Origin of the sequence: Streptomyces sp. NBC_01298, from assembly GCF_035978755.1 — a bacterium.
GTDB lineage: Bacteria > Actinomycetota > Actinomycetes > Streptomycetales > Streptomycetaceae > Streptomyces.
Window position 1 is genome coordinate 3541048 of record NZ_CP108414.1, and the last position, 226327, is coordinate 3767374.

Below are 226327 nucleotides of genomic sequence, written 5' to 3' on the forward strand. Positions count from 1 at the left end.
TGCGGAAGATGTGCAGCGGCATGACCGGGTCGGCGGCCTTGGTCTCGGCATAGAGGAAGCCGGCGATGGAGACGATGCCGACGGCGATCAGGCCGATGATCTCGGTGGAGCCCCAGGCGTACTCGGTGCCGCCCCAGGTGGTGACGAGGACGGTGGAGGTGATGCCGACCGTCAGCAGGGCCGCGCCGAGGTAGTCGATCTTGGGTCGCTCCCCGCGGTCCTTCTTCGGGAGGTGCAGCACCGCGGTGACCATGGCCAGGGCCACGATGCCGAGCGGGAGGTTGATGTAGAAGGACCAGCGCCAGCCCCAGTGGTCGGTGATGGTGCCGCCGACCAGCGGTCCGCCGATCATGGCGAGGGCCATCACGCCGGCCATCATGCCCTGGTACTTGCCGCGCTCGCGGGGCGGGATCAGGTCGCCGATGATCGCCATGACGCCGACCATCAGACCACCGGCGCCGAGGCCCTGGATCGCGCGGAAGCCGATGAGCTGGCCCATGTCCTGGGCCATGCCGCTGAGCGCGGAGCCGATCAGGAAGATGACGATCGAGGTGAGGAAGGAGCCCTTCCGCCCGTACATGTCGCCGATCTTGCCCCAGATGGGAGTGGAGGCGGCCGTGGCCAGCGTGTAGGCGGTGACGACCCAGGAGAGGTGTTCCAGGCCGCCGAGCTCGCCGACGATCGTCGGCATGGCGGTGCCGATGATCATGTTGTCGAGCATGGCCAGCAGCATCGCGATCATGAGCGCCATCAGGACGACCCGCACACTGCGCGGCTTCACCTCCTCCGAGGTGTCCGCCTTCTTCTTGATTTCCACCATGTTCCACTCCCCTGGCACCTATGCACCGGCCCTGGGACTTACTTGCCGACCGGCTAGTTCACTACACTGTGGAAGGTAGACCCGTAACTAGCCGGGCGTCAAGTAAGTAACTCAGGGGAGAGTCATGTCCAGCAGCAGTCCGCACCAGCGCCGCGGGGACACCCGGCAGCGCATCCAGGACGTCGCACTGGAACTCTTCGCCGAGCAGGGGTACGAGAAGACGTCGCTGCGGGAGATCGCGGAGCGGCTGGGGGTCACGAAGGCGGCGCTGTACTACCACTTCAAGACCAAGGAAGACATCATCATCAGCCTGTTCGAGGACCTGACCCGGCCCATCGACGAGCTGATCCGGTGGGCCGAGGAGCAGCCGCGCACGCTGGAGATGAAGCGCGAGGTCCTGCGCCGCTACAGCGAGGCCATGGCGGGCGGCGCCTCGCTGTACCGCTTCATGCAGGAGAACCAGGCCTCGCTGCGGGAGCTGACCATCGGCGAGACGGTGAAGAAGCGCCTCCTCACCCTGGTGGAGCTGCTCCGGTCCGGCCAGGAGGACGCCCCGCTGGCCGATCAGGTGCGGTGCGTGAGCGCCCTGTTCACGCTGCACGCGGGAATGATGTTCCTCCAGCACGTGGACGGGGACCCGGAGGAGACCCGCCAGGCCGCCCTGGAGGTCGCGACGGACCTGATCACCCAGGCCCACGGACAGGGGTAGACGCCCGGCCCGGCATCGCCCCGTTCACTCGATCGAACGAACAAAACCCCGGACGGTTACTCTCCGTAGTCATGTCGGCTACTTTTGGTGATGCGCGCAGCGGAAGGGCCGCGGCGCCGTCCGAGCCAAAGGCACCGCCGTCATGATGCGTCTCTCCCTCACCCTCACCACCCTCACCGCTGCGGCCGCCCTCGCCACCGCTTTCGCGCCGCAGGCGCCGGCCGCGGCCGGCCCTCTCGCCTACGTGGCCCTCGGGGACTCCTACAGCGCCGCCTCCTTCGTGCGCCCGTGGAACACCGACGGATGCGGCCGCTCCGAGCAGGACTATCCCCACCAGGCCGCGCGGCGGCTGAAGTTGAGGCTCACCGACGTCACCTGCTCCGCCGCGGACATCAGAGCGGGGCTGTTGGGTCCGCAGTCCGGGCTGAAGGGGCCGCCGTCCGTGCCCCCACCGGGCGGATGGGCCGCCAAACCGGCGCAGATCAAGGCCGTTACGGCCACCGCCGATCTCGTCACGGTCGGCGCCGGCGGCAACTCCGTGGGCTTCTCCGAGATCGTGGAGACCTGCGTGAAGCGCGGTCTGGCCTCCTTCGGTACGGGGACACCGTGCACCGATCACTACGCGCGGGGCGGCGGCGCGGCCGGGCTCGACGCCCGGTTCACCGCGCTGGAGGCCGACTTCGCGGCCCTGCTGAAGGAGATCCGTACGCGTGCCCCGCGCGCCGGGGTGGCGGTCGTCGGGTATCCGGCCGTCGTGGACCAGTCCGCGGGCTGCGGCTGGGGGTCCTGGCACCAGCTCGGTACCGTCGCCAAGGGCGACATGCCGTGGCTCGACGGCATGGAGCGCCGGCTCAACACCCTCTTGCGGGAGCAGGCCCGCCGCGCCGGCGCGGTGTACGTGGACACGTACGCCTCCAGCACCGGGCACGGGGTGTGCGCGAGCGCCGAGCAGCGCTGGATGTACGGGATCAAGGACAGCCTGACCGGGCCGGGCGAGCAGAGCGACCCGCCCTCCGAGCTCTGCCGCTCCATCCCGGCCCGGGGCGAGGCCTGCACCGTCCTCCACCCGAACCTCCGCGGCGCCACCCATCAGGCGGACCGCGTCACCGAGGCCCTGGCGGCGCTGACTCCACTGAAGGCGGGCAGGCCTTGACGTTCACGCGGTCGGCGGCCGGCAGGGGGGGAGCGGCCTCGGTGGTGGCCCAGGCCTGCAGCATCCGCAGGGCGTCGTGCGAGGGGCTGCCCGGCTCGGCGGCGTAGGTGATCAGGGCCTGATCCGGGTCGTCGGTCGAGCGCAGGGTCTCGTAGGCGAGTTCCAGATCGCCGACCACCGGATGATGGAATCGCTTGGTGCCCGAGGTCTTGTCCTGCACCGGATGCTCGGCCCACCAGCGGCGGAAGTCCGCGCTCTTCATCGACAGTTCGCCGATCAGGCTCGCCAGCTGTGGGTCCTCGGGGTGTCGTCCCGCGTCCAGGTGGAGGTAGGCCACGTTCTCGCGGGCGCAGGAGGTCCAGTCCGCGTACAGCTCCCGGGACGTCTCGTCGAGGAAGGTGATCCGCGCGATGTTGCGGTCGGCTCCGTCCAGAGCCGAGTAGTCGCCGAAGAGGGCGGCGGCGGCCGTGTTCCAGGCCAGGAGGTCCATGCGCCGGCCCATCACCATCGCCGGCACGTCCACCAGCTCGTCCAGCAACCGCTGGAGCATGGGGCGCACGCGTTGCGGCGGGGCCTGGCGCCGGGGAACCTGCCGGGCGGCGGGCTTCGGCCGGGCGAGGCGGTGCAGGTGCCGGGTGGCGTCCTCGTCCAGCCGCAGGGCGCGGGCGAGGGCGTCGAGCACCGCGCCTGAGGGGTTGGGCACGCGGCCCTGTTCCATCCGGGTGTAGTAGTCGACGCTCACTCCGGCGAGCTGTGCGATCTCCTCGCGGCGCAGGCCCGCGACCCGGCGCCGGCCTCCGAAGTCCGGCAGTGCGACGTCTTCGAGGTGCAGGAGGGAACGGCGGGTGCGCAGGAACTCGCCCAGGTTGCTGGCTGTGCTCATACGGCGATTGTCACCGGTCGTGGTGGCCGGCTGCCTGGCCCTGTCAGGGCCAGGCAGCCGGCAGACGCCACCCGCTGTCAGGCGGCGGGGACGGCGGTCGCCAGGCCCCCGTAGACGACGATGTCCTGCGCGGTGATGTAGGACGGCCGCGGGGAGAGAGGAAGGCCACGGTTTCGGCGAGGTCCTGGGCCTGTCCGAGCCGCCCCAGCGGCACCTGGGCGCGGATGGCATCGTGCGAAGCGGGGTCCGGGTTGGCGGCGTCGAACATCTCGGTGACGATGTAGCCCGGGCTGATCGAGTTGACCCGGATGCCGCGCCCGGCGAGATCACTGCCCGGCGTGCGGGCCAGAGTGTGGACGGCGGCCTTCGTGGCCGCGTGGACCGGTGCGACGGCCAGGCCCCGGTGCAGGGTCCACGAAGCCCGTTCCGCGAGCACGACGGGTGCGCCGAGCACGACGGGCACGACGGCCGCGACGGCCGCGACGCCCCGAGGGTCAGCTCGCGGTGGGGATGTGGCGCGCCGCCGCGACGTGGGCCATCGTCCGGAGCTTCCTGAAGTAGGCGGCGCAGTACTCCGAGTTGATCAGGGGCTCGATCCTGTCGAGCTTGGCGATGCAGACCCAGAGGCCGCCGATACCGTGGTCGTCGAGCCCGCCGTTCAACTCGGTGTGCACGTGGCCGGCGGCATCGGCGTCCAGGAGGATCAGGTCCACGCCGTCGATGTCCACGCCGCGAAAGCTGTCGGGGTACGGCGCGCGCAGGTGTTCCTCCCAAAGCCGGGCCAGTCCGTCTTCGGGCGGTGCCGCGCCCGTGTCGGCCGATGTCGCTGCCGCCGGGGGCAGCGGGCGGACGAGCAGGGACACGGCGTCGAAGACGGCACGCACCATCTCGATGGCCCCGGCCGGGCGGACCTCGGCACTGGTGACGGCGCCCCGTATGAGCTCGTCGCGCAGTCGTCGGCTGCGGTCGAGCCGGGCGGCGAGGTCCGCCGGGAGGAGCCCCGTGCCGGCGGCCTGCTCGATCAGGTCCTGGAGCGGCCCGGTGACGGCAAGGCGCTCGGCGAGGAGGTGTTCCAGCGCGAAGAGGGAGTGTGTGACGGCCGCGGTGGCGAACTCGTACCGGTAGGAGGAGTGCCGGATGAGCTCGCGGGAGGTTTCCAACGCGCTCATGACGTACATCGACGCGCCGCCGGGCAGCACCAGGTCCGCGACCAGGGCGTGCATGCCCTCGTAGTCGGGGACGAGGTGGTGGGCACGCGGGTCCGGGACGGGCGACAGGGTGTTCACCCGCACAGTCTCGCCACCCGAAGGCCGTCCGTGCCATCGGATGTGCCCGGCGCGGGTGTTCCCCTCCGGTGCGGTCAGAAGTGCCCGGACGCACGCGGTGATCCGATGCGGCACAGGGTGGTGACATCCTTGGCCGGTGCTCTCATCTGATCACGCAGGTGCCGTGTTCTTCGATGTCGATGGCACTCTCGTCCCGCGGACCAGTTCGTCGGTCTTCCTGGCCGGCTTCCTAGGCCATCGCGACGAGTTGGCGGAGGCGGAGGCCGGTTACGCCTCGGGCGTCCTGGACAATCGTCGCGTCTCAGAGCTGGACGCGGCGGGCTGGGCAGGCGCGGCCGCACACCAGGTCCACGGCTGGCTCGACGGACTCCCCCTGGTCTCGGGCATCTCGGAGACCGTGGCCTGGTGCTGGAGCAACGGGCTGGTGCCCGTCCTGGCGACCCTGGCTTGGTCACCGGTCGGCGGCTATCTGACCGACCGCTTCGGCTTCCACGCGTTCAGCGGACCTCGGTTGGAGACCGCCGGAGGCCGGTTCACGGGGCACGTGGCCCGCCACTTCGACGAGTACGACAAGCGGGACTTCGCCCTGGCGCAGGCGCGGGAGCTGGGGCTGGCCCCCCTCTCGTGCGGGGCCGTGGGAGACAGCCGCTCCGATCTGCCGCTGTTCGCCTCGGTAGGGGTGGCCGTGGCGTTCAATGCCTCGGAGCACGCGCGGACGGCTGCGACGGCGGTGGTCGACGACGACGACCTTCGGGGTGTGCTCCCGCACTTGAGCCGGCTGGTCACGGCCACTCGCTGACGGCCGCGACCAGCACGGTCGCCTCGTAGCGGAAGCACGCCCTACCGGGCCTCGCGGGACTCCCGCCAGCGGGTGACTTCGGCCTCTACGTCGAACTCCTTGACGTTCAGCGGGGGGCCGGGCGGGGGCCTGCGCAGGGCCGTGCGGATCTTGTCGTTGATCTCCGTCAGGAGGGCGCGGACCTGGCGTTCGGTGCGGGCCGCCTCGACCGCCTCGCGGGCGTCCTCCGCCTCCTTGCGCAGCGCGAGCGCCGGCGGGAGGACCGCGAAGCCCTCACGGTGCAGTTTGCCCTTGATCCACCACAGCTCGTCGTACGGGGCGTCGAGCGAGGCCAGCGGCTTGCCGAAGCCGGGCAGTTCCGCGAAGTCCCCGCGCTCCCCCGCCTGTCTGATCTGGCGGTCCACAAAGGATTCGAAGCTGACACCAGGCGGTTTGCGCTCGGTCACGTTGCCTCCCCAGGGGTTCCCGCCAGCATAACTCCGCGGGCTGGGGAGGCATTACGCACCGTAGTCGCCGGTAGGAGTCCCGGACTCAGAGGCGGCGGTCCGACTCCTCGATCGGGATGTCGTTGATGCTCGCCTCCCGGCGGCGCATCAGGCCCGCGGCGTCGAACTCCCACTGCTCGTTGCCGTGGCTGCGCCACCACTGGCCGTTCGCGTCGTGCCACTCGTACTCGAAGCGCACCGAGATCCGGTTGTCGGTGTACGCCCACAGCTCCTTGCGCAGCCGGTACTGCTGCTCGCGCTCCCACTTGTCGGCGAGGAAGGCGCGGATCTCGGCGCGCCCGGTCAGGAAGCGGTCCCGGTTCCGCCAGGCGGAGTCCTCGGTATAGGCGAGGGCGACGCGCTCGGGGTCACGGCTGTTCCAGGCGTCCTCGGCGGCCTGCACCTTGGCGCGGGCGGACTCCTCGGTGAAGGGCGGCACGGGCGGTCGCACGGAGGAGGACGCCGAGGAAGAGAAAGGGGTGGCAGTCACGGTGGGGTACCTCTCGACATCGGCCGGGCGGGGGGCGGGAGGGGGAGAACGCTCGTTCTCCCCGTAGCCCCAAGCCTAGAGAACGAGCGTTCTCGGCGCAAGCGATTCTGGTCTACGCTGCCTTCATGCCCGCCAACCCCGCCCCGATGACCGACGAAGAGGCCCGCGCGCGCCTGCTGGACGCCGCGGAGGCACTGTTCTACGCCGAGGGGATCCAGGCCGTGGGCATGGACCGCATCCGCGCGGAGTCGGGCATCCCCCTCAAGCGGCTCTACCGCCTCTACCCGGCCAAGGAATCCCTGGTCACCGCCTACCTGGAGCGCCGGGACCGCCGTTGGATGGCGAGCCTGAGCGCAGCGGTCGCGGGGCGGGCCGACCCCGTCGGGGCCGTCTTCGAGTGGCTCGCGGGGTGGTTCTCGGAGCCGGACTTCCGGGGGTGCGCGTTCCTGAACGCCTACGGGGAGCTGGGCGCGGGCCCCGCCGGGGTGCTGGACGTCGTACGCCGGCACAAGGCGGAGCTACGGGCGCTGCTGGCCGGCATCGCCGGTCCCGGCCGGGAAGGCCTGGCGGAGCACCTGCTGCTACTGGTCGAGGGGGCGACGGTGGTGGCGGCACTGGAACCGGGCCCGGGGGCGGCGGTGCGGGCGCGCGAGGCGGCGTACGTCCTGGTCCGCGACGGCGGCTGAGGCGACAGCCGGGGAAACGTGATTCACGCGGCTGCCGAGTGATCGGTTACGCGTCGTACACAACTGAGTCGCATTGTCAGCTTTTAACTGGTGTTGGAACTTTTGTCCACCGGAAGACCGCATTCGGCGGTCGCCCTCCGGTTCCGTCGCCTTTCCTCGCGGAGGAAACACCCTTGTCTGCTTCCCGCTGCACGTCGGCCGCCCTGGTCGTCGCGGCCGTCACCGCGAGCTGCCTGCTGCCGGCCGTGCCGGCTTTCGCCGCCGGCTCGCCGCACATCCGGTTCTCCCAGCCGTACGTCCCCTCGATCGCCGCCGGCAAGACCGGCCGCGTGGTGATCGTGGCGGAGACCGACGGCGAATCGGCACTCAGCAGCAGATTCCGGATCACCGCGCCGGAGCGGACGACCTTCCCCGAGGCCCGCTTCTACTGGAACGGCGACCGTGCGGGCGCACCCTGCACCCTCTCGGGCAACGCCCGCCAGCTGACCTGCGACGCGGGCACCCGCGCGGGCTTCGCCTTCCCGGCGGAGAGCGACACCCGGCTGGGCGTACTCGTACGGGTGGACGCGGACGCTCCCGAGGGCACGACGCTCGACGGCGGCGAGTGGGCGGCCGGAGCGGGCTCCTCGCCCGCCCTGTACGCGGTGTCCACCCCGGTGACGGGCCCCAAGGGCGACGACGGGCACGACGGACACGACGGGCACGAGGGGAAGCCGGGCCACGACGGAAAGCCCGGTGACCACGGCAAGCCGGGCCGCCCCGGCCCCAAGGGCGACAAGGGTGACCAGGGCGAGCGGGGCGAGAAGGGCGACCGCGGGGACCGCGGCGATCGCGGGGAGAAGGGGGACCGCGGAGAGAAGGGCGACCGCGGGCCGAAGGGTCCCCAGGGCCCCAAGGGCCACCAGGGTCCCAAGGGCGACACCGGCCCCGCGGGTCCGAAGGGCGACCAGGGACCGGCCGGAGGCCCCCAGGGACCGAAGGGCGACACCGGGGCAGCCGGCCCGAAGGGCGACACGGGCCCGGCGGGCGGACCGAAGGGCGACACCGGCCCGGCCGGCCCGAAGGGCGACGCGGGCACCACGGGCCAGACCGGTCCGACGGGACCGGCCGGCGTACCCGGACCGGGCGGACTCCAGGGCCCCAAGGGCGACACCGGCCCGGCCGGCGGACCCAAGGGCGACAAGGGTGACAAGGGCGACCGCGGCGACCGCGGCCCGGCCGGACCGACGGGAACGCGCGGACCGGGCGGACCGAAGGGCGAGCAGGGCCCGACCGGCCCGAAGGGCGACCGCGGGCGCGACGGAGCCAAGGGCGAGCAGGGCCGCAAGGGAGACCGCGGACCGATCGGACCCAAGGGCGAGCAGGGCCGCAAGGGAGACCAGGGTCCGCAGGGCCCCAAGGGCCCGAAGGGCGACCAGGGCAAGCCCGGCGCGTGCAAGTGCGGCAAGGACCACGGCGGTAAGGACCACGGTGGCAAGGACCACGGCGGCAAGGGCGACAAGCCCGGCAAGCCGAAGGCCCGCATCGTCAGCGACAAGCTGCACGTCCGCACCGGCCCCGGCACCCAGTACAAGAAGACCGGCGTGATCAAGTACGGCACCGAGGTCCAGGTGCTGTGCAAGACCAACGGCACCGAGGTCGACGGCAACACCATTTGGTACAAGCTCGCCGACGGCCGCGGCTGGATCGCCGCCCGCTACGCCGCGAACCTGAACCGCATCCCCACCTGCTGACCCCGACCTGCTGACCCCAACCGACTGAGTCGGCATCCGACCGAGTCGGCCTGATCCCCTTCGGTGCGCGCCGAGGCCCCCGAGCCCCGGCGCGCACCGAAGGCGTTTGCGCGCCCGGACTGTCAAGCCCCGAACTCCAGGGGCATGACGCCGTGCACCGGCCCGGGGCTAATGGAGGAGTGGGTTCACGTAGAGCAGGTGACCCCTCGTTCTCCGTCTCTGCTCGCCGGAGGTGACTTCTCATGACCCCCCTGCCCCGCACCCGCCGCCGTCTCGCCGTCCTCACGGCCTCGGCCGCCCTGGCCACAGCAGGCGCACTGCTGTCCTCCGGCGCGTCCGCCGCGCCGGCCACCCCTCGTGACGCCACCGCGGTGGCACCCGCCCACAGCGGTGACAGCGGTGACGGCGATCACGATCACCACGATCACGGCATCAGCTACTGCCACTGGCACGGGCTGGCCCAGAACAAGCGCCACCATCACGGCTGGAGCTGGGGCTGGTGGCACTGCCACGGCAAGGGCCACGAGAAGGGGACCTGGAAGGACCGCGACGCCGACGGGTGGCTGAAGAGCGACCGCGTCTACCGCACCTGAGGCGGCCGGCTCACGCTCCTCGAATCCCGTGGAAAAAACTTCGGCGGTGATGTCGAGAACCCGTGCCCGGCTCCGTCTCCTCTGTGGAAGCGGCCACAATGGCCGCACGGCACGGAGGAGACCATCATGGCCAAGTACCTGCTTCTCAAGCACTACCGCGGCGCCCCGGCTTGCGCCAACGACGTCCCCATGAGCGAGTGGACGCCGGAGGAGATCACGGCCCACATCCAGTACATGCGCGACTTCGCGGACCGGCTGGAGGGCACCGGCGAGTTCGTCGACGGTCAGGCGCTCGCCCCCGAGGGGACCTGGGTCCGCTACGACGGCGAGGGCCGCCCGCCGGTCACCGACGGCCCGTTCGCCGAGACCAAGGACCTGATCGCCGGCTGGATGGTGATCGACGTGGACAGCTACGAGCGCGCCGTCGAGCTGGCCGGAGAACTGTCGGCCGCCCCCGGGGCCGGCGGCAAGCCCATCCACGAGTGGCTGGAGCTGCGTCCGTTCCTGTCCGCCCCGCCCACCGTCCCCGAATGCCACTGACGTGGACGAGGCCCTGCTCCGGAGTCTGACTCCGCAGGTCCTCGGCATCCTCGTCCGCCGCGGAGCAGACTTCGCGGCGGCCGAGGACGCCGTCCAGGAGGCCCTGCTCGAAGCGGTACGCGCCTGGCCCGGGGAACCTCCCCGGGATCCGAAGGGCTGGCTGGTCACCGTGGCCTGGCGGCGGTTCCTCGACGCGACGCGGGCGGACACCGCCCGCCGCCGGCGCGAGGACCGGGTGGAGGAGGAGCCGGCGCCGGGCCCCGCCCCGGCGGTGGACGACACGCTCCAGCTCTACTTCCTGTGCGCCCACCCGTCCTTGACCCCCTCCTCGGCCGTCGCGCTCACCCTGCGCGCGGTCGGCGGGCTCACGACGCGCCAGATCGCAGCGGCCTACCTGGTTCCCGAGGCGACCATGGCGCAGCGCATCAGCCGCGCCAAGCGGACCGTCTCGGACGTCCGCTTCGACCGTCCCGGCGACGTCGGTACGGTCCTGCGCGTCCTGTACCTGGTCTTCAACGAGGGCTACTCCGGCGACATAGACCTCGCCGCCGAGGCGATCCGGCTCACCCGCGGCCTGGCGGCCTCGATCGACCACCCGGAGGTGTCGGGGCTGCTCGCCCTGATGCTGATCCACCACGGCCGGCGCGCCACGCGCACCACCCCCGACGGCACGCTGATCCCCCTCGCCGAGCAGGACCGCACCCGGTGGGACACGGCGCTGATCGCCGAGGGCATCGGCATCCTGCACGCCGCCCTCGCCCGCGACCGGCTGGGCGAGTTCCAGGCGCAGGCCGCCATCGCGGCCCTCCATGCCGACGCGCGGACCACCGAGGAGACCGACTGGGTGCAGATCGTGGAGTGGTACGACGAGCTGGTGCGCCTGACCGACAGCCCGATCGCCCGCCTCAACCGCGCGGTGGCGGTGGGCGAGGCCGACGGCCCCCGGGCCGGCCTGGCGGCCCTCGCGGAACTGGACGCCGCGCTCCCCCGCCACACCGCCGTGGCCGCGTACCTCCACGAACGCGACGGCGACCTGAGCACAGCGGCCCGCCTGTACGCCGAGGCGGCCCACCAGGCCCCCAACCTCGCGGAACGCGACCACCTGACCCGCCAGGCGGCCCGCCTGAACCTCGCCCGCCGCGACTGACCGGCGGGGAGCCGGGACCGCTCTCCGCGTCAGCCGGCGGCGTTAGTGGCGGCGTCGGCGGCGTAGCCCGACCCCTGGTCGAAGCCGCCGCGATGGGTGACGGGCACCGTGGGGGTCACGGTCCTGGTCACCATCCCGTCGCGCTCCAGTGCGCGCAGCGTCTGCGTCAGCATCTTCTGACTCACCCCCGAGATCCGGCGTTGCAGCTCGGAGAAGCGCATGGGCCGCGGCTCGTCGCCGGGGGTGGTCCCCGGGCCGTCGCCGCCCAGGGCGGCGAGCACGAGGGCGACCCACTTGTCGGAGATGCGCTCAAGGAGTTGGCGGCTGGGACACGCCGCGAAGAACGCGTCGTACTCGGCCTTGGCCGCGGCCTTCCCACTGGCCCGGCCGGGGCCGGGGCAGATCCGGGTCAAGGTCGTCGCCGCGGCGGTCAACCCGGTGGACCTGGGGGTGGCCGGGGGCGTCTTCCACCGGCTGGGCCTGGTCGACCAGCCTCAGCACACCGGGCTCGGCTGGGACTTCGCCGGCACGGTCGATGCCGCCGGACCGGGCGTCGAGCTGCCGGCCGGCACGCGGGTCGCCGGGTTCCTCGACGGATTCGACCGCGACCACGGATCCCACGCCGAACACCTCCTGGTCTCCGCCGCGAAGATCGCCGTCGTACCGGACGCCCTCGACCTGATCGAGGCGGCCGTGGTGCCGCTCAACGCCACCGCCGCGGCCCAGCTCGTCGCCCTCCTCGGCGAGGCGCCCGCGGGAGCCCGGCGCCTGCTGGTGACGGGCGCGGCCGGCGCGGTGGGCGCGTACGTCGCCGTACTGGCCCAGGACCGCGGCTGGCAGGTGACCGGGGCGGCCCGAGCGGCCGACGAGCCGTTCGTACGGGGCCTCGGCGCCGACTTCGCCACCGGGGTCGGGCGGGGCTGGGACGCCGTCGCCGGAGCCCTCCAGGAGGACGCCCTGCGGGCGGTGCGCGACGGCGGCCGCTTCGTCGGCGTGCAGCCCGCGGCTCGACTCCCTGAGGAGCGCGGCGTCACCGTCGAGGTCCTCTTCGCCCGACCCGACGGTCCGATCCTGGCCCGACTGCTCGAACGCGCGGCGACGGGTGAACTGCCCGCCCGCGTCCACGCCGTCACCCCGCTCGCGGAAGCGGCCGACGCCTACGAGGCGATGGCCAAGGGCGGCGTCCGCGGTCGCATCGTGCTCGTCCCCTGACCAGCGCCGCCACAGCCCCGTCGCCACCAACGATCACCTCGACGGACAGACAGGACAGCCGATGCTCACCACCCTCGCCACCGTTCTCGCCGGCCTGCTCGGCGCGGCCCTCGTCGCCATGGGCGCGATGGTCTTCGCGAAGCCGCAGAACGCCGCCGGCTTCGGCATTCCCGACACACCGGTCGACGACCCCGCCTTGCGGTCCTGGCTACACGTGAAGGGCGCGCGCGAGATCGTGTGCGGGGTCTTCGTCTTCGTGCTGATGCTCGTCGCGCCGACCTCGGTGCTGGGTTGGTTCATGCTGACGTTCGCGGCGATGCCGGTCGCGGACATGCTGATCGTGCTGCGCAGCGGAGGACCGAAGGCCACCGCCTTCGGAGTCCACGCCGCGACGGCCGCGGTCATGGCGGCGACCGCCCTCGGCCTCCTGCTCTGACCCCGCCCCCGCGTCCTCCCAGCCCGCCGTCAGGCCGCGGGAGCACCCTGCTTCGGCTTCGGCTTCGACTTCGACTTCGGCTTCCGCTTCACATCGGCCACGTTCACGCCCTCCCGCTCGGAGGCCCCGAAGGCTTCGGCGATCACACCGCCGCTCCTGCTTCCCGTGACCTCCAGGGCCAACCGGCCCCCGAACAGGCGCAGGTCGAGCCTCGCCCGGGGCACTCCCTCGTGGTCCGGCATCCGGTGGATGTACGGCGCCGGGTAGCCGAGCTCGGTCAGCCTCTTCCGCATCACCTCATAGTCGCCCGTCGTGGTGTTCTTGAAGGCCTCGCTGATGCGCCGCACGTGGTCGCCGCCGAAGCACTCCTCGGCAGGATTGAGCGTCACCTCCTCGTACGGGTCGGCCGGAGTGACGTCGGGGTCCGGCTCCGGCGGCGGGGGAACGTCCGAGGGCAGGGGTACCGGGCCGCCGTCCATGCCACCGTCGGCGTCCGGAACGGCCGGCGACATCCCGTCGGCGAAGGAATGCGGCCCCGGAGTGTCCTCCCGGCCCAGGAGTTCCTCGGGCGGGATCCTCCTGGCGTTCAGTTCCTCCAGTTCCTCGACCGAGACACCCTTCTCGTCCGCGACTTCCTGAAGGCAGCTCGACGGCATGTCGTTCATCAGCTCCAGGAACCGCAGGAACTCCTCATCGCTCGGCGCGGCCTCCGGCGCACTCGCACTCGCGCTCGCACTCGCCGCCGGTACGACGCCGCCCGCGAGGGCCTGGTCGGTGGCGGCGTTCCGCGTACCGCAGCCGGCGAGGACGACGCAGCCCAGTACGGCCAGGAGCAGTGACTTCGGGAGGGAGTTGGATCTCATGTCCGCAGCATGCGGCTGCCGCATCACCGGCCACATGAGTACGCCTACTCAGCTCGCCCTGTGCCATCGGGCCGCAGTACGGCAGACGTGAACGTCCAGTTGCCGGCCGAACGTCAGGGAGTGACCAGTGCCGCGACCGCCGAGGTCACCAGGGCGCGCCGTTCCGGTTCGGGGACCAGCCCTGCCACGTCTTCCCCGGGCATGTGCCACATGTTCGCCAAGGTCAGCACCAGGGCGAGGATCTGGGCCGCGGACCGGGCCGTCGTCACCGTGCCGCGCTGCTGCGCCTCGGTGATCGCCGCGACCTTCTCGGACATGGAGGCGGCCACGACGGCGCGTTGCGAGGACTCGCCGAGTTCGAGGTAGTACCACCTGATGAACCGCATGACGTCGGGGTGCGCCCGCCCTGCGTCGTGGAGGTCGCCCGCGTACTCGGGCAGGCGGTCCGCGTCGATCGGTACGGACGCGAGGATCATGTCGACGATCTGGTCGAAGACCGCGTCGAACAGCTCGGCCTTGCCCTCGTAGAACGAGTACACCAGGCCCGGGCTGATGCCGGCGCGTTTGGCCATCCGGTCGATCCGCGCTCCCGCGCGGCCGAACTCGGCGAACTCCGCCAGTGCGGCCTCGAAGAGCAGCTGCTTCTTGGCTTCGGGATCCCGGGTGCGCATCCATCCAATGTACTTAATGAACGTTCATTTGACAAAGCCCCACCGCGCCCCCACCATCGCTATTGAAGGTTCATTCAGTAAGGGAGTGTGGTTACGATGAGTCACTGGACCCTGGATTCGATCCCTGACCAGGCAGGACGTACGGCGCTGATCACGGGCGGCAACAGCGGCATCGGTCTTGGGACCGCACGCACCCTCGCGGCACGCGGCGCGCGGATCGTCCTCGCCGGCCGCAGCCGGACCAACCTCGACGAAGCGGTGCGCCAGGTGCTCGCCGTAGCGCCGAAGGCCGAGACCGACACGCTGGTGGTCGACCTGTCGGACCTCGCCTCGATCCGGGACGCGGCCTCCCGCATCGCCGAGACCGAGACGATCGACCTGCTGTTCAACAACGCCGGGGTGATGAACCTCCCCACCCGTCAGAGCACGCGCGACGGGTTCGAGATGACCTTCGGCACCAATCACCTCGGCCACTTCGCCTTCGACGCACAGCTGTGGCCGGCCCTTCTCCGTTCCCCGGCCCCTCGCGTGGTCACGGTCAGCGCGATCGCCGCGCGCTGGCCGATGGGCCGGCTCGACGACCTGATGAGCGAGAAGCGCTACCGGGGCATGGGCGCCTACGCCAAGTCCAAGCGCGCCAACATCGTCTACACCCTCGAGCTCGCCCGGCGCACCGCCGGTACTCCCCTCAAGGCCCTGGTGGTCCACCCGGGGGCCGCGATGACCAACCTCCAGCAGCACGGCGCCGGGCCCCTGGCCAGGGTGTTCACCCCGATCGCCGAGCGCCTGCTGATGGGCTCCGCCGAGGGCGCCGCGTGGCCCTCGCTGTACGCGGCCACCGCCTCCGACGTCGCGAGCGGGCAGTTCATAGGCCCGTCGGGACGCGACCAGACCTCCGGCACGCCGAAGCCCGCCAAACTTCCCCGCGGCGCTGACGCCCCGGAGCAGGGTGCACGCCTGTGGGCGGACAGCGAACGACTGACCGGAGTCACCTTCCAGCCCTGACGTACCCCGGACCCGGACCCGTACCCGAACCCGGAGCCGGAGCCGGACCCCGACCCGGACCCGGCCGCCTCGCGTTCCACAGGAGGAGACAGCGCCATGACCACCAGCTCCGACGGATTCGTTCCGAACCCGGACGCGGCCGAACTCGCCGCCGTCAACCGGCAGATCGCCGCGTCCATGCGGTACCCCGACGTCACCAGCGCCGAAGGCCTGGGAGCGGTCCGCGGCATGGCCTACTCGCTCGCCCGCGACCCGAAGCACTCGGTGAGCGAGCGGACCATCCCCGGACCGGGCGGGGACCTCACCCTGCGGATCATCCGGCCCGAGGGCCCGGTGCAGGCCGTGATGATCGACGTCCACGGCGGCGGCTGGTGCATCGGCACGCCACGGGAAGACGACTGGATCAACGACCACTACGCCGAGCACGCGCGGATCGCGACCGTCGGCATCGACTACCGGCTCGCGCCCGAGCATCCCGTACCCGCCCCGGTCGACGACTGCGTGGCAGGTGCCCTGTGGGTCGCCCGGAACTCCGCCGCCGAGTTCGGCACCGACCGGCTCCTGCTGCACGGCGCCTCGGCCGGCGGACACCTGGCGGCCGTGACCCTGCTCCGGCTGCGCGACGAGCACCCGGAGGTGGCCGGGCGCATCGCCGCGGTCAGCCTCCTCTACGGCGCCTACGACATCAGCGGCACGCCCAGCCAACGTCTCGCCGACGACACCACCCTCGTCCTGCCCGACCACTGGCTGCGCGGCTTCGTCGCCAACGCCTTCCCCGGCCTCGACGGCGAACAGCGACGCGACCCGTCCCTCTCCCCGCTCTTCGCCAAGCTGGACGGCCTGCCGCCCGCCCTCTTCACCGTGGGCTCGCTCGATCCGCTCCTGGACGACAGCCTGTTCATGGCCGCCCGCTGGCAGGCCGCCGGCAACCACGCCGACCTCGACGTCTGGCCCGACGGCGCCCACGGCTTCAACACCATGGCGCCCAAGACCGGCCAGGCCGTCGCCGAGCGCATCGCGTCCTGGTTCACCACCCGCCTCTCCGCCTGACCTCCGCACCCACCGCAAGGAGCACCACCATGAGCACGAGCAAGCAGGACAGCATCGGCCTCGTCCAGGGCTTCTTCGACGAGGTCGTCAACGGAGGCGACCTGTCCGCCCTGGAGCGGTACTGGACCGAGGACATGGTTTGGCGCGGCGGCAGCCTCGGCGAATACCACGGCCTGGCCGACTACAAGAAGTTCGCCGAGGCCAACGCCGGCGGAGCGTTCACCGGCATGCACCTGGAGCCCCAGCGGTTCCTGGTGGACGGGGACACCGTCGTCGCGCTGTTCACCAACAGCGGCACCCACACGGGCCCGTTCATGGGCATGCCCGCCACGGACAAGGCAGCGAAGTGGAACGGAGTGGGGATCTACCGCATCCACGAAGGCAAGATCGCGGAGGGAACCTTCGTCGAGGACATCCTCGCCATGCTCCTCCAACTCGGCATCACCAGCCTCCCCACCTCTTCCTGACGGCCGGAACAGGACCGCTCCCCGGACCAGTCCGTCTACGTACAGAACTGAACGGCAGCCGAACCGCGGGGCGACGGGTGCGGGAAAACCGCTTGGGGGTGCCGGGCGGGGGCAGGCAGGCTTGCGCGGTGATCCTCGAACTGGCTCCCCGCTCCCTGACCTGGGAAGACGTGGACCCCGCCCGTCACACCTTCGACGGCGCGACCGTTGCGCGTACGGTGCGCTCGCTCGGCCCGGCCCACTGTGTGCCCGTCCGCCCGGACGTCCCTTACGGAAGCCCTGCGATGAACAGCTGGAGTGACGGCCAGGCCGAGCCCTGGGCAGCCGCCATGTCGTACGCCCTCGTCCAGCAGTACGGACGCTGGAGCGTCGGCTGGCGCTGGGCGCACGACGAGGGGGATTTCGACGGCGGACCGGTAGGAAGCTGGTGCTGCCCGCACCACTCGGTCACGACGCAGGAAGCGACCTTGGCCCGCGTCGAAGCGGCCCTGTGTGAGTGGCGCGACTGGCTGGAGTATCTCGCCGGCTGGTTCGAGGCGTACCCCCTGGACCTGACCGGCATCGACGATCAGCGGATCTTGTGGGAGCGCGCGGCGAGGAACGTGATCCTGCAGGTCGTCGACCGTACCGGGTGCGGCAGCGGATGGTACGGCCACTGCCGCCAAGTGCTCACCTGGTTCCTCCATCGCTGGGGCGTCGCGCCGGGCAAGGCCCAGATCCTGGTCGACGAGGCGATCGGTGGACGGTTCCGCAGCTGGACCGGCCCCGACACGGTGGTGGTCGACGACATAGCGGAGCAGCTCGCGCTGTCAGTGCGGCCGGCCGAGAGCCCTACCCGCACGGACGCGCCGCCTCAAGACCACTTGCAGCGCTGGCTCGCGGCACGCGAATCGGTGCCGTGGCACGAGGTCCAGGACGGCGGTAAGGACGGACCGGTGGTGCCCCTTCGCGATGGCGTGGCAAAGGACATCCAGGCCTTCGACGCCGCCATCGACCCTGCCCGGGCCCAAGGCCTGCTCAGCGCCCTGGAAGTTGTCCGGGCCGACGCGGCACGCGGAGCCCGACTCGACTTCGCACTGCTCAGCAGCTGGCAGCAGCACGTCCTGGGCACCCCGCAGCCACCGCTGTTCCGCACCTCGCCCGCCTTCGCCAAGGGAGGCCGGGAGCGCTACGGCATCGGCCCGGACACACCTGCCCGCTTCGCCACGTGCCTGGCCGAGAGCGTGTCCGACGTGGGCCGACCGCTCGGGCTGACCGCCCGCGCCGCCCGCGCCTACCTCGACATCTGCTTCTTCCACCCCTTCGACGACGGCAACGCCCGCTCCGCGCTCCTCGCCCTCGTCTTCGTCCTCGCCCGCGAGGGCATCGCACTCGACGGAGTCAGCCTCCTGCGCCGCATCACCTTCGAGGCCGACAGCCCCCGGGACCCACTGACCCTCGTCCGTTACATCAACTTCCATGTCGCGGACACCCGGCGCTCCGCGGCCGAATCGACCGCCTCGGCGTAGCGGTGACTGTTTCGGCGGCCGTTGGCTCGGGAGCACTCCCGGTGTCGCCACGACCCCTCTCAGGAATCCAGATATCCGGTGGCGGCGCCCTGGCTGTGACCCGATGGTGAGGAACCAACCCGGACCGCATTGAATCAATTGTTCCGATTGTGGAGAGGCTGCGACCATTCCACCACGACCGTGCTGGAAATCCTCCAACCTGAAAAGATTCACGGCGCCAACATACTCGAATCGTGTCCTATTTCATGGGGGGTGTGATGCGGAAGCATATGGTCCGCACGCTTGGGGTTGCGGGAGCTTTATGCCTGACTTTGACCTCGGCACAGGTGGGCTCGGCCAGCACCGTTGACGGGTTGCAGCGCGAAATGGACAAGGTCCTGGCGAGCACCGCGGGCGGAGTACAGATCAGCCGGAACGAGATCGCCTGGGGTGAGGGGGAGGCAATCCTATCCTTCCCGCTACCCGGGGAGCGCAAGGCTCCCCCGAGTAGCCCGGCGGCGCAGAGACTTCAAGCCAAGGTGGCCGACCTTCCGGCGGGCACGAAAGAGAACGCTTCAGCGCTGGCCGAGGACGATAGTAGTTGCCCCACGGAAGTATTCGGTAACGACTGGTACTGCTTCTACCAGTACAAGGATTACGGTGGTCGACGTCTACAGTGGAACGGCCCCCACACCAAGACCGTCTACTTTTCCGCCTACACATTCAACGATATGGCGTCATCCTGGTCCAATAAAGGCGGGTTTACCATTCGCGTGAATGGGCGGACTCGAGCAGGCGATGACTCATCATGCAGTAGCCTTCAGTGGACCGAACTCGCTCACAGCCGCAGCCCTTCTGTCACTCTCGACAACATGGCTGACTGCTTCACAGCGACCTAGTGCATGAGTGTGCAGGGGGATGAATCGATCCGCCCCCTGCACACCTATTGCGGTCGGGCTTCCAGGTAATTCACGTAGAGGATGACCGAAGGGACGCTGACGTTCAGACTGCCTGCTGATGTTGTCAGCTCTTCCTCGTAGGCCAGCAACTTTCCGTTGCGAGCGTCGAAGATGAGCGTGTGCTTCACGGGGAGCCCGCCGTAGTCCGAATCCACGGAGAAGGATACGCCCGGGCGCCCCGCTCGGTCCGTCGCTTCCCCGCGGTAGGCAATACCTTCCGTATCGGCCAAGACGCGCAGCACGGCCGCACGTTGCTGCGGGGAGAACAGGCTACTGAGGTTCCGCTCCGAGATGGAGTCGAAGAGCTGGCCGGGTCCGAAGGACTCGTAGTTCACGGAAAGCCACCGGGTCATGCCTGCCGGATCGATTGGTGCCGGTTTGTTCCTGAGCTGAGACATGTCGGCGGGGTCTGATGTGCCAGACCAGGTCTCGGGAGTCTTTCCCGCCGATCCTGAGCCCTCCCAGACCCTTCGCTGCGCATCATTTTCAAAGACCGGCGCCTTCGTTTTCGCTTTCCATTTCGCCGACCCGTCGGGCTTCCGCCACGTCTCACGCACTTCGGGAATGATTGCGGAAGTGACTTGAACCCCGTCGATCCGCGTGGACAGGGCCCACATTTCGTGCTTGAAATACAAATCCTGTCCGTCTACCGATTCACGACTCCCGGCTTCCGCGGACCGAGCGACTTCCTCAAGGACAGTTTTGGCGGACTTCCCTGAGGTACTGTAGTGCAATGCTGCGGGCGTTACGGCAAGGGCGGGTTGCGGCGCGTTGGACCCCAAAACATTGACCGCTGCGAATGCGCAGACCGTCATGGCCGCTACCGCCGAAAGTCCCAGACCCCAACGCCGACGAGGGGCAGTCACCGTCACCGTTGCCTCGCTGGGCACGTTGCTGTGAGGTGACATCATGGTCGTGACCAAGGTGAACTCCCTCTCCGCCTCCGTGGCCTGCCAGCCGCCATTTTTCGACGGATCCATGGAGCGGAAGAGCTCATCCAATTTACTCACTGATCCTGATCCCCTCAGTCCTCGCCGGAACGTATCCCGTAGCGCCTGACGAAACGCCTGTCCGCTGCTCTACTGCCGTTCCCTTTTGGAGCCGCTTGCGCGCCCGGTGCAACCTGACGTGATAGGCGGCCGTACTGCATCCCATGATCTTGGCGGCATCGCGGGCGGAGAGATCTTCCCAGAGGGAAAGCCGCAAGACTTCCTGATCGTCCGGGGACAGGCGGTCGAAGGCCGCCGCCATCAGCAGTCGGTTCTGGACAGTTTCAGCATGGTCCGATACGCCCTCCTCGCGCTGCCCGGCCAGCTCGGCCAAGAGGCGCGTTTGGCGCTCCTGTGCGCGGTAGGAGTTAGCCAGGATGTTCCTGGCGACGCCGTACAGCCAGGGCAGGGTCGATGTCGGGGGGATATCGCCTAATCTCCGCCAAGCCGCCATGAATACCTCGGCCACCAGGTCGGAGACCTGGGCCGGTTCGCACCGACGCCGGATGTAGCTCTCGATGTTCGCGTAGTGGCGCTGGTAGATCGCGGTGAAGTGCTCTTCGTCAGTCGTCGTGCTCACATCCCCTCCGAGGTGTCTATGTCCGGCCGCTCGGATCTCTTACAGCTCAGGGCGAAGTTTCTCGGTCCGGCTCTCTCAAGTCGGCCTGAAAACGGGATGTTCAGGGGTGTTCTGGACCTCCAGTGGCCCTGCTGTCTCGTGATTCCAGCACTACATGCGCTCTCGCGACAGGCTGTCTTGGCGGAGCTGTGCCGGATCGGCAGCGCTCGCGGAGTTCTACGCCACGCTCCCCGCCACACCGCAGCGGCCATCACCCGTAGGACGGACCGCACGGCGCTGCGCGCGATCTGAGCGCTGAGCCTTTTCCAACCTGACTGCGGCGATCAGGTGTTGGACATTGCCAGCTGCACGAAGCGATGAAGCTCCTGAACGTCCAGGTCCTCGCCGACCCGTTCGGCCGACTGCTGTGGGCCTCACCGGCATTACCGGATCGCCCCACGACCTGACCGCCGCGCGGCGACACGGCATCATCGACGCACTCACTGAGGCCGACGCACGCCTCAACCTGAGGTTAGAAAGGACTCCATGAGTTTTGACATCTTCGTGTGCCGGTTCGAGAACGGTGAGCCGGCGACGCTGGACATGCGGGCTGCGCACGAGGTCCTCGACCCGTATGCGGTGGGGCGGGATCCCGAGACGGGCTTCCTGCAGGTGAGTACGGCGGAGGGGGAGGAGGCGGGTGTGTACTTCGACAACCCGACCGGCATCACCTTCAACCGTTTCGGAGGGGACGGGATCATGGACCTCCTGGCCGTCCTGCTGCAACGGCTGGATGCCGTGCTCCTCGTCCCGGGCGGGCCGACCATGATCCAGCGGGACAAGGACCGCGAGCTCCTACCCGCCTCCCTCAGGGACGGGTGGTCCGTCGTCGTGGCCCGTACCGGCGCGGAGATCGACCGGGCGATCCGGGCTTCCTGAAAGAACGGGCGAGGGGCCCCTTCATCCCCGGCGCGTGTCGCTGGGAACGGCCCCGTCGCCTGCTCACGGGCGCGGCCGCCGGCCGGTACGCCACCGCCACAGCAGCCACTCCAAGATCTGATGCATCGGGAGGCAGGGCGGACTCAGTCGCCCGGTCGTCAGCAGCGCACGCGGGCCTCGCCGTCGCGGATCCATACGAAGGCACGCCTGAAGACCGGCATGCGCGTTCCGTCCGGAGTCTCGAGTTCCAGGCCTAGTTGTGCGATCGGGCCCGCGAGTTCGCCGAATCGGACGTCGGCGTCCGGGTGACCCTGATCCTCCCACTGGGCGAAGGCCTCATACAGCTCTCGGACTGCCGGCCAGTCGGGTCCGGGCGTGAACCGGCAGAAGCGCCAGAACATATCGGTCTCGCGCCAGTACAGGTCACCTACAAGGTGTGGGCCGCGCATCAAACGCCAAGTCGGTTCCGTCGGTTGCGTCGGTTCCAAAGAGACCTCCAGGCCGGTTACGGCAAAGGATGAGGTGTTCCGGCTCTCCGGACCCACCGGATTCCAGTGTCTGGAGCCGGTCAAGAGGGCGGGCCCGGGACGGGGCAAACGAGGGGCGGCGCCACCCTCAGGAGGCGAGGTACCCCGCGGCGCCGGCGACCGGGAGGCTTGCCCAGGTCCGGGTCCCGCCGCCGGGTTCCCTGGACTCGCCGAAGCCCCAGGCTCCGCCGCAGTCCCGGACCACGGCTGCCATGACCCGTAGGGCGGCCCTGCGGCGGGCCTCGCAGTGGGCGGCGAGGCGGGGGTGGGTGTGGGGAGCGTGCCCGTCGTAGACCGTGAGGCGGAGGGCGCCTTCGCGGTGGCGGAGGGCGAGGTACAGGCTGCGGCCAGGGTCCAAGTACCAGGCCGCGGCGATGAGTTCCCCGACCACCTGTACGGCTGCGGGCACGACCCGGTCGAGGTGGTGGGCGTGCAGGACGGACCGTACGGTGCTGCGCGCGATCTGGGCGCTGTACGGCTCCCCGGGCACGGTCAGGCTGCACGACAGCCCGTCGGGCGAAGGCGGCTCGTCCGACGGCGGGCAGGCGTCGAAGCAGCCGGGGCTGGGGGACATGAAGGGGCTGAGCATGACGGGCTCCCTGTCGTGGCCGGGTTGCTCTCGCGTTTGGTGGGGGCAGTGGCTCGTCGCCGAGGCGGATGCCGAGGCATGCTGCGGCGATGCACTTCCAACTCCCTTGCGTGAGCGATGCATTACCGAATGTAGCGCGGGCGGGCCTTTTTTGGCCCGCCACTCGGCAGGAGTCAGCCGTTCGTGGCACGAGGGGTTGGCGACGCGTAAGACTGCACCCCATGACCGCGAGGACAGCTCCCACCGAGCGCCAGAAGCGACTGGGTTACGAACTGCGCCGAATGCGCACGTCAGCAGGGATGTCAGCCGAGTTCGCGGCGAGCCTCTTGGCCGTGGACCGAGGTGCGATCTCCGCGATGGAGTCGGGCACACGCGCCATTTCGACCGAACGACTCCGCACCCTGGCGGCCAACTGCCAAGTGAATGACGAGCGGTACATCGCCGGGCTGACGGACATGGCCCTGCCCGCCGGCCCGCGCTGGTGGGACCGCTACAGGGGACAGGTACCGCAAGGCTTTCTGGACATCGCCGAGTTGGAGGCACGCAGCATCCGCATGCGGGTTGCGTATCCGCTCCACATGCCTGGGCTCCTCCAGACCTCGGACCACGCCCTAGCCGTGTTCCGCATGGTCATCCCCGCGCTACCCGAGCACGAGGTCGCATTGCGACTGGCACTGCGCGTGGAGCGCCAGAACGTCCTGGACGGCGAGAACGCCCCCGCGTTCGTGGCCGTGGTGCACGAGGCCGCCCTGCGGATGCGGTTCGGCAGCGCGGATGTCCTGCGGGCACAGCTGAACCACTTGATCCATCGGTCCGAACAGGACAATGTGACGTTGCTCGTCCTCCCGTTCGAGGCGGGCGGCTTTCCTGGAGCGGGACAAACGGTGCTCTACGCGGAGGGGCCGACGGCGCAACTCGACACCGTGCAGATCGACAACTCGCACGGGCCCGATTTCCTCCACGCCGAGACCCAACTCACGAAGTACCGAAGCCATTTCGAGCTGATGGAACGGCTGGCACTGTCTCCGGGAGCCTCCCGGGACTTCATCCGCGCCATCGCGAGCGAACTCTGAGAGGGGACAGCGTGAGCGACGTGACCTGGGAGGACCCCTACTGCGGCGAGGGGAACTCCTGCTACCGGATCGGGGTGGACGGGGACGGCAACAGCTACATAGCCCTGTCCGGCCAGGAGGGCACCTACCTCACGGACACCCGCGAGGCACTGCAACAGCTGATCCGGGACATCAAGGCCGGCAAGGCCGACCACCTGCTCGCGGAGTAGTCCCCTTCGTGCCTGTCCGATCGAAAAGGGAATGCCCCCGCGGATTCGGTTTCGTAGGCTCGCCGGAGACACGAGGGACGAGGGACAGGAGGTGGGACCAGTGAAGCTTGCCGAGGCACTTGCGGAACGCAAGGACACCACACGACGTGTGGAACAGCTGCGCGCACGCGTGGTCAGCAATGCCCGGTACCAGGAGGGCGAGCCTCCCGCCGAGGACGCAGCGCAGCTCTTGGCGGACGCCGCCGAGGCGCTGGACACCTTGGAGCTCCTGATCCGGCGGATCAACCGCACCAACGCCGCCATCGACATGGGTACGGACGGCACGCTCACCGACGCCCTCGCCCGGCGGGACGTCCTGCGACTGCGTCACTCCGTGGTCACGGCCGCGGCGGACGCGGCAGCGGGCACGGGCAACCGGGGTCACGGCAGGCAGCTGCGTTCCGAGCTGGTGACACTCTCGGCGCTACCGGTCGCGGAGCTGCGCGGCCAGGCCGACGTACTGGCGCGGGAAGTCCGCGAACTCGACGTGCGCATCCAGCGCACGAACTGGGAGGCCGACCTGCTGGACTGAGAGGTCCCGGCAGGGCGGGGTCATGTGGAGCAGGTAGTCGCTTCGGAAGCGAGCACAACCGAGGGCCGGCGGATTCCGGTCCACCCTCCTGGTGCGTGAAGAGCAACGCAGGGGTTCGATTCCCCCATAACAGTGCAGCTCATTACGGCACACAAGTAACAGTGCACAACACACGGCACATCACCACGTGCAGGTCCGAAGCGGTGAGGGCGGGTTCGGGGCAATCCACAGGCCTCTGCCGGTGGGTGCCGTCGGCATGGTCGACGGCGCCCACCGGTCCTTCATTGCTTGATGCTGCGCGGAAAGGTGATCTCCACGCGGCGGTTCTTCTTGCGGCCTTCTTCTGTGCCGTTGTCGGCGATCGGGTAGTCCTCGCTGTAGCCGCGTACGTCGAAGGTGACGCTTGGGTTCGTCACCGTCTTCGCCAGCTCGGCCTGGACCGCGTCGGCGCGCTTCTTCGAGAGTTCCTTGCCGTGCTCGTAGCTGCCCTGGTCATCGGTGAAACCGAAGATCCGGACGGTGGTGGCCTTCTGGGTGTTGATCTCTTGCCCGATGGCCTGGATACGGGCGGCGGCCTGAGCGTTGAAGATGGCACTGTCCTCGGGGAACATCACCTCGGACTGCAGAGCCATCATGACGGTCTGGTTCGTCTCCTGGCGCCGTTCCTCGCCGCCGATGTCCTCGACTACCTCGACCATGTCGAGCACCTTGGGCGGCGCGAGGATGCCGCCCTGCGGGAGCTTGAGACCTGGGGAGTCGGACCTGATGGGCGTGGGCGCCGAGGCCGACGGTTCCGTACCCGGGGGTACAGACGGCGTGACATCGTCCGCATAGGCACTGGTCGCGCCGATGAAGTGGGCCCCGGCGATGACGAGGCCGGCGACGGCTGTGGCAGCTGTGATGCGATGGCGTTTGGTCATGGGTCACCCGGATATTTTGATGGTGGCCGCGGCAAAGGTCGGCAGACCGAACACGACCTCGGTGGTAGTGGCCGGTGGCGAGGGGAACTGCGCGAAGAAGGCTATGCTCTCCCCGCCCTTGATGAACTGGAGACCGGTAGTGCATGCACACCGTCCCTCTGTGTCACGCAGTACGAGGTAGCGCTTCTTGCCCGCGGCGTCGACCAGGCTTGCTCCGGCAACCGACCCGGGGCTCGCGGTCTTCTCCTCGCCGCGCAAGGTCCCGAGGTTGGAGACTGCCGCAGAACCTGTGTTCTTGATCTGTCCGCTGACGGTGACGTACCCATCTTGATCTCGTACAGCCGAATTTAGCTCTAGGACGAGCCCGGACGGACCTTGCGCCGAAGCGATCACTTCGAGAGGCCCCGAGCCCTTGCTCGCAGTGGGCTCGGGCTGCTGAGCGCTACTTCCCTGACTCTGGGGAGTCTCTGACTTCGGCGGCTCCTTCGCCTTCTCGCCACCTCCGCCGCATCCGGCCACCCCGAGGGCCAAGACCGCCGCAACCGCAACGGCCGCTCCCCCGCGGACCTTCGCCTTCTGCCGCATGCTCATGTACGCCGTTTCCTTGTCTCTCGTTCAATGTCAGTCGGTCAGTCGCACAACGAAGAGTTTCCTCGCCAGGTTGTTCAAGGAACCGGGATCCGACGGATTCACGATGATCACCGACCCGTCCCGGCACTGAATGTCGACCACCCCGCCACCCTCGGGCGGTGGCGGGGTGGTCGCTGGTTTCAGGGAGCACCGGGGTTCGATCACGGCCGTTGCCGTGGCGCGGGCATGCACGTTCTCGGTTCCCGGGATGACCGAATCACCGACCGTGCCGTTCGTTGTCACCGAGACGGTGAACTCCGGAACATCGAAATCGCATTCCGCAGTGGCGCCGTTCGTGTCGGCGAAGTCCCTCGCCGCGCCACAGGCTCCCTCGGTATCGAAGCGACGCCCCCTGATGATCTCCTCCCACTCTTCTGGTGTGAGGTTGAGGAGATTCCAGCCCGTGAGCGCGTTGTCCCGGACGTCCTGAGCAGCCGCGAGTGCCGCCGCATCGGCCGCACCCTGCGCATCGCTGCGCGTGGCCCCCGCCATCCCGACGACGACGAAGGCCAACGCAGCGAAGAGCAGGCAGGCCATCATTGCTACGTAGAAAGGCAGAACCTGTCCCCGATCACGAGAGCCCGCCGCGATCATCAGGTCGTAATGTCGCTCAAGACCTTTGAAATGGCACCCGAGATGTTGCCCGCGAGGCCAGATGCGATGATCGCCGCGATGATCAGCGCGATGATCACGATGATCCCCAGATATTCGAAGACCGTCTGCCCCTCGTCCGCACCACGCCGCAGCCGGTTCTTCCGTTCGACGATCGCCTTGAGCAGCTTGAGGTTCTGCATGGGAGTCCTCTCCAGACCTGGCGCCGTTGTCGGTTCGCGGACGGTACGTCGGCGCACCAGCAGTTGCAAAGGGTCCCGGGACCCAATTACGGACCCACTGCGCACTCCGTCTACCCATGGCCAGCCACCCCCGGACGGGCGGTTCCCAGCCAACGGGCTATCGCCTCGCTCCTCGTGGCGGTCTGGAGCTTCGCGAAGATCCGGTTGATGTGGTTCTTGACCGTCTTCTCGCTGATAAAGCAACTGGCCGCGATCTGTTGGTTACTCATGCCGGAAGCGATGAGACCCATGATCTCCTCCTCACGCGAACTCAGCCCGAACACGGCATGGTTGGGAAGACGCTCCGAAGACTGTCCCACAGTTCGTTGCGGATGCGAAGAGGCCCGGAGTTCCGTGAGCACCGCGCTCGCCGCCGTCGGGCTGAAGTGGGCCCGCCCTGCACCGACATCCCGGACGGCCGCCACGAGGTGATCCGGCGTGAATTCGCCGTGCACCAAGTAGCCGCCCGCACCCAGCAGCAGCGCCTCGCGGACGATCTCCGACTCCTGGCTGTACGTCAGCATCAGCACCGGGGCGAGCTGCACGAGGTGCGGTAGCGCCGAGATGCCGTCCACCCCCGGCATCCGGACGTCCAGCAGGGTGACGTCAGGGGTGTGGCGCCGCGTCAGGTGCAGCGCCTCGCGGCCGTCCGACGCCTCGGCCACCACTTCGATGTCCGCGGTGGCCAGCAGGGCCGCCAGGCCGGCCCGTACGACCGGGTTGTCGTCGGCGATCAGGACGCGCAGCGGTGCCATCACGCGTCCCTCCCCGCCGTGAGGGCAGACAGGGGCAGGGTCAGCCTGATCTGGGTCCCCGGACGCCCGCCGGGGCGGGCTCCGATGTGGAGCCGGGCTCCGATCGCCGCCGCTCGCTCCGCCATGCCCAGCAGGCCGAAGCGGCCCGCGCCGGGCAGTGCTGCGAGGTCGACGCCGTCGGGGAGGCCCCGGCCGTCGTCCTCGATCACCAGCACCAGGCCCGCGGCGGCGTCCACGGCGGCCTCCACCGTGATCCGGGTCGCCCCCGCGTGCCGTCGGGCGTTCTCCACCGCCTCCCCCGCCACCGCCAGCAGGTGGCGGGCCACCGGGGCGGGCACCACCGGGAGGGTGCCGGTCACGCGCAGCTCAGCCGTGTCAGGGCCGATCCGGGCCCGGAGTTCCGAGGCCAGGGACACCCCCGGCGCGTCCGGGTCCCGCCGCAGGTCGGTCAGTACGTCCCGGGACTCCGCCACCGCGCGGCGGGCCGCGCCCGACACCAGGGCGGCCTGGCGGCGCAGGGCCGTCGGATCCGTCGTGCGGGTCAGGGAGTCGGCGGCCAGGGCCAGGCCGTGCAGGGTCTTCGCGACGGAGTCGTGGAGCTCGCGGGCCAGGTGGTCCCGTTCGGCTTGGACCGCCTCCGCCACCGCCAGGCGGGCTCGGGTCTCCAGCAGGGCCTGGCCGGCCGTTCCGAAGCGGAGGAGCAGGCCGCGCAGGGCGGCACCGGCCGCGCCCGCCAGGACGCAGAGCACCGCCAGCGTCAGGGCCTCGGCGACCACCGCCACCACGGCCGCCTGGACCACCGCGTAGACCGCCGCGCCGGGCCGGCCGTAGACGATCCCGGCGAGCAGCGGAGTGCACACCGAGGCGAGGAGGAGCGGGGAGCCGGGGGTGGCCGTCAGGAACAGGAGTCCGCCGAAGAACGCCCAGTCGACCGCGAGCGGCCAGCGGTGACGCAGGAGCAGCGGTCCGAAGCGCTCCCAGTCGCGGAGCAGGACGTAGGAGAGGAGGAAGGTGAGCAGGACGGCGCCGCCCGCCAGGTGCGTCGGTGCGCCGGGTGGGGTGCGGCTGAGCACCACCGGCGTGGCGAGGGCGATCATCACCAGGCGGAAGGCGAAGACCTGGCGGCACAGCGCCCGCAGGGCGTTGACCTGGAGGGAGATCGGCAGCTTCACCGCGGGGCGCGGGGACGGCTGGTCCCGTGCGGCGGCGAAAGCCGTGACGTCGTCCAGCGAGACGGTCATGGCTCAGCCGCCCCCGAACAGGGCGCCGAAGTCGACGTCGGCTCCGTAGATGAACCCGCCGATCAGCAGGATCATCGTGCCGGGCAGCATGAAGGTGGTGACCGCGAAGGTCGCCCGCGGGATGGCCTTGGCGGCCCGGCGGCGGGCGTTCTGGGCGTCCGTGCGGCGCATGTCCTCGGCGATGGCGATCAGGGTGTCGACGATCGGGGAGCCCAGTTCCTCGCCCTGCTGGAGGGCGGTGACGAACTGCGCCACCTGCTCGGAGTCGTTGCGCCTGCGCAGCTCGTCGAAGGCCTGGCGGCGGCTGACGCCCATGGTCATCTGTTGCAGGGTGATCCGGATCTCGTCGGACCAGGGGCCCTCGTACTTGTCCGCGACCCGTTCCAGCGCCGGCCGGAAGCCGATCCCGGCGCTGACGACCACCGCCAGGACGTCCAGGAAGTCGGGCAGGGTCCGCTCGATGTGGTCGCGGCGGATCCGGATCGCCGACCAGAGGCCCGCCTCGATCCAGAACAGGCCGAAGGCGACCATGAGGAGGGCGAGGATCAGCTGCCCGTTGATCAGCATGGCGAAGGCGCCGACGCCGCCGAGGAAGGCGTAGACCGCGCGGCGTGCGGCGTAGCGGTCGATGGTGAGGCCGGAGGGGTTGCCCGCCGTGTCGATCTGGCGGCGCTTGCGGTCCACCCGGTCCGGGCCCATCAGGCGCAGTATCAGCGGCGCGTACCGGATTCCGGCGCGGTCGATGAGCGAGCCGACGGCCGTCGTACGGGTGGCGCCGACCTCCAGGGCCAGCATCAGGTCGCTGGGAAGCTTGGTTTCGGAGCGGTAGAGCCGGATGCCGTGGAAGATGCCGAAGACCGACAGGGCGAAGGCCAGGGCCAGGAGCAGCGCGATCATTCCGGCCTCCTCAGACGGCGATCTTGGTCAGGCGGCGGATGAAGAGGAAGCCGAGCGCGAAGAGCCCCAGGGCGACCAGGACTGCGGTCTGGCCGATGACGGACCCCGTCATGCGGTCCAGGGCGCCCGGCATCATCGCGTCCACCAGGAGCAGCGAGCCGACGCCCATGACCGGTACCAGGTAGGCCGTGGCCGTCACCTGGGAGAGTTGGGTACGGACTTCACGGCGGGTTTCCTTGCGCTGTTCCAGCGTCACCGTGAGGTTGCGCAGGCTGCCCACGATCGCGCCGCCCGCGCGGGCGGACAGGACGAGGGTGGCGACGAGGACGACCAGTTCCCGGGAGGGCAGCCGCTGCTCGATCTCGCTCAGGGCCTCCTCCATGGAGTGGCCCACGGCGAGCCGGTCGGCCACCCGGGCCAGCTCCTCGCCGGCCGGTGCCTCCAGTTCCTCGGCGGCCATGCCGATGGCGGTGCGCAGGGCCAGGCCGGCCTGGGTGGCGTTGGCGAGGATCCGGGCCAGGTCGGGGAGCTGGTTGATGAACCGCTCGGTGCGGCGCGTCCGCTGCCAGTTGAGGAAGGCGTTGGCCCCCCACAGGGCGATCAGGCCGGCCACCGGCCCGAAGAACGGTGCCAGGAAGGAACCCGCCACCAGCCAGATCCCGGCGACCGTGGCCAGCATGTAGACGAAGTACTCGCCGACGCTGAGGTCCAGGCCGGTCACCGCGAGCTTGCTCTCGATGCCGAGGCCCAGCCTGGTCCTGCGCAGGCGCCGGTCCAGGCCGCGGAAGCGGCGCCTGCGGCCGAGGGGTTCGGGCAGGCCGCTCGCCGAGAGCCGCTCGATGAGCGCGGCGCGCTGGGCGCGGCCGGTGGCGTAGGCGTGGATGCCGAGGACCGCCAGCACGCAGGTCAGCAGCGTGGCGCCGAGGGTGAGGGAGATCAGTGGGTTCACAGGGCATTCCGGGTGATGCGGCCGGTGCGGGGGTCGGGGAGGGGGAGGGGGCCAGTGAGCGGGTCGGTGAAGGGGGCGTCCGCCGGTGCGACCCCGAAGGCCTGCGGGATCGGCTGGTTGTTCATGTAGAGGCGGTCCGCGAGCCAGCGCGGCAGCGGGTAGTACTCGAAGCGGCCGTGGACGCGGCCGTCCGGTCCCATGGGCTGGGCGGCGAAGCGGCAGACCGTCGTGATGCGGAAGGGCTCGCGGCCGTGCGAGTCGAGGAGGGAGATCTCGGTGATGCGGCGGGCGCCGTCGCCGAAGCGGGTGAGCTGGACGATGATGTTCACGGCGCTGTTGATCTGGTCCTGGAGCGCCTCGAAGGGGACCTCCACCTCCGACATCGAGGCGAGGGTCTGCAGGCGCATCAGGGCGTCGATGGCGCTGTTCGCGTGGACCGTGGCGAGCGACCCGTCGTGGCCGGTGGACATCGCCTGGAGCATGTCGAGCGTCTCGCCGCCGCGGACCTCGCCGACGATGATGCGGTCGGGGCGCATGCGCAGGGAGTTGCGGACCAGGTCGCGGATGGTGATCTGGCCCTTGCCCTCCACGTTGGCGGGGCGGGATTCGAGCCGGATGACGTGCGCCTGCTGGAGCTGGAGCTCGGCGGAGTCCTCAATGGTGATGATGCGCTCGCCCTCGGGGATGAGTCCGGAGAGGGCGTTGAGGAGGGTGGTCTTCCCGGTGCCGGTGGCGCCGGAGACGATCACGTTCAGTTTGGCCGTCACCAGGCCCGACAGGAGCAGGAGCATCTGCTCGTCGAGGGAGCCCAGGCCGATCATCTCGTGCAGGGTGAAGGCGCGGGGGAAGCGGCGGATCGTGAGGGTGGCGCCGGTCAGGGAGAGCGGCGGGATGATCACGTTGACGCGCTCGCCGCTGGGCAGGCGGGCGTCGACCATCGGATTGGCCTCGTCCACACGGCGGTTGACCGTGGAGACGATGCGCTCGATGGTCTGCATCAGCTGCTCGTGCGAGGCGAAGCGGAGCGGGAGCTGCTCCACGCGGCCGGAGCGCTCCACGAAGATCTGGTCGGGGCCGTTGACCATGATCTCGGAGATGGTGGGGTCTTCGAGGAGCGGTTCGAGCACGCCGAGGCCGAGGGCCTCGTCCACGACGCGGCGGATGAGCTGGGCACGCTCGACGGTGGAGAGGACCGGCCCCTCGCGGCTGATGATGTGGCCGAGTACGCGCTCCAGGCGCGCGCGGCGCTCGGCGGGCGCGAGCGCGGACATCTCGGCGAGGTCGATCTCCTCGAGCAGCTTGGCGCGGTACGAGGAGACCAGGCGGCCGTCCTCGCGCGGATTGTGCCGCTCGTCGGGGGTGTTGACCCTGGAACGCAGGCTCATGGTCCGTTCACCTCGGGGTCGTCGTTGGGCATGACGGCACTCCGGATGACCGGACGGTCGGCAACTCCGGGCACGATGGATTCGATCTGGAGGGTCACCGTCACCCGGACCGCGTCCCGGGTGCTGGCCACACTGATCTCCGCACCTCCCGCGAGACTCGGCCTGATCGCCTGCCTGCCGGCGTCGGCCCCCGCACCCGGATCGCGCGCCTCCACGCGCGCCGCCGTACGAGCGGCGGTCTGGGCCTGCTGGGTCACGTAGGCGGCCCAGCCGAGCTGCATGCCGGCGAGACCCACCAGCAGCAGGATGGGGAGGAACCCGAGGTACTCCAGGGCGATTTCGCCCCTGTCGCGGTGGGCCGCGTCGCGCTGGCCGCGGCGGATGCCGCGGATGGCACGGATCCCGCTCCTGATCCGGTTCATCTCACTCCTCCTCCTCGGCCGGGGAGCCGCCCGTGCCGGTGATGGGGACGCCGATGTTGAACCCGGGGAACAGGATCGGGAGGTTGAGACGGACCTCGGCCTTGTAGACGTTCCCCGATTTCCCGCAGGTCGCGCTCATGTTCCAGGCGCTGCCGATGTGCTCGCCCGCGGCCTCCTGGCACGCACCCGCTCCGTGCACCGCACCGGCCCGCGCCGCCTCGTCGGCGGCGTTTCCGGCCAGGGAGAAGGCGTAGCCGATCAGCACGCACTCCCACACCGCCACCACGGCCAGCAGGATGTAGGGCATCATGCCGACGAACTCGATCACGAGCTGCCCGTCGTCCCCCCGCTCCCGCCACCGGAACCGTCTGCGACCCGCCGCCCCTCGACCCGCCACCCCTCAGCCCTCCCGCCCGCGCCGCGACCACGGTCCGATGGCGCCCCGGTCGCCCCGGCCGCGCAGCCGGGCCACCGGCCCGGAGCCGCGTACGGCCAGGGCCGCGCCGGGCTCTGCGGCTGCCGGGGCGGCCTTGGTGGTCGGGGCTTCCTGGGTCTCCGGGGCGGTCAGCAGGCCCAGTTCGCCCGCCACCGTCCACAGGGCCTGCTTGACCGTCGAGCGGTTGTCGAGGTCCTGGACGCGGCCCGCGTCGACGACGGCCTGGAGTTCCTTGAAGGCCGCCGGTACGGGGGTGCGTACCGACCGGGTCTTGGTGATCTTCTCGATCAGCGCGGGCTGGATCTCGGTCTGCTTGGACCAGCGGTTGACGACCATCGTGGTCTCCTCGGCCTTCCTCACCTGGAGCCGTTCCCACATGCGGACCATGCGCTTGGCCGCCCGTACCGCGACCACGTCCGGGGTCGTGACCAGGACGGCCACGTCCGCGAGTTCCACCGCGGCCGCGTTGGCGCCGGTCATCTGGGTGCCGCAGTCGATGACGACGAGCTCGTAGCGGGTGCGCAGGGCGGCGATCACGTGCCGGGCGGCCCGGTCGTCGACCTCCTCGCCGCGTTCCCCGTCGGCCGGGGCCAGGAGGAGCGCGAGGCCGGTGCGGTCGTCGTAGACGGCGTCCGACAGGACCCGCGGGGAGATGTCCTGGATGCCGGCGAGGTCGGCGATGGAGCGGCGGAACTGCACGTCGAGGTAGGAGCCGACGTCGCCGGCCTGGAGGTCCAGGTCGACCAGGGCCGTGCGCCGGCCCGCGGCCACCGCGGCGAGCGCGAACTGCACGGCCGCGAAGGTGGCTCCGACCCCGCCCTTGGCCCCGGTGACCGTGACCACCCTGCCGCCCGGGCCGCTGGGCAGTTCCGGGCCCCGGCCCAGGTGGCGGCGTACGCCCACGGACCACTGGGCGGCGGCCTGGACGCGGGCGGCGAGCTCCTCGTAGGCGAGGGGCAGGCCGATCAGGCCGCGGGCGCCGGAGTCCATGGCGGCGGAGAAGAGCGCGGGGCTCGCGTCGGAGGTGACGAGGACGACGCCGACGGCGGGGAAGCGCAGGGCGACCTCGCGGACGAGGTCCAGGACGGGGAGCGGACCGATCCGCTCGTGTACGAGGACCACCTCGGGCAGTTCGTCGATCGACTCGGCGGCGAGCCGGGCGAGCGTGTCGAGGAGGAAGGTGGAGTCGGGGACGGGGGCGGCCGGCTCGGCGCCCGGGAGCTGGCTGAGGAGGGTGGCGATGACGCGGGCGGACTCCGGGTCGCCGACCGCGGGGAGGATGCGAGTGGTCATCGGCGCCTCACTTGTCCCCTTCGAGGGTGTAGAAGTGGTCGCCCGGGTTGGGCGCCGAGTTGGTGCCGGGGGCCACCAGGGCCAGGCGTACGTGCACCGCGAAGGACTCCGCGTAGGCGACGCGCTGGGTGTCCTTGGTGGACAGGGCGAAGGTGATCGGGACGGCGTCGGTGGGGCTCTTCTTGTCCGCGTCCTTGGTGTCGAGCGGGGTGAGCTTGCCGACGTTGATGACGCGGGCGTTGGCCACCATGAGGACGGACAGGTCCGGGTCGGTGGGCTTCTTGGCCTTGTAGGTGCCGATGATGTTGACCTTGGCGCCGGGGGTGATCTTGCCCGCGACCCCCGTGGAGGCGTCGATCATGATGGCGATCTCCTGCTCCCCGGCCTGGAGCTTCGGCTTGTCGACGAACATGTCGCTCTGGAGGAGCGAGCCCTTCTTCAGGGACGTGAGCGCCAGCTTGTCCCTGAGGACGGCCAGGTCGGTGACGGCGGTCCCGGACAGCCACCGCTTCGGGACCGTGACCTCCTCGAACTGGCCTGCCGCCAGCGGGGTGTACGGGGCTATGTCGCCCTTCACCCGGTAGGCGGTGACCTCGTTGCCGACCTTGGAGTTGACGTCGCCCATCACCACGAGAACTCCGCCGAAGGCGGCGAGGGCGCACAGGACCGACAGGATCAGCAGGATGACGCCGCGGCGCTGGCGTGAGTTCATGGCCGTCTTACCTCGCCGTTCTTCATTCGTTCGGGCCGGTCAGTGTCTGGATCTGGATCTGGGACGGAGCCGCGCCGATGCGGCGGGCGCCGATGGGGCGGGCGCCGACGCCGTCGGCGGCGGGGCCGCCGGTGCGAGGAGCGGGGCGGCGCAGAAGCCGCAGCGGTCGCCGATGAGTTCGAAGCCGCACCAGCGGCATTCCTCGCGGCGGACCGAGGCGACGAGCTGGTAGAGCACCGAGGGGTCCGGGATGGCGGCCGCGAACTCCACCAGCTTCGGCGTGGCCCACCAGGCGGCCGAGTCGGCGGGCAGCGGGTTCTCCATGACGCCCTGGACCCGCCAGGCGGGGGCCAGGTCGGAGGCCACCCAGTCGGAGGTGAGCTGGCCGCGGGCGAAGGTGAGGTGGGTGGCGAAGTCGGGGCCCGGGGGGAGCGTGGCGCCGCCGCCGTGGGTTCCGCCGGAGCCCGAGCCCAGTTTGACCAGGTGCGGGGCCGGGTGGGCCAGTACGGCGAACTGGGCGTTCGGGGACCAGGACCTGGCGTGCGCCTTCAGCCCGACCGGCACCCGGTCCAGCTTGGCGACCGAGCCGAGCAGGGCGCCCGCGTAGATGTAGTGCGCGAGCAGGCGGGCGGCGGAGGCGAGCACTCCGGGGCTGAAGTCGCAGACGCTGAGCTGGCGCAGCTGACGCACCAGCAGGGCGAATCCCAGCGGCGGGAGATCGACGTCGACGAGCGCGATCCGGTCGGTTTCCAGGATGGCCCGGACGGTGTGCAGGCGGCGGACGGCGGAGACGCGGAGCCAGGTCGGTACGAGGACCACCAGGTGGCCGTGGCGCTCCAGCAGGCCGGCCGTCTGGGCGAGCGCGCCCTCGAGGTCGAGCTCCTCGGGCGGCGGGAGTACGGCGGCGGCCGGGGTGTGCCGGTCCGGGGCCGGCAGCACCAGATCGGCGCTGGTGACAGCAATGGCGATCGGCACGCGCATCCCCCCGTTCACCCGGACGTCCACGGGCGTTCCCCTGACCGCGGCGGGTGCGCGCATGCTGCGCGACCGCAAACGATCAACACCCTTCCCCCTTGCCCCAGCACCATATCCACGTCCTTCCTGACAGGGCAGGGCCTTGCGCATTCCCGTGCCACGGGCACGTGTCACGGAGGGCGGGAAAATCCGGACAAGAAGGATCGCAAGTCGACGGTCAGGTCGATCAGTTCAAGCCATATCGCAAACACTCTTGACATGGACATTGGACTAGACCAACTTGGCTGCGGGGCACCCCACTTGCCCCGGACTTGCCGCGCAACCCGTTCTGACGCGTTCTCACTTCCCCACTCCCCCCACGGAGCCCACGTGAACCGCATACGCTCCCTCGCCGTCCCGCTCGCCGTGACCCTCGCCGCCGGCGGGCTCACAGCCCTGGCCGCCGGCACCGCCCAGGCCGCCGACGTCAACGTCGTCCGCAACGGCGGCTTCGAGTCCGGCCTCGCCAACTGGACCTGTACCTCCGGCAGCGGCGCCGTCGTCTCCTCCCCCGTCTTCGCGGGGGCCGGCGCCCTCAAGGCCACCCCCTCGGGCCAGGACAACGCCCGGTGCAGCCAGGTCGTCACCGTCAAGCCGAGCTCGACCTACACGCTCAGCGAGCAGGTCAACGGCTCGTACGTGTACCTCGGCGCGACCGGGACCGGCACCCAGGACGTCTCCACCTGGACCCCCGGCACCGGCGGCGGCTTCCAGAAGCTGTCCACCACCTTCACCACCGGCCCGAGCACCACCCAGGTCACCGTCTACACCCACGGCTGGTACGGCCAGCCGGGCTTCGTGGTCGACGAGTTCAGCGTCTTCGGCCCCGACGGCGGAGGCGGCACCGACCCCTCGCCGACCATTCCCGGCGCACCGTCCGGCAGCGCCGTTTCCGGCCAGAGCTCCAGCGGGCTCACCCTTTCGTGGAACACCGTCAGCGGGGCCGCCGGGTATTACGTGTATCAGGACGGCGTCCGCGTCCAGACCGTGACCTCGGGCACCTCCGCGCAGATCACCGGGCTCGCCGCGTCGACCACGTACTCCTTCCAGGTGAGCGCGTACAACGCGGCCGGCGAGGGCGTGAAGGGCGCGGCCGTCCCCGGCACCACCACGAGCGGCGGGGGCGGCAACCCGAACCCCTCGGTGCCCAAGCACGCGGTGACGGGCTACTGGCAGAACTTCAACAACGGCGCGACCGTCCAGAAGATCTCCGACGTCTCCGCGCAGTACGACATCATCGCCGTCTCCTTCGCCGACGCCACGAGCACGCCCGGCGGCATCACCTTCAACCTCGACTCGGCCGGCCTGGGCGGCTACACGGTCCCCCAGTTCAAGGCGGACATCGCCGCGAAGAAGGCGGCCGGCAAGTCCGTCATCCTCTCCATCGGCGGCGAGAAGGGCACGATCTCGGTCAACGACGGGACGTCCGCGACCAACCTCGCGAACTCCGCGTACGCCCTGATGCAGGAGTACGGCTTCACCGGGATCGACATCGACCTGGAGAACGGCCTGAACCCGACCTACATGACCCAGGCGCTGCGCGCCCTGGCCGCGAAGGCCGGCCCCTCGCTCGTCCTCACCATGGCCCCGCAGACCATCGACATGCAGTCGACGCAGGGCGGCTACTTCAAGACGGCTCTCGCGGTGAAGGACATCCTGACCGTCGTCAACATGCAGTACTACAACAGCGGCGCGATGCTCGGCTGCGACGGCAAGGTCTACTCCCAGGGCTCGGTGGACTTCCTCACCGCGCTGGCCTGCATCCAGCTGGAGGGCGGGCTCGACGCCTCGCAGGTCGGCATCGGGGTCCCGGCCTCCCCCAGCGGCGCGGGCAGCGGCTACGTCTCGCCGACCATCGTGAACAACGCGCTGGACTGCCTCGCCCGGGGCACGAGCTGCGGCACCTTCAAGCCCTCGAAGACCTACCCGGGTCTGCGCGGCGCGATGACCTGGTCGACCAACTGGGACGCCAAAGCGGGTAGCGCTTGGTCCAACGCGGTGGGTCCCAAGGTCCACGGCCTGCCGTAGCAGGTAGGTGTGTGGGGATGGCTGGTTTGAGGTTCTTGACCCGGACATGCCACGAGAGCACGCTGTGCGCGTCCGCACGGCTACCCCCACACTCCCACCCAGGAGAAACGCATGCGGCTCCACCACCGCCGAAGGGCCGCCGTCACGGCGGCCCTTCTCGCGCTCGCGCTCGGCGCACCCGCCTACGGCCTGAGCGCGACGGCCGCCCCGCCGCCCACCCCCTCGACCGCCACCCAGGACGAGGCGATCGTCCAGTACGAGATCCAGGGCCCGGCCACCGCGGTCGAGCGCACCGCCCTGCTCCGTACCGGCGCCTCCATCGACGAGGTGGACACGCGCTCGGTCGTCGTCAGCGCCGACACCATGCAGGCCACCAAGCTGCGCGCCCTCGGCTACAAGCTGACCGCGCTGCCCGGGCCGCCGGACCGCCGGGACGAGCGCGACATCGCCGCCGGGATCAACGATTTCCCGTCGAAGGACGCGCTCTACCACAACTACGCCGAGGCGAGCGCGGAGATCGACCAGCGCATCGCCCAGTACCCCGCGCTCATGAGCAAGCGGGTCATCGGCAAGTCCTACCAGGGCCGGGACCTCGTCGCGATCAAGATCAGCGACAACGTCGCGACCGACGAGGCCGAGCCCGAGGTGCTCTTCACCGCGCACCAGCACGCCCGTGAGCACCTGACCGTCGAGATGGCCCTGTACCTGCTCAAGGAGTTCGGCTCCAAGTACGGGACGGACTCGCGCGTCACCAACATGGTCAACGGCCGCGAGATCTGGATCATCCCGGACCTCAACCCGGACGGCGGCGAGTACGACATCGCCTCCGGCTCCTACCGCTCCTGGCGCAAGAACCGGCAGCCCAACGCCGGCTCCTCCTACGTCGGCACGGACGAGAACCGCAACTGGAACTACAAGTGGGGCTGCTGCGGCGGCTCCAGCAGCAGCAAGAGCTCCGAGACCTACCGGGGCGCGGCCGCCGAGTCGGCGCCCGAGGTGAAGGTGGTCTCGGACTTCGTGCGCAGCCGGGTGGTCGGCGGCAAGCAGCAGATCACGGCCGCCATCGACTTCCACACGTACAGCGAGCTCGTGCTGTGGCCGTTCGGGTGGACGTACAACGACACCGCGCCCGGACTGACCGCGGACGACCTGGCCGTGTACAAGAAGATCGGCACCAGCATGGCGGCCAGCAACGGCTACACGCCGGAGCAGTCGAGCGACCTGTACATCACGGACGGGACCATCGACGACTGGCTGTGGGGCAACCAGAAGATCTTCGCCTACACCTTCGAGATGTACCCGACGGACTCGGGCAGCAGCGGCTTCTACCCGCCCGACGAGGTCATCGACCGCGAGACCGCGCGCAACAAGGACGCGGTGCTGCAGCTCCTGGAGAACGCGGACTGCATGTACCGGTCGATCGGCAAGCAGGCGCAGTACTGCCCGTAGTGCTCGCGGCGCCGGTCGTCGTGTGAACCGGGGGCGCCCCACCGCCAGGGGGGCGCCCCTTCGCCGTCCGCGCCCGAACGTCCGCGCCCGCCGTCAGAGGCGGGCCGCCGCCAGCCAGGTGGTCACGGCGGCGGCGAGCAGGAGCGTGATGTTCAGGGCGATCCGGCGGTCCCCGCGGGCCAGGTGGACCACGGTCGCACCGATCTGAAGGAGGACGAATCCCCCGGCCGCGGCCGGGGCGAGCCAGGGCGCGATGCCCGTCAGCGGCGGGAGGACCAGGCCGGCGGCGCCGAGCACCTCGACCGCCCCGATGGCCCGGACGGCCGGCATGGGCGTGTCGTCCACCCAGGCCATCATCGGGCGGAGCTCCTCGCGGCCGCGGACCAGCTTCACCCCGCCCGCGTAGAGGTAGAAGAGGGCCAGCAGGCCCGCGGTGATCCAGAAGGCGACGTTCATGGGTCCCATTGCACGGCCAGGGCGCCGCGCCCGTCCAAGACCTGTTCCGCGGCCTCGATACCGTACGGGTATCGTCGCCGCATGGAGCTCCGTACCCTGCGCTACTTCGTGGCCGTCGCCGAGGAACTCCACTTCGGACGGGCCGCCGCCCGGCTGCACATGAGCCAGCCGCCGCTGAGCCGGGCGATCAAGCAGCTGGAGACCGAGGCCGGGGCCGCGCTCCTCCTCCGCTCCTCCGCCGGGGTCTCCCTCACCGAGGTCGGGGCCGTGCTGCTCGACGAGGCGCGCGCCCTCCTGGACCACGCCGAGCGGGTGCGCTCGCGCGTGGCCGCGGCGGCCGGCCCCGCGAGCATCACCGTCGGGATCCTCGGGGACAGCGCCTCTCCCGACGTGATCCGGCTGGCGGACGCCTACCGCCGGCGGCATCCGGGCGCCGAGGTGCGGATCCGCGAGGCCGATCTGACCGACCCCACCTGCGGGCTCGGCACCGGACTGGTCGACGTCGCCCTGACCCGCGCGCCGTTCGACGCGGCCGGCCTGACCGTACGCGTCCTGCGCGCCGACCCGGTCGGGGCGCTGCTGCGCGCCGACGATCCGCTGGCCGGGCGGGACCGCCTGGAGCTGGCGGACCTGGCCGACCGGCGCTGGTTCCGGTTCCCGGAGGGCACCGACGCCGCCTGGCAGTCGTACTGGAGCGGCGGCGCAGTCCGGGAGGGACCGCAGGTGCGCGCCGTGCAGGAATGCCGGCAGGCCGTCCTGTGGAACGGCACGGTCGGCATGACCCTCCTGGACCACGATCCCGGGGCGGGCCTGACCGTGGTGCCGCTGTCGGACATGGAGCCGAGCCGCGCGGTGGTGGCGTGGCGGGCGGGCGACCCGAGCCCGCTGGTCCGCTCGTTCGTCGCTCTCGCGACCGACGGCCGGTCCTCCGGGGGGACGACCTAGTCGTCCTTCTTCGCTTCCTCCGCGTTGCGCCAGATCGTGAGGTCGAGGGTGATGTACTGGCTGGACTCCTTGGCCCCCGCCTTGCCGCGGTAGGTCGCCACCGCGATGTGCCCGGCGTCGCTCAGGACGCAGACCTCGGACCCGACCGTGAGCTGGTCGAGGGTGATCTTCTCGGTGAAGCGGGTCACCGCGCGGCAGGTCGCCAGCGAGCCCTTCTCCGAGTTGTTCAGCAGGACCAGCTTTCCGTTGTCGGTGCCGAACTCGTCCTTGCCGAAGGTCGTGTCCCGGTAGTAGAAGAGGTCGCCCTTCCCGTAGTGCACGCCCGAGCCCTCCGGGTCCTCCGCCGGACGCGGCGGATTGTCCGCGAGCATCAGCTGGTGGGACCCGGGCATGTCGATGCCCTTGTACGAGACCGGCTGCGGGTCGACGGGCTTCTGGGCCTTGCCCGGGGAGGCGCTGGTACCCCCCGTGCCGCCGGGTGAGCCGGCCGCGCCGTTCCCCTTGTCGCCGTCCGGCAGCAGGGAGCCGAGGACGGCGAGCCCGATGACGGCGCCCACGACGGACAGGGTGACGATCAGCCCGGTCCGCTTGGGCTTGGTCGGGGCGGGCCGGTACCCGGGCTGCCCCCAGCCGGGCTGCGCGTAGGTGGGCTGGCTGAACGTGGGCTGGCTGTACGTCGGCTGCGGGCGCGGCGGCTGCGGGTACGTGGGCTGCGCGTACGAAGGCTGCGCGTACGCGGGCTGCTGCCGCGGGGGCTGCGCGTACGGCTGCGGCGTCCCGTAGCCGGTCGGCACGGTCCCCTGTCCGGGCCGTGCCGGGGCGGCCTGCGTCGGCGCGGCGTGCGCGGGCGCCGCGGTGGGCGCCGGAGGCGCGCTCGGCGTCGGCGGCTGCGCGGAGAGCTCCGTCGGGACGGGCGTGGCCGGCTTCGGCGGCGGGGTGGGGGCCGGGGCGGGCAGCAGGTGCACCCGCTCGGTGATGGAACCGGCGACGGCGCGCGGCAGCCAGTCCTCGCCCTGGCGCAGCGGCTCGGTGCCCGCGGCTTCGTTGCACAGCGCGATGACCTCGGTCAGCGCGGGGCGGTGGGCCGGGTCGCGGCTGAGGCAACGGGTCACCAGCGGCCGCAGCTCCTCGGGCAGTCCGCTGAGATCGGGGTCCTCGTGCACGATCCGGTAGAGCACCGCGTGCGAGGGCCCGTCGCCGTAGACGGAGGACCCGATGGCCGCGAAGGCGGCGATCTGGCCGAGGGCGAAGACGTCGGTGGCCGGGGTGATCGTGCCCGTCGACGCCTGTTCGGGCGCCATGAACGCCGGGGTGCCGATGCTGACGCCCGTATTGGTCAGGGCGGTGCTGTCGGCCGCGCGGGCGATGCCGAAGTCGATGACGCGCGGGCCGTCGGAGGCGAGGAGGACGTTGGCGGGCTTCAGGTCCCGGTGGACGATGCCCGCGCCGTGGATGACGGTCAGGGCCTCGGCGACCCCGACGGCCAGCAGCAGGACGCTGCGCGGCGGCAGCGCGCCGTGGTGGGCCACCGCGTGCGCGAGGGAGGGGCCGGGCACGTAGGCCGTGGCCAGCCAGGGCTGGGAGCCCTCGGTGTCCGAGTCGATGACCGGGGCGGTGTAGAGCCCCTGGACCCGCTCCGCGGACCGCACCTCCTGCTGGAACCGCCGCCGGAACTCGGGGTCTTCGCTGAACTCGGACCGGATGACCTTGATGGCGATCGGCCGGCCGCCCGGCGTGTACGAGAGGTACACCTTGCCCATGCCGCCGGCGCCGAGCACCGCCGCGAGCCGGTAGCCGCCCACGATCTCCGGGTCGTCCGCCTTGAGCGGTTGGAAGATGCCTGCCGAAGGTGCGCTGCTCATGAGGACCCATCCCTGCCTAACGGCGTTCCGGCCCCCGCCGGCGCCCCGAAGTCACCCGTGAGGGTACCCAATGCCCGGGTCGCCGAGGGGAGTCGGTCCGGGCCCGTCAGCCGTGGAAGGTGACGTACCCGTTGCCGTCGCGGTCGGAACCGCTCTTGGTGTAGGCGTGGGAGTCCGCGGTCGCCCCGGACGGGGTCTTCAGGTAGACCGTGTCCCGGTCGTTGTTCCAGATGAAGTTGCAGCTGCCGCGGTAGGCCACGTTGTACGCGTCCGACTCGGTGCCGTAACCCCCGCGCAGCTTCACGAAGTCACCGGGCTGCAGGTAGTGGTTGGTGGTGAAGGTGAAGCTGTTGCCGGTGGCGTCCTTGACGACGTAGCCCTTGAGGTTGACCGTCGCCGTGGTGGAGTAGTTCTTGATCGTCAGGTACTCGTCACGGGTGTTGCCCGTGGAGCAGCTGTTGGAGTCCGAGCCGGGGGCGTCGTACTGGACTCCGCGGATCTTCAGGGCCGAGCCGGATTCGGTCGCCTGGGCCGGGGTGACGGCGAGGACGGCCAGGGCGCCGGTGGCGACGGCCGCGGCTATGACGGAGCGCTTGCGCAAGAGAGTTCCCCCCACATTGTGTGTATAAAGCGCGCTCAAGATACACAGAACGTGGAAGGTTCTCGCCGTTATGCACACAACGTGAGACGTACGCCCCGGTACGCCAACTCCCTTGCGCGGTAAGGCCGGGGCTCAGGCGTCGAGCACCGCGAGGGCGTCGATCTCGATCAGCAGGTCGCCGGGGAGGCCCACGTACACCGTGGTGCGGGCGGAGGGGACCGCCTTCAGGTTCTGCTCCTCGAAGTAGGCGTTGTAGATCTCGTTCATCTCTCCGAAGTGCGTGGTGTCCGTGAGGTAGACGCGCAGCATCATCACGTCGTCCCACGTGGCGCCGCCCGCCTCCAGTACGGAGCGGACGTTCTCCAGCGTCTGGAAGGTCTGCTCGCGCAGGGTGGGGCCGGCCGGCGTGGGCTCCTGGCCGTCCACGTGCGGGAGGAAGCCGACCTGGCCGGCGACCTGGAGGATGTTGCCCTTGCGGACGCCGTGCGAGAACTTCGCGGGCGGGTCGGTGTGGGTGGCGGGGACGATCGCGATCTTGTCGGTCATGGCCTGTCTTCTTCCTGTTCCTGTACGGGGCCCGAGCCTGAGTACTCGCGGCCGATGGCGTCGGCGGTCTGCCGTACGAGCGGGAGGAGTTCGAGCAGCCCCACGACGGAGAGGACCACGCCGGGGGCGGAGACGGACATCGCGGCGACCACGCGGCCGTCGGGTCCGCGGACGGGGGCGGCGAGGCAGTTCAGGGACTCCTCGTGGCCCCCGATGTCGGTGGCCCACCCCTGGGCGCGCACGAGGTCGAGCTCGCGCAGGTACGCGTCGGCGTCGGGGGTGGAGCGGGGGGTGTAGGCCGGGTACTCGATGCGCGCGGCCAGGGCCCGGCGCTCCACCTCCGGCAGGTCGGCGATCAGCAGCTTCGCGACGGCGGCGACGGTGAGGGGGACGGGGCGGCCGATGCGCGAGTACATCCGGACCGCGTAGCGGCTGTCGACCTTGTCCACGTAGACGACCTCGTCGTCCTGGTGGAGGGCGAGGTGCACGGTGTGCCCGGTGGTCCGGTTCAGTTCCAGCAGGTGGGGGTGGGCGATCTCGCGCACGTCGAGGTTCTCGATGGACTCGGAGGCCAGCGCGAAGAGGGAGGCCCCGAGCCGGTAGCGCCCGTCGCCCTGCCGGTAGACGAAGCCGTGTTCCTGAAGGGTCCGCAGCAGCCGCAGGGCCGTGCTCTTGTGCACGTCGAGCACCTCGGCGACCTCGCCGAGCCCGGCCGGGCCCTTGGCCAGGGCAGGCAGGATCCGGAGCGCCCGCTCCACCGACTGGCTCACGCCGTGCACCTCCGTACGGAACCGGGACCGGGGCCTCGACCGGGACTCGGACCGGGGCCGGGATCGGGACCTCGACCGGGACTCGGACCCGTTGACCCGTCGTCACCCGGGATGTTAGACAGCATGCAGCGATACACGCAACGACTGTTGCACTGTACGCAACAACCGCCATGCCCGGGAGGCCCACACACATGCCCAGCGACCCCGTCCAGGCCCTCGCCCAGGAGCCGGTGGACCACCGGTTCAAGGGACTCCCCCCGGACGCCGGGCAGGCCGGCCTCACCGTCGGCGAGCTGACCGCCGAGCGGCGCAGCCTCTACACCGGCGGGTTCACGACGCCCGTGCTCACCCTCGACGCGGACGCGCTGAGCCACAACCTCGCCGCCCTCGGCACGTACGCCGAGCGCCACGGCCTGGCCTTCGCCCCGCACGGAAAGACCTGCATGGCCCCGCAGCTGTTCCACCGTCAGCTGGAGCACGGCGCCTGGGGCATCACCGCCGCCGTCCCCCACCAGGCGCGCGTCTACCGGGCGTTCGGGATCCAGCGGATCTTCCTCGCCAACGAACTCGTCGACGCCGCCGCCCTGCGCTGGGTGGCCGCCGAGCTCGCCGCGGACCCCGGTTTCCGCTTCGTCTGCTACGTGGACTCCGTGCGCGGGGTCCAGCTCATGGACCGGGCCCTGGCCGGCCGGTCGCAGCGGGTCGACGTGGTCGTCGAGCTCGGCGCCGGAGAAGGCGCCCGCACGGGGGCCCGCAGCGACGAGGACTGCCGGGCCGTCGCCGACGCGGTGGCGGGCACGGACACCCTGCGCCTGGTCGGCATCGCCGGGTACGAGGCGGAGGTGCCCGGGGCCGACCCGGACTCCGTGCACGCCTACCTGCGCCGGCTCACCGGTCTGGCGGCCGAGTTCGACAAGGCGGGACGGTTCGAGGGGGTGGAGGAGATCGTCGTCAGCGCGGGCGGCTCCGCCTGGTTCGACGCCGTCGCCGACGTGTTCGCCGAGATCCCGGAGCTCTCGCGGCCGGTCCTGAAGCTGCTGCGCTCGGGCGCGTACGTCTCCCACGACCACGGCTGGTACACCCGCCTGACCCCCTTCAACCGGGTCCCCGAGGAGGGCGGCCTGCGCCCCGCCTTCCGGCTCTGGACGCAGGTGGTCTCCCGCCCCTCCCCCACCCAGGCCTTCGTCAACGCCGGCAAGCGGGACATCGCCTACGACCTGGGGCTGCCCGAGGTGGAACTCGTGCGCGACCCCCTCACCGGCGCCGAGCGCCCGGCGACCGGGATCCGCGTGCTCAAGCTCTCCGACCAGCACGCCTGGCTGGAAACCGACTCCGCCGAGGACGTGGAGGTCGGCGACTGGGTGGCGCTGGGCATGTCCCACCCGTGCACGATCTTCGAGAAGTGGCCGCTGATCCCGGTGGTGGAGGCCGACGGCACGGTCGCGGAGTACGTCCGGACGTTCTTCTAAGCCCATGGACCTGGTCATCCGCGGGGCCCGCGTCGTCGACGGCACGGGCGGGCCCTCCCACATCGCCGACGTCGCCGTCCACGAGGGCCGGATCGCCGAAGTGGGCGGCCGGATCGCGGGCGGCGGGCGGCGCACGCTCGACGCCCGCGGTCTCGTCCTGGCCCCCGGCTTCATCGACATGCACGCCCACAGCGACCTCGCCCTGCTGCGCGATCCGGACCACGGCGCGAAGGCCGCGCAGGGCGTGACCCTCGAAGTCCTCGGCCAGGACGGCCTGTCCTACGCCCCCGTCGACGACCGCACGCTGGGCGAGGTGCGGGCCGCCATCGCCGGCTGGAACGGCACGGGCGAGGACATCGACTTCGACTGGCGCACGGTCGGCGGGTACCTGGACCGGCTCGACCGGGCCCACGGCGGGCAGGGCATCGCCGTCAACGCCGCCTACCTGGTCCCGCAGGGCACCGTCCGCGCGCACGTCGTCGGCTGGGGCGACCGCCCCGCCACCCCCGCGGAGCTCGACCGGATGCGGGCCGTGGTCGCCGAGGGGCTCGCGCAGGGCGCCGTGGGAATGTCCTCCGGGCTCACCTACACCCCGGGGATGTACGCGACCGGCGCCGAACTGACGGAGCTGTGCCGGGTGGTGGCCCGGTACGGCGGCTACTACTGCCCGCACCACCGCTCGTACGGCCGCGGCGCCCTGGCCGCCTACGCCGAGATGGTCGAGCTGACCCGCGAGGCCGGCTGCGCCCTGCACCTGGCGCACGCCACGATGAACTTCGGGGAGAACGAGGGCCGGGCCGGCGAGCTGCTCGCCCTGCTCGACGGGGCGCTGGCCGACGGCGCCGACATCACGCTCGACAGTTACCCGTACACCCCCGGCTGCACCACCCTGGTCGCCCTGCTGCCCAGTTGGGCGAACGAGGGCGGACCCGAGGCGGTCCTCGCCCGGCTGCGCGACGACGCCGAGGCCGAGCGGATCCGGTACGCGCTGGAGGTGGAGGGCGCCGACGGCTGTCACGGGGTCCCGGTCGACTGGTCGACGATCGAGATCGCCGGAACCACGGACCCGGCCTACGGGGCCTTCGTCGGCACGCGCGTCCCCGACTGGGAGACGGCCCGGACGCTGCTGCTGGGCGACCGGCTCGGGCCGAGCATCCTCCAGCACGTCGGGCACGAGGAGAACGTACGGGCGATCATGCGCCACCCGGTCCACACGGGCGGCTCGGACGGCATCCTCCAGGGCGCGAAACCGCATCCGCGGGCCTACGGCACCTTCCCGCACTACCTCGGGCACTACGTGCGCGAGCTGGGCGTCCTCTCCCTGGAGGAGTGCGTCGCCCACCTCTCCGGCCGCCCCGCCGCCCGGCTGCGGCTGCCGGACCGGGGGCTGGTGCGCGTCGGACACCGGGCCGACCTCGTCCTCTTCGATCCGCTGACGGTCGCGGCCGGATCGACGTACGACCGCCCGCGCGCGCTGCCGGCCGGGATCCCGCACGTCCTGATCGACGGGCGTTTCGTCGTACGGGACGGGCGCAGGACCGACGTCCTCGCCGGGCGGGCCGTCCGCCGGACCCCGCACGGCGGCCGCTGACCGGCCGTATTTCGCACTTACGATGAGCCGCATGTACGCCTTTGTGCCCGCTGCTCTCTTCCTCGCCCTCTTCGGCGTGAGCGTCCGGGAGGACCGCCGGCGCTTCCGCAACGCGGTCTACCTGGGCCTCACCTTGATCTTCGCCTCGGTCGGGCTGCTGTTCCAGGTCGGGCACCTGCCGCCCGGGCTCGCGGAGGCCGTGATCCTGGCGGTCTTCGTGGTCCCCACGGTCGGCACGCTCGCGCTCGGCGTCTTCCTGATCACCAACGGCCTGACGATGGTCCGCAAGGAGGGCCGGAGCCCGGGCAACCTGCTGTCCTTCGCGGCGGGCGTTCTGATCTTCCTGCTCATCGCCTTCGTCTTCGTGGCGGCCGACACCGGACCGCCCGCCCTGGACGCGGTGGTGGCCGGGGTGGTCCTCCTCGTCGCCTACGTCTCCTTCCTCTTCCTCTGTTTCCTCGCCTACGCCTACCTCTACGGGCGGATCAAGGTGCGCGGGGACGTGGACTACGTGGTGATGCTCGGCTCCGGCCTGATCGGCGGCGACCGGGTCCCGCCCCTGCTGGCCTCGCGGCTGCGCAAGGGGCAGGCGATCCACGACGCCCAGATCGCGCGGGGCGGACGGGCGCCGCTGATGCTGACCTCGGGCGGCAAGGGGACGGACGAGAAGGTCGCGGAGGCGCGGGCGATGGCCGACTGGCTGATGGCCGAGGGCGGCGTACCGCGGGAGCACCTGCGGCTGGAGGACCGTTCCCGCACGACGGAGGAGAACCTGCTCTTCAGCCGGACCATCATGGAGGCGGCGGACCCCTCCTACCGCTGCGTGGTGGTCACCAACAACTTCCACGCCTTCCGCGCCGCGATGATGGCCCGCAAGGCCGGGGTCAACGGCCAGGTGCTGGGCTCGCCGACGGCGAGGTACTTCTGGCCGAGCGCGACGATCCGCGAGTTCGTGGCGGTGTTCTGGGAGCACAAGATCGCCAACCTCAGCATCTGCGGCGCCATCGTCGCCCTGACGGCGGCGCTGGCCCTCAACGTCGCCTGAGGCGCCGAGGTGCGTTCATGGGGGCCGGGCCGGAGGATGGGGCCAGGGGGACACAGCAGGAGGTAGCCATGGACAGTGAATCGGACCAGCAGCCCCAGCGCCCCGCCCACCTCTACACCGGGTCGGAGCACCCGTTCGACCCTGAGGACCTCGTCATGGCACGCGGCCAGGACCCGACCCCGGAGCGGGTCGAGAAGGCACGCAAGCTGATCGAGAAGGAGGGCGCGAGGGCGCTCGAACGCTACCTCCCGTAGGTGGGCGCGGAGCGGGGCGGACCGGGGTTCCGGTCCGCCCCGAGGTGCGAACGGGCCGGTGCGCATCCAGAATCGATGGATGCTCGTTAGGCGCCCCGGGGGCCGATTCCTAAGGACGACGACGATGCCGATGCCCACGACGCAGACGACCGGCACGACCTCCCGCGCACGCGAGCACGCACCCGCACACCCCGACGCCGGTGCCGGTGCGGGCACCCCGGTGTCCCCCGACTGGGACCGCCCGGCCGACCCGCCGGCCGGTCAGGCCTCCACGCACGTGCGCGCGTACGTGGACAGCGCCGGCGCCGACGGACACCTGTGGCACGGGGTCCCGACGCTCCTGCTGACCACCCTCGACCGGCTCTCCGGGCGGCCCGTCCGCACCCCGCTGATCTACGCGCGGGACGAAGGCCGCCACATCGTGCTGGCCACCGCGGCCGACGGCACGCCCGGCGTCCCCTCCTGGTACCGCAACCTCGCCGCCCACCCCGAGGTCCGCCTCCAGGTGGGCGCCCTGACCGCGCGGGCCCGCGCGCGCACGGCGACCCCGGCGGAGCGGGAGACGTACTGGGAGGCGCTGACCGCCCTGTGGCCCGCCTACGAGGACCACCAGGCGGCGGCCGCACCCCGCGAGATCCCCCTGGTCATCATCGAGCGCTGACCCGCGGGCTGCTCCAGCCCCGGCGGCGGAGGTTCTCGAAGCCGTCCAGGAGCAGGTCCAGGGCGAACTCGAACTCGAACTGGTCGTCGCAGCCGCCGCCGACGGTGGAGCCGTCGTCGTGGGCGGCGGTCGCGGCCAGTTCCGCGATGTGCGGGAAGCGCGCCGCCAGCGCCGGGTCCGGTGGGCCGGAGGGCCCCGAGGTGTCGAACAGCTCCTGGCTGAATCCGAGCAGGCGGCTGCCCATCGCGTGCATGACGTGGTGCGTGAGGTCGGCGGAGAGCCCGCCGGCCCGGAAGAGCCCGGCCATGGAGTCCAGGTACGCCAGCACCGCCGGGGTGGGGCCGGTCCGCGATTCGATGACCCGGGCCGCCCAGGGGTGGCGGAGCAGGACCCGGCGGGCCGAGAGGATCCGCCCGCGGACCACGGGCCGCCAGTCGGGGCCCGCGGCCGGCGGGTCGATCTCGCCGACGACGGCGTCGGCCATGCCGTCGAGCAGCTCCTCCTTGTTGGCCACGTGCTTGTAGAGGGCCATCGGTACGACGTCCAGCTCCTGGGCGAGCCTGCGCATGCTGAGCGCGTCGATGCCGGTGGCGTCGGCGAGCGCGACGGCCGCACGCAGGACCCGGTCCCTGTTCAGGGGGATCCGCCCCGTGTCCTTGCCCTTGGCTTCCTGCCGGGTCATCGCGGTGGGCCCCTTCCCTGGCTTCGACCGTCCTCGACGGCACCCTCACCTTGACGAGTGTACGACGTACACCTATGGTCGCAGCAAGGTGTACGGCGTACACCTCCATCGAACGAGGGGTGCCGAGAAGATGAGTCCCGACCGGAGAACCGCGGTGGCCGCCGGGTCGCTGTTCCTGCTGACCGAGGTGGCCGCGATAGCCGGGGCGGCGCTGTACCGGCCCCTGCTGGGCGCGGCGGACGGCAGCCTCGCGCCGGGCGCCGATACGCGGGCCCTGCTCGGGGCGCTCTGCGAGGTGGTGCTGGTGGTGGCGGTGGCCGGCACCGGGGCGGCGCTGTTCCCCGTCCTGCGGCGCCGCGGCGAGGGGCTCGCGCTCGGGTACGCCTTCGGGCGGCTCCTGGAGGCTGCCGTCATCGTCGGCGGGATCGTCGCCGTCCTGGCACTGGTCACCCTGCGGCGGGAAGCGGGGGCGGCGGACGGCGCCGATGCCGCGCTGGTGGCCTTGCACGCGTGGACGTTCCTGCTCGGCCCCAACATCGCCCTCGGCCTGAACACCGTCCTGCTCGCGTACGTGGCCTACCGCGCCCGGCTCGTGCCCCGCTTCATCGCCGTGCTCGGCCTGATCGGCGGCCCGCTGATCTGCGCCTCGGCCGTGGCCGTGATGTTCGGCGCCTACGACCAGCTCTCCCCGGCGGGAGCGGCGGCCGCCCTCCCGGTCTTCGCCTGGGAACTGTCACTGGCCGGCTGGCTGATCGCCAGGGGCTTCGGCCCCGGAACCGGCGCGGGCGCGGGCGCGCCGGATCCGCTCGACCGCCCGGGGGCCTAGACCTTCCCCACATCCGCCTGCACCTCGCGCGCCGTGCGCGTCCCGGACGCCATGGCGCCCTGTACGGAGCCGGTGGCGCGGTGGTCCCCGCAGACGTACACGCCCGAGGCGGTCCGGCCGGTGCGGCTGAGCGGCCACGGGGGAACCATCGCGGGCAGCGCGTCGGTGACGGTGGTCGTCGCCACCGTTTCCCAGGCCTCGGTGCCGACGGCGTAGACCTCCGCGAGGACCTCGCGCAGCCCGGCTTCGCGACCCGGCGCGTCGGCGCCGAGCACGGAGGTGGACACGAGGGCCCGCCCGCCGCCTCCGTAGGTGGGGGCGACGTCCGTCAGCACGCACGTGTTGAGGAAGCGCCGTCGCTGGTCCAGCAGCAGCGTGGGCTCGCCGAGGGGCGAGCGGGGGGCCGCGTGGTGGTACGTGGTGACGGTTCGGGTCGCCACCGCGGGGAGCCCGGGGATCAGCGCGCTCGCCGCCGACGGGGCCGTGGCGACGACCACGGCTGCCGCGTCGAGCACGGATCCGTCGGCGAGGACGACGCCCGACGCGGTGACGGAGGACACCGGCGCGCCCAGTGCCACGCACCCCGGCGGGAGGCCCTCGGCCAGGTGCCGGGGCACGGCGCCGATGCCGTCGGCCGGCAGGGTGAGGGTGCCCCTGAGCATGCTGCGCCAGGTCAGGTGGAACATGCGGCTGGAGGTTTCCAGCCCGTCCTCCAGGAAGACGCCGGCCAGGAACGGCCGCAGCAGGCCCTCGACCAGGGAGTCGGGAACGTGCCTGCGGGCCAGCTCCGCACGCGTCGTGCGCTCGGGCAGGCGCTTGAGGACCGCGGCGGGCGCCACCGCGTCGAACGCGCTCAAGGCACCCAGGGCGGCCAGTGCGCGGACGCCCGGGCCGTGCCCACCGGTCAGGAGGCCGGCGGCGCCGGCGGGCCGCCGGGTGGGATCGGCCAGCCGGATCCGACCGCTGCGGGTGTGGATCAGGAAGCCCGGCGTGAAGGGGCGCAGCCGCAGGGAACGCACCGCGATGCGCCGCCTGACCTGCGGATACGAGGTGTTGAAGACCTGGAATCCGCGGTCCAGGAGGAATCCGTCGCGGTGATCGGTGCGCATCCTGCCGCCCACCGCGTCGCCCGCCTCCAGGACCCTGACGCGCCGCCCCGACCGGACCAGGTCGAGCGCGCAGGTCAGACCGGCGAGCCCGGCTCCGACCACGATCACGGGCTTGTCCTCGTCCGAGCCGCTCATGAAGGCCTCCGCATCGGTGTGGGGTGTCCTCCCCACCCCCACTTCCGGCGTCACGGCCCCCGAGGATGCACGGCGCGCCCCGGCCCCCTCCCCCCCTACCGCTCCTCGGCGGCCCGGCCCTCTCCGGCCATGAACCGCCAGACCAGGGTGTGGCCCAGCGCGATCAGGCCGATCAGCATCAGCGCCTCGGCCTGGATGGGGCGCAGCCCCGCCGGGTCGGCGAGTTCGGGGAAGGCGCCGACCACGGCGATCAGGGCGTAGAGCAGGGTGGCGGCGGCCTGCTGCCAGGTCAGGAAGCGGTCGCCGCGCGCTCGGGCCAGCAGCCGCAGGGTGCACGCGCAGCCGATCACCGCGAGGACGACGAAGGCCGCGCGCCAGACCTGCGGCTGCTCCGTGCCGCCGACCTGGGCGAACAGGCCCATCAGGGCGGGGAGCAGGAAGGACAGGTAGATCCCGCCGACGACGCGCCGCTGAGCCGGGTCGCGCATCCAGTCGTGGTGGCTCTGGACGACGTTCCACCACAGGCCCACCAGGGTGAAGCAGGTGGCGGAGAAGAGGGCGTAGAAGGTGCTCACATCCATGGACGACGAGCGTGGCACCCTTCGCGCCCCGCACCGCCGCCCCACGCCCACGACCCGTCCCACCCTCCCGGTATGGACCACGCCTAGGTCGTCTCTTTCGGATCTTGCCGGGCCCGCGACGTCTGGCACCGCACCAGACGCCGCGGACTCGGCCGACAAGATCCGAAAGAGACGACCTAGCCGAAGTCGTAGACCGTGACCGGTATCCCCTTCGCGGACAGTCCGTCGCGGATCAGGGGCTCCACGCGTGACCACTTGCCGCCCGCGAGGCCGCAGCCGATGCGGGGCATGTGGACGGAGGCGCCCAGTTCGGCGGCGTGGGCCGCCAGGTGTGCGAGGCATTGCTCGACCGCCTCGTAGCGGATCGGCGGGCCGCCGCTGCCGGTGCGCATGCCGCGCTGGCCGATCATGTTCGCGACCCAGGTGTCCGGGCGGACCTGGACCAACTGCACCGCGCCGAGCGCGAAGTCGTTCCCGCCGCGGCCCCGGTGCCAGGCCCGGTACGCCGCCTCCGGCTCGCTCCAGCGCTTCGAGAGCGCGAGGACGAAGCCCTTCCCCCAGCCCCCGAGGTCGTTGCAGACGTGGGCGATGATCTTCGGCCCCCGGGCCTGCGGACTGCTCGCGTCCCCCCGGACGATCGTCGGCTCGTGCATGCCGCCCCCCTTCCTCTCCCCTGCCCGCAAGGTACCCGGACCCTCTGACATCGCCGGAAGGCACCAGCCTCGGGGGGCTTCCGGCCCCAGCCTCCGGGTCGTAGGTCCACAGTCCTCCCCACCACGGGTTTATGCGGTTTTAACCGTGTTACAACTGGAACATCGCGCTGCAAATGGCGCATTTTCCTTAGCTGTTGCCCAGCCCACACAAGCGCTGCCCGCCTTGGCAACACACCCCGTTTCCGCTGGAGGAAGCACCGTGAGTACAGCCGAGCAGACGGCCCCGTCTGCCAAGAAGAACTCGGCCGCCATGGCGGTCATGCAGCGCCTCGGCCGCAGCCTCATGCTGCCGATCGCCGTACTGCCGGCCGCCGCGCTGCTGATGCGCTTCGGCAACGACGACATGCTGGGCAGCGCGTCGATGCCGCACTGGGTCAACGAGATAGCCAAGTACATGTCCGCCGGCGGCAACGCCGTCTTCAACAACCTGGCGCTGCTGTTCGCCGTCGGTATCGCGGTGGGCTTCGCGAAGAAGTCCGACGGTTCCACCGGCCTCGCGGCCGTCGCCGGCTACGTGGTCTTCTCCAACGTGCTCGGCAAGTTCACCGACGGCAACGTGCCGCAGATCGAGGCGGTCGTCGACCACAAGGTCGCCCTGATCGACGCCCCGGTCAACGCGGGCGTCCTCGGCGGCGTCGTCATGGGTGTCGTCACCGCCCTGCTCTACCAGAAGTTCTACCGGACCAAGCTGCCGGACTGGGCGGGCTTCTTCGGCGGCCGCCGCCTCGTCCCGATCCTGTCCTCCTTCGCGGGCCTGGTCATCGGCATCGTCTTCGGTCTCATCTGGCCGGTGCTCGGCAAGGGCATCCACGGCCTCGGCGAATGGCTGGTCAACTCCGGCTCCGTCGGCGCCGGCATCTTCGGTGTCGTCAACCGTGCACTGATCCCCGTGGGCATGCACCACCTGGTCAACTCCTTCCCGTGGTACCAGGCCGGCGAGTTCGACGGCAAGCACGGCGACATCGCCCGCTTCCTCGCCGGCGACCCGACCGCCGGACAGTTCATGACCGGCTTCTTCCCGATCATGATGTTCGCCCTCCCCGCGGCCTGCCTCGCGATCGTCCACTGCGCCCGCCCCGAGCGCCGCAAGGTCGTCGGCGGCATGATGTTCTCCCTCGCGCTCACCGCCTTCGTCACGGGCATCACCGAGCCGATCGAGTTCACCTTCATGTTCATCGCCCCGGTGCTCTACGCGATCCACGCGGTCCTGACCGGTGTCTCCCTGGCCCTGACCTGGGCGCTCGGAATGAAGGACGGATTCGGCTTCTCGGCCGGCGCGATCGACTTCTTCCTCAACCTCGGCATCGCGACCAACCCGTGGGGCCTGGCCGGCATCGGCCTCTGCTTCGCGGCGCTCTACTACTTCGTCTTCCGCTTCGCCATCACCAAGTGGAACCTCCCGACGCCGGGCCGCGAGTCCGACGAGGAGCTGGCCGAGCTGCTCAAGGCCGAGGCGAAGTAACCGTGCCCTCGGCGCAGCGCACCCCCGGACGGGGACTGCCTTGCGAGGAGCGGCGCGAGCTGATCGCGGGAGCGGTACGGGCCAGGGGCCGCGTACGGGTCGGTGAACTCGTACGGGAACTGGGCGTCAGCCGGATGACCATCCACCGGGACCTCCAGTACCTGGACGCCCAGGGCCGGGTCCGGCGGATCCGCTCCGGAGCCATCGCTACGGCCGACCCGCAAGCCGCGGCGGACCTGACCGGCACCGCCTGAGTTCCACTCCGAAAGCAGGGGCGGGGCACCACTGACCGACCAGTGGCGCCCCGCCCCTTTTCGCGTTCGGCCGTCCCCACTCCCGCTTCGACCGCGCCCGCGCCCCCCTCAGGCCCACGTCCCTCAGGCCCGCCCCCCTCAGGCCCGCGTCCCTCAGGCCCGCGCCGCCGCCAGCAGCCCGCGCCAGCGGGGGCGTTCCGTGATCAGGCAGGCCAACGCCAGGGCGGTCACCGGGGCGGCCGCCCACGCTGGCCAGGCCGACCAGGACGCCGCCACGGCCACCACGAGCTGGAGCAGCACCAGCGCGATCGTCACCCCGCCCGGTACCGCGACGATCACCTGGGCCTTGTCCCCCGGGGTCGAGAACACCGTGGGCAGCCCGATCAGCAGCACCACGCTCGCCACCGCCGCCGTCACCGACCAGCCGGCCAGGGCCCACGGAGCCGCCACCCAGGCGCACAGCTCCGTCGCGAAGCGCAGCACCGAGGCGAGGTCCGCCCTCGCATCGCCCATCTCCCGCATGTCCCGCTCCCTTTGATCACCGCCGCGCGCCGCCGACACCTTCAGGCCGGCAGGGTGACGAGCGCAACACCATTCCGGCCCCCTCCGCCGGGCCCACCCATTCCGCAGGCCGGAGCGGGGCGGCGGCCCCGATTTCCAAGGGCTCGTGGCGCCCGTACCGAAGCTTTGCGCGAAAGGGGACATATCGGTCCGCGATGCACCCCTCCGCTCCGGGTCTAATAGCGGAGCGCGCCCGCACCCGGACCCGTAAGCTCCCGTCATGCAGGTGATCCAGTCAACGAAACTCGCCAATGTCTGCTACGAGATCCGCGGCCCCGTGCTCGAAGAGGCGATGCGGCTCGAAGCAGCAGGTCATCGCATCCTCAAGCTCAACACCGGCAACCCCGCGGCCTTCGGCTTCGAGTGCCCGCCGGAGATCCTTGAGGACATGCTCCGCAACCTGGGCAACGCCCACGGCTACGGGGACGCGAAGGGCCTGCTCTCGGCGCGCCGTGCGGTCATGCAGCACTACCAGACCAAGGGCATCGAGCTGGACGTCGAGGACGTCTACATCGGCAACGGGGTCTCCGAGCTGATCCAGATGTCCATGCAGGCGCTGCTCGACGACGGCGACGAGGTGCTCGTCCCCGCGCCGGACTACCCGCTGTGGACCGCCTCCGTCAGCCTGGCCGGCGGCACCGCCGTGCACTACCGCTGCGACGAGCAGTCCGACTGGATGCCGGACCTCGCCGACATCGAGCGCAAGGTCACCGACCGCACCCGCGCGATCGTGATCATCAACCCGAACAACCCGACCGGCGCCGTCTACGACGACGAGATGCTGCGCGGGCTCACCGACATCGCCCGCCGGCACAACCTCATCGTCTGCTCGGACGAGATCTACGACCGGATCCTCTACGACGGCGCCACGCACACGAACACCGCCGCCATCGCACCGGACCTGCTGACGCTCACCTTCAACGGGCTCTCCAAGAACTACCGCGTCGCCGGCTACCGGTCGGGCTGGATGGCGGTGTGCGGGCCCAAGAAGCACGCCTCGTCGTACATCGAGGGCCTGACGATCCTGGCGAACATGCGGCTCTGCGCCAACATGCCCTCCCAGCACGCCATCGCCACCGCCCTCGGCGGACGGCAGTCGATCAACGACCTGGTGCTGCCCGGCGGGCGGATCCTGGAGCAGCGCGACACGGCCTACGACCTGCTGACGCAGATCCCCGGCATCACCTGCGTGAAGCCCAAGGGCGCGCTCTACCTCTTCCCGAAGCTGGACCCGTCCGTCTACAAGATCAAGGACGACCGGCAGATGGTCCTCGACCTGCTGCGCGAGGAAAAGATCATGGTCGTGCACGGTACGGGCTTCAACTGGCCCGAGCCCGACCACTTCCGGATCGTGACCCTGCCCAACGCGAAGGACCTCGCCGACGCGGTCACCCGGATCGGCAACTTCCTCGACGGGTACAGCCAGCCCTAGGACGGACCGGCCCGGCGGCCCCCGCCCGCGACCCCGGACACACGGGCCGCGCGCGGGGGCCGCGCCGTTCTGCGCGGCGTCCTGCGCCCGGTTCCGCGCCCCGTTCTACGCGGCGGCGGCGCCGAGTCCGGTGGACAGGGCCGCGGAGATCGCGGCGATGTGGCGGTAGGCCCGGCCGGCCGCGGTGACCACGCCGTCCTGCTCCGCCCGCCCGTGCAGCGCCTCGTCCAGGCGCGCCGTGAAGCGGGCCCAGCGCTCGCGGTCACCACTGGCGTAGTACGCCACGCCGTCCGTGTCCCGCAGCCCGTACGCCTCGGTGACGTACCGGCGCAGGATCGCGCCGCCCATCGTGGAGCCCTCCAGTACGTAGAGGAACCCGAGCAGGGCCAGGGGGTCCGAGGCCGCGGCGGCGCGGATCTCCCGCGCGAAGGCGACCGCCGGCGCTCCGGCGCGGGACCCGGGGAACACCCCGTCCTCGGCGAAGTGCATCAGGTCGCGGTCTATGCAGGGGATCTTGACCAGCTCCGCCGACCACACCGAGGTCAGGGACGGGGCGGTGGCGCGGGACAGTTCGCCCTCCAGGGCATCCAGGACCGTCCGGTAGGCGGCGAGCTGGTCGACGTACCGGTCGAGCGGGAGCGTCCCGGCGAGCATCGCGGCGGAGAAGGGCGTGCCCTCCAGCTCCGCGTGCCGGCCGCGGGTGCTCGCCCGGATGCGCTCGGCCACCGTGCCGCGGTCCGTGGGGTTCATGCGCCTTCGCCCTTCAGGAGCGTCGTGTGCAGCCGGTCGATGAGGTGGCCCTTGCGTTCGATGGTCACGTCGAAGTAGCGCGCGCTCCGCTCGCAACGGCACACGCCGCGCACCGCCTCCATCGCCGAGCTCTTCAGCTCCACCGCCCGGGCCGCGAGGCGCAGGAGCGTGGGCCGCAGGTCCGGATGTCCGAGCACGAACTCCTTCAGCCGCGCCCCCACCAGCTCCCCCGGCCCCAGCCCGCCGCCGGGAGCGGTGTCGAGCAGTTCGAGGAAGACGCGGTTGCTCAGCTGGCCGTAGTCCTCGTGGGTGCCCCGGCCGCCGAACTCGGGCACGAAGTCGGTCAGGTCGTTGAACAGCTGGCTGGCCAGTCCGAGGTCGCGCATCGCCCCGTCCAGGACCCGCCGCTCGCCCTCCACGACGCCCAGGGCCGCCAGCGCCGCGTCCAGCGGCATCCGGAACAGCGTGCCCGTCTTGAGCGCGGCCACCGACTCCCAGAAGGCCACCCGCTCGGCGAGGGGCGCGGCCAGCAGTTCCGCGCGCGTGAGCTCGGTACGCGTGGACACGTCGACGGCCTGGCCCGTGAAGCCCCGGCCGACCGACCGCAGCAGGCTCCGCACCACGGCCGGCTCGGCCGCGTGCTCCAGCGCCGCGGTGATCAGCAGAGAGCCCGTGTTGAGGGCGAGCGGGACACCGTGGGTGACGTGGAGGGCGGGCTCGCCGTAGCGGACGCCGCTCCCGTCCTGGATGTCGTCGAGGGCGACCGCGGCCTTCAGCAGCACGCGCACCGCCACCGCCGCGCGGCGGATCGCGGCCAGGTCCGCGGCCAGGTCCGCGGTCAGGTCCGCGGCGGAAGCCTCATCGCCCGCCGCGTCGGGGAAGCCCCGGTAGTTGCGGTAGGCCCAGAACACCATCGAGGGCCGCAACGGGGCCCGGCCCGCGGGCGCTCCCGCGGCCGGCGCCAGGGCCTCCTGGCCCACCTTCGAACCGACGGCGTCGGCGACCGGCGCGTACAGGGAACGCCCCAGCGCCGCCGCGTAGACCGATCGCGGCGCGGCCGGGGTGAGCAAGGAGGCCAGGAAGGCCGCCAGGTCCTCCTCCAGGAGCGCCGCATCGCTCCGCACCACAGCCTCTACACCCGATATGGCCGACAGGCTCGACACACCTGACACATCCCCGGCCCCAGCCATTGCGCCCACCCCGAATATCAATACCGTCAACCTGCACGCACTTCCGCACATACGTGCACTGAAAGTAGAAGGTTGAACGTTACCGGCGGGGACGACAAGACGCGTTCAAGCCGACGCGCAGGATCAAGATTCAGCTCAACTTTAGAACCAATCCAATGTAGGATGGTCTCCTGACCACGCAGGAGGCACCGATGTACGAGCCGATTCGCACCAAGGCGGTCGACCCCCGCATAGGCGTCCACCGCAGCGAGTACCCCCGCAGCAGCCGCGCCGAAGCCCTGGACATCCAGCTCGCCGGGCATCTCGCCGCGCTGCTCGCCGTGACCGACGAGCTCGGCCTCGACGAGGCCGCCGCCGTCCTCGCCGCCCAGGTCACCCGCCTGCGCGGGGCCGAGCCCGCCCGCGCGGCCCTGTGCCCCGGCCAGGAGCCGGACGCCGGGGCCGCCGCCGCGCTGCACCAGCGTGCCCACGACCTCGCCGCCCGCGCCCTGCTCGTCGCCGCCTCGCGCGCCGACACCACGGTCGCGATCCTCGCCGCCGAGCGCATGGACGCGCACGCCGCCGCGCTCGACCTCGTCGGCGCCCACTGACGGCCCCGGTCCGGGGCCGCGGAGGCTCCGGACCGGGCGCCACACCCTGCGGGGCTTGAAGGTGCACCCCGCCTCGGCCGCGGCCGGCGCGTAGGGGCCCCGCCACCCGTGCCGACCCCTTCACGGCGGGACCGGACCGACCCTGCGGGGCTTGTCCCCTACCCGCCCTTCCACCGTTCCCCTGGCTCCGCCCGGACCCGCGCCTCAAACGCCGGCGGGGCTGAGAGCGTCCCCGGGCTCCGCCCGGACCCGGTCCTCAAACGCCGGACGGGCTGAATTGCGCTCCGGGCGGGTCCGGGGCGAAGGCAGCTGCGGCGATGCCGCACCAGGGGATCGTGGCCGGGGGCCAGACCGGGCCTACCGCCTCGGCTCGCTCCGTCGCGGCCGGGCGGACACCCGGGATCCTCACCAGCGTCTGCGGCCCCCGGGCCATAGGGGCCGGCACCTCGGGGCCCCGGGACTCCGGGACACCCCGCACGGTCGCCGCCGGCGGCTCGCGGAACTCCACGGTGACGACATACGCCCCCGGCTCCGGGAAGCCGTTGACCGCTTCGACCGAGGCGACCACGCGCCGGCTCGCCGGATCGATCCGGCAACCGGTGATCCGTACATCGCCCCGCGCGGCCCCCGCCGGCCGCGCGGCGGGGGCACTGCCCGCCCACACGTACAGCCCCAGCGGGGCGAAGACCAGCAGTCCCGCCACGAACACCAGGGCGACCAGCCAGCCCTGCCACTTCAACGCGCTCACGCCCATGCCACGATCCTCCCGGGCGCCCGCCCCGGTCACCAGCACTCACGGGCCCACACAGCATTTCGAAGTGGGACCGCCTCGTCACCCGGCGTTCACTCAACTCATCGCGGAATGTGGGTTTCCGCGAGCACTCTGCACCCGTGAGACGCATCCTAGGAATCGCCCTGGCGGTCCTCCTGGTGGGCGGCGTGATCGCCGTCATCGCCATCGGAGGAAAGAAGCCGGAGGGCACGGCAACGAAGACCGTGCGTGGCGTCATCGGTTCGGAGAAGTCCGAGTTCTTCCGCGACCCCGACGTCGTCAAGGCCCTTGCTGACAAGGGCTACACCGTGAAGACCGAAACCTCGGGCTCCTGGGCGATGAACCAACTCGCCCTGAAGGACTTCGATTTCGCCTTCCCCAGCAGCAGTGAACCGAGCGCGGAGATCGAGGAGAAGGCGGGGGTCAAGGGCGCGCAGAACACCAAGCCCTTCTTCTCCCCGCTCGTCGTCATCGCCCGCTCCAACGCGGCCAAGGTGCTCAGCGACCACGGCCTGGCGAAGATGTCCGGCAAGAACTCCGGCACCCTCCTCCTCGGCCCCTTCCTCAAGGCCGCCGGCGAGGCCAAGACCTGGCAGGAGCTCCAGGGCGGGACCAGCGCCTACCCGGAGCTGGGCGGCACGGTGTTCATCAAGACCACCGACCCCACCACCTCCAACTCGGGCGCCCTCTTCCTCGCCACCGCCTCGAACGTCGCCAACGGCTCGACCGTCGTCTCCGACGACGCCGGCATCGAGCGGACCGCGCCCCTGATGAAGAAGCTGATCTCCGTCCAGGGCGCCCTGGAACAGAGCACCGACGGCCCCTTCCGCGCCTTCATCAGCGGCAGCGGCGAACCGCTCATCCTCGCCTACGAGGCCCAAGTGGCCAGCCTGCTCCAGCAGAAGCAGGATCCGGGCGACATGGTGGTCCTGTACCCCGACACCACCGTGAACTCCCCGCACACCTTCGTGCCGATCAGCGAGAAGGCCACGGAGCTCGGCAACCTGCTGGCCACCGACCCGAAGCTGCGCTCGCTCGTGGTCCGCCACGGGTTCCGGCCGACGGAGGGCGTGGCCGAGTTCAACACCGCCACCGCGCCGCACACCGCGTACCTCAAGTCGGAGCTCACCGGCATCCGCCAGGTCAGCGCACCGACCGTCAAGGTCCTGATGGCGCTGGCCGCGCGCGCCAAGGGATAGGGGGATCAGAACACCATGACATTGACACCGCCCGAAGGCGGCGCGGACAGCCCGCTCGTCCTCACCGCCCCCGAGCCCGTGGCCCCCGTCAAGCGGGAGCAGGCCTCCGGCCTGGTACCGCTCCAGGACGGGGTGCGCGAGGAGATGGCCCGCCGGGCCGGGGAGTACGTCGGCTCGCTGGCCGGCATCGACAGCCGCTCCCCCGAGTTCGCCACCCGCATCGGGGAGATCTCCGGGCTCGGCTCCGCCGACATCCGCGGCGCCGCCCAGCAGTCCAACCGCATGCTGGAGCGGGCCGTCCGCTCCCTCGACACGGACGGCGGCGGCGACGCACAGGCCCGCGTCGCCGGCTCGTTGGTCGAACTGCGCCGCACTGTGGAGGACTTGGACCCGAGCGGCAGCTCCGGCAGCTCCAGCAGCTCCGGCAGCTCCACCAAGGGAGTGCGCAAGCTGCTCTCCAAGTTGCCCGGCGGCAACAAGTTCCGCGACCACGTGGCCAAGTACGCCTCCTCGCAGACCACCCTCAACCGGATCGTCGGCGCGCTGCGCGGCGGCCAGGACGAGCTGCGCCGCGACAACGCCGCCCTGCACACCGAGCGGGCCCGCCTGTGGGAGACCATGGGCAAGCTCCAGGAGTACGCGGTGCTCACCGAGGCACTGGACGCGGCCGTCGAAGAGCGGATCGCCGGCCAGAGCGACCCGCGGCAGGCCGACGCGCTGCGCGTGGACGTGCTGTTCCCCGTACGGCAGAAGCACCAGGACCTGCTGACCCAGCTGGCCGTCTGCGCGCAGGGCTACCTGGCGATGGACGTGGTCCGGCGCAACAACGAAGAGCTGATCAAGGGCGTCGACCGGGCCGCGACCACCACGGTGTCCGCGCTGCGGATCGCCGTGATGCTGGCGCAGGCCCTGAACACCCAGGGCGAGGTCATCAAGCAGATCGACACCCTGCGCGACACCACCGAGAGCCTGATCCGCGGCAACGCGGAGATGCTGTCCACGCAGAGCGGGGAGATCCAGCGGATCGCCGCCGATCCGGCCGTCGGCGCGGAAACGCTGCGGACGGCCTTCGCCCAGATCTACAAGACGCTCGACACCATCGACACCTTCAAGGTGCAGGCCACCGAGAACATGGCCGCCACCGTGGAGTCCCTCACCGGCGAACTCCAAAACGCCTCCGCATACCTCGCGCGCACCCGCACCGCGAGCGCCCTGGAAGGCGGCGACGCCCGATGAACGGCATGAGCATCCGCGGCGCCGTGATGCGCCGACGGCTCGCCGCGGCGGTGGCGCTCGCCGCCACCCTGCTCGGGGCGAGCGCCTGCGCGACGGACGACGACCACCCGAAGCCGAAGCAGACCGCGTACCAGGAGGGCAAGCTGCGCGTCCTGGCCTCCAGCGAGCTGTCCGACATGGACGAGGTGCTGAAGGCGGCGAAGGCCGCCACCGGGGTCGGCGTGGAGCTGACCACGTCGGGCACCCTCGACGCGGTCGAGCAGATCGCCTCCGGCAAGGCGGACGGCACGTACGACGCCATCTGGCTGTCCTCCAACGACTACCTGCGGCTGCGGCCCGAGGCCGCGGGCAAGCTGTCGAGCGAGACCCCGGTGATGTCCTCGCCGGTCGCCCTCGGCGTGAAGCCCGAGGCGCTGGCCCGGCTGGGCTGGAAGCCCGGGTCGGTGACCTGGTCGGCGGTCCACGAGGCCGTGGCCGCCGGGAAGCTGACGTACGGGATGACCGACCCGGTGCGCTCCAACTCCGGTTTCTCCGCGCTGATTTCGGTGGCCTCCGGGCTCTCGGGCGCACAGGCGGCGCTGACCGACGCCGACGTGGCGAAGGCGCAGCCGATGCTGAAGGGGTTCTTCACCGGGCAGAAGCTGACCTCGGGCTCCTCGGGCTGGCTGGCCGCGGCCTACACCCAGCGCGGGGACGTGGACGCGCTGGTGAACTACGAGTCGGTGCTGCTGTCCATGAACCGGGACGCGAAGACGAACCTGACGGTGATCCGGCCGGTCGACGGCGTGGTCACAGCCCACTACCCGCTGACCCTGCTGACCTCGGCCCCGGCCGGGGCCCGCGAGTCGGGGCGTGCGCTGACCGAGTACCTGAGCGGCGCCGAGGCGCAGAAGGCGATCACCGAGAAGACCTTCCGGCGGCCCGTAGCGGCCGGGGTGACCCCGGCGGCCGGGCTGGACCCGGACAAGCGCCGCGAGCTCCCCTTCCCGGGTACCCGCTCGGTGGCGGACGGGCTGCTGGCCAGCTACGAGAACGAGCTGCGCCGCCCCTCGCGCACGGTGTACGTGCTGGACACCTCGGGGTCGATGGCCGAGGAGGACCGGATCGGCCGGCTGAAGTCGGCGCTCACCGACCTGACGGGGACGGGGAGTTCGGGAACCGGCGAGCGGTTCCGGGACCGCGAGGAGGTCACGCTGCTGCCCTTCGGTGACAAGGTGAAGAAGGTCCTGACGCACACGGTCGAACCGGGCAACCCCGGAGCGGCGCTGGACGCGATCCGGGGAGACGTGAAGGCGCTGGCGCCGGACGGCGGTACGGCCATCTACAGCAGTCTGCAGGCGGCGTACCAGCAGCTCGGCAAGGGCAACGCGGACGCGTTCACCTCGATCGTGCTGATGACGGACGGCGAGAACACCGCGGGCGCCGGGGCCAAGCAGTTCGACGCCTTCTACGCGGGGCTGCCCGAGGCGCAGAAGCACACCCCGGTCTTCGCGGTGCTGTTCGGCGACTCGGACCGCAAGGAACTCGCCCACATCACCGAACTGACCGGCGGGCGGCTCTTCGACGCCACCGAGGGCAACGGTTCGCTGGACGGAGCCTTCGAGGAGATCCGTGGCTACCAGTAGGGCACTGAAGGCGAACCTTCTCAAGTACCTGGAGTCGAAGAAGAACCTGGCCGGCAGCGCCTGCGGCGTCGTCGGGGTGGGTCTGACCCTCACCGGGGTGGCCGGCACGTACTGGCCGGTGGTGGTCGCCGGGCTGTACGGGGCGGGCGCGCTCGTCGCCCCGCCGGAGGTGCCGGCGCCGCCGGTACCGCCGGAGCCCGCCGAGCAACTGGGCTTCGTACGGGACGACTTCGCGCGGCTCGAGGAGTACGTCGGCGAGGTGGACCTGCCGGCCGAGCCGGCCGGGGTGCTGGCCGGGCTGCTGGCGCTGTACGCGGCGATGCTGGAGCCGGGCTGGGTGGCGGGGGTCCTGGCCGCCGATCCGGAGGCGGTGCACGCGCTGACCCGGGCCATCCGCACGGACGTGCCGGAGTGCGTGGACACCTACAACCGGACGCGCTGGTGGACCCGGCTCACGGCGGGCGGCGAATCGCCCGAGCGCCACCTGGAGCGGCAGCTGACGCTGCTGCGGGAGGAAGCGGAACGCATGACGGCGGACCTCCGTGAAACGGAGGCCCGCCGTCAGCAGACGCACACGACCTACTTGGAAGGTCGCAGGGAGTCCTGAGTCGGGGAATCCCGCGTCAACCCGTGGCCGGGGACAGCCGGCCGCGGGAGTTCGGTGGGGGCGAGGCCCAACAGGACCGGCCCAGCAGGACCGGCCCAACAGGACCGGCCCGGAAGGATCAGCCCAGGCGCTTGACGAGCGCCTCGTACTGGTCCCACAGCTCCTTCGGCGTGTGGTCGCCGTAGGTGTTCAGGTGGGCGGGGACCAGCGAGGCCTCGTCGCGCCAGACCTCCTTGTCGACCGTGAGCAGGAACTCCAGGTCGGCGGCGGGCAGGTCCAGGCCGTCGGTGTCCAGGGAGGCGACGGTCGGCAGGATGCCGATCGGGGTCTCCACGCCCTCGGCGGTCCCGTCGAGGCGCTCGACGATCCACTTCAGGACACGGCTGTTCTCGCCGAAGCCGGGCCACACGAACTTGCCCGCGTCGTTCTTGCGGAACCAGTTCACGTAGTAGATCTTCGGGAGCTTGGCCTGGTCCTTGTCCTTGGCCACGTCGACCCAGTGGCCCATGTAGTCGCCCATGTTGTAGCCGCAGAACGGCAGCATGGCGAAGGGGTCGCGGCGCAGCTCGCCGACCTTGCCCTCGGCGGCGGCGGTCTTCTCGGAGGCGATGTTCGAGCCGATGAAGACGCCGTGGTTCCAGTCGAAGGACTCGGTGACCAGCGGCACGGCGGAGGCGCGGCGGCCGCCGAAGAGGATCGCGGAGATCGGGACGCCCTTGGGGTCCTCCCACTCGGGGGCGATCGTCGGGCACTGCGAGGCGGGGACGGCGAAGCGGGCGTTCGGGTGGGCCGCCGGGGTGTCGGACTCCGGGGTCCAGGCGTTGCCCTTCCAGTCGATCAGGTGCGCGGGCGCCTCTTCGGTCATGCCCTCCCACCAGACGTCGGAGCCGTCCGGGGTGAGCGCGACGTTGGTGAAGACGGTGTTCGCGTACATGGTCTTCATGGCGTTGGCGTTGGTGTGCTCGCCGGTGCCGGGGGCGACGCCGAAGAAGCCGGCCTCGGGGTTGATCGCGTAGAGACGGCCGTCCTCGCCGAAGCGCATCCAGGCGATGTCGTCACCGACGGTCTCCACGGTCCAGCCGGGGATGGTCGGCTCCAGCATGGCCAGGTTGGTCTTGCCACAGGCGCTCGGGAACGCGGCGGCGATGTACTTGGCTTCGCCGGCCGGCGGGGTGAGCTTGAGGATCAGCATGTGCTCGGCGAGCCAGCCCTCGTCGCGGGCCATGACGGACGCGATGCGCAGGGCGTAGCACTTCTTGCCGAGCAGGGCGTTGCCGCCGTAGCCCGAGCCGTAGGACCAGATCTCGCGGGTCTCGGGGAAGTGCGAGATGTACTTGGTGGTGTTGCACGGCCACGGCACGTCGTCCTGGCCCTCGGCGAGCGGAGCGCCGAGGGTGTGGACGGCCTTGACGAAGAACCCGTCGGTGCCGAGCTCGTCGAGGACGGCCTGTCCCATGCGGGTCATGGTGCGCATGGCGACCGCGACGTAGGCGGAGTCGGTGATCTCGACGCCGATGGCGGAGAGTTCCGAGCCGAGGGGGCCCATGCAGAAGGGGACGACGTACATCGTGCGGCCCTTCATGGAACCGCGGAAGATGCCGCCTTCTTCGCCCTTGCCCGCGAACAGCTCCTTCATCTCGGAAGGGGCCTTCCAGTGGTTGGTCGGGCCCGCGTCCTCCTCCTTCTCGGAGCAGATGAAGGTCCGGTCCTCGACGCGCGCGACGTCGGAGGGGTCGGAGGCGGCGTAGTACGAGTTCGGTCGCTTGGCCGGGTCCAGCTTCTTGAAGGTGCCCTTGGAGACGAGCTCCTCGCAGAGGGCCTCGTACTCGGCCTCGGAGCCGTCACACCAGACGATGCGGTCAGGCTGGGTGAGGGCCGCGATGTCACCGACCCAGGAGATGAGCTCCTGGTGCTTGGTGGGGACGTCGGAAGTGGTGGTGCCAGCCGCGATGTCGCGCGCCACGATCGCTCCTTGTTGAGGGGTTTGATTTGTGATTGCCCCGTGGGGGCCGCGACCCGGACGCTTCGCGCTCCGCTCATCCGGTGTCGACCGCACTCATCTGATCATCCGGTGCGTGTGCGCATATGTCCAGGGGGCCTCTCACGTGAGCATCGCCACTCCGGTCAATCTTCCGTAAAGCGCACTAACGGAAACCTACGCAACCGTAGGTAGCATGTTCGGCATGACTTCCGACGCCGCTGCCGCGGCCGCTCCGATGGTCGAACCCGCCGATCAGGAGGCCAAGCCGCTCATGCGCGGCTGGCTGCACACCGGCATGTTCCCCGCCGTGGTGATCGCCGGCCTCGTCCTGATGGCCTTCACCGATTCGACCTCGGCCCGGGTGGCCTGCGGGGTGTACGTCCTCACCGCGTGCCTGCTCTTCGGAGTCAGCGCCGTCTACCACCGCGGTACGTGGGGCCCGCGCGGCGAGGCCATCCTGCGGCGGCTCGACCACGCCAACATCTTCCTGATCATCGCGGGCACGTACACCCCGCTGACCGTCCTGCTCCTGCCCGACTCCACCGGGCGGACCCTGCTCTGGGCGGTCTGGATCGCGGCCGCGGCCGGCATCGCCTTCCGCGTCTTCTGGGTCGGCGCCCCGCGCTGGCTCTACACCCCCTGCTACATCGCCATGGGCTGGGCGGCCGTCTTCTTCCTCCCCGACTTCATGCGCACCGGCGGCATCGCCGTCCTGGTCCTGGTCATCGTCGGCGGCCTGCTCTACAGCGTCGGCGGCGTCATCTACGGCATGAAGCGGCCGAACCCCTCCCCCCGCTTCTTCGGCTTCCACGAGGTCTTCCACTCCCTGACCCTGGCCGCCTTCGTCGCCCACTACGTCGGCATCTCGCTGGCCGCCTACTCGCACTAGAGGAATCCGAATGCCCGACTACGACCCGGCCGCAGTGAAGCTCAGCCCCAACCCGCACGTGCGCGACCAAGCGGTTCGGTACGAGGAGTCGGGCGGCACGCGGGACACCGACATGAACGGCTCGCCCTGCCTGCTGCTGGACTACCGGGGCCGGGTCAGCGGCGGCTGGCACCGCACCGTCCTCATCTACGCCGAGGACGGGGACAGCCTGCTGATCGTGGCCTCCAACGGAGGCTCCGACAAGCACCCCCTGTGGTTCGCGAGCATCGAAGCCCACCCCGAGGTGCACGTACGGGTACTGGGCGAGCGGTTCCGGGCCCGGGCCGACGTGCTGCCCCCGGAGGAAAAGGCCAGGGTCTGGCCCCTCCTGCTCTCCGTGTTCCCCCGGTACGAGCAGTACCAGCGGGGGACGGACAGGGACATCCCGGTGATCCGGCTCCGCCGGGCCTGAACCACGGAACGCGTCCCAGGGGCCAGGCCCCCGGGACGCGCACCTGCCCGCGCCTCCGCGCGCCTACGCGCAGGCGTAGCCGTCGCCGTCCGGGTCCAGGCGGAGCGGATCACTGCCGTTGACCTTCAGGCGGGCCGGGTACTTGTGGGCGGCCAGCCAGTCGCAGCGGGCCTCCGTCGTCGCCTTCACCTCCGCCGGGAACCGCGTGGGCACGCACACGTTGGCCGTGCCGTAGTGCCGGTCGCAGCCGGCCACGGTCGGGGCCACCGGGGCCGAGTCCCGCTTCGCCGGGTTCTTCTTCGGGTCCGCCAGCTTGTTCGCGAAGGTGTGCTCGTGCGCGGTCGGGGGCTCGGCGGCCGCCGCCAGGGCGGAGGGGCCGCCCAGGTGCACCCACTGCGCGATGGACGGGATGCCGTTCGCGTCGACCGCGAAGAGCATGTACCAGCCGGGCGGGGCCAGGTTCGGGTTGCTGGTGACGTTCAGGTCGATGGTCGTGCCGTTGACCACCGTCAGCGGCAGGTCCACGAACCGCTGGTTCGGGTCCGAGGAGTGGGTGACGGCCGCCGGACGGATCAGCTCCGCCTTGGCGATCGCCCGGTTGACGGTGATGCGCTGCGTGTCCCCGTACACCCACTGGTTGTCGATCACCGAGGTGATCTGCGGGCGCGCCCCCTTGAAGAGGTACGGCGGGGTGTAGATCGACACGTTGTGGTTGTACGTGCCGTTGCCCGGGTTGTCCCCGACCGACATGACGCGGCCGTCCGGCATCAGGAACGACGCCGAGTGGTACGTCCGCGGGATCGGGTCGGTGGCCAGGCCCGGCTGGTAGGTGTTGGTGGTCGGGTCGAAGAACGAGGCCTCGTACACCGGGTCGGCCCGGTCGTGCAGACCGCCGCCGGTCTCCAGCACCTTGCCGTCGGGCAGCAGCACGGCGGACACGAACATCTTGCCCTCGGCGCCGGTCTGCGGACGCTTGCCCGCGCCCTGGTCGACCAGGCCCTGCGGCAGGTCCGGGCCGGCCGTGTAGGCGGGGCTCGGCTGCTTCAGGTCGATGATGTCGGTGAGCCGGTTCGCGGCCGGGTTGCGCTCGTTGTTGCCGCCGCCGATGGTCAGCACCCGCTGGTCCTGCGCCGGGGGCAGCAGCACGCTCGCCGACTCGTCGCGCTCGTCCTTGTTCCGCAGGCCGGGCACGTCGGTGATGGTGTTCGCGTCGTAGTCGTAGACCGAGGCGCCGGTGCCCGGGGTGCCGTTGCCGAAGGTGTGGCTGCCCGAGTAGAAGAGCCGGCCGTCCTGCATGAGGATCATCGACGGGTACAGGCCCCAGTACGACCAGGTCTGGTTGACCTCGTTCATCGGCAGCCACTTGTTCTGCGCCGCCGAGAACTTCTCCGCCGTCACGTTGCCCGTGGAGTCCTCCTTCAGCCCGCCGAAGGAGATCACGTCGCCGTTGCCGAGGACGGTCGCCGACGGGTACCAGTGCCCGCCGTTCATGTCGTTGGTCTTCGTGTACTTCTCGGTCGCCGGGTCGAAGGTGTACGAGTCCTTCAGCCCCTGGTACCCGATCGTGCCGTCGGCCGACGGATAGCCCTTGTTGCCGCTCATCACCAGCACCCGGCCGTCGGACAACTGGACGTGCCCGGAGCAGAACATGTCCACGGGCGTCGGGATCGTCTTGAACGAGCCGTTCGCCGGATCGTAGACGGCGGAGGTGAAGGTGCCCGCGTTGAACTGGGCGATGTCGTTGCCCGAGCCCGCGATCAGCAGCACCTTGCCGTTCTTCAGCACGACGGCGTGCATCGAGCGCACCGGGTTCTTGGCGGCGATCACCTCCCACTTGCCCTTGGCGCACTCGGTGGCCGTACCCGTGCAGGTGGGCTGCGGCGGGACCGCGCCCACCTCCTCCAGCGCGTAGTCGTCGGTGGTGAGCGTGCCCACCCCGTAGACCGACAGACCCCACGCGATCTTGTCCGTGGTGGGCGGGACCGCCGGCGTACGGACCTGCGTGCGCGCCCACGCGGCACTGACGGGGGGATTCTGCAGATCGGTCCAGTACTGCCAGCCGGCCACCGTGTCGTGGCGGAACACCGTCACCGACACGTCCGGGGTGTTCGACTTGTACCAGGCCGACAGGTCGTACTGCTTGCCCGGTACGACCGTCGGGGCGCAGGTGCCGTTCTCGGTGACCAGGGCCTTGCGGTCGCCGTCCACCCGGCGGGTGAGCGATACCTTCATCGCCTTGGTGCCGGAGTGCGCGTCGGCGACGGTGGCGAAGGTGAAGTCGTTGTCGCCCCAGCCGGACTTCGACCAGCAGGACGGCATGTCGGAACCGGCCGGACCGGCGGTCTCGAAGCCGGGGTTGGTGAGCAGGTTGGGCGGTCCGGCGGTGGCCTGCTGCGGCGCGGTCAGCAGCAGGCCCCCGGTCATCGCCCCGACGGCCAGCAGGGCGGCCCGCCACCCTGCCCTGCGCCGGATCTTCCTCTCCATGAGAAACGTCCCTTCGTGCGGCTCAACTCGTGTGTGTACGGCCCGCCTTGCGCGGGAGGTAGACGAGTGCCTCCGTCGCCGCGAAGCGCAGGACGAAGGTGGTGACCAGGGCGAGCGCGGTCGCGGACAGGACGCCGAAGCCCCAGGTGCCGACGAACACCGCGATCAGCGGGATCCGCAGCAGCAGATCGGCGTTGGCCAGCAGCGTGAAGCGCCCGAGCCGGTCGGCCCAGTGGCGGTGCCGGCGCCGGTCGCGGAACAGCAGGGTCTCGATGAGGAGGAAGTTCCACAGCACCCCGGCCTGGTTCGCGACCACCTCGGCGACCAGGTAGTTCATCCCGGTGTGCGTGAGCATCCACAGGGCCGCCAGGTTCGGGACGAAGCCGGAGAGCCCGACCAGCCCGAAGCCGATCATGCGGGCCAGCGGGGTCGCGGAGCGCAGCGAGGCCAGGTGGGTCAGGAAGCGCAGGCCCTCGCGGGCGGTGGACTTGGACTCCCCCGCGAAGCGCTCCTGGAAGACGAACGGCACCTCGGCCACCCGCTCCGGCCGGCAGCGCACGGCCAGCTCCATCAGGATCTTGTAGCCCAGCGGCTTCAGCGCCTCCTCCGTCACCGCCGCGCGGCGCATCGCGAAGAACCCGCTCATCGGATCGCTGATCCCGCGCAGGGCGCGCGGGAAGAGCCCTTTGGCCAGCCAGGTCGCCCCGCGCGAGACCGCGATCCGGTAGCTCCCGGCGAGCCCGGCCCGGCTGCCCCCCGCGATGTAGCGGGAGGCCACGACCAGGTCGGCGCCGGTGCGCGCGCCCTCCCCGACCAGCTCGGGGACCAGGTGGGGCGGATGCTGGAGGTCGGCGTCCATGACGACGATCCAGTCGGTGTCCGCCCGCCCGATCCCCTCCACGACGGCCCCGCCGAGCCCGCCCTCGCGGCTCTCGCGGTGCAGGACCGCCACCGGGAAGGCGCACTCCCGGGCCGCCTTCTCGATGACGGCCGGGGTGTCGTCCGTGGAGTCGTCGACGAACAGCACCGACACCGGCAGGTGCGCGGGCAGGGCGCCGGCCAGCCGGCTCAGCAACTCGGCTATGTTTCCCGCCTCGTTGAAGGTCGGGATGATGAGGGTGACACTGCCCGGGGCGGGCGCCTCGACGGCGGCCTCCGGGAGGTGCGGGGCATGTGGGACGTGTGGGGCCCACAGGTCTTCACTCATGCAGGATCAACTCCCGTTGGAAGTGCGGGCCGTGGGGTCACTGCCGTCCGCCCGGTCCGTGCGCCGGATCTCGATGCGGTCCTCGCCCTCACCGAAGACGGCGACCGCCGTCGAGTGGTCCAACGCGGCCTTGACATTGGGCAGTTGAGCGGCATCGCGGCGGACGGTGGGCGAGGAGACCACGTAGTCGATGTCCCGCCAGCCGCGCGGCAGCGTCTTGGTCACCGCGGGGTCCAGGTCGGCCTTGTAGAACCAGATGGCGCCGAGCCCCGGGTCGAAGCCGTGGTGGACGGCGTCCAGCCACAGCGCGTCGTCGACCAGCACCCGGGTCGTCGCGGGCTCGCGCACCTCGCGCCCGAGCCAGGCCGCGGCCTGCCGGTACGGGGCGTTCGCGTCGACCGTGAGCGCCGTACGGTTGCCGTCGTACCAGCGCGGAACGAGGTACACGAGGGCGGAGGCGGCGAGGACGCCGACCAGCGCCCACCGCCCGTAGGCCAGGGCGCGCCGCTCCCCCGGCGCCCGGCGGCGGCGCAGCACGGCGTGGGTGACGCTGGCCGCGCCCCCGGCGAGGACCAGCGCCAGGAACGGCAGCGCCTGGATCACGTACATCGCCGGGAGGTACCCGGAGGGCCGCAGGGCGACGAGGCCGAGGATGACCACGGCCAGCGCCGGGCCCGCGAGCGCCCGGGCCGTGACCGACCACCGGATGGTGACGAGGAGCAGGACCGCGCCGGCCAGTCCGCCGAGCGGCAGCACCGTGTCGTAGTACAGCCAGGACTCGAAGACCCCGTGCGAACCGGAGCCGGGGTCCAGGATGAAGCCGGAGCCGGCCCGGCCCATCTGGTAGACGATCCCGTCGATGAGGGAGACGTGGCCGGAGCCCGGCAGCAGCTCGGCGTTGAGCAGCGCGTAGAGGGGGTACGTCACCCCGATCAGCACGCAGGCGGTGACGGCTCCGGTGACGGCGAACTTGCGGGTGTCGCGGTGGCTGTGGCGCCACATCGTCACCAGCAGCGCCGGGAGCACCACCAGCATCGTCTCCTTCGTCAGCACGGCGGTGGCGGCCGCCAGGCCGGAGGCGAAGTGGTGCCACAGGTGGCGGCGGGGGGACGCGGCGAGGCAGAAGGCCAGCAGCATCCACATCACGGCGATGTTGTCGAGGAAGATCTCCCGCTGGAGCACGACGGAGAGCGGGGAGAGCCCGAACAGGCCCATGGCCAGACCGGCCGCCCAGCGCGGCAGCCAGAGCCGGCGCGCGAGCACGTACAGCAGGACCGAGCTGGCGGCGGAGACGGCGAGCATCGAGAACCGCATCGGCGCGACGGTCATCGCGTCGGGTACGAACAGGGACGGCAGGTAGGTCAGGCCCGCTATCTGGATCCAGCCGAGCGGGGGGTGGTCGTACCAGTAGGTGTAGTGCGCCAGCCCCTTGCCCTGCTGGACGGCCCAGGCCTGGGCGAGGTAGGTGCCCTCGTCGTCGCTGAGGGTCGGGAAGTTCGTGATGTTCCAGCCCTGTACGAGGAGGATCGCGAGCAGCAGCACCCCGCAGAGCAGCAGGTCGGGGCGCGAGGAGCGGAACCGGACGAGCGGCCGGGCCGGCGCGGCGGGGCGGACCCCGAGTCCGCCGGTGCGCGGGCGCGGGATGCGGGCGGCGTCGGTGACGGCCTCGGTGACGGCCTCGGTGACGGCCTCGGTGACGGCCTCGGTGACGGCGTCGGTGGTCGCGGCACCGGGCTGGGGATCAGTGGCCGTGGGCAGAGTGGTGGTCACTGGGGGCTGTCCTCTCGGGTCAGGGTGCTCGGGGCGCCGACGGACGCGAGGTGGGCTCCGGTGTGGCTGGTGAGCTCCCACTCGCCCTGTCCGCGCTGCTCGCGCCAGACCGCGCGGATCGCGGCGCCGGCCAGCATCACCTGGTAGAACGGGCCGCCGACCACGAGCTTGACGTAGTGGACGAACCGCACCCGCAGCCCGTACTGGCGGCCGAAGTCGTGCAGGCCGACCACCTCGAAGACGAAGGTCACCATCGCGGTGATCATCGGCAGGAAGGTGACGATCGCGACCCCGACGGGCACGTCGAGGAAGACGGCGACGGCGAAGTTCACCGGGATGATCACCCCCGAGGTGGCCTGCATGAAGGGGGTCATGAGCGTGTAGCGGGCCAGCCAGCGCTGGCCGCGGCCGGGCAGCTGCTGCCAGTCCTTCTTGCGGTACACCTGGAGGAACCCCTGGTTCCAGCGGGTGCGCTGCTTGAGCAGGCTCACCAGGGACCCCGGGGTCTCCTCGCGGGTCACCATGTCGGAGTCGTAGGCGACGACCACCTTCTTGCCGACGGAGGACAGCCGCACGCCCAGGTCGCAGTCCTCGGCGAGGCAGTTCGGATCCCAGCCGCCGGCCTCGCGCAGCACCTCGGTGCGCACGAAGACGGTATTGCCGCCGAGCGGGATGAACCCCTTCTCCGCGTGCAGGTGGAGGCGGGAGCGGAACCAGAAGAAGTACTCCAGGCAGTTGCGCAGGCTGTACCAGCTGGAGTGGAAGTTGATGAGCTGGACCCCGCCCTGGACCACGTCGGCGCCGGTGGCCCGGAAGGCGTGGTCCACGTGGGACAGCAGCTCGGGGTGGACCTGGTCCTCGGCGTCGAAGACTCCGACGATGTCGCCCCGGCAGTGCGGGAGCGCGGTGTTGAGGGCCTTCGGCTTGTTCTTGACCTCGTGGTGGTCGGTGATGACGCGTACGAGACCGGGCGCGCGGGCGGCGGCCCGCTCGGCCACCTCCGCGGTCCCCGGGTCGTCGTGGCCGACGATCACGATGATCTCGTAGTCGCGGTGGCTCGATTCCAGGAGGCGCTCGATGGTGTGCTCCAGCACCGCCTGCTCGTGGCGGGCGGGCAGCAGCAGGGAGAAGGCCAGCCGGCCACCGCTGTCGGGGCTGTCGAAGCGGGTCGAGGCGAGCGTCTCGGGCGTCCGCCAGGCGTGCATCTGCCACCAGAGCGTGAACGCCGCCATCCAGAAGAGCGCGAGCGATACGACACAAATGAACACGGAAATGAACAAAGCGTCCCCCACAGACGTGCCGCAACCCCAGGCGGCGATCTCCCCAACCCCCCGGGGACGGGCACGCGCGGCAGGCTCCCCAGCCCGCCGCCCTCGCCCCGCCCCCGATTCCCCCCGCGCGCGCATCCCCCGGTGCGCTCTACGCCGGCGCCCCACGGCGCTGACAGTGACTGCTCGGTGACTCCGAAGTCATGAGACTAGGCAGCGAACATGACGCGCAGGCGCAATCGAGATAAAAACCGCGTTGCCGAACTGACCTTGAAACAAACGGAATTGGCGCTACTCCAGCGCTTTCAGGGACGAACCGTACCCAACTGCTCCGCCAGTTCGACCGGATCGGTCGTAGGCCGCGCGCAGACGAAATGTCGGCAGACATACGCCGTCGGGAGCTCGTGCACGAGCGTGCGCTCGGCCAGAAGGGGGAACTCCCCTCCACTGCCGTCCGCCGCCCCCGGCAGCCCCGTCGCCACGACCGCACCGGGGGCCGTCCCCAGCAGGGCGATCCGGTGCAGCTCCGCCCGCGCCGGATCCTCCGGATGGCCGACCACGGCCACCTCGCGCGGACCGTCGACCAGCGCCTCCGCGACCGCCAGCCCGTGCCCGATGAAGCGCGGAGCCCGCGGCCCGAGCGCGTGCACCACCGCGAGCGCCCGCTCGGCCGCCGTACGGTGCGCCTGCGAACCGGTGTGCGCGGCGTACGAGAGCAGGGCGCCGGCGGCGGCCGTCCAGCCGGAGGGGGCCGCGGTGTCGGTCGGGTCCTGCGGCCGCCTGATCAGCCGCTCCGCGTCGTGCGCGGTGTCGTACAGGGAGCCGTCCTCGGCGGTGAACCCGACCAGGACCAGATCGACGAGGAACCCGGCGAATTCCAGCCAGACCCCTTCCCCGGTGACGGCCGCCAGCGCCAGGAACCCCTCGGCGACGTCCCCGTAGTCCTCCAGCACCCCGGCGTTCGCCCCGACCCGCCCGTCCTTGCTGGTCCGCGCGAGCCGGGCCATCCCGTCCATGTGCACCCTGACCAGCAGATCGGCGGCCTCCGTGGCCCGCTCGACCAGGTCGGGCCGGTCGAAGAAGGCCCCGCACTCGGCGAGGGCCGCGATGGCCAGCCCGTTCCAGGCGGCGACGATCTTGTCGTCCCGCCCGGGCGCGGGCCGCTCCTGCCGTGCCGCGAGCAGCCGCTCCCTGATCCCGGCGAGCCGCTCCTCGCCGATGTCGGGCCCCTGGACGGGCAGTTGGAGCACCGACATCCCGTGCTCGAAGGTCCCCTCCTCCGTCACCCCGAAGCAGGCGGCGGCCAGCTCCCCGTCCTCCTCCCCCAGCACCTCGCGCAACTGGGCCGGAGTCCAGGCGTAGTAGACGCCCTCCACGTGCTTGCCGGTCTCCGGGTCCTCGCTGTCGGCATCCAGCGCGGAGGCGAAGCCGCCCTCCCGGGTGCGCAGTTCACGGACCATGAAGTCGGCGGTCTCCAGGGCGACCCGACGCGCGAGCTCGTCCCCGGTGGTGCGCCAGAGGTGGGCGTAGACCCGGCAGAGCAGCGCATTGTCATAGAGCATTTTTTCGAAATGCGGCGTTTGCCACTCCCGGTCCACGGAGTACCGCGCGAACCCGCCCCCGAGCTGGTCGTAGATCCCGCCCCGCGCCATGGCCTCACAGGTGTCGACCGCCATCTCCAGCGCCCCCTCGGACCCGGTCCGGGCGTGGTGGCGCAGCAGGAACTCCAGCACCATGGACGGCGGGAACTTCGGCGCCCCGCCGAACCCGCCGCGCGTGGCGTCGTACTCCCGCACCAGCCCGAGCAGCGCCTGCGCGAGCTCCTCGGGCCCGGGGGTGCCGGCCTTCCCGTAGTCGAGCTGCCGCCCCGCGAGGTCCCGTACGATCCGCTGCGCGACCTCCGCCACCTCCTCGGGCCGCCCGACCCACGCGGTGCGCACGCCTTCGAGCACCTGCATGAAGGAGGGCATCCCGTGCCGGGGCTCGGGCGGGAAGTAGGTCCCGAAGTAGAAGGGCTCGGCGTCGGGCGTCAGGAACACGGTCATGGGCCACCCGCCCTGCCCCGTGGCGGCCTGCACGGCCTCCATGTAGACGGCGTCGATGTCGGGCCGCTCCTCGCGGTCGACCTTGACGTTGACGAAGTGTTCGTTGAGGTAGGCAGCCGTCAGCTCATCCTCGAAGGATTCGTTGGCCATGACATGACACCAATGACACGAGCTATAGCCAACGCTTAGCAGAACGGGTACACCACGCTCCCGCGCCTCAGCGAAGGCCTCGGGCGACCATGGCCACCAGTCGACGGGGTTGTCGGCGTGCTGGAGCAGATACGGCGAGGTCTCGTTCGCGAGGCGGTTCGGCATGGGGCCAATCTATTCGTATGGAGCCAGACAACGCCCGCCTGCCCACGGGTGTCCGACATACCGCAGCGCCATTCAGTGCAGGGACTGCCGCCCCATCACACCTCAGGCATCGCTTGGGGGCTCGACACCCAGTCGAACTCGAGCCGATCAAGGATCGGAGTGTGATCCCCCTGCCGAGCCGCCGGCTTGACCGTGATGCCCTTCTCCCCCAACGAGGTCATCAACAGCATGCGCCTGTCCGCCATATCCGCCCCCTCCCATACCACTCGCAAGACCTCAGGCTGCAGGAGGGGGATGCAGTCGGCTTGTGCGTCCAGATACGCCAAGGCGGCAGTCGAATACTCGATGACAGCGCGGAGTCCGTCACCTAGCTCTTCGAAACGCCCTTCGTCCACCTTGCCGTAGAGATAGAAGTCATCCTCCAGCTTCCTCACGCGCTTGCGGGCCGCTTCAAGCTCCTTCCGCACCGCCGACCTTCGCGCACCAGCCGCCGAGCCTGCCAAGGCAGGCCACGTCCGGACTATCTCCGCGATCAACGAATCATCCGGGGCGAGGCTGACCACGTGGTTCACCCAGGCTTCCCCAACCGCCAGGTCAATGCGCTCGGCAAGCGTCACCACGCCGTCACAGATTGCCTTGCCGCGCGTTTCTCTGACTTGGCATCGATAGCGACCGCCACGGTAACTCATCACACCGCCGCACACCTCGCCCACGGAACGACTCTCCTGTCGCCTCATGCGCCCGCATCGATAGCTACCTGCCCCCAAGTACCTCCCTCGCGACGTTCCATTGGCCCAGCTCTCATCAATCCGTGCGGCAATCAGCCCCTTGATCGTGAACCACTCATGCGGCGTTACAACCCCCTGGCCACACATCACGACCTCGCCATTGTCATTGCGCAATGGATCTCCATATCCCTTCCAGGAATCCAAGGGATTACCGAACTCATCGACCCTGCGCTGCCGCACAGGGACCATTCCCGCGAAGAGTGGGGACTGGGCAAGCTTGCTGACGGCGGTGGGTGACCACGTGGCACCACTCCGGGTAGGACGACCTTCCTCATTGAGTCGGTGTGCGGTGCCCTTGGTGGTCTTGCCGTCAAGCAGCAGATCCGCCAGCCGTCGGGCGGTCTCATACTCGTCCCGGTGACGCTCGACCTTGCCGCTAGCGGGGGCACTGAAGAGCCCGAAGGGAGGCATTCCCGTTCCACGCCTGCCTTCCGCCTTGTGTGAGTCATGGCCGATCTTGACGCGTTTCGCGGTGTTCTTCGCTTCCTCTCTGGCGTGCTCGCTCAGGATCGCGAAGACCACACGTCCCCCCTTCGCCGAGTCCAGCCCCTCCGAGACTGACACTAGGCGCGACTGCCGGCGGTCAAATTCGTCGAGCATACGCCCGACGGCCCCCATGCCGCGCCGGTCAAAGCGATCCACCTTCCACACTCCGAGCGTCCTCGACTCACCGGACATGATCGCTTGAGTGGCCTTTTCGAATTCACGTCGCCTCACATGCGCTTTGGATGCCGAGACTTCCTCGAACCAGACGTGCCGAATCTCGATTCCATCCGCTTTGGCCCAACGAACCAGGTCCCTCAATTGGCCCCGCAGGGTGGCCATGCCCTCCTTGCCGCTGCTCCGCCGTAGATAGACGTCCATCAGGCCTGCAGGTTCCGCCGCGGCGGGCCGATCCAGCCCCATGGCCCCAAGCTCGTCAGCACTCAGGCCCAACGCAGCCAAGGCCGCGCGATCAGCTCGCAGGTTTCGACGGGCATCATCCATGACCAGTTCCCCTTTCGAGAGTTCGTCCGATGTTCCGCATAACGGACGAACCGGGGAGCGGGTCACGCGTGGCTCGATGCCTGCTCACCTGGAGACCACATGCGACCGGTTGCGGGCCAACTCCCTCTGAACTAGCTCAGATTCCCTCGCGCTCGCGAGCGTCGCGGCGGACACTTGTGGCACGGTGCCGGAGCTCTCTGAGGGGGATTGCCGATGCGGGACAGTCATCGCGGTGAGGCCGAGCGGCTGCTGGGGCGGGCCGTGGAGGAGGAGGCCCGGCGGGGCGCCGGTGGGGCGGCCGGCACTCCGGAGGCCAAGGCGGCGCTGCTGGCGCGCGGGATGCAGACCCTGGACGCGCTCGCGGCGAGCGCGGCCCCCGAGTACGAGGCGTACGTGCACGCCCTGGACGAGGCGGCGGCCGGGGATCAGTCGCTCGGCGAGGCCTTCCGGCGGGCGAACACCTCGACGGCCTCGCTGGTCACCGGTGTCGCGGCGGCCGCCGCGATCGTGGCCGACCTGGCCTTCGGCGTGGCGCTCGGTACCGCGCTGACCACCGGGGCCGTCGTGGGCGTGGCCGGGGCGACGGCGACCGTGGCCAAGGTGACGGCCCTGCACCTGCCCGCGGCCAACCGGCGCGCCGGGGAGGCGGGCCGCCCGGGCGGGGCGGAGCAGCTCAAGCTGAAGTGGCTGTCGGCGCTGGACGTGCGCGGGATACGCCCCTTCCTGGAGCAGCAGCGCAAGGTGGCGGCGGCGCTGCACGCCCCGCCCAAGGTGGCGAACGGCAGCGGGGGCTCCGCCCTCCCGCTGCGCGGGGCCAATCGCAGCGCCGAGGCGCGCAGGCGGGCCATGCTGGAGCAGTCCTTCGGTCAACTCCCCGCGTTGGAAGGGGCGTTCGTGGGCCGTCGGGCCGAGCTGGCCCGGATCGCTCAGTGGGTGCACAGCGCCCGGGTGAGCACCGAGACGCGCCCGGTGGTGGTGGTGCTGCACGGGGAGCCCGGGGTGGGCCGCACCACGCTCGCGCTGCACGCCGCGCAGGCGCTGCGGGACCAGTTCAGGGGTGCCTGCGTGGTGAACCTGCGGGGCGGCGGCGCTGCGGAGAATCCACTGCCCACCCGTGAGGCGCTGCTGCACCTGATGAACCGGCTCGGCGCGCCCCGCGAGCAGCTGCTGTTCCGCGAGGGCTCGTCGGCGGAGCAACAGGTCCGCAGGCTCGGCGAGTTGTACCACCAGCACGTGCAGGGCACCCCGGTGGCGGTGGTCCTGGACGACGCCGTGGACGCCGCGCAGGTACGGATGCTCGTGCCCGAGCGCTCCGAGAGCCTGGTCCTGGTCACGGCCCGGGAGCCCCTGGAGCTGCCCCCGGAGCTGGCGGCCTGGGTGTACCAGCTGCCGGTGACCCGGCTGGCGGAGGAGGCGGGCGCGGAGCTGGTCCAGGCGGCGGGAGCCGCGGCCGCGGGTACGGAGCCGCCCGTGGCCCCGTACCCGGCGCAGACCGTACGGGGCCTGCTCGCGCTCGGCGCCGGTCTGCCGCTGGCGCTGCGCGTCCTGGCCCCCCTCGGGGGCGTCGGGGAGCCCCCGGCGGCCGGCGGTTCCCTGGGCGCCGCCCTGGACCTGGCCTACGCGGCCCTGCCCGAGGAGCGGCGCCGGCTGCTGCGCCGGCTCACGCTGGCCGGGCGGGCCTCGCTGGGGGCGGCGGCCGCGGCGGCGCTGATCGACGCGGACCAGGCGGAGGCCGGGCGGCTGCTGCGCGAACTGGCGCGGGCGGGGCTGCTGGACCACGTGCGCGGGGACCGGTTCCGGATGCACGACGCGGTGCGCGCGTACGCGGCCGCGCGCCTGGAGCAGGACGAGGACCGGGCCGGCGCGGCGGCGGCGCACGAGCGGCTGATCCGTACGTACGCGCAGCTCGCCGACTCGGTGATCCGGATGGTCGACGGGAAGATGTCCACGCGCGCGAACGCCCTGTCCAAGGCGAGCACGGTCGGCGGGCACGGGTTCCCTTCCCTGGACGCGGCCCTGCGCTGGCTGGACGACGAGTCGAGCTTCATCACGGCGGCGCTGCGGCACTCGGAGGGCGTGGACCAGCAGGCCGTACTGGACCTGCTGGGCGCGCTCTGCGACTTCTGCCTGCTGCGCGGCGACCTGTACCGGCTCGGTGAGATCAACGAGCTCACGCAGGCCGTCGACCAGGGGCTGCTGGTCCGCTCGGTGCAGTGGCGTACGGGTATCGCGGCCCGCCAGCTCGGCGAGCTGGACAAGTCCCGCACCACGCTGACCTCGCTGGTCGACCAGTACAAGGAGGCCCGGCAGGAGGCGGGCGCGGGCATGGCCCTGGTCTCGCTGGGCATCACCCTGCACCACCAGGGCAACCTCCCCGAGGCCTCGGCCCGCATCCGCGAGGCGCTGGTGCTCCAGGCCCCGGACGAGCTGGCGGGCGACCGGGCGTGGGGCCTGCACGCGCTCGGCGCGGTGGAGCGCGACCGCGCACACCTCGCGGAGGCGCTGCGGCTGCTGCGCGAGTCCCTCGTCCTGCACCGGGAGAGCGAGAGCGTGCACGGCGAGGCCTGGGCGCACCTGCAGCTGGGCCAGGTGTACCTGCGCCTGGGCGAGGTGCCGCGCGCGGAGGCGGAGCTGCGCCTGGCGCTGGAGCTGTACGGGCGCACGCGCGACGACCGGGGCCAGGCGTGGGCGCTGACCCAGCTGGGCCGGGCCCGGGTGGTCGACGGGGATCCGGGGCCGGCGCTGGAGCGGCTGCGGGACGCGCTGGCCCGGCACCGGGAGTCGGAGGACGCGCGCGGCGAGGCGTGGACGCTGTACTACCTCGGCCAGGCGCTGGAGGAGGCCGGGGAGCGGGACCGGGCGGTACGGGAACTGGAGCGGGCCCGCACGATGTTCTCCCGGATGCGGGACGTGTACGGGCTGGCGCACGCCCGCCACCACTCGGGCCGGGTCACCCGCGACCAGCGGGCGGCGCAGACGGGGAACCTGAAGAACTCCGGGTTCGCCCGCCAGCTGCTGGTGGACGCGCGGGCGGACTTCCGGCGGATCGGGCTGGCCCACGGGGAGGCGTGGACCTGCCTGGAGCTGGCGGTGGTGGACGCGGGCAACGGCCGGACCGCGCAGGCGCTGGACCTGTGCGAGGAGGCGGTGCGGCTGTTCATCTCCTACGGGGACCGGCGCGGGGAGGACTGGGCGCGCTTCCTGCGCTGCACGCTCCTGCCGTACGCGGTCCCGGCGGCCCCGGACGAGGCGCGCACGGAGCTGGCGCGGCTGGCGGCGGCCCCGCACCCGATGCGGGACGGGCGGCTGGAGGACTGCCTGGAGTCCTACACGGTGATCCTGGCGCGCGGGGTGGACCCGGCGGAGGGCTGGCAGGCGTGGCGGCTGTCGCTCGTACCGAACCTGCACTCGCGGGAGATCATGGGCGTCCCGGTGCCGCTGCCCTCGGTGTAGCGCGTGCGGAGCCACCGAGCGCACAGAGCGCGCGGAGACCCGCCGCCCGGCCGTCTTTCACGGCCGGGCGGCGGTCACCGCACGGGGACGGCGCCCTACGGGGCGCGCGTGCCCTCGGCCGGGGCCGAGGCCGGAGCCGCGGCGGGCTCCGGTGCTTCCTTGAAGTCGACCCGGCCCATGTGGCGGCTCATCGACTTCATCAGGCCCCACACCCCGAGGGCGAGGGCCGCGAACACGACGAATCCGAGCAGGCCCGGGGTCACCTTGTTCTTGTCGAAGGTGTCGCCGGCCAGCGGGAGGAGCTGGGCGATTGCTTCGTGCGTAGCGCTCATAGCTACGCATTCTCCCGGATGCCCGCGAAGAGGTCGGACTCGGGGAGGGAAGTGTCCACGAGGGACTTCGCGAGCTCGTACTCCTCCGTGGGCCAGACCTCCTTCTGGATCTCCATCGGGACGCGGAACCAGCCGCCGTCGGGGTCGATCTGCGTGGCGTGGGCGATGAGCGCCTTGTCACGGATCTCGTAGAAGTCGGCGCAGGGCACGTGGGTGGTCAGGGTCCGCTCCTTGCGCTCGAACTCCTTCCACCGCTCGAGCCACTCCCCGTAGGGGGATTCCAGGCCGCGGGCGAGCAGCGCCTCGTGCAGGGCGATGGTGCGCGGCTTGTTGAAGCCCTGGTTGTAGTAGAGCTTCTGCGGCTGGTACGCCGGGCCGAACTCGGCCTCGGGGTACTTCTCGGTGTCGGCGGCGTGATCGAAGGCCACCATCGAGATCTTGTGGGTCATGATGTGGTCGGGGTGCGGGTAGCCCCCGTTCTCGTCGTACGTGGTGATGGCCTGCGGCCGGAAGGCGCGGATCTTCTTCACCAGGCGGCCGGCGGCCTCGTCGACGTCCACCAGGGCGAAGCAGCCCTCGGGGAGCGGCGGCAGCGGGTCGCCCTCGGGCAGGCCGGAGTCGACGTATCCCAGCCATTCCTGGTCGACGCCGAGGATCTCGCGGGCCTCGTCCATCTCCTTGGCGCGCACCTCGTGGATGTTCTCCTCGATGTACTTGTCACCCTGGAGCTTGGGGTTCAGGACGGAGCCGCGCTCACCGCCCGTGCAGGTCACCACCAGCACGGACACCCCCTCGGACACGTACTTGGCCATGGTGGCCGCGCCCTTGCTCGACTCGTCGTCGGGGTGGGCGTGGACGGCCATCAGTCGAAGCTGCTCGGTCAAGACAGGATCCTCTTTGAGTCGTCAGGGCGGGCGCTTCTATAGTGACCGAATCGGGAGGCGGAAAAATTCCGGGGGGTCACCCCGGGATCCCGGTGTTCGCCCACCTCGAAGGGAACGATCGATGAGCGCGGTGCGCGAGGAGCTGCCCGAGGGCCGCTACGGCCGGTCGGCGGACGAGCGTGCGGACCGCAAGCTGAAGATCATCGGATCGGTGCTCGGGGTCGGTCTGCTGGGCGTGGTCGGCTGGATCGGCTGGGACTACGTGGCCGGGCAGAGCGTGAGCGCCGAGCTCATCAAGTACAAGGTCGTCTCCGACTCCGCGGTCGAGGTGCACCTCGAGGTGCGCAAGGAGGCCTCGGTCACCGGGGTGTGCACGCTGAGCTCGCAGGACGAGGGGCACGGCGAGGTCGGCCGCGCCGATTTCACGTTCGCACAGAAGAGCGGACGCGTGGACGAGATGGTGACGCTGAAGACCACCAGCCGGGCCACGATGATCGAGATCATCGGCTGCCGCGAGGCCGGTTCCGCGGGCTGATCCGGGGCGTGCCCGAAGCGTGATCCGGGCAGGACCGGGGCATGACCCGGGGGTGACCTGACGCAGTTCACACACTTGGCGTCCTCCCCCTTTTCTTCCCGAATTGTTAGGCTCGTGGTTTCGTCCGCCGCTGGCGGCTTTGTAGTCCCTGTACCGACGAGGAGCACCCGTGACCCAGACGAGCGAGAGCGTCACCTGGCTGACCCAGGCGGCGTACGACCAGCTGAAGGCCGAGCTGGAGTACCTCTCTGGTCCCGCACGGTCGGAGATCACGATCAAGATCGCGGCGGCCCGTGAGGAGGGCGACCTCCGTGAGAACGGCGGTTACCACGCGGCCAAGGAGGAGCAGGGCAAGCAGGAGCTGCGCATCCGCCAGCTCACGCAGCTCCTGGAGAAGGCCAAGGTCGGTACGGCCCCCGCCTCCGACGGCGAGGTGGCCCCGGGCACCCTGGTCAAGATCGCCTTCGACGGTGACGAGAGCGACACCATGGAGTTCCTGCTGGCTTCGCGCGAGTACGCGTCCTCGGACTTCGAGACCTACTCCCCGCAGTCCCCGCTGGGCCTCGGCGTGCTGGGCAAGAAGATCGGCGAGGACGCCCAGTACGAGCTGCCGAACGGCAAGCAGGCGTCGGTCAAGATCCTCGACGTCAAGCCCTTCACCGGCTGATCACCCCCCTTTTTCTTTTCAACACGAAGCCCCGCCGAGCTGCTGCTCGGCGGGGCTTCGTGTCGGGTGGGGCGGATCGGGTGGGGCGGATCGGGTGGGGCAGATCCCTTCTGCCTACGCCGTCGCCGAGCGGTACTTGCGTACGGCGAGGGTGCGGAACACCAAGATGATCACCACGGACCAGATCAGCGAGGCCCACACCGGGTGCTGCATCGGCCAGGCGTCCGACGGCGACACACCCGGGTTGCCGAAGAGTTCGCGGCAGGCCTGGACGGTCGCGCTGAACGGGTTCCACTCCGCGATGGGCTGGAGCCAGCCCGCCATGTTCTCGGTGGGCACGAACGCGTTGGAGATGAAGGTGACCGGGAACAGCCAGATCAGCCCGCCCGAGGTGGCCGCCTCGGGTGTCCGCACCGACAGGCCGATCAGGGCCCCGATCCAGGAGAAGGCGTAGCCCAAGAGCAGCAGCAGGAGGAAGCCCGCGAGGGCCTTCGGCACGCCCTCGTGGATGCGCCAGCCCACGAGGAGCGCCACGATCGCCAGGACGACCATGGTCAGGGCGGTCTGCACGAGGTCGGCCAGGGTGCGGCCGGTGAGGACCGCCCCGCGGGCCATCGGCAGCGACCGGAAGCGGTCGATCAGACCCTTGTGCATGTCGTCGGCGATGCCCGCGCCGGCTCCGGCGGTGGCGAAGGTGACGGTCTGCGCGAAGATGCCGGCCATCAGGAAGTTCCGGTAGTCGCTCGCGCTGGTCGAGCCGCCGATCATCATCGAGCCGCCGAAGACGTAGCTGAACAGCACGACGAACATGATCGGCTGGATCAGCCCGAAGATGACCATCTCGGGGATCCGGGACATCCGGATCAGGTTGCGCTTGGCCATGACCAGGGAGTCGTTGATCCCCTGGACGATGCCGCCGCGCGGGCGGGGCGCCGCCAGCTCCGGGGTCGTGGAGGTGAGGGTCACTTCGCCGCCTCCTTACGGGCCTTGCGGCCACTCTTGGCTTTCGCGTCGGCGGGTGCTTCGCCGGCCTCCTCGGCGGCTCGCTCCGCCGCGTGGCCGGTCAGGGAGATGAACACGTCGTCCAGGGTGGGACGGCGCAGGCCGATGTCGTCGATCTCGATGCCGCGTCCGTCGAGTTCGCGGATGACCTCGGCGAGCAGTTTGGCGCCGCCGGAGACCGGGACGGTCAGCTTGCGGGTGTGCTCCTCGACGGTGGTCTCGCCCTTGCCGAAGCCGGCGAGGACTTCCCGGGCGGTGGCCATGTGCTCGCGCTCGTGCACGACGACCTCGACGCGCTCGCCGCCCGTCCGGGCCTTGAGCTGGTCGGAGGTGCCGCGTGCGATGACCCGGCCGTGGTCGACCACGGCTATGTCGTGCGCGAGGTGGTCGGCCTCCTCCAGGTACTGCGTGGTGAGCAGCAGGGTGGTGCCGCCGGCGACGAGTTCCTGGATGATCCCCCACAACTGCTGGCGGTTGCGCGGGTCGAGACCGGTGGTGGGCTCGTCCATGAACATCACGGGCGGGCTGACCACGAGGGCCGCGGCGAGGTCGAGGCGCCTGCGCATGCCGCCGGAGTACGTCTTGGCGGTGCGGTCGGCGGCGTCGCCGAGGTTGAAGCGCTCCAGCAGCTCGGCGGCCCGCGCCTTGGCCGCCTTGGCGCCCATCTGGTAGAGCTGGCCGACCATTTGGAGGTTTTCCCGGCCGGTGAGGTATTCGTCGACGGCGGCGAACTGGCCGGAGAGGCCGATCGCGCGCCGGACTTCGTTGGGGTGCTTGAGGACGTCGATCCCGGCCACCACCGCCTTGCCGCTGTCGGGCTGCAGGAGGGTGGTCAGGACGCGTACGGTCGTGGTCTTGCCCGCTCCGTTGGGGCCGAGCAGACCGAGGACCGTGCCTTCGGGTACATCGAGGTCAACGCCGTCCAGAGCCCGTACGTCGCCGAAGGTCTTGACCAGACCTTCGGCGTAGATGGCGCCTGGCATATGGGTACTCCCAGTGCGAATCGAACCGGCTGAATCGTGACATTCCTACGCAAATCTTATGGGCGCCGAGCCGACCTCGCTCGGCCGAACGGGCGACACCATATCGCGTCATATCGCGTCTCGCCACCGGTTCGGGGAGTGTCGCCCGAAGGGTGAGGGGAGGTGGGACGAGCCCGTTAGCTCATGACCTTGTACCCCGCGCCGTGCAGCGCCCGCGCGACGTCCGCGCAGTGCTTCGGCCCCTTCGTCTCCAGGTGCAGCTCCACCTCCACCTCCGTGAGCCCCAGGCGCGGATCCGTCCGCACGTGGCTCACGTCCAACACGTTCGCATCCACCACTGACAACTCCCCCAGCAGACCGGCCAGGGCCCCCGGCCGGTCGGTCACCCGCAGCCGCAGCGACAGGTAGCGGCCGGCCGCCGCCATGCCGTGGCGCAGGATCCGCTGCAGGAGCAGCGGATCGATGTTGCCGCCGGACAGCACGGCCACCACCGGGCCGTCCCCGTACCGTTCGGGCTCGCTCAGCAGGGCGGCCACCGGGCTGCACCCGGCCGGCTCGACCACCATCTTCGCCCGTTCCAGGCAGAGCAACAGCGCGCTGGAGAGCGCGTCTTCGGACACCGTACGGACGTCGTCCAGCAGCTCGCCAATGATTTTGAAGGGGATGTCGCCGGGCCGCCCCACCTTGATGCCGTCCGCCATCGTGTTCGGGTTGTCGATGGACACCGGGTGCCCGACCTTCAGCGAGGGCGGGTACGCGGCCGCGCCCGCCGCCTGGACCCCGATCACCCGTACGTCGGGGCGCAGCGCCTTCACCGCGACCGCCACCCCGGCGGCGAGCCCGCCGCCGCCGATGCCGACCAGGATCGTGCGCACCTCGGGGCACTGCTCCAGGATCTCCAGGCCTACCGTGCCCTGGCCCGCGATGATGTCGCGGTGGTCGAAGGGGTGGATGAACACCGCGCCCGTGCGGTCCGCGTACTCCTGGGCCGCGGCCAGCGTCTCGTCCACGACCTCCCCGTGCATCCGCACCTCGGCGCCGTACTCCTGGGTCGCGGCCACCTTCGGCAGGGGCGCCCCGACCGGCATGAACACGGTCGAGCGGACCCCGAGGAGGGAGGAGGCCAGCGCCACGCCCTGGGCGTGGTTGCCCGCGCTGGCGGCGACGACCCCGGCGGCCCGCTGCTCGGGGCGCAGGCCGGCGATGCGCACGTACGCGCCGCGCAGCTTGAAGGAGCCGGTGCGCTGGAGGTTCTCGCACTTGAGGTGGACCGGGGAGCCGGTGAGCGAGGAGAGGTACCGGCTGCCCTCCATCGCGGTCACCCGGGAGACGCCGGAGAGCATCTTCTGGGCCCCCCGGACGTCGTCGAGGATGACCTGCGGGACGGGCTGCGGCACGCGGTAGTTCATACGGCCAGTCTCGCAGCCGGTCCGCCGCGTGCTCCGCCGCGCTGGGCGGGACGGGTGAGCCGGGCGGCCGCCGGGCGGTGCGGGGGCCGGTCGGAGCGGCGAGATCTCGCCATGCGGGACGGCTCGTAGTCGCCGTTTCATCGCTGCCGTATCAGTTCTTGTACGAGGAGTACGAGCCGTCGCACGGCCGCGTACTCTGTCCCCCATCCTTGTCGGCCCCATGCGAAGAGAGCCCACGGCCATGCCCTCCACCCCGGCCAGTTCCGACCTGCCCGCACCGGCCGGCGCGCCCGCCGAAGCCGGTCTCCTCGACGCGCTCCAGCACCAGGTGGCGGTCTTCGCCCGGCGTGCCGAGCAGACCCGCCTGGGCGGGGTCGGCCAGGCCCGCAACTCCATGGACCGGGCCGCGTACCTGCTGCTGAACCGGCTCGACCTGGAAGGCCCGATGGGCGTGAAGGCGCTCGCCGGCGGCATGGGCATCGACTCCTCCACCGTGACCCGCCAGGTCGCCCCGCTCGTCGACAGCGGCCTGGTCAAGCGGACCTCGCACCCCGAGGACGGCCGGGCCGTGGTGCTTGCGCTGTCCCCGCGCGGGCTGGCGCGGCTGGAGGAGGTCCGCTCCTCGCGGCGCGAGCTGATGGCCCGGGTGACGGACGGCTGGGACGAGGAGGAGCGCGTGGCGTTCACCGGTCTGCTGACCCGTTTCAACGTCTCGCTGTCCGAGCTGATGTCGGCCGGCTCCGAGCCCGGGTCCGAGGCCGGCCCCGCCTCCTGAGGCCCGACCGGGCCCGACTGGGGCCCGACTGGCGCCCGACCCCTTCCGAGGCGGTCCCTCCGGCCGCACTATGTGGACTGTGGACCACGGGCCGGGCCCCTACGCGGAGTTCGAAGCCTTCGTCGCGGGCGCGGCGGGGCGGCTCCTGCGCGTCGCGATCCTGCTGACGGCGGAGCCCGCGACGCCTGCGGCCGAAGCCGATGCCGGCTCCGCGGCCGAAGCGCCCGCCGCGCGCGGGCTGCTGGGCGGCGCGCTGGCCCGTACGTACGCGAACTGGCGCAGGCTGCGCGGAGACGACCCGTACGACCACACCCGCCAGGAGCTGTGCGCCGCCTTCGCCCGCACCGGCCGCCGCCACCACGGGGGCAGCGGGGTACTGGGGCGGCTGAGCCCGCTGGAGCGGCTCGTCGTGGTGCTGCGGCTCTACGAAGGGGTCGCGGAGGAGGTCACGGCCGCGCAGCTGGGGCTGGCGCCCGACCGGGTGCGGGCCCTGTGCGACCGGGCCGTCTCGGAGCTGCGCTCCCGCCCCGGAGTCGGCCCCGGTGCCGCCCCCGGGACCCCGCCGGACGCCCACCACAAGGAGGCGGCATGAGTCGCTCCGACCCCCGGGAAGCCCAGGTCAGACAGCTGCTGGAGGGGCCCTACCCGGCGGTGCCGCCCGATCTGGCGGCGGGCGCGGCCGCCCGCGGCGACCGGCTGCTGCGCCGCCGCAGGGCCGTGCGGCGGACGGGCTGGGCCCTGCTGTGGGCGGCGGTCGTGGCCTTCGCGGTGTGGGCCTCGCTGACCGGTGCGTGGTCGACGCCTTCGAGCGAGGTCTCCCCGCCCTGGTAGAACGGGGAGACCTGTGGTGCCGTGCGGACGGCTGACTAGCCCAGCGCCTGCGCGAGGTCGGCCAGCAGGTCGTCGGCGTTCTCGATGCCGACCGACAGGCGGACCAGGTCGCCCGGGACCTCCAGGGCCGAGCCGGCCACCGAGGCGTGGGTCATGCGGCCCGGGTGCTCGATGAGGGACTCGACGCCGCCGAGGGACTCGCCCAGGGTGAAGATCTTGGTCCGGTCGCAGAGCGCGACGGCCTCCTCCTCGCCACCGGTGACCCGGAAGGAGATCATGCCGCCGAAGTTGCGCATCTGCTTGGCGGCGATCTCGTGGCCCGGGTGCTCGGGCAGGCCCGGGTAGAGGACCGTGTGGACCTTGGGGTGGCGGACCAGCATCTCGGCGATCTTGCCGGCGTTCTCCGCGTGCCGGTCCATGCGGACGGCCAGCGTCTTGATGCCGCGCAGCACCAGCCACGAGTCGAAGGGACCGGCCACCGCGCCCATGGCGTTCTGGTGGTAGGCCAGCTCCTCGCCCAGCGCCGCGTCGGCGGCGACGAGCGCGCCGCCGACGACGTCGGAGTGGCCGCCCATGTACTTGGTCAGCGAGTGCACGACCACGTCCGCGCCGAGCGCAAGGGGCTGCTGCAGGTAGGGGGACGCGAAGGTGTTGTCCACGACCAGCTTGGCGCCGGCCGTCCGCGCGATGTCGGCGACGACGGCGATGTCCGTGATGCCGAGCAGCGGGTTGGAGGGGGTCTCGACCCAGATGACCTTGGTCTTCGGGGTGATCGCCGCGCGCACCGACGCCGGGTCGGAGGTGTCGGCGACCGACCACTCGACGCCCCAGCGGGAGACGACCTTCGCGAAGAGGCGGAAGGTGCCGCCGTACGCGTCGTTCGGGATGACCACGTGGTCGCCCGGGGAGAGCAGCGTGCGCAGCAGGCAGTCCTCGGCGGCGAGCCCGGACGCGAAGGCGAGGCCGCGACGGCCGCCCTCCAGCGCCGCGAGGTTCTCCTCCAGCGCGGTACGGGTCGGGTTGCCGCTGCGGCTGTACTCGTAGCCGCCGCGCAGTCCGCCGACGCCGTCCTGCTTGTACGTGGACACCTGGTAGATCGGGGGTACGACCGCGCCGGTCAGCGGGTCCGCCGTATTGCCCGCGTGGATGGCGCGGGTCTCGAAGCTCTGGTGCTCGTGGCTGTCGTCGCTCATGAACCCGATGCTATGCCCCGTACGACCCCTCCGCGGCCCCGCCCCGGAGCCTGTGGGGACTCCCCCGCGACGGGCGGCTTTGCCTCCTATTGGCTTATCCACGGGTCGGTCTGGTTCGCTGGGGTCATGGAGATTCTGTGGTTCCTGCTCGCGATGGGTCTGCTCTTCGCCGCCCTCTCACCGATCCTGCGGCGCAGGCGCGGCGGACTGCGCCTGGTCACGCCCGGGAGCCCGGACGCCGCCGACCCCGCGGACTACGGATTCGCCCTCCAGGAGGAGCTCGACATCCGGGTCCCCGGCCCCGACCAGGACCTGATGGACGCCCTCGACCACGTGCGGCGCACCGGCCAGTGGCAGGCCGCCTCCCAGCTGCTGGCCGGCACCCCCCGGGAGGGCGAGGTGCGCTGGCAGCGCGTACAGGCCTTCGCCGGTTCGGCGGCGCTGGAGCTGTCCCGGGAGCCCGGGGCCGGGGCCGCGTGGCTGAAGGCGTGGCGGCTGGAGGCTCCGAAGGACGCGGCCGGTGCGCAGGTGCACGCCGAGCTGCTGGCGCAGCAGATGTGGCGGCGGCCGGAGGGCATGAGCGAGGCCGACGTGCGGATCATCGCGGAGGAGGCCCGGGAGTCCTGCCACAAGGCCGCGCTGCTGGCCCCGGGCGACCCGGTGCCGTACATCATCGAGCTGTCCGTGGCCCGCATGCTGCACTACTCCGAGCCCGAGTACGACGCGCTGTGGGCGAAGATCATCGACCGGGCGCCCCAGCACATGGGCGCGCACCTGGCGGCGCTGAACTACTGGTGCGAGAAGTGGCACGGCTCCCGCGAGAAGGCCGACGCCTTCACCCACCACGCGGCGGCCCGCGCCCCGCGGGGCTCCCTGCTGGCGGCGCTCCCCCTCTTCGCCCTCTACGAGCACGTCCCGGACGTCGTCCTGATCCGCGGCTTCCACCAGAGCGCGTCCGTGACCCGGGCGGTGGAGGGGGCGCTGTACGCGGTCCACAGCGCGCGTCCCGACGACCCGATGCTGGCGCACGTACGCCACCTGCTGATCCTCTTCCTGGTCGGCGGCGAACGCTGGGCGGAGGCGATGGACCAGATCCGCCACGTGGACGGCTACGTCGGCGCCCTCCCCTGGTCCGCCGACCCGGACCCGGCCGCCTCGTACGCGATCTACCGCGCCCTGGCGGTGGCCGGCTACGAGGCCAACGGCGGCTCCCCGGCGACGCTGCCGCACTGACGGCGCACGCTCATACGGCGACGGCCGCCCCTCCCAGGTGGGAGGGGCGGCCGTCGTCATGTCGCTAGGGGTCGATCAGGGTGCCGCGTCCAGGGTGGGGATGGGGAGGGGTGCGGTGCCCAGGGACATGATGGTCCAGCGCTGGGCGTCGGTGCCGTTGCAGTCGTACAGCCAGAGCCGGCGGCCCGGCGTGGTGTCGAAGTTGCCCAGGTCCATGCACCGGCCCGAGTTCGGGTTGTAGACCGAACCGTCGGCGCGGGGCACGAAGATCTGGGCGGGCGTCGGCGTACCGCCGCAGGTGCGCAGTTCGAGCGGGGTGGTGTTGGCCGTTCCCGCGTTGACCGCGTTCACGCACTTGCCCTGGATCCGCAGCGAACCGTCGCCGCGGACCTCGAAGTCCTGGGCGACCGTGCCGTTGCAGGCCGCGATCTGGATCGGGTTGCCGTCATCGGTACGGGCGTAGTCGTTGTCCGCGCAGAAGCCCGGAGCCGCGGTGAGCGAGATCCGGCCCGCGGTCGCCGGGGCGGTCGGGGCCGCCGCGTAGGAGTAGGCGGCGAAGTTGCTGATGCCGCCGTTCATGACGTCCCGGTCGCCCCCGCCAAGCTTGTACCGGCCGAAGACGATCGAACCGCTGGGGGCGGGGCTGGTGGAGGCCTCGTGCCGGCCGGTGCTGGCCAGGACCCCGTTGACGTAGAGGCTCATCAGACTGCTGCCGGCGTCGTAGACGGCGGTCAGTCGGGTCCAGACGTCGGCGGTCCACCGGGCGTTCTGGTTGGCGACACCGGTGAAGTCGAAGGGCCACTCTCCGCCCTGCGCGTTGGCCATGGCGAAGTGCCACTGGCCGCTGTTCTTGTCGCCGTAGAGCATGAACGAGCTGTTCTGGGTGCCGTCCTGGCTGACGACCATGCTGGTCGCGGGCCCGTTGGCCGTCGAGCCGTGCTTGGCCCAGACGCTGATGGTGAAGTCCTTGCGGGTGTCTACGCCCGTGTTCGTACCGGAGGTCGTGATGGTGGACCCGGCGCCGCCGAACGCCGCGTAGGCGGTGCTGCGGCCTTCGATGGTCGCGGTCGGGAAGGTGACCGCGCCCGCGACGGTGGCGGGGAACTTGTTGCCGCCGGCGCTCGGCGTCTTGCCGGCCGCCACCGCGTTCAGCTTCCACTGGTGGGCGGGGGTGTTCAGGTTGCCCTGGAGGGTGAAGGCGGGGGCGACGCCGGTCACGGTCGGGTAGAGGACCGACGTGCCGTTGGGGGCGGTGCCCACACCGTTGAAGGCGACGAGCTGCTGCTCCTTGTCCACGGCCCAGAGGTCGGGGATCTTGTCGCCGGTGAGGTCGCCGTCGGAGCCGACCTTCGGGTACCGGGCGGGGTCGATCTTGCCGGTGATGAGGCCGGCGGCGGGGTTGGGAGCCGCGGTCAGGACCGGCGCGCCGGGAGTGCCACCCGTGAGGGTGAAGGCGTGCAGGGTGCCGCCGTCGGTCTTGTTGCGGGCCCACAGCGTCGCGAAGTCGGTGCCCTTGGCACGGCCCGGGGTGAGCAGCTCGTAGCCGTCCCACTTGGTGTCGTTGGCGGAGATCAGGTACGCCGTCGAGTCGAGCTGGTTGGTGGCACCCGGTACGCCCAGCCAGAGGCGGCCGTTCTCCACGAAGAGGAGCGAGGTCTGGGGCAGGTTGATGTTCCCGCCGCCCCTGCTGTCACCGCCGATGCCGCCGTAGGCGGCGATCTGGGTGACGCCCGTCCAGTTGGTGGTGCTGAACTGGTGGGCGGCGCAGTCGATGGGGGTGAAGTCGGCGGCGGCGCAGGAGTTGGGCTTGGTCACCGGGTTGGACGCCTGGCCGTCGACCAGTCCCGTTCCGCTGTTCGTGAAGGTGTAGAGGAAGGCGCTGCCCGGATCGTGGACCAGGAGGTCGTCGATGTTCTTCTGCCCGAGGCTGCCGCGGTGGGTGAACTGGACGCCGTTCCAGCCGTTGCCGCTCACGCTGGAGCGGGCGAGGGCCACCGGCGAGGCGGCAGGGTCGCCGCCGCCGTTGATCTGGCGGATGTTGCCGGCGGCGTCGGCGAGGACGACGTCGGCCTTCTTGTCACCGTTGATGTCGCCGAAGATCGGCGCGGGGCTGTTCGGGTTCGACGGGACGTAGAAGCTGTGGACCACGGGCTGGGACATGTTGCCCGCGTTGTCCTGCGTCTGCAGGTAGAGGTAGTTCGTGCCCCAGGCGCGGGGGGTGTACTTGATGGTGGTCTTGCCGTCGGTGAAGGTCTTGACGATCTGCGGGTCGGCGTCGGTGCAGTTCCAGTCGGAAGCCGCCTTCACCGGGTCCATGGTCCACCGGGCGCAGGCCAGGCCCGAGCTGCGGTTGGTGCCGGTGGCCGGAGCGTTGTCGGCGCCGGCGAGGGTGAAGGTGCCCTCCTCGTCGACCCGCTTGGGGTGGGCTCCGGTGGTGCCGGAGAGCGGGAAGTCGGTGGAGGTCACGGCCGCGGACGGCGGGGTCCGGTCGACGCGGAAGAAGCACCAAGGGGTCTCGGCGCTGGTCAGCGTGTCGTCCGTGGTGGTCGAGGTCCAGCCGTACTGGTGGCCATCGATGAGCGCGCCGGCGTCGACGACGGCGTCGCCCGCGGAGCCGTTCCAGCCCGTCGCGAGCCACGCGGAGGCCCCGGCGGCGTCATCGTCCCAGAGGTGGAAGGTCGTCTGGAGCTGGCGGCCGGTGGGCGACCAGGTCTCGGACGTCAGGTGGACGTTGGTGTTGGCGCCGATCCAGCCCGGGTTGTCCCAGGGCGCCGCCGCACCCGGGGTGGTGCACGCGGAGTAGGTCCCGGTGCCGGCGAAGCCGGGGGTCGGGCTCGTGCGCGGGCTGCCGATGTGGGGCTGGAAGTCGTACGTGGTGGCGATGTGCGGGGTGTTGCTGAACCGCTGGCGGTAGTACATGTTGCCTTCGTCGTCCGGCGCCAAGCCGAAGGTGAAGGTGGACCAGCGGCCCGAAGCGGCGTTCTTCATCTGGCTGGTGACGTTGTACTGGATCTGACCGGTGCCCGAGATCGTGGCGCCGCCGATCTTGGCGCAACCGCCCATCCGCGAGGCCCTGTCGCAGGGCTGCCGGTTCCAGGACGTGGGGCTGCTGATGCCCGTGGGGCTGTGGTAGAGGCCCATCGGCGTGGCCGTGCTCGGGCTCGACGAGGAGACGACGGTGGCGTAGAGCCATGCGTCGAGGACCTCGGAACCGTGGATGGTCGAGTTGATGCCGATCTGGAAGTACGCGCGCGTGCGGCCCTTGCGGGGGCAGTTGGAGTATCCGCAGTAGCCGGCGGCGGGCGTGTTCTGACCGTCGGAGGTGCCGTTGAACTCGTCCGTGTCCGGGTACGCCTCCTGCACCTGCGACCAGGCCTGGTTGCCGCTGTCGGCCGACGGGTTGACGCCCGGGTCGATGTACCAGGGGCCGGTGCCCTGCCCGAGGAGGGAGGTGTCGGGGATCAGGTCGATGCCGGTGGCGTCGGCCTTGACGCCGATGGGCTTGACGCGGGCGGTGTCGCCGGGGCCGTCGGGGGTGGAGGAGATGACCCGGTCGGCGGCGGCTGGCGCCGCCGGCGGGGCGGTGTCCGCGCCGCTGACGCCTGCGGACTTGCCGCTCTTCGCGCCGCCCTGCGGGGCGGCGGCCTCGGGAAGGGCCGTCTTCGTCGAGTCCCACATGAAGGAGGTGGGGCTGGTGAATCGGGCCTTGCCCTGGGCGTCGTCGAAGCTGATGTTGCCCGCGGCGTCGACGGTGGTCTTCAGGCCGGGGGCGTCCACACCGAGGCGGATCTTCTTCAGCGCCGGGTTCGCGGCGGCCTGGGCGGTGCGGACGATCAGGACCTGGCTCCAGCCGCCCAACCGGGTGGCGGTCAGCCGCAGATCGACGTCCGGCAGGACGTTCTTGTAGAGCGCGTCGTTGCCTTCGAGCACCGGTTCGGGGAGCTTGAAGGGCGTCTTGAAGGCCAGCTTCTTGCCGTCGGCCGTGGTCATCGTCGCCATCGGCCCGCTGCCGCCGCCGGAGATGCTCAGCGGGGAGGGAACGACCGCCGGGGATATGGTCCCGTCGGCGTTCGCGCGCAGGGTGGTGTCGATCGCCTTCCACGACCCGTTCGCCTGCTTCACCCGCTCCGGAGCGGAGGCCGCGTCCACGGTGAGGGTGCCGGCCGGGTTGGCGAAGGTCTGCGAGTTGCCGGTCGTCAGGTGCTCGATGACCACGCGCTTGCCCATGCTCTTCGCCTGGGCCAGCGCGGAATCCACGGCCTTCTGCTCGGCGGTGGGCTCGGGCTTGGGGGTCGAGGCGGGCCGGTTGTGGTCCGCGGGCCCGTTCGAGGCGAAGGCGGCCGGGGCCGTGATCAGCCCGGCTCCGAGGGCCAGCGCGACGGCGCCGGCCAGGGGCAGCAGCGCGGCCGCGGATGCCCGCCGACGCCGGAGGGCCCCCGGTCTCGGATCGGGTGATGAAGAAGATGGCCTCATGGGCACAGGTCCTCGCAATGCGCGTCGGTGAACCAAGGTCACGCGCACGGTGCTTGCTGTCCGAAAACCTGTCAAGATTTTTTAAGGGACGTATGTCCGGTTCACGTAAATAAGCGCGACGTTGACCGTCAAGTGACATTGATCATGTAAGCGGATCCCGATGAAATCCATGTGAATCCCCCCTTCCTTCCTCAAGATGTGCTGTCCGTCCCCCGCCGGAGCCTGCCTTTCATTCCCTTTTATGGCGGGATTTCGCTATCCCACCAGGCTGGTTTGCTTTCGCGCGCGGACGTGATCAGGCCATGTCGCGCCCTGGCCGCCGTGCGGATTGCGCCCGCTAAGGGTCCGGAGCACTCGGCAAAGCCGCCGGGGCTCCATGCGTCCGATTCCGGTTCCGCCCCGCTTCCGGTTCCGGCCGGCAGACCCGGCCGCACCGCGGGAATCCCGGCCGGCCGTATGCCGTTATCGGTAGACCACAAGGAGGGAATCCATGTTCTCGTACCGCCGCACGCCCGAGCTCCCCACCCGCGAGGAAGCCCTGACCGGCCGCGCGGAGCCGCTCTTCGGCCTGCCCGCCGCGCACACCGTGCTCGGCAATCCCCTCGCGGGCCCCTACCCCGCCCACCTGGAGGTCGCGGACTTCGGCCTCGGCTGTTTCTGGGGCGCCGAGCGCAAGTTCTGGCAGACCCCGGGGGTGTGGACCACCCTGGCCGGCTACCAGGGCGGCTTCACCGAGAACCCGACCTACGAAGAGGTCTGCTCGGGCGGCACCGGCCACACCGAGGTGGTCCGGGTCGTCTTCGACCCCTCCCTGGTCTCCTACGAGGTCCTGCTGAAGCTGTTCTGGGAGTCCCACGACCCCACCCAGGGCTTCCGCCAGGGCAACGACGTGGGCACCCAGTACCGCTCGGCCGTCTACACCCACTCCCCCGCCGCCCAGGCCACCGCCGAAGCCTCCCGCGAGGCCTACCAGCGCGTCCTGACCGCCTCCGGCCACGGCACGATCACCACGGCCGTCCTTCCGGCGTCGGAGCGTCCCTTCTGGCCCGCCGAGGCGTACCACCAGCAGTACCTGGACAAGAACCCCGGCGGCTACTGCGGCATCGGCGGCACCGGTGTCTCCTGCCCGATCGGCGTGGCCCGCGCCGAGGGCTGACCGGCAGCGCGCAGGAGCCCCGGACCCCCGCCGCGTGCGGGGGTCCGGGGCTCCTTTCGTTCCCTGGCGCCCGTCAGACCACCGTCACCCGGGCCGAAGCCCACGAGGTGTGGTCGAAGGCGGAGTTCGCGTTGGCGTCCTCGACCGTCAGGGTGAGGAGCCGGACGCCGCGTACGTCCACGTCGAGCGCCGTCGGTCCCGAGGCGCCGGTCAGGACGCCCGTCGTGGCGAGGATCCGGCCGTCGCCGCGCACCGTCGCGCGGGTGGCTCCGGCCGCCGACTGCTTCTTCGAGAAGTCGTCGATGCCGACCAGGGTCGTGAAGCGGTTCCCGCGGCCGCCCAGGTGGTAGACGATCTCGGACGGGGCGTGCACGCCGAGGCCCTTCGCGTGACTGACCCCGCCGAAGGCGATCGGGGTGCCGTCGCCCGCCGCCTGCTTGCCGTTGGAGCGGTCGATCTCGACCGGGCCCCAGCCGTTGGACGCGGAGACCCAGGGGAGGTCGCTGAGGTAGGCGTCCCGCGTGGGCGGCGCGGGCAGCGGGGCGTACGGGGCCTGCGCGGTGAAGGCGGAGCCGCCCGCCGCGGCCGACGCGGTGAGGGTGACGGCGGCGGCCCCCTGCGGGGCGGTGAGGGTCCACACCGTGGTCAGGGACTGCCCCGGGGCGAGGGAGGCGGCCGCGGCGGGACCCGCCGGGGTCGCGGTCCAGCCCGCCGGGACGCTCAGCGACACCCGGGCGTCGGCCCAGGCGCGGGCCGTGCCGTTGGCCAGGGTGGTGGTGAGCGTGCCGGCGGACGGGGAGGCGGTCGTGGTCAGGCCCCAGGGGCGGCGGGTGTACACATCGGCCCAGGAGGAGCGGAGCAGGGCCGTGAGGGAGGCCACCACCGCCGGGTTCGCCGCCGCCACGTCGTGCTTCTCGGCGAGGTCCGCGGTCAGGTCGTAGAGCTCGAACTGCCACTGCGCGTCCGGTACGGTCCGGTCCCGCGCGGGCGCGAACCGTACGGCCTTCCAGCGGTCCTTGCGGATGGCCTCCGCGACCTGCTTCGCCCGGCCGCCGTCCTGGGTGTTGGCCCGGCTGGTGACGCCCTGCTCGTCCCGGTACCAGTACAGGTGGTCGTGGACCGGAGCGAGCGCCGGGGCGCCGTTCAGGACGGGGGCCGCCGAGAGCCCGTCGATGTCGGAGGGGGCCGGGGCGCCGCCCGCCAGGTCGGCGAGGGTGGGCAGGAGGTCGTAGAGCGGGGTGGGACGGGCGCTGCTGGTGCCGGGGGCGATCCGGCCCGGGGACCAGGCGACGAGGGGGACGCGCACGCCGCCCTCGTACAGGTTTCGCTTGTAGCCGCGCAGCGGACCGTTGGCGTCGAAGAGGTCCGGGTTCACCCCGCCCTCCTCGTGCGGGCCGTTGTCGGAGGCCACCAGGACGACCGTGCGCTCCGCGACGCCCCGTGCCTTCAGCCGGTCGACGACCGCGCCGACCTGCGCGTCGAGGAGGCTGATCTGCGCCGCGTGCGACTTGTTCGCCTGCGTCCAGGACCGGGAGGCGTAGGCGCTCGCGTCGGGGATCTCGCTCGGGGCGTGCGGGAGGTTCGGGGTGAGGAAGAGCAGGAAGGGGTCGGGGCCGGCGGCGTGGGCGTCGATGAAGCCGAGGGCGCGCGCGGCGATCGCGTCGGGGGCGAAGGTGCCCGTCGGGACGGTCTCCTTGGCGTTGCCGTTCCAGAGGTACGCCGGGTAGTACTCGTGGGCGTGCCCGTGGTCGATGTACCCGTAGAACTCCTCGAAGCCCCGCGCGGACGGGTGGCTCGGCTGGTTCCCGGCCTCCGGTCCGAAGCCCCACTTGCCGAAGAGGCCCGTACGGTACCCGCGTGCCCGGAGCACCTCCGCGAAGGTGGTGTCGCCCGCGCCGAGGCTGCCCTGGCCGCCGCTGGAGGGGTTGGCCCGGACGGCGGCGTGGCCGGTGTGCAGGCCGGTCAGCAGCGCGGCGCGGGAGGGGGCGCAGACGGCGGCGGCGTAGGCGTCGGTGAACCGGAGCCCCTCGGCCGCGAGTTGGTCGATGCGCGGGGTCGTGATCAGCTTCTGGCCGTACGCGCCCAGGTCGCCGTAGCCCAGGTCGTCGGCCAGGATCACCACGAGGTTCGGCGGGCCCCCGGCCTCGGTCCCGGTCCCCGCCCCGGTCCCGGCGGTGGCCGCACGCGCCGGCTGGACGGCCTGCGGGAGCGCCGCGAATCCGGCGGCGGCGGCCGCGGAACCCGCGAGGAAATGGCGGCGGCTGGGCATCTCGAACTCCCCGGTGACAGAAGGCTGGTGGGAAGATCGTCCGCGCGGACGGCCGCCGAGACCATGCACGGGGCATGAAAAGCGTGTGACGGCGGCCCCCGGGGAACGCGCACGCGATGGACGTGCACCCGGGGGCCGCCGTCAGACTCCGGTCAGACGGCGGCGACTCAGATGGTCGAGGTGTCGATGACGAAGCGGTAGCGGACGTCGCCCGACTGGACGCGCACGTACGCCTCGTTGACCTCGTCCGCGCGGATCACCTCGATGTCCGAACCCAGCCCGTGCCGCGCGCAGAAGTCGAGCATCTCCTGCGTCTCGGCGATCCCGCCGATCATCGAGCCGGCCAGGGTCTTGCGGCCGCCGATGACGGAGAACAGGTTCAGCGAGACCGGCTCCTCCGGGGCGCCGACGTTGACCAGGGCCCCGTCCACCTTGAGCAGGCCCAGGTAGGCGTCGAGCGCGAGCGGCGCGGAGACCGTGGACACGATCAGGTCGAAGCGGGCGGCCAGCTCCTTGAAGGTGGCCTCGTCGTTCGTGGCGTAGAAGTGGTCGGCGCCCAGCCCCCGCCCGTCCTCCCGCTTGCGCAGGGTCTGGGAGAGGACGGTGACCTCGGCGCCGAGGGCGTGGGCGATCTTGACGCCCATGTGGCCGAGACCGCCGAGGCCGACGATCGCGACCTGCTTGCCGGGGCCGGCCTGCCAGTGCTTGAGCGGGGAGTAGAGGGTGATGCCGGCGCACAGCAGCGGGGCGGCGATGTCGAGGGGGAGGCCGTCGGGGATGCGGACGGTGTAGTTCTCGTCGACGACCACGTGCGTGGAGTAACCGCCGTACGTGGGCTCGCCGTTCTTGTCGAGGGCGTTGTACGTGCCGGTCATGCCCTTGGCGCAGAACTGCTCCTGCCCGGCGAGGCACTGCTCACACTCGCGGCAGGAGTCGACGAAGCAGCCGACGCCGACCCGGTCGCCGACGGCGAACTTGGTGACCTCGGCGCCGACTTCGGCGACGACACCGGCGATCTCGTGGCCCGGGACCATGGGGTAGATGCCCTCGCCCCAGCCGTCGGTGACCTGGTGGATGTCGGAGTGGCAGATGCCGGCGAACTTGATGTCGATGAGGACGTCGTGCGCGCCGACCGGACGGCGCGGGACGGTGATGCGCTCCAGCGGGGCCTTGGGCGCGGGGGCGGCGTAGGCGGCGACCTGGGTGACGGACACGGTGGGGCTCCTCGGAAGACTGCTGTGTGCGGCTGCCTTGTGTGGCTGCCGTGTGCCCACAGCCTGCACGGTTCCGCTCCGGACACCCATCCCCCTGCCCTGCCTAGGTCTGGCGGACCTACCCTTGGCGGGGTCAGGCTCACGCCCCCGGCCCGTATCCCCGCGCGGGGATACTGGGGTAATGGACCAGCTTGATCAGCGAGCCGAGCTCGGCGAGTTCCTGCGCTCCCGGCGCGCCCGGCTGCGGCCCGAGGACGTGGGCCTGCCCGACTACGGGCGCCACCGCCGGGTCCCCGGCCTGCGCCGCGAGGAGCTGGCGCAGCTGGCCGGGGTGTCGGTCGCGTACTACACGCGCCTCGAGCAGGGCCACGGCCAGAACGTGTCGGCGGACATCCTCGACGCCATCGCCCGGGCCCTGCGCCTGGACAACACGGAGCGTGCGCACCTGAGCCACCTGGCCGGCCCCAAGCCCCGCAAGCGCCGCCAGACCCCGCGCCCCCAGCAGGTCCGGCCGCAGCTGCGGACGCTGCTGGACGCGATGGACGGCGTACCGGCGTACCTGGTCGGGCGGCGTCAGGACGTCATAGGCTGGAACCCGCTGGCCGCGGCCGTCTTCGGCGACTTCGGGGCGCTCCCGGCGCAGGAGCGCAACCTGGTGCGCCTGGTGTTCCTGGACCCGGCGACGGCGGAGCTGTACGCGGACTGGGAATGCCGGGCGTGCGAGGTGGTGAGCAACCTGCGCGTGTACGCCGGACAGTTCCCGGACGACGAACGGCTGTCCGCGCTGGTCGGCGAGCTGTCGGTCAAGAACGAGGAGTTCCGGCGGCTGTGGGCGGCCCACACGGTGGCCGACAACAAGACCCACGGCGTCAAGCGGCTGCGCCATCCGCTGGTCGGCGAGCTCGCGCTCTCCTTCGAGACGCTGGCCTTCCCGGACGACCCGGCGCAGTTCCTGGTCACCTACCACGCCGCCCCGGGCTCCCCCTCGGCCGACGCCCTGCGCCTCCTCGCCTCCTGGTCCGCGTCCACCGCCGCCCCGGAGCGGGAGCGGGAGCACGCCCCGGGCCCCGCCGGGGAATCCGCCCCGTAGGACCGCGCCCCCCCGGCTACGACTACAGCCGCAGCTGGAAGTACCCGACCCCGCGCTCGCGCCGGTACCCCAGGGCCGCGTTGACCGCGAGCATCGGGGTGTTGTCGTCCGCCACCGAGGTGGCGATGGTGCGCAGGTCCGGGTGGCGGGTCGCCGCCTCCGCGAGCATGCGGAGCTTGACCGTGCGGCCGAGCCCGTGGCCCCGGTGGGCGGGGACGACCACGGTGTCGTACTGGAGCGCGCGCGGGCCCGCCGGATCGGGCAGGACCAGTTCCGTGTAGGCCGCCACCTCGCCGTCCGGGGTGACGGCGGCGACCGTGGTCAGGGCGCCGCCCCGGTCCAGGATCTTGCGCTGGGCCGCGTGCAGGCGCTCCGGCGTCCAGGTCTGGATCCGCTGGTCCAGCTCCCCCGACGGCGCGTCCTCCATCGCCCCGTGGGCGACGGCCGCGGCCCGCGCCCACGCGTCGGGGACCGGCCCGGGCCAGCAGTGCAGCTCGTAGCCGGGTGGGGTGGGCGCCGCCCCTTCCTTCGCGGCCCGCGCCCCCTGCGCCCACCGCGCCTCGCGCACGTCCTGCGCGTACCAGGCCATCGACAGGACGTTCTCGAAGCCCACGGACTCGGCGAACGCCTGCCCCGCACCGCCCAGGTCCGCCTCCGTCGCCACCGACGTGCGGCCGTCCGCGAGCAGCTCCTCGCGGGCCCGCTCCCACAGGGCCGCGCCCACACCGCGCCGCCGCGCGTCGGGCCGTACGGTCAGCTCGTCCAGGAACGCGGTGTGGTCGTTGGTGCCGTCGGTGAAGAGGACCAGGGAGGCGACCGCCTCCTCCGTGGCCCAGTACAGCGAGCGCCCCCGCACCGACGGCACCCGCAGCGCTCCGGCCACCTCCGTCCGGGAGGGCGGCGCAGTCCCCGGCAGGTCGGCCGTCCGGGCTGCCGCCAGGACGGCCCACCAGTGGTCGATCTCGGTGTCGGTCGGGGGCACGGAGAGCGCGGTGATCGTCATGCTCCGGACCCTAAACCGGCTCCGGACCCCCCAACCGGAGGGTGGCGGCGCGCTCAGGCGTTTTCGGTGACGGTCACCTTGCCGCGCCGGATCGTCGCCACCCGCGGGGCCCGCTTCGCGAGCGCGCTGTCGTGGGTGACCATGACGAAGGTCAGGCCGTGCTCCTTCCAGAGCCCTTCGAGCAGCTCCATGACCTCGTCGCGCATGGACTCGTCGAGGTTGCCGGTCGGCTCGTCGGCCAGCAGCACCTTGGGCCGCTTCACCAGCGCCCGCGCGATGGCCACGCGCTGCTGCTGGCCGCCGGACATCTCCCCGGGCAGGTGTCCCATCCGCTCGCCGAGGCCCACGGAGTCCAGCGCCTCGGCGGCCCGGTCGCGCCGCTCGCGGGCCCCCAGCCCGAGTGGGACGAGGGCCGTTTCGACGTTCTCCTGCGCGGTGAGCGTGGGGATCAGGTTGAAGGACTGGAACACGAAGCCGATGTTCTCGGCGCGGAACCGGGTGAGGCGGGATTCGGAGACGGTGGCGAGGTCGAGTCCGTCGAGGACGATCTGTCCCGCCGTCGGGCGGTCCAGGGCGCCGAGCATCTGGAGCAGGGTGGACTTGCCTCCGCCGGTGGGGCCCTGGATGACGAGCCGGCCGCCGTCCTCGATGGTCAGGTCCACGCCGGCGAGCGCGTCGATGGATTCCTTGCCGCGCCGGTAGCGCTTGGTGACACCGGTGAGTTGGTACATCTCTGGTTCGTTCCCTCGGGTTGCGGGGCGGTGGTACGGGCGGGGGTGCCGGCGGGTGACGGCCGCCGGCCGGGCGGCGGCTATTCGACGCGGCGCAGGGCGTCCGCCGGCCGCAGCCGGGAGGCGCGCCAGCCGCCGAAGCCGCCCGCGATCAGTCCGCCCGCGACCGCGAGCGCGACGGCCAGGCCGATGGTGGAGAGCGAGACGGGCGCGGTGAGCGCGATGTCGAGGGCCTTGCCGGCGCCCTGCTGCGCGGAGCGCGTCATCCCGCCGCCCCCGCCCCCGCCGCCGCCCGGGCCCTGGGAGCGGCCGGCGCCGCCGGCGAGCTGCGCCGTCAGCCGCGGGCTGATCGCGGTGATGGCGTACGCGGCTCCGAGCCCGAGGCCGATGCCGAGGACGCCGCCGATGAGCCCGTTGACCAGGGCCTCGCCCGCGACCTGCCCGGTGACGCGGCCGCTCTTCCAGCCGAGCGCCTTGAGCGTGCCGAACTCGCGGACGCGCCGGGACACGGCCGAGGAGGTCAACAGGCCGGCGACGAGGAAGGCGGCGAGCAGGACCGCGTACGAGAGCCAGGTGCCGACGGTGGAGGCGAGGGAGGAGGCGGTGGAGAGCGAACCGGAGACGGTGTCGGCCAGGTCGGCCGAGGTGGTGACGGTGGTGTCCGGGACGTTCTTCTGGATGGCCTGCTTGACGGAGCCGATCGCCTGGGAGTCCTTCGCCTGCACGTAGACCGTGGTGATCTTGCCGGGGGTTCCGGCGAGGGTCTGGGCCTGCTTGAGCGGGAGGTAGACGTTGGCGGCCGCGTCGCCGCTGTCGGCGGTGGCGATCCCGATCACCTTGAACTTGACGCCCTTGACGGTGACTTCGGAGCCGACGGCGAGCTTGTTCTTCGTGGCGTGGGCGCTGTCGACGACCGCGACCGCAGCGTCGCTCTCGCCGGCCGCGAAGGTGCGGCCCGAGGTGATCTTGGAGGTGGTGAGCGGGCCCAGCTCGGGGTGGGCGACGTCCGCGCCGTAGACGGAGAAGGAGTTGACGTCGAAGTCGGCGCCGCCGCCCTCGACCGTACCGCCCTGGCCGCCGCCCGTGGCGCCCGGCTTGGCGGCGGCTCCGCCGCCCGACTGACCCGCCGCGCGCTTGAACTCCCCGCGCTTGAACTGACCGTTGACCTTCATCACCTGGAGGCTGAGGCCGCCGACGGCCCGCGCGACCCCGCTCTGGCCGGACACCTTGTCCACGGTGGCGGCGTCGAGGGTCTGGAAGCCCTGGGGCATCACGAGGTCGCTGCTCTGCTCGGCCCCGGCGTTCGCGTCGCCCTCGCCCTTCGCGTCGAACCTGAACCGGGGGCGGGCCGCGGTATCGCCCTCGGCGGGCGGGGTCTGGGCCTTGGTGACGGTCATGTCCGTGCCGAGGCCGTAGAGCGACTGGAGGACCTTGTCCTGGGCCTGCGTCATGCCCGCCGAGACGGAGGTGACGACGATGACGAGGGCGATGCCCAGGGCGAGCCCGGAGGCGACGACGAGCGCCGCCTTCCTGCGGCGGCGCAGCTCGCGCCGGAGGTAGGTGAAGAACATGCGGCCGAAGCTAGGCAGCACCGGTGACGGCCGGATAAGCCGTCCATAAGAGTCGGATGAGAACGCGAACTCACAGGTCGCGCACAGGATCACCCGTACGCCCGCCTACAGCGAACGGACGGCGGGGAGCCCCCTGGTCGGGGCCCCCCGCCGTCCGTCTGCGCTTCGTCGGGGTGCGGCTGTGGTGTCGGCGGCTCAGACGGCCGAGCCGGCCTTCCAGGCCGCCCAGTCCATGTTCCAGCCGTTGAGGCCGTTGTCCGGCTTGATCGTCTTGTCCGGGGAGTTGACGACCGTGACGACGTCTCCGATGAGGGAGTTGTCGTAGAACCAGGCCGCGGGCTGGTTCGGGTCGTTCGCGCCCTTGGCGTCGTTCAGGCCGACGCAGCCGTGGCTGGTGTTGGCACTGCCGAAGACCGAGTCCGGGCCCCAGTAGTTGCCGTGCACGAAGGTGCCGGAGTTCGACAGGCGCATCGCGTGCGGCACGTCCTTGATGTCGTACTCGCCCTTGCCGTCGTCGTCCGTGAAGCCGACGGTGGCGCCGTTCATCCGGGTCTCCTTGAACTTCTCGGAGATCACCATCTGACCGTTGTAGGTCGGGTTCTCCGGGGAGCCCGCCGAGATCGGGATGGTCTTGAGGACCGCGCCGTCACGGGTGACCGTCATCTTCTTGCTCTTCGCGTCGACCGTGGAGACCTGGCTCCGGCCGATCTTGAAGGTGACGGTCTTGCTCTGCACGCCCTGGATGCCCGGGCCGCCCTGGACCCCGTCCAGCGCCAGCTTCAGGGTGACGGTGGAACCCGCCTGCCAGTACTTCTCGGGGCGGAAGTCCAGCCGCTGCGTGCTGAACCAGTGGCCCACGACCTCCTGGCCGCTGCTGGAGGTGACCGTGATGCCCGCCTGGACGGCCTTCTTGTCCTTGATGGACTTGTCGAAGGTGATCGAGACCGGCATGCCCACGCCGACGGTCTGGCCCGCGTCGGGGATGAAGGACCCCACGAAGCTGTTCTGCGGGGAGATGGTGGTGAAGGAGGCGTTCTCGTGCGCCTCGCGGCCCGCCTCGTCCTTCGCGGTCGCCGACAGCGCGTACTTCGTGGAGCGCTTCAGCGCGCCGTCCGGCTTCCAGCTCTTCCCGTCGGCGGCTATCTTGCCCGGCACCTTCGTGCCCTCGGAGCTCTTCAGCTCGACCGCGGTGAGCGTGCCCTCGGTCACGGCCACCGTGGCCGCGTCGTTCAGGCCGACGTTGGTGGCGCCGTCCTTGGGCGTGATGGCTATCTTGGCCTGGGAGGCGTCCTTGGCCGCGGCCGCGTCCACGTCCGCCTGGGATTTGGCCGACGCCTCTCCGCTGGCCTGCGGCGTCTGCGCCTTGCCGTCGTCGCCGCCGCATCCCGCGAGCACCAGTACGCCGCCGAGTACGGCGGATATGGCCACCAGGGACCTTCTCCGCCGCATGCTGTCCGTCCTCACACGCCACTCCATCGTTGCCTGAACCCCGAACTCCCCGGGCAGGGGGCATGACCCCCCTGCCTCGTCCTGACAACGCATTACACCCCGAGGTGCTGCCCCATTCCGTTCGAATGTGGTCAACCCCACCGTCAGGCGTTGTCAGTCTCTTCGTCGAGCTCCCCATCTTCCTCGTCGAGGTCCCACTCCATGGACTCGGGGTCGTATTCCACGGGCTCGCTGCTCCAGGAGGCCTGCGCGAGCTCCACTCCGGGGATGTCCGCGACCAGGTCAGTGGGGTCCACCAGGTAGGCCAGAGCCTCCGACTCGTCCTCCCGGACGGCCGCCTCGGCGTGGCCGCGCTCCTCGTCCGGCATGAACTCGTCGGCCTTGATGTGCGCGAGGGCGGCTCCGGTGAGGGCGTCGACGTCCGGCACCTCAAGTACCAAATCCACCCGAAGGCGTACGTATCGTGAGTTCTCAGAAGGGTTCATACGACGGAGAGTAATCCCGCGGCAGCCCCGACTTTCCCACGACCCGCCCCTTTCCGTAGCATCACCGCACGGGGCCAATTCGCTGCTGCCACAAGGGGGATCGCACCGTGTCCGCACGCCGATCAACACTCACCGCTCTCGGAGCGACCACCCTCCTCGCCGTCCTGTGGTTCGTCCCCTCGGCCAACGCCACCGCGCCCGGGCACGAGAAGGCCGCCTCCGGCGCGCCCGCCGCCGCGCCCGCCGCCGCGAACCTGGAGGTCCAGGCCGCCTCCGCGCCCGAGCCCGCCCTCGCGCTCGCCGACACGGGCGGCGTGGACACCGCGCCCTACCTGCTCGGCGGCACGCTCTGCCTGGGCGCCGGAGCCGGCTTCGTGGCCTTCTCCGTACGCCGCTCGCGCACGGCGTAACGAACCTGCGGACACACGAACACGCAGAAGGGTGCGGCCCCGGGATCTCCGGCGCCGCACCCTTCCCCCCTGCTCGAACTAATTCCCTCAGGCGAGGGGGCCGGTCACGGCCTCGACGGCGTCCACGAGTCCACCGGAACGGACGAAGGCGTCCGCGGCGGCCAGGTCGGGCGCGAGGAACCGGTCCGGCCCGGGACCCTCCACGCCCGCCGCGCGGGCCGCCGCGATGGCGGCCTGGCTGGCCGGCGCCGGGGTCAGCCCGTGGCGCAGCTCGATGGCGCGGGTGGCCGCGTACATCTCGATCGCGATGATCCGGGTGAGGTTGTCGACGGCGGTACGGAGCTTGCGCGCGGCCGACCAGCCCATCGAGACGTGGTCCTCCTGCATGGCGGAGGAGGGGATCGAGTCCGCGGAGGCCGGGACCGCGAGCCGCTTCATCTCGCTCACCAGCGCGGCCTGCGTGTACTGGGCGATCATGAGCCCGGAGTCCACGCCGGCGTCGTCCGCGAGGAACGGCGGCAGGCCGTGGCTGCGGTTCTTGTCGAGCAGCCGGTCGGTGCGGCGCTCGGCGATCGACCCGAGGTCCGCGGCGGCGATGGCGAGGAAGTCGAGCACGTACGCGACCGGGGCGCCGTGGAAGTTCCCGTTGGACTCCACTCGCCCGTCGGGCAGCACGACCGGGTTGTCGACGGCGGCGGCCAGCTCGCGGGAGGCGACGAGGGCGGCGTGCGCCATGGTGTCGCGGCCCGCGCCGGCGACCTGCGGGGCGCAGCGCACGGAGTAGGCGTCCTGCACGCGCGGGGCGGTCTCCTCCTGGTAGTGCCGGACGAGCCCGGAACCCTTCAGGACGGCGGCCATGTTCGCGGCGGCGGCGCCCTGACCGGGGTGCGGGCGGATCGCGTGCAGCTCGGGCTGGAGCACCTTCTCGGTGCCGAGCAGCGCCTCCAGCGTCAGCGCGGCGGTGATGTCGGCGGCGGTGTACAGCCTGCCGAGGTCGGCGAGGGCCATGACCAGCATGCCGAGCATGCCGTCGGTGCCGTTGAGGAGGGCGAGGCCCTCCTTCTCGCGGAGCTCGACGGGGGTGATCCCGGCCTCGGCGAGCAGCTCCCCGGCGGGCCGCACGACTCCGTCGGGGCCCTCCGCGTCACCCTCGCCCATCAGCGCGAGCGCGCAGTGCGAGAGCGGGGCGAGGTCTCCCGAGCAGCCCAGCGAGCCGTACTCGTGCACGACGGGGGTGATCCCGGCGTTGAGCACGTCGGCCATCGTCTGCGCGACGGACGGCCGGACGCCGGTGTGCCCGGAGCAGACGGTCTTCAGCCGCAGGAACATCAGCGCCCGCACGACCTCGCGCTCCACGCGCGGGCCCATGCCGGCGGCGTGCGAACGGACGATGTTGCGCTGGAGCTGCGCGCGCAGCTCGGGGCTGATGTGCCGGGAGGCGAGCGCCCCGAACCCGGTGGACACCCCGTAGACGGGCTCGGGCTTCGCGGCGAGCGCGTCCACGATCTCGCGGGCCGCGGCGAGCGCGGTGAGCGCCTCACCGGAAAGCTCCACGCGGGCGTTGCCGCGGGCGACGGCGATCACGTCTTCGGCGGTGGTCCCGGACGTTCCCACCACGACAGTGTGCATATCCATATTCAGCAGCGTACGGACTGAATCCCTCCATGTCACTCCTTCTCCTTCCTGACGCAGACCTCGCACCGCTGCGCGGGCTTCGCCCTGCTGCGCCGGACTCCGTCCGGCGGTGGCCGGTCGGAGTGCCCGCCACCGCCGTCCCGGCGTGGGCCCGGTGGGCGGGTGCGGCTGGATGGGCCCTGCCGGTGCGGGGGTCACCTACCCACCCTTCGCCCGTTTCCCGGGGCACGCCCCGGACCCGTTGCCGGGGCGGACCCGGGCCCCCGCGCCTCAAACGCCGGCGGGTCTGGGTATGCCCAGTGGAACGTGCACTTGGAGGCCAACGCCGGCCAAATCCAGCCTCGCCGGCGCTTGAGGCGCGGGGTCTGGGGCGGAGCCCCAGGGGGTCCGGGCGAAGCCCGGCTGGGGGTCCCCCCGGACGGAGTCTGGGGGATGGTGGAAGGGCGGGTAGGGGACAGCCCCGCGGGGCACACCCGCCACCGGTGCGGAGCACCATCGCGACGGCGGGCGGCAGCCCGGGGCACCGCCCGCCAGGGCGGGCCGCCAGAGCGGGCCACCCACCGCGGGCCGGAGCACCGGGCACAGGCGGGCGCCGGGCCGCGGGCAGGCTTCGCTACGCCCGCCCCCGGAAGCGGCGTCGCTCCCCCGGCCCCCCGGGCTCCGCGTCGGCGAGCCGGACCACCGCCGTGTCCCGCCCCGCGACCACCGGCTTCGCCGACCGCGCCGCCTTCGCCTTGTACTGCGCCGCATCCGCCAGCCGGAACAGCCGCCGGGAGGATTTCACCGGCCCGATCGGGTCCCCCGTGGAGGCGACCCCGCAGGCGACCCCCTCCCCGAGCTCCAGCTCGGCGGCCCGCAGGCACACCTCCTCGGTGACCCGTACCACCTCGTCCGCCGAGGGCCCCACGCTGACCAGGCAGAACTCGTCCCCGCCCAGCCGCGCGACCAGCGCTCCCGGCAGCATCGCCCCGCACAGGCTGAGCACGGAGCCGAACCGTTCCAGCAGCCGGTCCCCCATCGCGTGCCCGAGGGTGTCGTTGACCTTCTTGAGGCCGTTCAGGTCGCAGACGACCAGGCTCACCACCACCGTGGCCCCGCTCCGCCGGTGCTCCTCCAGCGCCTCGTCGAGCCGCATGTCCACGGCCCGCCGGTTGGCCAGTCCGGTCAGCGGGTCGGTGAACGCGAGCCGCCGGGCCTCCTCCAGCCGGTCGCTCTGCGCCAGCCCCGCCGCGATCACCGCCGCCAGGACCGTCGCGAACTCCGCGTCGTCCTCGTCGAAGTCCGCCATGCCCTCGTCCCGGGCCACGTACAGCTCGCCCCAGGCCCGCCCGCTCAGCACGATCGGGGCCACCACGCACGTACCGCGCCCGCGCCGCCGCAGCGCGTCACCCCGGCGTCCCGGCCGGTCGCCGACCGCGCTGTCCACCCAGGCGTGGGGTCCGCCCCCACCGACCCAGCGCTCGTGCAGGAACTCCGTGATCTCGGGGAAATCGTGCACGGGGTACGACTCGTCCTCGGGGAACTCCTCCTCCCCGTCCCGGCGCTCCCCCTCGTTCACGAGCACCCGCAGGCGCCCCCGCTCCCGCTCCCACGCGGAGATCGCGGCGAACGAGCCGTCCATCGCGAGCCTGGCCCCGCGCGCGGCCGCCCGCACACTGTCCCGCGGCGCGCACGCGGCGGCCATGGCCTGCGCGAGGCCCACAACGGCTCGAAGCCGCCCGTCAACACCCATCACCCCAGGTTAGGGAGTTTTGTCCGATTTGGTGATAATTGGCGCGACATTCGGTGGTACCAAGATCACACCGGGTCACGAACAGGGCGTGGGCCCGCCCCTCACACCCCGGGCCACTCCGGCTTCCGCTTCTCGTTGAACGCCGCCACGCCCTCGGCCCGGTCCCCGGAGAAGGCCACCGTCCGCCACGCCGCGTCCTCGATCTCCAGCCCGGCCACCAGGTCCATGCCGTGCCCGAGCCGCAGCGCCCGCTTCGCGGCCCGCAGCCCGACCGGGGAGTTCGCGGCCATCGCCGCCGCCATCGCGAGGGCGGCCTCACGGTCCGTCCCCGCCGGCACCACCGAGTCCACCAGGCCCAGGGTCAGCGCCTCCGCGGCCTCCACCCGCCGCGCGGTGAAGATCAGCTCCGCGGCCCGCGCCGCCCCCACGCGCCTGGGCAGCAGCTGCGTACCGCCGCCGCCCGGGATCACCCCGACCGACACCTCGGGCAGCCCGACGACGGCCGTCTCGTCGGCCACGATGACGTCACAGGCCAGGGCCAGCTCGAAGCCGCCGCCCAGCGCGAACCCGTGCACCGCCGCGATCACCGGCATCGGAAGCCCCAGCACTCCCCCGTACGCGCCCCGCGTGGTCGGCCGCTGGCGCAGCAGCTCCGCGTCCGAGAAGGAGTTCCGCTCCTTGAGGTCCGCCCCCACGCAGAACGCCCTCTCGGCGGTCGAGGAGAGCACGACGACCCGTACCGACGGATCCGCACCCAACTCCGCGCACGCGGCGCCGATGCCCCGCGCCATCTCGGTGGACACGGCGTTCATCGCCTTGGGCCGGTCCAGAACCAGCTCGGCGACCCCGCCCTCATGCCGGCGCACACTCACGAATTCGGACACAGGGCGACCCTCCCGGTTAACGAACGTTATCCGGGGATCTTAGGGCTCCGGCGCGTCAGCGACCAGGGCTCCACGACGCCGAGGCCGCGCACCGGGCGCTGGAACATCGGCTGGAGCGCGAAGCGGTAGGAACCGCCGCCCTCCTCGTTCTCCGCTTCCTTCTCCGAGACCGGCGCCGCGCCCGTGCGGCCCAGTTCCTTGGCCATCGCGCCGTCCACCAGGACCGCGTCCTTGGGGGCTATGGACGTCAGCCGCGAGGCCAGGTTCACCGTGGTCCCGAAGACGTCGCCCATCCGCGTGGTCACCGTCCCGAAGGCGATGCCCACGCGCAGCTCCGGCATCTGCGGGTCGGCTTCCATCGTCTCGATCAGCCGCAGGGCGATCTCCGCCGCCGTCGCCGCGTCGTCGGCGCAGTACAGCACCTCGTCGCCGAGCGTCTTGATCAGCCGGCCGCCGTGCGCCGCCACCAGGTCCGCGGAGGTCGTCTCGAAGGACTCGACCAGCTCGCCGAGCTCCTCCTCCTCCAGCCGCCGCGTCAGGCGCGTGAAGCCCACCAGGTCGGCGAAGCCCACCGCGAGGCGCCGGTCGACCATCTCCTCGTCGTCCGCCACCTGCACGACCCGCCCGGTCGCGGCCGCGAGCTGGCGCCGCCACACGTAGACGAGGAACTCCTCCAGCTCCGGCAGCAGCAGCTCGACCAGCGGGTACGTGACCTCGGTGCGGGTCATCCCCGGCTCCGGCGGCTCCGTCAGGCCCTCCAGGAAGGAGTCGATCTGCCACTCCGCGAGCCGGGCCGTGGTCTGCCCGGTGGACCGGGCCACCTGGACCGCCATCGGCTCGCTCAGCAGCCCGGCCTCGACGAGGCCGGCGAGCCGGCGCAGCGCCAGTACGTCGGCCTCCGTCAGGGCCCTGGCCTGGCCGATGTCCGCGAAGCCCATGGCCCGCCAGAAGCGGGAGGCGAGCTCCATGGAGACCCCGGCGCTGCGGGCCGCCTGGAAAGGCGTGTACCGGCGCTCGGCGCCGAGGATCAGCTGCTCCAGGCGGATGGCGAGCGGGTCGGCCGTCGGCTGCGCCGTGTGGTCGACCTCGTGGTGGGGAGTGTGCTGATCGCGCCCGATGGGGGTGGCGTGGACTCCGGAACCGCCGGAACCGCCGGGGCTGCCGGAGCCGCCCGTCGCCGCTCCGGGGGCGGGCGCGCTGGACCGAGGGTCGTCGACGGTCAAGGGCCGCCTCCTGTCCATTCCGTGCGCACTGCCGAACCGGGTGATCACCGCGAGGACCGGGATCGCCTAAACCATACGGCAGGTGTGCCGTAGCTCACTCCCCTACTCCGTCACCCGGGGCGGTCCCCCCGCGGGCTACCGCACGGACCGCAGATGGACGACATCCCCTGCCCCCACGGCCTCGTGCTTGTCCTCGGCGGTCCGTACGACGAGCCGTCCGTCGGTGTCCACCGCTTCGGCCGTCCCGGTGAGCGTGCGCCCGCCCGGCAGCTCCGCCCGCACGTGCTTGCCGAGGGTCGCGCAGCCCGCCGCGTACGTCTCCTGCAGACCGCTGGCCGCCGGATCGCCGCCGGCCGCGCGCCAGTTTCCGTACCACTGCTCCAGGGAGCGCAGTACGGCCTTGAGCAGCGGGTCCCGGTCGGTGACGGTGGCCTTGGCCAGGAGCAGCGACCCGGCGGTGTCCACCGGGAGCTCGGCGTCGGTCAGCGTCACGTTGAGCCCGATCCCGAGGACGACCCCGTCGCCCACGCGCTCGGCGAGGATCCCGCCGGCCTTGCGCTCCTCACCGTCGACGGTGACCAGGAGGTCGTTGGGCCACTTGAGTGCGGTGTCCACGCCGGCGGCGCGCGAGAGCCCGGTGGCCGTGGCCACCCCGGCCAGCAGCGTCAGCCAGCCCCACCGCTCCTGCGGCACCGAGGGCCCGGGCTTCAGCAGTACGGAGAAGAACAGCCCGGACCGCGCGGGCGCGACCCAGCTCCGGTCGAGCCTGCCGCGCCCGGCGGTCTGCTCCTCGGCGACGAGCACGGCCCCCTCGGGCAGCTTCGCGGACCGGGAGGCGAGATCGCTGTTGGTGGACCCGGTGGAGCCCACCACCTCCAGCGAGCTCCACAGCCCCTCACCGGTCACGAGGGCCCGCTGCAGCGCGGCGACGTTCAACGGCGGCCGGTCCAGACTCGACCAACGGCCCGCGGCACCTGCTGAAGCATCTGATGACATGATCGGATCCTTATGTCGCTATATCGCTGTATGTGACCCTCTGACCCGGGATTGCATACGGATCGTGATCGACCCTAGCGTCCGGGCTGTGGGGGATTCTCCGGTAAAGAGGTCGTTCAGGTTTCGTTTCTACCCTGACGACGCGCAGGCGACAGAGCTGTCGAAGACATTCGGGTGCGTGCGGAAGGTCTACAACCTCGCGCTGGCCGCCCGTAACGACGCCTGGGCACGCCGGGAACGCGTGGACGGCCAGACCTCGGCCCTGCTCACCGCCTGGAAGCAGTCCGAAGAACTCTTCTACCTGGCCGACGTCTCCTGCGTACCCCTTCAGCAAGCGCTGCGGCACCTGCAGACCGCTTTCACCGCATTCTGGGGGCGCCGGTCCGGACACCCGCGCTTCAAAGCAAAACGGAAGTCCCGGCCAAGCGCCGAGTACACGCGCTCCGCATCCCCGCCCCCATGCCCGCCACCACCGCCGCGGTCGGGATCGATGCCGGCCTGACGGCCCTGGTCACGCTCTCCACCGGGGAGAAGGTCCCCAACCCAAGGCACGAGCGCGGCGACCGGGAGCGACTGGCCCGCGCCCGCGCAGCCCGCGTCCATGCCCGGATCGCGGACCGCCGCAAGGACCACCTGCACAAACTGACGACCCGACTCGTGCGCGAAAACCAAACGCTCGTGATCGAGGATCTCGCCGTAGGCAACATGCTCAAGAACAACAAACTCGCCCGTGTCATCTCGGACGCGGCCTGGCGCGAGCTGCGGAGGATGCTGGAGTACAAGGCGGCCTGGTACGGGCGCGAGCTCGTCGTCGTGGATCGGTGGTTCCCCAGCTCGAAGCTGTGCTCGGCCTGTGGCGCCATCGCCGCCACGATGCCGCTGAAGGTCCGAACGTGGACCTGTGAGGGTTGCGGAGCCGTTCACGACCGGGACGGCAACGCCGCCGTCAATCTCTTGGCCGCCGGGTCGGCGGTGTCTGCTCTGTCGAGCGGATGGAAGACCTGCCCGGGGGCCCTCCCGGCAGGCGGTCCGCGGTGAAGCAGGAAGCCCGCCCGCGAGGGTCGGGACGGGGTCCCCTAAAGGGGACGGCGAGGCCAAGCAACCCAGATTAGGTGTGTCAAACGCCGCACCGCCGAGCGCCATGCCCGCCGATACGCTACGCACCAGTAGCTAGTAAAAATCAAGTAAGTCACCAGGCAGTTGACACCACGCAGGGAGCCGCGACCCCGATGTCACAACCGTCAGAGCCGATCGACATGCACACCACCGCGGGGAAGATCGCGGATCTGCAGCGCCGCGTCGAGGAAGCCACGCACGCCGGATCCGGGCGGGCGGTGGAGAAGCAGCACGCCAAGGGCAAGCTGACGGCGCGTGAGCGGGTGGCCCTGCTGCTGGACGAGGGGTCCTTCGTCGAGCTGGACGAGTTCGCCCGGCACCGGTCGACGAACTTCGGGCTGGAGAAGACCCGGCCGTACGGCGACGGCGTCGTCACCGGCTACGGGACCGTCGACGGGCGGCCCGTCGCCCTGTTCTCGCAGGACTTCACCGTCTTCGGCGGGGCCCTCGGCGAGGTCTACGGCCAGAAGATCATGAAGGTGATGGACTTCGCGCTGAAGACCGGCTGCCCGCTGATCGGCATCAACGACTCCGGCGGCGCCCGCATCCAGGAGGGCGTCAGCGCGCTGGGCATGTACGGCGAGATCTTCCGCCGCAACGTCCACGCCTCCGGCGTGATCCCGCAGATCAGCCTGGTCGTCGGCCCCTGCGCCGGCGGGGCCGTGTACTCCCCCGCCATCACCGACTTCACGGTCATGGTCGACCAGACCTCGCACATGTTCATCACCGGCCCGGACGTCATCAAGACCGTCACCGGCGAGGACGTCGGCTTCGAGGAGCTGGGCGGGGCGCGCACGCACAACAGCACGTCCGGCGTCGCGCACCACATGGCGGGTGACGAGAAGGACGCCATCGAGTACGTGAAGTCGCTCCTCTCCTACCTCCCGTCGAACAACCTCTCCGAGCCCCCGGCCTTCCCCGAGGAGGCCGACACCGAGGTCTCGGACAGCGACCGCGAGCTCGACACGCTGATCCCGGACAGCGCGAACCAGCCGTACGACATGCACAAGGTGATCGAGCACGTGCTCGACGACGCGGAGTTCCTGGAGACCCAGTCGCTCTTCGCGCCGAACATCCTCACCGGCTTCGGCCGCGTCGAGGGGCATCCGGTCGGGGTCGTCGCCAACCAGCCGATGCAGTTCGCCGGCTGCCTGGACATCGACGCCTCCGAGAAGGCGGCCCGGTTCGTCCGGACCTGCGACGCCTTCAACATCCCGGTGCTGACCTTCGTCGACGTGCCGGGCTTCCTGCCGGGCACCGACCAGGAGTACAACGGCATCATCCGGCGCGGCGCCAAGCTGATCTACGCGTACGCCGAGGCGACCGTCCCCCTGATCACCGTCATCACGCGCAAGGCCTTCGGCGGTGCCTACGATGTGATGGGCTCCAAGCACCTCGGAGCCGACCTGAACCTCGCGTGGCCGACGGCCCAGATCGCCGTCATGGGCGCGCAGGGCGCGGTCAACATCCTGCACCGCCGGGCGATCGCCGAAGCGGAGGAGGCCGGCACGGCCGAGGAGACCCGGGCGCGGCTCATCACCGAGTACGAGGACGCGCTGCTGAACCCGTACACGGCCGCCGAGCGGGGCTACGTCGACGCGGTGACCATGCCGTCCGAGACCCGGGCGCACGTGGTCAAGGGGCTGCGGCAGCTGCGCACCAAGCGCGAGTCCCTGCCCCCGAAGAAGCACGGCAACATCCCCCTCTAGGACGCTAGACGCTAGGAGGCAGTCCCGTGGTGATCAAGGTCGTCAAGGGGAACCCGACCCCGGAGGAGCTGGCCGCCGCACTGGCGGTGGTCCGAGCGCGCGCGGCGGCCCTCGCGTCGGAGCCGGCGGGCGCGGAGCGGGTGACCGACGCGTGGGCGGCACCGGGCCGGGTGGCCCGGCGGACCCTGCCGCGTCCCGGACCGGGCGCGTGGGGCCGTACGTACTGGCCAGCGTAGATGTGGTCGTAGGCGCGGTCGCGTCGTCGTAGGCGCGGCCGCGGATGAAGATGGCGTGAACTGCCCGTGGCGCCTGAGTACCCGTACTCAGGCGCCACAGGACTGCTCGGGGCCAGGATCGGAGCATGCTCTGGTCAGACCCGAAGAACGAGCCGCCGAAGGACATGCGCGATGCCGCGGCGATGGTCCGGCGGATGACGGTGATCGTCGTCATCGCGATGGTCGTCGTGGTGTACGTGCTGGGCGTGGGCGGTTTCTAGCGCCGCGAGCCGGGCCCCCGGGCCGCCCCTACGATGGCAGGCATGACTGCTGCCCCCCGCCACGCCCTCGTCCTCGCCTCCGCTTCGCCCGCCCGGCTGAACCTGCTGCGGCAGGCCGGGCTCGCCCCGCACGTGATCGTGAGCGGCTTCGACGAGGACGCCCTCACCGCCGACTCCCCCTCCGAGCTGGCGCTCGCGCTGGCCGAGGCGAAGGCGGCCGTCGTGGCGGCCCTGGACGAGGCCGCCGGGGCCCTGGTGATCGGCTGCGACTCCGTGCTGGAGCTGGACGGCGAGGCGCTGGGCAAGCCGGCGGACGCCGAGGAGGCCACGGCCCGCTGGAAGTCGATGCGCGGGCGCGCCGGGGTGCTGCGCACCGGGCACTGCGTGATCGACACGGCGAGCGGCCGACGGGTTTCGGCCACGGCGTCGACGACGGTCCGCTTCGGCGAGCCGACGGACGCGGAGGTGGCGGCGTACGTGGCGAGCGGGGAACCGCTGCACGTGGCGGGGGCGTTCACCCTGGACGGGCTGTCGGCCCCGTTCATCGAGGGGATCGACGGGGATCACGGCAATGTGATCGGGATCTCCATGCCGCTGCTGCGCTCGCTGCTGGCGGAACTGGGCGTGTCCATCACGGACTTGTGGGCTTGATCTCCCCGATCTTGCCGAAGTCCCCGAAGTCCGCGAGCGGGTGGCCCGGCGGCGGCGCGTCCTGGACGTCCGCGTCACCATCGGGAGCGCCGTGGGGGCCATTCGGCCCACCCGGGCCTCCGAAGCCGTCCAGGGGACCGCTGGAGCCCGCCGCGGGGCCGCCCGCGCCGTTGCCGGCCCCACCCGCACCCTTGGCCCCGTAGAGGGTCAGGCTCAGCACCAGCAGGCAGAGAATCAGCATCATCACCGCGAAGGCGCCCCAGCCCACCAGGCCGACGACGAGGGCGCCGAGCAGTCCGTGGGTGACGGCGGCGCCGACGAGGAGCACGCGCGCGAAGGCGCCCGGGGCCCGGTCGCGGATCGCGGCGAGGGCGAGGAACACCGCACAGGCGAGCAGGAACCCGGCCATGCCGGCGCCCAGCGCGTAGGTTGCCTTGGACATGACATCCGGATCGGCGCCCGCGATGGACATCGACTGGTTCTCGGTGGTCCGGCCCAGGACGAGGTGCACGAAGCCGAGCACCGCCGCCTCCACGACGAGCACGACCGCGGTCGCTCCGGCCACGGATCTCCGCAGCACCACGCCACCCACGCCACCCACACCAGCCACGACGCCCCCACCCCGCATGCACAAGCCCGTTCGACGCCCTGGAGGCTACTAACGGGTAAACCTTGGTACAAGGGGCCGGTGCCGCTTCGTTACGGTCGGGCCGCCGCACGGCGACGACACGGCGGCCACACGACGGCGACACGGTGCCCGCGCAGGGAATCGGGTGGGCCGTTCGTAGGGATTCGACAAAGAATCACCCCGGCCCGCTGACCCGGGGAACAGAGACCCCGGACACACGGCAGGGTTACTGTGCAGTCGGGGATCCCCCTGACATGGGGCGCCACAGGGGCTTTCTCGACCCGGGATCGACTCGGATCACAGTCCGTGTGGGCAAGGTCACCACCGGGGAAGGGTCGAAAGGCCGTGTGGGCTGTCCCTAAACTCAGCTTGTTTCAAGGAGGGAGCCATCGTGCGCAAGGTGCTCATCGCCAACCGTGGCGAAATCGCAGTCCGCGTTGCTCGGGCCTGCCGGGATGCCGGGATCGCGAGCGTAGCCGTCTACGCCGACCCGGACCGGGACGCTCTGCACGTCCGCGCGGCCGACGAAGCTTTCGCGTTGGGCGGTGACACCCCGGCCGCCAGCTACTTGGACATGTCCAAGATCCTGCAGGCCGCAGCCGATTCCGGTGCGGACGCCATCCATCCCGGATACGGCTTCCTCTCCGAGAACGCCGAATTCGCGCAGGCCGTCATCGACGCGGGTCTGACCTGGATCGGCCCGCCGCCGCAGGCGATCCGCGACCTCGGCGACAAGGTCGCCGCCCGCCACATCGCGCTGCGCGCCGGCGCGCCCCTGGTCGCCGGTACGCCGGACCCGGTCTCCGGGTCGGACGAGGTCGTCGCGTTCGCCAAGGAGCACGGCCTGCCCATCGCGATCAAGGCCGCCTTCGGCGGCGGCGGCCGCGGCCTGAAGGTCGCCCGCAACCTCGAAGAGGTCCCCGAGCTCTACGACTCCGCCGTCCGCGAGGCCGTCGCCGCCTTCGGCCGCGGCGAGTGCTTCGTCGAGCAGTACCTCGACAAGCCGCGTCACGTGGAGACCCAGTGCCTGGCCGACTCCCACGGCAACGTGGTCGTCGTCTCCACCCGCGACTGCTCGCTCCAGCGCCGCCACCAGAAGCTGGTGGAGGAGGCGCCCGCGCCGTTCCTGACGGAAGCCCAGAACGCCGAGCTCTACGCGGCGTCGAAGGCCATCCTGAAGGAAGCCGGCTACGTCGGCGCCGGCACCGTCGAGTTCCTCGTCTCCGCCGACGGCCTGATCTCCTTCCTCGAGGTCAACACCCGCCTCCAGGTCGAGCACCCGGTCACCGAAGAGGTCACCGGCATCGACCTGGTCCGCGAAATGTTCCGCATCGCCGACGGCGAGGAGCTCGGTTACGGGGACCCGGTCCTGCGCGGCCACTCCTTCGAGTTCCGCATCAACGGCGAAGACCCGGGCCGCGGCTTCCTGCCGGCGCCGGGCACCGTCACCAAGTTCGCCGCCCCGACCGGTCCGGGCGTGCGCCTGGACGCGGGCGTCGAGTCCGGCTCGGTCATCGGACCCGCCTGGGACTCCCTCCTCGCCAAGCTCATCGTTACGGGTGCCACGCGCGAGCAGGCCCTGCAGCGGGCGGCGCGCGCGCTCGCCGAGTTCGAGGTCGAGGGCATGGCCACCGCCATTCCCTTCCACCGTGCGGTCGTCGTGGACCCGGCCTTCACCGCGAACCCGTTCACGATCCACACCCGGTGGATCGAGACCGAGTTCGTCAACGAGATCCCCGCGTTCGTGGTCCCCGCCGCGGAAGACTCCGAGGACGAGCCCGGCCGCGAGACCGTGGTCGTCGAGGTCGGCGGCAAGCGCCTGGAAGTCTCCCTCCCGTCCTCGCTGGGCATGACCCTGGCCCGCACGGCGGCCGCGGGCGGCGCGAAGCCCAAGCGCCGCGCGGCCAAGAAGTCCGGCCCGGCCGCTTCCGGCGACACCCTCGCCTCGCCCATGCAGGGCACGATCGTGAAGGTCGCGGTCGAGGAGGGCCAGCAGGTCAACGAGGGCGACCTGATCGTCGTCCTCGAAGCCATGAAGATGGAACAGCCGCTGAACGCGCACCGCTCGGGCACGATCGTGGGCCTCGCGGCGGAGGTCGGCGCCTCCCTCACCTCGGGCGCGCCCATCTGCGAGATCAAGGACTGACGTCCTTGGCCGGGGGTCCGGGGCCGCGCCCCGGACCCCACGCCTCAATCGCCTGCGGGGCTGGACATGTCCAGCCCCGCAGGCGATTGAGGCGATCTTCTACGGTGCCGCGCCCGGCTAACGGCGCCGCATGTCCGCGACCCGCGCCCGCTCCGCCTGCTGCTCGTGCAACGGCGGCGCCGCACTGCGCAGCTGGGCCGTCGGGCCACCCCGGCGCTGGACCGGCAGCGGAGACTCCCGGCGCGGGCGGCGCCCGGCCATCGACTCCCCGCCACCGGAGGCACCCGCGGACCCGGCGACGGTGATCTGCACGCCCTGGTCCGCCAGCGCCTGCAGCTCCGCACCGGCCCGGTCGTCGTGCGGCGGCGGCTCGTCCGTCACCAGCCGGGTGATCACATCGGTCGGCACGGTCTGGAACATGGTGTCCGTCCCGAGCTTCGTGTGGTCGGCCAGGACCACCACCTCCGCCGCGGCCTGCACCAGCGCCCGGTCCACGCTCGCGGAGAGCATGTTGGAGGTGGACAGCCCGCGCTCGGCGGTGAGACCACTGCCGGACAGGAAGGCCCGCGAGACCCGCAGCCCCTGGAGGGACTGCTCGGCACCGCTGCCGACCAGCGCGTAGTTGGATCCGCGCAGGGTTCCGCCCGTCATCACCACCTCCACCCGGTTCGCATGGGCCAGCGCCTGTGCGACGAGCAGCGAGTTGGTGACGACGGTGAGTCCGGGCACCCGGGCGAGCCGGCGGGCCAGCTCCTGGGTGGTGGTGCCGGCGCCGACGACCACGGCCTCGCCTTCTTCGACGAGTCCGGCCGCGACATCGGCGATGGCGGTCTTCTCCGCCGTCGCGAGATGGGACTTTTGCGGAAAGCCGGATTCACGCGTGAAACCGCCCGGCAGTACCGCACCGCCGTGCCGGCGGTCGAGGAGTCCTTCTGCCTCCAGTGCCCGCACGTCCCGCCGTACGGTCACTTCGGAGGTCTGGACGACGCGGGCGAGCTCCCGGAGCGAAACAGCTCCGTTGGCCCGCACCATTTCGAGGATCAATTGGCGACGTTCTGCAGCGAACACGAAACTGACAGTAACCCGGGTGACCGTCTGCTTTCAGCTCCTTGCGCCGGAATTCCGAAGTTGTCCATACAGTGGGGCAGTTAGTGGTATACGCGGTCGGCCCGCCGCGCACTTGCTCCGCGACGGGCCGACCATCCACTCCAAAGCCCTTGCACACAAGGGCCGTTATCGGTATTTACGCCTCGTCGCCGGACTTCCGCGTGTGCAGCTGGCGGGCGACTTCGGCGATCGAACCGGACAGCGAGGGGTACACGGTGAACGCGTTTGCGATCTGCTCGACCGTCAGGTTGTTGTCGACGGCGATCGAGATCGGGTGGATGAGCTCGCTCGCGCGCGGGGAGACGACCACGCCGCCCACGACGATCCCGGTGCCGGGCCGGCAGAACATCTTCACGAAGCCGTCCCGGATGCCCTGCATCTTGGCGCGCGGGTTGCGCAGCAGCGGGAGCTTCACGACCCGGGCGTCGATCTTGCCGGAGTCCACGTCGGCCTGGGTGTAGCCGACGGTGGCGATCTCGGGGTCGGTGAAGACGTTCGAGGAGACCGTCTTCAGGTTCAGCGGGGCCACCGCGTCGCCGAGGAAGTGGTACATCGCGATGCGCCCCTGCATGGCGGCCACCGAGGCCAGCGCGAAGACGCCGGTCACGTCGCCGGCCGCGTACACGCCGGGCGAGGAGGTGCGGGAGACCTTGTCGGTCCAGATGTGCCCGGACTCCTTGAGCTTGACCCCGGACTCCTCCAGGTTCATGTTGCTCGTGTTCGGGATCGCGCCGACCGCCATCAGGCAGTGCGTGCCGGTGATGACCCGGCCGTCGGAAAGGGTGACCTCGACCCGGTCGCCCACCCGCTTGGCGGACTCGGCGCGGGAGCGGCCGATGACGTTCATGCCGCGGCGCCGGAAGACGTCCTCCAGCACGGCGGCGGCGTCCGGGTCCTCGCCGGGGAGCACCCGGTCGCGGGAGGACACGAGGGTCACCCGGGAGCCGAGGGCCTGGTACGCGCCGGCGAACTCGGCGCCGGTCACGCCGGAGCCGACCACGATGAGCTCCTCGGGGAGCTCTTCGAGGTCGTAGACCTGGGTCCAGTTCAGGATCCGCTCGCCGTCGGGCATCGCGTCGGGGATCTCGCGGGGGTGGCCGCCGGTCGCGATGAGCACGGCGTCGGCGGTGAGGATCGTCTCCGAACCGTCGGCGGCGGTGACGATGACGTCCCGCGTGCCGTCGATGCCCTGCGGGCCGCCGAGCTTGGCGCGGCCCCGTACGACGCGGGCGCCGGCCCGGGTGACCGAGGCGGTGATGTCGTGGGACTGGGCGAGCGCGAGGCGCTTGACGCGCCGGTTCACCTTGCCGAGGTCCACGCCGACGACGCGCGCGGCCTGCTCGATGTGCGGGGTGTCGTCCGCGACGACGATGCCGAGTTCCTCGTACGACGAGTCGAAGGTCGTCATGACCTCGGCGGTCGCGATGAGAGTCTTGGAGGGCACGCAGTCGGTGAGCACCGAAGCGCCGCCCAGACCGTCGCAGTCCACGACGGTCACCTCCGCGCCGAGCTGGGCCCCCACGAGGGCCGCCTCATACCCGCCGGGTCCGCCGCCGATGATCACGATCCGGGTCACGAAAACTCCGCCTCACGTCTACCCGGCCGGCTGCCGCCCCGGCCGGGGCTTCCGGGGGGTCTCCCCGGGGGATGCATTCCGTACGTCATTGTCCCGCACGCATCAAGGTGCTTCACGCCCGGTCCCACCATCCGGGACGCGGGCCCCGTACGCGGCCGGGAGCGCGGTCGGGCCCGCCCCTCCCGTACCCTCGACCACATGTCGCTCTACGCCGCGTACGCCGGCAACCTCGACCCGCGGCTGATGACGCGCCGTGCTCCGCATTCGCCGCTGCGCGGAACGGGCTGGATCAACGACTGGCGGCTGACCTTCGGCGGCGAGCAGATGGGCTGGGAGGGCGCGCTGGCCACGATCGTCGAAGCGCCGCGCCACCAGGTCTTCGTCGCGCTGTACGACGTGGCCCCGCTCGACGAGGACTCCATGGACCGGTGGGAGGGCGTCGGGCTCGACATCTACCGCCGGATGCGGGTGCGCGTGCACACGCTGGACGGCGAGGAAGCGGCCTGGGTGTACGTCCTCAACGGCTACGAGGGCGGCCTGCCCTCGGCCCGCTACCTGGGCGAACTCGCCGACGCGGCGGAATCCGCGGGCGCCCCGCACGACTACGTGATGGAACTGCGCAAGCGGCCCTGCTGACACCCCCTGCCGGCACCGCCCTTCCGGCACCGCCCTTCTGGCACCGCCCTTCCGGTACCGCCCTTCTAAAAGCCGGCCCCAGGACGCGCCCGCGCCGCGCCGGGACAATTCGTCGGAAACGACAAGGCAACGATCCGAACACCGTGAGCTGCGCCATCTACGCGCGTAGGCGAAGAGCGGCTACGCTCTTCCGCGTGAACGCATCTGTTACCGACCCCTTCGCCGCCGCCGACGCCGCCGCCGCCCGCCTGCGCGAGCTCACCGGCGCCGAGACCCACGATGTCGCCCTCGTGATGGGCTCCGGCTGGGCCCCCGCCGCGGAGGCGCTCGGCGCGCCCGAGGCCGAGTTCCCGGTCACCGAGCTGCCCGGCTTCCCGCCCCCCGCCGTCGAGGGCCACGGCGGCAAGATCCGCTCGTACAAGATCGGCGAGAAGCGCGCGCTGCTCTTCCTCGGCCGGACCCACTACTACGAGGGCCGCGGCGTCGCCGCCGTGGCCCACGGCGTGCGCACGGCCGTCGCCGCCGGCTGCAAGACCATCGTCCTGACCAACGGCTGCGGTGGCCTGCGCGAGGGCATGAAGCCCGGCCAGCCGGTCCTGATCAGCGACCACCTCAACCTCACGGCCACCTCGCCGATCGTCGGCGCGAACTTCGTGGACCTGACCGACCTGTACTCGCCGCGCCTGCGCGCGATGTGCAAGGAGATCGACGAGACCCTCGAAGAGGGCGTCTACGTGCAGTTCCCCGGCCCGCACTACGAGACCCCGGCCGAGATCAACATGATCCGCGTCATGGGCGCCGACCTGGTCGGCATGTCCACCGTGCTCGAGGCCATCGCCGCCCGCGAGGCCGGCGCCGAGGTGCTCGGCATCTCGCTGGTCACCAACCTGGCGGCGGGCCTCTCCGGCGAGCCGCTGAACCACGAAGAGGTGCTCCAGGCGGGCCGCGACTCGGCCTCGCGCATGGGCAAGCTGCTGACCCAGGTCCTCGCCCGGATCTGATCGAGCGACCCGACCGACCGACGAGAGGTAGTGCAGGACGTGCAGGACGTGGACGTGCAGGACGATCTGATCGCACGGGCCCAGGCCTGGCTGGCCGAGGACCCGGACCCGGAGACGGCCGACGAGCTCGCCAAGCTCATCGAGGCCGGTGACACCACCGAGCTCGCGGACCGCTTCGCCGGCATGCTGCAGTTCGGCACCGCCGGACTCCGCGGCGAACTGGGCGCGGGCCCGATGCGGATGAACCGCAACGTGGTGATCCGGGCCGCGGCGGGCCTCGCGGCCTACCTCAAGGCCCAGGGCCACGCCGGCGGCCTGGTCGTCGTCGGCTACGACGCCCGCTACAAGTCGGCCGACTTCGCCCGCGACACCGCCGCGGTCATGATCGGCGCCGGCCTGCGCGCCGCCGTCCTGCCCCGTCCGCTGCCGACGCCCGTCCTGGCGTACGCCATAAGGCACCTGGGCGCCGTCGCCGGCGTCGAGGTGACCGCCAGCCACAATCCGCCCCGGGACAACGGCTACAAGGTCTACCTCGGCGACGGTTCGCAGATCGTCTCCCCGGCCGACGCGGAGATCGCCGAGCAGATCGACGCGATCGCCGCGCTGGCCGACGTACCGCGGGCCGAGGACGGCTGGCAGGACCTCGGCGACGAGGTCCTGGAGGCCTACCTGGCACGCACGGACGCCGTCCTCACCCCCGGCTCCCCCCGGGGCGTGCGGACCGTCTACACGGCCATGCACGGCGTCGGCAAGGACGTGGTCCTGGCCGCCTTCGCCCGCGCCGGCTTCCCCGCCCCGGTCCTCGTGGCCGAGCAGGCGGAGCCGGACCCGGCCTTCCCGACGGTGGCCTTCCCCAACCCGGAGGAGCCGGGCGCGATGGACCTGTCCTTCGCGACGGCCGCCCGCGTAGACCCCGACATCGTGATCGCCAACGACCCGGACGCCGACCGCTGCGCGGTGGCCGTCCCGGACGCCTCCTCGGCCTCCGGCTGGCGGATGCTGCGCGGCGACGAGGTCGGCGCGCTGCTCGCCGCCCACCTGGTGCACAAGGGCGCCACCGGCGTCTTCGCCGAGTCCATCGTCTCCTCCTCCCTCCTCGGGCGGATCGCGGAGGCCGCGGGCGTCGGCTACGAGGAGACCCTGACGGGCTTCAAGTGGATCTCCCGCGTCGAGGGCCTGCGCTACGGGTACGAGGAGGCGCTCGGCTACTGCGTGGACCCCGAGGGCGTCCGCGACAAGGACGGCGTCACGGCCGCCCTGCTCGTCGCGGAACTGGCCTCGGAGCTCAAGGAGCAGGGCCGGACCCTGACCGACCTGCTGGACGACCTGGCGATGCGGCACGGTCTGCACGCCACCGACCAGCTGTCGGTCCGCGTGGAGGACCTGTCGGTCATCGCCTCGGCCATGGCGGCCCTGCGCGCGGAGCCCCCGGCCTCGCTGGCGGGCCTGCGGGTCACCTCGGCGGAGGACCTCAGCCAGGGCACGGCGACGCTCCCGCCCACGGACGGGCTGCGCTACTACCTGGAGGGCGACTACAAGGCCCGGGCCATCGTCCGCCCGTCCGGCACGGAGCCCAAGCTGAAGTGCTACCTGGAGGTCGTGGTCCCGGTGGCGGAAGCCTCCGGCCTGCTCCCGGCCCGCGCCCGCGGCCAGGAGGTCCTGGACGCGATCAAGAAGGACCTGGCGGCGGCGGCCGGTATTTAGCCGACCCCCGGACCCGCCCGCGCGAAGGCCCCCCGAGCTCCTGCCCGGGGGGCCTTCGTCGTGACCGGGTCAGGAAGCCGAGGGCGCGGGAGCGGGAGCGGGCGTGGCCGTCGGCCGGACCACGTCGCCCAGGGTCGGGACGGACTCCGGGCGGGAGCGGACGGCGTCCGTGCACTCCCAGGCCCGCGGCGGATCCGCGTCCGGACCGCCCAGGACCACCGGGCCCGGCCCCGCCGACACCGCGTCGCTCTCCGCGAGCGTGCACACCAGCTGCGACAGCGCCACGGGGGGCAGGTCCTCGGGCTTGCGGCTCAGCCGCACCGCGCCCGCCGGATCGCCCGGCCGCGGCGCCGAGACCGTCAGGTTGGCCGGCACCTCGGTCGTGAAGCCGGCCTCCCGCTCCTCCGCGGACGGCTCCCGCTGGAGCGCCTCCAGCAGGGCCTGGGTGACGAGCCCCGTCACGTCCCGCGCGGGCTGCTTCTCCGACACCGGCACCACCCGCTGGACGCCCACCAGCTGCGCCCCGCAGACCAGCTCCACCGTGGCCCGGATGCCCTGTACCCCGCCCGTTCCCGCCGCGGCGCCGGCCGGGGTCTTGCACGAGACCCGCGAGGGCGCCGGTCCCACGTCCACCGGCACGGTGGTCGCCCGGATCCCGCAGCCGGTCAGGGCGCCCAGGGACAACAGGCCCAGGGCCACCACGACGGCCGTCGTACCGAGCGTCGCGCCGAGCACCGCACCGCGCCCCGCGCCGACGCGCCCAGCGGTGACCCGCCCCGCCGCCCCGCGCTCCGCCGCCCTACTCCTCGTCTTCACCGGCGATCACCTTCCCCACGTCCACCGGCAGCCGCAGCGTGAACAGCGCACCGCCCTGCGCACCGTTCTCCGCGGTGATGTCGCCGCCGTGGATGTGCGCGTTCTCCATCGCGATGGACAGGCCGAGCCCGCTGCCGTCCGACTTCGGCCGCGACGCGCTCGCCTTGTAGAACCGGTCGAAGACGTGCGGCAGTACGGCCTCGGGGATGCCCGGCCCGTTGTCCCGTACGGCGATCACCAGCCAGTCCCCCTCCACCCGGATGGAGACCCGCACCGGCGACCCGCCGTGCTTGAGCGCGTTGCCGATCAGATTCGCCAGGATCACGTCGAGCCGCCGCGGGTCGAGCCGCACGACGATCCCGCGCTCCGCGTCGAGTTCGACCGCGTCGAGCCACGCCCGCGTGTCGATGCACGCCGTCACCTGGTCGGCGACGTCCACGTCGTCCAGCACCAGCCGCGCCGTTCCCGCGTCGAAGCGGGTGACCTCCATGAGGTTCTCCACGAGGTCGTTCAGCCGCCTGGTCTCACTCACGACGAGCCCCACCGCCGGCGCGATCATCGGGTCGAGGTACTCGACCTCGTCCTCCAGCACCTCGGCGACCGCCGTCAGCGCCGTCAGCGGCGTGCGCAGTTCGTGGGACATGTCCGCGACGAAACGCCGGCTGGACTCCTCCCGCGCGCTCATGTCGGCGACCTTCTTCTCCAGCGCCTCCGCCGTCTTGTTGAAGGTGTGCGCCAGGTCGGCGAGTTCGTCCGTCCCCGACACCTCGAGCCGGTGGTCCAGCTCCCCTTCGCCGAGCCGGCGCGCCGCGTCGCCGAGCCGCTGCACGGGCCGCAGCACCGTACGGGCCGCGGCCTGCGCGAGCAGCGCGGAGCCGAGCAGCGCGAGCCCGGTGGCGATGGTCAGCGACCAGGCCAGGGCGTTGAGGTCCTCGCGCTCCTGGGCGAGGGACTTGTACATGTAGCCGGTCGGCCCGCCGCCCACGATCCGGGTGCCGCCGACCAGGTAGGGGTTCCCGTCGGGCTTCGTCCGCTGCCAGTACACGTGGTACGCGGCGTCGTTGGCCGAGGTGGTCTTCTGCCGGTCGTCGACGGCGTGCTGGAGCGACTTCGGTACGTCGGCCAGCGAGAAGGCGTCGGGACCGGCGGTCCCGGACACCTTGCGGCCGTCCTTCTCGTCCACCAGCAGCACGCTGTAACCGGGGCTGCTGCCCGCCATCATCTCGGCGGTGTGCTGCAGCTCCTCCTGCGTCGGGTCGGCGGGCAGGGCCGCGGCCCGGTTCTGCATCTCCTGCCGGAAGTCGCCGAGGGCGGCGTCCTGGGTCCGGGTCAGGACGGCCTCGCGATTGAGCCAGTAGGCGATCCCGGACGCGGAAACGGCGGCCGTCAGCGCGACCAGTGCGAACACGACGAGGAGCCGCAGCCGCAGGCTGGTCCAGCGCCGGCCCGCGAACAGGGCTCGGATCACTGCGGGGAGTCCAGCCGGTAGCCGACGCCCCGCACGGTACGGATCAGGGTGGGTGACGAGGGCACTTCCTCGACCTTGGCGCGCAGCCGCTGCACGCAGGCGTCGACGAGCCGCGAGTCACCGAGGTAGTCGTGCTCCCACACCAACCGCAGCAGCTGCTGGCGGGACAGCGCCTGGCCGGGCCGGCGGCTGAGCTCCAGGAGCAGCCGCAGCTCGGTCGGGGTGAGCTGGAGGTCCTCACCGTTCTTGGTCACGGTCATGGCGGAGCGGTCGATGACCAGCGGGCCGAAGACCGCGGTGTCGGTGGACTCGCGCTCGCCGCGGCGCAGCACCGCCCGGATGCGGGCGTCGAGCACCCGCCCCTGGACGGGCTTGACCACGTAGTCGTCGGCTCCCGACTCCAGGCCGACGACCACGTCGATGTCGTCGTTGCGCGCGGTGAGCAGGATGATCGGCAGCTGGTCGGTGCGGCGGATGCGCCGGCACACCTCGAAGCCGTCGATTCCGGGCAGCATGACGTCGAGCACGATCAGGTCGGGCCGCTGCTCGCGCAGCAGTTTGAGGCCGTCCTCGCCCGTCGCCGCGGTGGCCACACGGTGGCCCTGGCGTGACAGGGAGAGTTCGAGGGCCGTGCGGATGGCGTCGTCGTCCTCGATGAGCAACAGGAAAGGCACGGGCTCATTCTGTCCCATCGCCCCGCGGGACTTCGACCTCCCCGCGCTTCCAATCCCGGCACGAACCCTGTGACAGGCCTGTGACAGTCGCAGGACACCGCGGTTATGTCGGCCGGGCAGTCTTCTTGGCAACGGACCAGACAGACTCCACGACGGGGGCGCGAGATGAACACGCTGCACAGCACCAGCTCCAGCGCGGTTGTCACGCGGCTGCACGATGTGAACCGCCGCACGGCAATCCGTACGGCGACGGCCCCCTCCCGGCGGCCGGCGCACGTGGTGGCCATCGACGCGAAGACCTACGAGCGCCCCTCCGTCCCCGCCCAGCGCACGCCGGGCTCCGCGGACGTCCCGGACTCCTCCAACGAGGCCGAGTTCACGGCGTACGTCCAGGAACGGCGGGCCGCCCTCTACGCGACGGCCTTCCACCTGACCGGCGACCGCTACGAGGCCGAGGACCTGCTGCAGACCGCGCTGTTCTCCACGTACCGCGCCTGGGACCGCATCAGCGACAAGGCCGCCGTCGGCGGGTACCTGCGGCGCACGATGACGAACCTGCACATCAGCGCCTGGCGCCGGCGCAAGCTCAACGAGTACCCGACGGAAGAGCTGCCGGAGACGGCCTCGGACACGGACGCCATGGGCGGTACGGAGCTGCGCGCCGTGCTGTGGCAGGCGCTCACCCGCATCCCGGAGCCGCAGCGCACGATGCTGGTGCTCCGCTACTACGAGGGCCGCACGGACCCGGAGATCGCGGAGATCCTCGGCATCAGCGTCGGCACGGTGAAGTCGAGCATCTGGCGCTCGCTGCGCCGCATGCGCGAGGACGAGGCGCTGAGCTTCGGCCGCGACGAGGCCGAGTCCTTCGAGGACCTGGTCGCGTAGGTCGCGTAGGAGGAGCCGGCACCACAAGACCAAAGGGCCAGGGGGCCCGTCCTGCGGGGGTGGGACGGGGGCCACGGGGGCAAAGGGCGGGATCGAGCGGACGGGGGTCCGCGCGGTCCCGCCTTTTGGCGTCTACACCGAGGCCGCGGCGCGGTGGCGCCCCGCCGCGGCGGCGGCAAGACGCCCGAGCGCCTCGTCACGGCCACACGCGTGAGCCCCCAGTGCGGTGTGCCGGGCCACGATCCCGCGCTCGGCCCGCATCAGCCGCCAGCCGCGCCGCAGGAGCATCGGCACCGACTTGCGGCCCTCGCGCAGGTCACGGGCCAGGCGCCGCCGGAAGGTGGTGCTGGGCCGCCCGCGCAGACAGATCGCGTCCGCCAGCAGCCCCAGCTCCTGGCACCGCACCGCGACGTCGGCCGCGAAGATCCCCTCGGCTATGAACAGCGGGGTGCGGGAGATGTCCAGCGACTCCGTACCGGTCCGCGAAGAGGTCGAGATGTCGTAGACGGGCACCTCGGTCCGCCCGGCCGCGCACAGCTCGGCGATCGCGGCCACCGCCGCCTCCGCGTCCCAGGACAGCGGGGAGTCCCAGTCGGTGTCGGCGCTTCCCTCGACGAGCGGGAGGGTGGGGTCGTCGCCGTCCTTGTAGAAGTCGTCCAGGCGCAGCACGGGCAACCCGGAACGTGCCGCCAGCGAGGACTTGCCGGAACCCGAGGGTCCGGTCAGCAGGACGACACGCGTAGGCAAAGGAGAGGAACAGCTCACGGAACACAAGTGTGAACTATTAACTCGGGCAGGGGACCTACCCAAAGGCCCGTTGGTATCCAGGATCACACCTCCACTACGCTGCGTGCGCACGCGATCACGAGTCCGTACGAGCCCACAGGCGGGAATCCATGGCACGTCACGCAGCCCCCAAAGCCCCCCACACCAAGGCGCTGCGCACCGCAGGCCTGACTCTGTCGATGGCCGGAGCGGCCCTCGCGATGGCCGCCGGGGGTGCCCAGGCGGGCGAGCTCGATGTTCCGGCGGCCCTCGCGGGGGTCTCCGACCCGATTTCGAACCTCAAGGTGAACCCGCTGGCCCACACCGGCGTGGATCCCCTGGACAACGGGGTCGCCACCCAGGTCGCGGATTTCCCGTCGGTCGGCACCGGCATGGTCACGGGCATCCTGACCCAGGGGCCTTCGGTCGGGCAGCTGCCCACCGCCGCGGCGTCTTCCCTGCTGGGCCCCCTGACGGGCGGCAAGTAGCTCCCGTAGGGCACGAAGAGGCCCCGACAGCGCGGGGGACACTGCCGGGGCCCGTCTTCGGGGAGGGCCGAGCCCTCTCATGGGGGGTCCGCTAGTAGGAGGACCCGCCCGCGCCCAGCGACCCGGTCGGGTGCCAGACGGTCTTGGTCTCCAGGAACGGCGTCATGCGCGCCGTGCCCGGGTCGGCGCTCCAGTCGTCCACAGGCTGTGGACGCAGGACGCGCTTGAGGTTGTCCGCGGCCGCGATCTCCAGCTCCTTGGCCAGGGCCGCGTCGGCGCCCGCCAGGTCGATCGCGTTGACGTCCTGGTGGGACGCCAGGTGCGGGCCCATCTCGGCGGCCTTGCCGGACAGGATGTTGACGACGCCGCCGGGCAGGTCGGAGGTGGCCAGCACCTCGCCGAGGGAGAGCGCGGGCAGAGGGGCCTTCTCCGAGGCGATCACGACGACCGTGTTGCCGGTGGCGATCACCGGGGCGATCACGGAGACCAGGCCCAGGAAGGACGAGGCCTGCGGGGCGACGACCGTGACCACACCGGTCGGCTCCGGGGTGGAGAGGTTGAAGAAGGGGCCCGCGACCGGGTTGGCCCCGCCCACGATCTGGGCGATCTTGTCGGTCCAGCCCGCGTACCAGACCCAGCGGTCGATCGCCGCGTCGACGACGGCCGCGGCCTTCGTCTTGGACAGGCCCTCCGCCTCGCCGACCTCGCGGACGAACTGCTCGCGGCGGCCCTCCAGCATCTCGGCGACGCGGTAGAGGATCTGGCCGCGGTTGTACGCGGTCGCGCCCGACCAGCCGCCGAAGGCCTTGCGGGCGGCGACGACCGCGTCACGGGCGTCCTTGCGGGAGGACAGCGGGGCGTTGGCCAGCCACTTGCCCTTCGAGTCACTCACCTCGTACACCCGGCCGCTCTCGGAGCGGGGGAACTTGCCCCCGACGTACAGCTTGTAGGTCTTGAAGACGCTCAGACGCGTCGAAGAAGACTCAGACATCGAGGTAGCCCTCCAGGCCGTGACGGCCGCCTTCGCGCCCGAAGCCCGATTCCTTGTAGCCGCCGAAGGGCGAGGTCGGGTCGAACTTGTTGAACGTGTTGGCCCAGACGACGCCCGCGCGGAGCTTGCCCGCGACCGCGAGGATGCGGCTGCCCTTCTCCGTCCAGATGCCGGCGGACAGGCCGTACTGGCTGTTGTTCGCCTTGGCGACGGCTTCGTCGGGCGTACGGAAGGTCAGTACGGACAGCACCGGGCCGAAGATCTCGTCGCGGGCGACGGTGTGGGACTGGGAGACATTCGTGAAGAGCGTCGGGGCGAACCAGTAGCCGGCGTTCGGCAGTTCGCACGGCGCCGACCAGCGCTCGGCGCCCTCCGCCTCGCCGGTGTCCGCGAGGGCGGTGATCCGGGCGAGCTGCTCCGCGGAGTTGATCGCACCGATGTCGGTGTTCTTGTCGAGCGGGTCGCCCAGGCGCAGCGTGGTCAGCCGGCGCTTGAGCGAGTCGATCAGCTCGTCGTGGATCGACTCCTGGACCAGGAGGCGCGAGCCCGCGCAGCAGACCTGGCCCTGGTTGAAGAAGATGCCGCTGACGATGCCCTCGACGGCCTGGTCGATGGGGGCGTCGTCGAAGACGATGTTGGCGCCCTTGCCGCCCAGCTCCAGGGTGAGCTTCTTGGAGGTGCCGGCGACCTGGCGCGCGATGGCCTTGCCGACGGCGGTGGAGCCGGTGAAGGCGACCTTGTTCACGTCCGGGTGCTCGACGAGGGCCGCGCCCGCGTCCCCGTACCCGGTGAGGATGTTGACGACGCCCTTGGGCAGGCCCGCCTGGCGGCAGATGTCCGCGAAGAAGAGCGCGGAGAGCGGGGTCGTCTGGGCCGGCTTGAGCACGACCGTGTTGCCGGTGGCGAGCGCCGGGGCGATCTTCCACGCGAGCATCATCAGCGGGAAGTTCCACGGAATGACCTGGCCGGCCACGCCGAGGGGGCGCGGGTTGGCGCCGTACCCCGCGTGGTCGAGCTTGTCGGCCCAGCCCGCGTAGTAGAAGAAGTGCGCGGCGACGAGCGGGAGGTCCGCGTCGCGGGTCTCCCGGATCGGCTTGCCGTTGTCGAGGGTCTCCAGGACCGCCAGCTCGCGGCTGCGCTCCTGGATGATCCGGGCGATGCGGAAGAGGTACTTGGCGCGCTCGGAGCCGGGCAGCGCGGACCACTTCTCGAAGGCCTTGCGGGCGGCCTTCACGGCGCGGTCCACATCGGCGGCGCCGGCCTGCGCGATCTCGGAGAGGACCTCTTCGGAGGCCGGGGAGACGGTCTTGAAGACCTTGCCGTCCGCCGCGTCGGTGAACTCGCCGTCGATGAACAGCCCGTAGGAGGGCGCGATGTCGACGACGGAACGGGACTCGGGGGCGGGTGCGTACTCGAATGCGTTAGCCATGGCGATCAGTCCACCGTCACGTAGTCGGGACCGGAGTAGCGGCCGGTGCTCAGCTTCTGGCGCTGCATCAACAGGTCGTTGAGCAGGCTGGAGGCTCCGAAGCGGAACCAGTGGTTGGACAGCCAGTCCTCGCCCACGGTCTCGTTGACCAGGACCAGGAACTTGATCGCGTCCTTGGTGGTCCGGATGCCGCCGGCAGGCTTCACGCCGATCTGGATTCCAGTCTGCGCCTTGAAGTCACGGACGGCTTCGAGCATGAGGAGCGTGTTCGCGGGGGTGGCGTTGACGCCGACCTTGCCGGTCGAGGTCTTGATGAAGTCGGCCCCGGCCATCATGCCGATCCAGGAGGCGCGGCGGATGTTGTCGTACGTGGACAGCTCGCCGGTCTCGAAGATCACCTTGAGGCGGGCCGCGCTGCCGTCGGGTCGGACGCAGGCCGCCTTGACGGAGCGGATCAGCTCGTAGGTGTCGAGGTAGCGGCCGGCGAGGAAGGCTCCACGGTCGATGACCATGTCGATCTCGTCGGCGCCGGCGGCCACGGCGTCGGCCGTGTCGGCGAGCTTGACGGGCAGGGCGGCGCGGCCGGCCGGGAAGGCGGTGGCGACGGAGGCGACCTTGACGTCGGCGCCGTTCAGGGCGGCCTTGGCCGTGGCCACCATGTCCGGGTACACGCAGACGGCGGCCGTCATGGGCGTGGTGCGGTCGGTCGGATCGGGGTTGGCGGCCTTGGCGGAGAGCGCCCGGACCTTGCCCGGGGTATCCGCGCCTTCCAGCGTCGTCAGGTCGATCATCGAGATGGCGAGGTCGATGGCGTACGCCTTGGCCGTCGTCTTGATCGAGCGGGTGCCGAGGGAGGCCGCGCGGGCTTCCAGGCCGACAGCGTCGACGCCGGGCAGCCCGTGCAGGAAGCGGCGCAGCGCACTGTCGGACGTCGTCACGTCAGCGAATGCGGTGAGGGTGGTGGGCATGGTCACCACATGAGCATATCTACGCGCGTAGCGGCCTGTCACCCCCTCCCCCCGATTCATTCGGAATCGGACACGCCGTTTTGTGGTGACGCCGCCGGGACGGGGAACGGATCGTTCACACACGCAAGATCCTTTCCCGCCCACGCCTCAGGAGTCGCCATGCGTTCCGCCCTCCGCACGTCCATCGCCACCGCCGCCCTCGCGGGCGGACTGCTCCTCCCGGCCGCCGGTTCCGTCTCAGCGGCCCCGGCGTCGGCGCCGGCCTCGGCCCCGGCCCCGGCCCCGGCCCCGGCCGCCGCGTGCGTCTCGCCGGTCAAGCGGGTCGACATCGGGGAGGGCGGCGTCGCCGACCTGACGATGTCCCCGGAGGGCCCCAAGGCCTTCGCCCACTCCGCCGACCCGTCCCAGACCTGGTCGCTGACGCTGACCCGTACCGACCCGGAGGGCCGGGACACGCGCATCGTGGACCCGAGCGGCGCCCACCCCCGCTACGAGTGGTCGAACCCCCAGGGCGGCGTGCACACCCCGCTCGGAAGCGCCTCCTTCCCCGCGCTCCCCCAGGGCTGCGAGCTCGCCTACGAGACCACGCCGCACCACGGCTGAGCCGGCGCGGCACCCCTCCCGCGCCTTCCCGCACCCCGCACCCCGCACCCCGCCGGGCCGCCTTCGCGGCGGCCCGGCGAGCGGCGTTTCCAGGGCTTCCCGGGTCCGGACAACCGTCATTGACGGAAGGGGACTTGGGGGCTCCGGTGGCAGTTACACGGCCAAGACAAGAGGTGGATATTCCACCCGCACATGATCCGTACGTTCTTTCTCAGCAGCCCGCCGGCACCACCGGACGAAAGCCCGACAGGAGCAACGCGGAGCGCGGCACACCTTCCCTTTCCGAATTGCGTCATCAGGAGTCTTCATGCGTTCCGCCGCCCGCACCGCCATCGCCGCCGCCGTCCTCGCCGGGGCCCTGCTCGCTCCCGCCGGATCCGCCTTCGCCGCCACCCCGGCGAGTCCCGCCGCCGCCTCGTCCACCGTCCCCGACCGCTACGCCGGTACGCCCGTCCTGATCTCCGAGGGCGTGGTCGCGGTACTGCGCAACAAGTCCGAGGGACCCGAGGCCTGGCTCCGCGCCGTCCCGAAGGACTGGAAGCCGGGTGACACCTACATGGGCCGCGTCCTGGCCGTGGTGGACGTCAAGCACCCCACGGCCACGGTCGACGGCCTCCGGCTCCGGTTCGTCGAGGAGGACGTGCACCACCCGCTCCTGTCGGTGACCAAGGACGGCAAGACCACCACCTACCCGTTCCCGAAGGGCCAGGGCCCGGAGTGCCTGTCCGAGCCGGTCAGGCAGTCCATAGGCGCGGGCGCGGCGGCCCTGCTGATGACGGGGCCGAACGGTCCGATCGCGCAGCTGGAGTTCGCCGAGGAGGGAGAGGGCGGGCACACGTCGCTGACCCGCGCCAACCCCTCCCTGCCGAAGGGCGCCGGCATCGTCGCCCGCATCCTGAACCCGAGCTCCGCGAAGCCGGTCTTCGAGTGGAAGACCCAGGGAGGCTCGACGCCGTACGGCCACGCGACCTTCCCCGCGCTGCCCAAGGGCTGCACCTTCGACTTCGCCTTCCAGCCGGCGACCCAGAAGCCGCAGCCGCAGACCAAGCCGTCGACCGGGCCCTCCGCCAAGCCGAGCGCCACCACGCCGACCGGACCCAAGACGCAGACCATCGGCCAGACCTCCGTCGTGCCCAAGGGCGGGGTCGCCGCCGGCGCCGTCGTCCCGGCGGCCGCGCCCGCCCCGGTCGCCGCGGTCGCCGCGGCCTCCACGGCCGGGGACACCAACAGCGCCACCACGGTGGCGGCCGGCGCCGCCCTGATCGCGGCCTTCGGCGCGCTCGGCGCGAGCGTGGTGCTGCGGCGCCGCCGCGCCCAGGGCTGATAGCTGATACCTGCCCGTCCGGATCCAGACCCGCCTGCGGCGGGCCACCCTCGGTGGCCCGCCGCAGCCCGTTTCCCGGGCCCTGTCCCGGAGCTCCCCCGGGCACCGGATGCGCAGGTCACGCGGGTGGTGGCGGGTCATGCCCGGCTTCCGATCCATGCGGAATCTGACGCCCCGTTTGCTGTTACGCGGCCATGACACGGAGGGGATCGTTCACACGTACAAGATCCGTAGATTCTTTCTCAGCAGCCCGCCACACCTGACCCGGTGAACCCGACCGAACAGACTCAACGCGGCATGCGACTCTCCTCCACTCTCCTCACCCACGCTTCAGGAGTCGTTATGCGTACCGCCCTCCGCACGTCCATCGTCACCGCCGCGCTCGCCGGTGCACTGCTCGCGCCGGCCGCGGGCACCGCGTTCGCCGCGCCCGCACCGCACTCCGTGGCAGGGGCGAAGGCCGCGGCCTCGCCGATCGCGCAGGTGAAGATCGGCGACAACCTGGTGGCACACATGAGCAACTCCGCGGAGCAGGGCCCGCGCGTCTCCATCCACATCGTGAAGGACGGCGTGCCCAGCCCCGAGGCGATGACGACCCTCGACCGCTCCCACACGAAGTACTCGAACCAGGGCACGACCTTCACCCTCACCAAGGCCCAGACGGCCGAGCCGGTCCTCACCGTGTTCGTCGCGAACGCCGAGGGCGGCACCACCACGTCGTTCCCGCTGCCGAAGGGCACGGCCGGCGCGCCCGCGCCCTGCGTCTCCGAGGTCAAGACCGTGGCGGTCGGCCCGTACATGGCCGCCGATCTGACGATGTCCTCCAAGGGCCCCCGGGCCGTCGTCCGCGACACGGACGGGACGGGCGACGACTACTCGCTGACCCTGGACCGCGAGCACCCCAAGGGTCCGGACTCGTACTACCTGCGCATCGAGAACCCGTTCGGTGCCAAGCCGGTGTTCCAGTGGAAGACCCAGGGCGGCGACGCCCCGGTCCTCAGCGCCTCCTTCCCCGCGCTCCCCAAGGGCTGCAAGCTCGAGGGCACGAAGCCCACGCCGAAGCCTTCCACCACCCCGGCGAAGCCGAAGCCGGGCCCGCAGACCGTCGTCGTCCCCAAGGGCCCGGTGGCCGCGGGTGCCGAACTGCCGGTCGAGACCGTCACCGACACCGACAACAGCACCACGGTGGCGGCCGGAGCCGGTCTGATCGCGGTCTTCGGTGCGCTCGGCGCCGGCCTGTTCCTGCGCCGCCGCACCCAGGGCTGACCCACACCCCGTTCGGATCCCGACTCGCCACCGGCGGGCCACCCCAGGTGGCCCGCCGCGGCCCGTTTCACCGGAGCCTCCCATGAACCACCGCACCGCCGGCCCGCTGATCGCCGCCGCCCTCCTCGCCTCCGTACTGACCGGTTGCGGCGGCGCCTCGCCCGCCGGCTCGCCCGCCGCCGCGCCCTCCGCCGCGGCCGTGGCCACGGCCTCCGCGCCGCCCGTCGTCGCCCCCACCTCCGCGCCGGCGGCCCCGGCGACGGCGGCCCCGATGGCCGCCTCGGCGCCCGTACGCGTACGGATCCCCGCGGCCGGGGTCGACGCCTCGCCCCTGCTGCCGCTCGGCCTGGCCGCCGACGGCACCGTCGAGGTGCCCTCCGTGGCCGACGGGGGCAAGATCGGCTGGTACGACAAGGGCGTCACCCCCGGTGAGACCGGACCCGCCGTGCTGATCGGCCACTTCGACACCGTCCGCGGCCCGGCCGTGCTCAAGGACGTCTCCCGGGTCCGCGCCGGCGACGAGGTGGCCGTCTCCCGCGAGGACGGCAGCACCGCCGTCTTCCGGGTCCGCGAGCTGGAGCAGGTGGACAAGAAGCACTTCCCCACCGAGAAGGTCTACGGGAACACCGCCCGCCCCGAGCTGCGCGTGATCACCTGCGGGGGTGAAATCACCGACGGCCACCGGCCCGACAACATCATCTTGTATGCCGATCTCGTGGGCTGAGACGGCTTGAGGCACAATCGGCCGCATGAGCAGCGATCAGCCCACCGAAGAGCCGGCGTACGACGACCGGGTCTACCGCTCCCCGATGGCCACCGTCACCGGGGTGGTGCTGCTGGCGCTGCTCGCTTGGCTCTGCGGGGACGCCGTGGTGCGGGGCGCGGGGAACATCCCGTGGATCGCCCTCGCCGTCGCCCTGTGCGTGACCCCGCTGATCGTCGCGTTCACGGTCCGGCCGGCCGTCTTCGCCGGCGCCGACCGGCTGCGCGTGCGCAACCCCTTCCGGGTCATCGAACTGCCCTGGGCCGCCGTCGACACCGTGCGCGCCCGGTTCTCCGCCGAGGTGCTGGCGGAGGGGGCGACGTACCAGCTGTGGTCCATTCCGGTCTCCCTGCGGGAGCGCAAGAAGGCCAACCGCCGTCAGGCGGGCCGGCTCGGCCTGGGCAACGGCCAGGCCAAGGCTCCGGACGAGGAGGTCCGCCGCGCCTCCGCCGACAAGATCGTGGAGGACCTGCGGGAACTGCAGGAGCGCGGCGCCTCGCGGCCCGGCGCCCAGGGCCCCGTGAAGGTCTCCTGGTCGTACGAGATCATCGCGCCCGCGGTGGTCGGCGCGCTCATCCTGATTGTGCTGCTCGCCACGGGCTGACCGGCGGTTTCGCCGGAACCGCGGACGTCGGAACCCGCGTCTCCACTGGCGTGCACCGTCTCAAGGGCAACCGTGTCAAGGGCAGCGGCAGCGCCGCGGTACAGCAGTGGATCCGGCTCCTCGCCGGGGTCCTGCTGGTCGCCCACCTCCTCCTCGTCGGCTGGCTGATGCTGCGCCCGCTGGACGTGCCCTGGGCGGCGGCCGCCAATCTGACCCCGCTGGAGGGGATCCGGGCGGACCTCTCCTACGGGCCGCTGGAGGCCGCCCGCCGGATCGGCGGCGGGCTGGCGCTGCTGGCCCCGCTCGGGGTGCTGCTGCCGCTGATCAGCGGCCGTGTGGAGCTTTCGCCGCTGGCCACGTGGTCCTCGCTGGCCCGGACGGCCGCCGCGGGCGCGCTGGTCTCGGTCGGCATCGAGATGTTCCAGATGGCGGTCCCGGGTCAGGTGGTCGACGTGGATTCGGTGCTGCTGAACACCCTCGGCGTGATGCTCGCGCACGTGGTCGTGGTGCCGGCCCTGAGGCTTCGACTGCGGCGTTCTCAGGGGAGGACCCCGAGAATTACCAGGGTCGGGCTCGGCCCCTGGACCGACGTTCTTTCCTCTGTTCAGCGGGAGTATTGAGGCATCGCGGAAAAACATTCCGCGGACCGCACAACGACCGAGGAGAGACCATGAGCGCCCTTGCCCGCCCCCGTGACGGACGATGGATCGGCGGAGTCTGTGCCGGTCTGGCGCGCCGCTTCGGAATATCCGCGAATACGATGCGGATCATCTTCGTCGTCTCGTGCCTGCTGCCCGGCCCGCAGTTCCTCCTTTACCTGGCGCTGTGGGTGCTCCTGCCGAACGAGAAGTCGAGCACCACTTCCGCCGCCACCGGCTGGTAATCGGCCGGCCGGAGCGGGCACCACGCGAACAGCGGGAATTCAGCGCGCGGCGCGGACCTTCTGGAGCTGCTTGTCCGCGACCTCGTGCGGGACCTGGGGGGTCTGGCGGCCGCCCGTGACGTTGAGCGCCATGAGTCGCATGACGGTGTCCCCCTGGCGTACGACGACCAGGTGCACCTGAGCGGTGACGCCGGCGGCGGCAGCGGTCGTGGTCCAGCTGACGCTCTCGTCGCCGCCCGTCTTGTAGTCGGCCGCCTTCACGTCGCGGTAGGTGCCGGTCTGCTTCTCGACGGTGGCGGTGAAGCCGCCGGCGCAGGCGGCCACGGCGTCCTTCAGCCGGGCGATCAGCGCCTTGGCGTCGGATTCGGCGTAGGAGCTGACGGAGGCGGAGACGGCCAGGCCCAGCTGCTTCTGGGAGCCGATGCCCCGGTTGACGGTCTCGCGCGCCGCCGGGTCGGGCTTGTCTCCCATGATGTCGGCGAGCGGCTGGCAGGCCTTGCGGTCCGCCTGCGGCTGGCCGTCGGGGGCGTTCGGGTTCTTGCCGTTCGCGGAGATCTGGTAGCCGCTCAGGTCGCCCTGTTCCAGGGCGGCGCGCTCCAGCCGGCCGGCGCCCCGCCGGGGGCCGGTCGTACCGCCCGCGGCGGCCGTGGCGCCCGTCTCACCGGCTCCGCCGGTGCCCGCGGAGCCGGAGGCTCCGGCCGCGCCGGACGCCCCCGCCTGCCCGGGCGCGCTCGCGGAGCCCTTCGGGTCGGGCCCCTTGCCGGAGGCGGGGGTGCTGGTGCTCCCGCAGCCCACCGTCACGGACAGCAGGGCGGGGAGCAGCACGGCCGTGGCCGTTCGTGCCTTCATCGGGCTCTTCTCCTAGAAACCCCTGCTTTGGCCGCGAGGGGTGAATGGGGGCCTTCGGGTCGGGTGGTGTACGCGTAGCCATCGGCTCGTTGGAGGAGACGGAAATGTTTGTGTCCAAGGCCCTGGATGAGGCCGTGTGCGGTTTTGATGTTGAAGCTGCCTGTGGCACGGACCGCTATGCGGCCAGTGTGCGTGCCGGTCTTCTTGCCGGTGGGGACGATGGCGCGGGCGAGGTCTCCGGTCTGGTAGCCGAAGAACTGCTTCTGTCTGGGCAGGCGGAGGCGGGGGAAGCCGTACTTGTCGGTGCGGGTGCGCGCATAGGTGCCGCGGCCGGTCGCGGTGACCGCGAGGAGGCGGGCCGGGGTACGGCTGACGGCGTCGAGGTGGCCGACGCACAGGGCGTCGAGGGTGTGGGTCTTGGTCAGGCCCGTACGCCGTCGGTTCCACTTGGTACGGCCCCCCGACGCGGTGTGCACCATAGGGAACGCTGCGCCGAGGGCACGCCACAAGGCCCAGCGGGTGGCGTTGACGGCTGCCGCGTCGCAGAGCGGGGCTTTGACCTGGGCGAGGATGCGGGCCAACTGGCGCGGGGAGCTCTTGAGGAAGTCCTCGACGGGCTGGTTGGACTTCTTCTCATTGCAGGGCACGCACGCAGTGGTCAGGTTGGAGATCCGGTCGCTGCCGGCCCGTGAGCGGGGCTTGACGTGGTCGATGTTGAGAGGCACTCCGGTAGCGCCGCAGTAGGCGCAGGACCGCCCCCACTTGGCCAACAGGTACTCGCGGACTTCTGTGCCGTGCAGAGTGCCGTGCTGGTACTCGGCCCCCTCCAGCGGTCCGCCGTGGGACATGGCATGGGTGTCGAACGCGACCCGCTCCACATGAACCGCGCGGACGGGTGCCCACCGTGCGAGTCGGGTGGTCCACGACATCGTGGTGTCCACACGGTGACGCAGCGACGGAGCCAGCCAGCCGTCGGGGCGAGTCCGGTTGGAGAAACGAGGAGCACGGTAACGCAGGTTCCTGGTACGCCGCCCCCGCCGGTAGGCGGCACGAGCGGTCAGCTTGCCCCGGATCACGCCACCCCGGTGCATGAGTTCGATCGCGAACAGGCCGCGGCGGTTGCCGTTCATCGCGGTGAAGACAGCGATGCCGGTGTGTTTGGAGCCGGGGTCGATCCCAAGCTCCACACCGTTCACCTGAGATTCCGAGGCCGTACGGTCTTTGAGCCGGATCACGAACGGGGTGTGCCGGGCGACGGCTGCCCGGCCCTGGTCGAGGAGCTTGCGAGCCCTGGCCGGGGTGGTCGGTTGCAGCGGATGGCCGTGCCTGTCCAGGACGAACACGACGGGGTGGCCCTCACGGGCCCTCTCCCCAACCAGATGGTTGGGGGTGACGCGCCCGGCGCCAGGTGAAGCGTCGGGCATCTCCCCTCGCACATGTACCGCGCCGGATGCCTTACGGCCTTCGAGCCCCGTTTCGTCCCCGATCCGGGGGGTGTCTGCTGACTCGAATTCCAGAGCCACCTGCTGAGGAAGCACAGGTGGGTGGGTCTTCTGTCCTACGCGATACGTAGCCAACTTCGTTCACCTCCACAAAGCGTTGGCTCGTGCTGGTAACGGCGGCCTTCAGCCAGAGCAGCAGAAAGCCCCCTCCTTCAGGAGGGGGGATCCCGTTACACCCAGTTGTTTGAAGGGCAGTTGGCGGTGATCCTGGCACATGCCGCGACGCGGCACACACCTGCTCGAAGAGGTGTGCGCCGCGTGGGCGTGCGTACGAATCGCGTACGGGTCGCGTACGGATCCGAGCGGGGATCCGGAGTGGATCAGGCGCCGAGGCCGCTGGTCGGCAGACCGCCGAGCAGGCCGGTCACCGTGCCGAGCGCGGCGGCCGGGTCGGTCGCCTCGGGGGCCTGCTGGCCGTCCTCGGCGGTCACGTGCTGCTGGCTGGTCGCACCCTGGACCGCGCCCGTGACGGTGCCCAGCGCGTCACCGAGACCGACTGCGGGGACGGCGGCCGAGGCGGTACCGGCGGCGACGGCGGCAAAGGCGGCACCGAGAGCGGCAACACCGAGGGTCTTGGCAGCTGACTGCTTCATGAAGAATCGTCCTTGCGACGGGGAAATGAGCGGCTCCGCAAAGTAGTCACTTCAAACCCCCTCCCGCAAACATCATCAAATACGAGAAAGCGCCCGGGAATTGCTCCTCCCGGGCGCTTTCAGTCCGTCACGCTCTGGCCTAGGCCGAGACGGAACCGCTGGTGGAAGCGGTCTGACGGAACAGCCATTCCGACTTCAGCTCCGCATAACCGGGCTTGATCACGTCGTTGATCATGGCCAGTCGTTCATCGAAAGGAATGAACGCGGACTTCATCGCATTGACGGTGAACCACTGCATGTCCTCGAGCGAGTAGCCAAAGGTGTCGACCAGGTGCTCGAACTCGCGGCTCATGCTGGTGCCGCTCATCAGCCGGTTGTCGGTGTTGACGGTCAGCCTGAAGTGCAGTTTCCGCAGCAGGCCGATCGGGTGCTCGGCGTAGGAGACCGCCGCGCCCGTCTGCAGGTTCGACGTCGGGCACATCTCCAGCGGGATCCGCTTGTCCCGGACGTACGAGGCCAGGCGGCCCAGCGTCACGGAACCGTCGGCGGCGACCTCGATGTCATCGATGATCTTCACGCCGTGGCCGAGCCGGTCGGCGCCGCACCACTGCAGGGCCTGCCAGATCGACGGCAGACCGAAGGCCTCGCCCGCGTGGATGGTGAAGTGGTTGTTCTCGCGCTTGAGGTACTCGAAGGCGTCGAGGTGGCGGGTGGGAGGGAACCCCGCCTCGGCGCCGGCGATGTCGAAGCCGACGACGCCGTTGTCGCGGTAGCGGTTGGCCAGTTCCGCGATCTCCAGCGCGCGGGCCGCGTGCCGCATCGCGGTCAGCAGCGCGCCGACGCGGATCCGGTGGCCGTTGGCCTTCGCGCGGCGCTCGCCCTCGCGGAAGCCCTCGTTGACCGTCTCGACGACCTCTTCGAGGGTCAGCCCGGCTTCCAGGTGCTGCTCGGGCGCGTAGCGGATCTCCGCGTAGACGACGCCGTCCTCGGCGAGGTCCTCGGCGCACTCGGCGGCCACCCGGAAGAGGGCCGCCTTCGTCTGCATGACCGCGCAGGTGTGGGCGAAGGTCTCCAGGTAGCGCGGGAGGGAACCGGAGTCGGCGGCTTCCCGGAACCAGATGCCGAGCTTGTCGGCGTCGCTCTCGGGAAGGTTCTCGTAGCCGACCTCGCGGGCCAGCTCGATGATGGTCCCGGGGCGCAGGCCACCGTCGAGGTGGTCGTGCAGGAGCACCTTCGGGGAGCGGCGGATCTGATCCGGGGTGGGCAGGTTGGGGGTCTCGCTCGTCATCTGGGCACTCTAGCTCCTACGCGCGTAGAGCGGTGAGACGGAGTCCACCCCCGATATGTAACAGTGACCGCGCGGACGGGTGGCGTACACCTCGGCGTCTGAGACTGTTCCGTCATGGCACATGATGCGCCGCCGGCGCGCGGAGCCCGTCTGGGGCGGGCGGCCGGCGCGACCGGCTCGGTCTCAACGGTCAGTGGTGTGGTGCTCCTTCTCCCCGGAGCGTCCAGATTGTCCCCCGGTCCGGTGCGCCCGCTGGCCCGGGCCCTGGCCCGTGCGGGCGCGGCGGACGGGCTGGTCACGCACCAGGTCATCCACGGCGCGGGAACCCGCGAAAGGGACGCCGAGTGGGCCGCGGACGAGGTGGTCCGGCTGTACGGGGACGTCCCGGTGTGCCTGGCCGGGTACGACGCGGGCGGCCGGGCGGCGCTCGCAGCGGCCGGCCACGAGGCCGTCAACTCCGTTCTGGCGCTCGCCCCTTCGCTCCCCCGGCAGTCCGCCGAGGACTCCCCCGAACCGGTGAAGCAGCTTTCGGGACGCCGGGTCCTGATCGTGCACGGCACCAACGACGCGCGCAGCGACCCGGAGTTGTCGTACCGGCTGGCCACGCGGGCGAAGAAGGCGAACCGTACGACGTGCCGCTTCGAGGTGCACTCCGACGGCCACGGACTGCGCGAGCACCAGGACGAAGTCGTGGCCCTGTCCGTGGACTTCGTGCTCGGATCCGTCTTCAGCGGGCCGTACTCGCGGCCGGTCACCGACGCGCTGGCGGCTCCCCCGCCGCTGGGCCTGCGGATGCCGCTCGCCTCGGGCTACGGCCGGTCCCTGCGACGCGGCTGAAGGCGGCCGGGCGCCGGATGTGGCGGCGGTCGGGCGCGGGCGTCCGCGCCGGCCCCTCCCGGTCGGACGACACGGGAGGGCCCGGCGCGACCACCTTGAGGCACGCGCCCGCGCGAGGGCGCGGTGCCACGACGGCGAAGCGCGGACCCAAGGGTGCCCGCGCCCTCCCCCGAGAACGCCGTGGCACCACTGTGCCGGTTAGGCCTATCCTCACGAAGATCCGAGGGCATCGTCTTGGTGCCTTGCGGGAACACGAGGGGTTGACGAATCGGCACAGTCCGGGACGAATATGCATATGCCATCGGATGAAACGGACCAGCTGAGCTCCGTGGCCCGCCGTCTCTACGCGTACGCGGCCGAGCGGTACGCCTTCTCCGAGACGGAAGCCGCCGAGTCGCTCGGCGAGCCCGTCGGCGCCGCCCTCGCCGAACTCGCGGCGGCCCACCTGATCCAGCCCCGCTCCCTCCCGGCCGCTGCCCCGGGCGGCGGCGCGGACGGCACCGCGGACGGCGGCGGGCCCGCGCCGGTGCGCTGGAGCGCCGTGTCCCCGCGTGCCGCGGTGGCCCGCACGCTGGCCCCGCTGGCCCTGCGGGTGCGCGAGACCCACGACGAGATGGACCGGCTGCGCGGACGGCTGGAGGAGCTGCTCCCCTCCTACGAGGCGGCCACCGACCTGCGCGACCGGGGCGGGGCGAACGCCCTGGAGCTGGTCACCGACCCGGCCGCGCTGCAGGACCTGATCGGGGAGCTCACCGCCTCGGCCGGCACCGAGGTGCTGACCTGCCACCCCGGCGGCGGCCGCAGCACCGCGACCCTGGAGGGAGCGGTGGTGCGGGACGAGGCGATGCTGGCCCGGGGCGTACGGATGCGCACCCTCTACCAGCACACCGCCCGCTACTCCCGCCCGACGGCCGCCTACGTCGAGCGCGTGACCGCGCTCGGCTCGCAGGTCCGTACCGTCGGCGACGGGCTGATGCGGATGATCCTCGTCGACCGGCACACCGGGCTGATGGAGGTGCGGGACGACATCAAGGCGGCGCTGGTGGTGCGCGAGCCCAATGTCGTCCAGTTCATGGTGCAGACCTTCGAGCGATGCTGGTCCGAGGCCGAGCCCTTCAGCACCACCATCGGGCCGGAGCAGGCCCGTTCCATCTCCGACGAGCTGCGCCAGACCATCGTGCGGCTGCTGGCGGAGGGGCTGGAGGACAAGGTCATCGCCCGCCGGCTGGGCATGTCGGAGCGGACCTGTCAGCGCCACATCGCCGAGATCATGCGGGCGGTGGGGGCCAAGTCCCGTTTCCAGGCCGGGTTCCTGCTGTCGGCGACGGCGGCTGCCTCGGCGGCATCCGCCGAGGCCGCCGCGTCCGCCGCCTCCGTCGCGCCGGCGGCTTCCACGGACCCGCTCACGCACCCTCCGGCTGGAGTTCCGGAATCAGCCGCCCCCGACGGGACAGCAGGAACTTCTTGAACTCCGCCACCGGAGGCGTGTCCGGGTGCCCGTCGCGCCAGGCCACCCCGATCTCGCGGACCGCGCGCGGGGCGGTGACCGTCAGCTCGACGACCCCGGGCCGGGCCACCGCGGGCGGCGGCAGCAGCGCCACGCCGAGACCGGCGGCGACGAGCCCGCGCAGGGTCTCGGCCTCCTCCCCCTCGAAGGCGACCCGGGGCGTGAAGCCGGCCTCCGCGCAGAGGTCGTCGGTGATGCGGCGCAGTCCGTAGCCGGGCTCCAGGGTGACGAAGGTTTCCTCGGCGGCCTCCGCGAGGCGGATCCGCTTGCGCGCGGCGAGCCGGTGGTCGTCGGGGACCACCAGGCGCAGCCGCTGCTCGTCGAGCCGCCGGGCCACCAGGTCCGGGGCGTCGGGCAGCGGCGAGGTCAGGCAGAGGTCGAGCTCGCCGGCGCGCAGCTTCTCCAGCATGGCCTCGCCGTAGTTCTGGACCAGGGAGAACCGTACGCCGGGGTGGTCGGCCCGGAAGGCCCGGATCAGGCCGGGCACGGTCTCGGGGCCCAGGGTGTGCAGGAAGCCGAAGGCGACCTTGCCGAAGGAGGGGTCGGCGTCCTGCTGTACGGAGCCGGCGGCGCGGGCGATCTCGGCCAGCGAGCGTTCCGCCGAGGCGAGGAAGGTGCGGCCGGCGGTGGTGAGCGCGACCGTACGGCCCTTGCGGGCGAACAGCGTGACGCCCAGGTCCTGTTCGAGGCGGACCATGGCCCGCGACAGGGTGGATTGCGGGACGCCCAGTTCGTGCGCGGCGCGGGTGACGTGCTCGTGCCGGGCGACGGCGGCGAAGTACGCGAGGCGCGGGGCCAGCGCATGTGTCACGGCCATGTCTTCTTCGTAACGACTCATCGATAGCCACCCATCTGACCTGCACTGATGCACGGATGGATTGATTATCGCGAATCCGTGCATTGGACGCATGAAAAGCACGGGCCTACGGTCTTGAGCATGCCTCCCGCTCATACCGGGGCATCCGTCATCCCGGGTGCCTCCACCCCGTCGTTGCCCGCCTCCGCACCCGAGGCGCACGAGCCCGGCCGTCCCGGCTACCGCCGCCTCAGCCTGGCGCTCTTCGCCGCCGGACTGGCCACCTTCGCCCTCCTCTACTCCACCCAGGCGCTGCTGCCCGCGATCTCCGAGGGCTTCGGCGTGACGGCGGGTCAGGCCAGCTGGACGGTCTCCGCGGCCACCGGCGCCCTCGCCCTGTTCGTCCTGCCGCTCAGCGCGCTGTCGGAGCGCTTCGGCCGGACCCGGATGATGACCTGCTCGATGGTGATCGCGGTCGGCGTCGGCCTGCTGGTGCCCTTCGCGCCGAACCTGGAGTGGCTGATCGCGCTGCGCGCCGTCCAGGGCGCGGCGATCGCCGGGGTGCCGGCCTCCGCGATGGCGTACCTGGCGGAAGAGGTGAAGCCGAAGGCGCTGGTCGCCGCGATCGGCCTGTTCGTGGCGGGCAACTCCATCGGCGGCATGAGCGGCCGCCTCGTCACCGGCTGGGCGGCCCAGGCCTGGGGCTGGCGCGGCGGGCTGCTGACCGTCGGCCTGATGTCGCTGGCCTGCGCGGCGGCGTTCCTCGTCCTCCTCCCCCGGGCCCGGTTCTTCCGGCCGGCCTCGCTGAACCCGCGCGCGGTGGGACGTACCGTCTCCGGGCACCTGCGCGATCCGCTGCTGCTGCGGCTGTACGGGATCGGGGCGCTGTTCATGACCGTGTTCGGGGCGGTGTACACGGTCATCGGCTACCGCCTGGTGGACGAGCCGTTCTCGCTCGGGCAGGGCCTCATCGGCTCGATCTTCCTGGTCTACCTGGTCGGTACGGTCTCCTCGGCGGCGGCCGGGCAGCTGGTGGCCCGGCTGGGCCGGCGCGGCGCGCTGTACCTGGCGGTGACCACGACGGCGGCGGGCCTGTTCCTGTCCCTGGCGGAGTCCCTCACGGCGATCCTCCTCGGCCTGGTCCTGATCACGGCGGGCTTCTTCGCCGGACACGCGGTGGCCTCCTCCGCGGTGAGCAGGACGGCGAAGACGGGCCGCGCCCAGGCCTCGGCGCTGTACCAGTCGGCGTACTACGTCGGCTCCAGCGCCGGCGGCACGCTGGGCGCCCTCGCCTACCACTCGGCGGGCTGGGCGGCCACGGTCACCCTCGCGCTGCTCGCGGTGGCCGGGGTCGTCACGATCACCCTGTACGGGTCCCACGCGGCCCGCAGCGCCCGGATCGCGGGGCTGCCGGCCGCCTGAGGGCTGCCGCACAAGCAGCTCGCAACCGGTGGATGACATGATCGCCGATCATGTCGACAGTCAACGTTCACCTCATACTCGGCAGCACGGTCAGCATGATCGTCCCGGCCCGCGCGGTCGAGTCGGACGACGCCGGCCTGCTGCTGTGGGTGGCCCCGGGGACCCCGCTCTGGCGCGCCGCCATCCCGCCCGGCACCCACCTGCGGGACCTGCCGCCGGGGAGCTCGTACCCGCTGCGGGCCGGCCGGTGGCGGCACGGGGGCGCGCTGATCCTGCAGCCGGCCGGGGCGGGCCACGCGGTGTGGTGGAACTTCACGAGGGGGCAGGAGTTCCGCAGCTGGTACGTCACCCTCGAATCCCGTGTCCGCACCCCGGACGGCGCGGACGTGCACGTGACCGACCAGGAACTCGACATCACGGTGACCCCGGACCGCGCGTGGGAGTGGAAGGACGAGGAGTCCTTCGCCGCGAAGACGGGCCACCCGGTGTACTGGACGGCGGCCGAGGCCGACGCCATCCGCGCGGAGGGCGTCCGCGTCACGCGGCTCATCGACTCGGCGTCCTACCCCTTCGACGGCACCTGGTGCGATTTCCGCCCGCCGCCGGGCTGGACCGTCCCGGACCGCCCGCCGCTGTCCCCTCCGGAAGGGCCCTGAGGTGCCGTTCCTGCCCCACGCCCACCGGGTGACCACGTACGACCCGGCCGACCGGGCGCCCGACGGGACCTACCGGGGGACGGAGGACACCGACAGCGACCACGGGCCGGTCGAGGCCGCGTACCTGGCGGCGATCGGCGCCTTCGCGCGGGAGAGCGGGGTGGAGCTGCTCACCGTGCGGGAACCGCGGTTCTTCGGCGGGTCCGGGCACTTCGGGCGGGAGCCCGCGGTGGAGGGGTACGGGCTGACCGGGCTGCTCCCCGACGGCCCGGACGGTTTCCACGACGGCGCCCGGGTGACGGTGCCCGTGGCGCTGGAACTCGTGCGCGGCATGCTCCGCGGCGACGGCCCGTACTGCCGACTGGAGGCCGCGGAGGAGGACCGGGAGGTCTTCGCCGTGGACGTCGGGTGGGACCTGTACGTCTACGTCGGCTCCCGCGCCCCCTGCGGGGCGGCCGTGGCCCACGCGCGGGAGCTCGGGATCTTCGCGGAGCCGATCGAGGTCTCGCCGTACGATCCCGAGTTCGACGGCCCGTTCGAGCAGCGGGCCGCCGACGAGGGGTTCTGGGAGCGGGTCCGGGCGAGCGCGGCGCGCGGCGAGGCGGGGCTCGTCGAGGAGCAGCACGCCTGGACCCGCTGGCACCGGATCGACGGCGGCGGCGACGCGGGCGTACGGCTCGGCGCCCTGCGGGCCGGCCTCGCCCCGCGCGCACTCCTGAACGTCTGGCCGGGGCTGTCCGCCGATGCCGCCGGGCTGGTCGCGGGGCTGCCGGAGGAGTTCTCGCTGGAGTGCGTGTGGGAGGACGCGGACGGCCGGATCCGGAGCGGCCTCGTCGACGAGGAGGACCGCGCGGAGCTGGTGGAGGTGCTCTCCGGGGCTCGGGCCGCGGCGCTGCTGCCGGTGTACGCCGACCAGCACAACCCCCTGTTCACCGGGGTTCTGCCGGACCCGGACGGGGTGGTCCGGGCCCGGTGGCAGGTCTAGGGACAGGTCTAGGGACAGGTCTAGGGGAACGTTCCGCCGCCGCGTGCCGGGCTGCGGTTGTCAGACCCCTCGGGTAGCGTCCGAAGGACCGGGAACTACCAGGGGGATCAAGGGACATGACCGAAGCCACCGACCTCGCACCCGACCTCGACCTCGACGCGGCGCTCGACCGCTACCGCGTGGAGCTCACCGGTTACTGCTACCGCATGCTCGGCTCGGCCTTCGACGCCGAGGACGCGGTGCAGGACACGTACATCCGTGCCTGGCGGAGCTTCGCGAAGTTCGAGGGCCGGTCCTCCCTGCGGTCCTGGCTGTACCGGATCGCCACCAACGTCTGCCTGGACCTGCTGAACGCGGGGAACAAGCGGGCCCGCCCGATGGACCTCAGCGCCCCGCAGCACCAGGCGTCCGCCGTGCTCAACGAGCGGCCCGAGGTGACCTGGCTGGAGCCGGTGCCCGACGGGCGGGTGCTGCCGCAGACCGCCGATCCGGCGGAGATGGCGCTGGCGAAGGAGTCCGTACGGCTCGCGTTCGTGGCCGCGCTCCAGCACCTGCCGGCCAAGCAGCGGGCCGTCCTGATCCTGCGCGAGGTGCTGGCCTGGAAGGCGGACGAGGTCGCCACCCTGCTGGACACCACCGTCGCCTCGGTGAACAGCGCCCTCCAGCGGGCCCGCGCGACCCTCGCCGCCACCCGGATCCGGGAGAGCGAGTCCGCGGACCCGCTGGACGCGGACCAGGCCAAGCTGCTGGAGCAGTACCTGTCCGCCTTCGAGGCGTACGACATCTCCCGGCTGACCGCCCTGCTCCACGAGGACGCGGTGCTGTCGATGCCGCCGTTCGACCTGTGGCTCCAGGGCCACGAGGACATCGCGGCCTGGCACCTGAACCAGGGCATCGGCTGCAAGGGCTCGCGGCTGGTCCCGACCACGGCGAACGGCATGCCCGCCTTCGGCCAGTACCGGCCGCGGGAGGACGGGCAGCCGGGCTGGACCCCGTGGGCGCTCCAGGTGCTGGAGGTGTCAGAGGGGAAGATCACCGGCCTGAACGCCTTCCTCGACACCGCCCGGTGGTTCCCGCTCTTCGGGCTCCCCGAGCAGCTCGACGAGTCCTACGAGGTGCAGTAGCGCGCGGAGCGGGGGCCCGGCCCCGGTGACCCGGAAGGGGATGCCGAGGCGCCGGGTGGTCAGGGCTGCGCGAGCCAGGGCCTGGACGGTCGCGAGGGTGGGTGCGGCGACTGCGCGGACGTCGCACACCACCCCGTCGGGACCGTCCCTGCACAATGCGCGCACGCGGGCGCACAGCTCGGCGGTATTCGGCTCGGGCCCTTCCAGGGCCAAGGTTCTGATCTCCACATGAGGGCAGACCCCTGGCCTCGCCCGAACTCATCGGTGGGGCCGGAAGAAGCCCTTACGGCCGGGGCCAGGAGAAGGTGTCGAGGGTCAGGTTGATCGGCCCGGGCACATGGACGGCTTCGCCGAACTTGGCCGCCGACAGAACGCGGTACTTCCCGTCGCTGGGCTCGCCGTACAAGTGGACCGTGGGGCTGCCGGTCGCGTGCGGGTCGATGAGGAGGTAAAGCGGGACACCTGCCGCCGCGTAACCCTTGAGTTTCGCGACGCGGTCGTTGGCCGCGTTCGACTTCGAGGTGATCTCGACGACGAGCTCTGCGACGGCTGCGGGGACGAAGTTCTCCCCCTTGGTCACCGCATCCCTCGGTACGACGGCAAGGTCCGGGATGTAGAGGCCGCTGCGGCTCGGAACCGCAAGGTTGAGGGTCTGGAAGACACCCCAGTCGGCTGGGATCACGGAGTACAGGCGGCTCTGCACCAGCTCCGCGATCAGGTTGTGATTGTTGACGGGCGGTGGTGCCACGGTGATGATCCCCTCGATGATCTCCACCTTGCAGCCCTCCGGAACGCCCATCTCCTCCCAGAGGTGGACGACCGAATCCCAGTCGTCACCGCTCGGAGGCTGGTGCTCGACTGCGAGTGCGCTCATGGTGTGCTCCTATCGCTTCGTCACCGATCCCAGCATGCAGAACGGGACCGGCGGTCGTCCACCGGTCCCGTTCAGCCGTACGAGTGAGTACAGGTCAGGCGATGCGGTCCAGCACGATCGGCGTGGCCGAGAAGGCCGTGCCGGCCGCCGCGATGTCGAAGGTGCCGTCCAGCGCCGACAGGGCGTAGTCGAACTTCTCCGGGGTGTCCGTGTGCAGGGTCATCAGGGGCTGGCCCGCGACGACCGTGTCGCCCGGCTTCGCGTGCATCTCGATGCCCGCGCCCGCCTGGACCGGGTCCTCCTTGCGCGCGCGGCCGGCGCCCAGGCGCCAGGCGCCCACGCCCACCCCGTACGCGTCCAGCCGCGTCAGCACGCCCGAGGACGGGGCCGTGACCACGTGCTGCTCGCGCGCGACGGGCAGCGCCGCGTCCGGGTCGCCGCCCTGTGCGGCGATCATCCGGCGCCACACGTCCATCGCCCGGCCGTCGGCCAGGGCCTTCGCCGGGTCGGCGTCCTTGATGCCCGCGGCGTCCAGCATTTCCCGGGCCAGGGCCAGGGTCAGCTCGACGACGTCCGAGGGTCCGCCGCCCGCCAGGACCTCGACGGACTCGCGGATCTCCAGGGCGTTGCCGGCGGTCAGGCCGAGCGGGGTGGACATGTCCGTGAGGAGGGCGACGGTCTTGACGCCGCTGTCCGTGCCGAGGCCCACCATCGTGCGGGCCAGCTCGCGCGCGTCCTCGATGTTCTTCATGAAGGCGCCGGTGCCGACCTTCACGTCCAGGACGAGCGAGCCGGTGCCCTCGGCGATCTTCTTGGACATGATCGAGGAGGCGATGAGCGGGATCGCCTCGACGGTGCCGGTCACGTCGCGCAGCGCGTAGAGCTTCTTGTCGGCCGGGGCCAGGCCGTCGCCGGCCGCGCAGATGACGGCGCCGGTGGTGTCCAGGACGTGCAGCATCTCCTCGTTGGAGAGCAGGGCGCGCCAGCCGGGGATGGACTCCAGCTTGTCCAGGGTGCCGCCGGTGTGGCCGAGGCCGCGGCCCGAGAGCTGCGGTACGGCCGCGCCGCAGGCGGCGACGAGCGGGGCCAGCGGCAGGGTGATCTTGTCGCCGACGCCGCCGGTGGAGTGCTTGTCCGCGGTCGGGCGGGAGAGGGAGTCGAAGTTCATCCGCTCGCCGCTGGCGATCATCGCGGCGGTCCAGCGGGCGATCTCGGTGCGGTTCATGCCGTTGAGCAGGATGGCCATCGCCAGCGCCGACATCTGCTCGTCGGCGACCACGCCGCGCGTGTACGCGTCGATGACCCAGTCGATCTGCTCGGGGCTCAGTTCACCGCGGTCGCGCTTGGTGCGGATGACGGAGATGACGTCCATGGAAGTGCTTCCTTCTACGCGCATAGAGAGAGGAGAGGGGTACGTACGGAGGAAAGGACGGCGGCCCCCCGCCCGGCAGGGCGGAGGGCCGTCGCGCGGCTATCTCAGATGGTCCGGCCCGAAGGCCTGCGGCAGCATCGCGGAGAGCGGCAGGACGCCTTCCGGCGTCTCCACCTGGAGCTCGGCGCCGCCGAACTCGAAGAGGAGCTGGCGGCAGCGGCCGCAGGGGACGAGGATCTCGCCCTTGCCGTCCACGCACGTGAAGTGCGTGAGGCGGCCGCCGCCCGTGGCCTGGAGGGAGGACACCAGACCGCATTCGGCGCACAGGCCGAGCCCGTAGCTGGCGTTCTCCACGTTGCAGCCGACGATGGTGCGGCCGTCGTCGACCAGCGCCGCGACGCCGACCGGGAAGCCCGAGTACGGGGCGTACGCCCGGGACATCGCCTCCCGGGCGGCCTCGCGCAGGGCCTCCCAGTCGGGAGCGGCCGTCACTTGCCCTGGCCCTTGCGGTACGGCATGCCGTCCGCCTTGGGCATCCGCAGGCGCTGCGCGGACAGCGCGAGCACGAGCAGCGTGGTCAGGTACGGGGCGGCGTCCACGAACTGGCTGGGCACCTGGTCCGTGAGTCCGTACCAGAGGAACAGCAGCACGGCGAAGACCGCCGAGATGCCGGCCGGGACGTAGCGCTTCTTGTAGAGCTGCCAGGCCACGACCAGGACGAGCAGGATCGCGATGAGCAGCAGCATCGCGTGGACGTTCTCGGCGCCGCCGCGCAGCTTGAGGCTGTCGGTGAAGCCGAACAGGCCGGCGCCCAGCGCCATGCCGCCCGGCATCCAGTTGCCGAAGATCATCGCGGCGAGACCGATGTAGCCGCGGCCGCCGGTCTGGCCCTCCTGGTAGATCGGGCTGGCCACGATCGACAGGAACGCGCCGCCCAGGCCCGCGAGGGCGCCCGAGACGATCACGGCGATGTACTTGTACTTGTAGACGTTGACGCCGAGCGATTCGGCGGCGACGGGGTTCTCGCCGCAGGAGCGCAGCCGCAGGCCGAAGGTGGTGCGCCACAGCACCCACCAGGTGCCGGGGATCAGCAGCAGCGCGACGACGGTCAGCAGCGACAGGCCTGTGACCAGGCCGCCGACCACGCCCGCGACGTCGGAGAGGAAGAACCAGTGCTTGCCCTGGAGGGTGGCCATCCAGTCCGACAACCCCGGCACGGTGATCTCGTAGATCGGTTCGACGCGCGGGGACTGCTTGGAGGAGCCGCCGGGCGCCTCGGCGAACGTGAAGTTCGACAGGTACTGGGTGAAGCCCAGCGCCAGGATGTTGATGGCCACACCGGAGACGATGTGGTTCACGTTGAAGGTGACCGTGATGATCGCGTGCAGCAGGCCGCCGATGGCGCCGCCGATCAGGCCGGCGATCACGCCGGTCCACGGGCCCCACTGGTAGCCGGCCCAGGCACCGAACCAGGTGCCGAGGATCATCATGCCTTCGAGGCCGATGTTGACGACGCCCGCGCGCTCGGCCCACAGGCCGCCGAGTCCGGCGAGGCCGATCGGCACGGCGAGGGAGAGCGCTCCGGAGACCTGGCCGATGGAGGTCAGGTCGTTCGCGCCGCTGATCACGCGGACCAGCGAGACGAGCGCGAGGCCGCCCGCGACGATCAGCATGATCCACGGGAGGGTGAGCTTGGTGCGTCCGCCCTGCTTCTTGGGTGCGGCGCTGGTCGCGGAAACAGTGCTGGTGCTCACGCCGAGACCTCCTTGTCGGTCGTGATGGCGTGGCCCGCGGCCAGCTCCTCGCCGACCTTCTGCTGCTGGCGTCGGATCCCGTAACGGCGGACGAGCTCGTAGGAGACGACGACCGCGATCACGATCAGGCCCTTCATGATCGTGCCGATCTCCTTCGCGTACCCGGCCGTGTCGAGCGAGGCCGAGGCCTTGTCGATGAAGGCCATCAGGAACGCGGCGAAGAAGATGCCGACCGGGTGGTTGCGGCCGAGCAGCGCGATGGTGATGCCGGTGAAGCCGACACCGACCGGGAAGGACAGGCTGTACGTGTGGCTCTCGCCCAGCAGCACCGGCATGCCGGCGAGGCCGGCGACGGCGCCGGAGATGAGCATCGAGGTGATGATCATCTTCTTGGCGTCCACACCGGAGGCCTGCGCGGCGGACTCGCTGGCGCCGGTGGCGCGCAGGTCGAAGCCGAAGCGGGTGCGGCCCAGGACGAACCAGTAGACGATGCCCAGCGCGAAGGCCAGGAAGGTGAAGCCGTAGATCTCCAGGCCGTCGCCCAGCGAGATGGCCGGGAACCAGCCCGACTTGGCGATCTCGCCGGTGGTCAGGTCGTTGGAGCCCTCGGGCTGGACGCCGAGGTTCTTCGGCAGGATCAGCCAGGCGATCAGGCTGGTGGCGATCGCGTTCAGCATGATCGTGGAGACGACCTCGCTGACTCCGCGCCGGGCCTTCAGGACGCCCGCGATACCGGCCCAGAAGGCACCGACCAGCATGGCGACGATCACGATCAGCAGGATGTGCAGCGGGCCGGGCAGCGAGACCGCCGCGCCGACGACCGCCGACAGCATCGCGGCGAGGCGGTACTGGCCGTCGACGCCGATGTTGAAGAGGTTCATCCGGAAGCCGATGGCCACGGCCAGGGCCGCCAGGTAGTACGTACCGGCCTGGTTCACGATGAGGACCTGGACGTCCTCGTAGCCCGCGTTCTCCACCATGAGCCGCAGCGGTTCGATCGGGTCCACACCCGTCGCCGCCAGCACGATCATGGTCAGCAGGAAGGCGGTGACCAGCGCGAGCGCGGGCCCGGCGAAGCCGAGGAGCAGCCGGTCCTTGTCGAGTTTCTTCATCGGGCCTCGTCCTCCGGGAAGTCGGTACGGGCATCCGTGCCGGCGGCGGAGTGGTTGTCGGTGGCGTCTGTGGCGTCGAGGTGTCCGGAGGCGGCGCCCGTCATGGCGGTGCCGAGTTCCTCGGGGGTCACGGTCGCGGGGTCGGCGTCCGCGACCAGGCGGCCGCGGTAGATCACGCGCAGGGTGTCGGACAGGCCGATGAGCTCGTCCAGGTCGGCGGAGATCAGCAGGACCGCCAGGCCTTCGCGGCGCGCCTCGCGGATCGCGTCCCAGATCTGCGCCTGCGCACCGACGTCCACACCGCGGGTGGGGTGGGCGGCGATGAGGAACTTCGGGTTGTGGCTCATCTCGCGGCCGACGATCAGCTTCTGCTGGTTGCCGCCGGAGAGCGAGGCCGCGGTGACCTCGATGCCGGGCGTGCGGACGTCGTACTCGCGCACGATCCGCTCGGTGTCCTTGCGGGCGGCCTTCGGGTCGATGATGCCGCGCTTGGAGTTGGGGGCTTCGGTGACGTGACCGAGGATGCGGTTCTCCCAGAGGGAGGACTCCAGCAGCAGACCGTGCCGGTGGCGGTCCTCGGGGATGTAGCCGATGCCGCCCTCGCGGCGCTTGCGCACCGGGGACTTGGTGATGTCCTTGCCGTCGAGGGTGATGACGCCCGCGTCGGGGGTCATCATGCCCATCAGGGCCTCGATGAGCTCGGTCTGGCCGTTGCCCTCGACGCCCGCGATGCCGAGGATCTCACCCTTGTGGATCGTGAAGCTGATCCCGTCGAGCAGCAGGCGTCCGGCGACCGGCGCCTCGCGCAGGTTGGCGTCCGACAGGCCCGGGGTGCGCGCGGTGTCCTCCGTGGCGACGGGCACGCCGCCCTCGGCGACGGTCAGCCGCTCGACCTGGAGCATCGGGACGGTGGTCACCGTGGACTCGCGGGTCTCCGGCGAGGGCAGCTCGGAGCCGACCATCAGCTCGGCGAGCTGCTTGGTCGTGGTGGTGCGCGGGTCGGCGGTGCCGACCGTGGTGCCGCGCCGGATGACGGTGATGTCGTCGGCGACCTTCAGGACCTCGCCCAGCTTGTGCGAGATGAAGATGACGGTCAGGCCCTCGGCCTTGAGCTCGCGCAGGTTGTCGAAGAGCGCGTCGACCTCCTGCGGCACGAGCACCGCGGTCGGCTCGTCGAGGATGAGGATCTGGGCGCCGCGGTAGAGGACCTTGAGGATCTCCACGCGCTGGCGGTCGGCGACACCGAGGTCCTCGACCAGGGCGTCGGGACGTACGCCGAGGCCGTACGCGTCCGAGATCTCCTTGATCTTCTTACGGGCCTTCGCACCGATGCCGTAGAGCTTCTCGCCGCCGAGGACCACGTTCTCCAGGACGGTGAGGTTGTCGGCGAGCATGAAGTGCTGGTGCACCATGCCGATGCCGCGGGCGATGGCGTCGCCGGGGCTGCCGAAGGAGACCTGCTCCCCGTCGATGGCGATGGTGCCCTCGTCCGGCTTCTGCATGCCGTAGAGGATCTTCATCAGCGTCGACTTGCCGGCGCCGTTCTCGCCGACGAGGGCGTGGACCGTGCCCTTGCGGACGGTGATCGCGATGTCCTTGTTGGCGACGACGCCGGGGAAACGCTTGGTGATGCCGTGCAGTTCTACGGCGGGGGGCGGGCTGGACGCGTTGATGACGCACTCTCCTTGGCGCGGAAGGAGCTGAAGGCAGGGAGGGGACAGGGCGGGGGGAGAAAGTATCGCGTCCACGATGCTTCTACGCGCGTAGCACTGTCGAAAGTGAAAACTTGCGGCCAACCGGCCACAAGATCACATGAAACCACGTGACATGGGCCGGGGCCCGGGAGCGATGAGACCGCTTCCCGGACCCCGGGTATCACGTGTGCAGCGAGTCGGACGGCACCTTACGGTGCGGTCTTGACCTGGATCTTCTTGGCGATGATGTCGGCCTTCGCCTTGTCGACCGCGGCGACGAGCTCCGTCATTTCCTTGTACTTCGGGTTGGAGTCGGCCAGGCCGACGCCGTCCTTGTCGAGGCCGTAGCGGACCTCACCGGACTCCGGCTTGCCGTCCTTGACCGACTTGATCAGGTTGTAGACGGAGTCGGAGACGTCCTTGGTGACCGAGGTCAGGATGAAGTCCTTGTACTTCGCCAGACCGGCCTGGTTGTACTGGTCCGAGTCGACGCCGATGGACCACTTGCCCTTGGCGGAGGCGGCCTCGATGGCACCCGAGCCGGCCAGACCGGCGGCCGAGTAGATCACGTCGGCGCCCTTGTCGAGCTGGCCCTCGGCCGCGGCCTTGCCCAGGTCGGGCTTGGCGAAGCCGTCGAAGTTCGGCGGCTGGGTCAGGTACTGGGTGAGCACCTTGGCGTTCGGGTTGGTGTCCTTGACGCCCTGGGCGAAGCCCGCCTCGAACTTCTTGATCAGCGGAACCTCGACACCGCCGATGAAGCCGACCGTGCCGGTCTTGGACGCCTTGGCGGCGGCGACGCCGGCCAGGTAGGAGCCCTGCTCCTCGTTGAAGACGAGGTTGGCGATGTTCTTCGCCTGCACCGAGGTGTCGTCGATGATGCCGAACGTGGTGTTCGGGAACTTCTCGGCGACCTTCTTGATGGCCGGCGCGTAGGCGAAGCCGACGCCGATGACCGGGTTGTTGCCCTTGCGGGCCAGCTCGGTGAGGCGCTGGACCTTGTCGGCCTCGCCCTCGCCGTCGGTGGGCTCCGCCTGGGCGCCCTTGATCTTGAGGTCCTTCTCAGCCTTGGCGAGGCCTTCGTAGGCGGCGTCGTTGAACGACTGGTCGCCTCGGCCACCGATGTCGTACGCGATGGCGGCGGACCCCTCCGAGGAGGAGGACGAGGAGGCGGACGAAGACGAGTCCGAGGACTTCTTACCGCCACAGGCGGTGGCCGAGAGGGCCAGCGCGGCGGACGCGAGGCCCACGGTGGCGATCCTGGTGATCCGGCGCAAGGGGAGGCTCCTTCAAAACCTGACCGAAGCGCCACGACCGGCGCTGGTTTCGCCGAGATCGTAACGCGCGTAGATGTCAGTTAAAGGCCCGTTCATGAGTCGTTATCGGATCGTCGTGAACCAGACAGTGACCGATCAGTAACTGCCGACGCGTCCGACCCATGTGTACCAAGGGCTGGACGCGTCCGCCGGATCAATCGCCGATGTTGTACGAACTTCTACCCGCCCGCCCCCGCGGGCCTGGCGCGTCGCCCCTCGGAGGAGCGGCCGTCGAGCAGCGCGGCGGCCGTGAAGAACTCCACGCCGACCCCGATCGCGGCCTCGTCCACGTCGAAATCGCCCCGGTGCAGATCCCGCTTCGCGGTGTCCCCCGGCGTACGGACGCCCAGGCGCGCCATGGCTCCGGGGACGTGCTCCAGGTACCAGGAGAAGTCCTCGCCGCCCAGGCTCTGCTCGGTGTCCTCGACCGAGTCGGCCCCGCGCCGGGCGCTCATCGCCTCGCGCAGCAGTTCGGTGACCATCGGATCGTTGACGACCGGGGGGACCCCGCGCACGTAGGTGATCTCCGACTTGGCGCGGTGCATCGAGGCGATCTCGTCGATGATCGCGTGGATCTGGTCGGGGGCCTCGTGCCAGGAGTTCAGGTCCAGGCACCGAACGGTTCCGGACAGCTCCGCGTGCATCGGGATGACGTTGCAGGCGTGCCCGGCCTCGATCCGGCCCCAGGTCACCGACATGCCCGAGCGGGCGTCCATGCGCTTGGTCAGCAGGGCCGGCAGGTCCAGGGCGAGCCGGGCGGCCGCCGTCACCAGGTCGGTGGTCAGGTGCGGACGGGCGGTGTGGCCGCCGGGGCCTTCGAGGGTGACCTCCAGCCGGTCGCAGGCCGAGGTGATGGGCCCGGTGCGCAGGCCGATCCGGCCGGCGTCGACCCGGGGGTCGCAGTGCAGGGCGATGATCTTGCCGACTCCGTCCAGCACCCCGGACTCGATGGCCTCGGTGGCGCCGCCGGGCAGTACCTCCTCGGCGGGCTGGAAGAGCAGCCGCACCGGCCGGGGCAGCTCGCCCTTGCGGTCGAGCTCGGCGAGGACGAGGCCGGCGCCGAGCACCACGGCGGTGTGCACGTCGTGGCCGCAGGCGTGGGCGCGGTCCGGGACGGTCGAGCGGTACGGGACGTGCGTCTTGGCGTCCGGGATGGGCAGGGCGTCGATGTCCGCGCGCAGGGCCAGCATCGGCCGTACGCCGTCCCAGGTCCCCACGTCACAGATGAGACCGGTGCCCGACTTCAGCACCCGCGGGCGCAGGCCCGCTTTCTCCAGCCGGGCCTTGATCGCCGCCGTGGTGCGGAACTCCTGGTGTCCTAGCTCGGGATGCATGTGCAAGTCCCGGCGGAAGGCGATCAGTTCGGCGCGCAGGTGGTCCGGAAGCTTGCCGGGCAGCTCGGGCCGGTCGGGCGCGGCGGGCTGGGCGGTCTGGGACTCGCGGGACATCAACTGGTTCACCCGTTTAAGGGTAGGCCCACCCATGGGTCAACTGGCTGGAGATCACAAAAAGTTCATGCCGTTAGGGGAAAGAAACCCGGCCTCTGGACGCATGACCGGATGAAGCCGCGGGTAAACTCGCGCGCTCACCTGTGTACTCATCCGGCCGCCGGAGCCGTCTGAGCAGGAAGTCTGTGCACATCACGGGCGGTGTCGGTGACCCCGGCGAGGAATCCGCGGGCCCGCTCGGAGGCCGACGCGGTGAGCCAGCTCGGATCGACATCGCATACGGCCACGGTCACGCCGGTGCCGATCAGCGCGTAGGGCAGGGTGTGGACGACCGTGGAGGGGAAGCTGACGATCGTCCGGCCGACCGGACCCCGCCGGGCGATCAGCTCCAGCGGCAGGTCCGGACGTACGATCTCCAGCCCGGTCGCCTCGCTCAGCCGGCGCAGCTTCTCCGGGGATTCCCGGCGGTGGGCGAAGTAGCGGGTGGCGCCGTGTTCCAGGGTCAGCGCGCGCACCGCCTCCAGGTAGCGGTCCGGGTCGACCACGCCGGTCTCCACCAGCGAGGTCCCGACCAGGTCGGTGCCCTTGGTCAGGAGCGGCGGGCCGAAGCGGGCCCGGGTCCACGCGAAGTCGTTGAGGCGCAAGGTCATGCCGCTGTGCGCGGTGACCGGCATCGAGCTGAACACCTCGACGCGGCGGTGGCCGCCCTGACCCGGGGTGAACCGCCGCCGGGCCGTCGCGGAGACCGGCGCGTACGCCAGCTCGCGCAGCCGGCCCGGGAGCCCGCCGCCGCCGACCCGGTGCCAGCGCACGAGGCGCTCGCCGCGGGCCGTCTGGGCGACGAACTCCATGGTCGCGGTGCCGTCGTCGACCACGACGAGCTCCTCGGCCCGGACGAGCGTGAGCAGGAGCTGTACGTAGCGGGAGAACGGATCCCCTATCACCACCCGCCGGGCCGCCCGCACCTCCCGCGCGAGCGCGGCGAAGGCCTTGACCGGAGCGAACCGGCCGCCGCGGGCCTCCTGCCACCGCACCTCGTGCCCCTCGTCCCGGGCCAGCCCCGCCATCCGGCGCAGCTGCCCCCGGGACATGGGGTCGGTGGGCGGGAGCACCACGATCCGCAGGCCTCCGGCGGCGGAAGCGACCGGCCCGGACCCGTTCCCGCCGCCGCCGCGGGCCGGCTGGCGCGGGACGACTCCGAGGAGCCGTCCGGCGCCCTGGGCGTGCGCCCACTCCAGGACGTTGAGCAGCTGGACCGGGCTTTCGACGAAGGCCAGGGTCGGGGCGGGGGCTGAGGGGGTCACCATGTGCTCCTCGACAGAGGGTGGAGGGGACGGTGGCCCGGCGGGCAGCCGGACGGAGTCCGGCGCAGCGCGCCGAAGCCCGGGAGGCCCGCCAGGGCCGGACGGTGCGAGGGGTGCGTGAAAGATCAGACCGAGGCGAGTTCGCCCTGGACGCGGCGGAGCTTCTTCATCGGGCCGAGCTCGGAGTCGTAGACCCGCTTGATGCCGTCGCCGAGGGCGGTCTCGATGGTGCGGATGTCGCGGACCAGGCGGGTCAGGCCGCCCGGCTCGACGGAGGCGGCCTGGTCGGAGCCCCACATCGCGCGGTCGAGGGTGATGTGGCGCTCGACGAAGGTGGCGCCCAGCGCGACGGCGGCCAGGGTGGTCTGCAGGCCCGTCTCGTGGCCGGAGTAGCCGATCGGGACGTTCGGGTACTCCTCCTGGAGGGTGTTGATCACCCGCAGGTTGAGCTCCTCGGCCTTGGCCGGGTACGTGGAAGTGGCGTGGCAGAGCAGGATGTTGTCGCTGCCCAGCACCTCCACCGCGTGCCGGATCTGCTTCGGGGTGGACATGCCGGTGGAGAGGACGACGGTGCGGCCGGTGGCGCGCAGGGCGCGCAGCAGTTCGTCGTCGGTCAGCGAGGCGGAGGCGACCTTGTGGGCGGGGACGTCGAACTTCTCCAGGAAGGCGACGGCCTCGGTGTCCCACGGGGAGGCGAACCAGTCGATGCCGCGCTTGGCGCAGTGCTCGTCGATGGCGCGGTACTCGTCCTCGCCGAACTCCACGCGGTGGCGGTAGTCGATGTAGGTCATCCGGCCCCAGGGGGTGTCGCGCTCGATGTCCCACTGGTCGCGGGGGGTGCAGATCTCGGGGGTGCGCTTCTGGAACTTGACGGCGTCGCAGCCGGCTTCGGCGGCGGCGTCGATGAGGGCGAGGGCGTTGCCGAGCTCGCCGTTGTGGTTGATGCCGATCTCGCCGACGACGTAGACGGGGTGGCCGGGGCCGGCGGTGCGGGAGCCGAAGGTCCGGAGGCGGGGGGCGGGGGTGACCGTCATGGCAGGGCTGTCCTTCGGAGCGTGGGGTGTACGAGTACGAGCGGGTGCGGGCACGGGCGCCGGCACCGCGGTGTGGACCGCTGAGGTGGGGAACGGGGTGGGGAGGGGTGCGGTGGCCGGTGTGGCCACGGGGGTGAGTACGGGTACGAGGGCGCGGGCGCGGGCCAGGTCGTGGGGATCGTCGATCTCCAGCACCCGTGCCGGGTCGGTGGCGACCGGGAGGGTCCGGCCGAAGAAGCGGTGGCGGGCGGTCCGGAAGCCGGCGGCGTCCATGGCGTAGGCGGCGCCGGTCTCCAGCAGGTCCTGGGGCCGGTCCTGGCGGCGGGGGCGGTACGCGATGTCGTGGTTGACCCCGCTCCCGGAGCCGTCGGGGGCCGCCCGCCAGAGGAAACCGTGGAAGGGGGCCGCGGTGAGCGCGGAGTCCGCGGCGCCGGACGCGACGGCGGCGGCGACGGACTCCACGTCGGAGGCGGTGACGAAGGGGCTGGTGCACTGGACGAGGAGGACCACGTCAACGGTGACGGAGTGCAGTTCCTCGAAGGAGTCGAGGGCGTGCAGTACGGCGGCCTCGCTGGTGGCGGTGTCCCCGGAGATCCCGGCGGGCCTCCGCAGCACCACGGCCCCCGCACCGCGGGCGGCGTCGCCGATGGCCTCGGAGTCGGTGGACACCAGGACGTCGGTGACGGTCGTGGCGCCCAGGCAGGCGCGGACGGCCCGGACCACGAGCGGCATCCCGCCGACGTCGGCCAGGTTCTTCCCGGGCACGCCCTTGGACCCCCCGCGTGCGGGGATCACGGCGAGCACCCTGGGCACGGCGCGGGCCTCGCGGAGGGATCCCGCGAGGTCGGCGGCGGCTGGCGCGGCGGCGGGCGCGGCGGCGGTGGCGCGCGCGGCGGTGGCGGGCACGGCGGCTCCGGCCGGGCGGGTGCTCACAGCTCCCCCAGGCGGCGGATCACCGGCGCGACGCGCTGCACGCCGTGGCGGTAGGCGCCCCGGGCGGCCTCGCGCAGGTGGGCGCGGAGCCGGCGGCGCAGCCGGGACCCGCCGGCCGCGGTGCGGGGCGCACCGGGCAGCGGGTGCCCGTCGGGGCCGAGGTGGTGCCTGGCCAGGATCCCGGGCAGGTAGCCCGGCGCGGTGTCCCGGGTGTAGTGGGGCGCCGGGGCCGGGAGCGGGCCTTCGGCCAGCAGCTCCGTGAGGCGGGCCCGCGCGGCGGTGTAGGGGTCGTACCCGCCGGGCTTCCCGGCAGGGGTGCCCGCCGGCGTGCCCGCCGGCGTGCCCACGCCCTGGGCCGCCAGCCAGTCCGGGTCGGCCTTCGGGAGCAGGCCCGCGTCGAGCTGGGTCCAGGAGACCATGCAGCCGGAGCCCAGGAAGTGGTGGTTGCCGAGGGTCTCGCGGACGCCGAGGTCGGTCAGCACGGCCGTCGGGATGCCCCGGTGGAGGGATTCCAGGGCCGCCGTGGAGGAGACGGTGACCAGCAGGTCCGTACCGTCCAGGATCTCTCCCATGTTCCCGTACACCAGACGGCAGTTGGAGGGGAGGCCGCCGGGGAGCTGCTGCGCGAGGCGCTGGTACGGGAGCTCCTCCAGGTGCGTGGTGTGCTCACCCGGCCGGCTGCGCAGCTTGATCAGCACCTCGCGCCCGGGGTGCAGCCGGGCGTGTTCCGCGGCGCGGCGCAGCAGGTACGTGCGGTCCGCGCGGCTGTCCGGCACGGAGGGCTGGACCGCGAAGACCACGCGCTGGGCGGCGCTGCCCACCGGGTCGTAGGTGCCGGCGTCGGCCGGTGCGAGGAAGGGGAGGGCGGTTTCCACGACGGCCCCGGCGTCGGCGCCGACGCCCTCGTAGACCGAGCGGAACCGCTCCGCGTCGTGGCGGGAGTTGGCGAGGACCAGGTCCGCCCCGTGGCGCAGCAGCAGGCCGTCGGCGAGCTTCTCGTAGACGACTCCGACGTACCCGGTGACGAACACGGGCCGCGCGCCCGGCTCCGGCCACAGGGCCCGGGCCCCGTGCAGGACGGCCTGGACGGCGCCGCCGACCAGGGCGAGCACGACTACGTCGTAAGCACGGTCGTCAGCGCGGCCGTGGGCGGAATCCCGCTCCGGTCCCCGCAGTTCGGCGAGGAACTCCGCGCAGGTGACTTCGGTGAGCCGGTCCGCCCGGACCCCGACCTCGCCGAGCTGGCGCGCGGTGGGCGTGGCCCGGCCGCGGAGCAGGTAGCCGGTGAGGTGGACGGAGTCCGGGTCCGCGGAAAGGCGGCGGGCGGTGAGCGCTCCCCATTTCCAGCGGGTGTCGGAATCGGCGAGTACGGCCACACGGAGGGCGGGCGGTGGGGCCGGGCGGTTGCTTGCTGGCACCCGGCAGAAGCTATTCCGGCTTTTCGGTGATCGGCCCAACGAATGCACAACAGCGGGTTAACAACCCGTCGATTCCGCGCGAAAGCGTCCGGGTTAACGTCCCTGCCGTGCGTCGTTCACGTGGAATCCGCGTGCGGGCCACGGTGAATGACGAGCGGCGCCCTAATGTCTCGTTCGTGCTCAAGCTCTCTGTTGTCGTGCCGTTCTTCAACGTGCAGACGTATGCGCCGGATGCCCTGAAAAGCCTCGAACTCAACGCTCGGGAAGATTTCGAGTTCCTGCTCGTCGACGACCGTTCGACGGACGGGACGCCCGCGCTCCTGGAGCGGGCGGCCCGCGAGCTGCCCGGGGCCGTGCACCTCAGACACGAGCGCAACGGCGGCCTGGCGACGGCCCGGAACACCGGTCTGGACGCGGCCCGCGGGGAGTACATCGCCTTCATGGACGGGGACGACTGGCTGGCACCGGGCCACCTGGCCCGGACCCTGGCCGCCATCGAGGCCCTGGGCTGCGATTTCGTCCGTACCGATCACGTCCAGTGCACGGACCGGACCCGTGTGGTCCAGCGCGTCCCCTACGGGCCGGATTCCGTGGTGGCCGATCCGCGCACCGGGATCCTGCCCGTCAGCCGCGCGACCTCGGTGGACTATCCGTACGCCTGGGCGGGGATGTACCACCGCCGACTGCTGGACCGCGGGCTGCTGCACTTCACGGACGGGCTGCGGACGGCGGAGGACCGGCCGTGGATCTGGCGGCTGCACCGGGAGGCGGAGTCCTTCGCGCCGGTCGGTCTGCCCGGAATCTTCTACCGTCGCGGGGTTTCCACCTCGCTGACACAGATCGGCGACGAGCGTCAGCTCGATTTCATTCGGGCATTCGATCAAGTTCTGACAGAAACGGCCGCCGACCGGGATTCCGACCTTTTCCTCCCGAAGGCCGTCCGAACATACTGTGCAATTATCGCGCACCATGTCGGGTCCATCGAAAGGTTCGAACCAGCCGTGGCCAGAAAACTCCGCTCGATGAGCACGGCCGCGCTCGGCAGAATGCCCCAGCAGGTCCTGGACCAGACGCTCGACTCGATGGACGCCGACCGCGCGGCCCTGCTCCGCCGGCTCCGCAAGCGTTCCGCGGCCGGATCCGCTCCCGCGAGCTCCACCGCGTCCGCCGCGTCCGCCGGGGTGACGGCGTGAACGTCACCCAGATCTTCATGGCCTCCACCCTCTACGGAACGGCCACCCTCGCCGCCGCCCTCGACGCGGGCCTCTTCCCGCCCGCCGGCCGCCGGATCCTGCTGACCAGCAACCACTCCGTCACCGCCGAGATCGCCCCCGGCCTGACCGCCGCGCCCGGCTTCGACACCCTGGGCACCCGCTTCGACGAGGTCCTCGACTGGAACGCCGTCATCGCCCCGATGCACCCCAGCACCTGGAGCCCGCGCCCCGAGGACGTCCCGCTGTGGGAGCGCCTGGTGCGCTCCTCCTGGGGGCTGGGCGACGACCGCGTCGAGCTGATCGTGGAATCGCTCCAGGTGCCGCCCGCCCAGAGCCTGTGCCGGATCTTCCCCGGTGCGGCCATGGAGGTCTACGCCGACGGGCTGATGAGCTACGGCCCCACGCGCTTCCGCCTCGATCCGGGGCTCGGGATGCGCGTGCGGCGGGTGCTGCACCTGGACCTCGTACCGGGCCTGGAGCCGCTGCTGCTGACCGAGTTCGGCGTACGGGCCGAGGCGATCCCGGCCGCCGCCTTCCTCAAGGTCATCGGCGAGCTCGAAGGAGCGGTGGAGACATCGGAGCAGACCCCTGAGCGGACGCCGCGGCCGAGCGCGGCGCCGGCCGGGGCGGACGCCGAGGTCCCGGACGCTCCCGCGCTCCTGCTGGGCCAGTACCTCTCCGCCCTCGACCTGGTGCCGGCCGCCGAGGAGGAGGAGCTGCACGGGGAGATGGTCCGGGGCGCGCACGCGCTGGGCCACCGCGAGCTGGTCTTCAAACCGCACCCCAGCGCCCCCGCCGCCTACGCCCGCCGGGCGGAGGAGGAGGCCGAGCGGCTCGGCGTCCGGCTGACCGTACTGAGCACCCCGGTGCTCGCCGAGACCCTCTACGAACGGCTGCGCCCGGCGCTGGTCGTCGGCTGCTTCTCCACGGGACTGCTGACCGCCGCCACCCTGTACGGGCTCCCGGTGGCCCGGACCGGCACGGGGGCCGTCCTCGCGCGCCTGGCCCCGTACCCGAACAGCAACCGGATCCCGCTCGTGCTGGCCGACGCCCTGCTGCCCGACCTCGCGGATCCCGCGGCCGTACGCTCCTGGACCCCGCCGGGGCCCGAACGGGTCGCGGCCGAGCTGGCCGGGCTGATCACGGCGGTGGGCTTCACCATGCAGCCCAAGATCCTCGCGGAGCGCCGCACGGAGGCCGAGGCCTGGCTCGCCGCGAACCTGACCGCGGACACCTGGCGCTACTTCACCCGCCGCCGATTGACCACCCTGGGCCTGCCGGGCGGCATCCCGGCGCAGTTCTCCTTCCTGCCCCGCAGCCGCGCCGCGCGCCGCGTCGCCCGGCTGCTGCGCAGGGCGGTCAGCTGACCGGCCCGCTCGGCAGCCGGATCGGCAGCCGGATCGGCAGCCGGATCGGCAGCCGGGTCGGCAGCCGGGTCAGCTGACGGCGAGCTTGGCCGCGAAGCCGAGGAACAGCACGCCCGCCGCCGAGCTGGCCCCGGCCGCGAGCCGCTTGCGGCGCCGGAAGGCGGCCGCCAGCCGGTTGCCGCCGAAGATCAGCGTGGTCAGGTAGAGGAAGCTGCCGATCTGCATCAGCGTGCCCAGCAGCAGGAAGGACAGCGCCGGGTAGGCGTAGGCCGAGTCCACGAACTGCACGAAGAAGGACATCAGGAACAGGATGGCCTTCGGGTTGAACACGCTGATCAGCAGCGCCCGCCGGTAGGGCCGCTCCGTCTCGCCGGCCTTCACCGCGGCGGCGGCCGGGCTCGCCTCGGGGGCGGGCTCGGCGGCCGCGGCCCGCTCGCGGCGGGCGCGCCACATGGTCCACGCGCCGCGCAGCATGCCGATGGCCAGCCAGGTCAGGTACCCGGCGCCGAGCAGTTTGACGACGCCGAACACGATCGGGCTGGTCTGCAGCAGCGCCCCGGCGCCGACCGCGGCCAGGGTCATGAGCAGGGCGTCCCCGGTGAACACCCCGGCGGCGGCCCGGTACCCCTGGCGGACCCCGCCGCGCGCGGCGACGGAGAGCACGTAGAGCGAGTTCGGCCCCGGCAGCAAAATGATCAGCACCAGGCCGGCGATGTACGTCGGAAGATCTGTGACACCCAGCATGTGCAGGAGTGTCCCATGGGGACACACCTGTCGCGCCAGTGGATTTCACGGACTGGGACGGACCGGGACCACATCGCAATCAGCCAGGCTCACCAGCGGGAATCAGCCGCCACGTACGTCCCCCACACCTCCCGCAGCGCCCCGCACACCTCCCCCACCGTGGCCCGGGCGCGCAGCGCCTCCTTCATCGGGTAGAGCACGTTCTCCGTGCCCGCCGCCGCCTCCCGGAGCGCCGCGAGCGCCTCGTCCACGGCCGCCCCGTCGCGCCCCGCCCGCAGCGCGGCCAGGGAGGCCCGCTGCCGGTCCTCGATCGCCGGATCCACCCGCAGCGGCTCGTACGGCTCCTCCTCGTCCAGCGCGAAGCGGTTGACCCCGACCACCACGCGCTCGCCGCTCTCGGTCTCCCGGGCGATCCGGTACGCGTTCCGCTCGATCTCCTCCTTCTGGAAGCCCGCCTCGATGGCGGCCACCGCCCCGCCCATCGCCTCGACCCGCGCCATCAGGTCGAGCGCCGCCGCCTCCACCTCGTCCGTCATCCGCTCCACCGCGTAGGACCCGGCGAAGGGGTCGACGGTGTGCGGCACGTCCGTCTCGTACGCCAGCACCTGCTGGGTCCGCAGCGCGAGGCGGGCCGACTTCTCGGTGGGCAGCGCGATCGCCTCGTCGAAGGCGTTGGTGTGCAGCGACTGGGTGCCGCCCAGCACGGCGGCCAGGCCCTGGACGGCCACGCGCACCAGGTTGAGCTCCGGCTGCTGCGCCGTCAGCTGCACTCCGGCGGTCTGGGTGTGGAAGCGCAGCATCAGGGACTTCGGGTCCCGGGCCCCGAACTCCTCGCGCATGACGCGGGCCCAGATCCGCCGGGCCGCGCGGAACTTCGCGACCTCCTCCAGGAGGGTGGTGCGGGCGACGAAGAAGAACGACAGCCGGGGCGCGAAGGCGTCGATCTCCATCCCGGCGGCCAGCGCGGTCCGTACGTACGCGATCGCGTCGGCCAGCGTGAAGGCGATCTCCTGCGCGGGCGAGGCCCCGGCCTCGGCCATGTGGTAGCCGGAGACGGAGATGGTGTTGAACTTCGGGAGCTCGCCACGGCAGTAGCGGAAGACGTCGGCCGTCAACCTCAGGGAGGGGCCGGGCGGGAAGATGTAGGTCCCCCGTGCGACGTACTCCTTCAGCACGTCGTTCTGGACCGTGCCGGTCAGCAGGCCGGGCTCGATCCCCTGCTCCTCGGCGACCAGTTGGTAGAGCAGGAGCAGCGGCGCGGCCGGTGCGTTGATCGTCATCGAGGTGGACACCCGGTCGAGCGGGATCCCGTCGAACAGCACCCTCATGTCCTCGACCGAGTCGATGGCGACGCCCACCTTCCCGACCTCGCCGTGCGCGAGCGGGGCGTCGGAGTCGTGACCCATCTGGGTGGGCAGGTCGAAGGCCACGGACAGCCCGGCGGCGCCCCCCTCGATGAGCCGGCGGTAGCGCGCGTTGGACTCGGCCGCCGTACCGAAACCGGCGTACTGGCGCATGGTCCAGGGCCGTCCGGTGTACATGGTCGGGTGGACGCCCCGGGTGTACGGGTACTCCCCCGGCTCCCCCAGTTCGGTCCCGGGGTCCCAGCCGGCCAGGTCGCCCGGGCGGTAGACGGGCGCGATCGGGATCCCGCTCTCGGTGTGCCGCTCCATGTGACGCGCTCCTTCGTGGATCCGAGGGGCCCGGGGCTGATAAAACGTCCCCGCGGCGACCGCTCCGCGACCGTTGGTCACAATGGCGCAACATCGCGGCCGTCCCTGCAACTGACCACGCCCACGTCGCATCACCTAGATACACACGTAGAAATCGGGGGACCGCTATGCACCGCCAGAAGGTAATAATCCGCGCACTCGGCCTGGCCACCGCCGTCGCGCTCGCCGCGACCGCATGCGGACCGAAGGACCCGGAGTCCGCGGGCCCCGGCTCTTCCGCTCCCGCATCGCCCACGGCGGTCGCCACTCCCGACGCCTCGCCGTCGACGGACGGAAAGCCCGGCGACGCCTCGCCGTCGGCGTCCCCGTCCTCCTCGCCGTCCTCGTCGCCCTCTCCTTCGGCCTCGCCGACCGTGAAGCAGATCATGGCGAACGGCGACGACAGCGAGCTGGTCCGCGAACTGCAGGCCCGGCTGCGCCAGCTCAAGCTGATGTCGGTCGCCCCGACCGGTTTCTACGGCTCGAAGACCACCGCCGCCGTGAAGACCTTCCAGTCGAAGAACGGCCTGACCGCCACCGGCGGCGTGGACGAGCCCACCTGGAAGAAGATCCAGAACGCCACCAAGAAGCCGACCGCCGACGAACTGCGCCCGCCGACCGTCAACGAGCCGGACGCTCCCGACGCGCGCTGTATGACGGGCCGGGTGATGTGCATCAGCAAGGAGAGCCGCACCCTCGCCTGGATGATCGACGGGAAGGTCGTCTCCACGCTGGACGTGCGCTTCGGCTCGGAGAACACCCCGACCCGCGAGGGCGAGTTCAAGGTGGAGTGGAAGGCCAAGGACTGGGTTTCGACGCTCTACCACACGCCGATGCCGTACTCGATGTTCTTCAGCAAGGGCCAGGCCGTGCACTACTCGGCGGACTTCGCCGCCCGCGGCTACGCCGGCGCCTCGCACGGCTGCGTGAACGTCCGGGACAAGGCCAAGCTGGCGACGCTGTTCGACGCGGTGAAGGTCGGCGACAAGGTCGTCGTCTACTGGTGAACCGCGGGCGGTGACCTGCGGGGGGCCGGCGTGGGGACGTCCGGTCCCGGCGTCACCGGTCGGAAGTTGAGGGCGCGGGCGGGATCGGGGGAACGAATCCCGCCCGCGCCGGTTGCGCAGAGCCCAGGGGTACGGGGGGAACCCCGGCTCATGCGCGGCCGATGACCAGTCGGCTCGTTATGTACTGCGCCGCCGGTTCGAAAAGTGTTACAGGCGGGGCGCGAACCGTTTCAGGCCAGTGTCCGGTACCCGGTCCTCAGCGGCGCGGAGCCGCGTCCGGGCGCTCCGGCGGAGCCGTCCCGGCCGGGACCAGCCCCAGGGAACGCGACGGGGAAGCCGGGCCCGAGGGGGATCCGTCGGCCGGCGGGGAGCCCGGCTTGTCTCCGCCCGATCCCCCGCCGGTGGCCAGGCCGAGCACCACCTGGCAGTAGCGCGGAACCCGCAGCAGCCCCTTGGCCAGGCGCACGAGCTTCTCGCGGCGGGCATCGTCGAGCCGCCCCGCCCGGAAGTCCCGGCAGAGCTCCACCGCTCCGGTGCGGCCCTCGCGGTCCGAACCACCCGTGGTCTCGGTCGTCGCGCCGTCGGCGCCGCCCTGGCGGGACCGGTCGCCCCGGCCGCCCTTGTCTCCGGCCGAGCCGGCCGGGGACGGCTCGGAGCCGGTGTCGCCGGCCACCCCGGCGGTGCCCCCGGGTCCCGTCGCCGTACGTCCTTCCCCGCCCGGGGTGCCGCCCGGGCTCGGGATGCCGCCGCGGGGCTCGCCCCGCGGCGCGGTGGTGCGGGAGGGCGCGAGGGGTGGGGCGTAGCCGCCGTCCGACAGGGCGGCCGGGGAGGATCCGGCCGTCACGGAGACGGCGGGCAGCTCGCCGGCGGTGTGCCGGGCGGGCCGGTCCAGCAGTCCGGTGCCCGCGGCGGCCGCGAGGCCGCCCACGGCGACGCTCGCCACGGCGGCGGCGAGGGCGAAGCGGACCGGCCGGCCGCGCCGGGGCCCGCGTCCGGCCGGGCCGCAGGGCGCGGCGGACGGCGCGCCGAGCTCGACCACCGTGTCCGCGGAGCCGAACAGCGCGGTGTCCGGAGCACGGGTCTGCGCCACCGCCCGCAGTACGGATCCGCGCGCGCTGAACGCGGCCACCGCGGCGGCCTCTCCGCGCAGTTCTCCAGGGAGCCCGCCCGGTTCCGCGGGTGGCGGCGGCTCGGCGAGTGCGTCGAGGGCGGCGCGCAGCCGCTCGGCCCGGACCCGGACATGGTGCTCGGCGCCAGGTACGGCCTGTTCTCCGCGCAGCAGTGCGTCCGCCGCGGCTTCGTCCAGCCACCTGTCGCGCTCGTCGGCCATCACATGTCCTTCTGCGTCCGCCAACGTGAATCCGTCACACCGGTTTGTTCTACGAGATCCGCGGCGCGGACCCGCTGCGCCGGTACGGCGTCGAGGTCCCGTCCGCCCCCCGCGCCCCGTGCGCGACTCCCGTCATTATCGCCGAGGCCGCGCGCCCGCCCGGAGCCGACGGCGACGGGGGAGCCGGAACCCGGCCCGCCGTCGGAGCCGGGGTCGAAGTACTCGTCCCCGTCGAGCAGCTCGGCCAGCTTCTTCAGGCCCCGGTGCGCGGCGGTGCGCACCGCGCCGGGCCGCTTGCCCAGGGTCTCGGCCGCGCTCTTGGCGTCGAGGCCGACGACCACCCGCAGGACGACGGCCTCGGCCTGGTCCTGCGGGAGCTGGGCTATGAGTTCCATCGTGCGGCAGGTGGAGAGGGATTCCATGGCCTCGCCGGCGGTGTCGGACTCGGCGGCGTGGCCCGTCAGCTCGGTCTCGTCCCCACCGACGGCGGGCCGGCGCCCGCGCATGCGGATGTGGTCGAGGGCCCGGTTGCGGGCGATGCGGGCGGCCCAGCCGCGGAAGCGGTCGGCGTCGCCGGTGAAGGAGTCGAGGTCGCGGGCGATCTGCAGCCAGGCTTCGGAGGTGACGTCCTCGGCGTCGCCGTCCCCGACGAGCGTGCGGACGTATCCGAGCAGGCGCGGGTGCACGGCGCGGTACACAGAACGGAACGCGAGCTCGTCGCCGTCTTGTGCCGCGAGCACCGCGGTGGTCAGCTCCGCGTCGTCCCCCAGCAAAATCCCCAACCCGTTCACAGTCCCGTATGTGTGGCGCAAATCAGCACGTTACGGCTTTCAAGCACCTTCGTCCACGAGTTGTACAACGTGCAACCAACCCTGCGCGGAGCGAGGTGTGACACAAAACGCACCGAAGACGCTGAGAGGGGTGCGGGCTTGTCGCACGAGTCCGCGACGGATGGCGGCCGGGGCCTCTCCTGTGGGGGGTGGCGGCCTCGGTCGCCCTCCCCTTTCCTTCCGGGTGTTTCCGGCCTCCGACGCCGTCCTCCGGGCCATCATGCCCCGGCCTCCCGCGGGATCCCCGAGCGGCCCCGCACCCGGCCCGACACGCTCTCCCGTCATCCTTTCGGCTCACTTCCGGGTGAAAACTCGGAATGGGTACGACACACCCGGCCCCGCGTCGATAGCGTGGCGGGACACCCGCGCCACGCCACGAGGAGCCCCACGCTGTCCAGCCACCTTCCGGCACAGGCCCGAGGAGGCTCCGACCCTTCCCACGGCTCCCACCCCCTCCACGACGACGGCCGTTTCGACGGTACCGGGCTCGCGCGCTTCAACGCCCTGTCCCCCGAAGCCGCGCACTCCGCCCTGCTGCACTGCTGTGGCAGCCGGCGCTGGGCCCACCGGGTGGCCGCCCACCGCCCTTACCCCGACTTCGGCGCGCTACTCGCCGCCGCGGACGAAGCTTCGTACGACCTTTCCCAGGGCGACCTCTCCGAGGCGCTGGCCGGCGAGTTCCCGCCGGAGCTGGAGCACGGGGCCGCGTACGCCGCGCTCCTCGCGCTCGACGCGGCGCACGGGGAGTACGAGCGGACCTTCGGGCACGCCTTCGTGATCTGCCTCGACGGGACCACTCCGGCGGAGCAGGCGGACCAGCTGCTGGCCGCGATCCGGCGGCGGATGGAGCTGGACGTGGACGAGGAGCGTGCGATCTCCGCGGACGAGCTCCGTCGCGTCGCGCAGGTCCGGCTCGCCGACCTGACACACTGGCTGACCTCTACGGATGGGGTATCTGCGGCCGAATTCGGTCTATTCGCCCCTGTGGGATAGTCCGTCCGTGCCTGTTTGATCACACCGATGGCCCCCGCGCAAGGGAACCGACAAAGCGTCGCTACGATGTCCGGGGCCGGAGGACCGTACCCGGCCGGGCCCGACCGACAAAGAAGCCGGCTGGCCCCCGCCCCGCTTCCGGAGGGTTTTCCGTGCCGGCTGGAACGTTGTACCGCGGCCGGGAAGGAATGTGGTCCTGGGTGGCTCATCGAGTCACCGGCGTCCTCATCTTCTTCTTCCTGTTCGTACACGTCCTCGACACCGCTCTCGTCCGCGTCTCTCCCGAGGCGTACGACGATGTCGTGGCTACCTACAAGACTCCGATCGTCGCGCTGCTGGAGTACGGCCTCGTCGCCGCAATCCTGTTCCACGCGCTCAACGGTCTCCGTGTCATCGCCGTGGACTTCTGGTCCAAGGGCCCCCGCTACCAGAAGCAGATGCTCTGGACCGTGGTGGGCATCTGGGTCGTGCTGATGGTCGGGGCCCTGTACCCCGTCCTCGGACACGCTTACCTCGAACTCTTCGGGAAGTGACACGCATGTCTTCTGACACTTCTTTCGAAAAGGTCATCGGTGACGTGGAGGGCGTGTCCCTCTACGACGTCGACAACCCGGCGCCGTACATCGAGGCCCCGCGCAAGCGCACCAGCAAGACCCCGCGCTCCACGCGCGGCAACTTCGAGATGGTCGCGTGGCTCTTCATGCGCCTCTCGGGCATCGTGCTCGTCGTCCTGGTCCTCGGCCACCTGCTGATCCAGCTCGTGCTCGACGGCGGAGTCTCCAAGATCGGCTTCGCCTTCGTGGCCGGCCGCTGGGCCTCCCCGTTCTGGCAGGGCTGGGACCTGCTGATGCTGTGGCTCGCGATGCTGCACGGCTCGAACGGTCTGCGTACCGTCATCAACGACTACGCGGAGCGCGCCAACACGCGTCTGTGGCTCAAGGGCCTGCTCTACACCGCCACGGTGTTCACCATTCTTCTGGGCACGCTGGTGATCTTCACCTTCGACCCGAACATCCGCTAGGCAACGGGGCTGAGGCGAAACCAATGAAGATCCACAAGTACGACACCGTCATCGTCGGTGCGGGCGGCGCAGGCATGCGCGCCGCCATCGAGTCGACGAAGCGCAGCCGCACCGCCGTGCTGACCAAGCTCTACCCCACCCGATCCCACACGGGCGCGGCGCAGGGCGGCATGGCCGCCGCGCTCGCCAACGTGGAGGACGACAACTGGGAGTGGCACACCTTCGACACGGTCAAGGGCGGTGACTACCTGGTCGACCAGGACGCCGCCGAGATCCTGGCGAAGGAGGCCATCGACGCGGTCCTGGACCTCGAGAAGATGGGTCTGCCGTTCAACCGCACCCCGGACGGCACCATCGACCAGCGCCGCTTCGGCGGGCACTCCCGCAACCACGGTGAGGCGCCGGTCCGCCGGTCCTGCTACGCCGCGGACCGCACCGGTCACATGATCCTCCAGACCCTCTACCAGAACTGCGTCAAGGAGGGCGTGGAGTTCTTCAACGAGTTCTACGTCCTGGACCAGCTCCTGGTCGAGGAGGACGGCGTCCAGAAGTCGGCCGGCGTGGTCGCGTACGAGCTCGCCACCGGCGAGATCCACGTGTTCCAGGCGAAGTCCGTCATCTACGCCTCCGGCGGCACCGGCAAGTTCTTCAAGGTGACCTCCAACGCGCACACCCTCACGGGTGACGGCCAGGCGGCCTGCTACCGCCGCGGCCTGCCGCTGGAGGACATGGAGTTCTTCCAGTTCCACCCGACCGGCATCTGGCGCATGGGCATCCTGCTGACGGAGGGCGCCCGCGGTGAGGGCGGCATCCTCCGCAACAAGGACGGCGAGCGCTTCATGGAGAAGTACGCGCCGGTCATGAAGGACCTCGCGTCCCGTGACGTCGTCTCGCGCTCCATCTACACCGAGATCCGTGAGGGCCGCGGCTGCGGTCCCGCCGGTGACCACGTGTACCTGGACCTGACGCACCTGCCGCCGGAGCAGCTCGACGCGAAGCTCCCGGACATCACCGAGTTCGCGCGCACCTACCTGGGCATCGAGCCGTACACGGACCCGATCCCGATCCAGCCCACCGCGCACTACGCCATGGGCGGCATCCCGACGAACGTCGAGGGTGAGGTCCTCCGGGACAACACCACCGTCGTTCCGGGCCTGTACGCGGCCGGCGAGGTCGCCTGCGTCTCCGTGCACGGCGCGAACCGCCTGGGCACGAACTCGCTGCTGGACATCAACGTCTTCGGCAAGCGTTCGGGCATCGCGGCCGCCGCGTACGCCCACGCCCACGACTACGTCGAGCTGCCCGAGAACCCGGCGCAGCAGGTCATCGACCAGGTCGAGCGGCTGCGCAACTCCACGGGCAACGAGCGGGTCGCGGACCTGCGCCTGGAGCTCCAGGAGACGATGGACGCCTGCGTGATGGTGTTCCGCACCGAGCAGACGATCAAGACCGCGGTCGAGAAGATCGCGGAGCTGCGCGAGCGGTACCTGAACGTGTCCGTCCAGGACAAGGGCAAGCGCTTCAACACGGACCTGCTGGAAGCCATCGAGCTGGGCAACCTGCTCGACCTGGCCGAGGTCATGGCCGTGTCCGCGCTGGCGCGCAAGGAGTCCCGCGGCGGTCACTACCGCGAGGACTACCCCAACCGCGACGACGTCAACTTCATGCGCCACACCATGGCGTACCGCGAGGTCGGCGATGACGGCAAGGACTCCGTCCGCCTGGACTACAAGCCGGTCGTCGTCACCCGCTACCAGCCGATGGAGCGTAAGTACTGATGGCCACCCCGACCCTCAGCAAGACGGACCAGATGGAGGCGGCGGCCGCCGCTTCGCCGTTCATCACGGTCACGTTCCGGATCCGCCGGTTCAACCCGGAGATCTCGGACGAGTCGACCTGGCAGGACTTCCAGATCGAGATCGACCCGAAGGAGCGCGTGCTCGACGGTCTCCACAAGATCAAGTGGGACCTCGACGGCACGCTGACCTTCCGTCGCTCGTGCGCGCACGGCATCTGCGGCTCCGACGCGATGCGGATCAACGGCAAGAACAGGCTCGCCTGCAAGACGCTGATCAAGGACATCAACCCGGAGAAGCCGATCACGGTCGAGGCCATCAAGGGCCTCACCGTGATGAAGGACCTCGTGGTCGACATGGAGCCCTTCTTCCAGGCGTACCGGGACGTCATGCCGTTCCTGGTCACCAAGGGCAACGAGCCGACGCGCGAGCGCCTGCAGTCCGCCGAGGACCGCGAGCGCTTCGACGACACCACCAAGTGCATCCTGTGCGCCGCGTGCACGTCCTCGTGCCCGGTGTTCTGGAACGACGGCCAGTACTTCGGCCCGGCGGCGATCGTCAACGCGCACCGCTTCATCTTCGACTCGCGTGACGAGGCGGGCGAGCAGCGCCTGGAGATCCTCAACGACAAGGACGGCGTGTGGCGTTGCCGCACGACCTTCAACTGCACCGACGCGTGCCCCCGTGGCATCGAGGTCACGAAGGCGATCCAGGAAGTGAAGCGGGCACTGATCACCCGCCGCTTCTAGTCTTTTGACGTACGAGGGCCCCACGCCCGGTGTTCGCACCGGGGGCGGGGCCCTTCGCGTACCGCCGATCGCCCTACTGGCCCGCCGGATGCTGTGGAATCATCGGGCACATGAGTGAGCAGCAGCCGAACCCTTACGCGAGCGAGCCCGGCCAGGGTGACGAGTACAAGTGGGGCCCCGGAACCCCGAGTTACGGCTATCCGGCCCAGCCGCCCGCGCAGCCCGGCTACGGCTACCCGGCCCAGCCCGCCTACGGCTACCCGCAACCCCCCGCTTACCAGCCGACCATCGCCGGGCCCGGCATCCCCTCGCCCATGCCCGAACCGATGCCGGCGCCCATGGGCTACCCGGCCGCAGGGCTCTCCCTGGGCGACATCACGATCGCCGGCGACCAGATCATCACCCCGTCGGGCACCATGCCGCTCAGGGGCGCGATCTGGAACGCCACGGACTTCTCCCGGACCGAGGAGAAGATCCCGGCGCACGCGATCGTGCTGGCCGTCATCTTCTTCCTGTTCTGCCTGCTCGGCCTGTTCTTCCTGCTGATGAAGGAGCGCCGCACGACGGGATACATCCAGATCACCGTCAACAGCGGCGGCCGTCACCACTCGACGATGATCCCCGCCGTGGACCCGGGCACGTACATGTGGGTCATGAGCCAGCTCAACCAGGCGCGCGCACTGAGCATGTAAGCCTGCCGGGTCCCTCCGGCCGGGCAGGAATCCGGTGGCGGGAGGGGGCCCGGTCTCCGAAGATCATCGGATGACGATCTCTCATGATGTGGACGGTCCCGCCGACGCTCCGGCCGTCGTCCTGCTGCACTCCTCCGTGTGCGACCGGCGGATGTGGGAGCCGCAGTGGAAGCCGCTGCTCGCCGCCGGATTCCGGGTGGTCCGGCCGGACTTCCGGACCTGCGGGGACTCCCCCGCCGCCGAAGCCCCGTACAGCGACCCCGAGGACGTACGGGAGCTGCTGGATCACCTCGGGATCCGGCGGGCCGCGTTCGTCGGGAGCTCGTACGGCGGGCGGGTCGCGCTGACGCTGGCCGCGCTCCACCCGGAGCTGGTGAGCGCGCTGGCGCTGCTCTGCCCCGCCCGGCCCGCGCAGCGGCGCGGCCCCGCGCTGCTCGCCTTCAACGCCGCCGAGGCCGCCCTGCTCGACGCCGGCGACCTGGAGGGCGCGGCCGCGCTCAACGCCCGCCAGTGGCTCGGCCCGGACGCCGACGGGGCCGCGCACGCCCTCGTACGGGCCATGCAGCTCGGGAACCTGCGGGGCGCTCAGAACGCCGACTGGGAGCACGAGCTCCCCGAGCCCGTCTTCGAGCCGGCCGCGGTCACCGCCCCCGTCCTCGCCGTGGGCGGCGCGCACGACATCGCCGACTTCCGCGAGGTCCCCGCCGAGCTCGCCTCCCTCGTGCCCGGCGCCGTCCACGTCGAGCTGCCCTGGGCCGGACACCTCCCCTCCCTGGAACGCCCGGAGGAGATCAACCGGTTGCTGCTGGACTTCCTCTTCGAAGCGACCCTTCCCGGGCGCTGACCCGGGAGCTCCTCCGAGCCCCTCTCCGAGACCTCCGCGCCATTCGCTTGAACCTGTTCAAAAATGGGTCTACAGTCAGCGCTGTCAGCAGTTGAACACGTTCAAGGGGGCTGAGGGCAATGGACCTCACCGTGGTCGCGTACGTCATCTACCTGCTCATCAGCATCGGACTCACCGTCTGGGTGGCCCGCACGCTCAGCCGCAACGGCCGCGTCTTCATCGGCGACGTCCTCCAGGGGAACGAGAAGCTCGCGGACGCCGTCAACCAGCTCCTGGTGGTCGGCTTCTACCTCGTCAACATCGGCTTCGTGACCCTGTACCTGCGCTCGGCCGACGAGATCGTCGCGGCCCGCGGGCTCTTCGAAGCCCTGTCGGTCAAGCTCGGAGTCGTGCTCCTGGTCCTCGGCGTCATGCACCTCGGGAACGTCTGGGTGCTGAACAAGATGCGCCGCCGGGGCCTCATGGAGCGCCAGCAGACCCCGCCGGTCGCCCCCCAGGGGTGGACCATGCCCGCCGGGGCCTGATCACCGTGGCCGCCACCCGGACCCGGCACCTCACGGTGCTCTACGACGCGAACTGCCCGCTCTGCGTGCACATCCGGCACTGGCTGCTCGGCCAGCGTTGGCTCGTACCCCTCAGACTCATCCCCGCGGCCTCCGTCGAGGCGCAGCGGCTGTACCCGCGGCTCGACCACGCCTCGACGCTGAAGGAGATCACCGTCATCGGCGACTCCGGACAGGTGTGGAGGGGGACGGACGCCTTCATCGTCTGCCTGTGGGCGCTGGCCGAGCACCGGCCGAAGGCGAACTGGCTGGCCACCCCGGCCGGCCGGCCCTTCGCCCGGGCGGCCATGTACACCGCGTCCACCTGGCGCGAGGCCCTGCGGGACGGGTCCCCGCCGAAGGACGGGGAACCGGCCTGTGACGTCCAGTGTTCCGCGCCCCGATAGGCTCGGGACCGTGACTGATCAGAAGGCTCCCAAGAGCGAGCAGACCCGCACGCTCATCCTCGAGACCGCGCTCCGCCTCTTCCAGGAGCGCGGCTTCGACAAGACGACGATGCGCGGTATCGCCAAGGAGGCCGGAGTATCGGTCGGCAACGCCTACTACTACTTCGAGTCCAAGGAACACCTGGTCCAGGGTTTCTACGACCGGATCGGCGCCGCCCACCTGGCGGCGGTCCGGCCGATCCTGGACCGGGAGACCGATCTGCAGAAGCGGCTCGCGGGCGTCCTGACCAGCTGGCTGGACATCGCGGCGCCGTACCACGAGTTCGCCTCGCAGTTCTTCAAGAACGCCGCGGACCCGGAGAGCCCGCTCAGCCCGTTCTCCCCGGAGTCGGAGCCGGCCCGCAAGCAGGCGATCGACATGCACCGCGAGGTGCTGGCGGGGGCCAAGACCAAGGTGCCGGACGAGCTGGCCGACGTACTGCCGGAGCTGATGTGGCTCTCGCAGATGGGCCTGGTCCTCTACTGGGTCTTCGACCGCTCCCCGGACAGCGAGAAGACCCGCAAGCTCGCACAGCGCGGCGCGCAGCTCACGACCCGGGGCATCATCCTGGCCCGGTTCCGGGTGCTGCGGCCGCTGGTGCGCGAGGTGCACGAGCTGTTCACGGACTTCCTGCCGGGCATGGCCCAGTCGGCCGTGTCCCGTCCGGGCCGCAAGCGGGCCTCCGACCCCGACGCGGGGCCGGAGGAGGGCCCGGAGGTCGGCCCGGAGGTCGGCCCGTAGGCAGGGGGCAGGGGGCCCGTAGGCGGGCCCCGAAGGGGCCTACAGCCAGCCGAGTTCCCACAGCCGCCACACGCCGGTGCCGTCCGAGAGGTACTGGGCGCCCGCGACGGCCTCGCGGGACATCACGTAGTCCTTCTTCTGCCAGATCGGCATCATCGGGACCTGCTGCGCGACCAGCTTCTGCAGGTCGCGGAAGTCGTTGGCGGCCGCCCCGCGGTCGGAGAAGGACTGGGTACGGGCGATGAGGGCGTCGACGCCCTTGTCGGAGTAGCCGCTGTTCATCGAGTTGCCGGCGCCGACGAGCGGGGCGAGGAAGTTGTCCGCGTCCGGGAAGTCGGCGATCCAGCCGATGGTGTAGGCGTCGAACTCGCCCGCCGCGTAGGCCTTCTGGAAGTCGGTCCACTTCTCGACCGGCTTGACGGTCAGCTTGAAGAGCCCGGTGGACTCCAGCTGCGCCTTCAGCTCCTCGGCCTCCGGGACGCTCGAGCCGCGCTCGTTGACCCCGAGGGTGATCGCGACGGGGGTGGTGATGCCGGCGTCCTTGAGCAGCTTCTTCGCGGTGAGCCCGTTCGGCGAGGGCCAGGCGTCGAAGAACGGCGTGCTGTGGGCGGCGATGCCCGCCGGGACGAGCGAGTAGAGCGGGGTGACGGTGCCCTTGTAGACCTCGGTCGCGACCTTGGCCCGGTCCACGATCGCGGCGACGGCCTGGCGGACGGCGGGCTGGGCCACCGGGGAGCCGGGGCGGAGGTTGAAGACCATGCTGCGGATCTCCGTACCGCCCGAAGCCTGGTACCGGGTGTCCTCCAGGCCCGGGTTCAGGTCGGCCAGGACCGCCGGGGGCATGTCGCGGTGGGCGACCTCGATCCCGTGGTCGGTCCAGGCCTGGTCCAACTGCGCGGAGTCCTTGAAGTACTTGACGGTGACCGCGCTCTTGGAGACCTTGCCCTGGCCCTTGTACGAGGCGTTGGGCTTGAGCTCGGCGCTCGCGCCGGCCGCGTAGTCACCGAGGGTGAAGGGGCCGGAACCGTCGACCTTCTCCTCCTCGCGCAGGGCCTTGGCCGGGTACTTGTCCTTGTCCACGATCGAGGCGGCGCCCGTCGCGATCTTGAACGGGAAGGTGGCGTCCCCGGCGGAGAGACTGAAGGTGACGGTGCGGCCCTCGGCCTTGACCGATTCCAGGGTGTTGAACAGCGGCGCCGGGCCCTGGTCGGAGTTGATCGCCTTGATCCGGTCGAAGGAGTACTTGACGTCCTCGGCGGTGATCGCGCGACCGGAGGAGAACTTCACGTCCGGGCGCAGCTCGCACTGGTACGTGGTGAGCTTGTCGCCGATGAAGTTGCAGGCGGCGGCCGCGTCGGGCACCGGGGTGTCCGCACCGGGCTTGATGGTCAGCAGCGACTGGTAGACGTTGCTGAACAGGGCCCAGGAGCCGGCGTCGTACGCGCCCGCGGGGTCGAGGGAGGAGACCACGTCGCTCGTGCCGACGCGGATCGGCTTGCCGCCTCCGGCGGTCTCCGGCAGCAACTGCCAGGTGCCGACGCCGGCCACGCCGAGGACCAGCCCGGCCGCGATGACTTTCGAGCGGACAGACCGCAGCATCCTTGACTCCACCCCACACGGGCGCACACCGAAGTCTGCGACCAGTTATCCGATTATCGGTCACATCCCATCATGGAATTTCGGCCTCGGGAAGGCCGATTTGTGGCGTGGCGTTGGAGGTTCGGACGGTTCAGGCCTGATATGAGGCGAGTTCGACGACTGTGATGTCCGACGGCGCGCCGACCCGGACCGGCGGGCCCCAGGCGCCCGCGCCTCGCGAGACGTACAGCTGGGTGTCGCCGTACCGCTCCAGCCCGGCGACGGTGGGGTTGGCGAGCTCGGCGACGTAGTTGCCGGGCCAGAGCTGCCCTCCGTGGGTGTGGCCCGAGAGCTGGAGGTCCGCCCCGTAGCGGACGGCGTCGTCGATCACGATCGGCTGGTGGGCGAGGAGCACGGCGGTGCGGGTACGGTCCCGGTCGCCGAGGGCCGCCTGGAAGTCCGGACCCTGGCCCTCGCTCTCGCCCGCGATGTCGTTGACCCCGGCGAGGTCGAAGTACGGAAGCTCGCGGCGGGCGTTCTCCAGCGGGGTGAGGCCGAGCTCGCGGACGTGCTCGACCCACTGCCGGGCGCCGGAGAAGTACTCGTGGTTGCCGGTGACGAAGTACGAGCCGTGGCGCGAGCGGAGGCCGCGGAGCGGTTCGGCGGCGGGGCCGAGGTCCTCGACGCTGCCGTCGACGAGGTCGCCGACGACGGCGATCAGGTCGGGCTGCGTGCGGTTGATCGTGTCGACGATGCGGGTGGTGTGGGCGTGGCCCAGGATCGGGCCGAGGTGGATGTCGCTGACGACGGCGATGCGGAAGCCGTGGGCCGCGCGGGGCAGCTTCGCCAGGGGGACCTGGACCCGCTTCACGCGGGGGCCGCGGAGGACTCCGTACGTGCCGTGGCCGACGGTGGCGGCCGTGGCGGCGGCGGCCGTGCCGGCGACGATCCGCGCGAAGCGGCGGCGGCTGAGGCCCGCCCGGGTGGACTCGGCGGAGCCCGCCTCCGCGGAGTCGGCCTGCGCCTCGGTGGCCTGCGCCGGGTCGGCGACCGCGAGGTCGGCCGCCGTGGCGTGCTGCCCGGCCGGTGCCGCGTGTTCGGCCGTGGCCGCACGCCCGGCCGCGGCTGCGAGGGTGGCCTGCGGCGCTGATCCCCTCCCCGCCCCTTCCCGCCGCACCGGACCATGCGGCTCCGCCGCGCGGTGGGGCTCCGCCCCAGACCCCGTGAGGTCGCCGCCCGCGGCGGCGTTTCGGGGCGGCGCCCCGGGCCCCGAGGGGTCCGGGCCCGCGGCGGCGGGGGTGCCGTGGGGCTCCGCCCCGGGCTCCCAGAGGTCCGTGCCCGTGACGGCGTAACGGGGCTGCGCCCCGGGCGCCGTGGTGTTCGTGCCTGCGGCGGCGGCCCGGGACCTGGGTCCGTTCAGCCGGCGGAGCCAGACCGCTCGGATCGGCTCGGCCACGAGCATCGCCAGGGAGAGGTACAGGAGGACGGCCAGCCAGAGGTAGCCGGGCCAGGCGACCGTGCGCTCCAGCCAGAAGGGGGCTCCCGCCCGGCCCGCCACGAGCGCGGCCACGGACAGGAGCGGGAGCGCGAAGGCCAGGGCGGTGCCCGTGCGGCGGACCGCGCCGCCGCGGGTGGTGGTGTCGCGGACCAGGCGGATCCAGAGCCAGCGGTGCACCAGGACCAGGAGGGTGACGACCAGCAGGGCCACCGCCGCGATGAGAACGATCGTCACGCGCCCGCCTCCGTACGTGATTCGCGCCGCAGAGCCCGCACCCCGAGCAACCCGATCACTCCGACGGCCGTCCCCAGGAGAAAGGACGCCACCGCCAGGAGAAGGTGGACCCAGAAGTACGCGGTCGGGTCCCCCGAGGCGTCAAAGGCCAGACCGCTCCCGTCCTTCCACAGGTTCCGGACGAAAGACACCCAGATGAACCAGCTCCACACTCCGAAGGCGAGCAGGAACCAGGAAGCGGCGCGGCTGAGTCTCATGAGCCCAGTATCGGTTTCGTCCCCGGGACGGACGCGCCGGGGTGGGCTGTCCCGGCGGTGGTTGCGGCGGGTTGGCCGGTCCGTGCCGCTAAGCACAGCATCGGGATGTACTTTCACCTGCGTGTCTGCCAAGAAGACCGCGTTGACGGTCCTTTCCGCCGCGCTGCCCGCCCTGCTCGTCCCGGCTCTGCTGGCCCCGCCCGCGCACGCCGTACCGACTCCGACGCCACCGGTGGACGGGAAGGGGCAGCCGGCCAAGGCGCCGGCGCCGCCCGCCTCCATGTCCACGGTCGGCGGCTCGGCGCTCGGACAGCCCGGCACGCAGGTCAACCTGCTGCCCGGCGCGCCCGCGCTGCCGACCAGCCTGACGGGCCGTTCGTGGATCGTGGCCGACGCCGAGACCGGCGAGATCCTCGCCGCGCACAACGCGCACTGGCGGCTCCCCCCGGCCTCGACCATGAAGATGCTCTTCGCCGACACCGTGCTGCCGGGTCTGCCCAAGGACCAGGTCCACAAGGTCACCGACCAGGAGCTCGACGGGGTCGGCGCCGGCTCCAGCCTCGTGGGCATCAAGGAGGACGCCGAGTACAGCGTCCACGACCTGTGGCTCGGGGTGTTCCTGCGCTCCGGGAACGACGCCGTGCACGTGCTTTCGGCCATGAACGGCGGCGTCGAGAAGACCGTCAAGGACATGCAGGCGCACGCCGAGGAGCTCCAGGCCCTGGACACGCACGTGGTGTCCCCGGACGGGTACGACGCTCCGGGCCAGGTCTCCAGCGCCTACGACCTCACCCTCATCGCCCGCTCCGGCCTGCAGAAGCAGGACTTCCGGGAGTACTGCGGCACGGCCAGCGCGAAGTTCCCCGGCCGGCAGGAGGCGGGGAAGCCGCGCGAGACCTTCGAGATCCAGAACACCAACCGGCTGATGACCGGCGCCGGCGGCCTCTCCCCGTACAAGGGCATCGCCGGGGTGAAGAACGGCAACACCACGATGGCGGGCTCCACCTTCACCGGCGCGGCCCAGCAGGGGAACAAGAAGCTGCTGGTCACGGTGATGAACCCGGGCGGCGGCGGCGCCAACTCCGTGTACGAGGAGACCGCCGACCTGCTCGACTGGGGCTTCGCGGCGAGCGGGAAGGTCAAGCCGGTGGGCGAGCTGGTGCCGCCGAAGAGCGCGGACACCACCTCCCACGGCTCCCCCGCCCAGTCCCACGAGAACAACCCCTCCGCGTCCGGCGCGGGCTCCGGCGGCGGGATCGGTACCGCCTTCGGCGTGGCGGGCGGGGTGCTGGCCGTGGTGGCCGGCGGGGCCTACGCCGTCAACCGGCGCTGGCCGCGGGGGCGCGGCCGCCGCTCTCGCGGCCGGGCGTAGGCGTGGCGGAGCCGGGGTGCTCCGGGGCGGCCTCGCGGCCGCCCGGCTCCGGAGCGGGCTCCCGGCCCGGCTCCGGGTCCTCCACGCCGTCCCCGTCGGCATCGTCGCGGCTCGCGGTCCACGCCGCGCAGAACAGCAGCAGCTTCGCCGTGAGGTTGATCCAGATCAGCAGCGCGATCGGCACGCCGAAGGCCCCGTACATGCTCTTCGTGGCGACCTCCCGCATGTAGCCGCTGAGCAGCAGCTTCAGCAGTTCGAAGCCGGCCGCGCCGATGAGGGCCGCCTCGATCAGGCGGCGGCGGGGCGGTTCGACGCCCGGGAGCAGGGTCAGGGCGTAGAGCAGGAGCAGGAAGGCGGCCACCACGCCCACGAGGAAGCCGCCGCCCCGCAGCAGCCCGCCGCCCGCGCCGTCGCGCGGTACGCCCAGCCAGTCCCCGGCCTTGCCGACCGCGCTGGAGCCGAAGATCGAGGCGGCCGCCGAACAGAGACCGACGCCGCCGAGGCCGATGAGGACGAGCGCGTCCTTGCCCTTGCGGACGAAGGGGTTGCCCTCGTCCTCGTCGTCCTTCTCCCACACCGCGCGCAGGCAGTCCCGCATCGACGTGATCCAGCCGATTCCGGTGAAGAGGAGCAGGGCGGCGGCGATCAGGCCGACCGTGCTCGCGTTCGCGACGAGGGCGTTGATGTCGAGCTGGTCGGAGATGCCGGGGACCTGCTCGGCGAGGTTCTTCTGGAGCCGGTCGAGCTGATCCTGGGTGAGCAGCCCGGCGCCGATCGCGGCGGCCACGGTGATCAGCGGGAAGAGCGCCAGGAAGCTGATGAAGGTGATGGCGGCGGCGAGCCTGCTCCAGTGCACGCGGTCGAGCCGCTGGTACGAACGCCAGAGGTGGGTCCGCATCAGGGCGGACACCAGGGGCCCGATGAGCGGGAGTTTCGTCAGCCAGTCCATACGGTCACCGTAAATGAGCTGTCGTAAATAGCCGGGATTGCCGCTTTTGGGGACTACGGTCGTCGATTGTGACTTTTCGCCCGACGGCTCGGCCGTTCCACGCCCTGGTCCTGCGAAGGATCGGTTTCCGGTTCCGGTTCCTGCGTCAGGAGCGGCGTACGGTCGCCTCGCCCGCGGCGGCCGCCGCGCTGTTGTCCGTCGCCGAGCCGAGCTGCGCCGGGACGCCGCTCGCTCCACCGCTTGCCCCGTTGCCGAACGGATATTCGCGCAGCTTGCGCCAGACCCCGTCCGAGCCCTGCTCGTAGAGGGCGAACCCGGAGCAGAGCCACTGCGCCTCGTAGTCGGCGAGGGCGCCGAACGCCAGGTCCATCGCCTCCTCGGAGATCCCGTGGGCGACCGTGACGTGCGGGTGGTACGGGAAGGAGAGCTCCCGGCTGAGCGGCCCGTGCGGGTCGCGGATCTGGCCCTGCAGCCGGGTGCAGCCGGGGCCGCCCTCGACGACCTGGACGAAGACGACCGGCGAGAGGGGGCGGAAGGTGCCCGTGCCGGCCAGCCGCATCACGAAGGAGCGGCCGGCGGCCGCGACCTCGGCCAGGTGGGCGCGGATCTCGGGCAGCCGCTCCGCGGCCACCTCGGTCGGCGGTACGAGGGTGACGTGCGTGGGAATGCCGTGCGCGGCGGCGTCCCCGAAGCCGGCGCGCAGCTCCTGAAGGCTGCTGCCGTACGGCTCCGGGACCGCGATCGAAACGCCGAGCGTTACGGTCCCCACGTAGCTCTCCTCCGCCTGTAGTCCCTGTGCGTGGTCTGTGCTTCGCCTGTGCTCCGCGTGTGCGTCGCACGAGTGCTGCCGCCCCAGTGTGGCGGCAGCACCCCCCAGATCGCCAGGGCCCTCTTTCTCTTCCGTGCCCGTCAGTGCTTCGCGGGGAGGAAACCGAGGTGGTCGTAGGCCTGTGCCAGAGTCTCGGCGGCGACCGCCCTGGCCTTCTCCGCACCCTTGGCCAGCAGGGAATCCAGGGTCTCCGGGTCGTCCAGGTACTCCTGGGTGCGCTGCTTGAAGGGTGTGACGAAATCGACCATCACGCCGGCCAGATCGGTCTTGAGCGCGCCGTAGCCCTTGCCCTCGTACGCGGCCTCCAGCGCGGGGATCGACTCGCCCGTGAGGGTGGAGTAGATCGTGAGCAGATTGCTGACGCCGGGCTTCTCGGCCGGGTCGAACCGGACCACGGCCTCGGTGTCGGTCACGGCGCTCTTGATCTTCTTCTCGGTGGCCTTGGGCTCGTCGAGGAGGTTGATCAGGCCCTTGGGCGAGGAGGCCGACTTCGACATCTTGATCGCCGGGTCCTGGAGGTCGTAGATCTTCGCGACCTCCTTGACGATGTGCGCGGCGGGGAGGGTGAAGGTCTGCCCGAAGCGCTGGTTGAAGCGCTCGGCCAGGTCCCGGGTCAGCTCGATGTGCTGACGCTGGTCCTCGCCGACGGGGACGGAGTTCGCCTGGTAGAGCAGGATGTCGGCGACCTGGAGGATCGGGTACGTGAACAGGCCGACGGTGGCGTTGTTGGCGCCGTTCTTCGCGGACTTGTCCTTGAACTGGGTCATCCGGCTGGCCTCGCCGAAACCGGTGATGCAGTTCATCACCCAGCCCAGCTGCGCGTGCTCGGGCACGTGGCTCTGGATGAAGAGCGTGCAGCGCTCGGGGTCGAGACCGGCGGCGAGGAGCTGCGCGGCGGACAGCCGGGTATTGGCGCGCAGCTCCTTCGGATCCTGCGGCATGGTGATCGCGTGCAGGTCGACGACCATGTAGAAGGCGTCGTGCGTCTCCTGGAGGGCGACGTACTGCCGGATGGCTCCGAGATAGTTCCCGAGGTGGAACGAACCGGAGGTGGGCTGGATGCCGGAGAGCGCGCGAGGACGATCAGAAGCCATGGCCCCATTCTCTCAGGTGTGACACCGGGCTCGGCCCCGCCACTGGCCGGAACCCGGCGGGTCCCACCCCCCTCGCCCGCCCCCGGCCCGGGTACCGCCCGGTAGCGCCCCGTCCGGATCTTGCCTCGGCCGAGCGACCGCTTTCCCTCCTCCCGGCACCTGTCGGCCACCGCTGCGCGGAGCCGGGGTCGGAGCCGAGGTCGGGCCCCGCTGCGCGGAACTCCGTGGGCGCCGCCCACACCCGCGCCTCAAACGCCGGCGGGGCTGAATTTTCGCCGGCGTCAGCCAAATCCAGCCGTCCGGCGTTTGAGGACCGGGGTCTGGGGCGGAGCCCCAGGGGGTCCGGGCGCAGCCCGGGGAACGGTGGAAGGGCGGGCAGGGGACTTCGCCCCGCGCAGCGGCAAAGGTCGCAGCGGGGACAGCCCCGCAGGGACCGGCCTCCACCCGGGGAGGGTCAGGCGACGGGCAGGCCGGGGGCCGGGAAGGCTGCCATCAGGTCGGCCACCGCCGTGCGGATCGCGCCGAGCGCGGCCTCGTCACCCCTGGCGGCCGCCGAGACCGCGTCCGAGATCCAGTCGGCGACCACCGGCATGTGCTCGACGCCGAGCCCCCGCGAGGTCAGCGACGGCGTGCCGATCCGGATCCCCGACGGGTCGAACGGCTTGCGCGGGTCGAACGGCACCGTGTTGTAGTTCACGACGATCCCCGCCCGGTCCAGCGCCTTCGCCGCGATCTTCCCGGACACCGACTTCCCCGTGAGGTCGATCAGGATCAGGTGGTTGTCCGTACCGCCCGAGACCAGGTCGAAGCCCCGCTCCAGCAGCGCGGCGGCCAGCGCCTTCGCGTTGGCCACGACCGCGTGCGCGTACGACACGAACGAGGGCTGCGCCGCCTCGTGGAGCGCGACCGCGATACCGGCCGTCGTCTGGTTGTGCGGGCCGCCCTGGAGGCCGGGGAAGACCGCCTTGTCGATGGCCTTCGCGTGCTCCTCGCGGCACATCAGCATCGCGCCGCGCGGGCCGCGCAGGGTCTTGTGGGTGGTCGTCGAGATCACGTCCACGTGACCCGCCGGGGAGGGGTGCGCCCCGCCCGCGATCAGGCCGGCGATGTGCGCCACGTCGGCGACGAGCACCGAGCCCGCCTCCTTCGCGATCGAGGCGAAGGCCTCGAAGTCGATCGTGCGGGGCAGCGCCGTACCGCCGCAGAAGATCAGCTTGGGCCGCTCCGCCAGCGCGAGGTCCCGTACGGCGTCGTAGTCGATGAGCCCGGTCTCCGCCTGGACCCCGTACTGCACGCCCCGGAACCAGGAGCCCGTCGCCGATACCCCCCAGCCGTGCGTCAGGTGCCCGCCCATCGGCAGCGCCATGCCCATCACCGTGTCGCCGGGCTTGGCGAAGGCCAGGTACACGGCGAGGTTGGCGGGCGAGCCGGAGTACGGCTGCACGTTGGCGTGGTCGACGCCGAAGAGGCCCTTCGCCCGCTCGACGGCCAGCGCCTCGATGCGGTCGATGTTCTGCTGGCCCTCGTAGTAGCGGCGGCCCGGGTAGCCCTCGCTGTACTTGTTCTGCAGCACCGTGCCGGAGGCCTCCAGCACGGCCGAGGACACGTAGTTCTCGCTCGGGATGAGGCGGAGGGTCTCCGCCTGGAGGGTTTCCTCGGCGGCGACGAAGGACGCCAGCTCGGGGTCGGTCGCGAGCAGGGCGGGGTGGCGGTACGGGTGGTGGTTCGCGCTCATGGCGGTTCCTCCGGGGTCGATGTCGGATCTCGTCCCCGCGAGGCCCAGGCGAGCGGCCCTGTATGCGGTCGTGCGCGCACGGCTCCCCCGGAGTTGGTTCTCCGTGCGCCAGTCGCCGTGCGTGTCCGACACCTTAGCGGGCACGCCGCCAGAAAGGTTTCTCCGTCCGCGATGCGAGCGAGGATGGAGGGTGACGCCACCCTCGTCACCGGCTTGACGGACGATCGGAGACCCCGTGTCGACAACTGCTGATGCCATCCGCTCCGCCGACGCGCACAGCGCGCACAACTACCACCCCCTGCCCGTCGTCGTCGCCACCGCCGAGGGCGCGTGGATGACCGACGTGGAGGGCCGCCGCTACCTCGACATGCTCGCGGGCTACTCCGCCCTGAACTTCGGCCACGGCAACCGCCGGCTGCTCGACGCGGCCCGCGCCCAGCTGGAGCGGGTCACCCTGACCTCCCGGGCCTTCCACCACGACCGCTTCGCGGACTTCTGTACCGAGCTCGCGGCGCTGTGCGGCAAGGAAGCGGTGCTGCCGATGAACACCGGCGCGGAGGCCGTGGAGACGGCGGTGAAGACCGCCCGCAAGTGGGGGTACGAGGTCAAGGGCGTCCCCGACGGCCACGCCAAGATCGTGGTGGCGGCCGACAACTTCCACGGCCGGACCACGACCATCGTGTCGTTCTCCACCGACCACGAGGCCCGCGACCACTTCGGCCCGTACACCCCCGGCTTCGAGATCGTCCCGTACGGGGACCTCACCGCGCTCGCCGCCGCCGTCACCTCCAACACCGTCGCCGTGCTCCTGGAGCCGATCCAGGGCGAGGCCGGCGTGCTCGTACCGCCGGCCGGGTACCTGCGGGGCGTACGGGAACTGACGCGCGAGCGGAACGTCCTGTTCATGGCCGACGAGATCCAGTCGGGCCTGGGCCGCACCGGCAAGACCTTCGCGTGCGAGCACGAGGACGTCGTCCCCGACGTGTACATCCTCGGCAAGGCGCTGGGCGGCGGGGTCGTGCCGGTGTCGGCGGTGGTGGCCGACCGCGACGTGCTCGGCGTGTTCAAGCCGGGCGAGCACGGCTCCACCTTCGGCGGCAACCCGCTGGCCTGCGCCGTCGCCCTGGAGGTCATCGCGATGCTGAACACCGGCGAGTACCAGCAGCGCGCCACTGAGCTCGGCGATCACCTGCACCGGGAGCTGAACCTGCTGGTCGGCGGCGGCGCCGTGACCGCCGTACGGGGCCGCGGGCTGTGGGCGGGCGTGGACATCGACCCGGCGCGCGGCACCGGCCGGGAGATCTCCGAGAAGCTGATGGGGCTCGGGGTGCTCGTCAAGGACACCCACGGATCGACGATCCGGATCGCGCCGCCGCTGGTGATCTCCAAGGAGGACCTGGACTGGGGGCTGGACCAGCTCAGGTCGGTCCTCGGCGCCTGACGCCCTGCTGACGCCCTAGAGGATGACGTGGGGCAGGAAGCGGGCGTACTCGTCCGTGACCGGCCCCGCCGATTCGCGGATGCCGAGGCCCGCCGACTCGTCCTCGACGACCCACGTGCCGAGCACCACCCGGTTGCCGTCGAAGTCGGGCAGCGGGGCGAGGCCCTGGAAGACGTACGTCTCGTCCTCCTCCGGTGCGAACGGCTCGCCACCGACCGGGTGCAGGGTGACGCCCGCGCCCTCGCGCCCCAGCAGCGGCTTCGCCGCGTAGCCGGTGGTCGTGGCGAGCTCGCGCGGGCCGTCCAGGTAGGCGGGCAGCAGGTTGGGGTGCTCCGGGAAGAGCTCCCACAGGACCGCCAGCAGCGCCTTGTTGGAGAGCAGCATCTTCCACAGCGGCTCGATCCAGGCGGTGGTGCCGGAGCCGCCGCCGTGGTCGTACGTCCCGAGGACCTGCGGGGCGAACTCGTCGGTGGCCAGCCACTCCCACGGGTAGAGCTTGAAGATCGCGCGGATGAAGCCGAGCTTCTCGTCCACGAACCGGCCGGACAGGCTGTCCCAGCCGATCCGCTCCACCGACAGCTCCCGGGTCTCGATGCCGGCCTGCTCGGCGGTCTCCTGGAGGTAGGCGACCGTCATCAGGTCCTCGCCGAGCTCGTCGGTCTCGGAGTGCGCGAAGTGCACCGGGCCGGGCGGCAGCAGCTCCGCCTGACGGCGCCAGGCCTCGACGAGCCGCTCGTGGAGGGAGTTCCACTGGTCGGCGCCGGGGAAGCGCTCCTCCATCCAGAACCACTGCGGACTGGCCGCCTCCACGAGGGAGGTGGGGGTGTCCGCGTTGTACTCCAGCATCTTGGCGGGGCCGCCGGTGCCGTCGTAGCGCAGGTCGAAGCGGCCGTAGAGCGAGGGCTGTTCGGCGCGGCGCCGCCAGGACTCGGCGATCAGCGCGGCGAGCTTCGGGTCGGTGATGCCGAGGTCGGCGAAGCGGTCGTGGTCGACTATGTGCTGGGCCGCGGCCAGGCACATGGCGTGCAGCTCCTCGACGACGTTCTCCAGCGCCTCGACCTCGGGGAGGGTGAAGGAGTAGTACGCGCTCTCGTCCCAGTAGGGGCGCAGGGAGTCGTCGGGGTAGCGGGTCAGGGGGTAGATCAGCCCCTGTTCCTCGACGGTCTTCTGCCAGTCGGGGCGGGGCTCGATGGTGTGGCGCTGCACGCTGGATCAGCCGCCCGAGGAGCTCTTGTGGCTGCCGCCGATGCCGCCGCGGGTGACGGCGGACTTGTCGAAGCTGCCGCCGCTGACCCTGTTCTTCGCGACGCTGCCGCCGTAGTAGTAGGCGCCGCGGCCGCCGCTCTTGCACTCCTTGGAGTTCAGCTTCTCCAGGGTGGCGCGGTCCGCGCAGCGCTTGTCGGGCTCGCTGCTGCTTCCGCACGCCACCAGGGCCGCGGCGAGCAGGCCCATGCCGCCGAGGGCGACGGTGCCGGAGCGCATGCGGCGTTGGGTGCGCGTGGTGTCGGTGCTGCTACTACTACTGCTGCTGCTGTCCATGGACTGTTCGCTCCCCCTGGGGTGGCCGGCTGCCCACAGACTAGAACGGCCGCCCCGGCCGACGGAATCCGGCCGACGTGGGATCCGTGACCTAGAGTCGGTTCGTGCTCATTGGGATGATTTGCGCGCTCGGTGCGGCGGTCTGCTTCGGCACGGCGTCGGTCCTGCAGGCCGTGGCGACGCGGGCGACGGTGCCGGGGACGGGTTCGGGGGTGGACACCGCGCTCTTCCTGCGGGCGCTGCGCCAGTGGCGCTATCTCGCCGGACTCTGCCTGGACGGGATCGGCTTCGTCCTCCAGATCATCGCCCTGCGTCACATCCCGATCTACGCGGTGGGCGCGGCCCTCGCCGCCAGCCTCGCGGTGACCGCGGTGGTCGCGGCGCGGCTGCTGAAGGTGCGGCTGAGCGGGACGGAGTGGGGCGCGGTCGCGGTGGTGTGCGCGGGGCTGGTGATGCTCGGGCTGGCCTCCGGGGAGGAGGGCTCCGGCAAGGGCACGCTCGCGCTGAAGCTGGGGCTGCTGGCGGTGGCCGGACTGGTGCTGGTCGTCGGGGCCGTGGCGGGCGGGCTGCCGGACCGCAGCCGGGCGCTGACGCTCGGCCTGGCCGCCGGGACGGGCTTCGGGGTGGTGGAGGTGGCCGTCCGCCTCATCGACGACATCTCGCTCTCCGCCCTGTCGAACCCGGCGTTCTACGCGCTGCTGCTCGGCGGCGGCTCCGCCTTCCTGCTGCTCACCTCGGCGCTCCAGCGCGGCTCGGTGACGGCGGCGACCGCCGGACTGGTGCTGGGCGAGACGATCGGCCCGGCGGTGGTGGGCGTGGCCTGGCTGGGCGACCGCACCCGCGAGGGCCTGACCTGGCTGGCGGTGGCGGGCTTCCTGATCGCCGTGGCCGGAGCCCTGGCCCTGGCCCGCTTCGGCGAACCCCCGGCGGAGCCGACTCCCTGAGCACGGCCGGGCCATCTCAGCCGTCCGGCGCTTGAGGACCGGGGTGTGGTCTTTCAGCCGTCCGGCGCTTGAGGACCGGGGTGTGGGGCGGAGCCCCAGGACGGGTCCGGGCAGAGCCCGGGGAACGGGCGAAGGGCGGGTAGGGGACTTCGCCCCGCGCAGCGGCAGCTGTCGGCGGGGACAGCCCCGCAGGGCCCCTCACGGCAGGGCCGCGACCAGCGCGGCCAGCGTCGGCGCCCACGCGCTCTGGGACGGCGTCCCGAAGCCGACGACCAGGGCCTCGCGCGCGGGCATGACCGCCGCCGGGTGCCGGAAGAAGGACAGCGGCAGCAGCCCCAGGTCCTGCCAGGCGGCCGACCGCAGGGCCGCCCGTTCCCCGCCCGCCGGAAGGTCCAGCACCGCGTGCAGCCCCGCCGCGATGCCGGAAACCTCCGCACGGTCCCCGACGGCCGCCACCAGCTCGTCGCGCCGCTTCCGGTACCGCAGCCGCATCTCCCGCACGTGCCGGTCGTACGCCCCCGACCGGATGAACTCCGCGAGCGTCAGCTGGTCCAGGGCGCTGGAGCTCCAGTCGGTGTGGTCCTTCACCGCGAGCGCCTCCTCCGTCAGCGGTCCGGGCAGCACCATCCAGCCCATGCGCAGCCCCGGAGCCAGGGACTTGCTCGCCGTGCCCAGGTAGACCACCCGGTCCGGGTCCAGTCCCTGGAGCGCGCCGACCGGCTGGCGGTCGTAGCGGAACTCGCCGTCGTAGTCGTCCTCCAGGATCAGCCCGCCCGTGGACCGGGCCCAGTCCACCGCCGCCGCCCGCCGCCCGGGCGTCAGCGCGGCGCCCGTGGGGAACTGGTGCGCCGGCGTCAGCAGCACCGCCCCCGCGCCCGAACCGGCCAGCTCGGTGGTGCGGGCCCCCGCCCCGTCCACCGCCAGCGGCCGCGTCCGCAGCCCGGCGCCGGTCAGCAGGTCCCGGTGCACGTCCAGCCCGTACCCCTCCACCGCGATCTCCCGGACGCGGCGCGCCCGCAGCATCCTGGCGAGCAGCAGCAGCGCCTGGCCGAAGCCCGCGCACAGCACGATGTGTTCGGGGTCCGCGTACACCCCGCGGGCCCGCGCCAGGTACCCGGCGAGCGCTTCGCGCAGCTCCACCCGGCCGCGCGGGTCCTGGTACCCGAAGGCCTCGTTCGGGGCCCCGGTCAGCGCCCGCCGGGCCGCCGCGAGCCAGGCGGCGCGCGGGAAGCCGCCGAGGTCCGGGGAACCGGGCTTCAGGCTGTACGAGGTCTGCGCGCGCACGGGGCGCCGTACGGGCACGGCCGCCGCGGGACGCCGGCCCCTGACGCCGACACCGGCGTGGGGGCCGGCGCCGGCCCCCACCCGGGCCCGCTCCGCGACCCGGGTCCCGGAGCCCCGGCGGGCGGTCAGCCAGCCCTCGGCGACGAGTTCGGCGTAGGCCTCGGCGACGGTGTTGCGGGCGATCCCGAGGTCCACCGCGAGCGACCGCGAGGACGGCAGCCGGGTGCCCGGGGCCAGCCGCCCGCTGCGCGCGGCCTCGCGCAGCGCCTCGGTCAGCCCGGCCCGGACACCGCGCCCGGGGACCGGTTCCAGATGCAGGTCGGCGCCGAAAGTGGCCCAGGAATCTGTCATGGATATGGACCATATCGGCGGGCCGCCCACCTCCTAGGCTGATGGCATGACCCACACGGAAAAGGCGCCCGAGCACACCCCCCGCATGCAGCTGGCGAAGCTCGCCCCGGAGTTCTACAAGGCCGCCGTGGCCCTGGACGCGGCCGCCGCGAAGGGGCTGGACCCGGCGCTGGTCGAGCTCGTCAAACTGCGCGCCTCGCAGATCAACCACTGCGCCTTCTGCATCGACATGCACTCCAAGGACGCCCTCGCGGCGGGCGAGGAGGTGGAGCGGCTGCTGCTGCTCGCCGCCTGGGAGGAGTCGCGGCACTTCTACACGGAGAAGGAGCTCGCCGCGATCGAGCTGACGGAGGCCGTGACCGTCCTGACCGACGGTTTCGTCCCCGACGCGGTCTACGAGCGGGCCGCCAAGCACTTCGAGGAGAAGGAACTGGCCCAATTGATCGCCCTGATCGCCGCGATCAACGTCTGGAACCGCATCGGCGTCACCACCCGCCTGACCCCGGGGCACTACACCCCGGGCATGTACAAGTGACGGTTCCCGTCCCCTGACTGGATGCGGGCGATGGCCCGCAGCACCTCGTCCCGGTTCTCCGCCCGCTGCATCCACGCGGGCAGGCGGGCCACCACGGTCATCTTCCGGCCGTGGTCGTGCCAGGGAATCCCCTCGCGCAGCGGCGCCCGCACGAACCGCCGGATCAGGTCGAGGTGCTCCGGGCCGTAGGCCCACACCCAGCCGTGCCGGGTCTCGGCCTGCAGCCACAGACGGACTCCGAAGTACGGGTCCGTGGCCGGCTCGGCCCGGCCCCGGTACAGGGCCACGCCTCCGCCGCTCCGGGCCTTCGCCAGCCCGCAGTTCCGGCAGACGAGACGCCTGGGCGCGAAGGGATCCCGATCGTGGTCCCGATCGTGGTCCCGATCGTGCGCTCCGGCCGGCTCCGGACCTGCCACGACGTGCGCGGCCTTCGCGCAGCGGGGACAGCGCACGAGGACCGACGCGAGGAAGTCGTACGCCGTGCTGCGCGGGTCCCGGAACCGGTGGCGGGTGGGGATCGAACTCATCGGACCAGTATGCGAGCCGTGCGCCGAGCGGTCCGCCGTCAGCCGCCCGTGGGGCGGAAGGCGGTCAGGGCGGCCCTGTGGTGGGTCTGGATGAGCGTCCAGTCGGGCGCCGGGCCGGCCGTCAGGACGGCCCACTTCTTGCCGTCCTCGGCGACGAAGACCCGTTCCACGCCGCGGCGCCGGCCGTGCGATTCCGTGCTGTCGTACTCGTAGACCAGTTCCCCCGCCCCGGGGGCGTCCGGGGCCGGGCCCACGCTGATCTCCTGGTAGCCGGTGGTCTGGGCGCGCAGGTAGGCGGAGGCGCCCCGGACGGCCGCGAGCGGGGTCAGTTCGGGCTCGCTCACCTGGAAGACCTGGACCAGGGCGGCGCGGTCGGGAGAGCGGTAGAAGACCCCCGCGGCGGACTCCTCCCGGAGCCACCCGGCGGGGACGGCGATGGTGAATCCCTTCGCGTCGCGCACGGTCTCGTGGGCGGGGTCGCCGCCGCTCGGGCTGGGGGTGGGGCTGCCCGTGGCCGTGTCCGTGGCCGTCGGCGACGGGGAGCCGGTGTCCGTGGCCGAGGGCCCGGCCGTGCCCTCGTCGCTCGGCGCGACGCTGGAGGCCGCCGGTCCCGCCTGCGGGGGCTGCTCACCGGTGTCCCGCGCCACGAACCACACGGTGGCCGCGCCGAGCGCGAGCGCGGCCACGGCCACGGCCGCCGTGGTCGGCGTCAGCCAGCGCCGGGGGGCCGGGGGCGGCTCGGGGTACTCCGGCAGTCCGGGCTGCGGGTACGGATACGCGGGGTACGGGTACGGCTGCGGATCCTGCGCCGACGCCCCCGGGCCGTATCCGCCCGGCCCGGACCCCGGAGCCGGGGCGTAGCCCGGGACGGGCGGCGGGGGATAGCCCGGGACGGGCAGCGGGGGATAGCCCGGGGCAGGGGCCGGGCCTGCGGCAGGGGCAGGGCCCGGAGCGGGCGCGGCGTGCTGCCCGGGGGCCGGGTCGGGGCCCGGCGCCGGAGTCTCCGGCGGAGCCGGGGCCGGGGCGGGGACCGGGGCCGGGGCGTGGCCCGAGGCTGGGCCCGGAGCCGGAGTTGGACCCGGAGCCGGAGCCGGGTCGTAGCCCGAGGCGGGGCCCGGCGCCGGGGGCGTGGCCGGGTCGTGGCCCGAGGCCGGGCCCGGAGCCGGAGCCGGGTCGTAGCCCGAGGCTGGGCCCGGAGCCTGGGTCGGGGTCGGGGTCGGGGTCGGAGCCGGGGTCGGGCCCGGAGCCGGGCCCGGCGTCGGCTCCGGGTCGTTCGTGACCCAGCGTTGGGTCGCGGGGTCCCAGCGAGGGGTGGGCTCAGGGGCCACGGGTCAGCCTCCCAGGCTGGTCAGGAGCCCGGCCAGGGCGGTGGCGGCGCTGACCGAGTCGACGAGGGGGGCCCAGCGTTCCAGGGCTCCGCGGAGCCGGGGGACCAGGCCGGGCCGGATCTCCTCGGCGCCCTCCAGCCCCTCCGCGACCCCGTCCAGTTCGGCGTCGAGCGCCGCCCTGTCCGCACCGCGCGGCAGCCGTACGAGGGCCGCGCGCAGCTCCAGTACGGCGTCGAGGAGGACCTGCGGCCCGACGGTGTCCTCCCCCGCTCCCCCGTGGTGCACGGTGTTGGTGTTGTCGCCGCCGCCGATGCTGAACGCGCTGTCGGTGACCCGGCCGATGCTGACCGCGGGCTCCCGCCCGGCCGCGCCCGTACCCGCGCCCGTACCCGTAACGCCGTCTTCAGTTGCCACCGGTACTCCTCTTGATCTTGGTGCTGTTGGTGTTGTTGCCGCCGCCGACGCTGAAGGCGCTGTGGTTCACCGACTGGATGAACACCCCGCCCTCGGCGACGTTGACCGCGCGCTGCGCGAACTCCTCCGTGTGCCAGCCCGCTTCGTGCAGCGCGAGGACGACGCCCCCGACGACCCGGTCCTGGATGGTCTTCAGGAAGCGGTCGAGGTCCATCAGGTGGAACAGCGAGCCGTTGTCCTGCGAGGCCAGCTCGCGCACCGAGACCCGCGGCCCCTCGGGCCGGGCCCCGCCGTGGCCGCCGGTGACGATCCGCCACCAGCTCGCCAGGCCGCGGCCCAGCGTGGCCACCGAGCCCGCGAGGGAGCCGGGGGTGTGGCGCAGGGCCCAGACGGCCTTGCCGAAGGCGTTGTTGTTGCGGTAGCGCTGGGCGTCCGCGTCGGCGTTGTGGAAGTCGGTCCGCACGGGCAGCAGCACGTGCGGGGCCACCTCCAGCATCATCATCCCGCCCTGCGTGTGGACCCGTACGAAGACGGTGACGACGAGGTTCTCGTCCCAGCCGCCCACCCGCACGCGCAGGAAGTGCCGGCGGCGCTCGCCGCCCTCCTCGATGGCGGCGGCCCGCTGCTCGCCGAACTGCCCGTGCACGACCTGCGCGGTGTCCCGGTGCGGCAGTCCGCCCGCGGGCAGGAACACGCACTCGTCCAGGACCAGTTCGCGCATCCGGTCGCCCACGGCGGCGGCCTGCTCCGGGGAGCCGTGCGGGGAGGGCACGCGCAGGCCTTCCAGCAGCGGCACGACCCGGGCCAGGATGTGGGCGTTGGTGACCGCGACGGGCTTGCGGTCGGGGCCGAGGTCCTCGCGCGGGCGCAGTTCCACGGACAGCTGCCAGGGCCGGAAGGGATCACCCGCCCCGCAGAACGGATCGTTGACGTCGTACATGATCATCGGAGCGTGCTGCTCGGCCCGGACCCGCTGGCGCACGCGCTGGAAGCGGGCCCCCTCGGCGGCTTCGGCGGGGTCGTTCGCGTGGTCGGCGTAGCGGCGGTCCGCGAGGTCGGTGGCGATGGTCCGGTAGACGTGTCCGCGCTGGAGCCCCACGACGGTGACCACCCCGGCGAAGACCGCCGGGAGCCACCACAGGACGGCGGTGGCCGCGAAGTCCCCGCCCGTCGGGACGAACGGCAGGCCGCCGCCTCCCAGCCCGTCCAGGAGGCTGAACAGCGCGAACCCGCCGATGCCGAGGGCGAACAGGACGAAGACCAGGACCCACCAGGCGTAGATCCGCACGACCACGGAGAGCACGCGCAGGGCCGGGACGGTCCGGGCCCGCAGCCAGTCGGCGAGGCTCAGCAGCAGGAAGGGGACGATCAGCGCGGCGAGGGCGCCGCCCGTGAGCAGGGAGCCGACGAACCAGGCCCCGAGGACCCCCGCGGCCCAGCCGAGTTCGGCGCGGCGGGCGCGGAGCGCGTGGGCGAGGACCCGGGAGGCGTCGTAGCCGTAGGAGGGTGCGACGATCCGTTCCTCGTGGACGTACAGCTCGTCGATGACCCGGTCGCGGTACCCGGCGTCGAGGTACGTACCCGCGCACAGGAAGCGGCCGGCCTCGCTGAGGGAGGGGTGAACCGGGGGGCGGCCCGCGGAGGGACCGGGCCAACTGCCGCTGGACTGACGGGGAATCGGGTTCTCGGTCACCGACCGACCCTAGGGTTCCCCTCCAAGCGGCGACAGAAAGATTCACGCCAAACGCCCCGGCCAGGTTTGGCCGGGGCGTTTCGGTGTTCACACGGGTGCGTACGGGTTCGTACCCGCTCGTACGGGGGCCTGCGCGGCCGGGCCGTACGAGAACGATCAGATCAGGCCGAGCTCGCGCACCGCGTCGCGCTCCTCGACGAGCTCCGCCACGGACGCGTCGATGCGCGCACGGGAGAACTCGTTGATGTCCAGGCCCTGGACGATCTCGTAGCGGCCGTCCTTGGTGGTGACCGGGAAGGAGGAGATGATGCCCTTCGGGACGCCGTAGGAGCCGTCCGACGGGATGCCCATGGAGGTCCAGTCGCCCGCCGCGGTGCCGTTGACCCACGTGTGCACGTGGTCGATGGCGGCGTTGGCGGCCGAGGCGGCCGAGGACGCGCCGCGGGCCTCGATGATCGCCGCGCCGCGCTTGGCGACGGTCGGGATGAAGTCGTCCGACAGCCAGGCCTGGTCGTTGACCAGTTCGGCCGCGTTCTTGCCGGCGATCTCCGCGTGGAAGATGTCCGGGTACTGGGTCGCCGAGTGGTTGCCCCAGATGGTCAGGCGCTTGATGTCGGAGACGGCGGCGCCGGTCTTGGCGGCCAGCTGCGAGATCGCGCGGTTGTGGTCCAGGCGGGTCATCGCGGTGAAGCGCTCGGCCGGTACGTCCGGGGCGGCGGCCTGCGCGATGAGCGCGTTGGTGTTGGCCGGGTTGCCCACGACCAGGACCTTGATGTCGTCCGCGGCGTTCGCGTTGATCGCGGCGCCCTGCGGCTTGAAGATGCCGCCGTTGGCGGAGAGCAGGTCACCGCGCTCCATGCCCTTGGTGCGCGGGCGGGCGCCGACCAGCAGCGCGACGTTGGCACCCTCGAAGCCCTTGTTCGGGTCGTCGAAGATGTCGATGCCGGCGAGCAGCGGGAAGGCGCAGTCGTCGAGCTCCATGGCGGTGCCCTCGGCGGCCTTCATGCCCTGAGGGATCTCCAGAAGTCGGAGCTTGACCGGCACGTCCGCGCCGAGCAGGTGACCGGAAGCGATGCGGAAGAGCAGCGCGTAGCCGATCTGGCCGGCGGCGCCGGTGACGGTGACATTCACGGGAGTGCGGGTCATGACCTTCTCCGTTAGACAGCTGACGGTGGGGGCGTCCCTGCCCCGGCCTAGTGGATCTTGACTTGAAATCCTCCCCCCGCCGAAGCAGGGGGATTCCCGGCTCACGCCGCTCGGTCACCCAGCGAGCAACCGGCTCTTCCACGATCAACACCAGCCAGGTTGAAACCAGCCCGGTTGCATGAAGTTTTGAAAGGTGTCGCGCCGGCCTGGTTCTCGCTCGGCACGTTGCGCGCGCCTGGTCCTCACAACGCGCAACACGCACCCTACCCGGCCTGAAGGCCGGGCATCCTCGGAGGTTGCCGCGAAGAGACATCCGCTGCCAGGTTCCCCTATTCAATGTCCGTCTCGGGTCAGTGCCCGACGGGAGTTCGTGGTTCGAAAGGGTGACCTTTCGTGCGGGATGTCGTTGATCGGATGACAGCACCGGACGGAGGGGTGTGGACGTTGACTCGGAAGGTGCCGCTCGCCGAGGGGCAGACCACCTGGACCGCCTGTGCTCGTGGCCTGCTTCGGTCCGGGGTGGATGAGAAGAGCGGCCACATCCTGTCTGCCGCTGCACTGGCAGACCGGGTCGGCTGGGCCGTGGACTTGGTGTCCGCCATGGCAGCTGAGCTGACGTCCCTCCACTGGAGCGCCGGTGATGTGGACGCGCTTGCCTCCGGACAGGACGCCGGGGGCAGGCGGCTACCGTCGAACGCGTGGATGGCGTTGCGTCGCCTGGGCTGGACTGTCGCCCCGGCCGAAGGCGTGAAGGTCAATGACCGGATCGTCCGCATGGCTCAGGAGCAGGCCGGGCGTACGTTGCGGTCGGTGAAGTGGCGGGCAGATCTGACTGCCGGGGTGCTCGTGTCCTGGCCCACCGACCCCGGCAAGCGGACGCCCGACGAGTGGGACTCGGTGCGTGGGGCGGTGGCGGGCGGACTCCATCTGCCGTCCAGTGTGATCAACTCCCGCACCCGGCAGATAGCCGCGTTCCTCCGTGAGCACGGCCGCCTCCCGGCGAGTGTGTTCGAGCTGGAAACCGCACCCCACACGGGCCGGATGCTGCTGCTGTCGGCATGCGACGGGCAGCAGGCCACCATCGAGCGGGCGAATGAACCAGGACGTGCCCTGCTCCGCTTGCAGCTCCCCACCCGGCCCGACCCCCAGTCGTACAAGGACTGGACATGGGTCGCCTGCCCGATCACGCTGCCGTCTACGATCCCCGCCGGCGCGGTACTGCACCTGCCCACCCTGCGCATCCACCAGGGACGGGTGCGGGCCGATCTCGCCTATACCCATGCCGTTCCCAAGGCCCGGCCGGCCGGACATGCGGTCGCGCTCGGTGTGGACTGGGGCCTGAACACCCTGCTGTCCGCCGGATCCGCCCGGCTGCACGATGACGGGCGGATCACCGCCCTCGGCGCCGGTGCCATGTTCCGCGCCGCAGGGGTCCTGGCCAAGCAGCACCGGCTGCGGCGCCTGTCGGAGCACCTGCACGCGAAAGCAGACCACTACGCGAGGCTTACCGGCTGCGGCACCGGACACCCCCTGACAGCCAAGCACGCGGTGCTGACCGAGGAGATCCGGCGCGTCAGTGCCCGGCGGTCGAACCTCAACGATGCGCTCGCCCGGGCCGCCGCACGCTGGGCCATCGATCAGGCCATCGCCGCCGGAGCGACCATCATCTACGTCGAAGACCTCCGCTCGATGGAAGCCCGAGGCATGGGCCGCACGATGAACACCCGCCTCTCCCAGACGGTGCGCGGGCAGATCGTCGACCGGATGCGGCACCTCGCCTCTGAGACGGGCATCGCCGTCGTCTCCGTGCCCGCGAGGAACACCTCCAAGCACTGCCCGCGCTGTCTTCTCCCACTGCGGCACCGCAAGGCCCCGGACCGGCCCACCACCCCGGGATGGAAATGGGCCATCTGCCCGTCCTGTGGATACCAGGGCGACCGCGACGCCGGCGCGTGGCAACGCATCGCCGCACGCGGCCTCACCCACCAGACCAAGACCGTCACCGACCGCACCACAGGTGCCATGGCCATCCGCACGATCGTGGACACCCTCGAAACCCGCGCCGTGATCACACCCACGGCCAAGACCAGCCGGCAGGACCGGTCCAAGACCGGACCCACCCGGCCGTCAACCACACGCCCCGCGCCCAGGCGACGCAGGGCACCCTCCCTCGCGGGCCCTTCGGGGCCGGCGGGCAAGCGTCCGGAGGGACACGCACCAACGGGCCGGACCCGGCTGCCCCACGCAGCCCACCGGAACCAGAACGCGACCACGATCAGCACACCCACCACCGGCCGACACCGGCCGCGGGGAGCAGCACTGGGCGCAGGCTTCCACCTGCACACCCACGCCACCCCTCCACGATGGGAAGAACCCACACCGGACACCACGTCCGACATGGGTTCAGGCAACTGATCAGAGACGCTATCCGACCCTGGGGGGCTGCGGGCTCAGCGGACCGTGAAACGGACCGCTGTCTCCAAGAAGGGGATGTTCAGCCACGGGTCGGGTTCCATGACCACCGCGAGCAGCACGATCGCCACGCCCAGCAGGCCGTACGTGACCATGTCCGTGAAGCGGGAGCGCACCGCGAGCATGCCCACGGAGGGCAGCAGCCGGCGCATCACGGAACCCGCGATCAGCGCGATGCCGATCAGCAGACAGCCGCCGCGCGGATGGCCCATCGCGGTGAGCAGCAGTCCGGCCGCCGTCGCCGCGAGGACGGCCAGCATCGGCCACTGCCGGGCCGGTGCCGGGGCGTCGCCGGGCGCGGCCCGGCCGCCGCCCTCGGGACGCGCGGTGTCCCGGGTGACGGAGGGGAAGCGGCGGGACCTGGACCCTTCCGACTCCTCGACGTCCGCGGGCGCGGGCTCGCGCTCGGCCTGCCCGCGCTCGGCCCGCGCCCGCTCGGCCTGCTCGCCTTCAGCCGGCACGGGGAACCGCCCGCTCGGCCGCCTCGACCACGTTGACGAGCAGCTGCGCGCGGGTCATCGGGCCGACGCCGCCGGGGTTCGGGGAGATCCAGCCGGCCACCTCCGCGACCCCGGGGTGCACGTCCCCGACGATCTTGCCGTTCTCGTCGCGGCTGACGCCGACGTCGAGCACGGCCGCGCCCGGCTTCACGTCCTCCGGCTTGACCAGGTGCGGCACGCCGGCCGCCGCCACGACGATGTCCGCCTGGCGCAGCAGTCCGGAGAGGTCGCGGGTACCGGTGTGGCACAGGGTCACGGTCGCGTTCTCGGACTTGCGGGTGAGCAGCAGGCCGATGGACCGGCCGACGGTGATCCCGCGGCCGAGGACGACCACGTGCGCGCCGTTGATCTCGACGCCGTGGTGGCGCAGCAGCTGGACGATCCCGTACGGGGTGCAGGGCAGCGGGCCCGGCTCGTTCAGGACCAGCCTGCCGAGTGACATCGGGTGCAGGCCGTCGGCGTCCTTCGCCGGGTCCATGAGCTCCAGGACGCGGTTCGTGTCGATGCCCTTGGGAAGCGGGAGCTGCACGATGTAGCCGGTGCACTCCGGGTTGGCGTTCAGCTCGCGCACGACCTCCTCGATGTCCTCCTGGGAGGCCGTCGCGGGCAGTTCGCGCTGCAGGGAGGCGATGCCGACCTCGGCGCAGTCCTTGTGCTTGCCGTTGACGTACCAGCGGCTGCCCGGGTCGTCGCCGACCAGCAGGGTGCCGAGGCCCGGGGTGATGCCCCGGGCCTTGAGCGCCGCCACGCGGGCGGTCAGTTCGGACTTGATCGCGGCTGCGGTGGCCTTGCCGTCGAGAATCTGGGCAGTCATGGACCCATCCTCCCGGATGGAGCGGTCGCGGATCCAGTCGCGGGCCCCGTACGACCTGTCCGGCTTCGTTCCGGCTTCGTTGCACTTGCACAACAAGTGCCGGGCGGACGGCGTCCCGGCTGGACAAGCCCGGTCCGGCCCGACGACGATGCGGGGAAAGTAGTGCCGCGGGCAGTGCCGGGGGGCGGGCCGCACGTCTTGCAGCGACTCCTCCGTGCGTGCCGTGCGTCCCCGCACTTCCACGGAGGAACACCCCACATGAGTTTCGGCGACCCGAACAACCCGTACGCGCAGCAGCCGCAGGGCGGCCAGCCCGCCTACGGCTACCCCCCGCAGGCACCCCAGGGCATCCCGGCCCAGGGCGGCTACGCCTACCCGCAGCAGGCCTACGCGGGCGTCCCCGGCTACCCGGGCTCGCCGATGCCGATGCCCGGTGGGGTCAAGGGGGCGCGGGTCATCCTCTGGATCCTCGGGAGTCTCCAGGCCCTCGCCGGTGTGGTCGTCATCGTCCTCGGGGCCGTGTTCGCCTCCGAGTTCACCGACTCCAGCAGCTCCTCGTCGAGCGACGCGGCCGCCGCCCTCAGCATCGGCTTCGTCATCGCCGGCGTCGTCATCGTCGGCTTCTCGCTGTGGCCGATCCTGACCGCCGCCAAGCTGGGCAAGGGCCGCGGCGGCGTCCGGGTCTCCGGCATCATCTACGGCTCGCTCCAGACCTTCTTCGCCGCAGCCAGCCTGATCATCAACATCGTGACGCTCAACGGCCTGCACGAGTCCGGCGGCGCCCCCCTGCTGATCGCGTTGATCCCCGCCCTGATCTCGCTCGGCCTGGGCCTGTGGATCCTCTTCGGCCTGGCCAACTCGGCCGCGGGCGAGTACTTCCGCCGCCCGCAGTACTGATCACGGCTCCGCTCCGTTCACGGCGAAGGCCGCGACCCGCACTGCTGCGGGTCGCGGCCTTCGCCGTGTACGTCAGCCGTCCGGGTCAGTGGAAGAAGTGACGGGTCCCGGTGAGGTACATCGTCACGCCCGCCGCCTTCGCGGCCTCGATCACCAGCTCGTCGCGCATCGAACCGCCCGGCTGGACCACGGCCTTGATGCCGGCGGCCGTCAGGATCTCCAGGCCGTCCGCGAAGGGGAAGAAGGCGTCGGAGGCGGCGTACGAGCCCTGCGCGCGCTCGGCGCCCGCCCGCTCGACGGCCAGCTTCGCGGAGTCGACGCGGTTGACCTGGCCCATGCCGACGCCGACCGAGGCGCCGTCCTTGGCGAGCAGGATCGCGTTGGACTTGACGGCGCGGCAGGCCTTCCACGCGAAGGCGAGGTCGGCGAGCTCGTCGGCGGAGAGGGCGTCGCCGGTGGCGAGCGTCCAGTTCGCCGGGTCGTCGCCCTCGGCCTGGACGAGGTCGCTCTGCTGGAGCAGCACGCCGCCGGAGATCGGCTTGAGCTCGGCCGGCTGGTGCGGGGTGCCCGCCACCTTCAGGACGCGGATGTTCTTCTTCTTCGCGAGGACCTCGACGGCGCCCGGCTCGAAGTCGGGGGCGACGATGACCTCGGTGAAGATCTCCGCGACCTGCTCGGCGAGCTCGACGCTCACCGGGCGGTTGACGGCGATGACCCCGCCGAAGGCGGAGGCAGTGTCGCAGGCGTGCGCCTTGCGGTGGGCCTCGGCGACGTCCTTGCCCACCGCGATGCCGCACGGGTTGGCGTGCTTGATGATCGCGACGCAGGGCTCTTCGTGGTCGTAGGCGGCGCGGCGGGCCGCGTCGGTGTCCACGTAGTTGTTGTAGGACATCTCCTTGCCGTGCAGCTGCTCGGCGTTGGCGAGCCCGCCCGGCTGCCCGTCCGTGTACAGCGCGGCCGCCTGGTGCGGGTTCTCGCCGTAGCGCAGGGTGGACTTGCGCTCCCAGGCGCCGGCCAGGAACTCGGGCAGTACGGCTTCCGGCTCCGGGGCGTACGCGTTCGTGAACCAGGAGGCCACGGCGACGTCGTACGCGGCGGTGTGCTGGAAGGCCTCGGCCGCGAGCCGCTTGCGGGCGGTGAGGTCGAAGCCGCCGCCCTGGGCCGCGGCGATGACCGCGTCGTAGCGCGCCGGGCTGGTGACCACGGCCACCGACGGGTGGTTCTTGGCGGCGGCGCGGACCATCGAGGGGCCGCCGATGTCGATCTGCTCCACGCACTCGTCCTCGGTCGCGCCCGACCGGACGGTCGCGAGGAAGGGGTAGAGGTTGACGATCACCAGGTCGAAGGGCTCGACGCCCAGCTCGGCGAGCTGGTTGCGGTGGTCCTCCAGGCGCAGGTCGGCGAGGATGCCGGCGTGCACGCGCGGGTGCAGGGTCTTGACCCGGCCGTCGAGGCACTCGGGGAAGCCGGTCAGCTCCTCGACCTTGGTGACGGGCACCCCGGCGGCGGCGATCTTCGAGGCGGTGGAGCCGGTCGAGACGAGGGCGACACCCGCCTCGTGCAGACCGCGGGCCAGCTCTTCCAGGCCCGTCTTGTCGTACACGCTGATGAGCGCGCGCCGGATCGGGCGCTTCGACGCGGCGAGGTCCTCGCCCTCTGCGGTCACGGTCTCTACGGTCCCTGCGGCCTCTGCGGCGGTCACTGGATTGTTACCTTTCGTCCCTCGATGCGGTAGCCGTGCCGGGCCAGGCGCCCCACGACGTCGACGAGCAGCTCGCGCTCGACTTCCTTGATCCGCTCATGGAGAGCGGCTTCGTCCTCTTCGTCCCGAACCTCGACCACACCCTGGGCGATGATCGGACCGGTGTCCACGCCCGCGTCCACGAAGTGGACGGTGCAGCCGGTGACCTTCGCGCCGTAGGCGAGGGCGTCCCGAACGCCGTGGGCGCCCGGGAAGGCCGGGAGGAGTGCGGGGTGGGTGTTGACGAACCGGCCGCCGAAGCGGCCGATGAACTCCGGCCCGACGATCTTCATGAACCCCGCCGAGACCACGAGGTCCGGCGCGTGCGCGTCCGTGGCCTCCGTCAGCGCCGCGTCCCACTCCGCGCGGGTCGCGTACGCCTTGACCGGGCACACGAAGGTGGGGATCCCGGCCTTCTCGGCACGCTCCAGGCCGGCGATGTTCTCGCGGTCGGCTCCCACGGCGACGACTTCGGCGCCGAAGCCCTCGGATCCGCCGGGGTGGGCGTCGATGGCGTCGAGCAGGGCCTGGAGGTTGGTGCCGGATCCGGAGACCAGCACGACCAGGCGGGAGGCGGCCATGGGAGGCCCTTTCTCGTCGAGCGGGGGCGCCTCCCGGCGTGAACCGGGGGCGCGTCGTTCGTCTTGTGCGATCGCATGAAACTCGGGGTCCCCGATATACGGGGGACCCTACGAAGCCACCGACCGCCTGCAACGATACCGGCACACCGGACGGCCCCCGAGGGACGGGGGGACGGGCGGGCGGTAGCGTCTGGCGTACACGCCGTAAACAGGCCTCGGACGTCCCAGCGGGCGTCCACGACACAGGGGATGAAACACACCCGATGCCGGACCGCCCCCAGCCCGACCGTTCCACCGACGACAACCCCTTCGCGGCGCCCCCGGAAGGGCGGCCCGACCAGCTCTGGGAGCCGCGCGCCGGCGGTGACGGCCGCGACCGGCAGAACCCCGGGTCGGGACCGGGCGCGGACCCAGGGTCGGGACCGGCGCGCTGGGACCCCACGGACCCGATCCAGCGGCGGGCGCGGTACGCGCTGCTGGCCGGCATGTGGGGCTTCTTCTTCGGGGTCTTCGGCATCCCGTCGATGGGGCTGCTGCTGGGCGCGCTCGCCCTGTACTGGGGCATCAGCGCGCTGCGCGGGGTCCCGGCGAAGGCGAAGCCCTCAGAGGACGGGGCACAGGGCGCCTCGGGCTCGACCGGCCCGCGCGCCTCGGCGGCGGACATCGGTACGGGTACGGGCCGGGGCGCGGCCACGGACACGGACGCCGCTGCCGATGCGGCGCCCGGAGCGGCCCGGGGCGGACTGGCGGCGATGGGCGCCGCCGCCCGGCCCCAGCGGACGGCGGCGACGAGCGGCCTGGTGACCGCTTCGCTGGCGATCCTGCTGGCCCTGTCCTCGTACGCGGTGCAGCTCACGTACAAGGACTTCTACGTCTGCAAGCAGGACGCCCTCACCAAGGCGGCCGAGCTGCAGTGCAACGACCTGCTGCCGGACAACTTCATCGGCAAGATGCTCGAGGTCCAGCGCTAGTAGGTCGCCTCTCCCGGATCCCGCCGGGCCTGTCCGGGGTCCGTTTCCGGTCCCGCGTCCGTTCCCTCCGGCGGCTTCCGGCGGGTCAGGACGCGGACTCCGGTCACCGGCGGCAGGAGCGGGGCCGGGGGCGCCGCAAGGGGCGCTCCGGCCGCCGCTACGAGTGCTCCGGCCGCCGCTACGAGTGCTTCGGTCGCGGGCGCGACCGCCGTCTCCGGCGGCGGCTCCGCGGGCAGCGCGGGGAGCGGGATCGGGGTCAGGTCCAGTTTGAGGCCGGGCATGACCAGCACGGGGCGCTTCGGCGGTGCGGGCGCCGGCCGGACTCCTGACTCCGGCCCCTGTTCCCGCCCTTGTTCCGGCCCCTCTTTCGGCCCCTCTTTCGAAGACCGGGCCGGGTGCGGCCCGTCACCCTCCGACGGCGTACCGGAGAAGTCCGGGATCAGGGTCCCCGCCGCACGGCGCAGGGCCGCCCAGCGGACCTCGCGGACGCCGCTGTCGTGCCAGCCGTCCCCGGAGCCCTCCCCGGCCAGGCCCCTCGCGGGCCGGTTGCGCCAGGCGTGCACGGTGACGGCCAGCGGGACCGCGAGGAGCAGGGTCCAGCCCAGGGCCGCCCCGCCCGTCTGCCACCACACGGGGCCGAACACGGCCAGCTCCCGGGCTCCGAGCGGCCCGGCCGAAGCCGCGGCGAGGGCGGTCGTCAGCAGGGCGCACACCAGCGCGCCCAGCGCCGCCGTGAGCGCGGTCTCCCCGTACGAGACCTCGCGCGCCCGGCGTACCGCGAACCAGCCCACCGCCAGCCCGGCCACCACCGGCACCGCGCCGACGGCCCAGGTCAGCGGCGTGCCGGGACCCGCCGCGGGCAGCGCCGCGAGCAGCGGGAAGCCCGGCAGCGCGGGCGAGCCGCCGAAGCCGAGCGGGGTCGCGGTGGCCGCGGTGCCCAGCGCGAAGCCGGGGCCGAGGGAGTAGGAGGCACCCCAGACGACGGCGTTCGGGATCAGCGCGAGGGCGAGGAGCAGCACCGCGAAGCGGCCCGACCAGACCCCGGTCAGCGCCGCGAAGGAGCCCTGCACCTCCGCCCCGTGCCAGGCCAGCGATGCACTGACCAGCAGGGCTCCGCCGCCGAGGAGCACCAGCACCCCGCCGGCGCCGGCCCGTAGCGCCAGGGCGTAGCGGGGCCGGGTGAGCCGGCCGGGCAGCGGACCGGCCAGCCGGCCGAGCGGCCTCCCCCGGGACTCCCAGACCCCGCCCGCGGCGGCCAGGGCCGCGACGACCGGGAGGTGCCAGGCCGCGCTGAGGGGGTCGGCGGGCATCGGCCCGGCGGCGGCGTACACGACGGCGAGGGCGCCGACCCCGAGGTAGCCGCAGAGCACCGCGGAGAACACCACGGCCGCGGGCAGCGGCTCCGCGCCCCGGTCCTCCTGCGCGGCGCTGCCCAGCCGGGCGGCGCGCCGGATGAGCAGCGCGGGCAGGGCCACCAGGAGCAACGGGGTCAGGCCGACGGGGGCGGGCACCCCGGAGAGGGTCTCGTAGCGGACGAGGTCGGTCCCGTGGGCGAGCAGCCAGAGGCCCGCGGCGAGGTGCAGGGCGCCGCCGGGGCCGCTGTCGGGGTAGGGGGAGCTGATCCACAGCACGATGACGAGCACGGCGAGGAAGCCGAGCCCCAACACCGCGGCGACGGCGCCACCCACGACACACGCGGCGGCCGCCGGTGAACGGCGCCGTACGGGGGCCCGTGGGGGCGTGGGCAACGAGGTCCCGCGTTCGGTCACTTGGGTCACCCCGCCATGGTGCCAACGACACGCGCTATGGGCGGGTAACAGGCGAATGACCGTGGTGTCGCTCAATATACGTTTATGTACTTTTTCGGTCAGGGCGTCCGGGTCGCGGGGAGTCTGGCATGACACAAAGCGTCACGGAGCTGGGCCTCCCCACCCCGAAGGAACGCCGACGCCTGCGCGAAGCGGCCGACCTGACGCACGAAGAGGTCGCGGCGGCGGTGGGCGTCACCTCGAACACGGTCCGCTCCTGGGAGACCGGCCGCACCCACCCCCGGGGCCGGAAGCTGGAGGCCTACTCCAAGCTCCTGACCCGCCTGGCGGCCGAAGCGTCCCGAACCCCCGCCCCCGCGGGCCCCACGGCCCGAGGCGAGGGCTCGTCGTCCCGGGACGGGTCGGACGGGGGCGCGGACGGAGGGTCAGGCCGGAGGCCTGACCGGGGACCGGACCGCGCCTCGGGCCGGAGCCCAGGCCAGGGGCCTGACCGGGGCTCGGACCAGGGCTCGGACCGGAGCTCGGACCGGGGGACTGACCGGAACTCAGGCCGGAGCCCAGGCCAGGGGCCTGACCGGGGCTCGGACCAGGGCTCGGACCACGACTCGGACCGGAGCTCGGACCGGGGGACTGACCGGAGCCCAGGTCGGGGGCCTGACCGGAATTCGGACCGGGGCTCGGACCGGGGGACTGCCTCCGAAGCGCGCCCGGACCAGGCCGACGCTCCGGAGACGGGCTCCGCCACCGACCGCACGCGGAGCCGGGCGGACAGCACCGGGACGGCGGCGACCGCCGCCGGTACGCCCAACCGGCCGACGCCGCGGCCCGCCTGGGCCAACGGCACGGCCACGCCGCAGAGCGGCGCGAACCCCGCCGGGACTCCAGGGGCTTCGGCCACCGGGTCCACCGCCGGGTCCACCGCCGGTGACTCCACCACAACCGGCCCCGACGGAACGGACACGGACGTGGCGTCAGATCCGGGCGCCACCCCGGGCAGCACGCTCGGCAGCGCCGCCGAGCGCGCCGGCGCGCCTACCGGCGCCGCTCTCGCCGACGCGGGCTCGGGCCCGGAAACGGAATCCGACGCGGATTCAGATGCGGACACGGACACAGACGCGGACGCGGACGCGGACTCGGCGGCTGCCGCAGAGGCCCCCGAGGGACGGTTCGGGCTGCGCATGATGCGCGGGCTCACCCGGCCCGTCGGCGCGCAGACCCGGCCCAAGGCCGCGGTCAAGCGTGCCTCGAAGCCCCCCGTCGGGATGCCCCGGCACGAGGCCAAGTCCCCGGTCAGGGCGGGAGCCGCTACGGGCGGTAGCCATGGCGGAGGCGGCCGTTCGACCCTCCGCCCCGGCGGCCCCGCCCTCCCGAGCACGGCAACGAACACCCCTACGGGCACACCCCCTGACACCGACTCAGCCACCGGACCGAACTCCGAGCCCCGCTCGGGAAAGGCCGCCGGGCCGGGCAGGCGGAACCCCGCCGCACCGGGCCCCGAAGCCGCCACCCGCACGAACACCACCGACCCCGGCTCCGCTGCGACCACCGGTCCCGGCGCCGGTACGGCCACTGGACCGGACTCCGAGCGGGCCTCCGGGCCGGGCTCGGAAGCCGCCGCCCGCACGAAGACCACCAGCCCCGGCTCCGCGGCGGCCACTGGACCCGGCTCCACTGGGACCACCGGACCCGCCTCCGGTGCGGCCACCGGACCGGACTCCCAGCGGGCCACCGCACCGGGCTCCGAAACCACCACCCGCACGAAGACCACCAGCCCCGGCTCCGCGGCGGCCACTGGACCCGGCTCCACTGGGACCACCGGACCGGACTCCGGTGCGGCCACCGGACCGGACTCCGAGCGGGCCACCGGGCCGGGCTCCGGAGGAGGCTCCGACCCGGGCTCCTCCCCCGCGCCGGCCGCGGGGAAGACCTCTGCACGGGCCTCCGGGCCTGACTCCACGTCTGGTTCCGTGCTGGATTCCCCGCCTGACTCTGCGTCTGGCTCCGTGCCCGACTCCGGGCCTGACTCCGCGCTGGATTCCCCGCCTGGCTCCGCGTCCGGCTCCGGGCATCGCTCCGTGCCCGACCCCGGGCATCGCTCCGCGCCCGACCCCGCGTCGGTCGGCAAGGACACCCCACCGGCGGCACCCGGGGAAGGCGCCGCCAAGGCGGGTCCCCCGGCCGCGGCGGCCGGCGCCGACCCTGCCGAGGCCCCCGAGGCCCCCGAGGCCACGCCCACCTCCGCCTTCGACGCCCTCTACGGCCGCACCGCCCCCGCCCTGGCCCGCCAGGCCTACCTCCTCACCGGCCGCCACGCCCTCGCCTGCGAAGCCGTGGAGCGCGCCTTCCAGCTGGCCTGGGACCGCTGGCCCGAGGTCGCCACCGATCCCGATCCGGTGGGGTGGGTGCGCGCGGCCACGTACGAGTACGCGCTCTCCCCCTGGCACCGCTTCCGCCGGTCCCACCGGCACCCGGACGAGCCCCCGGCCGACCCCGCGGACCGCGTCCTCCTGGACGCGATGCTCGAGCTGCCCCCGGCCCACCGCCGCACCGTGCTGCTCTACGACGGCGTCGGGCTCGACCTCCCCGACACCGCCGCCGAGACCGAGGCGTCCACGCCGACCGCGGGCAGCCGGCTCGTCAACGCGCACGCCGACCTCGCCGACGTGCTCCCCGAGCTGGACGGCGTAGCGCCCGCGAAGCAGTCCGCGGTGCTGCGCGAGCGGCTCGGTACGCTGAGGCCGCCCGGGCGGCTGGAGCCGCGCGCGGCGGCCGTCGTACGGCTGTCCGGCGAGCACCGGACCCGGCTGTGGACGCGTGCGGTGGTCGGGGTGTCCGCGGTCATCGCCGCGGCGACGGCCTACACCTGGGTGACCGCTCCAACGGAGTACGAACCTCCGCGCGCCCCCGGCGCGAGCGTGTCGGGCGTGCCCCCGCACAGCGGCCCGCAGCAGCTCACGGACGAGGGCCGCCAGCTCCACGACAAGCTGCTGTCCGATCCGTCGGCCGGACCCTCCCGGATCTCGCCGAGCCTCGAATAGCGGCGCGGCAGACGTCACTCGCGTACCTCGCGTACCTCGCGTACGGAAACGGGCGTGGCCCGCACCCCTCACAGGGTGCGGGCCACGCCCGTCTGCACGTACCGCCGAAGGCGGCTGGTGCTGCCGCTCCTACTTCTGCGCGGCGTTCAGGATCTCGCGCGCCAGCTTCGCGGTCTCGGTCGGCGTCTTGCCGACCTTCACGCCCGCGGCCTCCAGGGCTTCCTTCTTGGCCTGTGCGGTGCCAGAAGAGCCGGAGACGATCGCACCGGCGTGACCCATGGTCTTGCCCTCGGGGGCGGTGAAGCCCGCGACGTAGCCGACGACCGGCTTGGTGACGTTCTTCGCGATGAAGTCCGCCGCACGCTCCTCGGCGTCGCCGCCGATCTCGCCGATCATGACGATCAGGTCGGTGTCGGGGTCCGCCTCGAACGCCTCCAGGGCGTCGATGTGCGTGGTGCCGATGACCGGGTCGCCACCGATGCCGACGGCGGAGGAGAAGCCGATGTCACGGAGCTCGTACATCATCTGGTAGGTCAGCGTGCCCGACTTGGACACGAGACCGATGCGGCCGGGCTTGGTGATGTCGCCCGGGATGATGCCGGCGTTGGACTGGCCGGGGGTGATCAGACCCGGGCAGTTCGGGCCGATGATCCGCGTCTTGTTGCCCTTGCTGGAGGCGTACGACCAGAAGGCGGCGGAGTCGTGCACCGCGATGCCCTCGGTGATGACGACGGCCAGCGGGATCTCGGCGTCGATCGCCTCGACCACGGCGGACTTGGCGAACGCCGGCGGGACGAAGAGGACGGAGACGTTGGCGCCCGTCTTCTCCATCGCCTCGGCGACGGAGCCGAAGACCGGGACCTCGGTGCCGTCGAAGTCGACGGTCGTGCCGGCCTTGCGCGGGTTCACGCCGCCGACGATGTTGGTGCCGTCAGCCAGCATCAGCTTGGTGTGCTTCATGCCCGTGGCACCGGTCATGCCCTGGACGATGACCTTGCTGTCCTTGTTGAGGAAGATAGCCATGTGAGTCTGTGACCTCTGCCCTTACTTCGCAGCCGCGAGCTCGGCGGCCTTGTCGGCCGCGCCGTCCATGGTGTCCACGCGCTGAACCAGCGGGTGGTTGGCGTCCGAGAGGATCTTGCGACCCAGCTCGGCGTTGTTGCCGTCGAGACGGACGACGAGCGGCTTGGTGACCGCCTCGCCCTTCTCCTCCAGCAGGGCCAGCGCCTGGACGATGCCGTTGGCGACCTCGTCACACGCGGTGATGCCACCGAAGACGTTGACGAACACGGACTTGACGTCCGGGTCGCCGAGGATGATCTCGAGACCGTTGGCCATGACGGCGGCGGAGGCGCCACCGCCGATGTCCAGGAAGTTGGCGGGCTTGACGCCGCCGCCATTCACCGACTTGTACGCCTCGCCGGCGTAGGCGACGACGTCGAGGGTGCTCATGACGAGACCCGCGCCGTTGCCGATGATGCCGACCTCGCCGTCGAGCTTCACGTAGTTGAGGTTCTTCGCCTTGGCGGCGGCCTCGAGCGGGTTCGCGGCAGCGTGGTCCACGAACTCCTCGTGGCCCGGCTGGCGGAACTCGGCGTTCTCGTCGAGCGAGACCTTGCCGTCGAGCGCGATGACGTCGCCGTTGGCGACCTTCGCGAGCGGGTTGACCTCGACGAGGAGCGCGTCCTCGGCGATGAAGGTCGCCCACAGGGTCACGAGGACCTCGGCGACCTTCTCGGCGACCTCGGCCGGGAACTGCGCCAGCGCGACGATCTCGCGGGCCTTCTCGATGGTCACGCCCTCGTTGGCGTTCACCGGGACCTTGGCGAGCTTCTCCGGGGTCTCCTCGGCGACCTGCTCGATGTCCATGCCGCCCGCGACCGAGGCCATGGCCAGGAAGGTGCGGTTGGTGCGGTCGAGGAGGTACGAGACGTAGTACTCCTCCAGGATCTCCGGAGCGGTCTCGGCGATCATCACCTTGTGGACCGTGTGGCCCTTGATGTCCATCCCGAGGATGTCCGTCGCACGGGCGACGGCCTCGTCCGGGGTGGCGGCGAGCTTCACGCCGCCGGCCTTGCCTCGGCCGCCGACCTTCACCTGAGCCTTGACGACCGACTTGCCACCCATGCGCTCGGTGGCCTCGCGGGCTGCCTCAGGCGTGTCGATGACTTCACCGGCCAGCACCGGTACACCGTGCTTGGCGAAGAGGTCCCTCGCCTGGTACTCGAACAGGTCCACGCGCGTCCGTCCCTTGTCTTTTTTAAAGATTCGCAGTGATTCGCGGTTGTCTGCTATCTGCGTGGGCGTGCCGCGGAGGGCAACGTGACGGCGCTGTCACAAGGAAGGCGCACACGGTGACCGTGGACGCGGCATGTCCGTCCCGCAGGTTATCCCCGTGGGACGTAGGTCCCTAAATCGCAGATCACACCTGAGCGGTGATACCTGTCACAGATCGCCTCACGGTTGAACTGCGTCTTCGTGCGATCCGCCGATGATCCGCCACGACGGGGCGCCCCCTACGGACCCCCGCACGGGCGGTACGAGGGCGGTACGAGAGCGGCCGGCGGGCGGTACGAAGGCGGTCGGCGGGCGGTACGAAGGCGGTCGGCGGGCGTCACGGGACGGGCAGGGGCCGCTTCTCCAGCGCCGCGGCCATCACCTCCGGGAACAGGTCGGGAGTGCAGGCGAAGGCCGGGGCGCCGAGCGCGGCGAGGGCGGCGGCGTGGTCCCGGTCGTAGGCGGGCGCGCCCTCGTCGGACAGCGCGAGCAGCGTCACGAACTCCACCCCCGCCGCCTTCATCGCCGCGACCCGCTTCAGCATCTCGTCGCGGATGCCCCCCTCATAGAGATCACTGATGAGGACGACGACGGTGTCGGCGGGGCGGGTGATCTTCGACTGGCAGTAGGCGAGCGCGCGGTTGATGTCGGTGCCGCCGCCCAGCTGGGTACCGAAGAGCACGTCGACGGGATCGTCGAGCTGGTCGGTCAGATCGACCACCGCCGTGTCGAAGACGACCAGCCGGGTCGCGATCGACCGCATCGAGGCCAGCACCGCCCCGAAGACGGAGGCGTAGACGACGGACGCCGCCATCGAACCCGACTGGTCGATGCACAGCACGACCTCCTTCTTCACCGCCCGCGCGGCGCGGCCGTACCCGACGAGCCGCTCGGGAACGACGGTCCGGTGCTCGGGCAGGTAGTTCTTCAGGTTCGCCCGGATGGTCCGGTCCCAGTCGATGTCCGCGTGCCGCGGCCGGCTGATCCGCGCGGACCGGTCGAGCGCGCCCGTCAGGGTCGCCCGTGTCCGGCTGGCGAGCCGCTTCTCCAGCTGCTCCACCACCTTGCGGACGACGGCGCGGGCGGTCTCCCGGGTGGTCTCGGGCATGGCCTTGTTGAGGGAGAGCAGGGTGCCGACGAGGTGTACGTCCGGCTCCACCGCCTCCAGCATCTCGGGCTCGAGCAGCAGCGCGGACAGGCCGAGCCGCTGGATCGCGTCCCGCTGCATGACCTGGACCACGGAGGTGGGGAAGTAGGTCCGGATGTCCCCGAGCCAGCGCGCCACCCGGGGCGCGGACCCCCCGAGCCCGGCCGACCGCTCCCCCGCCCGCTTGCGGCCGCCGCCCTCAGCCCCGTAGAGCGCCCCGAGCGCGGCATCCATCCCGGCATCCGCCCCGCTCAGCGCACACCCGGTCCCGTCCCCCTCTCCCCCACCGAGCACCATCCGCCACCGCCGCAACCGCTCCGCGCCGCCGCCACTCACGTCTGCACCAGCCATCTCCATCGGTCCCGCCCCTCACTCTCGTCACACCCATCAACCTGCGCCGACCGGCACGGGCCATCCCCCGACCGATACCGCTGCGCGGGGCGGGGTTCCCCTACCCGCCCTTCCGCCATTCGCCAGACTCCGTCCGGGGGACCCCCAGCCGGGCGCTGCCCGGACCCCGGTCCTCAACGCCGGCGAAGATCCAGCCCCTCCGGCGTTTGAGGAGCGGGTTCCCGGGGGCTGGCCCCCGGGAACGGCACCGCACCCGGCAGGGGGCACCTCCCAGCGGTAGCTGGGGAAGGGTCCGGGGCGGAGCCCCGGGGAACGGCGGAAGGGCGGGTAGGGGACTCCGCCCCGCGCACCGGCCCACCGCAGCCGCCCCGCCGGGTCCGGGCCGGCCCGGACCGCTGCGGCGCCCGGCCCCGGCCACTGCGGTCCGGCCCCGGCCACTGCGGCCCCGCCCCGCCAGGGCGGTCAGCCCCCCGGACCCGCCAGCAACAGGTGGACCAGGTCCACCACCGCGTCCGCCCGGACCGGGTCCAGCTCGGAACCGAAGCCGGCCGGCGCCGCCCCGGCCCTCGCCCCGGCCGGGCCCCCGCCCGGCCCCCGCCGCACCAGCTCCCCCAGACTCCGCCGCACCCCCGCCTCGTACCCGCCGAAGGTCCTCCGCAGCAACGGCAGCACATCGACGAACGCCCGCTCCGGCACCGACACCAGCCAGCCGTCGATCAGCCCCAGCAGCCGCTCGTCGTGCACGAGCAGCGTGCCGCCGCCCGAGCCCCCGCCCGCGAACCCCTCGATCCAGCCCGCCGCGTCGGCCGGCGCGCACGCCGGGGACAGCGAGAGCCCCATCAGCCGCGCGGTCTCCTCCGGCGGCAGCCGCCCGTCGTCGAGCAGCAGCCGCGCCGCCCGCCCGCGTATCAGCCCCGGAACGGTGTCCCGCCCGGCCAGCGTCCGCAGCACCGCCGCCCAGCGCTCCCGCAGCCCGTCCGCGTCGACCGCCTCCAGCAGCCCGATCGCGCCGTGCACGCCGTCCACGTGCCCGCGCAGCTCCTGCGCCGCGTCGGCGTCCAGCCCCGCCGCGCAGGCCGGCGGCAGGGCCACGCATATCCGCTCCGCGAGCCCGGCCGCCACCGTCCCCAGCGCCGCCGCGTCGGTGCCCCGTACGTCCCCATAGCGCAGCGAGCGCGCCAGCGCGGGCAGGGCCTTGGCCAGTCCCGCCACATCGGTGTCCAGCGCGGCCCGGTCGGCGAGGGCCCGCAGGACGGCGGGCAGCGCCCCGGAGAGCCCGGCCAGCAGGCACCGCTCCGCCAGGGCGGTGACCTCGCCCAGCTCCCCGGCGCCCGCCGCGTCGGCCTCGGCCCTGGCGGTGGCCGCCCCGAGGACGGTGGTCCCCCAGATGCCGGCTTCGGCGACCCGTACCGCGAGCTCCGGTTCCCAGCGCAGGCGCCAGGTCTCGCGGAAGGTGCCGGTGCTCCCCCGGGAGGCCGTCGGGACGCCCCAGTCGATGCCGAGCAGCCGCAGCCGGTGCAGCAGCAGGGACTTGGCCGCGTCGGTGTCCTTGCGCAGGTCGAGCTCCAGCTCCCGGTCCTGCGCCTCGGGCTTGATCCGCAGCGAGCGCTGCTGTCGGGTCAGGTCGCGCTGGAGCGGTACGACGGGCGCCGTGTCGGGGACTTCGCCGAGCACGTCGCCGACGACGAGCCGGTCCTCGATCAGCGCGAGCGGTATGTCGGAGCCGTCGCACATCACGGACCGGACCGCTTCCAGGGTCTCCGTGAGCCCCGGCACCGGCCGGCCCCGCATGGCGGCGAGGGTGTCGGCGAGCCGGACCGCCTCGATGACGTGGGCCGGGGACACGTGCCGGTCCTCCTCGCGGAGCAGGCCCGCGACCTTGGTCAGCCAGCGCTCGACGGGCCGGTCCCGGGCCGCGAAGAGGTGTGCGTACCAGCCGGGCGAGGTGATGCCCGCGCCGTACCCCCCGGCCCGGGCGAGGCGCCGGTGGGTCCAGGGCACCCAGGTGGTCTCCACCTTGACCCTGGGCAGCCCGGTGAGGAGGGCCTTGTCCGCGGCCGCGGTGGTCTTCGCCCGCAGGGCCGGGACGTGCCAGGCCCCGCAGACCACGGCGTAGTCCTCGCCGAACTCCCGGCGCGCGGCCCGCATCCGCTGCCGCATGTACGCCTCGCGCACCAGGTCCCGGTGGTGGCCGCCCGCCCCGTACTCCTCGCGCAGGGCGCCCATGGCCTCCCCCAGAGCCTCGAACACGCCCAGCGGGTCGGCCGCCGGCCCGGCCCCGCCGCGGTGCTCGACCACGTCCTCCCACCACCGCTCGGGGTCCTCGTACCCGGCGGTCTCCGCCAGCACGCCCAGCGGGTCCAGCCGTACGGACCCGGGCGCCGCCCCGTACCCCTCTCCGGGCCCCTCCCCGTCCGGGTCCCCTCCCGCTCCCCCGCCCTCGACTGTCTCCCCGTCCTCCGGTACGGCCAGGGAGTGCGCGGCCGGGAGGTCGATGAACCGGACCGGCACCTCCCGCTCCTGCGCCCACCGGATGGCGGCCCACTCCGGGGAGAAGTCGGCCAGCGGCCAGAACGCGGCCCGGCCGGGATCGTCGGCCGCGTGGGCGAGGAGCGCGACGGGCGGCCGCATCCCCGGGTCCGCGGCCAGCGGGAGCAGGGCGTCCCCCTCCGGCGGGCCCTCGATCAGCACCGCCGCGGGCCGGGCCGCGTCCAGGGCGGCCCGCACGGCACGGGCCGAGCCGGGTCCGTGGTGCCGTACGCCCAGCAACAGCGGACCCGCCGTCCCCCCACTCACGCCGTCACCTCCCGGCAGGCCCGGTAGAAGTCCTTCCAGCCGTCGCGCTCGCGGACCACGGCCTCCAGGTACTCCTGCCAGACGACCTGGTCGGCGGCCGGGTCCCGGACGACGGCCCCGAGGATCCCCGCGGCCACGTCGGAGGGACGCAGGACGCCGTCCCCGAAGTGGGCCGCCAGGGCCAGGCCGCCCGTGACCACGGAGATGGCCTCGGCGGTGGACAGGGTGCCGCTGGGCGACTTGACCTTCGTGCGCCCGTCGACGGTGACTCCGCCGCGCAGCTCGCGGAAGACGGTGACCACGCGCCGGATCTCCTCCAGCCCTTCCGGGGCGGCGGGCAGGTCGAGGGCGCGGCCCATCTGGTCGACGCGGCGGGCGACGATGTCGACCTCGGCGTCGGCGGTGGCGGGCAGCGGCAGGACGACGGTGTTGAAGCGCCGGCGCAGCGCGCTGGAGAGCTCGTTGACCCCGCGGTCTCGGTCGTTGGCGGTGGCGATGAGGTTGAAGCCGCGCACGGCCTGCACCTCCTGGCCAAGCTCCGGTATCGGGAGCGTCTTCTCGGACAGGACGGTGATGAGGGTGTCCTGGACGTCGGCGGGGATCCGGGTGAGCTCCTCGACGCGGGCGGTCATGCCCTCGGCCATGGCCCGCATGACCGGGCTCGGTACGAGTGCTTCGCGGCTCGGGCCGTGGGCGAGGAGGCGGGCGTAGTTCCAGCCGTAGCGGATGGCCTCCTCCGGGGTGCCGGCGGTGCCCTGGACGAGGAGGGTGGAGTCTCCGCTGACGGCCGCGGCAAGGTGCTCGGACACCCAGGTCTTGGCGGTGCCGGGCACTCCGAGGAGCAGCAGCGCGCGGTCGGTGGCGAGGGTGCTGACGGCGACTTCGACGATCCGGCGCGGGCCGACGTACTTGGGCGTGATGACGGTGCCGTCTTCGAGCGTGCCGCCCTGCAGGTACGTCGCCACGGCCCACGGGGAGAGTTTCCAGCGGGCCGGGCGGGGCCGGTCGTCGGCGGCCTCCAGGGCTTTCAGTTCGTGTGCGAAGGCGTCTTCGGCGTGCGGTCGCAGCGCCTCTGCGGTGGTCTCGTTCCCGGTCGTGGCCATGGTCCCCCTCCAATGCTCCGCAGCCGCTCGACGACTGCTGGAACCACGATGCACCCGACCACTGACAACGCCCCTGAGAAGAGGCGTCGTTGCAGGTCAGAGCGATTGTCAGTGGGGGTCTCTACGGTGGAACACATGACTGAGCAGGGGGTCCGCTGGACGGCGGAACAGGTACTGGCTCTGGCTCCTGACGATGCCTCACGCAAGGCGGGGGCCAGACTCGGCGGCGCGGGGCCGTGGTCACAAACCGGAGGTTCCGCTTCCGGCGCGGTGTGGGGGTTGTGCAAGGGCAGCGGCAGCAAGCCGTACCGGACGGTCGCCGACCTGTCCGGCCCGGCGTACAAGTGCTCTTGCCCGAGCCGGAAGTTCCCGTGCAAGCACGCACTGGGCCTGCTGCTGCTCTGGGCCGCGGAGGGGCTCGACGACGCGGCCGGCACCTCGACCGGAACCTCCACCGAGGCTCCGGACTGGGCCGACGAGTGGCTCGCGGAGCGGGCGGCGAAGGCCGCGCGCCCCGCCGCCGACCGCTCGGACCGGGCCGCTCCGGCCGACGCCGAAGGGGCCCGCAAGCGGGCCGAGCGGCGGGCAGCCCGGATCGGCGCGGGCGTCACCGAGCTGGAGCAGCGGCTCGCCGACCTGGTGCGCGGCGGCCTCGCCGGTCAGGAGCGGGCGGGATACGCGGCCTGGGAGGAGACCGCCGCCCGGATGGTCGACGCCCAGGCACCCGGACTGGCGACGCGGGTGCGGGAGTTGGGGACGATACCCAGTTGCGTCACCGGCTGGCCCGCCCGGATGCTGGAGGAGGCCGCGCTGCTGCACCTGCTGGACCGGGCCTGGCTCGGCGTTTCCGGATTGCCGGAGCCGCTGGCCGCGACGGTCCGCAGCCGCCTGGGACTGCAGCCCCGGACGGAAGGCGAGGCCGTACGGGACCACTGGCTGGTGCTGGCCCAGTACGACACG

Annotated in this window: 215 protein-coding genes, 4 pseudogenes and 1 riboswitch (2 of these 220 running past the window's edge); of the genes and pseudogenes, 96 read left to right on the plus strand and 123 right to left on the minus strand. The window is 71.7% G+C overall.

What is annotated here, in order from left to right; genetic code table 11:
- Positions 1-820, minus strand: the 5' portion of a protein-coding gene (locus tag OG730_RS15755) for an MDR family MFS transporter (protein WP_327304843.1). Its footprint begins 773 nt before the window's first position; only the first 820 of its 1593 coding nucleotides appear in the window; it begins with the start codon at positions 818-820; the stop codon falls past the left edge of the window.
- Between the two features lie 124 nt (positions 821-944).
- Between OG730_RS15755 and OG730_RS15760 the strand changes: the two genes are divergently transcribed.
- Positions 945-1529: a TetR/AcrR family transcriptional regulator gene (locus tag OG730_RS15760; RefSeq protein ID WP_327304844.1), complete on the plus strand. Its 585-nt coding sequence runs from the start codon at positions 945-947 to the stop codon at positions 1527-1529.
- 142 nt (positions 1530-1671) lie between these two features.
- Entirely contained in the window at positions 1672-2682 is a 1011-nt protein-coding gene (locus tag OG730_RS15765; RefSeq protein ID WP_327304845.1) for an SGNH/GDSL hydrolase family protein, read from the plus strand.
- Here OG730_RS15765 and OG730_RS15770 read toward each other — a convergent pair.
- From OG730_RS15770 to OG730_RS15780, 3 genes are read right to left on the minus strand one after another with little or no spacing between them, the layout of a single operon-like run.
- Complete coding sequence (locus tag OG730_RS15770) at positions 2633-3565, minus strand: helix-turn-helix transcriptional regulator (RefSeq protein ID WP_327304846.1); 933 nt, start codon at positions 3563-3565, stop codon at positions 2633-2635. The two genes, OG730_RS15765 and OG730_RS15770, sit on opposite strands and share 50 nt — an antisense overlap.
- A gap of 43 nt (positions 3566-3608) precedes the next feature.
- Positions 3609-4019 carry an SDR family oxidoreductase gene (locus OG730_RS15775; RefSeq protein WP_327304847.1) on the minus strand — a complete coding sequence of 137 codons (411 nt, stop codon included), beginning with the start codon at positions 4017-4019 and terminating at the stop codon, positions 3609-3611.
- Positions 4020-4059: 40 nt separating this feature from the next.
- Positions 4060-4851 (minus strand): hypothetical protein, encoded by a 792-nt coding sequence (locus OG730_RS15780; protein WP_327304848.1) that lies wholly within the window; start codon positions 4849-4851, stop codon positions 4060-4062.
- Between the two features lie 136 nt (positions 4852-4987).
- Between OG730_RS15780 and OG730_RS15785 the strand changes: the two genes are divergently transcribed.
- Entirely contained in the window at positions 4988-5650 is a 663-nt protein-coding gene (locus OG730_RS15785; RefSeq protein WP_327304849.1) for an HAD family hydrolase, read from the plus strand.
- 41 nt (positions 5651-5691) lie between these two features.
- Here the strand turns inward: OG730_RS15785 and OG730_RS15790 are convergent, their stop codons facing one another.
- Both OG730_RS15790 and OG730_RS15795 read right to left on the minus strand, forming a co-directional pair.
- On the minus strand, positions 5692-6096 hold the full coding sequence (locus OG730_RS15790; RefSeq protein ID WP_327304850.1) for a DnaJ family domain-containing protein: 405 nt from the start codon (positions 6094-6096) through the stop codon (positions 5692-5694).
- A gap of 85 nt (positions 6097-6181) precedes the next feature.
- A complete protein-coding gene (locus OG730_RS15795; RefSeq protein WP_327304851.1) occupies positions 6182-6625 on the minus strand; it encodes a nuclear transport factor 2 family protein in 444 nt (147 codons plus the stop codon).
- A 125-nt stretch (positions 6626-6750) separates the two neighbouring features.
- Here OG730_RS15795 and OG730_RS15800 point away from each other — a divergent pair, with 125 nt between their 5' ends.
- From OG730_RS15800 to OG730_RS15820, 5 genes are all read left to right on the plus strand, one after another.
- Positions 6751-7311: a TetR/AcrR family transcriptional regulator gene (locus OG730_RS15800; protein ID WP_327304852.1), complete on the plus strand. Its 561-nt coding sequence runs from the start codon at positions 6751-6753 to the stop codon at positions 7309-7311.
- 173 nt (positions 7312-7484) lie between these two features.
- Positions 7485-9044, plus strand: coding sequence for an SH3 domain-containing protein (locus OG730_RS15805; RefSeq protein WP_327304853.1), 1560 nt, complete (start codon positions 7485-7487; stop codon positions 9042-9044).
- A gap of 242 nt (positions 9045-9286) precedes the next feature.
- Positions 9287-9637, plus strand: a complete 351-nt coding sequence (locus OG730_RS15810; RefSeq protein ID WP_327304854.1) for a hypothetical protein — start codon at positions 9287-9289, stop codon at positions 9635-9637.
- A 126-nt stretch (positions 9638-9763) separates the two neighbouring features.
- On the plus strand, positions 9764-10177 hold the full coding sequence (locus OG730_RS15815; protein ID WP_327304855.1) for a YciI family protein: 414 nt from the start codon (positions 9764-9766) through the stop codon (positions 10175-10177).
- 1 nt (position 10178) lies between these two features.
- Positions 10179-11324: an RNA polymerase sigma factor gene (locus OG730_RS15820; RefSeq protein WP_327304856.1), complete on the plus strand. Its 1146-nt coding sequence runs from the start codon at positions 10179-10181 to the stop codon at positions 11322-11324.
- Between the two features lie 29 nt (positions 11325-11353).
- On the opposite strand, the gene OG730_RS15825 is transcribed toward OG730_RS15820, so the two are convergent.
- Positions 11354-11758: a winged helix-turn-helix transcriptional regulator gene (locus OG730_RS15825; RefSeq protein WP_327304857.1), complete on the minus strand. Its 405-nt coding sequence runs from the start codon at positions 11756-11758 to the stop codon at positions 11354-11356.
- Between the two features lie 4 nt (positions 11759-11762).
- On the opposite strand from OG730_RS15825, the gene OG730_RS15830 reads away from it, so the two are divergent.
- Both OG730_RS15830 and OG730_RS15835 read left to right on the plus strand, forming a co-directional pair.
- Positions 11763-12536, plus strand: coding sequence for a zinc-binding dehydrogenase (locus tag OG730_RS15830; protein WP_327304858.1), 774 nt, complete (start codon positions 11763-11765; stop codon positions 12534-12536).
- 61 nt (positions 12537-12597) lie between these two features.
- On the plus strand, positions 12598-12972 hold the full coding sequence (locus OG730_RS15835; RefSeq protein ID WP_327304859.1) for a DUF4267 domain-containing protein: 375 nt from the start codon (positions 12598-12600) through the stop codon (positions 12970-12972).
- 29 nt (positions 12973-13001) lie between these two features.
- Here OG730_RS15835 and OG730_RS15840 read toward each other — a convergent pair whose 3' ends face one another.
- Positions 13002-13835 carry a hypothetical protein gene (locus OG730_RS15840; RefSeq protein ID WP_327304860.1) on the minus strand — a complete coding sequence of 278 codons (834 nt, stop codon included), beginning with the start codon at positions 13833-13835 and terminating at the stop codon, positions 13002-13004.
- 113 nt (positions 13836-13948) lie between these two features.
- On the minus strand, positions 13949-14506 hold the full coding sequence (locus OG730_RS15845; RefSeq protein ID WP_327304861.1) for a TetR/AcrR family transcriptional regulator: 558 nt from the start codon (positions 14504-14506) through the stop codon (positions 13949-13951).
- 96 nt (positions 14507-14602) lie between these two features.
- Between OG730_RS15845 and OG730_RS15850 the strand changes: the two genes are divergently transcribed.
- From OG730_RS15850 to OG730_RS15870, 5 genes are all read left to right on the plus strand, one after another.
- Positions 14603-15511, plus strand: coding sequence for an oxidoreductase (locus OG730_RS15850; protein ID WP_327304862.1), 909 nt, complete (start codon positions 14603-14605; stop codon positions 15509-15511).
- A gap of 96 nt (positions 15512-15607) precedes the next feature.
- The gene (locus OG730_RS15855) at positions 15608-16561 is read left to right on the plus strand and encodes an alpha/beta hydrolase (protein ID WP_327304863.1); all 954 of its coding nucleotides are present in this window, start codon (positions 15608-15610) and stop codon (positions 16559-16561) included.
- A 29-nt stretch (positions 16562-16590) separates the two neighbouring features.
- Positions 16591-17028: an ester cyclase gene (locus OG730_RS15860; protein WP_327304864.1), complete on the plus strand. Its 438-nt coding sequence runs from the start codon at positions 16591-16593 to the stop codon at positions 17026-17028.
- Positions 17029-17156: 128 nt separating this feature from the next.
- Entirely contained in the window at positions 17157-18536 is a 1380-nt protein-coding gene (locus OG730_RS15865) for a Fic family protein (RefSeq protein WP_327304865.1), read from the plus strand.
- Positions 18537-18769: 233 nt separating this feature from the next.
- On the plus strand, positions 18770-19414 hold the full coding sequence (locus OG730_RS15870; protein WP_327304866.1) for a peptidase inhibitor family I36 protein: 645 nt from the start codon (positions 18770-18772) through the stop codon (positions 19412-19414).
- Positions 19415-19458: 44 nt separating this feature from the next.
- Here the strand turns inward: OG730_RS15870 and OG730_RS15875 are convergent, their stop codons facing one another.
- The gene (locus tag OG730_RS15875) at positions 19459-20475 is read right to left on the minus strand and encodes a CU044_5270 family protein (RefSeq protein ID WP_327304867.1); all 1017 of its coding nucleotides are present in this window, start codon (positions 20473-20475) and stop codon (positions 19459-19461) included.
- Between the two features lies 1 nt (position 20476).
- Positions 20477-21043: an RNA polymerase sigma factor gene (locus tag OG730_RS15880; RefSeq protein WP_327304868.1), complete on the minus strand. Its 567-nt coding sequence runs from the start codon at positions 21041-21043 to the stop codon at positions 20477-20479.
- A gap of 365 nt (positions 21044-21408) precedes the next feature.
- Between OG730_RS15880 and OG730_RS15885 the strand changes: the two are divergent.
- Positions 21409-21536: pseudogene (locus tag OG730_RS15885) on the plus strand (IS5/IS1182 family transposase); the annotation flags it as partial.
- 32 nt (positions 21537-21568) lie between these two features.
- Complete coding sequence (locus OG730_RS15890) at positions 21569-21961, plus strand: hypothetical protein (RefSeq protein ID WP_327304869.1); 393 nt, start codon at positions 21569-21571, stop codon at positions 21959-21961.
- A 158-nt stretch (positions 21962-22119) separates the two neighbouring features.
- Here the strand turns inward: OG730_RS15890 and OG730_RS15895 are convergent, their stop codons facing one another.
- Together OG730_RS15895 and OG730_RS15900 are read right to left on the minus strand one after the other, a co-directional pair.
- Positions 22120-22506, minus strand: a complete 387-nt coding sequence (locus OG730_RS15895) for a hypothetical protein (protein WP_327304870.1) — start codon at positions 22504-22506, stop codon at positions 22120-22122.
- 70 nt (positions 22507-22576) lie between these two features.
- Positions 22577-23077: an ATP-binding protein gene (locus tag OG730_RS15900; protein WP_327304871.1), complete on the minus strand. Its 501-nt coding sequence runs from the start codon at positions 23075-23077 to the stop codon at positions 22577-22579.
- A gap of 221 nt (positions 23078-23298) precedes the next feature.
- Between OG730_RS15900 and OG730_RS15905 the strand changes: the two genes are divergently transcribed.
- From OG730_RS15905 to OG730_RS15915, 3 genes are all read left to right on the plus strand, one after another.
- Positions 23299-24150 carry a helix-turn-helix domain-containing protein gene (locus OG730_RS15905; RefSeq protein WP_327304872.1) on the plus strand — a complete coding sequence of 284 codons (852 nt, stop codon included), beginning with the start codon at positions 23299-23301 and terminating at the stop codon, positions 24148-24150.
- Positions 24151-24161: 11 nt separating this feature from the next.
- Positions 24162-24359, plus strand: a complete 198-nt coding sequence (locus OG730_RS15910; protein WP_327304873.1) for a hypothetical protein — start codon at positions 24162-24164, stop codon at positions 24357-24359.
- A gap of 100 nt (positions 24360-24459) precedes the next feature.
- Positions 24460-24930, plus strand: a complete 471-nt coding sequence (locus OG730_RS15915; protein WP_327304874.1) for a DIP1984 family protein — start codon at positions 24460-24462, stop codon at positions 24928-24930.
- Positions 24931-25211: 281 nt separating this feature from the next.
- On the opposite strand, the gene OG730_RS15920 is transcribed toward OG730_RS15915, so the two are convergent.
- From OG730_RS15920 to OG730_RS15985, 14 genes are all read right to left on the minus strand, one after another.
- On the minus strand, positions 25212-25850 hold the full coding sequence (locus OG730_RS15920) for an OmpA family protein (RefSeq protein WP_327304875.1): 639 nt from the start codon (positions 25848-25850) through the stop codon (positions 25212-25214).
- Positions 25851-25853: 3 nt separating this feature from the next.
- Entirely contained in the window at positions 25854-26441 is a 588-nt protein-coding gene (locus tag OG730_RS15925; RefSeq protein WP_327304876.1) for a hypothetical protein, read from the minus strand.
- A 30-nt stretch (positions 26442-26471) separates the two neighbouring features.
- Complete coding sequence (locus OG730_RS15930) at positions 26472-27074, minus strand: pilus assembly protein TadG-related protein (protein WP_327304877.1); 603 nt, start codon at positions 27072-27074, stop codon at positions 26472-26474.
- Positions 27074-27274, minus strand: coding sequence for a zinc ribbon domain-containing protein (locus OG730_RS15935; RefSeq protein WP_327304878.1), 201 nt, complete (start codon positions 27272-27274; stop codon positions 27074-27076). Before OG730_RS15935 ends, OG730_RS15930 begins: the two co-directional genes overlap by 1 nt.
- A gap of 110 nt (positions 27275-27384) precedes the next feature.
- Positions 27385-28068, minus strand: a complete 684-nt coding sequence (locus OG730_RS15940; protein ID WP_327309281.1) for a response regulator — start codon at positions 28066-28068, stop codon at positions 27385-27387.
- Positions 28068-29309: a sensor histidine kinase gene (locus tag OG730_RS15945; protein WP_327304879.1), complete on the minus strand. Its 1242-nt coding sequence runs from the start codon at positions 29307-29309 to the stop codon at positions 28068-28070. The genes OG730_RS15940 and OG730_RS15945 overlap by 1 nt, the downstream gene beginning before the upstream one ends.
- Before the next feature lie 3 nt (positions 29310-29312).
- Entirely contained in the window at positions 29313-30203 is an 891-nt protein-coding gene (locus tag OG730_RS15950; protein WP_327309282.1) for a DUF5936 domain-containing protein, read from the minus strand.
- Between the two features lie 13 nt (positions 30204-30216).
- Positions 30217-31155 (minus strand): type II secretion system F family protein, encoded by a 939-nt coding sequence (locus OG730_RS15955; RefSeq protein WP_327304880.1) that lies wholly within the window; start codon positions 31153-31155, stop codon positions 30217-30219.
- The gene (locus tag OG730_RS15960; protein ID WP_327304881.1) at positions 31152-32540 is read right to left on the minus strand and encodes a TadA family conjugal transfer-associated ATPase; all 1389 of its coding nucleotides are present in this window, start codon (positions 32538-32540) and stop codon (positions 31152-31154) included. Before OG730_RS15960 ends, OG730_RS15955 begins: the two co-directional genes overlap by 4 nt.
- Positions 32537-32962, minus strand: a complete 426-nt coding sequence (locus tag OG730_RS15965) for a TadE/TadG family type IV pilus assembly protein (RefSeq protein ID WP_327304882.1) — start codon at positions 32960-32962, stop codon at positions 32537-32539. The genes OG730_RS15960 and OG730_RS15965 overlap by 4 nt, the downstream gene beginning before the upstream one ends.
- A gap of 1 nt (position 32963) precedes the next feature.
- Complete coding sequence (locus tag OG730_RS15970; RefSeq protein ID WP_327304883.1) at positions 32964-33290, minus strand: TadE/TadG family type IV pilus assembly protein; 327 nt, start codon at positions 33288-33290, stop codon at positions 32964-32966.
- A gap of 72 nt (positions 33291-33362) precedes the next feature.
- Positions 33363-34691 (minus strand): CpaE/TadZ family protein, encoded by a 1329-nt coding sequence (locus OG730_RS15975; protein WP_327304884.1) that lies wholly within the window; start codon positions 34689-34691, stop codon positions 33363-33365.
- Positions 34692-34698: 7 nt separating this feature from the next.
- Positions 34699-35403 (minus strand): Flp pilus assembly protein CpaB, encoded by a 705-nt coding sequence (cpaB, locus tag OG730_RS15980; RefSeq protein WP_327304885.1) that lies wholly within the window; start codon positions 35401-35403, stop codon positions 34699-34701.
- A gap of 39 nt (positions 35404-35442) precedes the next feature.
- Positions 35443-36384 (minus strand): hypothetical protein, encoded by a 942-nt coding sequence (locus tag OG730_RS15985; RefSeq protein WP_327309283.1) that lies wholly within the window; start codon positions 36382-36384, stop codon positions 35443-35445.
- A 363-nt stretch (positions 36385-36747) separates the two neighbouring features.
- On the opposite strand from OG730_RS15985, the gene OG730_RS15990 reads away from it, so the two are divergent.
- The gene (locus tag OG730_RS15990) at positions 36748-38445 is read left to right on the plus strand and encodes a chitinase (protein WP_442814932.1); all 1698 of its coding nucleotides are present in this window, start codon (positions 36748-36750) and stop codon (positions 38443-38445) included.
- 111 nt (positions 38446-38556) lie between these two features.
- Positions 38557-39894, plus strand: a complete 1338-nt coding sequence (locus tag OG730_RS15995) for a M14 family metallopeptidase (protein WP_327304886.1) — start codon at positions 38557-38559, stop codon at positions 39892-39894.
- Between the two features lie 93 nt (positions 39895-39987).
- Here OG730_RS15995 and OG730_RS16000 read toward each other — a convergent pair whose 3' ends face one another.
- Positions 39988-40350 carry a DoxX family protein gene (locus OG730_RS16000; RefSeq protein WP_327304887.1) on the minus strand — a complete coding sequence of 121 codons (363 nt, stop codon included), beginning with the start codon at positions 40348-40350 and terminating at the stop codon, positions 39988-39990.
- 81 nt (positions 40351-40431) lie between these two features.
- Between OG730_RS16000 and OG730_RS16005 the strand changes: the two genes are divergently transcribed.
- The gene (locus tag OG730_RS16005) at positions 40432-41295 is read left to right on the plus strand and encodes a LysR family transcriptional regulator (RefSeq protein WP_327304888.1); all 864 of its coding nucleotides are present in this window, start codon (positions 40432-40434) and stop codon (positions 41293-41295) included.
- On the opposite strand, the gene OG730_RS16010 is transcribed toward OG730_RS16005, so the two are convergent.
- The 4 genes from OG730_RS16010 to OG730_RS16025 form a co-directional block, all read right to left on the minus strand.
- Positions 41292-43157 carry a serine/threonine-protein kinase gene (locus OG730_RS16010; protein WP_327304889.1) on the minus strand — a complete coding sequence of 622 codons (1866 nt, stop codon included), beginning with the start codon at positions 43155-43157 and terminating at the stop codon, positions 41292-41294. The genes OG730_RS16005 and OG730_RS16010 overlap by 4 nt on opposite strands.
- 106 nt (positions 43158-43263) lie before the next feature.
- Entirely contained in the window at positions 43264-43758 is a 495-nt protein-coding gene (locus OG730_RS16015; protein WP_327304890.1) for a lamin tail domain-containing protein, read from the minus strand.
- A 132-nt stretch (positions 43759-43890) separates the two neighbouring features.
- Positions 43891-44304, minus strand: coding sequence for a RidA family protein (locus OG730_RS16020; protein ID WP_327304891.1), 414 nt, complete (start codon positions 44302-44304; stop codon positions 43891-43893).
- Positions 44301-45074 carry an IclR family transcriptional regulator gene (locus OG730_RS16025; protein WP_327304892.1) on the minus strand — a complete coding sequence of 258 codons (774 nt, stop codon included), beginning with the start codon at positions 45072-45074 and terminating at the stop codon, positions 44301-44303. Before OG730_RS16025 ends, OG730_RS16020 begins: the two co-directional genes overlap by 4 nt.
- A gap of 191 nt (positions 45075-45265) precedes the next feature.
- Here OG730_RS16025 and OG730_RS16030 point away from each other — a divergent pair, with 191 nt between their 5' ends.
- The 5 genes from OG730_RS16030 to OG730_RS16050 all read left to right on the plus strand — a co-directional run bounded on the left by OG730_RS16030 (position 45266) and on the right by OG730_RS16050 (position 50094).
- The gene (locus OG730_RS16030) at positions 45266-46543 is read left to right on the plus strand and encodes an amino acid deaminase (protein ID WP_327304893.1); all 1278 of its coding nucleotides are present in this window, start codon (positions 45266-45268) and stop codon (positions 46541-46543) included.
- A gap of 4 nt (positions 46544-46547) precedes the next feature.
- The gene (locus OG730_RS16035; RefSeq protein WP_327304894.1) at positions 46548-48134 is read left to right on the plus strand and encodes an N-acyl-D-amino-acid deacylase family protein; all 1587 of its coding nucleotides are present in this window, start codon (positions 46548-46550) and stop codon (positions 48132-48134) included.
- Positions 48135-48165: 31 nt separating this feature from the next.
- A complete protein-coding gene (locus OG730_RS16040) occupies positions 48166-49179 on the plus strand; it encodes a YdcF family protein (RefSeq protein WP_327304895.1) in 1014 nt (337 codons plus the stop codon).
- 68 nt (positions 49180-49247) lie between these two features.
- Positions 49248-49433, plus strand: a complete 186-nt coding sequence (locus tag OG730_RS16045) for a hypothetical protein (RefSeq protein ID WP_274549281.1) — start codon at positions 49248-49250, stop codon at positions 49431-49433.
- A 124-nt stretch (positions 49434-49557) separates the two neighbouring features.
- Complete coding sequence (locus OG730_RS16050) at positions 49558-50094, plus strand: nitroreductase/quinone reductase family protein (protein ID WP_327304896.1); 537 nt, start codon at positions 49558-49560, stop codon at positions 50092-50094.
- Here OG730_RS16050 and OG730_RS16055 read toward each other — a convergent pair.
- A complete protein-coding gene (locus OG730_RS16055; RefSeq protein WP_327304897.1) occupies positions 50081-50776 on the minus strand; it encodes a TetR/AcrR family transcriptional regulator C-terminal domain-containing protein in 696 nt (231 codons plus the stop codon). The two genes, OG730_RS16050 and OG730_RS16055, sit on opposite strands and share 14 nt — an antisense overlap.
- Before the next feature lie 130 nt (positions 50777-50906).
- Between OG730_RS16055 and OG730_RS16060 the strand changes: the two genes are divergently transcribed.
- Entirely contained in the window at positions 50907-51602 is a 696-nt protein-coding gene (locus tag OG730_RS16060; RefSeq protein WP_327304898.1) for a DUF4386 domain-containing protein, read from the plus strand.
- On the opposite strand, the gene OG730_RS16065 is transcribed toward OG730_RS16060, so the two are convergent.
- The 3 genes from OG730_RS16065 to OG730_RS16075 form a co-directional block, all read right to left on the minus strand.
- Positions 51599-52846 (minus strand): NAD(P)/FAD-dependent oxidoreductase, encoded by a 1248-nt coding sequence (locus tag OG730_RS16065; RefSeq protein WP_327304899.1) that lies wholly within the window; start codon positions 52844-52846, stop codon positions 51599-51601. The two genes, OG730_RS16060 and OG730_RS16065, sit on opposite strands and share 4 nt — an antisense overlap.
- Positions 52847-52941: 95 nt before the next feature.
- Positions 52942-53427 (minus strand): hypothetical protein, encoded by a 486-nt coding sequence (locus OG730_RS16070; RefSeq protein WP_327304900.1) that lies wholly within the window; start codon positions 53425-53427, stop codon positions 52942-52944.
- Positions 53428-53603: 176 nt separating this feature from the next.
- Positions 53604-54080, minus strand: a complete 477-nt coding sequence (locus OG730_RS16075; RefSeq protein WP_327304901.1) for a macro domain-containing protein — start codon at positions 54078-54080, stop codon at positions 53604-53606.
- Between the two features lie 310 nt (positions 54081-54390).
- Here OG730_RS16075 and OG730_RS16080 point away from each other — a divergent pair, with 310 nt between their 5' ends.
- Entirely contained in the window at positions 54391-55602 is a 1212-nt protein-coding gene (locus tag OG730_RS16080) for a PTS transporter subunit EIIC (RefSeq protein WP_327309285.1), read from the plus strand.
- A gap of 2 nt (positions 55603-55604) precedes the next feature.
- The gene (locus OG730_RS16085; RefSeq protein WP_327304902.1) at positions 55605-55856 is read left to right on the plus strand and encodes a DeoR family transcriptional regulator; all 252 of its coding nucleotides are present in this window, start codon (positions 55605-55607) and stop codon (positions 55854-55856) included.
- Positions 55857-56009: 153 nt separating this feature from the next.
- On the opposite strand, the gene OG730_RS16090 is transcribed toward OG730_RS16085, so the two are convergent.
- On the minus strand, positions 56010-56378 hold the full coding sequence (locus OG730_RS16090) for a hypothetical protein (RefSeq protein WP_327304903.1): 369 nt from the start codon (positions 56376-56378) through the stop codon (positions 56010-56012).
- 259 nt (positions 56379-56637) lie between these two features.
- On the opposite strand from OG730_RS16090, the gene OG730_RS16095 reads away from it, so the two are divergent.
- Positions 56638-57849, plus strand: a complete 1212-nt coding sequence (locus OG730_RS16095; RefSeq protein WP_266880808.1) for a pyridoxal phosphate-dependent aminotransferase — start codon at positions 56638-56640, stop codon at positions 57847-57849.
- A 105-nt stretch (positions 57850-57954) separates the two neighbouring features.
- On the opposite strand, the gene OG730_RS16100 is transcribed toward OG730_RS16095, so the two are convergent.
- The gene (locus OG730_RS16100) at positions 57955-58599 is read right to left on the minus strand and encodes a biliverdin-producing heme oxygenase (RefSeq protein WP_327304904.1); all 645 of its coding nucleotides are present in this window, start codon (positions 58597-58599) and stop codon (positions 57955-57957) included.
- Positions 58596-59723 (minus strand): polyprenyl synthetase family protein, encoded by a 1128-nt coding sequence (locus OG730_RS16105; RefSeq protein WP_327304905.1) that lies wholly within the window; start codon positions 59721-59723, stop codon positions 58596-58598. The genes OG730_RS16100 and OG730_RS16105 overlap by 4 nt, the downstream gene beginning before the upstream one ends.
- Positions 59724-59980: 257 nt before the next feature.
- On the opposite strand from OG730_RS16105, the gene OG730_RS16110 reads away from it, so the two are divergent.
- Entirely contained in the window at positions 59981-60379 is a 399-nt protein-coding gene (locus OG730_RS16110; RefSeq protein WP_327304906.1) for an SCO4983 family protein, read from the plus strand.
- A gap of 256 nt (positions 60380-60635) precedes the next feature.
- On the opposite strand, the gene OG730_RS16115 is transcribed toward OG730_RS16110, so the two are convergent.
- Complete coding sequence (locus OG730_RS16115; RefSeq protein ID WP_327304907.1) at positions 60636-61127, minus strand: hypothetical protein; 492 nt, start codon at positions 61125-61127, stop codon at positions 60636-60638.
- Between the two features lie 143 nt (positions 61128-61270).
- On the opposite strand from OG730_RS16115, the gene OG730_RS16120 reads away from it, so the two are divergent.
- The 4 genes from OG730_RS16120 to OG730_RS16135 are packed head-to-tail and all read left to right on the plus strand — an operon-like array spanning position 61271 to position 65818.
- Positions 61271-62350, plus strand: coding sequence for a hypothetical protein (locus tag OG730_RS16120; protein ID WP_327304908.1), 1080 nt, complete (start codon positions 61271-61273; stop codon positions 62348-62350).
- 15 nt (positions 62351-62365) lie between these two features.
- Positions 62366-63586 carry a toxic anion resistance protein gene (locus OG730_RS16125; protein ID WP_327304909.1) on the plus strand — a complete coding sequence of 407 codons (1221 nt, stop codon included), beginning with the start codon at positions 62366-62368 and terminating at the stop codon, positions 63584-63586.
- Entirely contained in the window at positions 63583-65211 is a 1629-nt protein-coding gene (locus OG730_RS16130) for a substrate-binding and vWA domain-containing protein (protein WP_327304910.1), read from the plus strand. Before OG730_RS16125 ends, OG730_RS16130 begins: the two co-directional genes overlap by 4 nt.
- Positions 65198-65818: a hypothetical protein gene (locus OG730_RS16135; protein WP_327304911.1), complete on the plus strand. Its 621-nt coding sequence runs from the start codon at positions 65198-65200 to the stop codon at positions 65816-65818. Before OG730_RS16130 ends, OG730_RS16135 begins: the two co-directional genes overlap by 14 nt.
- Before the next feature lie 118 nt (positions 65819-65936).
- On the opposite strand, the gene OG730_RS16140 is transcribed toward OG730_RS16135, so the two are convergent.
- Positions 65937-67781, minus strand: coding sequence for a phosphoenolpyruvate carboxykinase (GTP) (locus tag OG730_RS16140; RefSeq protein WP_327304912.1), 1845 nt, complete (start codon positions 67779-67781; stop codon positions 65937-65939).
- Between the two features lie 220 nt (positions 67782-68001).
- On the opposite strand from OG730_RS16140, the gene trhA reads away from it, so the two are divergent.
- A complete protein-coding gene (gene trhA, locus OG730_RS16145) occupies positions 68002-68688 on the plus strand; it encodes a PAQR family membrane homeostasis protein TrhA (protein WP_327304913.1) in 687 nt (228 codons plus the stop codon).
- A gap of 10 nt (positions 68689-68698) precedes the next feature.
- Complete coding sequence (locus OG730_RS16150; RefSeq protein WP_327304914.1) at positions 68699-69139, plus strand: nitroreductase/quinone reductase family protein; 441 nt, start codon at positions 68699-68701, stop codon at positions 69137-69139.
- Between the two features lie 63 nt (positions 69140-69202).
- On the opposite strand, the gene OG730_RS16155 is transcribed toward OG730_RS16150, so the two are convergent.
- The 6 genes from OG730_RS16155 to OG730_RS16180 all read right to left on the minus strand — a co-directional run bounded on the left by OG730_RS16155 (position 69203) and on the right by OG730_RS16180 (position 80003).
- The gene (locus OG730_RS16155) at positions 69203-71623 is read right to left on the minus strand and encodes a galactose oxidase family protein (RefSeq protein ID WP_327304915.1); all 2421 of its coding nucleotides are present in this window, start codon (positions 71621-71623) and stop codon (positions 69203-69205) included.
- A 22-nt stretch (positions 71624-71645) separates the two neighbouring features.
- Positions 71646-72830, minus strand: coding sequence for a glycosyltransferase (locus OG730_RS16160; RefSeq protein WP_327304916.1), 1185 nt, complete (start codon positions 72828-72830; stop codon positions 71646-71648).
- 6 nt (positions 72831-72836) lie between these two features.
- Positions 72837-74474 (minus strand): ArnT family glycosyltransferase, encoded by a 1638-nt coding sequence (locus tag OG730_RS16165; RefSeq protein ID WP_442815198.1) that lies wholly within the window; start codon positions 74472-74474, stop codon positions 72837-72839.
- 122 nt (positions 74475-74596) lie between these two features.
- On the minus strand, positions 74597-75880 hold the full coding sequence (locus tag OG730_RS16170) for a glycosyltransferase (RefSeq protein WP_327304917.1): 1284 nt from the start codon (positions 75878-75880) through the stop codon (positions 74597-74599).
- A gap of 293 nt (positions 75881-76173) precedes the next feature.
- The gene (locus OG730_RS16175) at positions 76174-78228 is read right to left on the minus strand and encodes a thioredoxin domain-containing protein (RefSeq protein ID WP_327304918.1); all 2055 of its coding nucleotides are present in this window, start codon (positions 78226-78228) and stop codon (positions 76174-76176) included.
- A gap of 95 nt (positions 78229-78323) precedes the next feature.
- Complete coding sequence (locus OG730_RS16180; RefSeq protein WP_327304919.1) at positions 78324-80003, minus strand: recombinase family protein; 1680 nt, start codon at positions 80001-80003, stop codon at positions 78324-78326.
- A 213-nt stretch (positions 80004-80216) separates the two neighbouring features.
- On the opposite strand from OG730_RS16180, the gene OG730_RS16185 reads away from it, so the two are divergent.
- Positions 80217-83456, plus strand: coding sequence for a tetratricopeptide repeat protein (locus tag OG730_RS16185; RefSeq protein ID WP_327304920.1), 3240 nt, complete (start codon positions 80217-80219; stop codon positions 83454-83456).
- 95 nt (positions 83457-83551) lie between these two features.
- Here OG730_RS16185 and OG730_RS16190 read toward each other — a convergent pair whose 3' ends face one another.
- The gene (locus OG730_RS16190) at positions 83552-83788 is read right to left on the minus strand and encodes a hypothetical protein (protein ID WP_327304921.1); all 237 of its coding nucleotides are present in this window, start codon (positions 83786-83788) and stop codon (positions 83552-83554) included.
- A 2-nt stretch (positions 83789-83790) separates the two neighbouring features.
- Positions 83791-84672: a mycothiol conjugate amidase Mca gene (mca, locus tag OG730_RS16195; protein WP_266880790.1), complete on the minus strand. Its 882-nt coding sequence runs from the start codon at positions 84670-84672 to the stop codon at positions 83791-83793.
- Positions 84673-84793: 121 nt separating this feature from the next.
- Between mca and OG730_RS16200 the strand changes: the two genes are divergently transcribed.
- A complete protein-coding gene (locus tag OG730_RS16200) occupies positions 84794-85207 on the plus strand; it encodes a DUF4307 domain-containing protein (protein WP_327304922.1) in 414 nt (137 codons plus the stop codon).
- Positions 85208-85376: 169 nt separating this feature from the next.
- The gene (gene greA / locus OG730_RS16205; protein WP_327304923.1) at positions 85377-85874 is read left to right on the plus strand and encodes a transcription elongation factor GreA; all 498 of its coding nucleotides are present in this window, start codon (positions 85377-85379) and stop codon (positions 85872-85874) included.
- Between the two features lie 114 nt (positions 85875-85988).
- Here the strand turns inward: greA and OG730_RS16210 are convergent, their stop codons facing one another.
- The 3 genes from OG730_RS16210 to ilvA all read right to left on the minus strand — a co-directional run bounded on the left by OG730_RS16210 (position 85989) and on the right by ilvA (position 89268).
- Complete coding sequence (locus tag OG730_RS16210) at positions 85989-86840, minus strand: ABC transporter permease (protein WP_327304924.1); 852 nt, start codon at positions 86838-86840, stop codon at positions 85989-85991.
- A complete protein-coding gene (locus tag OG730_RS16215) occupies positions 86837-87859 on the minus strand; it encodes an ATP-binding cassette domain-containing protein (protein WP_327304925.1) in 1023 nt (340 codons plus the stop codon). Before OG730_RS16215 ends, OG730_RS16210 begins: the two co-directional genes overlap by 4 nt.
- Before the next feature lie 176 nt (positions 87860-88035).
- Complete coding sequence (ilvA, locus tag OG730_RS16220; protein ID WP_327304926.1) at positions 88036-89268, minus strand: threonine ammonia-lyase; 1233 nt, start codon at positions 89266-89268, stop codon at positions 88036-88038.
- 241 nt (positions 89269-89509) lie between these two features.
- On the opposite strand from ilvA, the gene OG730_RS16225 reads away from it, so the two are divergent.
- From OG730_RS16225 to OG730_RS16235, 3 genes are all read left to right on the plus strand, one after another.
- Positions 89510-90043 carry a MarR family winged helix-turn-helix transcriptional regulator gene (locus OG730_RS16225; RefSeq protein ID WP_327254639.1) on the plus strand — a complete coding sequence of 178 codons (534 nt, stop codon included), beginning with the start codon at positions 89510-89512 and terminating at the stop codon, positions 90041-90043.
- A gap of 79 nt (positions 90044-90122) precedes the next feature.
- Positions 90123-90635 (plus strand): sigma factor-like helix-turn-helix DNA-binding protein, encoded by a 513-nt coding sequence (locus tag OG730_RS16230; RefSeq protein WP_327304927.1) that lies wholly within the window; start codon positions 90123-90125, stop codon positions 90633-90635.
- Positions 90632-90874: a hypothetical protein gene (locus OG730_RS16235; protein WP_327304928.1), complete on the plus strand. Its 243-nt coding sequence runs from the start codon at positions 90632-90634 to the stop codon at positions 90872-90874. The genes OG730_RS16230 and OG730_RS16235 overlap by 4 nt, the downstream gene beginning before the upstream one ends.
- A 35-nt stretch (positions 90875-90909) precedes the next feature.
- On the opposite strand, the gene OG730_RS16240 is transcribed toward OG730_RS16235, so the two are convergent.
- Complete coding sequence (locus OG730_RS16240) at positions 90910-92067, minus strand: cystathionine gamma-synthase (RefSeq protein WP_266905149.1); 1158 nt, start codon at positions 92065-92067, stop codon at positions 90910-90912.
- A gap of 126 nt (positions 92068-92193) precedes the next feature.
- Here OG730_RS16240 and OG730_RS16245 point away from each other — a divergent pair, with 126 nt between their 5' ends.
- Positions 92194-93300 (plus strand): hypothetical protein, encoded by a 1107-nt coding sequence (locus OG730_RS16245; RefSeq protein ID WP_327304929.1) that lies wholly within the window; start codon positions 92194-92196, stop codon positions 93298-93300.
- A gap of 75 nt (positions 93301-93375) precedes the next feature.
- Here OG730_RS16245 and OG730_RS16250 read toward each other — a convergent pair whose 3' ends face one another.
- Positions 93376-97773: a ricin-type beta-trefoil lectin domain protein gene (locus OG730_RS16250; protein WP_327304930.1), complete on the minus strand. Its 4398-nt coding sequence runs from the start codon at positions 97771-97773 to the stop codon at positions 93376-93378.
- Between the two features lie 490 nt (positions 97774-98263).
- Here OG730_RS16250 and msrA point away from each other — a divergent pair, with 490 nt between their 5' ends.
- Positions 98264-98929, plus strand: coding sequence for a peptide-methionine (S)-S-oxide reductase MsrA (gene msrA, locus OG730_RS16255; protein WP_327304931.1), 666 nt, complete (start codon positions 98264-98266; stop codon positions 98927-98929).
- A gap of 73 nt (positions 98930-99002) precedes the next feature.
- Here msrA and OG730_RS16260 read toward each other — a convergent pair whose 3' ends face one another.
- Positions 99003-101198: a sulfatase family protein gene (locus OG730_RS16260; RefSeq protein ID WP_327304932.1), complete on the minus strand. Its 2196-nt coding sequence runs from the start codon at positions 101196-101198 to the stop codon at positions 99003-99005.
- Between the two features lie 167 nt (positions 101199-101365).
- On the minus strand, positions 101366-102412 hold the full coding sequence (locus OG730_RS16265) for an NAD(P)-dependent alcohol dehydrogenase (protein ID WP_327304933.1): 1047 nt from the start codon (positions 102410-102412) through the stop codon (positions 101366-101368).
- Between the two features lie 181 nt (positions 102413-102593).
- On the opposite strand from OG730_RS16265, the gene OG730_RS16270 reads away from it, so the two are divergent.
- Complete coding sequence (locus tag OG730_RS16270; protein ID WP_327304934.1) at positions 102594-103502, plus strand: helix-turn-helix domain-containing protein; 909 nt, start codon at positions 102594-102596, stop codon at positions 103500-103502.
- A gap of 22 nt (positions 103503-103524) precedes the next feature.
- Here OG730_RS16270 and OG730_RS16275 read toward each other — a convergent pair whose 3' ends face one another.
- The 5 genes from OG730_RS16275 to OG730_RS16295 all read right to left on the minus strand — a co-directional run bounded on the left by OG730_RS16275 (position 103525) and on the right by OG730_RS16295 (position 108684).
- Positions 103525-104505 (minus strand): GNAT family N-acetyltransferase, encoded by a 981-nt coding sequence (locus OG730_RS16275; RefSeq protein ID WP_327304935.1) that lies wholly within the window; start codon positions 104503-104505, stop codon positions 103525-103527.
- A 53-nt stretch (positions 104506-104558) separates the two neighbouring features.
- Positions 104559-105236, minus strand: a complete 678-nt coding sequence (locus tag OG730_RS16280) for an ABC transporter ATP-binding protein (protein ID WP_327304936.1) — start codon at positions 105234-105236, stop codon at positions 104559-104561.
- An 80-nt stretch (positions 105237-105316) separates the two neighbouring features.
- Entirely contained in the window at positions 105317-106807 is a 1491-nt protein-coding gene (locus OG730_RS16285; protein ID WP_327304937.1) for an ABC transporter permease, read from the minus strand.
- A gap of 195 nt (positions 106808-107002) precedes the next feature.
- Complete coding sequence (locus OG730_RS16290; RefSeq protein WP_327304938.1) at positions 107003-108283, minus strand: L,D-transpeptidase; 1281 nt, start codon at positions 108281-108283, stop codon at positions 107003-107005.
- Between the two features lie 116 nt (positions 108284-108399).
- Positions 108400-108684: a hypothetical protein gene (locus tag OG730_RS16295; protein ID WP_266880772.1), complete on the minus strand. Its 285-nt coding sequence runs from the start codon at positions 108682-108684 to the stop codon at positions 108400-108402.
- A gap of 164 nt (positions 108685-108848) precedes the next feature.
- Here OG730_RS16295 and OG730_RS16300 point away from each other — a divergent pair, with 164 nt between their 5' ends.
- Positions 108849-109151: a hypothetical protein gene (locus tag OG730_RS16300; RefSeq protein ID WP_327304939.1), complete on the plus strand. Its 303-nt coding sequence runs from the start codon at positions 108849-108851 to the stop codon at positions 109149-109151.
- A gap of 87 nt (positions 109152-109238) precedes the next feature.
- On the opposite strand, the gene hutH is transcribed toward OG730_RS16300, so the two are convergent.
- The 5 genes from hutH to OG730_RS16325 all read right to left on the minus strand — a co-directional run bounded on the left by hutH (position 109239) and on the right by OG730_RS16325 (position 115621).
- Positions 109239-110780, minus strand: coding sequence for a histidine ammonia-lyase (gene hutH / locus OG730_RS16305; RefSeq protein ID WP_327309287.1), 1542 nt, complete (start codon positions 110778-110780; stop codon positions 109239-109241).
- A 619-nt stretch (positions 110781-111399) separates the two neighbouring features.
- Positions 111400-112518, minus strand: a complete 1119-nt coding sequence (locus tag OG730_RS16310; protein WP_327304940.1) for a GGDEF domain-containing protein — start codon at positions 112516-112518, stop codon at positions 111400-111402.
- A gap of 101 nt (positions 112519-112619) precedes the next feature.
- A complete protein-coding gene (locus tag OG730_RS16315; protein WP_327304941.1) occupies positions 112620-113402 on the minus strand; it encodes an enoyl-CoA hydratase/isomerase family protein in 783 nt (260 codons plus the stop codon).
- Between the two features lie 26 nt (positions 113403-113428).
- The gene (locus tag OG730_RS16320) at positions 113429-114625 is read right to left on the minus strand and encodes an adenylate/guanylate cyclase domain-containing protein (RefSeq protein WP_442814933.1); all 1197 of its coding nucleotides are present in this window, start codon (positions 114623-114625) and stop codon (positions 113429-113431) included.
- A gap of 135 nt (positions 114626-114760) precedes the next feature.
- Positions 114761-115621, minus strand: coding sequence for a biotin--[acetyl-CoA-carboxylase] ligase (locus OG730_RS16325; protein WP_327304942.1), 861 nt, complete (start codon positions 115619-115621; stop codon positions 114761-114763).
- A gap of 88 nt (positions 115622-115709) precedes the next feature.
- On the opposite strand from OG730_RS16325, the pseudogene OG730_RS16330 reads away from it, so the two are divergent.
- The 5 genes and pseudogenes from OG730_RS16330 to OG730_RS16350 all read left to right on the plus strand — a co-directional run bounded on the left by OG730_RS16330 (position 115710) and on the right by OG730_RS16350 (position 119593).
- A pseudogene (locus tag OG730_RS16330) lies at positions 115710-116733 on the plus strand (RNA-guided endonuclease InsQ/TnpB family protein).
- Positions 116734-116850: 117 nt separating this feature from the next.
- The gene (locus tag OG730_RS16335) at positions 116851-118446 is read left to right on the plus strand and encodes an acyl-CoA carboxylase subunit beta (RefSeq protein WP_327304943.1); all 1596 of its coding nucleotides are present in this window, start codon (positions 116851-116853) and stop codon (positions 118444-118446) included.
- Between the two features lie 26 nt (positions 118447-118472).
- Positions 118473-118682 (plus strand): acyl-CoA carboxylase epsilon subunit, encoded by a 210-nt coding sequence (locus OG730_RS16340; RefSeq protein ID WP_327304944.1) that lies wholly within the window; start codon positions 118473-118475, stop codon positions 118680-118682.
- Positions 118683-118807: 125 nt separating this feature from the next.
- On the plus strand, positions 118808-118942 hold the full coding sequence (mmpB, locus tag OG730_RS16345; protein ID WP_279346700.1) for a morphogenic membrane protein MmpB: 135 nt from the start codon (positions 118808-118810) through the stop codon (positions 118940-118942).
- Positions 118943-118984: 42 nt separating this feature from the next.
- Positions 118985-119593 carry a Maf family protein gene (locus OG730_RS16350; protein ID WP_327304945.1) on the plus strand — a complete coding sequence of 203 codons (609 nt, stop codon included), beginning with the start codon at positions 118985-118987 and terminating at the stop codon, positions 119591-119593.
- Here OG730_RS16350 and OG730_RS16355 read toward each other — a convergent pair.
- Positions 119574-120158, minus strand: coding sequence for a hypothetical protein (locus OG730_RS16355; RefSeq protein WP_327304946.1), 585 nt, complete (start codon positions 120156-120158; stop codon positions 119574-119576). The two genes, OG730_RS16350 and OG730_RS16355, sit on opposite strands and share 20 nt — an antisense overlap.
- Positions 120159-120612: 454 nt before the next feature.
- Between OG730_RS16355 and OG730_RS16360 the strand changes: the two genes are divergently transcribed.
- The gene (locus OG730_RS16360; protein WP_327304947.1) at positions 120613-122367 is read left to right on the plus strand and encodes an acetyl/propionyl/methylcrotonyl-CoA carboxylase subunit alpha; all 1755 of its coding nucleotides are present in this window, start codon (positions 120613-120615) and stop codon (positions 122365-122367) included.
- Between the two features lie 117 nt (positions 122368-122484).
- On the opposite strand, the gene OG730_RS16365 is transcribed toward OG730_RS16360, so the two are convergent.
- Both OG730_RS16365 and OG730_RS16370 read right to left on the minus strand, forming a co-directional pair.
- Positions 122485-123435 (minus strand): DeoR/GlpR family DNA-binding transcription regulator, encoded by a 951-nt coding sequence (locus OG730_RS16365; protein WP_327304948.1) that lies wholly within the window; start codon positions 123433-123435, stop codon positions 122485-122487.
- Positions 123436-123610: 175 nt separating this feature from the next.
- On the minus strand, positions 123611-125050 hold the full coding sequence (locus OG730_RS16370; protein WP_327304949.1) for an NAD(P)H-quinone dehydrogenase: 1440 nt from the start codon (positions 125048-125050) through the stop codon (positions 123611-123613).
- Positions 125051-125248: 198 nt separating this feature from the next.
- On the opposite strand from OG730_RS16370, the gene OG730_RS16375 reads away from it, so the two are divergent.
- The 3 genes from OG730_RS16375 (at position 125249) to OG730_RS16385 (ending at position 128391) form a co-directional block, all read left to right on the plus strand.
- Complete coding sequence (locus tag OG730_RS16375) at positions 125249-125686, plus strand: gamma-glutamylcyclotransferase family protein (protein WP_112449900.1); 438 nt, start codon at positions 125249-125251, stop codon at positions 125684-125686.
- A gap of 194 nt (positions 125687-125880) precedes the next feature.
- Positions 125881-126687, plus strand: coding sequence for a purine-nucleoside phosphorylase (locus OG730_RS16380; protein WP_327304950.1), 807 nt, complete (start codon positions 125881-125883; stop codon positions 126685-126687).
- Between the two features lie 54 nt (positions 126688-126741).
- Entirely contained in the window at positions 126742-128391 is a 1650-nt protein-coding gene (locus OG730_RS16385; protein ID WP_327309289.1) for a phospho-sugar mutase, read from the plus strand.
- 69 nt (positions 128392-128460) lie between these two features.
- On the opposite strand, the gene OG730_RS16390 is transcribed toward OG730_RS16385, so the two are convergent.
- From OG730_RS16390 to afsQ1, 3 genes are read right to left on the minus strand one after another with little or no spacing between them, the layout of a single operon-like run.
- The gene (locus OG730_RS16390) at positions 128461-129207 is read right to left on the minus strand and encodes a hypothetical protein (protein WP_327304951.1); all 747 of its coding nucleotides are present in this window, start codon (positions 129205-129207) and stop codon (positions 128461-128463) included.
- Entirely contained in the window at positions 129191-130675 is a 1485-nt protein-coding gene (locus OG730_RS16395; protein WP_327304952.1) for a sensor histidine kinase, read from the minus strand. Before OG730_RS16395 ends, OG730_RS16390 begins: the two co-directional genes overlap by 17 nt.
- Complete coding sequence (gene afsQ1 / locus OG730_RS16400; protein WP_254382550.1) at positions 130672-131349, minus strand: two-component system response regulator AfsQ1; 678 nt, start codon at positions 131347-131349, stop codon at positions 130672-130674. Before afsQ1 ends, OG730_RS16395 begins: the two co-directional genes overlap by 4 nt.
- Before the next feature lie 165 nt (positions 131350-131514).
- Here afsQ1 and OG730_RS16405 point away from each other — a divergent pair, with 165 nt between their 5' ends.
- Positions 131515-132234, plus strand: a complete 720-nt coding sequence (locus OG730_RS16405) for a SigE family RNA polymerase sigma factor (RefSeq protein ID WP_327304953.1) — start codon at positions 131515-131517, stop codon at positions 132232-132234.
- A gap of 132 nt (positions 132235-132366) precedes the next feature.
- On the opposite strand, the gene OG730_RS16410 is transcribed toward OG730_RS16405, so the two are convergent.
- Entirely contained in the window at positions 132367-133065 is a 699-nt protein-coding gene (locus tag OG730_RS16410) for a uridine kinase family protein (RefSeq protein WP_327309290.1), read from the minus strand.
- Positions 133066-133130: 65 nt separating this feature from the next.
- On the opposite strand from OG730_RS16410, the gene OG730_RS16415 reads away from it, so the two are divergent.
- Positions 133131-133487, plus strand: a complete 357-nt coding sequence (locus tag OG730_RS16415) for a hypothetical protein (protein ID WP_327304954.1) — start codon at positions 133131-133133, stop codon at positions 133485-133487.
- A 91-nt stretch (positions 133488-133578) separates the two neighbouring features.
- Here OG730_RS16415 and OG730_RS16420 read toward each other — a convergent pair whose 3' ends face one another.
- From OG730_RS16420 to deoC, 3 genes are read right to left on the minus strand one after another with little or no spacing between them, the layout of a single operon-like run.
- Positions 133579-134478, minus strand: coding sequence for an aldehyde dehydrogenase family protein (locus OG730_RS16420; protein ID WP_327304955.1), 900 nt, complete (start codon positions 134476-134478; stop codon positions 133579-133581).
- Positions 134471-135907, minus strand: a complete 1437-nt coding sequence (locus tag OG730_RS16425; RefSeq protein ID WP_327304956.1) for an aldehyde dehydrogenase family protein — start codon at positions 135905-135907, stop codon at positions 134471-134473. Before OG730_RS16425 ends, OG730_RS16420 begins: the two co-directional genes overlap by 8 nt.
- A gap of 5 nt (positions 135908-135912) precedes the next feature.
- Complete coding sequence (gene deoC / locus OG730_RS16430; protein WP_327309291.1) at positions 135913-136875, minus strand: deoxyribose-phosphate aldolase; 963 nt, start codon at positions 136873-136875, stop codon at positions 135913-135915.
- 159 nt (positions 136876-137034) lie between these two features.
- Here deoC and OG730_RS16435 point away from each other — a divergent pair, with 159 nt between their 5' ends.
- From OG730_RS16435 to OG730_RS16465, 7 genes are all read left to right on the plus strand, one after another.
- Entirely contained in the window at positions 137035-137478 is a 444-nt protein-coding gene (locus tag OG730_RS16435) for a hypothetical protein (protein ID WP_327304957.1), read from the plus strand.
- A gap of 307 nt (positions 137479-137785) precedes the next feature.
- On the plus strand, positions 137786-138802 hold the full coding sequence (locus OG730_RS16440; RefSeq protein ID WP_327304958.1) for a hypothetical protein: 1017 nt from the start codon (positions 137786-137788) through the stop codon (positions 138800-138802).
- Between the two features lie 342 nt (positions 138803-139144).
- Positions 139145-140068, plus strand: coding sequence for a hypothetical protein (locus OG730_RS16445; RefSeq protein ID WP_327304959.1), 924 nt, complete (start codon positions 139145-139147; stop codon positions 140066-140068).
- A gap of 82 nt (positions 140069-140150) precedes the next feature.
- Positions 140151-140792, plus strand: a complete 642-nt coding sequence (locus OG730_RS16450) for a class F sortase (RefSeq protein ID WP_327304960.1) — start codon at positions 140151-140153, stop codon at positions 140790-140792.
- 25 nt (positions 140793-140817) lie between these two features.
- Positions 140818-141435: a PH domain-containing protein gene (locus tag OG730_RS16455; protein WP_327304961.1), complete on the plus strand. Its 618-nt coding sequence runs from the start codon at positions 140818-140820 to the stop codon at positions 141433-141435.
- A gap of 50 nt (positions 141436-141485) precedes the next feature.
- A complete protein-coding gene (locus OG730_RS16460) occupies positions 141486-142055 on the plus strand; it encodes a VanZ family protein (RefSeq protein ID WP_442814935.1) in 570 nt (189 codons plus the stop codon).
- A gap of 50 nt (positions 142056-142105) precedes the next feature.
- Positions 142106-142318 (plus strand): PspC domain-containing protein, encoded by a 213-nt coding sequence (locus tag OG730_RS16465; RefSeq protein WP_327304962.1) that lies wholly within the window; start codon positions 142106-142108, stop codon positions 142316-142318.
- A gap of 39 nt (positions 142319-142357) precedes the next feature.
- Here the strand turns inward: OG730_RS16465 and OG730_RS16470 are convergent, their stop codons facing one another.
- The 4 genes from OG730_RS16470 to OG730_RS16485 all read right to left on the minus strand — a co-directional run bounded on the left by OG730_RS16470 (position 142358) and on the right by OG730_RS16485 (position 146550).
- On the minus strand, positions 142358-143167 hold the full coding sequence (locus OG730_RS16470; RefSeq protein ID WP_327304963.1) for a sensor domain-containing protein: 810 nt from the start codon (positions 143165-143167) through the stop codon (positions 142358-142360).
- Positions 143164-144591 (minus strand): RNA-guided endonuclease IscB, encoded by a 1428-nt coding sequence (gene iscB, locus OG730_RS16475; protein WP_327304964.1) that lies wholly within the window; start codon positions 144589-144591, stop codon positions 143164-143166. The genes OG730_RS16470 and iscB overlap by 4 nt, the downstream gene beginning before the upstream one ends.
- 398 nt (positions 144592-144989) lie before the next feature.
- Positions 144990-145262, minus strand: a complete 273-nt coding sequence (locus OG730_RS16480; RefSeq protein ID WP_327304965.1) for a hypothetical protein — start codon at positions 145260-145262, stop codon at positions 144990-144992.
- Positions 145263-145401: 139 nt separating this feature from the next.
- On the minus strand, positions 145402-146550 hold the full coding sequence (locus OG730_RS16485; protein ID WP_327304966.1) for an adenosine deaminase: 1149 nt from the start codon (positions 146548-146550) through the stop codon (positions 145402-145404).
- A 114-nt stretch (positions 146551-146664) separates the two neighbouring features.
- Between OG730_RS16485 and OG730_RS16490 the strand changes: the two genes are divergently transcribed.
- Both OG730_RS16490 and OG730_RS16495 read left to right on the plus strand, forming a co-directional pair.
- A complete protein-coding gene (locus OG730_RS16490) occupies positions 146665-147387 on the plus strand; it encodes an alpha/beta hydrolase (protein WP_327304967.1) in 723 nt (240 codons plus the stop codon).
- A gap of 295 nt (positions 147388-147682) precedes the next feature.
- Positions 147683-148855 (plus strand): helix-turn-helix transcriptional regulator, encoded by a 1173-nt coding sequence (locus OG730_RS16495; protein WP_327304968.1) that lies wholly within the window; start codon positions 147683-147685, stop codon positions 148853-148855.
- Here OG730_RS16495 and OG730_RS16500 read toward each other — a convergent pair.
- Positions 148791-149732 (minus strand): LysR family transcriptional regulator, encoded by a 942-nt coding sequence (locus OG730_RS16500; protein WP_327304969.1) that lies wholly within the window; start codon positions 149730-149732, stop codon positions 148791-148793. The two genes, OG730_RS16495 and OG730_RS16500, sit on opposite strands and share 65 nt — an antisense overlap.
- A gap of 99 nt (positions 149733-149831) precedes the next feature.
- Here OG730_RS16500 and OG730_RS16505 point away from each other — a divergent pair, with 99 nt between their 5' ends.
- The 4 genes from OG730_RS16505 (at position 149832) to OG730_RS16520 (ending at position 153877) form a co-directional block, all read left to right on the plus strand.
- On the plus strand, positions 149832-151112 hold the full coding sequence (locus tag OG730_RS16505; protein WP_327304970.1) for an MFS transporter: 1281 nt from the start codon (positions 149832-149834) through the stop codon (positions 151110-151112).
- A 50-nt stretch (positions 151113-151162) separates the two neighbouring features.
- On the plus strand, positions 151163-151768 hold the full coding sequence (locus OG730_RS16510) for a ribonuclease FAU-1 family protein (protein ID WP_327304971.1): 606 nt from the start codon (positions 151163-151165) through the stop codon (positions 151766-151768).
- Position 151769: 1 nt separating this feature from the next.
- Positions 151770-152753 carry an RNA-binding protein gene (locus OG730_RS16515; protein ID WP_327304972.1) on the plus strand — a complete coding sequence of 328 codons (984 nt, stop codon included), beginning with the start codon at positions 151770-151772 and terminating at the stop codon, positions 152751-152753.
- Between the two features lie 116 nt (positions 152754-152869).
- Positions 152870-153877: a sigma-70 family RNA polymerase sigma factor gene (locus OG730_RS16520; protein WP_327304973.1), complete on the plus strand. Its 1008-nt coding sequence runs from the start codon at positions 152870-152872 to the stop codon at positions 153875-153877.
- On the opposite strand, the gene OG730_RS44315 is transcribed toward OG730_RS16520, so the two are convergent.
- From OG730_RS44315 to OG730_RS16580, 13 genes and pseudogenes are all read right to left on the minus strand, one after another.
- Positions 153773-154105 carry an STAS domain-containing protein gene (locus tag OG730_RS44315; RefSeq protein WP_442814936.1) on the minus strand — a complete coding sequence of 111 codons (333 nt, stop codon included), beginning with the start codon at positions 154103-154105 and terminating at the stop codon, positions 153773-153775. The two genes, OG730_RS16520 and OG730_RS44315, sit on opposite strands and share 105 nt — an antisense overlap.
- 55 nt (positions 154106-154160) lie before the next feature.
- Positions 154161-154751 (minus strand): Uma2 family endonuclease, encoded by a 591-nt coding sequence (locus OG730_RS16525; RefSeq protein WP_327304974.1) that lies wholly within the window; start codon positions 154749-154751, stop codon positions 154161-154163.
- Between the two features lie 94 nt (positions 154752-154845).
- On the minus strand, positions 154846-156123 hold the full coding sequence (locus tag OG730_RS16530) for a thymidine phosphorylase (protein ID WP_327304975.1): 1278 nt from the start codon (positions 156121-156123) through the stop codon (positions 154846-154848).
- A 99-nt stretch (positions 156124-156222) separates the two neighbouring features.
- The gene (locus tag OG730_RS16535; RefSeq protein ID WP_327304976.1) at positions 156223-156615 is read right to left on the minus strand and encodes a cytidine deaminase; all 393 of its coding nucleotides are present in this window, start codon (positions 156613-156615) and stop codon (positions 156223-156225) included.
- Positions 156612-157877 (minus strand): ABC transporter permease, encoded by a 1266-nt coding sequence (locus tag OG730_RS16540; protein ID WP_327304977.1) that lies wholly within the window; start codon positions 157875-157877, stop codon positions 156612-156614. The genes OG730_RS16535 and OG730_RS16540 overlap by 4 nt, the downstream gene beginning before the upstream one ends.
- Positions 157874-158989 carry an ABC transporter permease gene (locus tag OG730_RS16545; RefSeq protein WP_327304978.1) on the minus strand — a complete coding sequence of 372 codons (1116 nt, stop codon included), beginning with the start codon at positions 158987-158989 and terminating at the stop codon, positions 157874-157876. The genes OG730_RS16540 and OG730_RS16545 overlap by 4 nt, the downstream gene beginning before the upstream one ends.
- On the minus strand, positions 158986-160629 hold the full coding sequence (locus tag OG730_RS16550) for an ABC transporter ATP-binding protein (RefSeq protein ID WP_327309293.1): 1644 nt from the start codon (positions 160627-160629) through the stop codon (positions 158986-158988). Before OG730_RS16550 ends, OG730_RS16545 begins: the two co-directional genes overlap by 4 nt.
- A gap of 263 nt (positions 160630-160892) precedes the next feature.
- Positions 160893-161957, minus strand: a complete 1065-nt coding sequence (locus OG730_RS16555; protein WP_327304979.1) for a BMP family lipoprotein — start codon at positions 161955-161957, stop codon at positions 160893-160895.
- A gap of 218 nt (positions 161958-162175) precedes the next feature.
- Complete coding sequence (locus OG730_RS16560) at positions 162176-163444, minus strand: M20 family metallopeptidase (protein ID WP_327309294.1); 1269 nt, start codon at positions 163442-163444, stop codon at positions 162176-162178.
- 149 nt (positions 163445-163593) lie between these two features.
- The gene (locus OG730_RS16565) at positions 163594-164751 is read right to left on the minus strand and encodes a hypothetical protein (protein ID WP_327304980.1); all 1158 of its coding nucleotides are present in this window, start codon (positions 164749-164751) and stop codon (positions 163594-163596) included.
- Positions 164752-164873: 122 nt separating this feature from the next.
- Entirely contained in the window at positions 164874-165782 is a 909-nt protein-coding gene (locus OG730_RS16570; protein WP_327309295.1) for an N-acetylneuraminate synthase family protein, read from the minus strand.
- Between the two features lie 441 nt (positions 165783-166223).
- Positions 166224-166715 (minus strand): annotated as a pseudogene (locus tag OG730_RS16575) (acylneuraminate cytidylyltransferase family protein); the annotation flags it as partial.
- Positions 166712-168133, minus strand: coding sequence for a DUF6716 putative glycosyltransferase (locus OG730_RS16580; RefSeq protein ID WP_327304981.1), 1422 nt, complete (start codon positions 168131-168133; stop codon positions 166712-166714). The gene OG730_RS16580 and the pseudogene OG730_RS16575, both read right to left, overlap by 4 nt.
- A 176-nt stretch (positions 168134-168309) precedes the next feature.
- Between OG730_RS16580 and OG730_RS16585 the strand changes: the two genes are divergently transcribed.
- Complete coding sequence (locus OG730_RS16585) at positions 168310-169326, plus strand: glycosyltransferase family 2 protein (protein WP_327304982.1); 1017 nt, start codon at positions 168310-168312, stop codon at positions 169324-169326.
- Positions 169327-169343: 17 nt separating this feature from the next.
- Complete coding sequence (locus OG730_RS16590) at positions 169344-170714, plus strand: polysialyltransferase family glycosyltransferase (RefSeq protein WP_327309296.1); 1371 nt, start codon at positions 169344-169346, stop codon at positions 170712-170714.
- Positions 170715-170783: 69 nt separating this feature from the next.
- On the opposite strand, the gene leuE is transcribed toward OG730_RS16590, so the two are convergent.
- Together leuE and OG730_RS16600 are read right to left on the minus strand one after the other, a co-directional pair.
- On the minus strand, positions 170784-171458 hold the full coding sequence (gene leuE, locus OG730_RS16595; protein ID WP_327304983.1) for a leucine efflux protein LeuE: 675 nt from the start codon (positions 171456-171458) through the stop codon (positions 170784-170786).
- Between the two features lie 89 nt (positions 171459-171547).
- Complete coding sequence (locus OG730_RS16600) at positions 171548-173131, minus strand: acyl-CoA mutase large subunit family protein (RefSeq protein ID WP_327304984.1); 1584 nt, start codon at positions 173129-173131, stop codon at positions 171548-171550.
- 167 nt (positions 173132-173298) lie between these two features.
- On the opposite strand from OG730_RS16600, the gene OG730_RS16605 reads away from it, so the two are divergent.
- Positions 173299-174177: a L,D-transpeptidase family protein gene (locus OG730_RS16605; protein WP_327304985.1), complete on the plus strand. Its 879-nt coding sequence runs from the start codon at positions 173299-173301 to the stop codon at positions 174175-174177.
- A 256-nt stretch (positions 174178-174433) separates the two neighbouring features.
- Here OG730_RS16605 and OG730_RS16610 read toward each other — a convergent pair whose 3' ends face one another.
- Together OG730_RS16610 and OG730_RS16615 are read right to left on the minus strand one after the other, a co-directional pair.
- Positions 174434-175507: a hypothetical protein gene (locus tag OG730_RS16610; RefSeq protein WP_327304986.1), complete on the minus strand. Its 1074-nt coding sequence runs from the start codon at positions 175505-175507 to the stop codon at positions 174434-174436.
- Positions 175507-176280, minus strand: coding sequence for an RNA polymerase sigma factor (locus OG730_RS16615; RefSeq protein ID WP_327309297.1), 774 nt, complete (start codon positions 176278-176280; stop codon positions 175507-175509). Before OG730_RS16615 ends, OG730_RS16610 begins: the two co-directional genes overlap by 1 nt.
- Positions 176281-176688: 408 nt before the next feature.
- Between OG730_RS16615 and OG730_RS16620 the strand changes: the two genes are divergently transcribed.
- The 10 genes from OG730_RS16620 to OG730_RS16665 all read left to right on the plus strand — a co-directional run bounded on the left by OG730_RS16620 (position 176689) and on the right by OG730_RS16665 (position 184162).
- On the plus strand, positions 176689-177330 hold the full coding sequence (locus tag OG730_RS16620; RefSeq protein WP_327304987.1) for a 2-oxo-4-hydroxy-4-carboxy-5-ureidoimidazoline decarboxylase: 642 nt from the start codon (positions 176689-176691) through the stop codon (positions 177328-177330).
- Between the two features lie 152 nt (positions 177331-177482).
- Positions 177483-177863, plus strand: a complete 381-nt coding sequence (gene sdhC / locus OG730_RS16625; protein WP_266880720.1) for a succinate dehydrogenase, cytochrome b556 subunit — start codon at positions 177483-177485, stop codon at positions 177861-177863.
- Positions 177864-177868: 5 nt separating this feature from the next.
- Complete coding sequence (locus OG730_RS16630) at positions 177869-178351, plus strand: succinate dehydrogenase hydrophobic membrane anchor subunit (protein ID WP_327304988.1); 483 nt, start codon at positions 177869-177871, stop codon at positions 178349-178351.
- Positions 178352-178374: 23 nt separating this feature from the next.
- A complete protein-coding gene (sdhA, locus tag OG730_RS16635) occupies positions 178375-180129 on the plus strand; it encodes a succinate dehydrogenase flavoprotein subunit (protein WP_327304989.1) in 1755 nt (584 codons plus the stop codon).
- Entirely contained in the window at positions 180129-180896 is a 768-nt protein-coding gene (locus tag OG730_RS16640) for a succinate dehydrogenase iron-sulfur subunit (RefSeq protein WP_250744036.1), read from the plus strand. The genes sdhA and OG730_RS16640 overlap by 1 nt, the downstream gene beginning before the upstream one ends.
- A gap of 110 nt (positions 180897-181006) precedes the next feature.
- Positions 181007-181588 carry a hypothetical protein gene (locus OG730_RS16645; RefSeq protein WP_327304990.1) on the plus strand — a complete coding sequence of 194 codons (582 nt, stop codon included), beginning with the start codon at positions 181007-181009 and terminating at the stop codon, positions 181586-181588.
- A 70-nt stretch (positions 181589-181658) separates the two neighbouring features.
- Positions 181659-182432 (plus strand): alpha/beta fold hydrolase, encoded by a 774-nt coding sequence (locus OG730_RS16650; protein ID WP_327304991.1) that lies wholly within the window; start codon positions 181659-181661, stop codon positions 182430-182432.
- Between the two features lie 119 nt (positions 182433-182551).
- Positions 182552-182956 carry a hypothetical protein gene (locus tag OG730_RS16655; RefSeq protein ID WP_327304992.1) on the plus strand — a complete coding sequence of 135 codons (405 nt, stop codon included), beginning with the start codon at positions 182552-182554 and terminating at the stop codon, positions 182954-182956.
- Positions 182932-183381, plus strand: a complete 450-nt coding sequence (locus OG730_RS16660) for a thiol-disulfide oxidoreductase DCC family protein (protein ID WP_327304993.1) — start codon at positions 182932-182934, stop codon at positions 183379-183381. The genes OG730_RS16655 and OG730_RS16660 overlap by 25 nt, the downstream gene beginning before the upstream one ends.
- A gap of 10 nt (positions 183382-183391) precedes the next feature.
- Positions 183392-184162: a TetR family transcriptional regulator gene (locus OG730_RS16665; protein ID WP_327304994.1), complete on the plus strand. Its 771-nt coding sequence runs from the start codon at positions 183392-183394 to the stop codon at positions 184160-184162.
- Between the two features lie 39 nt (positions 184163-184201).
- Here the strand turns inward: OG730_RS16665 and OG730_RS16670 are convergent, their stop codons facing one another.
- From OG730_RS16670 to OG730_RS16680, 3 genes are all read right to left on the minus strand, one after another.
- Positions 184202-185758: an ABC transporter substrate-binding protein gene (locus tag OG730_RS16670; protein WP_327309298.1), complete on the minus strand. Its 1557-nt coding sequence runs from the start codon at positions 185756-185758 to the stop codon at positions 184202-184204.
- A gap of 133 nt (positions 185759-185891) precedes the next feature.
- Entirely contained in the window at positions 185892-187472 is a 1581-nt protein-coding gene (locus OG730_RS16675) for a metallophosphoesterase (protein ID WP_327304995.1), read from the minus strand.
- The gene (locus OG730_RS16680; protein WP_327304996.1) at positions 187469-187729 is read right to left on the minus strand and encodes an SCO4848 family membrane protein; all 261 of its coding nucleotides are present in this window, start codon (positions 187727-187729) and stop codon (positions 187469-187471) included. Before OG730_RS16680 ends, OG730_RS16675 begins: the two co-directional genes overlap by 4 nt.
- 121 nt (positions 187730-187850) lie before the next feature.
- On the opposite strand from OG730_RS16680, the gene OG730_RS16685 reads away from it, so the two are divergent.
- Complete coding sequence (locus tag OG730_RS16685; protein WP_327304997.1) at positions 187851-189101, plus strand: D-alanyl-D-alanine carboxypeptidase family protein; 1251 nt, start codon at positions 187851-187853, stop codon at positions 189099-189101.
- Here the strand turns inward: OG730_RS16685 and OG730_RS16690 are convergent.
- The 4 genes from OG730_RS16690 to glyA form a co-directional block, all read right to left on the minus strand.
- Positions 189049-190050, minus strand: coding sequence for a YihY/virulence factor BrkB family protein (locus OG730_RS16690; protein ID WP_327304998.1), 1002 nt, complete (start codon positions 190048-190050; stop codon positions 189049-189051). The two genes, OG730_RS16685 and OG730_RS16690, sit on opposite strands and share 53 nt — an antisense overlap.
- 145 nt (positions 190051-190195) lie before the next feature.
- Complete coding sequence (locus tag OG730_RS16695) at positions 190196-190819, minus strand: 2'-5' RNA ligase family protein (RefSeq protein ID WP_327304999.1); 624 nt, start codon at positions 190817-190819, stop codon at positions 190196-190198.
- A 140-nt stretch (positions 190820-190959) separates the two neighbouring features.
- The gene (gene trpS / locus OG730_RS16700) at positions 190960-191973 is read right to left on the minus strand and encodes a tryptophan--tRNA ligase (RefSeq protein ID WP_327305000.1); all 1014 of its coding nucleotides are present in this window, start codon (positions 191971-191973) and stop codon (positions 190960-190962) included.
- A gap of 454 nt (positions 191974-192427) precedes the next feature.
- Positions 192428-193708 (minus strand): serine hydroxymethyltransferase, encoded by a 1281-nt coding sequence (gene glyA, locus OG730_RS16705; RefSeq protein WP_327305001.1) that lies wholly within the window; start codon positions 193706-193708, stop codon positions 192428-192430.
- Between the two features lie 35 nt (positions 193709-193743).
- Positions 193744-193834, minus strand: a riboswitch (ZMP/ZTP riboswitch).
- A gap of 109 nt (positions 193835-193943) precedes the next feature.
- Here glyA and rocD point away from each other — a divergent pair.
- Positions 193944-195149 carry an ornithine--oxo-acid transaminase gene (rocD, locus tag OG730_RS16710; protein WP_327305002.1) on the plus strand — a complete coding sequence of 402 codons (1206 nt, stop codon included), beginning with the start codon at positions 193944-193946 and terminating at the stop codon, positions 195147-195149.
- A gap of 15 nt (positions 195150-195164) precedes the next feature.
- Here the strand turns inward: rocD and OG730_RS16715 are convergent, their stop codons facing one another.
- Both OG730_RS16715 and OG730_RS16720 read right to left on the minus strand, forming a co-directional pair.
- Positions 195165-196355 (minus strand): glutathionylspermidine synthase family protein, encoded by a 1191-nt coding sequence (locus OG730_RS16715; RefSeq protein ID WP_327305003.1) that lies wholly within the window; start codon positions 196353-196355, stop codon positions 195165-195167.
- A gap of 6 nt (positions 196356-196361) precedes the next feature.
- On the minus strand, positions 196362-196688 hold the full coding sequence (locus OG730_RS16720) for a hypothetical protein (RefSeq protein WP_327305004.1): 327 nt from the start codon (positions 196686-196688) through the stop codon (positions 196362-196364).
- Between the two features lie 116 nt (positions 196689-196804).
- Between OG730_RS16720 and OG730_RS16725 the strand changes: the two genes are divergently transcribed.
- Entirely contained in the window at positions 196805-197632 is an 828-nt protein-coding gene (locus OG730_RS16725; RefSeq protein WP_327309299.1) for a DMT family protein, read from the plus strand.
- Between the two features lie 198 nt (positions 197633-197830).
- Here OG730_RS16725 and pdxR read toward each other — a convergent pair whose 3' ends face one another.
- Positions 197831-199267 carry a MocR-like pyridoxine biosynthesis transcription factor PdxR gene (gene pdxR / locus OG730_RS16730; RefSeq protein WP_327305005.1) on the minus strand — a complete coding sequence of 479 codons (1437 nt, stop codon included), beginning with the start codon at positions 199265-199267 and terminating at the stop codon, positions 197831-197833.
- Between the two features lie 46 nt (positions 199268-199313).
- Here pdxR and OG730_RS16735 point away from each other — a divergent pair, with 46 nt between their 5' ends.
- Positions 199314-199802, plus strand: coding sequence for a carboxymuconolactone decarboxylase family protein (locus tag OG730_RS16735; RefSeq protein ID WP_327305006.1), 489 nt, complete (start codon positions 199314-199316; stop codon positions 199800-199802).
- Here the strand turns inward: OG730_RS16735 and OG730_RS16740 are convergent.
- The 5 genes from OG730_RS16740 to OG730_RS16760 form a co-directional block, all read right to left on the minus strand.
- Positions 199778-200329, minus strand: coding sequence for a hypothetical protein (locus tag OG730_RS16740; protein ID WP_327305007.1), 552 nt, complete (start codon positions 200327-200329; stop codon positions 199778-199780). The genes OG730_RS16735 and OG730_RS16740 overlap by 25 nt on opposite strands.
- A 38-nt stretch (positions 200330-200367) precedes the next feature.
- Positions 200368-201657 carry a serine/threonine kinase C-terminal domain-containing protein gene (locus OG730_RS16745; protein ID WP_327305008.1) on the minus strand — a complete coding sequence of 430 codons (1290 nt, stop codon included), beginning with the start codon at positions 201655-201657 and terminating at the stop codon, positions 200368-200370.
- 3 nt (positions 201658-201660) lie between these two features.
- A complete protein-coding gene (locus OG730_RS16750; RefSeq protein ID WP_327305009.1) occupies positions 201661-202071 on the minus strand; it encodes a hypothetical protein in 411 nt (136 codons plus the stop codon).
- Complete coding sequence (locus OG730_RS16755) at positions 202061-203764, minus strand: AbeC-like domain-containing protein (protein WP_327305010.1); 1704 nt, start codon at positions 203762-203764, stop codon at positions 202061-202063. The genes OG730_RS16750 and OG730_RS16755 overlap by 11 nt, the downstream gene beginning before the upstream one ends.
- 156 nt (positions 203765-203920) lie before the next feature.
- Positions 203921-204910 carry a malate dehydrogenase gene (locus OG730_RS16760; RefSeq protein WP_327305011.1) on the minus strand — a complete coding sequence of 330 codons (990 nt, stop codon included), beginning with the start codon at positions 204908-204910 and terminating at the stop codon, positions 203921-203923.
- Positions 204911-205510: 600 nt separating this feature from the next.
- On the opposite strand from OG730_RS16760, the gene OG730_RS16765 reads away from it, so the two are divergent.
- The gene (locus tag OG730_RS16765) at positions 205511-207325 is read left to right on the plus strand and encodes a zinc ribbon domain-containing protein (RefSeq protein ID WP_327305012.1); all 1815 of its coding nucleotides are present in this window, start codon (positions 205511-205513) and stop codon (positions 207323-207325) included.
- Between the two features lie 35 nt (positions 207326-207360).
- Here OG730_RS16765 and OG730_RS16770 read toward each other — a convergent pair whose 3' ends face one another.
- The gene (locus tag OG730_RS16770) at positions 207361-207843 is read right to left on the minus strand and encodes a DUF3017 domain-containing protein (protein ID WP_327305013.1); all 483 of its coding nucleotides are present in this window, start codon (positions 207841-207843) and stop codon (positions 207361-207363) included.
- Positions 207833-208696 carry a bifunctional methylenetetrahydrofolate dehydrogenase/methenyltetrahydrofolate cyclohydrolase gene (locus OG730_RS16775; RefSeq protein ID WP_327305014.1) on the minus strand — a complete coding sequence of 288 codons (864 nt, stop codon included), beginning with the start codon at positions 208694-208696 and terminating at the stop codon, positions 207833-207835. Before OG730_RS16775 ends, OG730_RS16770 begins: the two co-directional genes overlap by 11 nt.
- 258 nt (positions 208697-208954) lie before the next feature.
- On the opposite strand from OG730_RS16775, the gene OG730_RS16780 reads away from it, so the two are divergent.
- Positions 208955-209593: a hypothetical protein gene (locus tag OG730_RS16780; RefSeq protein WP_327305015.1), complete on the plus strand. Its 639-nt coding sequence runs from the start codon at positions 208955-208957 to the stop codon at positions 209591-209593.
- 85 nt (positions 209594-209678) lie between these two features.
- Here OG730_RS16780 and purH read toward each other — a convergent pair whose 3' ends face one another.
- Positions 209679-211259, minus strand: coding sequence for a bifunctional phosphoribosylaminoimidazolecarboxamide formyltransferase/IMP cyclohydrolase (gene purH / locus OG730_RS16785; protein ID WP_327305016.1), 1581 nt, complete (start codon positions 211257-211259; stop codon positions 209679-209681).
- A 32-nt stretch (positions 211260-211291) separates the two neighbouring features.
- The gene (gene purN / locus OG730_RS16790; protein WP_327305017.1) at positions 211292-211915 is read right to left on the minus strand and encodes a phosphoribosylglycinamide formyltransferase; all 624 of its coding nucleotides are present in this window, start codon (positions 211913-211915) and stop codon (positions 211292-211294) included.
- Between the two features lie 263 nt (positions 211916-212178).
- Between purN and OG730_RS16795 the strand changes: the two genes are divergently transcribed.
- The gene (locus OG730_RS16795; RefSeq protein WP_327305018.1) at positions 212179-212886 is read left to right on the plus strand and encodes a hypothetical protein; all 708 of its coding nucleotides are present in this window, start codon (positions 212179-212181) and stop codon (positions 212884-212886) included.
- Here OG730_RS16795 and OG730_RS16800 read toward each other — a convergent pair.
- A complete protein-coding gene (locus OG730_RS16800; RefSeq protein WP_327305019.1) occupies positions 212883-214664 on the minus strand; it encodes a cell division protein PerM in 1782 nt (593 codons plus the stop codon). The genes OG730_RS16795 and OG730_RS16800 overlap by 4 nt on opposite strands.
- Before the next feature lie 119 nt (positions 214665-214783).
- On the opposite strand from OG730_RS16800, the pseudogene OG730_RS44320 reads away from it, so the two are divergent.
- Together OG730_RS44320 and OG730_RS16810 are read left to right on the plus strand one after the other, a co-directional pair.
- Positions 214784-214912 (plus strand): annotated as a pseudogene (locus tag OG730_RS44320) (DNA-directed RNA polymerase sigma-70 factor); the annotation flags it as partial.
- Positions 214913-215620: 708 nt separating this feature from the next.
- Entirely contained in the window at positions 215621-217693 is a 2073-nt protein-coding gene (locus OG730_RS16810) for a hypothetical protein (RefSeq protein ID WP_327309629.1), read from the plus strand.
- Positions 217694-217822: 129 nt separating this feature from the next.
- Here the strand turns inward: OG730_RS16810 and sucD are convergent, their stop codons facing one another.
- The 5 genes from sucD to OG730_RS16835 all read right to left on the minus strand — a co-directional run bounded on the left by sucD (position 217823) and on the right by OG730_RS16835 (position 225367).
- On the minus strand, positions 217823-218716 hold the full coding sequence (gene sucD / locus OG730_RS16815; RefSeq protein ID WP_327305020.1) for a succinate--CoA ligase subunit alpha: 894 nt from the start codon (positions 218714-218716) through the stop codon (positions 217823-217825).
- Between the two features lie 21 nt (positions 218717-218737).
- Positions 218738-219931: an ADP-forming succinate--CoA ligase subunit beta gene (gene sucC, locus OG730_RS16820; RefSeq protein WP_327305021.1), complete on the minus strand. Its 1194-nt coding sequence runs from the start codon at positions 219929-219931 to the stop codon at positions 218738-218740.
- Positions 219932-220307: 376 nt separating this feature from the next.
- Positions 220308-221468: a VWA domain-containing protein gene (locus tag OG730_RS16825; protein ID WP_327305022.1), complete on the minus strand. Its 1161-nt coding sequence runs from the start codon at positions 221466-221468 to the stop codon at positions 220308-220310.
- Between the two features lie 462 nt (positions 221469-221930).
- Positions 221931-224264 (minus strand): DUF5682 family protein, encoded by a 2334-nt coding sequence (locus OG730_RS16830; protein WP_327305023.1) that lies wholly within the window; start codon positions 224262-224264, stop codon positions 221931-221933.
- Positions 224261-225367, minus strand: coding sequence for an ATP-binding protein (locus OG730_RS16835; protein WP_327305024.1), 1107 nt, complete (start codon positions 225365-225367; stop codon positions 224261-224263). Before OG730_RS16835 ends, OG730_RS16830 begins: the two co-directional genes overlap by 4 nt.
- A 135-nt stretch (positions 225368-225502) precedes the next feature.
- On the opposite strand from OG730_RS16835, the gene OG730_RS16840 reads away from it, so the two are divergent.
- Positions 225503-226327 carry the 5' portion of an SWIM zinc finger family protein gene (locus OG730_RS16840; RefSeq protein ID WP_327305025.1) on the plus strand. It continues 612 nt past the right edge of the window, so the window shows 825 of its 1437 coding nt (coding positions 1-825); the start codon lies at positions 225503-225505; its stop codon lies beyond the right edge, outside the window.

Excerpts from the sequence above, each read along its gene's own strand:
- OG730_RS15845 (WP_327304861.1), bottom strand. The coding sequence starts at position 14,506 with ATGCGCACCCGGGATCCCGAAGCCAAGAAGCAGCTGCTCTTCGAGGCC.
- OG730_RS16655 (WP_327304992.1), top strand. The coding sequence starts at position 182,552 with ATGGACCTCACCGTGGTCGCGTACGTCATCTACCTGCTCATCAGCATC.
- OG730_RS15965 (WP_327304882.1), bottom strand. The coding sequence starts at position 32,962 with ATGAACCGGATCAGGAGCGGGATCCGTGCCATCCGCGGCATCCGCCGC.
- OG730_RS16125 (WP_327304909.1), top strand. The coding sequence starts at position 62,366 with ATGACATTGACACCGCCCGAAGGCGGCGCGGACAGCCCGCTCGTCCTC.
- OG730_RS16275 (WP_327304935.1), bottom strand. The coding sequence starts at position 104,505 with ATGACGATCACCGCGCTCTCCGTGCCCCCGACCGACACCGAGATCGAC.
- OG730_RS16095 (WP_266880808.1), top strand. The coding sequence starts at position 56,638 with ATGCAGGTGATCCAGTCAACGAAACTCGCCAATGTCTGCTACGAGATC.
- sdhA (WP_327304989.1), top strand. The coding sequence starts at position 178,375 with ATGAAGATCCACAAGTACGACACCGTCATCGTCGGTGCGGGCGGCGCA.
- OG730_RS16005 (WP_327304888.1), top strand. The coding sequence starts at position 40,432 with ATGGAGCTCCGTACCCTGCGCTACTTCGTGGCCGTCGCCGAGGAACTC.
- OG730_RS16270 (WP_327304934.1), top strand. The coding sequence starts at position 102,594 with ATGGACCAGCTTGATCAGCGAGCCGAGCTCGGCGAGTTCCTGCGCTCC.
- OG730_RS16725 (WP_327309299.1), top strand. The coding sequence starts at position 196,805 with ATGATTTGCGCGCTCGGTGCGGCGGTCTGCTTCGGCACGGCGTCGGTC.
- cpaB (WP_327304885.1), bottom strand. The coding sequence starts at position 35,403 with ATGAACTCACGCCAGCGCCGCGGCGTCATCCTGCTGATCCTGTCGGTC.
- OG730_RS16040 (WP_327304895.1), top strand. The coding sequence starts at position 48,166 with ATGTACGCCTTTGTGCCCGCTGCTCTCTTCCTCGCCCTCTTCGGCGTG.
- OG730_RS16035 (WP_327304894.1), top strand. The coding sequence starts at position 46,548 with ATGGACCTGGTCATCCGCGGGGCCCGCGTCGTCGACGGCACGGGCGGG.
- deoC (WP_327309291.1), bottom strand. The coding sequence starts at position 136,875 with ATGCCCACCACCCTCACCGCATTCGCTGACGTGACGACGTCCGACAGT.
- OG730_RS16335 (WP_327304943.1), top strand. The coding sequence starts at position 116,851 with ATGTCACAACCGTCAGAGCCGATCGACATGCACACCACCGCGGGGAAG.
- OG730_RS16605 (WP_327304985.1), top strand. The coding sequence starts at position 173,299 with ATGCACCGCCAGAAGGTAATAATCCGCGCACTCGGCCTGGCCACCGCC.
- OG730_RS15770 (WP_327304846.1), bottom strand. The coding sequence starts at position 3,565 with ATGAGCACAGCCAGCAACCTGGGCGAGTTCCTGCGCACCCGCCGTTCC.
- OG730_RS16225 (WP_327254639.1), top strand. The coding sequence starts at position 89,510 with ATGCCCTCCACCCCGGCCAGTTCCGACCTGCCCGCACCGGCCGGCGCG.
- OG730_RS15905 (WP_327304872.1), top strand. The coding sequence starts at position 23,299 with ATGACCGCGAGGACAGCTCCCACCGAGCGCCAGAAGCGACTGGGTTAC.
- OG730_RS16470 (WP_327304963.1), bottom strand. The coding sequence starts at position 143,167 with ATGAAGGCACGAACGGCCACGGCCGTGCTGCTCCCCGCCCTGCTGTCC.
- OG730_RS16525 (WP_327304974.1), bottom strand. The coding sequence starts at position 154,751 with ATGAGCGCACTCGCAGTCGAGCACCAGCCTCCGAGCGGTGACGACTGG.
- OG730_RS16505 (WP_327304970.1), top strand. The coding sequence starts at position 149,832 with ATGCCTCCCGCTCATACCGGGGCATCCGTCATCCCGGGTGCCTCCACC.
- OG730_RS15860 (WP_327304864.1), top strand. The coding sequence starts at position 16,591 with ATGAGCACGAGCAAGCAGGACAGCATCGGCCTCGTCCAGGGCTTCTTC.
- OG730_RS15855 (WP_327304863.1), top strand. The coding sequence starts at position 15,608 with ATGACCACCAGCTCCGACGGATTCGTTCCGAACCCGGACGCGGCCGAA.
- leuE (WP_327304983.1), bottom strand. The coding sequence starts at position 171,458 with ATGCTGGGTGTCACAGATCTTCCGACGTACATCGCCGGCCTGGTGCTG.
- trhA (WP_327304913.1), top strand. The coding sequence starts at position 68,002 with ATGACTTCCGACGCCGCTGCCGCGGCCGCTCCGATGGTCGAACCCGCC.
- OG730_RS16645 (WP_327304990.1), top strand. The coding sequence starts at position 181,007 with ATGAGTGAGCAGCAGCCGAACCCTTACGCGAGCGAGCCCGGCCAGGGT.
- OG730_RS15930 (WP_327304877.1), bottom strand. The coding sequence starts at position 27,074 with ATGATCGCGGCGGGCTCTCGTGATCGGGGACAGGTTCTGCCTTTCTAC.
- OG730_RS16690 (WP_327304998.1), bottom strand. The coding sequence starts at position 190,050 with ATGGACTGGCTGACGAAACTCCCGCTCATCGGGCCCCTGGTGTCCGCC.
- mmpB (WP_279346700.1), top strand. The coding sequence starts at position 118,808 with ATGCTCTGGTCAGACCCGAAGAACGAGCCGCCGAAGGACATGCGCGAT.
- OG730_RS16185 (WP_327304920.1), top strand. The coding sequence starts at position 80,217 with ATGCGGGACAGTCATCGCGGTGAGGCCGAGCGGCTGCTGGGGCGGGCC.
- OG730_RS16215 (WP_327304925.1), bottom strand. The coding sequence starts at position 87,859 with ATGCCAGGCGCCATCTACGCCGAAGGTCTGGTCAAGACCTTCGGCGAC.
- OG730_RS16450 (WP_327304960.1), top strand. The coding sequence starts at position 140,151 with ATGAACCACCGCACCGCCGGCCCGCTGATCGCCGCCGCCCTCCTCGCC.
- OG730_RS16055 (WP_327304897.1), bottom strand. The coding sequence starts at position 50,776 with ATGACCCGGCAGGAAGCCAAGGGCAAGGACACGGGGCGGATCCCCCTG.
- OG730_RS15810 (WP_327304854.1), top strand. The coding sequence starts at position 9,287 with ATGACCCCCCTGCCCCGCACCCGCCGCCGTCTCGCCGTCCTCACGGCC.
- OG730_RS16600 (WP_327304984.1), bottom strand. The coding sequence starts at position 173,131 with ATGGAGCGGCACACCGAGAGCGGGATCCCGATCGCGCCCGTCTACCGC.
- OG730_RS16175 (WP_327304918.1), bottom strand. The coding sequence starts at position 78,228 with ATGCCGAACCGCCTCGCGAACGAGACCTCGCCGTATCTGCTCCAGCAC.
- OG730_RS16190 (WP_327304921.1), bottom strand. The coding sequence starts at position 83,788 with ATGAGCGCTACGCACGAAGCAATCGCCCAGCTCCTCCCGCTGGCCGGC.
- OG730_RS15815 (WP_327304855.1), top strand. The coding sequence starts at position 9,764 with ATGGCCAAGTACCTGCTTCTCAAGCACTACCGCGGCGCCCCGGCTTGC.
- OG730_RS16045 (WP_274549281.1), top strand. The coding sequence starts at position 49,248 with ATGGACAGTGAATCGGACCAGCAGCCCCAGCGCCCCGCCCACCTCTAC.
- OG730_RS16240 (WP_266905149.1), bottom strand. The coding sequence starts at position 92,067 with ATGAGCGACGACAGCCACGAGCACCAGAGCTTCGAGACCCGCGCCATC.
- OG730_RS16000 (WP_327304887.1), bottom strand. The coding sequence starts at position 40,350 with ATGAACGTCGCCTTCTGGATCACCGCGGGCCTGCTGGCCCTCTTCTAC.
- OG730_RS16090 (WP_327304903.1), bottom strand. The coding sequence starts at position 56,378 with ATGCGGGAGATGGGCGATGCGAGGGCGGACCTCGCCTCGGTGCTGCGC.
- OG730_RS15985 (WP_327309283.1), bottom strand. The coding sequence starts at position 36,384 with ATGCGCGTGCCGATCGCCATTGCTGTCACCAGCGCCGATCTGGTGCTG.
- OG730_RS16835 (WP_327305024.1), bottom strand. The coding sequence starts at position 225,367 with ATGGCCACGACCGGGAACGAGACCACCGCAGAGGCGCTGCGACCGCAC.
- OG730_RS16780 (WP_327305015.1), top strand. The coding sequence starts at position 208,955 with ATGAGTTTCGGCGACCCGAACAACCCGTACGCGCAGCAGCCGCAGGGC.
- OG730_RS16250 (WP_327304930.1), bottom strand. The coding sequence starts at position 97,773 with ATGAGGCCATCTTCTTCATCACCCGATCCGAGACCGGGGGCCCTCCGG.
- OG730_RS16440 (WP_327304958.1), top strand. The coding sequence starts at position 137,786 with ATGCGTTCCGCCGCCCGCACCGCCATCGCCGCCGCCGTCCTCGCCGGG.
- OG730_RS16050 (WP_327304896.1), top strand. The coding sequence starts at position 49,558 with ATGCCGATGCCCACGACGCAGACGACCGGCACGACCTCCCGCGCACGC.
- OG730_RS15925 (WP_327304876.1), bottom strand. The coding sequence starts at position 26,441 with ATGAGCATGCGGCAGAAGGCGAAGGTCCGCGGGGGAGCGGCCGTTGCG.
- trpS (WP_327305000.1), bottom strand. The coding sequence starts at position 191,973 with ATGGCTTCTGATCGTCCTCGCGCGCTCTCCGGCATCCAGCCCACCTCC.
- OG730_RS16560 (WP_327309294.1), bottom strand. The coding sequence starts at position 163,444 with ATGTCCCGCGAGTCCCAGACCGCCCAGCCCGCCGCGCCCGACCGGCCC.
- OG730_RS16630 (WP_327304988.1), top strand. The coding sequence starts at position 177,869 with ATGTCTTCTGACACTTCTTTCGAAAAGGTCATCGGTGACGTGGAGGGC.
- OG730_RS16590 (WP_327309296.1), top strand. The coding sequence starts at position 169,344 with ATGGCCTCCACCCTCTACGGAACGGCCACCCTCGCCGCCGCCCTCGAC.
- OG730_RS16235 (WP_327304928.1), top strand. The coding sequence starts at position 90,632 with ATGAGTCGCTCCGACCCCCGGGAAGCCCAGGTCAGACAGCTGCTGGAG.
- OG730_RS15960 (WP_327304881.1), bottom strand. The coding sequence starts at position 32,540 with ATGAGCCTGCGTTCCAGGGTCAACACCCCCGACGAGCGGCACAATCCG.
- pdxR (WP_327305005.1), bottom strand. The coding sequence starts at position 199,267 with ATGACAGATTCCTGGGCCACTTTCGGCGCCGACCTGCATCTGGAACCG.
- OG730_RS16465 (WP_327304962.1), top strand. The coding sequence starts at position 142,106 with ATGAGCGCCCTTGCCCGCCCCCGTGACGGACGATGGATCGGCGGAGTC.
- OG730_RS16760 (WP_327305011.1), bottom strand. The coding sequence starts at position 204,910 with ATGACCCGCACTCCCGTGAATGTCACCGTCACCGGCGCCGCCGGCCAG.
- OG730_RS16415 (WP_327304954.1), top strand. The coding sequence starts at position 133,131 with ATGGCACGTCACGCAGCCCCCAAAGCCCCCCACACCAAGGCGCTGCGC.
- OG730_RS16130 (WP_327304910.1), top strand. The coding sequence starts at position 63,583 with ATGAACGGCATGAGCATCCGCGGCGCCGTGATGCGCCGACGGCTCGCC.
- OG730_RS15840 (WP_327304860.1), bottom strand. The coding sequence starts at position 13,835 with ATGAGATCCAACTCCCTCCCGAAGTCACTGCTCCTGGCCGTACTGGGC.
- OG730_RS16650 (WP_327304991.1), top strand. The coding sequence starts at position 181,659 with ATGACGATCTCTCATGATGTGGACGGTCCCGCCGACGCTCCGGCCGTC.
- OG730_RS16350 (WP_327304945.1), top strand. The coding sequence starts at position 118,985 with ATGACTGCTGCCCCCCGCCACGCCCTCGTCCTCGCCTCCGCTTCGCCC.
- OG730_RS16260 (WP_327304932.1), bottom strand. The coding sequence starts at position 101,198 with ATGCCCAGCCGCCGCCATTTCCTCGCGGGTTCCGCGGCCGCCGCCGCC.
- OG730_RS16010 (WP_327304889.1), bottom strand. The coding sequence starts at position 43,157 with ATGAGCAGCGCACCTTCGGCAGGCATCTTCCAACCGCTCAAGGCGGAC.
- OG730_RS16060 (WP_327304898.1), top strand. The coding sequence starts at position 50,907 with ATGAGTCCCGACCGGAGAACCGCGGTGGCCGCCGGGTCGCTGTTCCTG.
- OG730_RS16280 (WP_327304936.1), bottom strand. The coding sequence starts at position 105,236 with ATGTACCAACTCACCGGTGTCACCAAGCGCTACCGGCGCGGCAAGGAA.
- OG730_RS15945 (WP_327304879.1), bottom strand. The coding sequence starts at position 29,309 with ATGACCGTCTCGCTGGACGACGTCACGGCTTTCGCCGCCGCACGGGAC.
- OG730_RS16490 (WP_327304967.1), top strand. The coding sequence starts at position 146,665 with ATGGCACATGATGCGCCGCCGGCGCGCGGAGCCCGTCTGGGGCGGGCG.
- hutH (WP_327309287.1), bottom strand. The coding sequence starts at position 110,780 with ATGCACACTGTCGTGGTGGGAACGTCCGGGACCACCGCCGAAGACGTG.
- OG730_RS16030 (WP_327304893.1), top strand. The coding sequence starts at position 45,266 with ATGCCCAGCGACCCCGTCCAGGCCCTCGCCCAGGAGCCGGTGGACCAC.
- purN (WP_327305017.1), bottom strand. The coding sequence starts at position 211,915 with ATGGCCGCCTCCCGCCTGGTCGTGCTGGTCTCCGGATCCGGCACCAAC.
- OG730_RS16640 (WP_250744036.1), top strand. The coding sequence starts at position 180,129 with ATGGCCACCCCGACCCTCAGCAAGACGGACCAGATGGAGGCGGCGGCC.
- OG730_RS16455 (WP_327304961.1), top strand. The coding sequence starts at position 140,818 with ATGAGCAGCGATCAGCCCACCGAAGAGCCGGCGTACGACGACCGGGTC.
- OG730_RS16740 (WP_327305007.1), bottom strand. The coding sequence starts at position 200,329 with ATGAGTTCGATCCCCACCCGCCACCGGTTCCGGGACCCGCGCAGCACG.
- OG730_RS16200 (WP_327304922.1), top strand. The coding sequence starts at position 84,794 with ATGAGCGCGGTGCGCGAGGAGCTGCCCGAGGGCCGCTACGGCCGGTCG.
- OG730_RS16825 (WP_327305022.1), bottom strand. The coding sequence starts at position 221,468 with ATGGCTGGTGCAGACGTGAGTGGCGGCGGCGCGGAGCGGTTGCGGCGG.
- sucD (WP_327305020.1), bottom strand. The coding sequence starts at position 218,716 with ATGGCTATCTTCCTCAACAAGGACAGCAAGGTCATCGTCCAGGGCATG.
- OG730_RS16110 (WP_327304906.1), top strand. The coding sequence starts at position 59,981 with ATGTACGAGCCGATTCGCACCAAGGCGGTCGACCCCCGCATAGGCGTC.
- OG730_RS15995 (WP_327304886.1), top strand. The coding sequence starts at position 38,557 with ATGCGGCTCCACCACCGCCGAAGGGCCGCCGTCACGGCGGCCCTTCTC.
- OG730_RS15760 (WP_327304844.1), top strand. The coding sequence starts at position 945 with ATGTCCAGCAGCAGTCCGCACCAGCGCCGCGGGGACACCCGGCAGCGC.
- OG730_RS16570 (WP_327309295.1), bottom strand. The coding sequence starts at position 165,782 with ATGACGGTCACCCCCGCCCCCCGCCTCCGGACCTTCGGCTCCCGCACC.
- OG730_RS16530 (WP_327304975.1), bottom strand. The coding sequence starts at position 156,123 with ATGGACGTCATCTCCGTCATCCGCACCAAGCGCGACCGCGGTGAACTG.
- OG730_RS15920 (WP_327304875.1), bottom strand. The coding sequence starts at position 25,850 with ATGACCAAACGCCATCGCATCACAGCTGCCACAGCCGTCGCCGGCCTC.
- OG730_RS16325 (WP_327304942.1), bottom strand. The coding sequence starts at position 115,621 with ATGTCATCAGATGCTTCAGCAGGTGCCGCGGGCCGTTGGTCGAGTCTG.
- OG730_RS16420 (WP_327304955.1), bottom strand. The coding sequence starts at position 134,478 with ATGTCTGAGTCTTCTTCGACGCGTCTGAGCGTCTTCAAGACCTACAAG.
- glyA (WP_327305001.1), bottom strand. The coding sequence starts at position 193,708 with ATGAGCGCGAACCACCACCCGTACCGCCACCCCGCCCTGCTCGCGACC.
- OG730_RS16500 (WP_327304969.1), bottom strand. The coding sequence starts at position 149,732 with ATGAGTCGTTACGAAGAAGACATGGCCGTGACACATGCGCTGGCCCCG.
- OG730_RS16765 (WP_327305012.1), top strand. The coding sequence starts at position 205,511 with ATGGCAGCTGAGCTGACGTCCCTCCACTGGAGCGCCGGTGATGTGGAC.
- OG730_RS16375 (WP_112449900.1), top strand. The coding sequence starts at position 125,249 with ATGTCGCTCTACGCCGCGTACGCCGGCAACCTCGACCCGCGGCTGATG.
- OG730_RS16735 (WP_327305006.1), top strand. The coding sequence starts at position 199,314 with ATGACCCACACGGAAAAGGCGCCCGAGCACACCCCCCGCATGCAGCTG.
- OG730_RS16310 (WP_327304940.1), bottom strand. The coding sequence starts at position 112,518 with ATGGGTGTTGACGGGCGGCTTCGAGCCGTTGTGGGCCTCGCGCAGGCC.
- OG730_RS16405 (WP_327304953.1), top strand. The coding sequence starts at position 131,515 with ATGAACACGCTGCACAGCACCAGCTCCAGCGCGGTTGTCACGCGGCTG.
- OG730_RS16290 (WP_327304938.1), bottom strand. The coding sequence starts at position 108,283 with ATGGAGTGGCGTGTGAGGACGGACAGCATGCGGCGGAGAAGGTCCCTG.
- OG730_RS16510 (WP_327304971.1), top strand. The coding sequence starts at position 151,163 with ATGTCGACAGTCAACGTTCACCTCATACTCGGCAGCACGGTCAGCATG.
- OG730_RS16495 (WP_327304968.1), top strand. The coding sequence starts at position 147,683 with ATGCCATCGGATGAAACGGACCAGCTGAGCTCCGTGGCCCGCCGTCTC.
- OG730_RS16795 (WP_327305018.1), top strand. The coding sequence starts at position 212,179 with ATGCCGGACCGCCCCCAGCCCGACCGTTCCACCGACGACAACCCCTTC.
- OG730_RS16245 (WP_327304929.1), top strand. The coding sequence starts at position 92,194 with ATGGAGATTCTGTGGTTCCTGCTCGCGATGGGTCTGCTCTTCGCCGCC.
- OG730_RS16610 (WP_327304986.1), bottom strand. The coding sequence starts at position 175,507 with ATGGCCGACGAGCGCGACAGGTGGCTGGACGAAGCCGCGGCGGACGCA.
- OG730_RS16680 (WP_327304996.1), bottom strand. The coding sequence starts at position 187,729 with ATGAGACTCAGCCGCGCCGCTTCCTGGTTCCTGCTCGCCTTCGGAGTG.
- ilvA (WP_327304926.1), bottom strand. The coding sequence starts at position 89,268 with ATGAACTACCGCGTGCCGCAGCCCGTCCCGCAGGTCATCCTCGACGAC.
- OG730_RS16080 (WP_327309285.1), top strand. The coding sequence starts at position 54,391 with ATGGCGGTCATGCAGCGCCTCGGCCGCAGCCTCATGCTGCCGATCGCC.
- OG730_RS15765 (WP_327304845.1), top strand. The coding sequence starts at position 1,672 with ATGATGCGTCTCTCCCTCACCCTCACCACCCTCACCGCTGCGGCCGCC.
- OG730_RS16070 (WP_327304900.1), bottom strand. The coding sequence starts at position 53,427 with ATGGATGTGAGCACCTTCTACGCCCTCTTCTCCGCCACCTGCTTCACC.
- OG730_RS16720 (WP_327305004.1), bottom strand. The coding sequence starts at position 196,688 with ATGGACAGCAGCAGCAGTAGTAGTAGCAGCACCGACACCACGCGCACC.
- OG730_RS15890 (WP_327304869.1), top strand. The coding sequence starts at position 21,569 with ATGAGTTTTGACATCTTCGTGTGCCGGTTCGAGAACGGTGAGCCGGCG.
- OG730_RS16425 (WP_327304956.1), bottom strand. The coding sequence starts at position 135,907 with ATGGCTAACGCATTCGAGTACGCACCCGCCCCCGAGTCCCGTTCCGTC.
- OG730_RS16020 (WP_327304891.1), bottom strand. The coding sequence starts at position 44,304 with ATGACCGACAAGATCGCGATCGTCCCCGCCACCCACACCGACCCGCCC.
- OG730_RS16520 (WP_327304973.1), top strand. The coding sequence starts at position 152,870 with ATGACCGAAGCCACCGACCTCGCACCCGACCTCGACCTCGACGCGGCG.
- OG730_RS15835 (WP_327304859.1), top strand. The coding sequence starts at position 12,598 with ATGCTCACCACCCTCGCCACCGTTCTCGCCGGCCTGCTCGGCGCGGCC.
- OG730_RS16480 (WP_327304965.1), bottom strand. The coding sequence starts at position 145,262 with ATGAAGCAGTCAGCTGCCAAGACCCTCGGTGTTGCCGCTCTCGGTGCC.
- OG730_RS16545 (WP_327304978.1), bottom strand. The coding sequence starts at position 158,989 with ATGAAGAAACTCGACAAGGACCGGCTGCTCCTCGGCTTCGCCGGGCCC.
- OG730_RS16285 (WP_327304937.1), bottom strand. The coding sequence starts at position 106,807 with ATGTTCTTCACCTACCTCCGGCGCGAGCTGCGCCGCCGCAGGAAGGCG.
- OG730_RS16100 (WP_327304904.1), bottom strand. The coding sequence starts at position 58,599 with ATGAACCCCACGGACCGCGGCACGGTGGCCGAGCGCATCCGGGCGAGC.
- OG730_RS16485 (WP_327304966.1), bottom strand. The coding sequence starts at position 146,550 with ATGACGAGCGAGACCCCCAACCTGCCCACCCCGGATCAGATCCGCCGC.
- OG730_RS16155 (WP_327304915.1), bottom strand. The coding sequence starts at position 71,623 with ATGGAGAGGAAGATCCGGCGCAGGGCAGGGTGGCGGGCCGCCCTGCTG.
- OG730_RS15900 (WP_327304871.1), bottom strand. The coding sequence starts at position 23,077 with ATGCTCAGCCCCTTCATGTCCCCCAGCCCCGGCTGCTTCGACGCCTGC.
- OG730_RS16435 (WP_327304957.1), top strand. The coding sequence starts at position 137,035 with ATGCGTTCCGCCCTCCGCACGTCCATCGCCACCGCCGCCCTCGCGGGC.
- OG730_RS15850 (WP_327304862.1), top strand. The coding sequence starts at position 14,603 with ATGAGTCACTGGACCCTGGATTCGATCCCTGACCAGGCAGGACGTACG.
- OG730_RS15935 (WP_327304878.1), bottom strand. The coding sequence starts at position 27,274 with ATGCAGAACCTCAAGCTGCTCAAGGCGATCGTCGAACGGAAGAACCGG.
- OG730_RS16065 (WP_327304899.1), bottom strand. The coding sequence starts at position 52,846 with ATGAGCGGCTCGGACGAGGACAAGCCCGTGATCGTGGTCGGAGCCGGG.
- msrA (WP_327304931.1), top strand. The coding sequence starts at position 98,264 with ATGTTCTCGTACCGCCGCACGCCCGAGCTCCCCACCCGCGAGGAAGCC.
- OG730_RS16160 (WP_327304916.1), bottom strand. The coding sequence starts at position 72,830 with ATGAGTGAAGACCTGTGGGCCCCACACGTCCCACATGCCCCGCACCTC.
- OG730_RS16150 (WP_327304914.1), top strand. The coding sequence starts at position 68,699 with ATGCCCGACTACGACCCGGCCGCAGTGAAGCTCAGCCCCAACCCGCAC.
- OG730_RS16075 (WP_327304901.1), bottom strand. The coding sequence starts at position 54,080 with ATGCACGAGCCGACGATCGTCCGGGGGGACGCGAGCAGTCCGCAGGCC.
- OG730_RS16775 (WP_327305014.1), bottom strand. The coding sequence starts at position 208,696 with ATGACTGCCCAGATTCTCGACGGCAAGGCCACCGCAGCCGCGATCAAG.
- OG730_RS15940 (WP_327309281.1), bottom strand. The coding sequence starts at position 28,068 with ATGGCACCGCTGCGCGTCCTGATCGCCGACGACAACCCGGTCGTACGG.
- OG730_RS15800 (WP_327304852.1), top strand. The coding sequence starts at position 6,751 with ATGCCCGCCAACCCCGCCCCGATGACCGACGAAGAGGCCCGCGCGCGC.
- OG730_RS15975 (WP_327304884.1), bottom strand. The coding sequence starts at position 34,691 with ATGACCACTCGCATCCTCCCCGCGGTCGGCGACCCGGAGTCCGCCCGC.
- OG730_RS16445 (WP_327304959.1), top strand. The coding sequence starts at position 139,145 with ATGCGTACCGCCCTCCGCACGTCCATCGTCACCGCCGCGCTCGCCGGT.
- OG730_RS16180 (WP_327304919.1), bottom strand. The coding sequence starts at position 80,003 with ATGGATGATGCCCGTCGAAACCTGCGAGCTGATCGCGCGGCCTTGGCT.
- OG730_RS16565 (WP_327304980.1), bottom strand. The coding sequence starts at position 164,751 with ATGGTGACCCCCTCAGCCCCCGCCCCGACCCTGGCCTTCGTCGAAAGC.
- iscB (WP_327304964.1), bottom strand. The coding sequence starts at position 144,591 with ATGCCCGACGCTTCACCTGGCGCCGGGCGCGTCACCCCCAACCATCTG.